The organism is Mycobacterium sp. RTGN4, assembly GCF_033804635.1.
Lineage (GTDB): Bacteria > Actinomycetota > Actinomycetes > Mycobacteriales > Mycobacteriaceae > Mycobacterium.
On sequence record NZ_JAPZLB010000005.1, the window covers coordinates 282,963 to 450,396 of the forward strand.

Here is a 167,434-nt window from a genome sequence, read left to right on the forward strand (position 1 = left end):
CCTCGGTGACCATCCCGACGCCGAAAGTGGAGCCCTGCCAGGCCGGTCCGAGTCGTAGGTCGTAGATCAACGACGCCGTCTGTTCCGAGGTGATCCCGTCGACGTCGTCGAGCGTGAGCCCGGCGTCGTCAAGGGCGCCGAGGGTGGCCTCGACGATGAGCCGTCGGGTGGTCTCGCCGTCCAGGCTGCGGCCCTGTTTGGTGTTGTAGACGCCGGCGATGGCGGCCTTGCGGGCTGGCACTGTGCCTCCTGGGGTTAGTTCTCGTCTGCGACGACGCCGAGGTACGTGCCGTAGACCCGTACCTCTTCACCGTCTCGGGACACGCTGCCGAGGTATCTGCTTCGCGGAGGCCCTGTTTCATCGTGCGCGGTTTCGTCGTCCGCGGCGAGCACGTCGAATCTGACGTCCACCGGCCGCGACGTGGCGGGGTCGGTGATCTCGACGACCACGGCCACCGCACGCTCGCCCGCATCCCAGTCCACCGCGGTGACGCGGTGGCGCGACGTCAGCTCGAGCACGGTCGAGTCCTGCCTGAGCAGGAACCGGATCGGCGCGCACAATTCGCCTGCCCTTGGCGGCACGCACAAGGTGATCGCCACCGTCAGATCCCCTGTCCTGCTAGGAATTCGGTGACGGCAGTGGCCAATCCGATCGGACTGCTGGACTGGATCGTGTGCCCGGCACCTTCGACGCGGTGCCAGGTGGCACCCGTGATCAACCCGGCGAACTCGGCGGCGGCCGCATCGGAGAGCACCTTGCTGCGCTCCCCGCGCAGAATGGTGGTCGGACACGCGATGCGGCGGGCCAGTTCGCGGATGGCGTCGCCGACCGGCAGGTGGCTCCCGCCGGGGTGGAACTGAGAATCGTCGTACTTGAAGCCCAGTCGCCCGTCGTCACGCCAGCGCAGATTGGCCGCCAGGTTGTCGCTCTCGACCTCGTCCAGATCGGCGAACGACGGTTGGGACGTGATGAACTCGTTGATCGACGCGGTCGCAGGACTGGTCAGTTCGGGGCCGACGTCGACGATTACCAACGCGGCGAGTTCGGGTGGCCGCCGGGCAGCCCACGCGATCGCACCGATACCTCCCATCGAATGTCCCACCAACACCACCCGTTTGAGGCCTAGCGCCACGACGGTGGCGGAGATGTCGTCGGCCGTCTCCTCGGACCCGTACTCCCCGGGCGACCATTCGCTCTCCCCGTGTCCGCGTAAGTCCAACGAGATGCAGCGCGCGCGGCCGCGTAGCAGGTTTCCGACGACGTCGAATGTATGCGCGTGCAGTCCGCCGCCGTGGAGGAAGATCATCGCGGGATCGGCTGCTGCGCCTGGCCATTCGAGGTAGTGGATGCCGCCGCCGTGCGAGCCGGCGAGCATGCCCTCGGCAGGTAGCACGAAGCCCGTCGGATCGACGCCGTGCCGCTGCGCCGCCGCCACCAGTCGGGCATATCGGGTGCCGAAGGACTCGGCCCGCAGGGTGCGGACCGATGGGCGGCCGGTCACAGGCCCGCAGGCCGGCGGCTGGTCGCCCCGACCTCCTCGAGTGCTGCGATGTCCTCGGCCGATGTGCCCAACACGTCGGTCAGTACCTCCCGGGTGTGCTGACCGTACAAAGGTGCCGGTGTGGAGATCCACCGGCGGGGGCGGCTCGCGAACGTGAACGGCAGGCCGGTGGTCTTGAAACTGCCTGCGACGGGATGGTCGACGAGCTCCCAGAAGCCGCGTGCGGCAAGGTGTTCGTCGTCAAGTAACTCGGACGCTGGTACCACCGGGGCAGCCCCAATTCCGTGCTCCCGCAGGCGGGTTACTGCGTCCGAGACGCTGCGCTGCGAGGTCCAGTCGGCGATCAGCTTGTCGAGTTCGTCGGCTTGTCGGCGACGGCCCGCTTCGTCGTGCAGGGTGGCGTCGGCGACCAATTCCGAAGGCCCGATCAGGTCGGCCAGCGCCGGCCAGGCGTCGTCACTCAGAACCGCGATGGCGACCCACTGATCGTCGCCCGCGCAGCGATAGACACCTTGGGGGCTGGCGCCCGGCCCGCGGTTTCCGTCGCGGTGCATCTCGACGCCGTTGCGCGAATACTCGAGCACGCCTTCGGCGGCAACGTTCAACGCCGCCTCCACCATGGTCGACTCGACGTGCACTCCGGTGCCGGTGCGGTCCCGGATGCTCAGTGCGGCAATCGCAGCGAACGCGGCGTGCAGCCCGGCGAGCGGATCGCACGCGCCGCGCGGAATGACGGGCGGGCCGTCGGCGGGCCCCGTCATCCAGGCCATTCCGCTGGCCTGTTCCATCGTCTGCGCGAATCCGACGCGGTCACGCCACGGTCCGTCCAGCCCGAAGGCGGGCATCCGAATCATCGTCGCCGTCGGATTGGTGGCGTGCACCACGTCCCATTCGAGCTCGAAGTTGGCCATTACCCGAGGGGAGAAGTTCTCGATGACGAGGTCGGCGTGCGCGATGAGATGCAGCGCTGACGTACGCCCTTGGGAGGTACCGAGTTCGAGGCTGATGCCGCGCTTGTTGGTGTTGCTGCACTGGAAGACTGGGCCCCACTCCCACCACTGGTCGGTGCCAGGCGGCGGCCCGCCGGCGAAGCGCATGCCGTCCGGACGGCGCACGCCTTCGATCTTGATCACGTCGGCGCCCAACGCGGCAAGTACCTGGGTTGCAAAGGGACCCGCCCAGAAGGCCGTGAAGTCCACGATGCGTATCCCGTTCAGCGGCAACGCGGCGCGCGATGGCTTCGGAGGGCGGGCTGGGTCCCGCAGCCATGACACCCGGCCGTTGTCCGCGCCGAGGGCAGGGGCGGCGGTCGGGGTTCTGGTGGGAATGGCTGCGCTGCGGTAGGGCACCCGAGGCGCGGTGGTGCCGTCCTCCGACGTGACGAACACTCCGCGCTCGACGTAGTGGTCGATGCCCGTGATGCTCTGCGGAGCCGCGATGGGGGCCACTGGAATCCGGAAAGCCGTTGCCAGTTCGATGATTTCGTCGGTCGTCTTGGTGGAGGCCCAGTCGTGCACCATCGCCAGGAACTCGTCGCGCCGCCGTACCCGCCCGGCAAAGGACGCCAGCTCCTCGTCGTCCAACAGGTCCGGCCGCTCGATGAGCACCAGAAAGTCCTGAAACTGCTGCGCGGTGATGGTGCAGAAGCCCACTGCTCCATCGGCGGTCGGCACGATGGAGGGCAGTTCGAGACTGCGCAGTCCCAAGGCCTGGTCGGCTCCGAGCACGCTGGCCGACACGGCGCCCAACGAACCCATCGCGATCACCATGGCCTCGTAGAGCGAGACGTCGATGGTTTCGCCAGCGCCGGTGCGTACCGCTGCCGCGGCGGCCACCGCGGCGTAGGCGCCTGCGAACCATTCGCCGATCCTGCCGCCGGCCTGCATCGGCTCCGAGCCGGGCCAGCCGCGGCCACCGATGGAACCGCAAAGAGCTTGCAGCAGAAACTCGTTCACTTGCAGGCCGCTGTCCACGTAGGGGCCCGTGGTTCCGAACGGCGTGATGGCCACCACTACCGCCGACGGGCGCGCCGCCGTGGTCACGTCGGCCAGCGACCACCCCGCGGCGAGATCGGTGATGACGACGTCTGCTCTTGCGAGCAGGTTGGCAATCTCGGCGGCACCGTGGTCGCCGACGACCGATTGCTTACCCGCGGCGAGGTAGCCGAACAGCGCCCCCGCACCCGTATCCGGTCGTGCGCTCCAGTGCCGCATCGGGTCACCGCGTGGCGGCTCGATCTTGACCACCGCCGCGCCGGCGTCGACCAACATCTTGCCGCAGTAGGCCGTCGCGATTCCAGAACCGACTTCAAGTACCCGTAGCCCGTCGAACGGTAGCTCTGTCACCCTAGTTGCCCAGAGTCGTTGCCCGGCCTGCGATTCCGGCGGCCTCGACCATCCTTGCTTGGCCGAACGCCGTCATGCGGGCCCACGCGTCACGGTCACGTTGGCTGGCTTCGCGGCCCACGTGAGTCACGACGTCGACGTCGACCGCCTGCGCCCTTAAATGTCCGGCCCGCGCGTGCTCCTTCGGGATGTGGCCGAACGGGTCGAACGAGTACGCGGCCATGGCATTTTCGTGGGTGATCTTGTTGATGACGGCGTCATCGAGGTGGCCCATCGTTTCGATGACGTCCTCGGGGGCGAACGGCCAGTTGCTGTCCGAGTGCGGGAAGTCCGACTCCCAGCACAGCATGTCCTCGTTGAACCAGTCCATGTTCTGGACGCCGACCTTGTCGCTGATGAAGCACGTGTAGAGGTGCCGCTTGAACACGTCCGTCGGGCCGTCGTATCCCTTCGGGAATTTGGCTGCGGTCCAACCGGAGTGGCGGTCGAGTACGTGCTCGGCGCGCCAGAGGAAGTATGGGATCCATCCGACGTCGCCCTCGGTCAGCGAGAACTTGAGTTCGGGGAAGTCTTCGTAGAATTCGGCCCAGATCAGTTCGATGAGTGTGTACATGCTCATCATCGACGAACCGGTCATGTTCACACTCGGAGGCGCATCCAACGAGAACATCGGAGCCCGCGACGACGATCCGACGTGCGTGCACAGCACGGTCTTGTGCTCGCACGCCGCTTCGAACAGTGGGTACCAATGCTTGGTGTGGATGCTCGGCATGTTGAGCGCTTCCGGGTTTTCGGAGAAGGTCACCGCGTGACAACCCTTGTCCGCCAAGCGTTTGAGCTCCTTGGCGGCCTCGTCGACGTCGAACAGCGGAAGGATTCCGCAGGGGATGAACCGTCCAGGGTAGGCGCCGCACCATTCGTCGACGTGCCAGTCGTTGTAGGCCTTGATCATGACGAGGTTGACGTCGCGGTCGGGCCCCTGGTTGAGCACCTGACCCGAGAAGCCGGTCCAGTTCGGGAAGTTCAGTCCGGCGAGTTGGCCGCCCGCGTTCATGTCGCGCACGCGTTCGTCGACGTTGAAGCAGCCCGGCCGCATCTCGTCGTAACTGTTGGCGTCGATGTTGTACATCTCGCGAGGTTTGCCTGCGACTGCGTTGAGCCCCATGTTCCGCCCACGAAGCTCGCCGTAGTACCACTGCTGAGTGCCGTCGGCTTCCTGCAGGACTCGCGGCGCGTATTTCTTGTAGGCCGCGGGTACGTGCGCGTCGAACATGTCGGCGGGTTCCGCGATGTGGTCGTCGACGCTGATCAGGATCAGTTCATCCTTGTGCACGATGGCTCCCTGTGGCCCTGAGGTACGCAGATATTACTGACTATTAGATGATGACGTGGATCACGCTGTCAACGGCTCAGATGCTGTTCAGCCGCCCCATGGCTCAGTATGCGGATGCAATGGTGATGACTATTAGTCATCGGCTTGAGGGAGCTGGACTGTTCCACGGCCTTGATGTGGGCGACGGCGCCGTCAGGCCGATTGGCACGCCGCGCAGAGCCCCCAGAAGGTGACCTCGGCTTCCCGGACGCGAAACCCCTCGCCGCCGCTCGGGCTGAGGCACGGCGCCGCGCCGACCGCGCAGTCCACGTCCTGCACCGTGCCGCACGATTCGCAGATCAGGTGATGGTGGTTGTCGCCGATCCGCCGCTCGTAGAGCGCAGCGGAGCCGGCGGGCTCGAACTTGCGGATCAGCCCGGCGCGGGTCAGGTCGTTCAGCACCAGGTAGACCGCCTGCGGCGACGAGCCGGGGAGACCCGTCGTGATCTGCTCGAACACCTTCTCGGCGGTGGAGTGCGGCGTCGCCTCCAGCACCTGCAGAACGGCGATGCGCCCGGAGGTGGTGCGCAGGTTGGCCGCGCGGAGCTCCTGCTTGTACTGCGTGATCGCGTCGTCCATTCCGTCAGGTTAGCATGACCTAACCATATATACGACTAAATCATAATCTTGAATTACTCAAAACAACGTGTACAGTGGGGGTATGACCAATCACGCAATATCCACCACTGAATTCGTCGCTTCGGAGGCGCTCGCCGCCGACCTGCAGTCCGTGCTCGTCGAACTGCTGGAACTGCAGGCCCAGGCCAAGCAGGCGCACTGGACGGTCGTCGGGCCCCACTTCCGCTCCATCCACCTCGAACTCGACGAGATCGTCGACGCGGTGCGCGAGCATGCCGACACGGTCGCCGAGCGCATGCGTGCGCTCGACGCGGTGCCCGATGGGCGCACCCGCACCATCGCAAACACCACCCGCCTCGCCGCCTTCCCGGAAGGCGAAGTGAGTGTCGAGCGGGCCGTCGCGGTGATCGCGGAGCGAATCATCGCCGTGGTCAACACCATTCGTGCGGTGCACGATGACGTCGACGACCAGGATCCCACTAGCGCGGACATCCTCCATTCCGTGCTGGAAACGCTGGAGAAGCAGCGGTGGATGCTGGCGTCGCAATTGCGGCACATCGCCAACTGACCGCACGCGCCCACGGGGTTTCGTGGGTCGTGCGCTGGGGTATCTAAGACAGCAACGGCTACGAAGGGCTGCAACGATGAAGGCAATTGAGCACGGAACCGCTCGCTGCCCCCGATGCATGGCGCTCGCCGAATACCAGTTCTTCGATCGCGGCGACGACACGCTGTCCTACGAAGTGCGGTGCAACGTGTGCAAGAACGTCTACATCGAAATCACCGAGGTTCCTGTCGCCTCCGCCGCGTGAGCTACGTCACCAACAACTAGGCCGCCATCCGGCAAACCCGCATGACGGTTACCGGAATGTTTCCAGTGTCTCAGCGCTGTCACCGTCTCCTCACAGGTTGGCCCACGGTGTGACTGTCTAAATGGCAGTGTGACAACGACATTGGAGCCGCCCGCCACGCCAACCGAAGCCGCTGAACCGCCTCGCACGGGCCGTTTCGCCCGTCCGACCTGGGATCGCTTCGGTTTCGGCGTGTTGTTGGTGGCTACGGCGGTGTTCTACCTGTGGAACATCACCGTCAACGGCATGGGCAACCAGTTCTACGCCGGGGCCGCTCAGGCCGGGTCGAAGAACTGGGAAGCGTTGCTGTTCGGCTCGCTGGACACGCAGAACTTCATGATGGTCGACAAGCCACCGGTATCGCAGTGGGCGATGGGGCTGTCCGGGCAGATCTTCGGGTTCAGCAGTGCCTCGATGTTGATCCCCGAGGCGTTGATGGGGGTCGCGACGGTGGCGTTGCTGTATGCCGCCGTGCGTCGCATCAGTGGACCCAACGCTGCGCTGCTCGCCGGGGCCGCGTTGGCCGTGACGCCGGTGGCGGCACTGATGTTCCGGTTCAACAACCCCGATGCGGTGATGGTGCTGCTGATGATGGCCGCGGCCTATTGCGCGGTCCGGGCGTTGGAGCACGCCAGCGCGAAATGGATGATCCTCGTCGGCGTCGCGCTCGGATTCGCCTTTCTGGCCAAGATGCTCGAGGGCATCATGGTGGCGCCTGCGATCGGTCTCGTCTATCTGGTCGCGGCGCCGACGTCGGTGCGAAAGCGACTGCTGCATCTCGTCGGGTCCCTCGGCGCGTTGCTCGTTTCGGCGGGTTGGTTCGTGTTGTTGACGTTGTGGTGGCCGGCGGCCTCGCGGCCCTACATTGCGGGCTCGACGGACAACAACTTCATGAATTTGGTGCTGGGTTACAACGGGTTCGCCCGCGTGCTCGGCAAGAACCACGGCATGTTCCAAGCGAACCCCGTCGTCGGCGCCGCGGCCGGCACCTCCTTCGAGGCCAGCGAAAGCCATCACGGCGGATTTCACGGCTTCGGCGATTCGGCGCAGGGCCTGACGCGGCTGTTCACCGGCGAGTTCGGCTTCGAGATCGGCTGGCTGCTGCCCGCCGCGCTGCTCGCGTTGGTGTTCGTGCTGATCTCGCGGGGCCGGGCGCCACGCACCGACCTGGTCCGCGCCGGCGCCATCCTGTTCGGCGGCTGGATGCTGGTCGACGGCCTCGTGCTCAGCTACATGAAGTCCATGGTCCACCCGTACTACAGCTTCTCGTTCGCGCCCGCGGTGGCCGGGATCTTCGCGCTCGGCGTCCATGAGATGTGGGGCAAGCGCGACACGTGGTTCGGCCGTGGCGGCCTCGCCACGCTCATCCTCGCCACCGGCGGGTGGGCCTGGTGGGTCCTCGGCCGCAACGCTGACTGGCTCCCCGCCCTGCGCTGGACGATCCTGGCCGTGACGATCGTCGCGGCCGTCGCCCTCCTGGTATCGCTGAGCTCAGAAAGCCGTCGACGGTTCGCCGTTGGCGCGCTCGTCGTCGGCCTCTTCGCGGCCCTGCTGGGCGCCGGTGCCTACAGCATCGCCACAGTCGGCCAACCCCACGACGGCGGCGGGCCGAGAGTCGGACCCGCGCAGAAGGACGACGGACACGGCGGACCTTGGTGGGCGCAGGACACCGACACTCCGGAGTTGGAGGCCATGCTCCGAAACACCCACACCGACTGGTCGGCGGCGATCAACCGCTCGTCGGCGGCGGCCGGCCTCGAGTTGTCCACCAACACCGCGGTGATGGCGATCGGCGGATTCGGAGGCAGCGACCCGGTGCCGACGTTGGCCCAGTTCCAGCAGTACGTGGCCGAGCACCGCGTCACCTATTACGTGGCGCCAAGCGCTGAGAAGCGGCCCGGCGGATTCGGCGGTAACTCACACACCGACATCACGGACTGGGTGGCCGCCAACTTCACCCCGATCAAGGCTGGCACCGCCACCGTCTACGACCTGACCGCACCGAAGACGTAGGCCCGTAGTGGCACCGCCCCATTAGGACTACGGACTTCCCAGGGTTCGACCAGTGCCCTTCTCCCGAGAGGCTGAAGGCACCAGTCAATCGCACCCTGAAAGGCAAGTCATGTCGCTCAAAGTCGTAGTCATCGGTGGTTCCGGGCTCATCGGTTCGAAGGTCGTCGCCAACCTCACCGAACAGGGGCACGAGGCGATCGCCGCGTCCCCGCAATCTGGGGTGAACACCCTGACCGGTGAGGGCCTGGCCGAGGTGCTGGCAGGTGCCCAGGTAGTTCTCGACGTGTCCAACTCGCCGTCGTTCGCCGACGACGATGTGCTGCACTTCTTCACCACGTCGACGGGCAATCTGCTGGCCGCAGAACGGGCAGCCGGTGTCGAGCACCATGTCGCGCTATCCGTCGTGGGTTCAGACCGCAATCCCAACAGCGGCTACCTCCGGGCCAAGGATGCGCAGGAGAAGCTGATCAAGGAGTCCGGCGCCGCGTACTCGATCGTGCGTGCGACCCAGTTCTACGAGTTCGTGGCGCAGATCGCCGGCTCGGCGACGGAGGGAAACGTGGTGCGGCTGCCGCACGCACTCATGCAGCCCATGGCGGCCGACGACGTCGCCACCGCCGTCACCCGCGCGGTGACCGGGGCTCCAGTCAACGGGGTCACCGAGGTCGCGGGGCCCGAGAAAATCGCCATGGATGACTTCGTCCGCACGGGTCTCGCCGCGCAAGGCGACCCTCGCCAGGTGGTGGCCGATTCGCAAGCCCCCTATTTCGGCGAGGTGATCGACGACCACAGCATCGTCCCGGCTGACGGCGCCACCCTCGCTGGCACCCGCTTCGCCGACTGGCTCGCATCGCACGTCACCAGCGGAGCACGGTGACTCGGGACTTCGGCATGGAACTAACCGATCACACCGCATTGATCACGGGCGGGACGGCCGGCATCGGGTTCGAGTCCGCACGACTCATGGCCCAGGAGGGCGCTTCGGTGATCATCGCGGGCCGCGACCGTGATCGGGGTGAGCGGGCCGCCGCTGCCATCGGTTCCAATGCCCGTTTCGTGCACGCGGACATGGCCGACCTCGGATCGGTGGAATGGCTTGTGCGCCAATGCGGAAAGGTCGACATCCTGGTGAACAACGCGGCCAGCTTCCCGGCCGCGCTCACCGTTGACCAAGACCCGCAGGCGTTCGAGTCGATGTTCGACACCAACGTCCGCGGGGCCTACTTCCTGGTGGCCGGCCTGGCGCGCGGAATGGTGGAGCGCCGCCGCGGCGTCATCGTCAACGTCACGACCCTGGCCGCGTTCAAGGGCATCGCCGGAGCCTCGGCATACAGCGCATCGAAGGCCGCGCTGGAATCCTTGACCCGTACCTGGGCAGCCGAATTCGGGCCTGCGGGAGTGCGCGTCAACAGTGTCGCGCCCGGACCGACCCGTACCGAAGGCGTCGCCGCGGAGTGGGGCGAGACCAACGAAGAACTCGGCAGGGGCTTGCCGCTCGGCCGCACCGCATACGCCTCGGAGATCGCAGAGGCCGTGCTGTTCCTCAGTTCGCCGCGATCGAGTTTCATCACCGGCTCGACGCTGCACGCCGACGGCGGCGGCGCAGCTGTCTAATTCACACCCCGAGAAAGGAATTCAACATGTCGAAGTCAGCTAGTTCGGTCTGGGAGACGGCGCTCACCGTCGTCCAAGAGGTCAAGCCGCCCTTCATCCCGGAGGGTGCCGAGGCCATGACCGTCGTCATCAACTACCCGGCGGGTGACCCCGGCGCGCCTCCGCACCGGCACCCAAGCGGCCCCGCCTTCGGATACATGCTCGAGGGAGAGATGCTCTTCGAGCTCGAAGGCGAAGCGCCGCGGGTCATTCGCGCCGGAGAGGCCTTCTGGGAACCCGGCGGCGACGTCATCCACTACCAGGACGGCAACAACCGCGACGACATGCCGAGCCGCTTCGTCGTCACGATGCTCTGTGTCCCGGGGCAGCCGATGCTCGAGTTGGTCTCCGAATCCGAACTCGAGGAAAGGAAGCATCTGCGCGTCGCTGGGTAGCTCGCTCAGTACGGCTGGATGTCAACCACGGGTACCGGGCTCTTGACCTCGACGTTGCCGGGTGATGGGCACGTGGTACCCGTGGAAGCCACCACGCAGAACTTCTTCAGTGAGCTCGGTGCGGCCGTGACCGCGGGTGCGGCGACGAGCGCGACCGCGGCAGCGGCAGCCGCCAAAAGTGCTGTGGCGTGGCGCTTTTCAGTTCGCATGGTAATTCCTAGGACTTGTGGTTACCACCCCGACGCTACCCGGCTAATGGCATAGGAATATGGTCCACTTTTATGACAGATTCATGGGCCACTTCGAAGTCCGATGCTGCTGCCTCGTTCGGCGCCGACCTGCATCTGGACCTCGCTGGACCGGGGTTGCGTGCCGGGCTCATGGACGCGCTGCGTGAGGCCGTGCGCACCGGCCGGCTGACCCCGGGCACCCGGCTGCCGTCGTCACGCTCGCTTGCGGCCGACCTTGGCGTGGCACGCAATACCGTCGCCGACTCGTACGCTGAACTGATCGCGGAGGGCTGGCTCACCGCGCAGCAGGGTTCGGGCACCAGGGTGGCCCGGCGGGCCGAGCCGCGCCGTACGGCCGGGGCGGCCGGGGCCAGACCTACGCGGCAGCGGCCCGCGTACGGTCTGATGCCGGGTTCCCCGAAGCTCTCCGAGTTTCCGCGCGCGCAGTGGCTGGCCGCGGCGCGTCGGGCGCTGACCGCCGCGCCGCACGACGCCTTCGGGTACGGCGACCCCGCGGGCCGGGTCGAGCTGCGCACCGTGCTCTCGGATTATCTGGCGCGGGCCCGCGGCGTCTATGCCGAGCCGGAGCGGGTCGTCATCTGCTCCGGTTTCCAACATGGCTTGATGCTGACTGCGCAGGCGCTGATGGCCCGCCGGGTCCGTGCAGTGGCCGTCGAGTCGTATGGCTTTGACGTCTACCGCGACCTGCTGGAGCAGGCCGGGCTGCGCATCCCGTCGCTGCGTGTCGACGAATGTGGCGCGTGCACAGAGGATTTGGCGAGCATGCGCGGCGTAGGGGCGGTGCTGTTGACTCCTGCGCATCAGTACCCGACGGGCGTCGAACTACACCCGGACCGACGGGCCGCGGCTATCGACTGGGCGCGGGCCACCGGCGGGTTGATCCTGGAGGACGACTACGACGGCGAGTTCAGATACGACCGTCAGCCGGTGGGCGCGCTGCAGGGGCTCGACCCCGACCGGGTGGTGTACTTCGGTTCGGCCAGCAAGTCGTTGGCACCGGGGCTGCGGCTCGCGTGGATGGTGGTACCCGACGGGCTGGTCGCCGAAATCGTGGCGGCCAAGGGCCCCGTGGACTGGTCGAGCGCGCTGGAGCAGCTGACCCTCGCGGACTTCATCGCATCTGGCGGCTACGACCGCCACGTGCGTGCAATGCGGCTGCAGTACCGGCGCCGCAGGGACCAGTTGGTCGCTGCACTCGCGCAGCGGGCCCCCGACATCCGTGTCACCGGGATGGACGCCGGACTGCAAGTGGTCCTCGAACTGCCGCGCGGGACAGAGCGTTCGGTGGTGAAGGCGGCGGCCCGAGCGGGCCTGGAAGTGAGCGGACTCGCGGATTATCGCTACGAAGCGGGCCTTTCGTTGCCTCAGCGGGACGCGCTCGTGATCGGCTACTCCGGACCCTCGGACAGCGCGTGGCCCGGAGCGCTGGACGCGCTGTGCCGGGCAATGCCCTGACAGGGGCGTGCTCAGAGCGTGGCCAACGCCTCGGCAAGTCCATCCTCGGAAATCGTGCCGGTGACCTCGTTGGCCACGGCGAGTAGGTCGGCGGGCGAGTGGCCCATGGCGACGCCACGCCCACGTTCGGCGGCCCACGTGAGTAGTTCGATGTCGTTGCGTCCGTCGGCCACGGCCAGCACCCGCTCCCGCGGGATGCCGAGTTTGTGGCGTACGCGTTCCATCGCCGTGCCCTTGTTGACGCCCTCGGCGGCGATGTCGAGCCAGGCCGTCCAACCGATGAAGTAGCTCACCCGGTGCAGGCCCATCCGCTCGACCACAGCGAGGAAGTCGACCATGTCGTGGTCGGGGGAGACCACGACGACGCGGGTGGCTTGGCGATGCAGCAACTCCTCGAACGTCACCTGCTTGGCACCTGTCCCGATGGTGGTGTCGGAGAACGGTTCGGTGTAGCGGTAACGCCCCCGTTCGTCCTCGACGGCGAAGCGGGCCTTCGGCAGATGGGCGCTGATCGTTTGGAGCGCATCGGTCGGGTCGAAGCACTCCGCCCACTCCCGCTGGTAGCCACCGCCGGGGTCGCGGCGCATGACGATGGCGCCGTTGGAGCACACCAGGAACTCCGGTGTGATGCCGAGGTATTCGACCACCGGGACGGTGGTGGCCGGGGAGCGCCCGGTGGCGAGCATGACCCGATGGCCCACGGCGCTAAGGCGACGGACCTGCTCGATCACGTCGGGACTCGCGGTCTCGTCACTTCGCAGCACGGTGCCGTCGACGTCAAGGGTGACAAGCCAAGGGGCGGTGGTGGTTTCGCTGGTCATCCCGTCCTCGCTCCGGCGTGGTTGCATTCCTGCGGCTTCGGCAACCCTACGGGTCGAGCAGGGAGGCTATGCGCTCGGTGTGTAGTGACCGGGCACCATCCGGGTGGACACTCCGAGGCGGTTCCACGCGTTGATCGCCGTGATCGCGACGATGAGCCGAGCCAGCTCGGTGTCGTCGAACACGTTGGCGGCCTTCGCGAACACCTCGTCGGACACGAAGCCGTCGGTGAGTACGGTGATCGCCTCGGTGAGCTCGATTGCGGCCAACTCCTTGGCGGTGTAGAAGTGCTTCGACTCGCTCCAGGCGTCGAGTTGGATGATCCGCTCGGCCGATTCGCCAGCCGCCAGCGCGTCCTTGGTGTGCATGTCGAGGCAGAACGCGCAGTGATTGAGCTGCGACGCGCGGATCTTGACCAGATTGAGCAGGGTCGGTTCGACGCCCAGTTTCGCGGCCGTGTCGAGCCGGATCATCGCCTTGTAGGCCTCGGGGGCCAACGTCGCCCAGTCCAGCCGAGCCGGCTGTTCCGGAGTTCGGACTTCGGATGCGGTGTTCATCGTCATGCCATCAACGCTACGTCCTAAGCGGCCCATACACCTGGGCCATTTCAATGCTGTTTCCATGGGCCATTCGGGCTCTCGGGCAGAGCTAACGGCCGTCGGTGCGCAGGTCTGCGGCGTAGCGAGCCAGATCGAAGAAGGCATCGTCGATCTGGTCGTGAATCTTCCCGGTGTCCAGCGGAATGTCTGAGGAGCTCAACACGCTCCACGCGTGCACGACGGTGACGCTGACGACGGCCATCACCAGTGCCAGTCTGGGGTCGTCCACGTCGACGTCCATACGATGTGCCAAGGCCTCGACGACCTGTGGACCTCGATACTCGATCGCTGCCCTGCGCAGCGAATCGGACGAGGTGACCACTTGGACGATGCGGGTGAAGCGGTCCGGTGAGAACGCGCCGAACGGGGTGTCCCTGGCGCGCGCGACAACGGCGCCGAGTGCGACTCGCATTGCTTCGAACGGGCCGAGAGATGTAGGTAGCGTGTCCAATTCGGTCGCCACCGCGTCGGCGACGTCGTCGAGGACGGCCACGAAGACCGCGTCCTTGCTTGGAAAGTATCGGCTGAAGGTACGAGGGGACACATCTGCGGCAGCGGCGATCTGTTCGACAGTGGTGTGCTCGTAACCCCTGCGCAGGCACAGGTCCACCGCGGCGTCGATGAGCGCCAGTCGGGTACGTGCCAACTTGGCGGCACGCAGGCTGGTGGCCTGCCCCGAAGGTTGAGTCACGAGGCTGATGCTAGTTGCGCAGCTACCGTTAATGGCCCAGCTACGCAGACAGGTGCCGATCGTCGCGGTCACGCCGACTACAACCCGATCCGCTCGAGTGCTTCGTCGAACTCCTCCGAGGCGATTTTTTCGCTCTTGCCGTCGGCGAGCGCCCGCTCGTAGACCGCGACGACCTCGTCCGCAACGTCGGCGAATCGTCGGTCCCAGGCCTCCGAGTCGTGACGCCAGTACCCGACGATGTCGAATTGTTCGGTTGCCCAGCCCAGTCCGCGGATGTGCTTGCGTACTGCGCGTGATTCCGCTGCTTCGCCTGCGAACCAGCAGTATCCGCGTCCAGCCGGAAGCTGCTGTCGTGCAACCAGTTCGGCGAGCCTGCTTCCGGATCGGCCGTTGCCACTACCCACGGCAGGCACCAGCGTCACGTTCGGCGCGGTCGGCAGGTAGTCGAGGTCGGTGTCGTCGAGCACTTCGACGAGCACCAGCACCTCGCGCTGGGTCGAGCATTCGGAAAGGATTCGCGCCAGCGCGGGTAGCCCGGCGAGGTCGGCCACCAAGAGTTGCCATTGCGCCGCCTCATCGGGCCGGTACCAGGAACGCGCGTGGCTGAGCCCGACGGTGTCGCCGAGCGCGGCGCGGCGGGCCCAGTCGCTGCCTGGTCCTCCTGCGTGGAGCACGACGTCGACCGTCAGCCGGTTCGCCACCGCGTCGTGGAATCGCACCGAGTAGTTGCGCCCCTCCGGCGCCGACTCCTCGTCGAGGTACTCCCACACCCCGTCGACGCACTGCATGTCCGGTGCCGTGTGTTGACCGTGGGCCGGAAAGTAGATGCCGACGGCTGCGTCGGCAACGGTGGGAACACCGAGTCGAGCCAGGTCCGGAACGTCGAACACGATCCGCCGGAGCCGGGGGCTCAAGGCCGACGCGCCGATCACAGTGGCTCGCGCGAAAGTCATCGAGGGAGGGCCTTACTCAGATCAGACCCCGACGGCGCGTTCCAGCTCCGCCAGCGCATCCTCCAGATGAAGGAGCAGCCGCTGCATGTGGGGTATCTCCCGCCGGCCTCCGACGAGTCCGAAGTCGAGGTTGTCGGCATTGTTGGTCAAGGTGATGTTGAGTGCCTGGCCGTCGAGCGGGATCGAGAACGGGTAGTTCCCGTCCAAGCGGGCCCCGCCCCAGTACAACGGTTCGCGCGCGCCAGGCACGTTGGAGATGACGATGTTGAACGGCGGCGGTGCCTTCGACGCGAAACCCGGTACCAACCCGAGCGCGATGCCCGAGACGAGGAACGCCGACAACGCCAATGCCTGCGTCTTCCCCAGGTCGGCGAACACGTTCTTGTTGTCGCGCATGGAGGTGCTGATGGCTTCGAGCCGTTTCGCGGGGTCGTCGACGTCCGTTGCGAGGTTGCACAGGATCGTGCCGACCATGTTGCCGCCTGCGTCCTGGTCGTCGTCGGAGCGCAGGCTCACCGGGACCATCGCCACCAGCGGACTGTCGGGCAACGCATTTTCCTCGCTGAGGTAGGCCCGCAGCGCGCCCGCGCACATCGCCAATACGACGTCGTTCACTGTGACGCCGCCCGAACTCGCCGTCTTGACACCGCGGATGCGCGCGAGCGGCCAAGACTGGGCGGCCACGCGACGGGCTCCGCCGATGTTCACGTTGAACATCGTCTTGGGCGCCCGGAACGGCAGCGTCAGCTGCTGTTCGATGAGCGCTGCCTTGGCGATCGACAGAGTCGAAGGGGCCAGGCCCGCAATCGAACCCGCCGTATCGGTCAGCGACCGCAGCGGCGAACGTCGGGCTACCTCGGCCTTGCGCTGGGGCCGCTTCAACGTCCACGGCACCCGCACCTCGCGGTCGTCGGGATCCGAGGTCATGCTGCGCATCATCAGGCGTTGGGCGGATATACCGTCGATCAGCGCGTGCTGGAACTTCACGTACACCGCAAAACGGCCGTCACCGAGCCCCTCGATGAGGTGCGCCTCCCACAGCGGGCGGTGGCGATCGAGCAGCGTGCCGTGCAGCCGCGACGTGAGCTCCAGCAGATCGCGCACCCGGCCCGGTCGCGGTAGCGCCGACCGCCGCAGGTGGTAGTCGATGTCGACGTCGTTATCGAAAGCCCACGTCAGATTCGAGATACCGCCCAGCAGTCGCGCGGGATGCTTGCGGAACGTGGGCTGGAAGTCGTCTTGCTTGACCATCTGCTCGTAGAGGTCGCGCACGAAGTCGGGCTCGGCGTCCTCCGGCGGGGCAAACAGCGACAGCCCGCCGACGTGCATGGGGTGCTCACGGGACTCGCCTACCAAGAACATCGAGTCAGTCGGCGAGATCAGTTCCATATTGGTGACGGTACCCACGCTGCGAGGAAGTATGTGACGGCAACGATGAATGCGTGTTGAGAAAGTTACCGGTGGGTAGGCTCAGCGACGGAGAGCACAGGCAGAGGGGCACTCATGACGGAACTGAAGTTCATCGACATCCACGGAGAGCGAATTGCCGTCCGCGACTCCGGGCCGCCGACGCGAGCAGAAGACGCAGGTCCGGCTGAGGCGATATTGCTCATCCACGGCATGGCGGGCAGCTCGCAGACCTGGCGCGCCATCATGCCGCAACTGTCCAAGAAGTACCGGGTCGTCGCACCCGACCTGCTCGGCCACGGGCAATCGTCCAAACCGCGCAGCGACTACTCGCTTGGCGCCTTCGCCGTCGGGTTGCGTGACCTGCTGGACGAGCTCGAGATCGAGTCGGCCACGGTCATCGGCCATTCGCTGGGCGGGGGCGTCGCGATGCAATTCCTCTACCAGCATCCCGAATATTGCCGACGGCTCGTGCTCATCAGCAGCGGGGGACTGGGCCAGGACGTGGGTTTGATCCTGCGCCTGTTGTCGGCGCCCGGAGCCGAACTGGTGATGCCGATCATCGCGCCCTCCCCGGTGTTGCGCGCCGGCAACGCGGTGCGCTCGTTCCTGAGTTCACGCGGCCTTCGTTCGCCCCGCGGCGCCGAGATATGGAACGCCTACTCGTCGTTCTCCGATGGGGCGACCCGCGAGGCGTTCCTCCGCACGCTGCGCTCGGTCGTCGACTATCGCGGTCAGGCCGTCAGCGCGCTGAACCGATTGCAGCTGAGGGCGGACATGCCAACCCTGGCCATTTGGGGCGAGGAGGACACCATCATTCCCGTCGACCACGCCTATGCCGCGCTCGAGGCCCGGCCGGACTGTCGACTCGAGATCCTGCCGGGTGTCGGACACTTCGCCCACGTCGAGGCTCCCGCGGAGGTAGCCGAGCTCGTCGATGAATTCATTTCGACCACGGCGGAGTCTGACTCCACCGCGGCCCACCCCTGACGGACGTCGGAAGTTTACGCCCGCGCTCAATCGGGCACTCCGCCACGAACGCCAGTCAGGAGGACGACATGCCCAACGCGATCAAAGACGAAGAAATGTACGACGAGCTTCGGAAGCAAGGCGATTCCAAGGAGAAGGCAGCACGCATCTCCAACGCCGCAGCGGCCAACGGCAGGTCGGCCGTCGGCAGGAAGGGTGGCCGGTCGGGGTCGTATGACTCTTGGACGGTGCTCGAACTCAGGACCCGGGCGAAAGAGCTTGGCATCACGGGGTATTCCGGGCTGAACAAGAGCGATCTGATCTCAGAACTGCGCGAGCACTGAGCCGATGGGGCTGTCGCCGAGGTGACGTCGTCCCTAGGGCCGCAAACCGGATGTGTCTGACCGAGACACGCGTTAGAACGTCACCAGGAGGGCTATCACCGCGACGGCGATGACTGCCCAGACGACGATGGGCACCACGATTCCCAAGCGATGCCTTGCGGTGAGAAACGACAGGACCACACCGACGACGGCGACGATCGGTGTTCCGTAGAGGATCAGGCTGAACCCCAACTCGCCAGGACCGAGGCCCCCGCATACCGTGTCGGTACACGCCGCGGTGCCAAGCACTTTGAGGTAAGCGAACCCGACGGTGGCGAACGCACCTACGACGGCAAGGATGGCGAGCACCCAGTTGACGAGTGTGCTCGCGCGGGAACCGTCATGAGCCACCAGACGTGGCTCGTCGTGTTGAACGTTCGGCGTAGACATCGGAATCCTCCCCGGTGGGTTAGCTCATTCGACGCTTGGCTACCCGCCGGGCGCCGCGTTGAAACCGGTCGAATGTCGTTTCTCCGCATCATTTGCCGGGTAATAGACCAGCGTGAGCGACGAATCGACACCCCGGATGAGCTACGAGCAGGCCGTCGTCGTCATCCCCGCGCACAACGAGTCGAAGAACCTGCCCGAGTGTCTGAAGGCGATGGTGGCGGCAGCGGCGTGTGTGCACTTTCCGGTGCTGGTGGTCGTCGTGCTGGACGCGTGCGAAGACCAGAGTCGTTACCTCGCTGGAGAATTCGGTGCCGATGTGCAGTTCATCGAAGTCGAGGTCCGCAATGTGGGGGCGGCGCGACGCGCGGGTTTCGAGTATGCCAAGGGCGTCTGCAATGAGCGGCTCACCGCGCAATCGCGCACCTGGTACGCCACCACCGATGCCGACAGTCGGGTCGACGCCGACTGGCTGCTGCGGCAGACCGAATCCGGCGCCGACGTGGTGCTTGGCGTCGTCCGAATCGCGAACTGGCGGCAGTTGCCCGCCACCGTCGTCCAGTTGTACCTGAAGGCCTATCGCGCAAAGCGGCGCGGTCGTGAACACGGCCATGTCCACGGAGCCAACATGGGATTTCGCGCCGACGCGTATTGGCGGGCGGGTGGATTCGCCGCCTTGGCCACCGGTGAGGACGTCGACCTCGTCCGGAGATTCGAACGTCAGGGTTGTCGCATCCACCGCGACGATCGACTCTCGGTGGTGACGTCCGCACGGCAGGTGGGGCGGGCACCGCGCGGCTTCGCGAACCACCTGAGGACCGTGGGACGCCGCGCACGGCGGGAATCGGCATGAGTATTGAATTGGTCTGGCGCTGGCTGGAAGCCGGTGACCTCGAACTCCCGGCTCCCGGTTCTGGGCAGACCGCCAGGCGATGGTCGAAGCTGGCGGCGCTGACCGAGTACGACGTGGTCGCGGGACGCCTGGCCGAGGCCCACACCGACGCCGCGGCGATCCTGGCCGAGCTCGATGGCCCGCCGCCACCGCGGGAACAGTTGTGGGGAGTATGGGCCGCCGAAGCGCCCGATGCGGTGCTGCGCGTGGAAGATCGAGCGTCCGATTCCGTGCTGAACGGCACCAAGGCCTGGTGTTCCGGAGCCGGGCTCTGTACGCACGCCCTGGTCACCGCTCGGCAGCGCGACAACACGCGCGGACTGTATGCCGTCGAACTCAGCCAGGCCGAAGTGACGCCGCTGCCGAGCACCTGGCGAAACGCCGGAATGCGCGACAGCGATACCCGGTCGGTTCAATTCACCAACGCAGTCGCCACGCCAGTCGGACGGCCGGGACAGTATCTCGACCGCCAAGGCTTCTGGTATGGCGCCGTGGGAGTGGCAGCATGCTGGCTGGGTGGCGCACGTGCCGTGGCCGTGCCGCTCTACCGCGCCGTCGGCGACGATTGCCGCAATGGCGCCCACGACGTGCACGCCCACGCCCACCTCGGAGCGGTCGACGCGGCGCTGGCGGCCGCCGAGGCGATGCTCTTGGCTGCGGCCGCTCACATCGACGCCCAGCCCGGCAGCGACCGTGGCGAACTGATCGCCCGTCGGGTCCGCGCCGTCGTCGAGCACGCGGTCGACGAGGCGATCACCCGTACCGGAAGAGCTTTGGGTCCTGTGCCGCTGGCCTTGGATGCCGAGCACGCGCAGCGGGTGGCCGATCTGACCATGTACGTGCGGCAGAGCCACGCCGAACGGGACCTCGCCGCGTTGGGCCGGGTGGTGGCCAGGTGAAGGCCGGGTGGTGCGAAAACGGCGCACGCTTCGCTGCGGCACCGATCGCGTCGGGAGGAACGCCGTTGCACACGTGGCTCGGCTGGCAGCGCGAGTTCCCTGATTTGGACCTCGATGACTGTCCCGGGCTGGTGCTGGTTGGTCCGCACCCCGACGACGAGACGCTCGGATTCGGAGCGACGGCGGCCGCGTTACGCGCAAGGGGCGTACCGGTGCAGGTGATGTCCGCGACCGACGGCGGGGGAGCATATCCCGACCTCTCGCGCATGGAACGCATTTGGTTGGAACGCGACCGACGCGCCGAATTATGCCGTGCGACAGCGGCTCTGGGGTTAGGCGAGCCGATCTGTTTGGGTCTGCCCGACGGGGAACTTGGCATGCACGAGGCGTACCTCGTCGAAGCGATCGGCGAGCTTCTTGACGGCGGTGCGTGGTGTGCGACGACATGGCGCGGGGACGGACATCCGGACCACGAGGCCGTCGGCCGCGCGGCGCGCGTGGCGGCCCACCAAGCCGGCGCAACCCCGCTGGAGTATCCGGTCTGGATGTGGCACTGGGCGCATCCCGACGACGAGGACGTGCCGTGGCAGCGCATGTTCAGGATTCCCCTCGATCCGGCCGCGGTCGCGCGAAAGCGCGAGGCAGTCAAGGCCTTTCAGTCGCAGTTCCGGCCGCCCGGACCCGACCTGGAGCCGGTGCTGCCCGCGTTCGTCGTTCAACGGCTGCTTCGGCTGGGTGAGGTGGTGTTCCGGTGAGCGCGCGCCTGCCCGACCAGTACTTCATCGACATGTACGCCGAAGCTCCTGATCCGTGGCGGCTCTCCGAGCGGTGGTACGAGCAGCGAAAGTACGCGCTCACCGTCGCGATGCTGCCGCTGCCCGAGTACCGCCACGCATTCGAACCTGGGTGCTCGGTCGGCGTGCTCACCGAACACCTTGCGCACCGGTGCGAACACGTGACGGCGACCGACGTCGCGGAGGCGGCGCTCGATGCGACCCGCGCCCGGTTGGAACGCGGCAATCGACGAGACCGCGTCACCTTGCGCCTGCTGTCGCTCGACTCGGACTGGCCAGCCGAGCACTTCGATCTGATCGTGTTGTCGGAAGTGGCCTACTACCTCAGCGGGCCTGCGCTGCGCGAAGTGCTGGACCGGGAATGTCGGCGGCTGCGGGCGGGCACGACGATCATCGCGTCGCACTGGCGTCATCGGGTCGATGACTATCCGCTCACCGGCGACGAGGCCAACTCACTGATAGCAGAGACTGACGACCTGTTTCAGACCGCGGCCTACCTCGACGACGATGTCGCCATTGGCGTCTTCAGCAAGGGCCGGGTGCGGTCCGTGGCCGCCAACTCCGGGGTGCCCGGCGCTAATTCTGAGGCAGGGGCCTGAGGTGGTTCCGCAGCGGTCGACTGACCACGCCGATCGCGCTGTCCAACGTCTCGGCGACCGGTAGGGCGCGTTCGGGGTCGCATATCCGCAGCAATCTGGACGCCTCGCGTCCCGGTACGAGCACCCAGTTCACCTCGGTGCGCGAACACGCCACGTTGATTTGGTGTAACGACGAGAAACCCTGTGTGCCAAAGAAGCTCAACCCACGAAGATCTACGATCAGGCGACGCTTCGCATCGAGCACGCGATCGACGTAGGCTGCGAGATCCCTGGCGTTGCCTGCATCGAGTTCGCCGTCTGCCGTCACCAGCAGCATGGCCAAGCCGATGAGGCTGCTCGCGAAACTGGCAGGCGTGTGCGGCGCGCCCGGTGCGGATGTGGCAGCGGTGATTACGGCGGACAAACTCGAACTCCATCAGCAGTGCTGAGACCTGCGCATGTTGGGGCCATGTCTAGGAATGCGCCGCGGCTTAGAGCGTTGCCGCAGCCTAGAAAGCCGCCGTGCGGGTTTCAGGCGCCGACCAGGTCAGGTACGGCTTGGTTTCGACGCTAGTACGGATTCCCAACCAACACAATGACGGCGTCTGGGCGCTCAGCGCGTCCACTCTGCGGACCCCGGTGTAACCCAATTCCTTACCTTGAGTAAAGAAAGTTCTTGAAAGCAGGAATATCAGCGGCCTGGAATCACGCTGTACGAAAAGTAGTAAAAAGCTGAGTAAATGAGGAGACCGAACGTGAACGCAAGAACCATCAAGCCTTTCGCAGCAATCGCAGGCAGTGGCGCCGTCGTCGCGGCCGCCTTGTTCGCCATGGTCCTTCAGGGATCGCCAGATTCCGGAACCATGGCGGGCGACATGTCGACCGGGGTCACGGTTACCGCCACCAACCCGCCGAGTGTGGCGGCCATCCCGCAGGCCGCCCCAAGCATCAAGGGCCCGGCCCCGCTGCCGCCGGAGGAGCAGGGTCTACCAGGCTAATTCGCTGGATGTGCTTGGCCGTTGACGGCAGGCACGTAGCCTCGGGTCGTGGCGCAACCCGAGGCTGCCAGCATCGATGCACTGGCCGGTTTGGAGTTTTTCGCCAGCTGCCCGAAGGCGTCGTTGGGGCCGTTGGCCACGCAGTTGCGGCCCTTGCTTGCCGCGCCGGGCCAAGTGCTCATGCGCCAGGGTGAGCACGCGGTGTCGTTCCTGCTCATCGGCTCTGGACATGCCGAGGTCGAACACGTTGGCGCCGAAGGGGAAACCATCGAGGTCGAGGTGGGACCGGGGCTCATCGTCGGCGAGATGGCGCTGCTGCGCGACGCTCCACGCAATGCCACGGTGAGGGCCCGCGACCAGGTCACGGGCTGGGTCGGCGACCGCGAGGCCTTTGCCACGATGCTGGACATGCCGTGCACGATGGACAAGTTGTTGCGCACGGCACGCCAGCGGCTGGCGGCGTACCTTACCCCCATTCCGGTCACCTTGCGCGACGGCACCGAGCTGTACCTGCGGCCCGTCCTTCCCGGAGACAACGCGCGCACCTCCCGTGGACCCGTTCAGTTCTCCAGTGACACGTTCTATCGACGGTTCCAGACCACGCGCACACCCACCAGTGCGTTGATGAGGTACCTGTTCGAGGTCGACTACGTCGACCACTTCGTGTGGGTGATGACCGACGGACCGGACGGACCGGTGGTGGCCGACGCCCGTTTCGTGCGTGACGAGGCCGACCCGACCGCCGCCGAGATCGCGTTCATCGTCGGCGACGACTATCAGGGCCGGGGCATCGGGACGTTCTTGATGGATGCGCTTGCGGTAGCGGCCCGCAGTGACGGAGTGCAGCGGTTCACCGCTCGCGTACTGTCCGAGAACTACCCCATGCGCGTCATTCTCGACCGATACGGGGCTCGGTGGCATCGCGACGAACAAGGGGTAGTGACCACGGTGATCGACGTACCGGTGTTGCGCGAGCTGTCCATGTCGACCGACATGTATCGGCGGATCCGGTCGACGGCCAGACAAGTCATGAGGGCGGTCGGCTGATGCGCCCACCATTGTCGAAGGACACCCGACTCTGCATCTCGCTGGCTGCCCGACCGAGCAACATCGGCACCAGGTTCCACAACTACCTGTACGACGTGCTCGGCCTCGACTTCATCTACAAGGCGTTCACGACCACCGACATCGCCGCGGCCATCGGCGGGGTGCGGGCGCTCGGCATCCGTGGCTGCTCGGTGTCGATGCCGTTCAAGGAGGACGTCATCGCCCTCGTCGACGAGCTGGAGCAGTCAGCGCGCGCCATCGGTTCGGTGAACACCATCGTCAACGAAGGCGGCAAGCTCACCGCGGCGAACACGGATTACCTTGCCGTGCAACGACTCATCGACGAACACCGGCTGGACCCGAGTGGTTCGGTGCTGATTCGCGGCAGTGGGGGAATGGCCAGCGCGGTGGGCGCGGCGTTCCGTGACCACGGATTCCACACGGGCGTCATCGTCGCGCGCAATGAGGACGCCGGACGTGTGCTCGCCGAACGGCTCGGCTATGAGTACGCCGCCGACATCGGCACCCGCTCTGCTTCCGTGATCGTGAACGTCACCCCCATCGGGATGGCAGGCGGGCCGGAGGCGACCGAAAAGGCCTTCGCGGCCAGTGCTATCGCCGACGCGCAGACGGTGTTCGACGTCGTCGCGCTGCCGTCGGAGACGCCTTTGATCACTGCCGCGCGCGCGGCCGGGGTGGACGTCATCACCGGCGCCGAGGTCATCGCCCTGCAGGCGGCTGAACAGTTCGAGCGCTACACCGGAGTGCGGCCGACGGCTGAGCAGGTCGCCACGGCATCGGAGATGTCCAGAGCCTGAGGCTTCCGCGAATTCGCGTGCCTGAGCACCGTTACGGCGCGTTGACCACGACGATCGGCCGTCGTACCCGCTCGAGCTGGTGGCCGGTGAAACCCGCGTACATCAGCCGGGCTTGCACGAACCAGTTGATTGACGAGTGGACGGCCGCCGCCGTCGGGGGTGCGTCGTCAGGGAGTGGTATCTCGAAGGGCAGCACCACGGGTACGCCCGCCCGCAGCGGAATTCGCTTGCCCAGTGACACGATTCGACCGTCGAGCTGGCCCCCGGGGCCTGGCGCACGGGTCAATGGGTGAGACTCCCGCTCGCGCTGCCAGGACACCGCGAGATCGCCGTCGGGCAGATCCATCGTGGGTGTCAGGGTGGCCTGGCCGGTGATGGTCTCGCCGGCCCGCCACACCGGCTTCGACAGCGTGACGTCGATGACGGTCTCCGCCGCGCCGGCCACGACCTCGAGTGGCTCGGTGTATGCCTCGACGTCCGCCGTGCCGACGAGCACGGTGAACTCGCCACGGGTGTCGATATCGCGGCCGCCGCGTGCGACGGTGAGCCGGCACTCCCAGCGCGCGATCGCCGACGACGACGCGGGCGCCCACGACGGAATGCAGAACGTCGACGAGGCGCCGGTGAACTCGCCGGTGGCGATGGGAACGTCCTCGACGATGACGCTCACCCAGTCGTCGGTGTCGCGGTCACCGCCGTAGTTGGTGCCGACCTGATCGGCCGTCCAGATGGAGTCGTTGCCCGCGGCCGCCGCCGAGTCGACACGGCCCGCCCAGTGGTAGCGGTAGAAGTTCGTGTAACCCCAGTCCAAGCGTGCCGAACTGACCTTGTCGATCGGCTTGTCGGTGGTGACCGTCGCCTGGACCGTCTGTCGCGGCGCAACGACCTCAGGCGTCACCGTCACCACCGCGCCGCCGGAGCGGCTGAAGAGCCCCACTGCTATTTCTTCGCGAACTTCGCCCGAGTCGCCGCGTACTCCTCGGGGTGGTGCTTCTTCTGGTAGGCGCGCATAGGCCAGAAGAGTAGCCACAGCACCGGGTAGACGGTGACATAGAACAGCGCGTGCACCGCGGCGCCCGCAAGGATCGCGAACACCCAGGCCGGGTAGATGATGATCAGGCAGAACTGCAGGAACTGCTTGATCACCACCGGGTATCCGTCGGCCATCGACAGCACGAACCGAGGGCTCATCGACTTCAGGTACTTCTTCACCGTCGACGTCTCGGCCTCGACTTCGGCCTGCGCCTCGCTGACGTCGCGACCGCGTTCTTCGCGAGTCAGCCCGCGCTGCGGCGGCGGCGGTTCGCCCGCGTTGGGCGGCAGGGGAGCTGACATCGCGCCTCTCCTTGCTGGCGTGGGTGCGGTAGCGACTACGGCGTGATCGTCGTCTTCTCGTCGATGACCGATGTGGCGTCCATCAGCGGACCCATCTGGTCCTCAGTGCCGTCGGCGTTGAGTTGCAGCACGAACACGCCGCTGTTGTCAGCAGCAGGGATGATGACGGTCTTCTGCGCGATCATGCGCTGGACGCCGTCCTTCACGTAACTGCCGCCCAGCTGGACCGCGTCGAAACCGCCAAGTGTGGTGGGCTCGCCGGTCTTGGCGCCGTCGAAGCCAGGCAGGTTGTTGAGCTCGCCAGGGGCGTACTCCACCAGCTTGGCCTTATCGACGTTGCCCGTCAGCTTGGACACGATCGCGATGATCGATGGAGGATCGCTGGCGAAGGCTGGGTCGCTGGCGACGATCGCGCCGTAAGCGAAGTCGGGCGTCTTGTCGCCTGCGGTCGCCCACCCGTCCGGGACCGGCAGATCGATGGTCGGCGCGCCTGCATCGCCACGCTTGACGGGAGTCTCCGTGAGGCCGGCTTCCTTGATGTAGTCGGCGATGGTCTCGTTCTTGCCCGCGGCAGGCGTCGAGCTGGGCTTGGAGGTACTGCTCTCGGAACTCGTCTTGGTGCTCGTCGACGACGAGGACGATGTCGTGGTCTCGGTCTTGGACCCGCAACTCGTGAGCGCGACGCCCAACGCGATGACGGCGATCGCGGTACCGCAAACCTTCAAGGGCTCAATCATCAGGTTCTCCTGTGGTCGGAAGCAGGCGCAAGCCTACGGTCGGCAAACGAAATCTGCATGCGTTTGGAGCAGTGTCGTCAGAAGTCGAGTGTGCGTAGCTGTGGTAGCAAGGGTTCATGCGCGTCTTCGCGTCCTGCATTGCAGTGGCGCTGTGCGCGGCGTGCGGCCAAGCGGCCGTGCCCGAATCGTCTTCGTCGGCTCCGGTGCCGTCGACATCCGTCGTGTTCACGGTGACCCCGTCCAACGTGCTTCGCGCCAGAACGACGTTGCCGCCCGACTACGAATTGTCCGCGCTGCCCGCCGATGCCACGCCGACGGCGCTGTGGGGCATCGGCCAGAACTGGACCAGTGAGCCGCCGGACTGCGCAGGCACGGTCACCCCGATCGCCGCCGACATCCCGGTCAACGGCTGGTCGGCCTCCGGGCCCGGAGGCATCGTCTACGTTGTGGCGGCCGAGGCTGACGTCGGAGCGGGACCGGCGATCCCCGCCGGTTGTGCGCCGTGGACGATGTTCACCGACCACACCGAGGCCGTCATGGCCTTCGTAGACGCTCCCGTGATCGCGGGGGCGACGACGCTGGGGTTGACGACGGACCTCACGAGCAAAGTCGAAGCCGGTACCGAAACGCATTCGCGGGCCGAGACATTCGTCGCATACCTCGGCGCCTACGTGGCCTACGTCGTGGTCGTGACCGATCCAGGTGCACCGGGGCCGCCGCTCGATCCGGGTTTCGCAGCGAACCTTCTTGTCGAAACCGTGTCGGCGATACGGAGTTGATCGGTCTGCGACGGGTAGATTGACGCCGATGCTCAGAACGCTGCTCGTCGTCGCGTGCGCCGGTCTGCTGACCGCTTGCGCGAGCGGTGAATCGACTCCGACCGCCGACATTGCCAAGGTGCTCGACGTGAAGTCGAGTTTCGGGCCTGCCTTCAAGGTCAGCACCTTTGGGCCTGCGGGCGTCGACCCGCACCTGCTTTCGGGGCAAGCGCTTCCGCCTGGAGTGGTCTTCGATCCGGCCGAGTGCGCGAAAGTCGCGGCGGGGCTGACGGTGCCGGAAGGGCTCAAGGGGAACATGGCCGCGACGACGGCAGAGGGCGAAGGCAACCGGTTCATCACGATCGCCGTCGAGACGTCAGAAGCGCTGCCGTTCCCGGACCCCGGCGATGGGTGCAAGAAATTCGCCTTCGCGTCCAACGGCGTCCGCGGCCTCGACGAGGTGGTCGAATCGCCGGCGATCGACGGGGTGCGGACGCTGGGCACTCACCGCGTGGTGCAGACGACGGCCAACGGCAAGCCTGCGAGCGGTGAGTTGTTCAACTACGTCGCGACGTTCGGGAACTACCGGGTGATCGTCACCGCGAATCCGCTGATCGATCCCGGCAAGCCCGTGGTACCCGTCAATACGCAGCGGGCCAGGGACCTGTTGTCCGCTGCGGTGACCGCGATCCGCGGCCACTAGCGCACGTCCCTTGGCCGGAATTGGATGCTGATCCGCGGGCCCATAGGCTTGGCAGTTTTCGGCACCGCGTGCTCCCACGTGCGTTGACACGATCCGCCCATCACCAGCAGGTCGCCGTGTGCCTGCGGCAACCGCAGCGAGCGGCCGCCGGAGCGGGGTCGCATTGCGAACACCCGCCGTGCGCCGAGGCTGAGGATCGCCACCATGGTGTCTTCAGTGCTGCTGCGGCCGACGGTGTCGCCGTGCCACGCGACGCTGTCGTCGCCGTCGCGGTACAGGCACAAGCCCGCCGTGGTGAACGGTTCGCCGAGTTCGCGGGCGTAGATGTCGTTGAGCCGCACCCGCAGTCGGGCGATCGCAGGGTGGGGAGCGGGTTCGGTGTTGAGGTCGTGAAAGCTGACCAGCCGCGGCACGTCGAGTACCCGGTCATACATCTGACGGCGTTCGGCGCGCCACGGGATCGAGTGCTCGAGGTCGTCGAACAGGTCTTCCCCGCCGCTCAACCAGCCTGCCCGCACGTCGATCCACGCACCGCCACCGAGTTCACGACGTTCGGCATGGTCGAACAGCGACCCCTGAACCGCCAAGGACACGTTCGCATGTTATCGCACATACATTCGAATTTATAGGTTGGCCGCGCCGGGGCCCTTGGCGGACAGCACGTCGTCGGGATTAAAGAGCGCGCAGACTTTCAGGCTCATGCAACCGCAGCCGATGCAGCCCGCGAGGTTGTCGCGCAGCCGCTGGAGGTGGAGGATCCGCTCGTCGAGGTCGGACCGCCACCCGGCCGAGAGGCGAGCCCAGTCCTTGCTCGTCGGCACCCGGTTGGTCGGCAGTGTGGCCAGTGCGTCGCGGATGCGGGCCAACGGAATTCCGAGCCGCTGCGACATTCGGATGAACGCCACGCGGCGGATGGTCTCGCGTGCGTACCGGCGCTGGTTGCCCGAGGTGCGAGTGCTGGCGATGAGGTTTTCGCGTTCGTAGAAGTGCAGTGCGGACACCGCCACCCCGCTGCGAAGCGACAGCTCGCCTGGTGTCAGGTCGGGTAGATCCATGACCTCAACCATAGTTGAGGTGACGAATGGCGTTACGGTGCTAGGTGTGACGGGCATTGTGCTGGGCTCCAATTCAGAGGTGGGCACGCTGCGGGTGGTCATCCTGCATCGGCCCGGCGCGGAGCTGCAGCGGCTGACCCCACGCAACAACGACGCGCTGCTGTTCGACGGGCTGCCCTGGGTGGCCAAGGCGCAGCAGGAACACGATGCGTTCGCCGACGTGCTGCGCTCCCGCGGCGTCGAGGTGCTGTTGCTCGGTGACCTACTGACCGAAGCGCTGGCCAGTGGCGCGGCCCGCATGCAGGGCATCGCCGCGGCGGTCGATTCACGCCGCCTTGGATTGCCACTGGCCCAAGAACTTTCGAAGTACCTGCGCACGTTGGAAGCGGAGACCCTGGCGCGGGTGCTGATGGCGGGCATGACATTCAACGAATTGCCCTTCCACGAGGGCGAACTGTCATTGGTGCGCCGCATGCATCACGGCGGTGACTTCGTCATCGATCCGCTGCCGAATTTATTGTTCACCCGCGACTCGTCGTTCTGGATCGGCCCGCGCGTGGCGATTACGTCGCTGGCGTTGCCCGCGCGGATGCGCGAGACGTCGTTGACCGACCTGATCTACGCCCACCACCCGCGGTTTCTCGGGGTGCGACGGGCATACGAGTCGCGGTCGGCCCCCGTCGAGGGCGGTGACGTGCTGCTGCTCGGGCCGGGTGTCGTCGCCGTCGGGGTGGGCGAGCGGACCACGCCCGCAGGTGCGGAGGCGCTGGCGCGCAGCCTTTTCGACGACGACCTTGCGCACACCGTGTTGGCCGTGCCGATCGCTCAGGAACGGGCGCAGATGCATCTGGATACCGTGTGCACGATGGTCGACACCGATGCCGTCGTCATGTACCCGAACATCGTCGATTCGTTGTCGGCGTTCACCATTCGCAAGAAGTCGGATGGCGTGACGATCGAGCGTGCAGCGCCGTTCGTCGAGGCCGCCGCCGACGCCATGGGCATCGAGAAGCTGCGTGTCATCGACACGGGGCTGGACCCCGTCACCGCGGAGCGTGAGCAGTGGGACGACGGCAACAACACGCTGGCGCTGGCGCCCGGTGTGGTCGTCGCATACGAGCGTAACGCTGAAACCAATGCGCGACTGGCAGATTCGGGCATCGAAGTGTTGCCGATCGCGGCATCGGAACTGGGCACCGGCCGCGGCGGGCCACGCTGTATGTCGTGTCCGGCTGCCCGCGACCCGCTGTAGCTCATACTTCGCAAACCTCGCGACTTCTACACCACAGTCGTTGAATGCCCCACATCACAGCTCTGGTGTAGAACTCGCGAGTGGATACCATCCCCGACGTTCGCTGCTCTCTCGGATTCTGTGCAGGATGAACGCCCAGGTGTGCTCTTTCACGACGTGGATGTCCAGCCAGCCTCGCCGCTCGATCATTTCGTTGCGCCCGATGTCGTGGACGAAACGCTTTCGTTCGGTCTGATGTTGCTCGAGTGCGATGCGGGCGCGTTTCATCCCGCGCGAGCCGCGATATCTGTCAACGAGCGGCGCCACATCGGCGGCCGTGATACCGGTCGCGGCCGCGAGCGCATCAAGGTGTCGAACCGCGTTGTCGCGGTTGCGATGTCGTGCCAGATCCAAAGCCGTTCGTGAAGGTATGGTGACCGGCAATTCGCCGACCATGCAGACCTCGTCCCAGTCGATTCGCTGTTCTCGGATGATCGCTCCCGGTCGCGGTCGTCCCTGGTCGGCGATCATCTCGATCGGAGTGCCGGGATGCACCCACTGTGCCCCGTGGAGTGCAGCTGCCGCGCGTCCGGCCACGACGCCGCGGCGCTCGGTCCACAGCCACGCCGCGTGGGCGTCGAGCTCAACCGAGGACGCGGCGCCGCGGGGCACGTAGATGCGCGGGTGGACAGCCTTGTAACGCCATCGCAGTTGTCCTATGGTGAGGCCGCCGTCGAGTAGTTCGGTTCCGACAAATGCTCGTTCCATGCTCGGATCGTCACCGCGAACGCCGACATCCTCCGTCGGGTTTCGCGAGTCCTACCCCAGAGCTGTGGATAACTGCGCAACTACGACACTGGTGTAGGACTCGCGAAACCTGGAGGCGCGGAGGAAACCCTAGCGCCAGGACGGCAGCCAGATCTCCATGTTCCACGTCGCTTGTGAGATCGGGAGTCCCGTCAGCACCGGGTACAACCACGCGAAGTTCGTAATGACAAGCGCGACATAGAAACAGGCCACAAGTAACCCAAGTGCGCGGCGTTCGGCGTTTTGCCTTGGCGCATAAAGCACGTCGCCCAGTATCAGCGCGATGATCATCACTAAGAACGGGGCCATCGGGGCGGCGTAGAAGAAGTACATCTGCCGGTCGATGTCGGCGAACCACGGCAGGAAGCCCGCCGAATAGCCCGTCAGCGCCACCGCGTAACGCCAGTCGCGCTTGACGAACGCCCGCCACAGCGCCCACCCCAACACCGGGACCGCGATGAACCACATCGCGGGGGTGCCGACCAGCATCACGGCCTTGACACACGACTGGGTGCCGCAACCCGCGATGTTGTCCTGGTCGATCGCATACAGCACCGGTCGCAGCGACATCGGCCACGTCCACGGTTTCGACTCCCACGGATGGTGGTTGCCTGCCGCGTTGGTGAGCCCGGAGTGGAACTTGTACACCCCGTAGGTGAAGTGCCACAGCGACCGGATGGCGTCTGGCAGCACACCGCCCGCGCCGATGGTCCGGTACTCGTCGTGCCGGTCGATGGCGGTCTCCGATGCGAACCACGGAGCATAGGAGCCGAGGTACACGACAAACGGGATCACGCCGAACACGTAGACCGCAGGCCCGAAGTCGCGACGCAGCGTTCCCATCCACGGTCGCGGCACTCGGTACTGCCGCCGGGCGACGACGTCGAAGGCCAACGTCATCAGGCCGAAGAACAGGATGAAGTACAGGCCCGACCACTTCGTGGCGAAGGCCAGGCCGAGCAGCACCCCAGCACCGAAGCGCCACCACCGCACGCCAAGTCGGGGACCCCATGGGGTATCTGCGATACGGCCTTCGAGCAGTGCGACGTGCATGCGCTCGCGCATTTGGTCGCGGTCGACGATCAACGCCCCGAACGCCGCGACCACGAAGACAACCAGAAAGACGTCGAGTAGCGCGGTGCGCGCCGTGACGAAGCTGACGCCGTCGGCGACGATCAACAAGCCCGCGATGCCGCCGATCAACGTCGAACGGGTAATTCGGCGGACGATGCGGGCCACCAGCAACACGATGATCACGCCGCACACCGCGCCGGAGAACCGCCAGCCAACCCCGGTGTATCCGAACAGCGCCTCACCGATCGACAGCAGTTGCTTGCCGACCGGCGGGTGCACCACCAGCCCGTAGCCGGGATTGTCCTCGACGAAGCCGTTGCCGAGCATCTGCCAGGCCTGTGGCGCGTAGTGCTTCTCGTCGAAGATCGGGGTGCCGCCATCCGTCGGCGAACCCAGATTGAGGAACCGGGTGAGCGCCGCGAAGGCCGTGATGACGGCCGTCATCACCCAACCCTGCAAGCGGTCCTGCGGCCCGAAGTCGGGCATCGGCACCAGCGGGCCCGGGCTGATCACCGGGGCCGAGCGCTCGGGCGCGATGTCGTCGAGCGTCGGAGCGGTCACAAGGGCGATCGTAGGCTGTCGCCTGTGACTGGCTCAGGAACACCAGGACGCCTGCTGCTCGCCGCCACGCCGCTCGGGCAGCATGCAGACGCGTCCGCGCGGCTGATCGAGGCGCTGGGCAGCGCTGACGTCATCGCCGCGGAGGACACCCGCCGCGTGCGGGTGCTGGCCGGCGCACTCGGCGTCCGCCCAGGTGGGCGCATCGTCAGCTTCTTCGACCAGAACGAGGCGACCCGGGTGGCCGGGCTCGTCGAGGAGGTCGCGGGCGGTGCGACGGTGCTGGTCGTCAGCGATGCAGGCATGCCGCTGATCAGCGATCCCGGCTACCGGCTGGTGACCGCGTGCGCAGCGGCCGGGCTGACGGTCAGCTGTCTGCCGGGCCCATCGGCAGTGACGACTGCGCTTGCCGTGTCGGGTCTTCCGTCGGACCGGTTCTGCTTCGAGGGCTTTGCGCCGCGCAAGCACTCGGCGCGGGTGACCTGGCTGGCGCAACTGGAGGGCGAGCAACGGACCTGTGTGTTCTTCGAATCGCCGCGCCGGCTGGCCGAATGCCTGCGCGACGCGGTCGACACGCTCGGGCCTGATCGCCGCGCCGTGGTCTGCCGCGAGTTGACCAAGACCCACGAGGAGGTCAAGCGCGGCTCGTTGGCCGAGCTCGCGGACTGGGCGGCCGACGGCGTGCTCGGCGAACTGACCGTCGTGCTGGCCGGAGCGCTCCCGCGGACCGACGTGGCCGAACTGGTCGCCGAGGTCAACACGCTCGTCGGTGCAGGCGCTCGCGTGAAGGATGCGTGCGCCGAGGTGATCGCCGCGAATCCCGGTGCCCCATCCCGGCGTGAGCTCTACGATGCGGTGCTGCGCTCGCGAAGCTAGACCTCCAGCTGCAGAAGCGAATTCAGCAGGACACCGCCAGGCTCGCCCGCGGCGCCGAATATTTCGCGCTGCACCTCGATCATCACGGGCAACGCGCGCCGGAGTACCGCCAACCCGGCACTCGTCACCTCGACGTGCTTGGCGCGGACGTCGGAAGTGCTGCGGGGGCGGCTGATCCAGCCCTTGGCCTCCAACGTCTTCATCATGTGCGACACCTGCATCGGCGCGATGTCGCCTGCCCGTGCGAGTTCGACCTGCGTGACGGGGGCTTCGGAACGGCCGAGCCAGGCCGCCAGCGCCAACGTCTGGAACTGCAGATGGGTCAATCCGAGCCCGGTCAGCGCGCGGTCGGCCGCCCGCACGTAGCGGTGCATCACGCGCCAGATCACGAAGCCGACGGCGCGCTCGGGACCGCCGAGCGAAGCGGTCTCGAAGAGCTCGGTGATGGCGCGTGCGTCGTTGCCCATGTTCGTCAGAATAACGACACTTGCCGAAATAGTAAATGCGTTTACTATCGGAGGTACGGGGCATACGACTGACGGCGACGACACGAAGGAGCACGACATGAGCGACCTGACCCTCGACATTGGTTTTCACGACTACCAGCACGTCCGCCCGCTGATCGACGGCACCGTGAAGATCGACGGCGTCGATCCCACGTTCCACACCGCATTCGTCGTCTCGGACATATTCGAGCGGATGATCCGCAACCACGAATTCGGCGTCGCCGAACTGGGGTGGACGTTCTACCTGCGCACACTGGACCTCGACGATGCGCCGTACATCGGCCTGCCGATCTTTCTGGCCCGCCAGTTCCGGCACTCGGCGATCTTCGTCAACACCTCGAAGGGCATCGAGACGCCGCGCGACCTGATCGGCAAGACCATCGGAGAGTTCGCCACCTACGGACACGACGCGGGTATCGCCGCCAAGGGCATGCTGGCCGACGACTACGGCGTGACCCCCGACCAGAGTCGCTGGGTGATCGGCGGATTCGACTATCCCATCGCCCCATTCGACTTCGTGCCGGAACCGCACCCCACCGACGTCGACGTCAGCCGGATCCCCGACGGCGCCGCGTTGGGGCCGATGCTGGACACCGGCGAGATCGACGCGATGATCTCCGCAGACGTCCCCGACTGCGTGCTGAGCGGATCACCCAATGTGGCAAGGCTTTTCCCCGAGTATCGGTCAACCGAGCGCGAGTACTACCGGCGCACAGGCATCTTCCCGTCCATGCACATCGTGGTGATCCGCCGCGACCTCGCTGCAAACAACCCGGGCTTGGCCGGCAACGTCTACCGGGCCTTCTGCGACGCGAAGGAGCTTGTGCTGCAGCGATACCGCAACGAGCGAGTGCTCAATCACATCGACACTCCGCTGCCGTGGGTCAGTGAACTGTACGACGACGACCGTGCGCTCTTCGGCGACGACTTGTGGCCGTACGGGGTTGCCGCGAACCGGACGACCATCCACGCCGTGCTGCGCTGGAACCATGAGCAGGGTCTGTCGAAACGGCGTATGACGGAAGCAGACGTCTTCGCACCAGAACTGCTCGACACCTGAGGAGAAACTGTGAAAATCGTTGGACTGGAAGAACATTACGTGACCGCTGACGTGCTCAAGGCCTGGCAGCGCGTCGATCCGCAATGGCAAGACCCGGGCATGCGCTCCGCAGGCGTCGCCGAACGGGCGCTGCTTTCGCTCGGCGACGAGCGTCTGGCCGTGATGGATGCGGCCGGGGTCGATACCCAGGTGCTCTCGTTGACCACGCCTGGCGTGTGGAACCTAGACCCTGCAGATGGCGTGGCCCTGCAGGTCGCGGCCAACGACCAGGCCGCCGCGGCGGTGCAGGCACATCCGGACCGGCTGCAGGGCTTCGCGACGCTGGCCGCCCAGCGTCCGGAATCAGCCGCCGCTGAATTGGCGCGCGCAGTAACCACACTCGGCTTCAACGGGGCCCTGATCTTCAGCCGCGTGCGTGACACCCCGATTGATCACAAGGAGTTCTGGCCGATCTTCGAGGCGGCCGAGGCGCTGGGTGCGCCGCTGTACCTGCATCCGCAAGCGCCGCCGGCGGCCGTGCGCGCGGCGTACTACAGCGGATTCGGTGACGACATCGACGCCGCGTTCGCGACGCATGGGGTGGGCTGGCACTACGACGCGGGTGTCGAGTTGCTCCGGCTCATCCTGGCCGGCGTCTTCGACCGGTTCCCTCGCCTGCAGGTGGTCCTGGGCCACTGGGGCGAAATGGTGCCGTTCTACCTCGACCGCATCGACCGGATGGCGGCCTTCGCGAAACTGCCGCGCACGATCTCCGACTACGTTCGCAACAACGTCTACCTCACTCCTGGCGGGGTTTTCAGCCAGCGGTATCTGCGCTGGGCCATCGAGGTCGTCGGTGTCGAACGGATCATGTTCGCCGCCGATTACCCGTTCGTCCCAACCGACGGCGGGCTCGCGCGCGGGTTCCTGGAGCAGGCCGAGTTGAGCGAGGCCGATCGGGTCCAAATCGCCTCGGGCAACTGGACTCAACTCTGCGCGGGTATCCGCCGCTGAGCAGCGGGGGTCCCCACGATGGCGGCGGCCTTGTGCAGGCACTCCTGCCACTCGGCGGCGGGATCGGAATCGGCCGTGATACCGCCGCCGACGCCAAGCACCGCGTGCCCATCGGCGTTGAACTCGACGGTGCGGATCGCGACGTTGAGCTCGGTGCCAGCCAGGGGGGAGGCGAAACCGACTGTGCCGCAATAGACACCGCGGCGATGCGGCTCCCATTTCGCAAGCAGCTCCCTGGCCCGGGCCTTCGGGGTGCCGGTGACCGAGGCCGGTGGGAAGGTCGCATCGAGCACCGTCGTCATCGACACGTCGACGTCGACGCGGGCCGACACCGTCGACACCAGGTGCCACACTCCCGGCGCCGGACGCACCGCGAGAAGTTCGGGCACTGTGACGGTTCCGGTCAGCGCGATGCGGCTCAGATCGTTGCGGACCAGATCGACGATCATGATGTTCTCGGCCACGTCCTTCACCGATGCGCGCAAGGCCGACGGCGGACGATGAAGGGGGAGCGTGCCCTTGATCGGGCTCGACGTGATGGTGTCGCCGCTGCGGCTCAGGAAGAGTTCGGGGGACAGCGACGCAACCGCCCCCCAGTCGCCCGCGATGAACGCCGCCCTGGCAGGCGCGGTGCGGGCCACGACGTCGGCGAAGAAGTCGACCGGGCTGCCATTCAGCGCGCCGACGAACTGGGTGCACACGCAGGCCTGGTACACCTCGCCTGCCGCGATCGCCTCCAGGCAGGCCAACACTCCCGCCTGATGGACGTCGCGGTCGGGTTCGATCCAGTCGATGGTCCACCGCCCGGGCTGATCGTGGGCGCTCACCGCAGCACGTAGCCACTCCGGAGGCGCGGAACCGGAAAGGCTTTCGTACCACCAGTTTCCACCGGAGTCCTGGCGCAATACGTCGTCGGTCCATCCGCCCGCCGCTTCGGGGATCCGCGGGCCGCGGCCTGCCGCCCCCGCATCGGGGTAGGACAGGTACCCGACCCAGCCGCCGCCGACGTGTTGGCTCTGCGTGCCTGCGCCGACGGGGAAGACGTCGGTGGCACCGACGGGTTCGATCGCGACACTCGGTGCGATGACCGCCCGCGCACCGAACCAGTCACCGCTCAACGCCGCGGGAGGCGGCAGGCCGAGGTGGGCGGTCGCGGTGGCTACGCTACGCAGCACCGAAGCGGCGCTGCGCGTCGAGGCGATCCGCTCGGCACGCATCGCACTAGCGTGTCACGCCAGTCGAGAGAGCTCCCGTGCAACCTTGATCCCGCCGAGCTTGTCGGGGTTGCGCACCGCGTAGAGGTGGCTGATCTTTCCGTCCGTGAGTTCGACGGAGATGATGCCCTCCAGGTTGTCGCCGAGGTAGAGCACCAGGGCCGGCGCGCCGTTGTAGAAGGCGGGCTCGACGCGGCCCAGCTCGCCTGCCCCGCGGATGAGCCCAAGGACGAGGCGGGCGACTCGGTCCGCGCCGAGTACCGGCCTGCGCGCGGCGCTGGCCTTGCCGTCGCTGTCCGCCGTCCAGACCACGTCCGGCGCCAGCATCGTGATCAGGGCATCGACGTCGCCCGTCGCCGCCGTGGCGAAGAACTGCGCGGTGAGCTCCATCGACCGCTGCGGGTCGACGGGATCGAACCGCCTGCGGCGAGCCTGGACGTGCTCCCTGGCGCGGTGGGCGAGCTGCCGAACGGACGCGCTGGACTTGCCGATGGCCGAGGCGATCTCGTCGTGGCTGAATCCGAATACCTCGCGCAACACGAAGACTGCCCGTTCGTCGGGACTCAGCGTCTCCAGCACCACCAACATCGCCATCGACACCGATTCGGCCAGCACCACGTCGGACGAGGCGTCACCGCTGGCGACGAGCAACGGCTCAGGCAGCCACGGCCCCACGTACTCCTCGCGCCGACGCGCTTGGGCGCGAAGCGCATTGAGCGCCTGCCGGGTGACGAGCTTGGCGAGGTAGGCCTTGGTGTCCGTCACCGTGGTCAGGTCCACGTCGGCCCACCGCAGGTAGCTCTCCTGCAGCACGTCGTCGGATTCCGTTGCCGTGCCGAGGATCTCGTAGGCGATGGTGAAGAGCAACGGCCGTAGTAGCGTGAACCGCTCCGCGTGTTCGTCGGCGGCGCCCGGACTCATCGGAGCGCTGCCGCCTGCTCGGCCGCCAGGTGCTGCGCACGCTTGCCGCCCTTGAGCCAGAAGTACGAGCCCGGCTTGCGGGCCTCCTTGGCCAAGAACGAGACCGTGCCCTTGCACACGGCCTCCTTGATGCACGCCGCCGCGCGACCGCCGACGTAGATCGGCATCACCCGGTCATCGAGGTGCGCCAGCTGGATGGTGCCTGCGTGACGGCCGAGGCTGACGCATTGACCCGTGAAGGCCTGGTTGACCGCCGCCGGCTCGGTGCCCGCGATGCGGCTGAGCACGGTGTTGGCGGCCTGGGCGCCGAGTGGGAGCGCCGACTGGCAGCTCATCCGCAGCGGCGTATCCGATGGCGCGGACGCATCACCGGCGGCCACGACGTACGGGTTGTCGACGCTGGTCAGCGTCTCGTCGGTGAGTAGTCGGCCGATCGCGTCGGTGGCGAGGCCGCTGCGCGCGGCCAGGTCCGGCACGCCGAACCCCGCGGTCCAGATGGTCACGATGCTGCGTAGCTCGCGGCCGTCGGCAAGGGTCACCGAGTTCTTGCGCACTTCGGTGACCTTGGCGTCCTGCCCGTCGAGGACCGTCACGCCGAGCCTGCGCATGTGCCTGGCCACCGAACGGCGGGCCCGTGCGCTGAGGTACGGGCCGAGCACGCCGCCGCACACCAACGTCACGGTGTGACCCTCCTCGGCCAACTCGGTAGCGGTTTCGATACCGGTCGGGCCAGCGCCCACCACGACCACCGGAGCTCCGGGCTGCACGTCGGCGAGCTTCGCGCGCAAGGACTCGGCGTGCTCCAATTCCGATATGGGGTAGGCGAATTCGGCTGCCCCCGGCACGGTCAACGCGGCGCCGGTGCTTCCGACGGCGTAGACGAGGTAGTCGTAACCGATGGTGCCGCCCGAGCCCAGCGTCACGGTGCGCGCCGCGGCGTCGATGCGTTCGGCCGTGTCGACGAGCAGTCGCACGTCGGCACCGAGCACGTCGGCATAGTCCACGACGGCGTCATCGGACCCGGTGACCAGTTGGTGCAACCGAATCCGCTCGACGAACTTGGGCCGCGGGTTGATCAGCGTGACGGCGATGTCGCCGTTGACTCGCAAGTGGTTGGCGGCAAGCACACCGGCGTATCCGCCACCGATGACGACGACCTGGGTCTTCTGGGTCATGAGAACTCTCCTTGGAGGTTGTCGGCTCTTCGTTGAGCCGGGCTGACCTCAAGACACCTCTGACCGCCGAAGTGTGACACGGCCGCGGCGAATGTGGCGCGTGTCACTCCACCTGGTAGCGCGGAAACACCCCTTCGGGCGTGGGAAGCGCCGTGCCGGGCGCCAGTCGCGTCCCGATGGCGGCGAAGGTCCGCTCATCGGCGGGCTGACCGAGCAGGTCGAGCAACTTGGCCGCGGAGTCCGGCATGGCCCACTGCACCAGCAGCGCGGCGATCCGCACGACCTCCAGCGTGGTGTAGAGCACCGTTGCGAACCGCTCCTGGTCCGACGCCGCCTCCGACTTGCGCAGCACCCACGGCTCCTGCGCAGAAAAGTAGCGGTTGGCCGCTCCGAGCATCAGCCAGATGGCTTCCAGCCCAAGGTGCATCGCGGGCACGTCGACGTGCGCCCGCACCTTGACAAGCAATTCGTCGGCGGTGGCCAGCAGTTCCCGGTCCTCGTCGGTGAATTCGCCTGGCTGAGGTGCGATTCCGCCGAGGTTCTTGTTCACCATCGACAGCGACCGCTGCGCCAGGTTGCCCAGTTCGTTGGCGAGGTCGGCGTTGATCCTGCCGATCATCGCCTCCTCGGTGAAGTTTCCGTCTTGGCCGAACGGCACCTCGCGCAGCAGGAAGTAGCGCACCTGGTCGACGCCGAACTGATTGATGAGGTCGGCCGGATCTATCACGTTGCCCACCGACTTGCTCATCTTCTCGCCCTTGACGTTGATGAAGCCGTGGGCGAAGACCCGTCGGGGAAGCTCGAGGCCCGCCGACATGAGGAACGCAGGCCAGTAGACGGTGTGGAAGCGGATGATGTCCTTGCCGATCACGTGCAGGTCGGCAGGCCAGTACTTGCGGAAGGCCTCGGATTCGGTGTCCGGGTAGCCGGCGCCCGTCAGGTAGTTGGTGAGGGCGTCGACCCAGACGTACATGACGTGGTCCGGGTGATCGGGCACCTGAACGCCCCAGTCGAACGTCGTGCGCGAGATCGACAGGTCGCGTAAGCCGCCCGAGACGAAGCTGACCACCTCGTTGCGCCGGGTGTCGGGTCCGATGAACTCCGGGTGCGCCTCGTAGTGGGCGAGCAGTCGATCGGCGTAGGCGGACAACCGGAAGAAGTAGGTCTCCTCCTCGGTCCACGTCACCGGCGTGCCCGTCTCGATGGAGTACCTGATGCCGTCGTCGCGCAGCTCGAGTTCGTCGTCGGTGAAGAAGCGCTCGTCGCGCACCGAGTACCACCCGGCATACGAGTCGAGGTAGATGTCGCCCGCCGCGTTCATGGCGTTCCAGATGGCGATGGACGCCTCGACGTGGTCGTCGTCGGTGGTGCGGATGAAGCGGTCGAAGGAGATGTTCAGCTTCTCCTGCAGCCCCTGGAACACATCGGAGTTGCGCCGCGCCAGCGTCGCGGTCGGGATGCCCTCGGCCGCGGCCGTCTGCGCCATCTTGAGCCCGTGTTCGTCGGTGCCGGTGAGGAAGCGGACGTCGAAGTCGTCGAGCCGCTTGAATCGCGCGATCGCATCGGTAGCGGTCTTCTCGTACGCGTGTCCGATGTGGGGAGCGCCATTTGGATAGTCGATGGCGGTGGTGATGTAGTACGGCGCCGCGGGGGTGCGCGTCCTCGCGCCGGGAGATTTATCAGCCATTAGGGAGACCACTTTATGGTGTGAGGCGTGAGTTCCACCCGCGAGCGGCCCCCTCTTCCCGCACCCCTCGCTCCCCTGTTCGACGCCCACACCCACTTGGATGCGTGCGGTGCGTCCGACGCCGACGACGTGCACGCGATCCTCGACCGCGCTGCGGCCGTCGGCGTCACGGCGGTCGTCACGATCGCCGACGACATGGCGTCGGCGCGTTGGGTCACCAGCGCGGCCGAGTGGGATCCGCGCGTCTACGCCGCCGTCGCCCTGCATCCGACGCGTGCCAACTCCCTCGACGACGCGGCGCGCGCAGAACTCGAGCGGCTGTCGGCCCACCCGAGGGTGGTGGCCATCGGCGAGACCGGCATGGACATGTACTGGCCGGGCAAGCTCGACGGCTGCGCCGACGTCGCCGCGCAGCGGGACGCGTTCGCCTGGCACATCGAGCTCGCCAAGCGCACCGGCAAGCCCCTGATGATTCACAATCGCGAGGCCGACGCCGAGGTGCTCGACGTCCTGGCCGCCGAGGGCGCCCCGGAGACCGTGATCTTCCACTGCTTCTCGTCGGGGCCGGAGATGGCGCGCACCTGCGTCGACGCCGGATGGCTGTTGAGCCTGTCGGGCACGGTCAGCTTCCGCAACGCTCGCGAGCTCAGGGAGGCAGCCAGGCTCATCCCGCCAGCGCAACTGCTCGTCGAAACCGACGCGCCGTTCTTGACTCCACATCCGTTCCGCGGCGCACCGAACGAGTCGTACTGCCTGCCGTACACGGTGCGGGCGTTGGCCGAGGTCGTCGACCGTCCGGCCGAAGCGCTAGCGCACGAGACTTCGCGGAACGCCGCGCTAGCCTATGGAATCGGCGGTTGAGCGAGTTGCTGCCCTTACGGCTTTTCGTTACCGTCCTGTAATAGAAGCGTCGGCGCCGCGGTTTGCGGCCGCTGACAGGATTTTCCACATAGCTCCGGGATACGACACTCTTGAACGCCTTGCACAAGCTTGATGAAGCACGCTCACCGATGTTCCGCCTGGTCGTTGCCGCCCTGCTCGTGACGCTTGTCTTCGCTGGTGGATACGCCGTCGCCGCGCACAAGACCGTCACGTTGAGCATCGACGGCGCCCCTATGACGGTGTCGACGATGAAGTCGCACGTGATCGACGTGGTGAAGGAGAACGGGTTCGACGTCGGCGACCGCGACGATCTGTACCCGGCGGGGGATCAGTCCGTGCAGCAGTCGGAGACGATCGTGCTGAAGCGCAGCAGGCCGCTGCAGATCTCGCTGGACGGCCACGGCAGCCGCGAGGTCTGGACGACGGCGTCGACCGTGCAGGAGGCGTTGTCGCAGCTGTCGATGACCGACACCGCGCCAGCGGTCGCGTCCCGCGGCAGTCGCGTCCCACTGGAGGGCATGTCACTACCCGTCGTCAGTGCCAGGACCGTGGTGCTCAACGACGGCGGAGTCGTACACACCATTCGATTGGCCGCAGCCAACGTCGCAGGTTTGCTCGAAGCAAATGGCACTCCGCTGCAACAAAGTGACACCGTCGTTCCGCCTGCGAATTCACCGGTCACCGATGGAATGCAGGTCCAGGTGACCCGCATGCGCGTCGAAAAGGTCACCCAACCGATGCCGCTCCCGCCCGAGAACAAAGTGGTGCAGGACGCGACGATGAACATGAGTCGGCAGGTCGTCGAAGATCCCGGTAGCCCTGGTACGCAAAACGTGACGTTTGCCGTCGCCATCGTTAATGGTGTGGAAACGGGCAGGTTGCCAGTAGCCAATGTCGTTCTTGCGCCGGCCCGCGACGCGCTACTCCGAGTGGGTGCAAAGCCTGGTACCGAGGTGCCCACCGTGTCGAATGGGGCCACCTGGGACGCCCTCTCTCGATGTGAGGCCGGTGGTAATTGGGCGATAAACACCGGTAACGGTTTTTATGGTGGCGTGCAATTTGATCAAAATACGTGGGAACGAAACGGTGGTTTGAGGTATGCTCAGCGAGCAGATCTGGCGACGAGAGAAGAACAGATCGCAATTGCTGAGGTAACTCGGGCGCGTCAAGGTTGGGGCGCCTGGCCGGTATGTAGTGGAAGAGTAGGGGCGGCGTCCTGACGATTCGGCTTCTCGGGCGGACCGAGATACGACACCTGGCTAAGGAACTCGACTTCCGGCCGCGCAAGGCGTATGGCCAGAACTTCGTGCACGATGCGAACACCGTTCGGCGCATCGTGTCGGCTTCCGGCGTCAACCGGCACGATCACGTGCTCGAGGTAGGTCCCGGGCTCGGCTCGTTGACGCTGGCGTTGCTGGATCGCGGTGCCAAGGTAACCGCCGTCGAGATCGACCCCGTACTGGCGCGACAACTGCCCAAGACCATTGCCGATCACTCCCACAGTGAGATCAGCCGGCTCTCGGTGCTGCACCAAGACATCTTGACCCTGGTGCCGTCCGACCTGCCTGAAGCGCCGACGGCGCTCGTCGCCAACCTGCCGTACAACATCGCGGTGCCTGCCTTGCTGCACCTGCTCGCCGAGTTCCCGTCGATCCGCACCGTGATGGTGATGGTCCAGGCGGAGGTCGCCGAACGTCTTGCTGCTGAGCCCGGTGGCAAGGACTACGGCGTGCCCAGTGCGAAGGTGCGGTTCTACGGCAAGGTGCGCCGTCACGGCATGGTGTCGCCGACGGTGTTCTGGCCCATCCCGCGCGTGTATTCCGGCCTAGTGCGCATCGACCGCTACGAGACGTCGCCGTGGCCCACCGACGAGTCCTTCCGTAAGCAGGTCTTCGACCTCATCGACACCGGATTTGCGCAACGGCGCAAGACGTCACGCAATGCGTTTGCCGAATGGGCAGGCTCGGGCAACGAGTCGGCCGAGCGGCTGCTTTCGGCCAGTATCGACCCGTCGCGCCGGGGTGAGACGCTCAGCATCGCCGACTTCGTCCGGTTGTTGCAGCGCTCGGGTCAGTTGGAGCCGGACTCCACCGACGAGCATCCCGTTCGCGCTTTCTGATTCGCGCTTCCTGATTGATATGGCGCTGAGGGCGACGAACTGCGAGTAGCGGTCGCCGCCAGCGCCATGTCAACGATGGTCTAGTCGTCCTTCTTGGCATCCTTCTTCAAGAACTCGTCCATCAGCGGGGTCTCTGCCACGACCGGGTAGTTACCGGTGATTCCGACCCGCTCCTGGGCCATCTCGAGCACCCGGCCCCGCACCGCGTACCAACCGCCGACCAGCACCGGCACGATGACCACGATCGCGATGGCGTTCCAGTAGTTCTCGATGCACATCAGCAATGTCACGGCGGCCAGGAACAGCAGGGTGGCATAACTGGTGTACGGGGTGCCGAACAACCGGAACGCGGGCCGTTCCAGGATGCCCTTCTTGGACCAGCGGTACAGCTGAATCTGGCAGATCACGATGGTCGCCCACGAGGCGATGATCCCCAGCGCGGACAAGTCGAGCGCGATGTTGAACGCCTCTGCAGGCACGAACAGGTTGAGGAACACGCCAACCACGGTGAAGCACGCCGTCAGCGCGATACCTGCCCACGGCACACCACGTTTGGACATCTTCGAGGTGAACTTGGGCGCGCTGCCGTTCATCGACATCGAGCGCAGAATCCGGCCGGTGGAGTACAGGCCGGCGTTGAGGCTCGACAGGGCAGCCGTCAGCACCACGAAGTTCATGATGTCGCCGGCGGCGGGCACTCCGATGCTGGAGAAGAACGTGACGAACGGGGAGGTGCCCGATTTGTACTTCGTGTACGGCAGCAGTAAGGCCAGCAGGATCAGCGAGCCGACGTAGAACACCGCGATCCGGAATATCACCGAATTGATGGCCTTGGGCATCACCTTCGCCGGATTCTCGGTCTCGCCAGCCGCTGTGCCAACCAATTCGACTGCGGCGTAGGCGAATATGACACCCGAGGTGATGATCACCAGTTGTAACAACCCGGTGGGCAGGATGCCGCCGTTGTCGGCGATCACCGACACTCCTGTGGTCTGACCCTCTATCTTGAACCGGCCGGCCAGGAACACGATGCCGACCACCAGGAACGTCACCAGCGCGACCACCTTGATCAGGGCGGCCCAGAACTCCATCTCGCCAAACCATTTGACCGAGATCATGTTGATGCTCAGCACGATCACCAGCGCGATCAACGCGATGGTCCACTGCGGTATCGCCTCGAACGCGCCCCAATAGTGCATGTACAGCGCGATCGCGGTGACGTCGACGATGGACGTGCAGGCCCAGTTGAAGAAGTACATCCAGCCCGCGACGTAAGCCGCCTTCTCGCCGAGGAATTCGCGCGCGTAGGACACGAATGACCCTGACGACGGTCGGTGCAGCACCAGCTCGCCGAGTGCCCGCAAAATGAAGAACACGAATACGCCGCAGATGGCGTAGACGATGAAAAGCCCTGGGCCTGCTGAGTTCAACCGACCGCCTGCACCCATGAAGAGGCCGGTGCCGATGGCGCCGCCGATGGCGATCATCTGTAGCTGGCGAGGTTTGAGGCCCTTGTCGTAGCCCTCTTCCTCATGAGCCAATGCTGAATGGTCGTACTGGGTTGGCGTGGCCATCAGCCGACGCTAACCCTCAGCGAACTGACCGGAAACTCGTAGAGGTAAACGTTAAGTTAAGTAACTATTTGACGGTCGGGCGCAGTGCTGCCCGCAATTGTGTGACGAACTCGCCGCAGGAGTTGTAGCGGAGCTCCGGGTTCTTGGCCATGGCCTTGGTGAGGATCGAGTCGAACATGCGAGGTAGCCAGCGATAGCGCCTCGAGAGCCGCGGGACGGCGCGGTTGAGCTGGTCGTCCATCAGGCCCCAAGAGGTGCGCGCGGTGAAAGGCGGTGTCCCCGTGAGCAATTCCACGGCGGTACATGCGAGCGCATACTCGTCGACCGCCGGGGTGGGCGCGTGTCCCCGCAGCAACTCGGGTGCGGCGTAGGACAGCGAGGCTTCGACGTGGGTGGGGTGGTGGTCGACATGGTCGGTCAGGCGGCGGGCTACACCGAAGTCGATCAGAATGGCGCCATCGACCGAGAAGTCTTCCGCAACAAGGATGTTCGACGGCTTGACGTCACAGTGCACCACGCCCGCGCGGTGGCAGTGGTCGAGCGCTTCTGCAATCTGTTGCAGGGCCGCCAGCACGTTGGACCGCGCGGTGAGCGCGCTGATACTTCCGCCGGTAATCAACTCCATGGCCAACCAGCCGAGCCCGTGACCAAACATCGTCACCACGTGCGGGTGCTTGACGCGATTGGCAAAGTCGAACTCGCGCTCCATTCGGTGCAGATGGTTGGGGTCGAGATGGTGCGCGTCGAGCACCTTGAGGGCGACCGCCCGTGTGGGTTCTTCGGCACTGTGCGCGCGATAGACAACCGCGGATCCGCCGTGGCCAATGGCGCTGTCGATGACGTAATCCTGAAAGCGATCCCCGGCAGCGAGCGCGGCCTCAACCCTGGGTCGAACGATGTCATTCACCTGTGGAACGGGTCCCATCTGTGATCCTTGACACACCTTCGGAGCAAACACTAGCGTGACACCCATACGGCATCGGGGCGGCTCGGTGTCGGGCGGCGGGATCCGACGAGGGGTATCTCACCACCCTCTTTCATACCGGGTTTGTGTTCCGACCATGTCCAAGCCATCCCGGCGATACTGTCGTGGCGTGCCTGCGTCGGACGGTAGTGCTGCGTCAGAGTGGGTGCCCACTGGCTCCGTCACGGTCAGGGTGCCGGGCAAGGTCAATCTGTATCTCGGTGTCGGCGACCTCCGAGACGACGGCTATCACGAGCTCACGACCGTCTTCCATGCCGTTTCGCTCTTCGACGAGATCACGGTCCGCAACGCCGACGTGCTCTCGCTGGAGCTGACGGGGGAGGCCTCCGATCATGACGGCGCCTTGCCGACCGATCGGCGCAACCTGGCGTGGCAGGCCGCGGAACTCCTTGCCGACCACGTCGGGCGCGCACCCGACGTCGCCATCTCCATCGAGAAGTCGATTCCGGTGGCGGGCGGGATGGCAGGCGGCAGCGCCGACGCCGCAGGCGTCTTGGTTGCGATCAACGCACTGTGGGAGTTGGGCGTCCCGCGGCGCGACCTCCACGCGCTGGCGGCGGAACTGGGCAGCGACGTCCCCTTCGCATTGCACGGCGGCACCGCGTTGGGTACCGGCCGAGGAGAACAGTTAGCAACGGTGTTGGCCCGCAATACCTTTCATTGGGTGCTGGCCTTCGCCGAGGGTGGGCTGTCGACGCCAAAGGTATTCACTGAGCTCGACCGACTGCGCAACCGCGTCGACGAGGTCGACCGCGACTTGCCTGCTCGGCTCGACGACCCCGAGCCTGTGCTCGCCGCGCTCGCGTCCGGGGACGCCGGCGAACTGGCGCCACTGCTCGGCAACGACCTGCAGCCGGCCGCGCTGAGCTTGGACGCGCGCTTGCGGCGCACGCTGCGCGCGGGCATCGACGCCGGGGCGCTGGCGGGCATGGTGTCTGGATCGGGGCCGACGTGCGCCTTCCTGTGCAGCTCCGCTTCTACTGCGGTCGACGTCGGCGTCCAGTTGGCGGGTGACGGCGTGTGCCGGACGGTTCGGGCCGCCAGCGGGCCGGTGCACGGCGCCCGCGTGGTGCCTTCGCCGTCGCGTTCGCGGTGACAACGCCCGAAGTCGAGGTGTGACCCGCGCCTCAATTCGCGCAATGGTTTGGTAGTTACTTAAGAGTCTCTTAAGATGGGCGACGGTGAATGCTAGCGGTCACGCGTGCAACGCGACGACTCTTCCCTCCGGGCATCTCGGCGGGCGGACGCGCGGCGTTGGTGCAGATCGCGGTCACGTCGCCTGGACGACGAAGTCCTGCGTCGCCGGACCGCCACCGATTCGAGACGAAACCGCTTCCCAATTGTGTATGCGCGCCTGGCAACAACTACGTACGAGCAGGTGGAGCATGGAAACCGTGGCACTGACGCCTGACTGCAGCAGGAGACTGTCGTGAGCAGATTTACCGAGAAGATGTTCCACAACGCCCGGACGGTCACCACGGGCATGGTCACCGGTGAGCCCCACGAGCCGATCCGGCACACGTGGGGCGAGGTTCACGAACGCGCCAGATGCATCGCGGGCGGGCTCGCCGCCGCAGGCGTCGGACACGGTGACGCCATCGGCGTGCTGGCCGGCTTCCCCGTCGAGATCGCCCCGACCGCGCAGGCGCTGTGGATGCGCGGGGCCAGTCTGACGATGCTGCACCAGCCGACCCCGCGTACCGACCTCGTGGTGTGGGCCGAGGACACCATGAACGTCATCGGCATGATCGAGGCCAAGGCCGTCATCGTCTCCGAGCCGTTCCTGATCGCCATCCCGGTGCTCGAGGAAAAGGGCATCAAGGTGCTCAAGATCGGAGACCTGCTGGCCGCCGATCCGATCGACCCCGTCGAGACGGGTGAGGACGACCTCGCGCTCATGCAGCTGACGTCCGGTTCGACCGGTTCGCCCAAGGCCGTCCAGATCACGCACCGCAACATCCACTCCAATGCCGAGGCGATGTTCATCGGCGCCCAATACGACGTCGAGAAGGACGTCATGGTCAGCTGGCTGCCGTGCTTCCACGACATGGGCATGGTCGGCTTCCTCACGATCCCGATGTACTTCGGTGCGGAGCTCGTCAAGGTCACCCCGATGGACTTCCTGCGCGACACCTTGCTGTGGGCCAAGTTGATCGACAAGTACAAGGGCACGATGACCGCGGCGCCGAACTTCGCCTACGCGCTGTTCGCCAAGCGGCTGCGCAAGCAGGCCGAGCCCGGTCAGTTCGACCTTTCCACGCTGCGGTTCGCGCTGTCCGGCGCCGAGCCTGTCGAGCCCGCTGACGTCGAGGACCTACTGGACGCTGGCAAGCCCTTCGGCCTGAAGCCGGATGCGATTCTGCCTGCCTACGGCATGGCCGAAACCACGCTCGCGGTGTCGTTCTCCGAATGCGGCGCCGGCCTGGTGGTCGACGAGGTCGACGCCGATCTGCTGGCCGCGCTTCGCCGCGCGGTGCCGTCCTCCAAGGGCAACACCCGGCGGCTGGCTTCCCTTGGCCCGCTGCTGAAGGACCTCGAGGCCCGCGTCATCGACGAGAACGGCGAGGTGATGCCCGCCCGTGGCGTCGGCGTCATCGAACTGCGTGGCGAGTCGTTGACCCCCGGCTACCTCACCATGGGTGGCTTCCTGGCCGCGCAGGACAAGCACGGCTGGTATGACACCGGCGACCTGGGCTACCAGATGGAGAACGGCCACATCGTGGTCTGTGGCCGCGTGAAGGACGTCATCATCATGGCGGGCCGCAACATCTACCCGACCGACATCGAGCGGGCTGCGGGCCGCGTGGCGGGCGTGCGCCCGGGCTGTGCGGTCGCGGTGCGGCTCGACGCCGGGCACTCGCGTGAAACCTTCGCCGTCGCAGTGGAATCCAACGCCTGGCAGGACCCGGTCGAGGTGCGTCGCATCGAGCACGAGGTCGCGCACGAGGTGGTCACCGAGGTCGACGTGCGGCCACGCAACGTGGTGGTGCTCGGGCCGGGAACCATTCCGAAGACCCCATCGGGCAAGCTGCGTCGCGCCAATTCGGTGTCGCTGGTCAGCTAGCTCGTCAGACCCTGATGTGGCGGATTCCCACTGCCGCACGACGGAGTTGGTAGCGCGCAGTGCCCAACCTCGGGTGCTCGAGCATCAGCCCGGCGCGCCCGGCGATGTCCTCGACCACTTCATCGACGCTGCGGTCATCGGTAGGGACGTGCTCGGCAAACCGGTCGTCGGCCAGCGCCGTCACGCAGCGCTCGATCTGCTGCATTGCCCAACACTCGTCGCGGCCCGTCGCCCGGGCCAGCCAGAACCCCGACCGAGTGCGCAGCCTGCGCTGCAAACTCTCGGGTGACGCGATCAGTGAGAAGTGGCGCACGGCGACGTCGGCCGCGTGCAGTCCGGACATGATCTCGTCGAAGTACGCCGGTTCCACCAGGGTCATCGGCACCAGCACCGGTCCGTCGTGCGCCTGCACCGCGTCCGCGAGGGTGGCCACCACGGCCGATCGCCACTGTGGCCGGTCCTGGAAGTCGCTGCGGGCGCTCGGCGGCAGCATCCGGTGGATACCGAAGCCGATGAGTTCGGGATCTGCCACGTGCGCATCGGGTGCGCGACGCAGGAGCTCGAAGGTGGTCTGCGTCTTGCCCGATCCGAAGGCTCCGTTGATCCACACCAGCACCGCACCGAGTGTAGGTAAGCCGCACGATGAGTTCGGCGGCCACGGCCGGTCTCAAATTCCGTGCGCAAGAAAATCGATGGCCGCCCGTCGGAGTTCATCGCTACGGTTGACCGATGACTGCCCCTGCCATTGAGGCCGTCGACCTCGTCAAGTGCTTCGGCGACCCCGCCAGTCAGCCTCCGGCCGTCGGCGGGATCAGTTTCTCGGTGCCGCAGGGCACCGTGCTTGGGCTACTCGGGCCCAACGGCGCGGGCAAGACCACCACCGTGCGGATGATGACGACGCTGTCGAAGCCCACCAGCGGAACCGCCCGAGTCGCCGGCTACGACGTGCGCACCGAACCCGACATGGTCCGCCGCAACATGGGGCTTACCGGCCAGGTCGCAACGGTCGACGAACTACTCACCGGCCGCGAGAACATCCGGATGATCGGCGCGCTGTACGGGTTGGGCCGCAAGGACATCAAACGGCTGGGCGACCAACTGCTCGAGCAATTCGACCTCGCCGATGCCGCCGACCGTCCGGTCAGGTCGTACTCCGGCGGCATGCGCAGGCGCATCGACCTCGCCGTCAGCCTGATCGCCTCGCCGCCGGTGCTCTTCCTCGACGAGCCCACCACCGGACTGGACCCGCGTAGCCGCATGGACTTGTGGGACATGTTGCGTGGCCTGGTCACCGGCGGCACCACGCTCTTGCTGACCACGCAGTACTTGGAAGAGGCCGATCAGCTGGCCGACGAGATCGTCGTCATCGACCGAGGTCGCATCATCGCCCAGGGCACTCCGCTGCAGCTGAAGCAGCAGGCGGGCAATGCCAGCCTGGTGGTGACGGTGTCGCACGCGGCCGAATTGCCCGCGGCGCGTGACCTTTTGGCCAGGACCGGTGCGGAGGTACACGTCAACGTGGGCGCGCGGCAACTCACGGCGACCGCCGAGGGCATCGCGGACCTGACGCGTGTGGCGGGCTGGCTTCAGGACAGCGGTATCGAGGTCGACGACATCGGGTTGTCGCGGCCCAGCCTCGACGATGTCTTCCTCACCCTCACCGGGCACCGTGCCGACGACGACGAGCTTCGCGCATGACCGCCGTCACGCCCAGGTCCGCTGTCGACGTGACGCGGCCAGTCACCCGTCAGACCGGCATCGTGGCGCAGTCCTGGATCATGGTGAAGCGCAACATGATCCACACCAAGCGCATGCCGGAGATGCTCAGCGACGTCACGGCGCAGCCCATCATGTTCGTGCTGCTGTTCGCATTCGTGTTCGGGGCGTCGATCTCCAACACCGGGGGTGCGTCGTATCGCGAGTTCCTGCTGCCCGGCATTCAGGCGCAGACCATCGTGTTCACCGCGTTCGTGGTGGCCTCCGGCATCACCGCCGATGTCGAGAAGGGCATCATCGACCGGTTCCGAGCACTACCCATCCGACGCTCGTCGGTGCTCATCGGGCGCAGCGTCGCCAGCCTCATCCATTCGTCCATCGGCGTGGTCGTCATGGCGATCACCGGGCTGTGCATCGGGTGGCGCATTCGCGGCAGCTTCGCGGACGCGGTGCTGGCGTTCGCGCTCATCCTGGTATTCGGGTTCGGCATCATCTGGTTCGGCATCCTGATCGGCTCACTGATGCGGTCAGTGGAGGCCGTCAACGGGGTGATGTTCACGGTATTGTTCCCAATCACGTTTCTGGCCAATACGTTTGCGCCCACCGAGCCGATGCCGAAGTGGCTGCGCGTGATCGCGGAGTGGAATCCCGTTTCGTCGCTCGCGCAGGCCATGCGCGAGTTGTGGGGCAACGGTCCCGTCGCCCCGCCGGACGCCCAGCTCCCGCTGCATCATCCGGTGCTGGCGACCATCCTGTGGTCGCTCGCGATGACCGCCGTCATCGCACCGTTCGCGCTGCGGGCCTACGCGCGCCGCACCTCCGACTAGGCGGCAGGCATCTGGTCGTAGACGCGCCACACTTCGGCTTCGTGGTCGACGGTGGTCAGTTCACCCGCGGCGAGCCGCGCGTCGGCGTTGGTCAGCCGTTCGGTCAACGTGCGCAGTTCGTCGAGCCGCGGTCCGGCCATGGGGTCGTTGACGCCCACCATCCGAACCACGGTCAACTTGCGGACCAGGTGACGGGTGTGTCCGGCCAACGCCATCGTGACCGCGCCCATGGCCGCGCACCCGCCCGTCGCGAAGGCGAGGGCCGGACCAGGGCTGACGACTGTTATCAAGGTGACCTCGGCCAGTAACCAGCTGGCCAGACCCCACACCGGGAAGGTGCGCCACAGCCGTAGCGCGATGCGTTCGTCACCGGATATGCCGGGCGGGAAGACCACGAGGCGGTAGCGCGTGACGCCGTAGCGGCTGGCTGAGATTTCGAGGGCGCCCCACGTACGCCCGCCATCGAGCAGACGCCGCAGAAGCGGCGCATGCGAAACGTGAGTCGTTTGTGTCATGTATTCAGGTTTACCCCCGTCCGCTGGGCATATTCACGATTCAGACGGGATCTTTACGCGTGCGGGCGGAACGTTGACATGATCTGGGTATAGCTGACTATACTCAGCGGTCATGACCGACAAGTTGCCCGCGCGCATCGCCGACCATCCCACCGTGCGCAAGGTCTGCGGCAGGCACACCGAACCTCCCGGCGTGATCGACGCGGATTGGCTGCGGACGGTCTGTCTCGAGGCAGGCGCGGACGACGTCGCCTTCGCCAGCGTCGACAATCCGGACCTGGCCTCGGAGCGGGAGCACGTCGACAACGCGCTTCCCGGGACCAAGAGCTACATATCGCTGGTCGTGAAGATGAACCGCGACAACGTCCGCTCACCTGCCCGCAGCGTCGCCAACCAGGAGTTCCATCGCACCGGCGAAATCATCAACGAGGCCGCGCACCGGATCACACGCGCGCTCCAGGATGCAGGCCATCGCGCACTCAACCCGTCGGCGACCTTCCCCATGGAGATGGACAAGTTTCCCGGCCGCATCTGGGTCGTCGCGCACAAGCCGGTTGCCGTAGCCGCTGGGCTCGGGGTAATGGGCATACACCGCAACGTTATTCATCCGAAGTTCGGTAACTTCATCCTGTTGGCCACCATCATGGTGGACGCCCCGGTTACGAGTTATGGTGAGCCACTGGACTATTCGCCCTGCCTGGAATGCAAGCTCTGCGTGGCGGCGTGCCCGGTCGGCGCGATCGGCAAGGACGGCGAGTTCGACTTCGTCGCATGCTCGGTGCACAACTACCGCGAGTTCATGGGTGGTTTCACCGACTGGGCGCAGACGATCGCCGACAGCGAGGATGCCGCCGACTTCCGAAATCGCGTCAGTGACTCCGAGAATGCGTCGATGTGGCAGAGCCTTTCGTTCAAGGCGAACTACAAGGCCGCCTACTGTCTGGCGGTGTGCCCGGCCGGTGAGGACGTCATCGAGCCCTACCTGGAGGACCGGAAGGGCTTCGTCAAGCTGGTGCTCAAACCGTTGCAGGACAAGGAGGAGACGCTCTACGTGCTCCCCGACTCGAAGGCCAAGGCGCACGCCGAGAAGCGCTACCCGCACAAGCCCGTGAAGGTCGTCGACAGCGGTATCCGCGGCCGCAGCTAGGCTCGCCTCGCGGGGAACTACCAGGCGTGCACGGTGTTCTGGGCCGGCTCGATGCCCAGCTGAATCAACAACTCCGTGGCATCGGCGGCCTGCTCGAGAACCGTGCCGACCTCCGGTCGCTCCACGGCGGCGAAGTTCTCCAACACGAACGTCGCCCCTGATTTGCGTCCGGGCGGACGCCCGATCCCGATGCGCACCCGGGCAAAGTCTTGGGTAGTCAACGCCGCACCGACCGAACGCAGCCCGTTGTGGCCCGCCACGCCGCCACCGAACTTCAGCCTGATGCGGCCGAAGTCGATGTCGAGCTCGTCGTGCAGGACGATCACGTCGGCCGGTGCGATCGAGTAGAAGTTGGCCAGCGGTCCGACCTGGCGGCCCGACTCGTTCATGTAGGTCCGCGGTTTGGCCAGCACGACCGACTTGCCGCCGAGCCTGCCGGTCGCCACGTCGGCCCCCGACTTCTTGTGCAGCTTGAAGCCCGACCCGATCCGGTCGGACAACACGTCAGCGACCAAGAAGCCGAGGTTGTGCCGGGTGGTGGCGTACTGCGGTCCCGGATTGCCGAGTCCGACCACCAGCACCGGTTCGGCCATGACCGCAGCCCGCCCGGCCCGACGCTATTCGGACGCGGTTTCGGCAGCGGCTTCCGCTTCGGCGGCCTCTTCGGCCTGCTCCTCCAGCGACTCGCCGCCACCTTCGGACTCCAGCTCCTCGGCGGTCGGCGCCGGGACGACGTTGACCACGAGCAACTCCGGATCGGAGATCAGCGTGACGCCGTCGGGCAGCGGCACCTGCGATGCGAGGAACTGGGTGCCGGACACGGCGCCCTCGATCGACAGCGTGAGGTGCTCGGGGATCGACATGGCGTCGGACTCGATCTCGATGGTGTTGGACTCCTGGTTGACCAGGGTGTCTGGGCCCGCGTCGCCTTCGACGACGACGTTGACCTCGACGGTCACCTTCTCGCCGCGACGGACGATGATGAGGTCGACGTGCGTGATGGTGCGCCGAATCGGGTGGATCTCGATGGCCTTGGGCAGCGCAAGGGCTTCCTTGCCTGCGATGTCGAGCGTCAGCACGGCGTTGGTACCGAAGTTGCGCAGCACGGCCGAGAACTCCCGTGCGGGCAGCGTCAGGTGCTGTGGATCGGCGCCGTGGCCGTACAGCACCGCGGGGACCTTGCCGTCACGACGGGCTTGGCGCGACGCGCCCTTGCCGGTCTTGTCACGGACCTCAGCGGTCAGATTGTTCGAGGCGCGGGCCGCAGTCTTGGCCATGTGATGTTGCTCCTGTGCTGTCGTGTCGTGGCACGGCCAGGATGTCGCGCTTCGCGCGGAACTCCCGTCGATAACGGTGGTCCCAAGACTGCGAAGCCACCCTCGCCGTGATCGCCAGCAAGATTAGCGCAAACGGGTGCCGGAAATGAAATCTACAGCGGGTAGCGCACGTCCGTCAGCTGCTCGGATAGGTCCCACAGCGCCTGCGCCGTCTTCGCCGAACTGGCCAGCGGACTGCGCGAGCTGGGGCCGGTCGCGCCGCGTGCCCCGAACCGCGGCCCGATGAAGCTGTTGCCTGGCACGTCCTTGGCGACGGCGTACAGCGTCTGACGAGCGCCGAAGTCGGCGCTGGTGCCCAAGATATTGGCGGCCTTCCAGAACTTGGTGCCGATCGGGTTGCCGGTCTGACCCTGCAGGTTGGTCGCCGAGTAGCCGGGGTGCGCCGCGAGCGCCCGCACCGCCGAACCGCTGCCGTCGAGGCGGTGCTGCAGTTCGCTGGTGAACAGTAGGTTCGCCAGCTTGGACTGGCCGTAGGCCGGCCACGCCAGGTACGGCCGCGACTTCCAGTTCAGATCCTTGAGGCTGATCTTGCCGATCAGGTGCATCAGTGACGACACCGTCACCACCCGGTCGGAGATCTTGGGCAGCAGCAGGTTGGTGAGCGCGAAGTGGCCCAGGTGGTTGGTGCCGATCTGACTCTCGAAGCCGTCGGCGGTCTGCGCATACGGCACGGCCATGATCCCGGCGTTGTTCACCAGCACGTCGACGCCGTCGACACCGTCGGCGAACTCCCGCACCGAGGCCAGGTCCTGCAGATCGAGCTTGCGGACCTCCACGTCGCCGGTCATGCCCGCTGCCGCGGTGTCGCCCTTGGCGGTGTTGCGCACCGCGAGGATCACTGTGGCCCCGACGCGTGCGAGTTCGCGCGCGGTGACCTCACCGAGGCCGCTGTTGGCGCCCGTCACGATGACTTTGCGTCCGGTGAAGTCGGGAAGGTCGGCGGCGGTCCAGTCGCTCATGCCCGCCAGGGTAGTTCCCCGGGCCGACCTACTTCGCTGCGGCGACCGTGAAGCCCTTGATGACGGCCTCGACGTCGGGTCCCTCGGCGGCGGCCTGGTCGGCGAAACCGGTCACCGTGAACTGGATGAGGTACTTCTGGCCCGGCGTGTTGGGGTTGGGCGGCTTTCCGGTCGCGATGACGACGCGGTTGTAGCTGTGCATCCGCTTGCCGTTGAGGTCATAGCTGCCCTCAATCATCGACGACGGGAACCCGCGGAAGTTGTCGCTCGACCCATTGAGCTTCTTGAAGTTCTGCGAGAGTTCGGCGTCGACGTCGGCGTGCTTGAGGGCCTCGGCGGCGTCGAAGTCGCCCGACAGTTGGAAGACCAGGAGCATCGCGCTGGGGTAGGTGTTGCCCTTGACGATCGTCCTGGTGCCCGGCGCGAGGTTCGGGTTGGTGTACGGGTGCCAGCCCGGCGGCGTGGGCATCGTCACCGTCAGGTCGGTCAGCCTGTCGGGCGCGACGGTCTGACCGCCGACGCCGACGGTCTCGAGGTACTGGGACAGCGGTAACGGCGCGCCGCTCGTCGTCGTCGTGGTCGGGGTGGGCGTGGTCGACCAGAGCCCCTGGTAGTCCGGGGCGGCTGGCCCGCAGCCAGCCACCGTGGCCGCCACCAGCGCGGCCCCGGCGATGAGCCGCCAGGTCACAGAATCTCGCGGACGGAGTCGATGGGCCTGGCCAATCGGGTGCCCTTGCCGGTGACGACGAAGGGCCGCTCGATCAGGATCGGATGTTCGGCCATGGCGTCGAGCAGTTGGTCGTCGGAGGCCTCGGCGAGCCCGAGCTCGGTGTAGAGCGATTCACGCTTGCGGACCGCAGTTCGCACGTCGATGCCCGCGTCGGCGATCAGCTTCTTGAGTTCCGCACGCGACGGCGGGGTCTTCAGATACTGAACGATCTCGGGCTCGATGCCGTTGTCCCGCAACAAATCCAGTGTCTTGCGCGACGTCGAGCACTTCGGGTTGTGAAAAATCCGAGCCACTAAGCGGATCCATCGAAGAGGCTGGTCACGGAGCCGTTGTCGAACACCGCGCGAATGGTGCTGGCCAGCAAGGGCGCGATCGACAGCACGGTCAGCTGCGGGAACTGCTTGTCATCGGTGATCGGCAGCGTGTTGGTCACGATGACCTCACGGGCTCCGCACTCGGCCAGCCGCTGCGGCGCGGGATCGGACAGCACGCCGTGCGTCGCGGCGATGACGACGTCGTTCGCTCCGTTTTCCTTCAGGAGCTTGACCGCGCCCGCGATGGTGCCGCCGGTGTCGATCATGTCGTCGGTGATGATGCAGGTCTTGCCCTTGACGTCGCCGACGACGCGGTTGGACTTCACCTGGTTGGGCACCAGCGGGTCGCGGGTCTTGTGGATGAAGGCCAGCGGGACGCCACCGAGCGAGTCGGCCCACTTCTCGGCGACGCGCACGCGCCCCGAATCGGGGGAGACGACGACCATGTCGTGGTCGGCGTAGTTGTCGGCGATGTAGCCGCACAGCAGCGACTGACCGCGCATGTGGTCCACCGGACCGTCGAAGAAGCCCTGGATCTGATCGGTGTGCAGGTCGACGGACACGATGCGGTCGGCGCCAGCGGTCTTATACAGATCGGCGACCAGGCGGGCCGAGATGGGTTCACGGCCGCGGTGCTTCTTGTCCTGGCGGGCGTACGGGTAGAACGGCAGGATCGCCGTGATGCGCTTGGCGCTGCCGCGCTTGAGCGCGTCGATCATGATCAGTTGCTCCATGAGCCACTGGTTCAGCGGCGCAGGGTGGCTTTGCAGCACGAACGCGTCGCAGCCGCGCACCGACTCGTCGAAGCGCACGAAGATCTCGCCGTTGGCGAAGTCCCGTGCGGTCTGCGCCGTCACTTGGACGTCGAGTTCCTTGGCGACCTGTTCCGCCAGTTCCGGATGCGCGCGCCCAGAGAACAGCATCAGGTTCTTGCGGTTGTCGGTCCAGTCCGTGCCCACTATGGTGCTGCCTTCGCGGTCGGGGAGCGATACGGGGCAATCGTACGTAGCGGTTGCCACTTCGCGTTGCCGGGTTACCAGAATGCCAACGGAAGACGTCCGGCTGCCACCGTCACTCGGCTTCGTCGGAGCCGTCGGGTTCGGGGTCGGCGGTCGCCTTGCGGGCCGCCTCCGCCGCCGCGCTCTGCGGCCGTTTGCGCTCCACCCAGCCCTCGATGTTGCGTTGCGGTCCGGCCGAAATCGCCAGCGCGCCCGGCGGGACATCTTCGCGGACGACGGTGCCAGCACCCGTGTATGCGCCGTCGCCGATGGTGATCGGCGCGACGAACATCGTGTCGGAGCCAGTGCGCACGTGCGAGCCAATCGTGGTGCGGCGCTTGGTCTCTCCGTCGTAGTTGACGAATACGCTGGACGCGCCGATGTTGCTGTGCTCGCCGATGTCGGCGTCGCCGACGTAGGTCAGGTGCGGCACCTTGGTGCCCGCGCCGATCACGGAGTTCTTAGTCTCGACGAACGCGCCGAGCTTGCCGTCGGAGCCCAGCCGCGTGCCTGGCCGCAGGTAGGCGAAGGGGCCGACGGTCGCGCCGGCGCCGATCTCCGACGAGGAGCCGTGGGTGCGGATCACCGATGCGCCGTCACCGACGGTTACGTCGGTCAAGGTCGTGTCGGGGCCGACACCGCACACCGCTCCGATGGAAGTGGAGCCGAGCAGCTGGGTTCCCGGCTGGACGACGGTGTCGCGGCCGATCGTGACGTCGACGTCGATCCAGGTGGTGGCCGGATCGACGACGGTGACCCCGCTGCGTTGATGGGTGGCGACGATGCGGCGGTTGAGTTCGGCGGCGAGCTCCGCGAGCTGCACCCGGTCGTTGACGCCCGCCACCAGGGCACTGTCGTCGATGTGTTGACCGCGCACGATGCCACCGTCGCCGCGCACGATGGCGATCACGTCGGTCAGGTAGAGCTCGCCCTGGGCGTTGTCGGAGCGCAGTTGACTCAAGGCCGAACGCAGCGCAGTGACGTCGAACGCGTACACCCCGGCGTTGACCTCGCGGATCGCACGCTGGGACGTGGTGGCGTCGGCCTGCTCGACGATGCCGATGACCTCGTCGTCCTGCGTGCGCAGGATCCGGCCGTACCCCGTCGGGTCGGGCACCGTCGTGGTCAGGACCGTCGCGGATGCGCCCGCGGCGCTGTGCCCGGAGATGAGCTCGGCGAGCGTGTCGGCGTCCATCAGCGGCACGTCGGCCGCCGTGACGACGACGGTGCCTGCGAAGTCGTCGGGCAGGGCGGCGAGCCCACATCCGACCGCGTGCCCGGTGCCGTGCGGTTCGTCCTGTACGGCGATGTCGATGGTGCGGCCGAGGTTGTCGGCCAGGTCGGCGATCGCGGCCGTGACGCGCTCGCGGTCGGTGCCGACCACGACGACGAGGTACTGCGGGGCGACCTTGGCGATCGCATGCAGCGCGTGCGCGACCATGCTGCGGCCGCCGAGGGTGTGCAGCACCTTGGGAATGTCGGAGCGCATGCGGGTGCCTGCACCAGCGGCCAGCACCAGCACGGCCGTGTCGGTTGCCGCCGTCATAGAGACCTCCCGGGGATCGGACACCAGCGTCGTCATTGTCGCCGCAGGTGCGCGGTCAATCCAAACTAGGACACGACCGGCGATTGGGAATCTGGCGGCCGCTGACCTGGGTCGAGCGTCGCCAGATTCACGCTCGCGGGTGAGTTGGACAGAGCTCCGTCGCCAGGACTCGAACCTGAACTATCTGAACCAAAATCAGAAGTGCTGCCGATTACACCACGACGGACTGCGGGTGTGACTTTAGTCGAAGGGCGGGGTACGGCGGGCAGGAGCGCAGCGACAGGGGGATTGGTACGGCGGGCAGGAGCGCAGCGACAGGGGGATTGGTACGGCGGGCAGGAGCGCAGCGACAGGGGGATTGGTACGGCGGGCAGGAGCGCAGCGACCAGGGGATTACGCTGGTAACCGTGGCAGCGCCGGAAAAGGAAGTGCGTGCACCCCGCGCACGCATGACTGGCACCGAACGCCGTCAGCAGCTGATCGAGATCGCGAAGTCGCTGTTCGCCGAACGCGGCTACGAAGCGACGTCGATCGAGGAGATCGCTCAACGCGCCAGCGTCTCCAAACCCGTTGTCTACGAACACTTCGGAGGCAAGGAGGGGCTGTACGCCGTCGTCGTCGACCGCGAGATGTCGGCCCTGCTCGACGGAATCACGTCGTCCCTGACCAACAACCGCTCGCGTACCCGCGTCGAACGCGTGGCCCTGGCCCTGCTCACCTACGTCGAGGAACGCACCGACGGCTTCCGGATCCTGATTCGCGACTCCCCGGCCAGCATCGCGTCGGGCACCTACTCGAGCCTGCTCAATGACGCCGTCAGCCAGGTCGCGTCGATCCTGGCGGGCGACTTCTCCCGCCGGGGGCTCGACCCGGAGCTCGCACCGCTGTATGCGCAGGCCCTGGTGGGGTCGGTGTCGATGACGGCGCAGTGGTGGCTCGACACGGGCGAACCGAAGAAGGAAGTGGTCGCCGCCCATTTGGTCAACCTGATGTGGAACGGGTTGACGCATCTGGAGTCCGACCCCGTCCTGCACGAGGAATAGCGAGCCTCAGCCCAGATCGCGGCTCATCAGGTCATCGATCGTCTCGCGGCGCACCAGCAGGCGAGCCCGCCCGTCGCGCACCGCGACCAGCGGTGGACGGCCCACCATGTTGAACGTCGACGCCATGCTGTGGTGGTACGCGCCGGTGCCGGCCACCGCCAGCAAATCTCCCGGATGCAGGTCGGTGGGCAGCGCTACGTCGTGCGCGATGACGTCGCCTGCCTCGCAGTACCTGCCGACCACGGTGACGGGCCGTGTCGGGCCAAGCGGATGGCGGTTCGCGACGGCGACGCTGTATCGCGCCCCATAGAGCGCTACCCGTGGGTTGTCGCCCATGCCGCCGTCAACGGCGACGAAGGTGCGGCCGCCCGGTTGCGTCTTGATCGAGGCCACCCGGTAGCACGTCACCCCGGCGCGGGCGCTGAGCGCGCGGCCCGGCTCGACCACGATGGTCGGGCGTGGAAAGCGCTCGGCCGCGCAGGCCTCGTCGAGCGCGTCCTCGATGGTGTCCGCGAGCTCGCCGAGGTCAAGTTCGTCGTCACCCGGCACGTACGGAACACCGTGTCCGCCGCCGATGTTCAACTCTGGCAGCAGCACGCCGTGCCGGGCCCTGATGTCGGCCATGAGGGCGATGACGCGTCGAATCGATTGGCCGTACACGTCGGGGTCGGTCACTTGGGAGCCGAGGTGGAAGTGAAGCCCGACGAGTTGCAGCATCGGTTGGTCGAGCACGCGCCTCGCGGCCATCAGCGCGTCCCCGCCCGCGATGGCGAACCCGAACTTCTGATCGGTGACGCCCGTGGTGACGGCGGGGTGCCCGTGGATGTCGACTCCGGGCGTGACGCGGACGAGCACGCGTCGTACTGCCCGGGCCTGGCTGGCCAGCAACGCGAGTTCGGTGCCGCTGTCGATCACGATGCGGCCAACCCCCGCCGCGGCGGCGGCCTTGAGCTCGCACGTCGACTTGGCGTTTCCGTGCACGACGATGCTGCGCGGGTCGACGCCCGCGGCGACGGCGATGGCAAGTTCGCCTTCCGAGCAGACGTCCAACCCGAGACCCTCCTCGGACACCCACCTGGCCACCTCGGTGGTCAGCAACGCCTTGCCCGCGTAGACGATCCGCGTGCCTCGCAACGTGGTCCGGTAGCGCCTTGCGCGATAACGGAAGTCGGCTTCGTCGACGACGTATGCCGGAGTGCCGAACTGGTCGGCCAGCTCGCACAGGTCGACGCCGCCGACGCACAGCCGACCGGCGGCGTCGACCTGCGCGGTGACGGGCCAGATGGCTGGGTCGATGCGCAATGCAGCGGCCCGGTGCAGCGACGGCAACGAATCGAGAAGGGTCATGACGACCACGGTCCGCGGGCCGGACGCTGCGCGCGACGATCTTGGCGGCCTCTTGACGCCGGGCGGCGGAATTTTGACGGCGCCGCGCCTCCTAGACTGGGGTCATCATGACCGCAGCGGGGCACCCCCATGTCCAAACCCCGATTGCCGGGCTCGTCGAACTGGCGTTGACCGCGCCCACGTTCGCGGAGATGAAGGCTCGCAGTGCAGGCGACGGGGGTGGGGCCGCACTCGTCGGACCGGCCAGCGCGCGGTTGTTCGTGGCTGCGGCGTTGGCGCAAGCCGGGCCCCTGCTCGTCGTCACCGCTACCGGGCGCGAGGCCGACGATCTGACCGCGGAGTTGCGCGCCGTGCTCGGTGACGCCGTCGCGCTGTTCCCGTCGTGGGAGACGCTGCCTCACGAGCGGCTGTCACCAGGCGTCGAAACGGTGGGCGCGCGGCTGCTGGTGCTGCGCCGCCTGGCCCATCCCGACGACGCGCGATTGGGTGCGCCGTTGAGGGTCGTCGTCACCACGGCGCGTTCGCTTCTGCAGCCGATGGCGCCAGGCCTCGCCGACATCGAGCCGGTCACCCTCACGGTCGGATCGGATGTCGACCTCGACGGAGGCTTCGAGGGTGTGATCGTCCGGCTGGTGGAACTGGCCTACACGCGCGTCGACATGGTCGGCAAGCGCGGCGAGTTCGCGGTGCGCGGCGGGATCCTCGACGTGTTCCCTCCGACCGCCGAACATCCGGTCCGTGCCGAGTTCTGGGGCGACGAGGTGACCGAGCTCCGGATGTTCTCCGTGGCCGATCAGCGCTCCATCCCCGAGGCCGAGCTCAACACGGTGGTGGCCGTGCCATGTCGCGAGCTGCTGCTCACCGATGACGTGCGCGAGCGCGCCGCGGCCCTTGCCGTCGACCTGCCTGCCCGCGACAACCGGATCACCGGCACCGTCGGCGAGATGCTGGCCAAGCTCGCCGACGGCATCCCGGTCGACGGCATGGAGGCCCTGCTGCCCGTGCTGCGGCCGACCCAACCAGCGCTGCTGTACGACCAGCTGCCTGCTGGCACGCCGCTGCTGGTCTGCGACCCGGAGAAGGTGCGCACCAGGGCAGCCGACCTGATCAAGACCGGTAAGGAATTCCTCGAGGCGTCGTGGTCGGTCGCGGCGATCGGCGGCGACGCGCCCATCGACGTCGAGCATCTCGGCGGCTCGGGCTTCCGCGAGCTCGACGAGGTGCGCGCGGGGGCACGCGCGGGCGGTCACCCCTGGTGGACGTTGAGCCAACTCGGTGCGGAGTCAGCCCTCGAGGTCGACGTGCGTCCGGCGCCTTCGGCCCGCGGGCACGTACAGGACCTCGACGAGATGTTCGCGATGCTGCGGGCCCACGTGGCGACGGGTGGGCTGGCCGCGATCGTGGCGCCCGGCACCGGCACGGCGCACCGCGTGGTCGAGCAACTGGGCGAATCCGACATCGCCGCAACGATGTTGGAGCCTGGGGCCGCTCCGAACGCCGGCGTGGTCGGAGTGCTCAGGGGTCCGCTGCACGACGGCGTGATCGTGCCGGGCGCCAATCTGGTGGTCTTCACCGAATCGGACCTGACCGGGAACCGGGCGACGGCTCCCGAAGGCAAGCGGCTCGCGGCAAAGCGGCGCAACGTCGTCGACCCGCTCGCGCTGACGGCGGGCGACATGGTCGTACACGATCAGCACGGCATCGGCCGGTTCGTCGAGATGTCCGAGCGCATCGTCGGCGGCGCCCGCCGCGAGTACCTGGTGCTGGAGTACGGGTCCAGCAGGCGGGGTGGCGGGTCGGACAAGTTGTTCGTGCCGATGGACTCGCTGGATCAGCTGTCTCGATACGTCGGCGGTGCCGAGCCGACGTTGAGCAGGCTCGGCGGAAGCGACTGGGCGAACACCAAGACCAAGGCCCGCCGCGCGGTGCGCGAGATCGCAGGCGAGCTCGTCGCGCTCTACGCCAAACGGCACGCGTCGCCGGGGCACGCGTTCGGGCCGGACACCCCGTGGCAAGCCGAGATGGAGGACGCGTTCGGCTTCACCGAGACCATGGACCAGCTGACCGCCATCACCGAGGTCAAGACGGACATGGAGAAGCCCGTCCCGATGGACCGGGTCATCTGCGGCGACGTCGGGTACGGCAAGACCGAGATCGCGGTGCGTGCGGCGTTCAAGGCCGTGCAGGACGGCAAGCAGGTCGCCGTGCTGGTCCCCACCACGCTGTTGGCCGACCAGCACCTGCAGACGTTCGCGGCGCGCATGGCCGGCTTTCCGGTGACGGTCAAGGGGTTGTCGCGGTTCACCGACCCCGCGGAATCGCGCAAGACGCTCGAGGGCATGGCCGACGGGTCGGTCGACATCGTGATCGGCACCCACCGGCTGATCCAGACCGGCGTCACCTGGAAGGACCTCGGCCTGGTGGTCGTCGACGAGGAGCAGCGCTTCGGCGTCGAGCACAAGGAGCACATCAAGGCGATGCGCACCCACGTCGACGTGCTGACGATGAGCGCCACCCCGATCCCGCGCACCCTGGAGATGAGCCTGGCAGGCATTCGGGAGATGTCGACGATTCTGACCCCGCCGGAGGAGCGCTTTCCGGTGCTCACGTTCGTCGGCCCGCAGGACGACAAGCAGGTGGCGGCTGCATTGCGCCGCGAGCTGCTCCGCGACGGCCAGGTGTTCTACATCCACAACCGCGTGAAGTCGATCGACGCCGCAGCCGCCCGGATCAGGGCCTTGGTGCCGGAAGCCCGCGTCGTCGTCGCGCACGGCCAGATGCCCGAGGACCAATTGGAACGCACGGTCGAGGGATTCTGGAGCCGCGAATACGACATCCTCGTCTGCACGACCATCGTGGAAACCGGCCTGGACATCTCGAACGCGAACACCCTGATCGTGGAGCGGTCCGACACGTTCGGGCTGTCTCAGCTACATCAGCTGCGGGGTCGGGTGGGCCGCAGTCGGGAGCGCGGCTATGCGTACTTCCTCTACCCGCCCGACGTCCCGCTGACCGAGACCGCATACGACCGGCTGGCAACGATCGCCCAGAACAACGAGCTGGGCGCGGGCATGGCGGTGGCCATGAAGGACCTCGAGATCCGCGGGGCCGGCAACGTGCTCGGTGTCGAGCAGTCCGGCCACGTCGCCGGGGTGGGCTTCGACCTCTACATCCGGCTGGTGGGCGAGGCCGTTGAAGCATATCGAGCGGCCGTTGACGGCAAAACCATTGCCGCCGTTGAGGAACCGAAGGACGTCCGCATCGACCTGCCCGTCGACGCGCACCTGCCACCGGACTACATCGGCAGTGACCGGCTCCGGCTGGAGGGTTACCGCAGGCTGGCTGCGGCACCGGACCAAGGAGCCGTCGGCGCCGTGGTGGAGGAACTGGTCGACCGGTACGGGGAGCTGCCCGAACCCGCACGTCGGCTGGTCGCGATGGCCCGGCTGCGACTGCTGTGCCGCGAGTACGGCGTCACCGAGGTCACCGCAGCCTCGGAGGCCACGTTGCGCGTGTCCCCGCTCACTCTGATGGATTCCCAGCAACTTCGGCTCAAGCGGATGTACCCCGGCGCGACCTATCGTGCGACCACGTCGACGATCGCGATGCCCATCCCGCGAACGGGCAACGGCATCGGCGCACCGCGGTTGCGCGACGTGGAACTGCTGCGGGTGGTGGCCGGTTTGCTTCTTGCGCTAGATGGAAAACCCCAGACAGATGTTGATATAACCGACCTCGGAGCTAGCGACACGACTAGCGTTCGCGCGAACGACAAAGGGACCTCATGAACGAGCGGCGGCAAGGCCGATGACGGTCGTCCTGGTCGATCCGCGCCGTCCGGCGCTGGTCCCGGTCGAGGCCATCGAATTGCTGGCGGGCGACGTCCAGTACACCGAGGAGATGCCCGTCCGGGTGCCGTGGTCCTTGCCTGCGGCCCGGCCCTCCCACGACGGCGAGCAGGCCCCGGTGCTGCTGTCGTCGGATCCCGATCATCCCCAGGTCACCGCGCGACTGGCGGCGGGCGAACGGCTGATCTCGCCCCCAGGCCCGCAGCCCGGCGAACGGCTGATCGATGCGGTGGCCCTGATGGACAAGCTGCGCACCGATGGGCCGTGGGAGAGCGAGCAGACCCACGATTCGCTGCGCCGCTATCTGCTGGAGGAGACCTACGAACTCTTCGACGCCGTTCATGCCGACGACGCCCAGCAGTTACGCGAGGAGCTCGGCGACGTACTGCTGCAGGTGCTCTTTCACGCGCGCATCGCCGAGGACTCCACGCTGCTGCCGTTCGGCATCGACGACGTGGCCGACGCGCTGGTGCGCAAACTCGTCCACCGAGTGCCTGGTGTGCTTGCCGGAGAGCCGGTTTCGCTCGAACAGCAGCTCGCGCAGTGGGAGGAACGCAAGGCCCAGGAGAAACCGCGGAGTTCGACGATGGACGACGTGCCGACGGGCCAGCCCGCTCTCGCCCTGACGCAGAAGGTCTACGAACGGGTGATCGCCGCGGGCTTACCGGCAGACCTCGTTCCGGATGACATGGTGTCCATCGGGGTGGGGCTCGGCGGTGACGCCGAGAACGCGCTGCGTTCGGCAACTTTGGAGTTCATGGACACGGTGCGCAAGGTCGAATACGCGATCGCCGCCAGTCGGCGCGGTGAGGACGTGCCTGAGGTGCTCGACATCGCGCAACTCGGCACGATCTCGGAAGAGGAGTGGCGGGCGCACTGGCCGACGCTGGTGGCTGAATCGCCGGCCGAGGACGTCGTCGAGCCGGAGCCGGAGCCGGCTGTGGAGGCTGAGGACGCTCTCGAGCCGGAGGTTCCCGTCGAGGACGCTGTCGAGCCCGAGGTTCCCGTCGAGGAGGCCGAGGAGCCGGAACCCGAGGAGCTCGCCGAGCCGGAAGTCGAGGCCGCACAGGCGGACTCCGAGGACGACTCCGTAGCTCAGGCGAACAGCGTCGAACCCCAGTAGTCCGACGGATCGTCGGCGCGCAGTCCCGGCGGGCACGCGAAGATGCCCGTGCCGGTGTGGGTGATGTACTCGTTGAGCGCGTCGCGCCGGGACAGTTCCATCTGCATCGGGATGAACTGCTTGGCCGGATTTCGCACGAACGCGATGAAGAAGAGACCGGCGTCGAGGTGGCCGAAACCGTCTGTGCCGTCAGTGAAGTTGTAGCCGCGACGCAATATCTCGATACCACCGAGGTGTTGCGGTGAGGCCAGCCGGACGTGGGCGTCGGTGTCGATCAACGGGGTCTTCTTGTCGTCGACGATGTCGAAGTTCAGTTCCTCGAACTCCTGGGTGAGGCCGTTCGGGGCGCCGTTTCCCTTCTGGCGTCCGATCACCCGCTCCTGCTCGAGCAGCGTGGTGCGATCCCAGCTCTCGATCCGCATCCGGATACGCCGGGCGACCATGTAGGTGCCGCCCTTCAGCCAGCCCGGTCCGTCACCGTCGGCGACCCACACCTGGCTGTTCAGTTTGTCGGTCTCGTCGGCCTTGAGATTGTTGGTACCGTCCTTGAACCCGAACAGGTTTCGCGGGGTGGCCTGGTCGCGAGTGGTCGAGGACGTACGTCCGAACCCCAGTTGCGAGTACTTGACGGCTGCCGTGCCGAACGCGACCCTGGCCAGGTTCCGGATGGCGTGGACTGCGACCTGGGGGTCGTTGGCGCACGCCTGTACGACGATGTCGCCGCCGCTGCGGGCCGCATCCATGGTCTCGTTCGGGAACTTGGGTAGATCCGCCAACAACTCTGGTCGCTGCGCGGCGATGCCAAACCTGTCCTTGCCGTCCTTGTGGAAGAACGACGGACCGAATCCGATGGTCAGGGTGAGTTGCGACGCGGGCAGTCCGAGCGCCTCGCCGGTGTCCGACGGCGGTGCGTACGGGTTGAGTCCGACCGCCCCGTCCCTGAACGCCTCTTCGCCGCGGGTCATCCGCTCGGCCATCAGCGTCCACTCCTGCAGCAACGCAATCACATCCGACTTCGACTCGGTGGTGACGTCGAACGTGCAGAAGTGCATGCGGTCCTGGGCTTCGGTGATGATGCCGGCCTGCCGCTCGCCGCGGAACGGCACGGGACCGTGTAAGTGGGCCGAAGCCGGCTGAACCGCCGACGCCCGGCCCGCCAGCGCACCTGCGCTGGCAGCCCCGACGACGGCGGCACCGACTCCTGCCGCGCCGATCAGCCTGCGGCGGGTGAAACCCGTGCGTTGCTGATCGGCCGCGGATTCGGGAGTTCCCGAAACATCACTGGGGGGCGATGACACCCTGCACCTGGCTAACCTCCTTCGACAAGGCATCGATCGCGCGCGAAAGCTCTTGGCGCTGAGGCTCGGTCACCTTGTCGTAGAACACGAATCCGTCGCCCTGACGATACTTGGCCAGCAGCGCGTCGACTGCGGCGAACTGCGTATCCACGCGCTTGCCGAGGTCAGCGTTGCGCTCGTCGAGGATCGGCCGCACTGACGCGACCGCGGTCTGCGAGCCGTCGACGTTGGCCTGGAAGTCCCAGAGGTCGGTGTGGCTGAAGATGTCTTCCTCGCCGCTGATCTTGCTGGCCGAGACCTCGTCGAGCAGACCCTGTGCGCCACCGGCGATCTGGGTGGAGTCGATGGTCCAGTCGGCGGCCTTCACTCCGGCGGCGAGTTCGTTGACGTCGGCCAGCAGCTGGTCGGCGAGCGCATTGGCGTCCGGCTGCAGGCCGGTGACCCACAGCTGCTTCTCCAGTGCGTGGAAGCCGGTCCACTTCTGGCCGGGCTCCAGATCGGCCTCGCGGAGGTCGATGCGCGGGTCGAGGTCGTTGGGGAACGACTCCGCGACGGGCTCGATGCGCTCGTAGTACGTGCGCGCGATCGGGAACTGCGCCTTGGCCGCGTTGACGTCGCCCTTCTTGACGGCGTCGACGAAGAGCTGCGTGGCGGAGACAAGCGCCTCGACCTGGCTGTTCACGTACCGCTTGTAGCTGTCGGCGGCATCCTTGAACTTGCCCTCGGTGTCGATCTGCACCGTCTCGCCGGTGACGTTGAAGTCGCCGCGAAGGCCGTCGCCGATCATGCCCGGCTTGCAGGCGGTTTGGTACTTGCCCGGCTCGCCGAGTTGGACGACGAGCTTGCGCGACAGCCCGGGGGAGATGTTCTCCACCTCGCCCATCACCCGCTCACCCTCGCCGTAGACGTAGAACTCGGTGACCTTGGTGCCGTTGTTGGTGATGTTGAACGTGGTGGTGCCGGTGCCGGCTTCGGTGCCGGACAGCTCGCATGCGGTGTCCGATGCCGTGACGGTGAATTCGGCTGGCGCGCTCTTGCCGTCGCTACTCGGCGCGGCCTCCTGCGTCTTGGCCGTGCAGCTGCTCAGTGAAATTCCTGCCAGCAGTGCGGCCGCCGCGGCCATGCCGGCCTTGGCCGTCAAAGCAGAGTTGTTCACGTAGTTGACCTTTCAGATGTGGATGCAGGCTCCGGTTCGGGGATCGGATCGGAGGTCGATGGAGTGGAGTCGGGGGTCGGGTCGGCGTCGCGCTTCGCAGCCTTCGTGGGGCGCAGGAAGAGCGCCAACACGATCGCCAGGTAGGCCAGCCAGCCCGCGAACTGCAGCACCGTCGGCGTGGGGGTGACGTTGAAAACACCCTGGACGACCTCGCCGTACCAGGACGACCAGTCGAACCAGGAACTGATGTCGAACGCCTTGTTGGCCAGTCCGGGCAGCCAGCCCACCGTCTGCAGGGCGCCGATCCCGTAGGACAGGATGCCCGCGGCGACCACGATCAGGAACGCACCGGTGTACTTGAAGAACTTCGCAAGGTTGATGCGCACCGCACCCGCGTAAAGGCCGTAGGCGATCGCCACCGCGACCAGCACGCCGACGACGAGTCCGAGTAGGGGCCATGCGGTTTTCGCCTCGGCGAAACCGACCATGAAGAGCGCGGTCTCGACGCCTTCGCGGCCGACCGCCAGGAAGGCCAGCGTCATGACGGCGAGCCCGCCGGTCTCCAACGCGCGCGCCATGTCCCCGCGCAGGTCGCCCGAGATGGTCGCGGCGGCCTTCTTCATCCACAGGACCATGGTCGTGACGATCACGACGGCGACGAGCGACGCGACACCGGCGATGGCCTCGGCAGCCAGTCCCGAGATGGTGTTCTCGCCGTATTGGATGACCAGGAACACGCCGACGGTCATCGCGATGGCGGCCGCGACACCGATCCACACCCACTTGAGCGCGTCACGCCGGTCGGACTTGACCAGGAAGGCGACCAGGATGGTCACCACGATGGCGGTTTCGAGACCCTCGCGCAGACCGATAAGGCCGCTACCGAGCAACTGCGAGGAAACGCTGGGTCCGGCGGCGACTAGCGACACCGACATGTCCTCGGCGATGAACATCGACGCATCCTTTCGAACCAAGCGTTGGCTAACCAAGGCAAGGTATGCCTGACCTTAGCAGCGTAAGTACGGGAACCATACAGGTCCACGGCAGGTTGGCGGGGCAACCCCTGACGCATGGGACGATGACAGAGTTCGGAGTGGGCCGAGGGAGTCAGGTGTTGGGTGTGCGTTGGCTGCGGGCCGTTTCGGTGGTCGTTGCAACGGCCCTGCTCATGGCCTCCTCGTGTTCCTTTCAGGTAGGCATCCCCATCCCGGAGGGGGTGCCGCCGCCTGCCGGTGACCCCGTGCCGAAGATCGACACCCACGCCAAGGGCAGGCCCGCCGACCAACTCCACGCCTGGGCTGCCGCTCGGGCGCCCGGGCTCGGCATCCCAGTGACTGCGCTGGAGGCCTATGCCTACGCCGCCCGGGTCGCCGAGGTGGAGAACCCCAACTGTCACATCACGTGGACGACGCTGGCCGGCATCGGGATGGTCGAGAGCCACCACGGCACCTACCGAGGCGCGACCATCGCGCCCAACGGAGACGTGCGGCCGCCGATTCGTGGCGTCCGGCTCGACGGATCGATGGGCAACATGACGATCCCCGATACCGACGGCGGGAAACTCGACGGCGACCCGACCATCGACCGTGCCATGGGGCCGATGCAGTTCATCCCGGAGACGTGGCGGCTATACGGCGTGGATGCCAACAACGACGGCGTGGTGAGCCCCGACAACATCGACGATGCGGCGTTGTCGGCCGCGGGATACCTGTGCTGGCGTGGCAAGCACCTCGATACCCCGCGCGGGTGGATGGACGCCCTGCGCGCTTACAACCTGTCCGATCAATACGCGCGGACCGTGCGGGACTGGGCGACGGCCTATGCCAACGGCCACCCGCTCTGACGCGCCGCGAACTCCGGGGCGCCACCCTTTAGGCTGATCCCCGACCCGTAAAGCAGACCCACCCAAGGAGACGCCAGTGTCCATCATCGAGCAGGTCGCGGCCCGCGAGATCCTCGACTCACGCGGCAATCCGACGGTGGAGGTCGAAGTGGTGCTCGACGACGGGACGGCGGCGCGCGCCGCGGTGCCGTCGGGCGCGTCGACGGGTGAGCACGAGGCCGTGGAACTGCGCGACGGCGGCGACCGGTACGGCGGCAAGGGCGTCGAGAAGGCGGTGAACGCCGTGCTCGACGAGATCGCACCCGCGGTCATCGGATTCCCCGCCGACGACCAGCGCCTCGTCGATCAGGCCCTGCTCGACCTTGACGGAACGCCCGACAAGTCGCGTTTGGGTGCCAACGCGATCCTCGGGGTGTCGCTGGCAGTGGCCAAGGCCGCCGCGGACGCGGCCGACCTGCCGCTGTTCCGCTATCTCGGCGGACCCAACGCGCACATCCTTCCGGTGCCGATGATGAACATCGTCAACGGCGGCGCCCACGCCGACACCGGAGTCGATGTTCAGGAGTTCATGGTCGCGCCCGTCGGTGCTCCCACGTTCAAGGAGGCGCTGCGATGGGGCGCCGAGGTCTACCACTCGCTGAAGTCGGTGCTCAAGAAGCAGGGCCTTGCCACCGGTCTCGGCGACGAGGGTGGCTTCGCGCCCGACATCGCGGGCACAAAGGCTGCGCTCGACCTGATCAGTTCGGCGATCGAAGCGACGGGACTGAAGTTGGGTACGGACATCGCGCTGGCGCTCGACGTCGCGGCCACCGAGTTCTACACGGACGGAACGGGTTACGCCTTCGAGAAGGAAACCCGCACAGCCGAACAGATGGGCCAGTTCTACAAGGAGCTCATCGACGCCTACCCCTTGGTGTCGATCGAGGACCCGCTGTCCGAGGACGACTGGGACGGGTGGGTCGCGCTGACCACGCTGATCGGTGATCGCATTCAGATCGTCGGTGACGACCTGTTCGTGACCAACCCGGACCGGCTCGAGGAAGGCATCGAACGGGGCGCCGCGAATGCGCTGCTGGTCAAGGTGAATCAGATCGGGACGCTCACCGAGACGCTGGATGCCGTGGAGATGGCGCACCGCGCCGGCTACAAGACGATGATGAGCCACCGCTCCGGCGAGACGGAGGACACCACGATCGCCGATCTGGCCGTCGCGGTGGGCAGCGGGCAGATCAAGACCGGCGCGCCGGCCCGCAGCGAGCGGGTGGCGAAGTACAACCAGTTGTTGCGCATCGAGGAACTGCTCGGCGACGCGGCGCGATACGCCGGCGACATCGCGTTCCCGCGCGTGACGGTCTGAGCCAGCCCCCGGCAAGTACCGTAGTTCCATGCCCGACGCGAAGCGGCCCGACCCGAAGCGACGCACTCCTGCGTCGCGACCGGGCAAGGGTGGCGGTCGGCCCCGCGGTGCTAGCCCGGTGCGAAGAGATCGCGCCAACGAGCCGCGCAAGGCCCCTGTCCCCGAGGTCGTCGCGGAGGTCGAAGAGCCGTCGGAGCCGGACGACACCGGTGACACCGGGGTCATCGGGCCGATCAAGAAGGCCATCGCGGAAGCCGCCGAACACCAATCCGAGCAGCGGCTCGGCTCAGCGGCACGGCGTGCGGCGATCCTCGCGGCCGTGGTCTGTGTGCTGACGCTGACCATCGCGGGACCCGTGCGTACGTACTTCGCCCAGCGCACCGAGGTGCAGCAGCTGGCCGCCGCGGAGGCTCAGCTGCGGGTTCAGATCGCCGATCTCGAAGAGCAGAAGGTCAAACTGAGCGATCCGGTGTTCATCGCGGCGCAGGCGCGCGAGCGGCTTGGTTTCGTCATGCCCGGTGAGATTCCCTATCAGGTGCAGCTGCCCGCGACGGCGGTGCCGTCGGCCGCCCCTGGCATCGGTGCCGCGCCCATTCCCAGCGGCCAGCCGTGGTACACATCGCTGTGGCACACGATTGCTGATGCGCCGCACGGACTTTCGCCCACGACGGCTCCGATTCCGGCTGTTCCGCCTGTCGTTCCACCCGGTCCCGTGCCCGGTGGTTGATCAGGCTGACCTGGACGCGGTAGCTCGCCAGTTGGGCCGTGACCCGCGCGGTGTCCTCGAGATCGCGTACCGCTGCCCGAACGGCGAACCCGGCGTGGTCAAGACAGCGCCGAGATTGCCTGACGGAACCCCCTTTCCGACGTTGTACTACCTGACACATCCCATGCTCACCGCCGCGGCGAGCCGATTGGAGTCGTCGGGTCTGATGCGCGACATGACAGAACGGCTGCAACAAGATCCGGAACTCGCGGCGGCCTACCGGCGCGCGCACGAGTCTTATCTCGCCGAGCGCGACGCGGTCGAATCGCTCGGGACGACGTTCTCTGGAGGTGGTATGCCGGAGCGGGTGAAGTGTCTGCACGTCGTGATGGCGCATTCGTTGGCAAAGGGTCAGGGCGTCAATCCCTTTGGTGACGAGGCACTCGCGTTGCTGGCCGTCGAACCCGCGATGGCAGGCATTCTCGACAGAGGACGGTGGGCACCCCGTGAGTAGAGTCGCGGCGATCGACTGCGGAACCAACTCCATCCGACTGCTGATCGCCGACGTGAGCGACGGCGTGTTGCATGACATCCACCGCGAGATGCGCATCGTCCGACTCGGCGAAGGTGTCGACGCCACTGGGAGATTCGCGCCAGAGGCCTTGGCGCGCACCCACGCTGCGCTCGCCGATTACGCCGAGTTGCTCCGCGAGCATTCCGTCTCAACGGTTCGGATGGTCGCCACGTCGGCCACCCGTGACGCCGCCAACCGCGACGAGTTCTTCGCCATGACGGCGGAAGTCCTCGGCGAAGCGGTGCCTGGCGCGGTGGCCGAGGTCATCACGGGGATCGAGGAAGCGGCGTTGTCGTTCCACGGCGCGGTGGGCGAATTAGGCGATAGTGCAGCACCTTTCGTGGTCGTTGATCTCGGGGGAGGATCGACCGAGGTGGTGGTGGGCGGCGGAGCCGGGTCGCCGGCGACATCGGACCGGGGTGATGTGCGGGCTAGTTTTTCCGCCGACATCGGATGTGTGCGCTTGACCGAGCGGTGTCTGCATTCCGATCCGCCGACTGCAGTAGAGGTCGACGCCGCCCGAACGGTGGTGCGGCTGGCCTTGGATGCCGCCTTGGAAGTGGTTCCCGTCGAAGGCGCGCGCACGTGGGTCGGGGTGGCGGGCACGTTCACCACGTTGTCGGCGCTCGCCCAGCGGATGGCCGCGTACGACGCGGACGCCATTCATTTGTCGCGGGTCGGGTTCGGCGAACTTTCGACGGTCTGTGACGACCTGATCGCCATGACGCGCCAGCAGCGGGCTGCGCTTGGGCCGATGCACGAAGGGCGTGTCGACGTGATCGGTGGTGGTGCGATCGTCGTTCAGGAGTTGATGCGCGAATTACGCACCCGGGCCGACATCGACGAACTCGTCGTCAGCGAGCACGACATTCTCGACGGAATCGCGCTGTCGCTGGCGTAGGTGTGAGGCGGGCGGGAGTCAGCGCCTGACGTGGCAGTTCGGGGGATTCCCGCAGTGATGTCCACCGTCACAGGCATTGCAATGGCACGTACAACCCGAACCCGCTTTGACTTTGAGCTCTGAAACTCGCATCGCAGTTCACCTCTGCTGATTCGCACGGATATCAAGATATGACTACTTCACAATAGTTCGGATCACGCCGAGTGGGAACTGCTCCGTCGAATCGGTGAGGCGTTCAGGACTGCAGGATCGGCGTCAACGCATCGAGCACCGACACGTCCTCGATCGTCGACGGCGGGGCTTCCGGGCACCCGTCGGCGATGCCTCGCATGGTCTTGCGCAGAATCTTGCCCGAGCGTGTCTTCGGGAGCGCGGCGACCACGTCGACCCGCTTGAGACTGGCCACCGCGCCGATGTGCTCGCGTACCGCGGCGACGAGTTCGTCGGCGATTCCAGCGCCGGACGCGCCTGCCTTGAGGACCACGAACCCACGTGGTACCTGACCCTTCAGCTCGTCGGCGACGCCGATGACCGCACACTCCGCCACTGCCGGATGGCCGGCGATCACGGCCTCGAGGGAGCCCGTCGACAATCGGTGTCCGGCCACGTTGATGACGTCGTCGGTGCGGCCCATCACGAAGAGGTACCCGTGCTCGTCGAGGTACCCGCCGTCACCCGAGACGTAGTACCCCGGGAAGGCCGAAAGATACGACGCCACAAAGCGATCGTCGTCGCCCCAGAGCGTCGGCAAAGTCCCAGGAGGTAGTGGCAACTTGACGCAGATCGCGCCCTCTTCGCCTGCGTCGCAAGAGCTTCCGTCTGGTCGCAGTACTCGCACGTCGTAGCCAGGCATCGGAACGGTTGCCGAACCGGGCTTTACCGGCAGTGCTTCGACGCCCATCGGGCCCGCGGCGATCGACCACCCTGTCTCGGTCTGCCACCAGTGGTCGATGACGGGGATGCCAAGTTTGTCGGAGGCCCAGTGATAGGTACCCGGGTCGAGCCGCTCGCCGGCCTGGAAGAGGTAGCGCAGCGCGGACAGGTCATAGCGGGCGAGGTGCGCGGCCTCCGGATCCTCCTTCTTGATGGCCCGAATCGCGGTCGGAGCGGTGAAGAGGGCCTTGACACCGTGCTCGGAGGCCACCCGCCAGAACGCCCCCGCATCGGGCGTTCCGACCGGCTTGCCCTCGTAGAGCACGGTCGTCGCGCCGGCCAGCAACGGCCCGTACACGATGTAGGAGTGGCCCACTACCCAACCGACATCCGAAGCGGCCCAGAACACTTCACCCGGCTCGATGTCGTAGATGTGCCGCATCGTCCACATCATCGCGACGGCATGGCCGCCGTTGTCGCGGACGATGCCCTTTGGCTTGCCCGTAGTTCCTGATGTGTAGAGCACGTAGAGCGGATCGGTCGACGCGACCGGAACCGGTGCGACGGGTTGGGCCGACTCGAGCGCGGTGGCCCAGTCGACGTCGCGGCCAGGGATCAGCTCGCACGGCTGCTGCGGGCGCTGAAGGATCACGCACGTGGGCGGGGCATGCTCGGCGATGTCGAGCGCCGCGTCGAGCATCGGCTTGTAAGCGATGGTGCGGGTGGGCTCGATGCCACAAGAGGCCGACACGACGAGCGCCGGTCGAGCGTCGTCGATGCGCGCCGCCAACTCCGTGGCCGCGAACCCTCCGAACACCACCGAGTGCACCGCGCCCAGTCGCGCGCAGGCCAGCATCGCGATCACGGCCTCGGGGACCATCGGCAGGTAGATCACGACGCGGTCGCCCTTGTCGACGCCGAGGTCGCGCAGCACGCCCGCGAACCGAGAGGTTTGGTCGAGCAACTCGCGGTATGTGTAGGTGCGCTGCGTTCCGGTGACCGGCGAGTCGTAGATCAACGCCGCCTGATCGCCGCGGCCCTGGTCCACGTGGCGGTCGATCGCGTTGGCGCACGTGTTCAGCTCGCCGTCGGGAAACCACCGGTAGAACGGTGGATTCGAGTCGTCCAGGATCTGCGTCGGCTCGCGCGTCCAGGTAACGGCGCGTGCGGCGTCCGCCCAGAACGCGGCGGGGTCGGCGAGGCTGGCGTCGAAAACTGTGCGATAGCTGACCATGCCCGCACGGTAGCGCGGTCAGGCCGATTGTCGGCCGCTTCGGGCGGGTTTCTATAGTCGGAAGGCATGGTTACTGACACAACGTCAACAAGCAGTGAGCCGCCGGCCATCACCGGAGTGCGGCGGTCTTTCGTGGAAGCCCGCGGCGTGCGTTTCCACGTCACCGAATCGGGGCCCGAGGACGGCCGCCCGGTGCTCGCCCTTCACGGCTGGCCCCAACACCACTGGGTGTACCGCGACCTGCTTGCCGACCCGCCGCCCGGCCTGAGGATCATCGCGCCCGACCTGCCCGGCTACGGGTGGTCCGGGCCTGCGCCGCACAAGTGGGCCAAAGATGACGTCGCCGCCGACGTACTCGCGTTGATGGACGCGATGGGCTTGGACCGCGTGCTGCTCGTCGGACACGACTGGGGCGGCTTCGTCGGATACCGGATGCTGCTGGCCGCGCCCGAGCGCTTCGACGGCTATCTGGTGATGAACATGGCGCACCCGTGGCAGACGCCGAAGTCGGTGCTGCCTCACCTGTGGCGGCTCGCGGTCTACCAGCCGTTCGTCGCAAGCATCGGCAAGTTCCTGCAACAGCGCACCGGCTATCTGGAGAAGGTCATCTACCGGGTGGCGGCGCCAGGCCTCGATCGCGACGTGGTGCGTGTGTATTCCGAGCGATTCCGCGATCCGGTCTGTGCGCGCGCAGCGACGGACACCTACCGGACGTTCCTGTTGCGTGAATTCCCCTCGGCGGCACGCCATCCCGAGGAGCGCCGGATCACGGCGCCCGTCCGGGTGTTGTTCGGCAAGCACGATGCCGCTGTGCACGCGTCGATGGTATCGCCGGAATCCGCGAAGGCCGACGACTACACGGTGGAGTACGTCGACGCCAGCCACTTCATCATTGACGAGCGCCCGGACCTGGTGCGCGCCAAGCTGATCGCGCTGGCCGAGGAGACCCGGTAACCGCTCACCCCTAAGCGATTTCGGCGCGCAATTCCGGGTTGAGTGCGGAATTGCGCGCCGAAATCGCCAATCAGTTCCAGGTGTCGACGGGCTCGGGTGCCGGGTGGTGTCCGTTGGTCTTGGCCACCTGCACCGGAACGCTCATCTCGATGGCCTTCTCGGTGTATACGCGGAAGCCGACTTCCGGCTTGTAGCCGTGGATCTCGGGGGTGTCCAGGTCGCGGAGGAAGGTCAGGATCTCGCGGCTGAAAACCTGGCCGGGCACCAGTACCGGGAACCCAGGGGGGTACGGCGTGACGAACGTCGCCGACACCACGTCGATCCCGCGGTCGAGCTTCTCGTAAACCTGCTCGGGGCTGAGGTATTCGCAGTTGGTGTCGTCGTACGAGAGGTAGAACGCCCGTCGGACGTCGCCCTCCGGCGTTTCCTCGCCGCCCGAGAAGTCGCGGAACGCGGAGTGAAACCCGCTGAAGTCCGGTAGCACAGTGGAATTGGTGGTCAACGCGCGGACTTTCTGTTCGAAGCGTCCGCGCTCGCCAAGACCCATCTCGCCGACTCGCTCCTCGAGCTCGCCCGCGATCTTCACGAGCACCTCGACAAGGAACGCCACCGAACTACGGGTGGTGCCGATGTTCGTCATGAACAGCACCGTGTTTCTGGACGTCTTGTTGATCTGCACGCCGTGGCGGTCCATCAGCTGTTCACGCTTGAACGTGTCACCGTCGTACCCGGTGCGCCCGATCGACAGCGTGATGCGCGACGGGTCGAGCACGAACTCGTCGGCGTCCCACGCCGCCATCATGTTTCGCAAACCCGAACGCAACGGCTGCTCGATGCCGGACGGCCGGAACTCGTCGGGAATCAGGTCGGATGTGCGTAGGCAGGACATGAAGCGGCTGAGCAGCGGATGGTTGTCGATCGCATCGCGCAGCTGCATGGCGTTCTCGAGCTGGCGCTGAACCAGTTCCACGCCCTCCAGCGCCACCTGGCGACGGCCGAGGTCCAGCGACGCCAAGATCTGATAGTTCGGCGACGTCGACGTGTGCGCCATGTAGGCCTCGTGGAACGCTTCGGCCACCTTCTGCTCGAAGTCCTGGTCGAAGACGTGGATCATCGAACCCTGGCGCAGCGACGTCAGTGTCTTGTGCGTGGACTGCGTGGCATAGACGCGCACCCGCGCCTTTGCCGGATCTGGGCGAAGACGCCGATTCATCAATTCGTCGTCGCTGGGCGGGTTTTCGGCATCATTGGTGAGTTCGGCTTCGTATTCCCGCTTGTACTCGTCGCTCTTCAGCTTCTCCCGCAGCCTGCGCGCCGTCGCCATCGCGGTCCGGTTGCGGTACACGGGGTGGAAGCGCGCGAAGGCGAACCACGCTTCGTCCCAGAGGAACACCAGATCCGGCTTGATGGCCAGGCATTCCTCCATGACTCGTTCGACGTCATACACGATGCCGTCGAAGGTGCAGTTCGTCAGCGACATCATCTTGACGCGGTCCAATTTGCCAGCGCGCTTGAGCGCCAACAGCTTCGACTTGATCTCCCGTAGTGGGACCGCGCCGTACATGGTGTAGTCGGCCAGCGGGTAGGCCTCGAGGTAGACGACGTTGGCGCCGGCGAGCATCATCCCGTAGTGGTGGGATTGGTGGCAGTTGCGGTCCAGCAGCACGATGTCGCCCGGGGCCACCAACGACTGGGTGACGATCTTGTTGGCGGTCGACGTGCCGTTAGTGACGAAATAGGTGTGCCGGGAGCCGTACGCCTCGGCGGCCAACTGCTGAGCCTCGCGCAGCGGACCCGTCGGTTCCAGCAGCGAGTCCAGCCCGCCGCACGTCGCCGACGTCTCGGCCATGAACACGTCGAGCCCGTAGAAGCCGACCATGTCCTTGATCCAGTGCGAGTTCACGATCGACTTGCCCTGCGATATGGGTAGCGCGTGGAAGACGCCCGTCGGGCGGTGGCTGTATTGCTTGAGCGCGCTGAAGAACGGCGTCTGGTAGCGCTCCGCGACGCCGTGCAGGATCGACAGGTGTAGTTCGAGCACGCCTTCGCGGGCGTGGAACACGCGGCGGAAGGACGGTCCGAGTCGGCCCGCGATCTGCTCCACCTCGATCTCGGTCATGAGGTACATGTCGAGTTCCGGGCGCAGATCGTGTAGCGACGCGGCAAGGATCTGCGCGCGCTCGTCGGGTGACTTGTGGTCGTCGAGTTCCTCGGAGACGTGGGTGTCGACGAACTCCGCCAAACTGGTGAGGTCCCGGGCGGATTGGTGGCTGAACCGTCGCCGGATCACGACAGCTTGCAAGTTGACGTTGAGTCGCGCGGCAATGAGCGCCTCGTCGCCGCTGGACACCACGACGAGCTCGTAGACGAACTGGTCGTCGGGGCGGCGCCAACTGCGCACCTCCTTGCGCAGTGCCCGCTCCTGGGCTTCTGTCATCTTCTCGACGACGAGCACCTCGAAGTACAGCTGCTCCTTGTTCGTCGTCGACTGCTGCTCGAGCGTGCGCGGGTCGGTGGGGAACATGTCGGTGTCGTCGAGGCCCGCGTTGTCCACGTCGCCGCTACGGAAGGACTCCGTGGTCAGCGCGCGGTTGATCCGTGTGACCGAGTGCGCGAACTTGTCGTAGTGGCCGGCATTGAACAGCCGCTGCACCTTGGCGAACTGCGGCGAACCGGGGTAGGCCCAGTACGGCTCCAGCGGCGTCAGCGTCGCCAGCAGTTCCCGACAGATCTGGGTGTACTGCTCCTTGAGCTCGCCGGTGGTGGTGGTGCGGGTCAGCCGATCGGCTGCTTCCTCGAGGCGGCACCACGCGTCGCCGCGCAGTTGCCAGACGCTGTTGTACGCATGCGAATTGTCTGCCATTGTCCGGCCTTTCACGCTGATGGGTTTCCACCAAAGCGTGGCACCGAGCCGTCGTCAGGCAGGCGATCAGCAGACGAACGATGGCCGTCGATCACATGACGGTGAACCAACGCTCAGCTGTGAGGGGTCAGCCGAACGGAAGCTTCTCGCGCACCAGGTCGGTGAGGAAGCGGCCCATCGACACCGGCCGGAACGCCCTGGCGGCGGCGGTAAGTGCGTCAACCGCGTCGGTGCTCAGTTCGATGTCGGCGGCTGCGACGTTGAACTCGAGTTGCTCGACAGTGGACGCGCCGGGGATGGCGACGACGCCCGGAAGGCTGATCAGCCAGGCCAGCGCAACCTGTGCAGGTTTCGCGTCGACCTCGGCCGCGACGTCGCGCAACGTCTGCAGCAGCGGCTCGACGCGGCGGAGGTTCTCGGTGCCGAAGAGCGGATTAGTGGCCCGCACGCCGCCGGGCCGGTTGTCGAGGCCGTACTTGCCGCCGAGCAGGCCCTGCGACAGCGGGCTGTAGGCGATGACGATGCGATTCTCCCGCTCGGCGAAGGGGACCAGGTCGTCGAGTGGCTGCGGATGCGCCAGCGAGAAACTCACCTGGTTGCTGATCACCGGTCGCCCGAGCGCAGCATCGGCCTTCCGCCATCGCTCCAGCGAATAGTTCGAAACGCCCGCGGCGCCAATGGCGCCGCTGTCGAGCAGCTCCCGCATGCCCGGCATGATCACCGAATCGGGCACCAGCGGGTTGGCCTGGTGAATCTGGTAGAGCGGGATGCGGTCCAGCTGCAAGCGTTTGGCGCTGGCCCGCTCGCGTTGCTTGACGATCGCGGGGAACGGCGCCACCGGAAAGATCTTGCTGGCCACCGCGACGTTCGCGCGCTCGTCGCCGAGGGCCTCGCCGAGGATGCGCTCGCTCTTGCCGGTCCCGTATATCTCGGCCGTGTCGAAGAGCGTGACCCCGAGCGCGAGTGAGCGCTGGACGATGTCCCGGGCGGGACCCGAGGCGTAGTCGTCGCCGTAACCCCATTCGCGTGATCCGAACTGCCAGGTGCCCAACCCGATCCGGCTGACCCGTCCGACTCCGTTCACTTCGAGATACTTCATGTCTTCACCGTACTGAAGCCTTCACGTGTGGGCACTTGCCCCGAAACGATCTCGGCGCCGTTGAACTGCTGCACCAACGCCGACAGCTCCGACCGCGACGAGACGCCGGCCTTCGTGCTGGCTTGATAGATGTGTCCCTCGACGGTCCGGATCGACAGTGAAGTGGCCTCGGCGATGTCCCTATTCGACAAGCCCCGAGCCAAGAGCAATGCAATCTCGTGCTCCCGCCGCGTAAAGGGGAGCGGCACGCGGGCCGCGGCAAGTGCGGGGCTGACGGCGTCACCGCAATCCTTGGCGAGCTGGAGTGCACGGGCATTCGCGGTAAGTGCACTCCCGCGTTGTCCGGCTAGCCGGTGCGACGTGCTCGCCTGTGCTGCAGCATCGGCGGCGGCCAATTTGTCGCCCATTGCCTCGAAGTCCCGCGACACGGCATCTAGCGCGACGCCATCTCCGGCGGTAAGGGCCTGCGCGTAGCGCGCCGCCAAAGGCGCCCGAGGGCCTTCCACCTTGGTGGCCAGTTCAGTCAGCCGGTCCGCTCCGCCGGTATCGCCGAACTGGACCGCCGTCTGTAGCGCCAGCACCTCGCGCGCGAGTTGTCCATGACTGCTGGCGAATTCGGCGGCCTGACGGCTGAGCGCATGCGCCTCGGTGACGCGACCGGCGGCAGCGGCCACCCAGGCGCTCGCCAAGAGGTAGCCCGATTCCACGTATTCGTATGCGGGATGGCGGCTTTGGCGGGTTACTTCCATCGACGCGGCGGCGGCATCGCGATCGCCGGACCGGGCCAGCACCTCGGTGTGAAGAATCCGGAATCGGTAGAACAGTCCGGAAACTTCGCCGTAGTCACCGAAACTTTCGCGGGCTGAGTCGAGATGCCGTTGAGCGGCAATCAGATCGCCGCTTCCCAGCGCCGTCATCCCCAAACCGGCGACGGCCATTGACTGCGACATGCCGGGCAGGCCCGCATACTGGCGATGCCCTTGCTCGGCGATCGCGACCGCCTCGTCGACCCACCCCGCGGCAAGGAGCGCATAGGCGTGGAACTCGGCGAGGCCCGGCGAAGTGGAGAAGGACTCCTGCGGTGACGCGATGAGTTCGCGGTACCCCGAGGCTGCCCGTTCGCTTGCTCGGGCAGTGCGGCCTAGATCGCCGAGCGCGATCGTCTCTGCGGAGTAGCCGAGCACACGTCCGTAACTGTCGAGCTGTCCGTAGTCGACCCCGGCCATCGTCTCGACGGTCTCGGCGGGGCGGGCCGCCATCGCCTCTCCGATCGCCCGGAACGTGAGCAGCGACTGGTTGCGGGACTCGTCGCCGAGGCGCACTGCGTCGTCGATGACCGTCCTGAAGGAATCGAGATCTCGCAGCGGGAACATCAGATTGGCAGCACGCAGGGTCACGCCGTCGATGAAGTCGTGGGTGGAAAGCTCCTGTGGGGTCAGCGTATTGAGCAGGTCCTCAGTCTCCTGCCCCTTCTCTTGGAGGTAGAGGATGTGGGCCAACTGGAGCTTGGTCGACGGCGCCGGTTGGGCGTCAACGGCGGCGCGAGCCAACCGCTCGGCAAGCCCGAGGTCCAGTCGTGAGGCGGAGATGGCGGCGGCCAGCGACAGTATCTTCGCGTCGGGCGGCAGGTCGGAGTCCAGCCAGAGCAGACCGAGTCGCAACGGGTCCGCGGACGGCGACTGCGCCATGGTGGCGGCGACGCGCCCGCGCAGCCTCTTCAGGCGCATCGGACCGCACTGCCTCAGTCTGATCTCCCCGTACAGCGGGTGCCCGACGCAGACGAGATCAGTTGCGGTTGAGGAGATGAGTCCAAGTCGCTCGGCGGCCTCGATGGCGTCGGGGTCGGCGATCGCCGCCAGCAGCGACTGGTCGACTGGCTCCGAGATCGCCACCAGGTCGACGACGTCGCGCACGTCGTCGGGTACCGCTCCGATCTGCGACTCGACCAGTTCGACCAAGGACGGTGATACCGAAGCTGTTCCAGTCCAATGCCATTGGCCATCAACGGCGGTGAGGCGTCCGGAATCGCGCTCGTGCTCGACGAGGTGGTGCAGGAACAGGACGTTGCCTCGACTCAACGTCCACATCCGGTCCGTGCACGTGGCGCGTACGGGACCGCCCAGGACGGTCTGGAGCAACTCGCTGGATTCGTTGTGGGACAACGGCTGAAGCTCGAGTCGTCGCAGCAGGCCGTCCTTCCAAAGCGCCCGTACGGCATCGGGTGCGGGTGCGCCGGTGCGCATGGTGGCAATGACGTTGGTCGCATTCTGCAACACCAGTTGGTGCACGATCAGCGCCGACAGGTCGTCCAGGAGATGCGCGTCATCGACGAAGAGCAGCAGCGGGGCGTCTCCAGCATCTCCGGCCAATGCTGCGAAAACCTTGCGCGCCAGCGTCAAAGGCGAGCTGTCGGCAGCGTCGACCCAGCGCGCGAACGCGCCCAACGTCACCGGCTGGCCGGTGGCCGTCCCGGCGATGCGGTGCACCGACCATCCGGCGCGCGATGCCGCATCTGCTGCGGCGCGGGCCAGGCGGGTCTTGCCGACGCCGGCTTGCCCGGCAACGACCATGCCGCCGTGCTCGTCTACGGACAAGGCTTCACTGATGACGCGAAGCTCTTCCGTGCGGCCGGTGAGCGGCCACCGGTCCACCATGGCGCAGAGTCTAGCGAATTAAGCAGCTCATGGCGGTGGTTTGCTGAGCCTGGCGTCCAGCTTGCTCCGGGCCAGTTCCAGCAGGGTGGCCAGGCCTTCGGGCTCGATGTGCAGATAGTCAGAAATCACCTCGTCGGCCACCCCAGCGTCTTTCAGGCGCAGTGCCAGCGAGTGGGCCTCCGGCAAGGTGCGTAGCGCGGCCTCGTATTCCTCCGGCGTGGTCATCGATCCTCGGAGCGGGAGACAGCGGTCACGGTCAGGGCGTCACAGCGCGACGGCCGGGGTATCGACCGCTGTGAGCAGCGGTGGGCTTTGCCCGCCGACGGCAAGCGGGGTGTAGGCGACGTTGCAATCGGTACCAACCATGACGTTTCCTCCCACTGCAGGACCACCCCTCAATCCCTCGAGCCTGACGCTGGTGACCGGCTCCGGTACCCGGGCCTGACTACTTGGATTTGGCCGGACGCCGACATCCGACTACTTGGTTTCGGCGGGGAAGGGCGCTCACTCCTGGAAGCGATAGCCCATGCCCGCCTCGGTCAGCAGGTGTTTGGGGTGCGACGGATCGACTTCCAGCTTGCGCCGCAGCTGCGCGAGGTACACCCGGAGGTAGTGGGTCTCCTTGGCGTAGGCCGGCCCCCACACCTCCTTGAGCAGTTCCTCGCGTCCGACGAGTTTGCCGCGGTTGCGCACCAGCATTTCGAGCATGCCCCACTCGGTGGGTGTCAGGTGAACCTCGTGGCCGTTCTTGGTCACCTTCTTGGCGGCCAAGTCGACCGTGAACGACGAAGTTTCGATCACCGGCTGGTCCGTCTCGGACGCCGCCGCGGCCCTACGCACCGCGGCGCGCAGGCGAGCCAGGAACTCGTCCATGCCGAACGGCTTCGTGACGTAGTCGTCGGCGCCTGCGTCGAGCGCCTGCACCTTGTCCGACGAATCCGTGCGTGCCGACAGCACGATGACGGGCGCCGTGAGCCAGCCCCGCAGCCCCTCGAGCACGTCGATTCCGGACATGTCCGGTAGGCCGAGGTCCAGGACGACGACGTCGGGCTTGTGCTCCGCCGCCGCTCGCAATGCTCCAGCCCCGGTGGCCGCCGTTGTCACCTCGTAGCCGCGGACCGACAGGTTGATCCGCAACGCGCGCAGGATCTGCGGCTCGTCGTCGATGACCAGTACGCGGGTCATGGCTTGCCTTCTGGCGCAGGCAGATCCACGACGACGGTCAGTCCGCCGCCGGGGGTGTCGGTGGCGGCCACGTTGCCACCCATCGCCTCGATGAACCCGCTGGCGACGGACAGTCCGAGCCCCACGCCCGTGCTGTTGTCCTGATCGCCGAGGCGCTGGAAGGGCTCGAAGAGCTGTTCCTCGGTGCCGCGGGGGATGCCGGGTCCTTCGTCGACGACGTTGATCAGCACGCGTGCGCCGACCTGGCCCGCGTTGACCCGCACGACGCTGTCGGGGGCGTACCGCAGCGCATTGTCGATCAGGTTGACCAGGACGCGCTCCAACAGTCCGGCATCGGCCAACACGACGGCGTCGTCGACCTCCACCTTGACGCGGTCGAGCCCTGCCCGACGGTATCCCGTTGTTCCCCTGCTGATTCCGAGGAGCGCACGTTGGACGACTTCCTCGAGGTATACGCGCCGCAGGTCGGGCTTGACCACTCCGGCGGCCAACCGCGACGAATCGAGCAGGTTGCCCACCAACGCGGTCAACTGGTCGACGGATTCCTCCACCGTGGCGAGTAGTTCGGCGGTGTCCTCGGGCGAGAAGCCGACGTCGTCGCTGCGCAGGCTGGACACCGCCGCCTTGGCGGAGGCGAGCGGGGTACGTAGGTCGTGGCTAACCGCGCTCAACAACGACCGGCGTAGTTCGTCGGCGCGGGCGATTGCCTCGGCTTTGCCCGCCTCCTGCACCAACTCTCGCTGCCGAACCAGTCCCGCGGCCTGCTTGGCCACGGCTCCGAGCACCCTGCGGTCTCGCGCCGCCAACTTCTTGCCGGCCATGAGCAGCCAGAACTCGTCGTCCCCGACCTCGACGGCGGTGTCTGCACTGTCGATGTCGACGCATGGGTCCGTCCCCACACAGGCCACGATGCCTACGCCTTCTCGCAACACGCTGACCGCCCGCTGTGCGTACGTTTCGCGGACCCGCTCCAGCAGCGTGGCGAGGTCCGCGTCCCGAAGCACGGAGCCCGCGAACAGTGCAAGCAGTTCGGCCTCCTGCGACGCGCGGCGAGCTTCGCGGGAACGGCTCGCGGCACCGTCGACGAGTGCGGCGACCGCGACCGCCACTGCCAGCAGCACGACGACGGTGATGGCGCTGTCGGGTTCGGCGATGGTGAAGCTGTACCGCGGTGCGACGAGGAAGTAGTTGAGCAACAGGCCCGACAACAGCGCGGACAGCACCGCCGGGGCGATACCGCCGAGCAGTGCGACGATGAGCACGCCGACGAAGAACAGGGCGCTCTCGCCGCCGATGCCGAGAAAGCTGTCCAATAGCAGTGCGGTCACCGCGCAGATCGCCGACGGAACGACGACCGCCGCGAGCCACGAGATCAGGTGACGTTGCCGCGGTGCCAACTTTGCGAGTGACCAGCCGGGCTTGGCCTGCTCGTGCGTCACCATGTGCACGTCGATCTTCCCCGACTGCTGCACCGTCCTGGCGCCGATGCCCTCGTCGAAGATGCGTGCCCATCGCGAGCGCCGGGAGATGCCCAAAACCAGCTGGGTGGCGTTCATTTCGCGGGCGAAGTCCAGAAGGGCGGCGGGCACGTCGTCCCCGATGACGGTGTGCAGGGTGGCGCCCAGGCTGATGCTGAGCTCGCGCACCCTGCCCATCGCCGGCGCCGAAACCCCCGCCAGGCCATCTCCACGCACCACGTGGACCACCATCAGTTCGGCGCTAGATTTCGATGCGATCCGAAACGCCCTGCGCACCAACGTCTCCGACTCGGGTCCGCCGGTCACTGCGACCACCACGCGCTCGCGCGCCTCCCACGTCGCGTTGATCTCGTGGTCCTTGCGGTACTTCGCGAGCGCGGCGTCGACCTGATCGGCCAGCCACAGCAGCGCAAGCTCCCGCAGTGCCGTCAGGTTGCCCTGGCGGAAGTAGTTGGACAGCGCCGCGTCGATGCGTTCGGGCGCGTACACGTTGCCGTGGGACAGCCTGCGCCGCAACGCTTCCGGCGTGATGTCGACGAGCTCGATCTGCGCGGCGCTGCGCACGACCGCATCGGGTACGGTCTCCTGCTGCTCGATGCCGGTGATCTGCGCGACAACGTCGTTGAGGCTCTCCAGGTGTTGCACGTTGACCGTGGAGATCACCGTGATGCCCGCATCGAGTAGTTCTTCGACGTCCTGCCAACGCTTGTGGTTCTTACTGCCAGGAGTGTTGGTGTGCGCGAGTTCGTCGACGAGCACCACCTCGGGATGCCTGGCGAGCACCGCGGGCACGTCGAGTTCGGGAAAGCTGCCGCCTCTGTACTCGACGTAGCGTGGCGCGACGACCTCGATGCCCGCGAGTAGTTCAGCGGTCTTCTTGCGGCCGTGGCTTTCCACGACCGCCGCCACCAGATCGGTCCCCCGTTCCGCCCGTCGATGTGCTTCGCCGAGCATCGCGAAGGTCTTGCCGACCCCTGGCGCCGCACCGAGATAGATGCGTAGTTCCCCGCGCTTGGGACCGTGCGGTGCGGCGCTCACATCCTCATCATCCACCTGCCCGCTCAGCTCCTTACGGGATACTTCTGATCGAGCGCGATGTTGAGTTGCAGCACGTTCACCCGAGGCTCGCCCATGAAGCCCAGTGCGCGCCCGTGCGTGTTGTCGGCGAGCAGGTCGCGAACCTGGTCGGCGGTAATGCCGCGCGCCTTGGCCACGCGCGCGACCTGGATGTCGGCGTAGGTGGGGGATATGTCCGGATCGAGTCCACTTCCGCTGGCGGTCACCGCGTCTGCGGGTACTGCGGGCTGGGCGGGCGCGGCCCCGCGGATGGGCACGATCTGACCGATCGAGTAGTCCTCGCCGTACTGTGCGCATTCGACCTTGACGCCTTCGTAGGCGGCGAGGAACGGCACCGTGGTGGTGGCGCAGGGCTGATTTACGCTCACCACCCTGGTGGGGCGCACGACGTTGCCGGTCGCGTCACGCGGACCGATCACGGACAACACGGCGCCGACCCCGTCGCCGGTGCAGTATGGCCGCGCTCCGTCGACGCCCTCCAGTTGCGCGATCGCCGCGCTGCGCGAGCACACCAGCGTCAGCAGGCTGGCCTTGAAACCGGCACCGGCGGGGTCGGCCGGCGTGTCGACGACGCTCTCGGGCCCGAGGTTGCTGGCGCTGGTGGCCAGCGGGTCGTAGCCCGCACCGGCTGCCGACGGCCTGCTCTGGAAGTACTGCTTGAGCGGGTTGCCGTCCGCGTCGGTGAAGGATTGCCCGATCAGGGCGCTGCCCACCGGCCTTCCGGCGAGCGAGGTGATCGAGCCCTGCGCCTTGGCGTCGAGCCCGGGGAGCAGCCCGATGGCCCAGACCAACAACGGGTAGGCGAGGCCGGTTATCACGGTCAGCACCAGCAACGCGCGGAGTGCGGCCCAGTGTTGGCGAATGTGGTTGGAAATATTCATGTTAGGACATCCCAGGAAGGAGTTGGACAACGAGATCGATGAGCTTGATGCCGATGAACGGGGCGACGATGCCTCCGATGCCGTAGATGTAGAGGTTGCGGCTCAACAACTTTGACGCACTGCTCGGCGTGTATCGCACCCCGCGCAGGGACAGCGGGATCAACGCAACGATGATGATGGCGTTGAAGATCACCGCCGACAGGATGGCCGATTCCGGGCTGTGCAACCGCATGACGTTGAGCAGATCGAGCCCAGGAAACAGGGCGACGAACATCGCCGGGATGATCGCGAAGTACTTGGCGATGTCGTTGGCGATCGAGAACGTGGTCAGTGCTCCGCGGGTGATCAGCAGTTGCTTACCGATCTCGACGATCTCGATGAGCTTCGTCGGGTCCGAATCGAGGTCGACCATGTTGCCGGCTTCCTTGGCTGCCGACGTGCCGGTGTTCATCGCGACGCCGACGTCGGCCTGGGCCAGCGCGGGCGCGTCGTTGGTGCCGTCACCGGTCATCGCGACCAGCTTGCCGCCCGCCTGCTCACTCTTGATCAGCGCCAGTTTGTCTTCCGGTGTGGCCTCGGCCAGGAAGTCGTCGACGCCGGCTTCATCGGCAATCGCCTTGGCCGTCAACGGGTTGTCGCCGGTGATCATCACCGTGCGGATGCCCATCTTGCGCATCTCGTCGAAGCGTTCACGCATGCCCTGCTTGACGACGTCCTTGAGGTGGATCACGCCAAGCACCGAGGCCTTGCCATTTACTACCTGGCCCACCGCCAGCGGGGTGCCGCCGGAAGCGGAGATGGCATCGACCTTGGCGGCGAGATCGTCGGGAACCGTGCCACCCTGGCTGCGCACCCATTCGGCGACCGATGCCGTCGCACCCTTGCGCAACTGCTGCCCGTGCTCGAGATCGACGCCGGACATTCTTGTGGTAGCGGTGAATTCGACCCAGTTCGCGCCCGTGAGCTCGCCCGCGGTACGCGCCCGCAGGCCGAACTCCTGCTTGGCGAAGACCACGATGGATCGCCCTTCCGGGGTTTCGTCGGCAAGGCTGGACAGTTGTGCGGCGTCAGCGAGTTGTTCCGGCGTGATGCCGGCCAGCGGGACGAACTCCGACGCTTGGCGGTTGCCGAGCGTAATGGTGCCCGTCTTGTCCAACAGCAGGGTGTTCACGTCGCCTGCGGCCTCGACGGCACGCCCGGACATGGCCAGCACGTTGCGCTGCACCAACCGGTCCATGCCTGCGATGCCGATGGCTGACAGCAGCGCGCCGATCGTCGTCGGGATGAGGCAGACCAGGAGGGCCACCATGACGATTCCGGTGACCCCGTAACCGTTTAGCGCTTGAGAGTCCGGTACGCCTGGGTTGTTGGCCTTCGAGAAGATGGCCAACGGCTGCAGGGTCGCCACCGCGAACACGAAGATGATCGTCAGCGCGGCCAGCAGGATGTTCAGCGCGATCTCGTTCGGCGTCTTCTGCCGGTTGGCGCCCTCGACCAGTGCGATCATCCGGTCGATGAAGCTCTCACCTGGCTTCTGGGTGATCTTCACGACGATGCGGTCCGACAGCACCGTGGTGCCACCGGTGACCGCCGAGCGGTCGCCACCGGATTCGCGGATCACCGGGGCCGACTCTCCGGTGATCGCCGACTCGTCCACCGAGGCAATGCCTTCCACGACGTCACCGTCGCCAGGGATGGCCTGGCCGGCTTCGACGACGACGATGTCGCCCTGCTGCAGGAGTGGGGCGGCGACCTCCTCCTCGGTTCCACTGCCACCGGGAGTCCATCCGATGAGGCGACGGGCCATCGCATCGGACTTCGCCCGGCGCAGCGTTTCGGCCTGAGCCTTGCCGCGGCCCTCCGCGACGGCCTCGGCGAGGTTCGCGAAAACCACCGTCAGCCAGAGCCAGAACACGATCGACCAGGAGAACCAGGTCGATTCCCGGACGGCCAGCACGGTGCTCCATACCGCGCCGACTTCGACGATGAACATCACCGGGTTGCGCCACAGCGTGCGGGGATCCAGCTTGCGCAGCGCGTCGGGCAACGATTTCAGCAGCATCTTCGGGTCGAGCAAGCCGCCCTTGACCGCACCCTTCGGGTGGGCTGTTGCAGGCTGCTGGGAAGGTATCGAATCAATTGTCGCAGCAGTCATTTCAGTGAATTCCTTCAGCGAGGGGTCCAAGTGCGAGGGCGGGTAGGAAGGTGAGTGCAACGAGGATCACGGTGACGCCGACGACCATGCCGACGAACTGTGGCCGGTGTGTCGGCAGCGTGCCGATGGACTCCGGTGTGCTGCCCTGGCGGGCAAGGGAGCCGGCCAACGCCAGCACGAAGATCATCGGTAGGAAGCGGCCGATGACCATGGCCAGTCCGAGTGCGGTGTTGTACCACTCGGTGTTGACGCTGATGCCGGCGAATGCTGAGCCGTTGTTGTTCGCCGCGGAGGTGAACGCGTATAGGACTTCCGACAAGCCGTGCGGGCCGCTGTTCAGCATGCCGGCCCGTTGGCCGGGCAGTGCCATGGCCGTCGCCGTTCCCACCAGCACCAGCAAGGGCGTGACGAGGAAATAGCTTGCCGCCAGCTTGATTTCGCGCGGCGTGATCTTCTTGCCGAGGTACTCCGGCGTCCGGCCGACCATCAATCCGGCGACGAACACCGTGATCACCGCGAGGATCAGCATGCCGTACAACCCGGAACCCGTTCCGCCAGGCGCGACTTCGCCGAGCTGCATGTTGAACATCGTCATCATGCCGCCGAGGCTGGTGTAGGAGTCGTGGAACGAGTCGACGGCTCCCGTCGAGGTGAGCGTCGTCGCGTCGGCGAACACCGCCGAGTTGAACACCCCGAACCGCTGTTCGACGCCCTCGGTGGCCGCCCCGATCGCCGTCGGGTTGGTGCCGTGCGCCTGCAGTTGGAAGATGCTCATGAGCGTGACGCTCATCAGCGCGATCGTGCCCATGACGGCGACGATCGCGTAGCCCTGCTTCTTGCTGTCGACCATGCGGCCGAACGTGCGGGGCAGCGAGAAGCTGATGACCAGCAGCAGGAAGATCTCGATCCAGTTCGTCCACGCGGTGGGGTTCTCGAACGGGTGCGCCGAGTTGGCGTTGTAGAAGCCGCCGCCGTTGGTACCCAGTTCCTTGATGGCCTCCTGGCTGGCGACCGGACCACCGGTGATGGTCTGTTGGGCACCGGCCAGCGTGTTGACGACCTGGTCGTGAAGGTGGAAGTTCTGGATGGCGCCGCCGGCGAGCAGGATGACCGCAGCGACCAACGCCAATGGCAGCAGGATGCGAATGCTGCCGCGTACCAAGTCAACCCAGAAGTTGCCGAGCTCGTTCGTGCGACGACGCGCGAACCCCCGGACGAGGGCCACGGCGACGGACATGCCGACGGCTGCCGAGACGAAGTTCTGGACGGAAAGGCCGGCCATCTGAACGAGGTGCCCCTGGGTGCTCTCACCCGAATAGGCCTGCCAGTTGGTGTTGGTGACGAAGCTGATCGCCGTGTTCCAGGCCAGCGCAGGCGTCATCGGCGTGCCGGGGTCGTGCAGATGCAGCGGCAGTTTGCCTTGAACGAGTTGGAAGATGAACAGGAACAGCACGCTGACCGCCGAGAACGCGAGCACGCTGCGGGCGTAGGCGCCCCACGTCTGTTCCGATTTGGGGTCGGCGCCGATGAGCCGGTAGATCACCCGCTCGACGCGAGAATCCTTGTCGGAGTCATAGACCCGGTACATGTAGTCGCCGAGCGGCACGTGCACGGCGGCGAGCGCCACGATGAGAAGGGCGAGGAAGATGAGCCCCGCGACGGTGCTACTCACTAGAACCTCTCCGGGAAGAGCAGTGCGGCAACGAGAAACAGGGCCAGCCCGATCGCCAGCACCAAGCCGATTGCGTTGTCGAAGTTCACAGTCCCTCGACCAACTTCTGCACCAGGCCGAGCAGGGCGAATATCGCCACCGTCAGCACGATGTACACCACTACGGACATCACGTCTCCATTCCAATCACGCCCGTGCAGGCGGGCCGACTCAGAAGTAAACGCGCGGAATTTACGGAATCCGGCGGCCTTGACGGTTTCTTGACGCCCATGCGCTCTTCATTTACGAGGTCCTTGCACCAGGGGTGGCCCACGACACGAAACCCGAGGTGGGAGCCGCTCCGGCGGTCTTTACGGACCCTGCGATTTGTGGAGTCTCAGCGGCGCTGAGCGGCGCTGAAACACCACAAATCGCACTGCGGCGCTGCCAACGTCAAGAAGTCGTCATGGTTGCGCCCGACGTCGTCAACAGAGCGCAAGGAAACGGTCGTGACGGTCGAATCGGGGGCACCGTTGATGGATGACACTCTCGGAGCTCGTCCGTCCCGCCCGGACAGCGACCACCGACGAATCGGATACCGCGCACCTGTACGCGCGTTATCGAAAGGCGATGCCCGGCATCGGCCTGGTGTGCCCTGCCGATCGGTTGGAGACGCCCGGCACGGCGCGGTGGGTGAGGAAACACGGTCTCGCCGTTGCCGCACACTCCGGTAGTCAACTGGCGCTGGCGATTGCGTCGGGTATCGAGCCGTCGCGGCTGGTCGTGTTTGGCGACCGTGCGCAATGGGGTCCCATCCGCTGCGCACTGAACGACGACGTCCGCCAGTTCGTCGTTGACTCGTGCGAGCAGGTCGCCATCCTGGAGCACTGCGCCCAGCGACGCCAACAGGTCCTCGTCGACGTGAATATGGACCGTGCCGACGAGGCCATCGCAGCGACATGCGAATCGCGCCGGCTTGCCTTGGTCGGGCTCCACTTCCAGCTGGACTCGCGGTCGACCGGGGCGCACCGATACGCCGTGGCCGTCGACATGATGATCGCGCAGATGGCTCACCTCCACTTGCGTCGAGGGATCCTCCCGACTCGGCTGAGTCTCGCTGGCCGGGTATGGGATTCGCCTCGGGTCGTGGCAACGGTGATCGAGACGGCGGTCGAAGACAGTTGCGCCCGACGCCACTTCCCGCGGCCAAGCCTAGCGTTCACCCCGGATCCAAGTTCAACGTAGGCACCGTCGCATGCTGAAACCCTCTGGGGTCCAGCAGGTCTGGCGAGCCGCCGTCAGGAGACGCCTTCAGCAAGCGGTCCGAGCGCGAGGGCAGGGAAGAACTCCAGCCCGACCACGATCAGCACGGCGCCGATCATGAGACCCACGAAAACCGGACTGTGGGTGCGCAGCGTCCCGGCGGTCACCACTCCTGGGCGCTGTCGGGCCAGACTGGCCGCAAGCGTCACCACGAAGATCATCGGCAAGTAGCGGCCCACGATCATGGCAATCGCCAGCACGACGTTGAACCACCCGGTGTTGCCGGTGAACCCGGCGAATGCACTGCCGTTGCCGGCGACGGAGCTGGTGAAGGCATATAGCAGTTCGGAGAGCCCGTGTGGGCCGGGGTTGCCCATCGATTTCACGCCCATCGGCAAGGCGACGGAGATGCCGGTGCCGACTAGCGCCGCGATCGGCGCGGTCAGGATGATGAGGCTGACCAGCTTCATCTCACGCGCGCCCAGTCGCTTCTTCAGGAATTCCGGTGTGCGGCCGATCATCAGGCCGCCCAAGAACACCGCGAGCAGCGCGACGACGAGCAGCCCGTACAGCCCGCTGCCCGACCCGCCGGGACTGACTTCGCCGAGCATCATGTTCGCCATCAGCACCGCCCCGCCGAGGCTGGTGAAGCTGTCGTAGGAGGAGTTGGCGGCACCGTCGGCCGACGCGGTCGCGGCCTGTCCGAAGATGGCGCTGCCGGGAATGCCGAACCGGGTGTCGGTGCCCTCGGCGGCTGATCCGACCGCAGCAGTCACGGTGCCGTGCCCGAGCGATTCGCTGAACCCGATCGCGGCCGTGCCGAGCGCGAAGAGCACCGCCACGACGGCCAGCAGCGCCCAGCCCTGACGCTTGTCGCCGACCATCACCCCGAACATCCGCACGAAGGAAACCGGAATCAGCAGCATCGCAACGATTTCGATGACGTTCGAAACCGGTGTGGGGTTCTCGAAGGGATGCGCGCTGTTGACGTTGAACGCTCCGCCGCCATCGCCGGACAGCAGCTTGATCGACTCCCAGGAGGCGACGGGGCCGCCCAGTAGGGTCTGAGAACCGCCCGCCGCGGTACCGAATTCCCTTGCAGCGTTGAAGTTTTGCACCACGCCGAGCACGACCAGGAGCACCGCTGTGAGAAACGCAATCGGTAGCAGGATGCGCACGCAACTGCGGACCAAGTCCACCCAGAAGTTGCCGAGCTGGTCAGCTTGGCGAGCGACGATGCCGCGGATGAGCGCGACCGCGACACACATGCCGACCGCGGCGCTGGCGAACGCCTGCACACCCAGTCCGGTAGCCAGCCCGAGATGACCGAGGGTGGATTCACCGGCGTAGTTCTGCCAGCTGGTGTTGGTGACGAAGCTGACCGCCGTATTGAATGCCAGCGCCGGGGTCATTCCTGGGTGTCCCCATGGAGGTGGCAGGTGCGCCTGCGCCAGCAGCAGGCCATAGAGCCCAAGAATGCTGACCGCGGAGAACGCCAGGATCGATCCTAGGTAGCGGGCCCACTTCTGCTCGCGGGTCGGATCCACTCCCACCAGGCGGTAGGCGATCTTCTCGATCCGCCAGTCGATTCCGGTGGTGTAGACCCGGGCCATGTAGTTGCCGAGCGGAACGTGCAAGGCGCCGACGAGAACTATCACGGCACCGAGTTGCAGCCACGCCGCGGGACCCCAATGGTGAATGTCGATGGCAGACTCCTCCTACGCCGTGGCGCAGGATCCGGACCGCGACTTCCAGGCCGACGGTAGTTCAATCATGCTATATACCAAGATGATTCGAATCCAGCCAAAGTGGTCCAGTACTGCCGGCGGCGTTAGCAGTACCTCGTCGTCCTCTGGACCTGCGTCGCCGAGTTCGCTCATCTCGCCGGTTGACAAAGCGCAGTGCCAGCAGGACGGCCGCGGGCATCGCCAGCAGCACGAGGACCTGAAACATGTCGGTCAGGCTGGGATCGCAGGCGCCGGTCATCGCGAGCCCTGTTCTGCCGGTGCGTCGGGGTTGAGCCGGTCATAGACCTGCCACCAAGCGGCTTCGTGGCCCGCTGCCGACAGGACACCTTGTTGGAGCCGGGTGTCGGCGTCATCGAGCGCTGCCGTGAGCGAGCACAGTTCCGCGTACAGCGCTGCTCCCCGGGGATCGGCGAAGCCGGCCATGCGGACGACGCAGACTCCGCGGACTTGAGTGCGCACACTGGCCACCCGGCGGAACAGCACCGCGCCGATGCCGAGGTACACCGCGGTCGAGATGATGAACGCCATCGCGGGAGACGCGACGCTGCCCAAGGCGATCTGGGTCAGCAGCCAAAGCACTGCCCCCCACGTGGGCCACGCCCGCCACGCGCGCAGCAGGCGCCGTTCGGCGGAATCGATACCGGGCGGAAAAACGGTCAACTGGTAGCGGGTGACACCGTACCGGGTGGGTGAGATGTCGAGCGAACCCCATGCGCGCCTGCCGTCGAGCATCAGGTACCACCAGCGGTCGGCCGCCCGTGTCGGCCTTGCCAATTCGTCGTGGTCTGTGTGCGGGGCCATCCGCTCATTGCGCCGGCGATCATCGCCGATTTCGTTGAGGCTGTCGTTCACCTGTCTAGATCTACGCCGCGGCTCACCCGGAGCGCACCCGCCCAACACGTTCCTTACGTCGATGAGGCGAACCTTTACGTTTTGCTTTCACCGGCAATGCCTGAGCCCGACGGCTCAGTCGGACTCGCCGTATTCGTCGAACCAGTACGCCAGTTTCCCCCGCCGACTCACGGCGCGAAGCCTGCGTTCGGCGGCCGCACGTGTCGTCGACGTGGTGACGATCAGCAGTTGGTCGTTGGCCTCGATCCGGGTGTCGGGCAGTGGGACGAAGGTGTGGCCGTCCCGGATGATCAACGTGATCACGCTGGGGTCGGGCAGGCGGAGTTCGATCACCGTCACGTTGTGCAACCGGGACGTCGGCTGCACCGTCATCGTCAGCAGTTCCGCGTCGAGCACGTCTAGGGGCGCCGATTCCACCTGGATCTCGCGAAGCGAATCGCGCGGGATCAGATTGAGCGCCTGCGCTACCGGCCGCAGGCTCGGGCCCTGAACCAACGTGAAGACCACCACCAGGACGAACACGATGTTGAGCAGCCGATGGCTGTCAGGAACCCCCGCGACGATCGGAAAGGTCGCCAACACGATGGGCACGGCGCCGCGCAGGCCCGCCCACGACAGGAACACCTGCTCGCCCAGCGGCACGTTGAATCCGGCCAACGAGACCATTACCGAGATCGGGCGAGCGACCAGCAGGAGCACCAGCCCGATGACGATCGCGGGCACCAGGTCCCTCGCCAACTCGCTGGGATCGACGAGCAACCCGAGCAGGACGAACAGCCCAATCTGCGCCAGCCAGCCGAGTCCTTCGGCGAACGACCGGGTGGCCGACCGGTGTGGCAGCCCGGAGTTCGCGAGCACCACTGCAGCCAGGTATGCGGCGATGAACCCGCTGGCGTGGGCGGCACCGGCCGCGGCGAATGCCACGATCCCCAACCCGAACGTCGCAATCGGGTAGAGCCCCGAAGCAGGAAGCGCGATGCGCCGAAGCGTGATGGCGCCGAGAAATCCGCAAGCCAATCCGATGGCCGAACCGGCGATCAACTCGTACACCAGGTCGGCGACCGCGCTTTGGGGCTCGAGCACGAACGGCATCGTGCTGAACATCAGTACGAGGATGACGGCGGGCGCGTCGTTGAACCCGGACTCCGCCTCGAGCAGGCCGGCGACGCGGCGTGGTAGCGGCAGTACCCGCAGCACCGAGAACACCGCTGCGGCGTCGGTGGACGACACGATGGCTCCGAGGAGCAGGGCCAGCTGCCAGTCGATGCCGAGTAGTAGGTGTGCGCCCGCGGCGGTGATCCCCATGCTGACCACCACGCCGATGGTCGCCAGCGCACCCGCGGGTGCCAGCACTTTCCGGACATCGGCGAATCGCGTGGTCAAGCCGCCTTCGACGAGGATCACGGCCAGTGCTGCGGTGCCGATGTTGCGGGCCAGTTCGACGTTGTCGAATTGCAGGCCCAGCCCGTCCTCGCCGAGCACGACCCCGACCAGGAGAAACAGGAGCAGGCTGGGGAACCCGACGCCGGTTGCCACCCGGGTGCCGACGATGCTGGCAAGCAGCACGAAGCCGCCGATCAGCAAGGCCAGATACAGCTGCTCCAGGGTCATTGCCGTCAGTATTTCAGGTCGGGCGATCGCCCCGAACCGTCCGCATGGGCAAGGATGGCTGTGTGACGCAGCGCAAGACACGCATCGGAATCGCCGGCGCAGGCAATGTCGGCCGGTCCGTCGCGCGCGAGTTGCTCGGCTACGGCCACAAAGTCCTGCTGATCGAACGCGAATACCGCAAGTTCGAACCGCACACCGTGCCCGAGGCGGACTGGCTGTTCGCCGACGCCTGCGAGGTGAGCACTCTGGAGGAAGCGGGCGCGGAGACGTGCGACGTGGTGATCGCCGCTACCGGAGACGACAAGGCCAATCTCGTGGTCGGCCTGCTGGCGAAGTCCGAGTTCGGGGTACCGCGGGTGGTGGCGCGGATCAACGAGGTCCGAAACGCGTGGCTGTTCACGCAGGCGTGGGGGATCGACGTGGCGGTCTCGACGCCCGACGCGATGGTCGCCGGAGTGGAGGGCGCGATCGACGTCGGCCACCTGATCCGTCTGATGGGACTGGGACGTGGCAAGGCGGATTTGGCGAAATTGACTCTGCCCGAGGACAATCCACTGGTCGGCCAGCCCGTAGGAGCCTTGGATCTGCCCGCCAACACTGCCTTGGTGACGTTGCTTCGAGCCGGCGAGGTCATCATTCCCACCCTGCAGGACGTGCTCGAGGCGGGCGACGAGATGTTGTTCATCTCCGACAGCGCCGCGGAGGGTTCGGTGCGCTCGGCCGTCTTCGGTGGGGAATCCCTTCGGGTGGCTGAGGAGCGCGACCGATGACCAGAACCAACCTTTCGATGTCGATCTCTGCCGACGGCTTCGTGGCCGGCCCGGACCAGTCCGAGGACCATCCGCTCGGCGTCGGCGGCCTTCGTCTTCACGATTGGCACTTGGGGCCCTCCAAGGAGCATCCCGTGAACCAGCAGGTGGTTGCCGACATGATCGACGGCATGGGCGCGACGATCATGGGCCGCAACATGTTCGGCCCAATCCGTAGCGAGTGGGGCGACTCGGACTGGAAGGGCTGGTGGGGTGAGGACCCGCCGTACCACTGCCCGGTGTTCGTCCTGACTCACTACCCACACGACCCGATCGAGATGGAGGGTGGGACCGCCTTTCACTTCGTCACCGACGGCATCGCGTCGGCGTACGCCAAGGCCAGGGCGGCTGCTGGTGGCCGAGACATCTCGATTGCCGGAGGAGCCTCTTGCGCCCACCAGGCGATCGCGGCAGGATTCGTCGACGAGATCGACCTTCAGGTCAGCCCGGTGATACTCGGTTCGGGGGAGCGGCTTTTCGACGGGTTCGAGGCGGGCAAACCAGCACTCGAGCTAGCCCGCGTGCTCGAAGCCCCGGGGGTGGCCCACCTGCGTTACCGCGTCGTCCGGTGAGCGCTTGCGGCTTGGCTTCAGCAATCCGCTGTGACGTCAACGTGCTGGTAGCGCGCTTCGGCTGCCCGCTGCTGAGAGGGTAAGTTTCGGGCGTGAACGCCGGATGAATTACCGTCCGGGATGCCAAGCCCCCATAGCCCAATTGGCAGAGGCAGCGGACTTAAAATCCGCACAGTGTCGGTTCGAGTCCGACTGGGGGCACCGATAAAGTGCTGGTAGAGAGATTTTAAAGCTGTAACCTCAGCCCTGGGAACCGGTCTCAGTGTCACGAGTTGTCACAACACGTCCGAAACTGCTTGACGCAGCTTTGAGCGCGTCGTCCTGGCTGTGGGCGTAGACGGACAGCGTGAAGGCGGCGCTGGCGTGGCCCAGCCACGCGGCGATAACCGCGATCGGGACATGCCGGAGATGCATCAGCGTCGCGCACGAATGTCGCGCATCGTGGAGCCGTACCCGCTCGATGCCGAGCCCGTCGAGCATCCGTCCCCATCGGAACGTGAGCAGGTTTGGGTGGTAGGGCTGTCCGGCCTCATCGCTCGCGACGTATTCGCCCGACCCGTACCCGCTGCCGAATGCCAACCTCTCCTCGGACTGGCGCTTTCGGGCGGCGCGGAGCACGTCGACCACCTCGGCGGGCATGGGGAGCGTCCGTGTACTGGCTTTGGACTTGGGCGTTCCGGACAGGATCTGCTTGCCGACGGCGACGCGGTTCTCCGCGACCCTGACCGTCTGTGTCTTCAGGTCGACGTTCGTCCAACGCAGTCCGGCGATTTCTCCGCGACGTAGTCCGTACAGTGCCAGTGTCCAAAGATGTCGGTCGCGGCACTCGTGATCGAGGATGCGGAACATGTCGCGCTCGGTGAGCGTGCGCATCTCGCCCGCTTCGCCTGCGATCCTGTCGACCAGCTTGGCGACGTTGCGCACGACGTTTCCCTGCGCCACCTGGTCTTCGAGAACTGCCGTGCAGAGATAGAGCATGTAGTTCACCGACCGGGCTGACCACTTTCTGCGGCCGGTAACGTCCCCGCGGCGCAGTCGCGCAACCAGGCCGTCCAGGTCGGCCTTTGTAAGTTTCTGAAGCTCAATGTGTCCGAGCTCAGAACGTATCGGTCCGAGTGAGACTCTGTGGCCTGCAACGGTCGACGGCTTCAATGCGTGCTTGGACAAGAGCCAGGACTCGCACGCTTGAGTCACCGTCAGTCTGCTTACGTGGACATACGTGCCTGCCGCGACGCCGGCCTGGAGAGCTGCTAGCTCGGCTCGCGCCTTGGCTTCGGTGGTGAATCGGCGCCTAACTTGTCGTCGTCTTCCGGACTCTGGGTCATGGCCGGCATCGACCGTCAACTGGTAACGGACAACGCTTTTCCCCGTGCTACGGTCCGCGACTTCAATCTTCTTGATCTGCGGCGGCAGCTGTTGTCGTTTGGTCATCTCCACCTACCTGTGCACGATGCGATGGCGCGACAGTCGAACCCGCACGCCATCGCCGGCAGTCATCCGGCGGCGGGTGCTTCGACCACCGTTATAGCAGCATGCACCGTCAAGATGCCGCTTCGGTGTGTTTGGCGACGAAGCGATTGATCTCGGCGGAGGTGACGCGGCGAGCGGCTCCGATCTGTACCCAGGCAAGCTCACCGGATTCGAACAGACGGTAGATCGAGGATCGGGAGATCCGCAGTGCACCTGCGGCTTCCGGAATCGTCAGGAGCCGGTGGGTTCCTGAAAGCGCGGCTTCAGATTCGATCGGATCTGTCATCGCAAGCTCTGGAATAGGTGCGCGTCATGTGGTCCGCCTTGTGATATGGAGGTTCCACCACTGTAATTCGCCCCACCGACTGCTCCGTGCACTTTTTTCGCGACAGCGTTGGGCAGGAGATACCTCTGGCGGTTGCCTCCGCCGGTGCAGAGGAGAGCCAGACGAGCGAGTTGCTCGTACCGATGCAGAGGCTGCAGTAGCGGCTGATCGGAGAACTGGCGCGATCGTCGTCGCGACGCTCCTCTTACCTTGCCTGCCCTTCAATCTCATGTCCGCCCCGCCATCGCCACACCGTCCAGCCGTCCCAACGCATCCCTACCTGTATCATCTAAAACCACAGCGCCTCAACATATTTCACCCTGGGTCACCTCTTCGACACACCCTTGAATCCTCTTGGCACATTTGCACAGGGGTGCGAGACTGGTTGTGGCCCAGCAGGTGCCGACGCCCCGCGTGTGGATGGATTCGCTGTTGTTGACGATCTCGAAACTCAAGCGGTGGTCGATCAATTACTACATCGACACCGCCAACACCGCGCAGCGCGCGACGGCGGATCTGCAGCGCGCCAACGGCGGCCTGGGGGAGTACTACACCGAGTACGAAACCCGAACCCCGGCGTGGCTGCTCGCCGGCGATACCCACCGCGTCGCGGTACTCACGGGATTGACTGACGTGCAACGCGCTGGCGGCGCAGCGGATCCGGCGGTGGTGGCGCGGTGGCTCGACGACGGCGTCGCCCCGAATGGTGCGCGGGGCCGCAGATTTGGGGTGCGCGGGGTGCACGGTTTCGATCTGACGTTCGGCGCACCCAAGAGCGTCTCGCTGCTCCGCGCGTTGCGTGCGGATGAGGTGGTGGGCAAGGGCATCGCGGCGGCGCACACCACCGCACTGTCCGAAGCCATGGAGTACCTGGCCCAGCATGCCGGGTACACCCGGGTGCACAACCCGGTCACCGAGGAGAAGGACCTGGTCCGGTTACCCGGTCTGGTGGCGATCGCGTATCAGCACGAAACGTCGCGCTGCGGGGATCCGCATCTGCACACCCACGTGATCGTGCCGAACCGGCAAGCCCGCGCCGACGGCGTCCTGGTGTCCCTCGACGGAACCTCTCTGTATCACGAAGCTAAGGCGGCCGGCGTCATCTATCAAGCGACTCTGCGCCGCGAACTGCATCAGTCGCTGGGGTTCGAGTGGGCGCCGGTCGACCCCGCCACGGGGATGGCCGAAGTCGCTGGGGTGGACCGCGCCACCATCACCGCCTGGTCGCGCCGCTCCAGCCAGTTGCGGGACTGGGCCGCCCAGCATCTGGCTGCTGATGGGCAGTCGCCGACATCGGCGGAACTGGCGACCGCGCAAAAGGCCACTCGCCCGGGCAAGCCCGAAGAGCTGGCCTGGTCCGCGCTCCAAGCGCAGTGGCGCGTGGACGCGCGCGGGCTGCGCCTGGACCGCGCACCGGTAGTGGAGGCGCGCGCGGCGCGCCGCGCGGCCGCGCGCGTCCCGTTCGATTCCGCGCGCCTGGCGCACGCGGCCGCGCACATCGAGAAGGCCGCGTTCACCCGCGCCGACCTGATCGAGATCATCGGCGCGCAACTCCCCATCGACGGCGCGCAGACGCCGCGCGCGGTGGTCGAAGCCGCGGTCGACGACCTGGGGGTGCGGCTGACCGGGCCGCGGGCCGCGCATCAGCGCGAAGGCCACGAACGGTTCACCCTGGAAGTCATCCTCGCCGAAGAGGCCGCGGTGCTCGACCTGGTCGACGCGCGCGATGACCGCGCCCGACTGTGGGCGCTGGATGAGCGCGACCCCGACACCGCCGCGCTGTCCGCGGAACAAGCGCGCGCGGTGCGCAGGATCGCCGAATCCCCGTGGCTGGTGCAACCGCTGTCCGCGCCGGCCGGCGCGGGCAAGACCACCTCGATGCGCGCGCTACGCGCCGCCGCGGAACGCTGCTACCACCGCGTGCTCGTGCTGGCCCCCACCGGTCAAGCCGTCGACGTCGCACTGCGCGAAGGCGCCGGCGACCAGGGCTACACCATCGCCAAAGCCCTGCAAATGCTGGGCACCAAGGAACTGCAGCTGCGCCCCAATACATTGGTGGTGGTGGACGAGGCGGGCATGGTCGGTACCGACGACCTACGGCGGCTACTGACCGCCACCACCCAGGCGCGGATCAAGACCGTACTCGTCGGAGACGCCCACCAACTCGCCCCCGTGAAGGCCCGCGGCGGGATGTTCGACCAACTCCAATCCGACCTGCCCTGGACCCAACAGCTCTCCGAAGTGTGGCGGATGCACGACCCGCAAGAACGGACCGCCTCGCTGGCGCTGCGCGACGGCGACCCGGCCGCCGTCGCCCGGGCGGCGCGGTGGTACCAACGCGAGAACCGGCTGCACGCCGGGGACCAGATCGCGATGGCCACCGACGCACTGTCGGCCTATCGCGCCGACGTGGCCGCCGGGAAGGACGCAATGTTGGTGTGTGACACCAACGAGATGGCCGACGCGCTCAACCAGCGCCTGCACAACGACATCATCGCCGCCGATGCGGACACAGTGTCGGCCGCTCGCGGGCATGCCATCGCCGTCGGGGATCTCATCCTGACCCGCCGCAACGACCCCACCATCGAGCTCTACCAATCCGCCGGCCGACCGACCCCCGAGCACGTAGTGCGCAACGGAAACCGCTGGCGCGTCATCGCCGTCGACCCGCCCAACCATGGGCTCGCCGCCCAACGCCTCAGCGACGGCGCCCACGCCACCCTGGAAGGCGACTACCTCCGTGAGCACGTCACCCTCGGCTACGCCGCCACCGTGCACACCGCCCAAGGCGCCACCGCCGACACCACCCACGCCGTACTCGGCGACACCACCACCCGCAACCTGCTCTACGTCGCCATGACCCGCGGCCGCGACACCAACACCGCCTACCTCTACGAGCGCCCCACCGAACACGAATACGCACCTGCGCCTGACGCGTCCGCTCGACAATTGTGGCGCGCAGCCCCCGACGATGCCGCCCACACCCTGCAAAACCTCATCGCCCACACCGACGAAACACCGGTCACCGCACACGACTACGCCACCCGCACCCCCAACAACGCGCTACCCGAACAGGTCCAAGACCTGATGCAGCAACGACAGACGAACATCCAGCAGCGACAAATCGAATACGGAGCATGGCGTCAGTCGATGCGCACGATGGCAGAGGACCTCACCAAAAACCGTGCGCGGCACGCCAGTCGCAGCCTTCACGTCGACGAAGGACTCGAGCTCTAGAACGACGATCGACGCCGTGCCGACTCGTCGCCATCTCCTGGCAGTCGCAGGGTTCACGCGATGACGCGTCGGCATCGTGCCGAGACGGCTGACGATCCCGCTCGAGCAAGGTCCGGCCGCTGCGCGCTACCGCGTGAGAACTTTCTCTACTGAGATCAAGAGTGAGACTGGCCTGACGGCGAGCTCATTCCCGAGGTCGCGTGTGTACACCAACCAGCAACTCATGTGGGGCTCATTTCTGAGGAAGTCGATTACGGCGACTGTCGCCCGTCATGAATTCGACGCCATCGCTGGCCGAGTCATTGTCCGAAGATGACCCCCGGTTTGCATTCAACCCTCCACCAGTGTTGAAGCAGTTGTTAATGCTGAGCGTGGGTATCTTTCGGCCACCGCACGGATTAGATCGGCCCGGTTACCGATGCGCTTGTAGAGGGTTCGCGTCGAGATCTTCAAATCGGCGGCCAGGCCCCGTGCGGTGAGCGCTTCCGGGCCTGCTGTGTCAATGATTTCGTGCGCGCGGTCATAGATCGCCTCGACAGGGGCTCCCGGTTTTCGAGCAGGTGCGCCGCAGACAGCTTTCCGATGACTGTCATGGTCACCTCCCTCGAGCGAGCAGTGGGGCCTGGCACAACCTGAAAGCATCGCGCCGAAAAACCTTTCAACCTCTTCCTCAATGCGTCGCCGCCACGCCAGAGGTGTGCTGACCGAACGGTTGGCCGTGCTGCGCACATCGACAGGTTGAATGGGATACGTTGGGTTGTCGGTCATGTCGTCGCTAATCGGCATTGGCTGCTTGCGAGATGACCGCCACCGACGCGTCGTCGACGTCGCGGTGACTTGCGGTGGCGTCGTCGGCGTTGCCGTTTCCGTTTGCCATGCTGGTCGACCGCTGCAGGTTGCCGCCCTCCAGGTCGTCGCGGATGGCTTCCTGAGCGGCCGGGGGCAGCGTGTGCATGATCTCGCGCACCCGGGCCTGACGCCGAGCCACCGCCTGGCGCACCGGCATCCCCGGAGTGGCGTTGACCTGAGCCGGCACCCCCTCGACCTCCTCGGTCCCACCATCGTGGTGCCCGGCATCGATGAGCGCCTGCTCCTCGGCCATCGTCGACTCGTCCTTCTCCTCCGACATCCCGATCGGACCGATACGACGACCGTTGAGGAACTGCTTGACCACCGGCTCATCAGAGGTCAACAACACCTCACGCGGACCGAACATCACCAGATGCTTGCGGAAGAGCATGCCCATGTTGTCGGGCACCGTCCGAGCGATGTTGATGTTGTGCGTCACGATCAAAATGGTGCAATCGATCTGGGCGTTGATGTCAATCAACAACTGACTCAGATACGCGGTACGCACCGGGTCCAGCCCCGAGTCCGGCTCGTCGCACAAGATGATCTGCGGATCCAACACCAAGCTGCGGGCCAACCCGGCGCGCTTGCGCATACCACCGGAGATCTCCCCGGGGAACTTGTTCTCATCACCGGTCAAACCGACCAGGTCCAACTTCTCCATCACGATCTGACGGATCTCGGATTCCTTCTTCTTCGTGTGCTCACGAAGCGGGAACGCGGTGTTGTCATACAGGCTCATCGACCCGAACAACGCGCCGTCCTGGAACATCACCCCGAACAGCGTGCGGATCTCGTAGAGCTCCTTGGCCGAGCACTCGATGATGTTGGTGCCATCGACGATGATCTTGCCGCGCTCGGGACGCAACAACCCGATCAACGACTTCAAGAAGACCGACTTACCGGTACCCGAGGGGCCCAGCAGCACACTGACCTCACCCGCGGGCAGATCGAAGGTCACGTCCTGCCAAATTCGCTGGGACCCGAAGGACTTCGTCAGTCCCTCAACCTGAATACCGATACCCACGCGAAATCCTTCCGGCCATTCGGTGTTGTTCCAGTTCGCGCCGGCGATGCACCGACGCTGAGTCGTGGAATATCTGCTGCCCGGTGGCAGCGGATCAGGCGCAGCACAGCGGAATCACGCCGGGGCAGTGGCTTGGTCAGGTCGACGGCGCCGGCGACGCAAAATTCGGTTGGCGAGTGCCACCGAACAGGGGCCATCGATGCCGCGCTCGCCGCTGTGGCCGACAAGGCACCGCGACCAATCATCGTCGCCGACTCGGTGAGTGCTTTCGCCGTTGATCGTGCAGAGTCCATTTTTCGCAGCCGCTCGTCTATTTGATGGTGTTGGCGAGGTCGTTGCACATTGCGGCGAGCTCGGGACCCCAGGTTGACCAGTCGTGGTTGCCGTTGACGGGAAAGTCGAAGTGCCCGTTCTCGCCGCCGACAGCCCGGTAGTGGGCGTAGAAGCTGCGATTGCTGCCCTGGGCCTGGTCGCAGTAGTCGATCATCGCAGCCGGATCGCTGCACACCAGTGTCTGGGGACTGGACACCCACAGCCGGGTTTTGTTGTCTACCAACAACTGCACGTGTACGTCGGGGTCGTGCCACTTCCAGCGGCCCAGCTGCGCCGCACCCCACATGGCTTGAGTGTTCACCCCGCCGTACTTGGCCAGACCCGCGGTGATGGCCCCGTTGAGCTCCGTGCGCGAGGGCGTCAGGAAGCCCGACATCGATCCGGCGTACCGGAATCGGTCGGGATGGAACTCCGCCATCATCAGCGCACCGGTGCCACCCTGGGCGGCGCCGACGATGGCGTGCCCGCCCCGAGCGAGCCCCTTGTTGACGGCCAACCAATCAGGTAGTTCCTGCGACAGGAACGTTTCCCACTGACGGCTGCCGTCTTGTTCCCAATCGGCGTAGAGGCTGTATGCGCCGTCGGCGGGCGCAGCCACCGAAATACCCTTGTCCACAAGGGTTTCCAGGGCATGACCCGCGGTTACCCAGTTGCTAACATCCGTGGCGGCGTCGAACGCGTCCAGGAGAAACACCGCGTGCGGGCCACCGGGCTGGAACGCAACGGGGATGTCACGACCCATCGCTGCCGACGGTACGATCAGGTACTCGACGCCTGTAGCCTTCGCAACCGCGCTCTGCCACAGGCAGATTCCGATTGCGCCGACCATCGCGGCTCGCAATGGTGTGATGCCTAGTTTCATAGCAGCCCTCCAGTATTTCGGCGGCCGACGGGTGTGCGCGATCGAGGTCGGTGTTCGAAGCAAGTGCATTTCGCCGGAGGATTGCCGGGCGACCGTGGACACCGTGCAGCGCCATCTCCAGGTTTTCACTTGGCGGCTCGGTGAATCGAAAAGTGCACATTGCGTGCGACTCCGGCGGATCGCCTGCGACTAGGCCGGGCACGCCTGCTCGAGTAGTTGCTATTCATGCTTCATGCCAACGTTCCATCTCATGACAAGTGCTGACGTCATTGGGGTCCTGGGTTTTGTCGATCCAAGCGGCGTCCACCTTGCCGGGCTTTATTCCGCGCCTCCCATCTGCGCCCGAAACCGTTCTCTGTTAGTTGGCGTCCGCCGGAATCGGTGATTCGGAGGTGACGTGCGGCGGTTTCGACGACTCGTTCTGTCTTCGGAGTTGTTTCTTCGTCAGCGCACGGATCAGGAAGCCGTAGGCGAACACTGCTGCACCTAGGGCCGACAGCAGCGGCGCGAAGATGATCAGTTGTGGCCAGTTCGTGTCGACTCTTACGAAGTTCGGCTGCTGTCGTTCAAGGCCTGGAATGACGTCGTTGCGAAAGTAGTCTCTGATCAGCGGGACGGAGCGTGACGGCGAGCCGTCGAAGTGGGTCAGCTTGTCTGTGCCCGGTACTTGCGCCCATCCGTCGCTGACGGTCTTGAGACTCGTGAACAGTTGATACGTCTGGGGAAGTTCAGCCTTCAGGGCTTGCCACGTCTGCGCGGGTTCCTCATGCGATGCGCTAGCCAGGTAATCGATTAGCTTCGTCGCGTCGGCAGTCGATGCCGAGAACGGCACACCATCCAAAAGCCTTGCGGCGTGCGGAAAGTCCAAGTGCACCAGGTTGCGAACGTCCTGGACGGGAATGCCGACGTGCGTGGCGACGTGATCGAGCAACGCCGGATACTCCTCGGTCACCCCGCCGTCGGGCAGCACCGCCGGGCCCAAGGCATCGACGAAGATCGAGATGAATTCGATACCCGCGCGGTCTCCATGGATTCGGTCCAATGCGAAGACTGGCCGCGTGTCGTCGAGCAACGCCTGCCCCCCGATCAGCCGCGGGAAGAGGTTGAGCGCAAGCACCAATCCGGGCACGATGAGACCGATCACCGAGACGAGCACCCATGCGTACCGCAACTTGTTTCGCTTCACGCCATTTCGGGTCTTGATCATCATCGTCATCCCGAAGGCCGTCACGGCGGCCCCCAGGACCAGCAGCAGGGGCGGAAGAAACCACACACCGCCACGAACGCCCAACGGGCGGAAGTTGCCTTGCTGGCGTTCGACGGGTGCCACCACTTCCTTGCTGAGATAGGTGCGCAGTTGTGGCATCGTGCGCACGGGCGAACCGTCGAACCGCGTGAGGGTTTCGCTGCCCGGGATGGCGTCCCACCCCGCGGTGAGCTTCGGCAGGTTGACGTACACCTGCCAGATCTTGGGGTAGTCCTTTTGCAGCATGTCGTCGACCTGGTCCGGGGTGATCTGCAGCACGGTGCTCAGATAGTGGACGAGTTTGGGCAGTTCGGCACTCACCTCGGGCAACGGCAATGACGTCAGAAACCCGTTGATGGCGGGAAAACCGTTGCGCAGCAGCTGCTGCGCGTCGTCGCGCGACTTGCCGGTGCGCTGGGCGATGAAGTCGACCAGTTTGGGCACCTCGGCTGCGGCGCCATCGGGGTGCATCATCGCGTCACCGGTATCGGTAGCGGCCGAGACCATTTCGATCCCGCCGCGGGCACCGATGACCCGGTCGACGGTGAACGCTGGGCTCAAGTCATCCACCATGGATTGTGCGGCGCCCAGTCGCGCGAACAACTGCCACGACATGACCAGGATGATGACGATCACCCCGACCACCGCTACTCCTGCCCAGGCGAGTGGAACCGCTTTGCGAGCCATGCATGCCTCCGTCTTCGAGCGGTTAGAGCTGCGGGGTCAGGTCGGTGAAGCTGACGGTGGACATCTTCGTGACCAGCCAGCGCGAACCCTCGTGCTTCATCGCCAGCCGGTACCCGACGTACTTCAGGGAGGGGATGTTCTTCGTCAGCGGACTCGTCGCCGTGGTGTTGGTCAGCACGATCGCCACGGCGTCCGGCCCGCTCAGCGATTCCACCCCGACCCCAACGACTTCGGTGGTGTCGGACACCTGAGCCTGCTTGTTTGGAGCGGCCGCGGCGTCGAGGAACTTGCGGTACTGCACGCTGAAGTCACCACTGAGGTACTGGCTCGCGCGATCAGCCAAGGTGTCGACCGTTTCAGGCGTGTAGGTCCACAAGGTCGTCACTGCGTTCACTGCGGTGCGGGCGACATCGGTACGGGCCGCAGCCGTCGCACGGTCGCCCAGGGAGGTGTGCACCGCGGCGCCAGCAAAGGCCACGGCGCCGACGAAGACGACCGCCGCCGCGCCGGCCAATGCAGTGTGCCACCGACTGAATCGCCGCCGCCCGTCGGCACTGGCTGAGCAGTCGTCAATCGCCCGAACGTCTTTCGAGCTCTCAGAGACCGGCTCGTCGTGGTCACCGTAGGTGGCTTCGGCGGTGTCGGCGTCGTCAACGAAGTCTCGCTCCGCGCAGAGTGCGCGACGTCGACGTCCGCGCTTGCCACTGGGGACCGGTCCACTCTGCGGCCTGCGGGTGCGACGACCGACGGCCGTGGCCCTGGCAGCCACCGTCGTCACAGGTGCACTGGGGTCGTGTGCTCGTACTATCACGCCATCGGGATCAAGTTGCTGATCTTCCACTGGCTCCCCTCCTGCTTCGTTGTGACCACCCATCGGTTCGCCCTTTCCGCCTGCAACGTTCCGTCAGGAGACTTCGACGTGAACTTCGTGATCACCAACACATCGATGCTGCCGTCGTCATTGCGCCGGGAGACACCAGCATCGAGTACGGCGCCGGTCGTGGGTTCGGACCGCGCGATCCCGACGAGAATTTCGTTCTCGTTCTGGCGGTACTGGTCGGCGAAGTCACCCGTGGCTTGGGCCAGGATCCGGTCGGCGTAGTCGTTGGCGTGGAACGGATCGGGCGAAGTGAAATCCGTCATGAAGGACCGCACGTAACCGAGCGCGGCGGCATCGTATATCTCTGTTCCTCTTCGTGCTTCGTGGCCGGAGAGCACCAGGGCGCACACCGCCATCGCCGTGACCGCTACGGTGGCGGCGAAGGTCACGACGACGGGCCAGGCCCACCGCCGCCGAGGCCGCGTCGGCCCTACGAAGAGCGAGGATGAGCCCGGTTCGATCCTGCGCCGCGGACTCATGGCTTGCCCTGGGCGGCAGGCGGGTTGGTTACGACCGTCAGATCGTCGACGAGCCACGTCGAGCCGGACTCGACGAAGGTCACGCGCACCGACGCGGTGAGATACCTCTGGCTGGGAGCGGGTCCCCGTTGCCCCTGTAAGAACAGCAGCATCGTGGCGCGATCGTCCATCGCGCTTAGCACCGAGCTGTCGGTCACCCAGTACTCGTTGCGCTCCGGCCCAACCTTTTGCACTGCCTGTTGCTGGGCGATCAATTGCCCACGGTAGGCGTCGGTGGTGAGAGCCCGGGCCCGATCGAAGTCGGCTTCGATGGTCTCAGGGTGATAACTGAGGATCTGTTCGACCATGTGCGGCCCCTGCGCGGAGATCTCAGCGCTGACATCGGATACCGATCGATCATGTTGACGTACCACGATGTAACTCACAGTCGCGTTGGCCGCGCATAGCATCGCCGCCGTCATCAGCAGGAGCGCGGCAGGGCGGCGGTCCCGACGACTGTTGGCACCCTTGGTAATCCGCAGGTGCGACTCGGTGCGCAACAGGATGTCGGCAAACGTTCGGCGGCGAGTGGCCTTCATGGCCCAACACCAGCCCGCCAACATAGGCACGGTGTCCAGGCTGTGCGCAAGATCTCGCAATAGGAGCGTCCACGGCCCTACGGGCGATCCGCCGGATCGAACGACCGCGATGCCAAAAGTCTTCCGGCCCAGCGTTTGTCCTCCGACACCTGGCAACAGCCACCGGTTGAATTCCGTCCACAGCACGGCGCTGACGCCGATGCCGACGCTCATCCACCACCACCCTCCGCGCAGCGGCACCGACCACGCGGTCAAGACCGCAGTCGCGAACACCGCGGCACCGGGCACGACATCCAAGATCAATGCCGCCGCGCGTGCGCGCCACGATGCGTGCGCACTCGCTTCGCTCGCGCTGGTGGTGACCTCGAGCGCGTCGTCGTTCGTACTCGTGGCGGCCCGTGGAGTGTCGATCAGCGTCACTTCGCCACCTGCTCGAGCTTGGCGACCTTGAACTGGCCGTTGACGGGCACCATCTTCACGCGTACCCGGTAGCTGTTCTCCCGGTCTGCCATCCCGGTCTGAGACACGGTGGCACGAAAGACCAGCAGCGCGTCGATCGATCCGTCGTCGTTGTCGCGTTCCACGGCCGCATGCATCTCCGGCACTCGCACTCGGACATCGACCGCTTGATACGCCTGGGCCAGAACTTCCCCGTACCAGGCGGATTGGTCCCCGAAGTCGCCGGTCGAGCATTCGGTGAGCTTCTGCTGGCTTCCCGGAATCGCGGCCGCGTTGGGCGGCTGGGTGGCGGCTACACAATCCTTGGCGGCCGCGAGCGCCGCCACGTTGGCGGAGTCGAGGGCGTCGCTGTCATGGTGCGCCTGCAGCGCCAGATGACCACCGAATCCGGCGCCGGCAGCGAGCACGAGAAGCATCACCGTGAGCGCCAACGGCCAGCGCCGGCTCACCCGAGCAGTGGCAGCATTCGCTTCGTGCCCACTCGGTTTCCCGGTCGCTTTGGAAACTTTCGGAGGGACTGGGGTTTCGCTGACCATCAGGGAGCCTGACCGGCCGGCGCGAGCATCCGCTTCCATCCGTCGTCTCCTGACTCAATCGCATTGTCGACGGAGTACTTCACTCCATCGGGCCCGGTGACCTCACCGGATTGGTTCTGCAGAGGCGCGCCCGGAGCTTCCGCGGGGGTGTAGGTGCACGGGTTCGGCTGCTGACCACTGCATTGGACGCTGCCCGATGCGGGCGGTGACGCTGAGTCGCTCACTGGCGGTGGCGTTCCCGGTAGGCCGGCGGCGGGCATCGGGTTGAGTCCGGTGTCGATGGTGGGCGCCGGGATCACGTAGCCCGGTTTCACCGGTTGGTCACACCTTGCCGCGGGTGCCGGGCAGGTCAGCACCTGGTTGGGGTCTCCGTACCACGGGTTGGTGCCCTGTGGTTCGTACGGTTGGCCGCTGCGGCACTCCTGCGGGGTGGCGGCGCGTCTGCCGGGCACGTCGACGCATGGGATATTGCGGGCGCCGCGCACGGAGTTCGCCTTCTGGTCCTGCGGGATCTTGCAGTAGGTGTTGGAGGGCAGCGGCGCGATGCTGGTGTCGGCGGGAGACCGCCATTGAGAGGCGGGCACGAAGCCCGTCAGGCAGGGTGGAGGTTGGTTGATGGCTAGTCCGAGGTCGATGTGAGCCTCTCCCGGAAACGCCATCGTGGTCGTTTGCGCAACGGAACTCACCTGCGGGAGCAGCACCAGGACCTGTTCGATGCCCTGGCGGTACCGCAGCAGCAGTCCGGTGACGATCTCCAGGTTGGCCAACGTCTGAGGAAGTGATTCGCGCACGCCACCCAGCACGTTGTTGGCGCCATCGAGTGTGGGAGCCGCGGTGCTGAGCACGCTCTTCAACTCGGGATCCTTGGCGGCGGTTTGCGTCGCGACGACGTTGAGGTTGTGAATCCATTGCTTGATCTCGTCGGCGGACGCGGATTGACTGCTGAGCAGTGGCACGGACTTCGCGATGAGGTCGTTGATGTCGGTGGTGTGGTCCTGCAATTCGCCGGTCAGAGACTGGGTGGAGTCGACCAGGTTGTGCAGTGTCGGGCCAAGTCCGCCGACCGCCTGCGACGTCTCGTCGAGCAGCGCCGAGATCTTGTCCTTCGGCAGCGCATTCAGCCCACGATTGATGGTGTCCAGCGCGGTGCCGATGTCCTGGGGCGCCGTGCCTTTGGTGATGTTCTGCCCGGGGTTGAGGTACTTGCCCTGATCGCCGTCGGAGACCAGATCCAGGTACTGCTCACCAACGGCCGACACGGAATGGACGTTCGCAGTGGCGTTCACGGGGATGCGGTAACTGTCGTCGATGCTCATCGTCACCCGGACGCCGGACTTCGTCGGTTCCACCTCGGTGACCTTGCCGATGGTGGCCCCGCGGTAGGTCACGTTGGCGGTGCGGTACAGCCCGCCAGAGACGGGGAGGTCTGCCGTCAGGGTGTACTGCCCGACGCCAACCTCGGCGGGCAGCCTCAGGTAGTAGCCGCCAAGGACCACCAGCGTGATCAGCGTCAAGATGGTGAACACGATCAGCTGGATCCGGACGAATCTGGTGACCATTACGGCCCCCTTTCGACCAGCGGACCGCCGGGCACGTCGTTCGCATTTGGGGTGAAGCGCACGTCGGGAATCATGGTTGCCGGGTCGCGACCCCAGGACTGTTCCAGCGCGCGCAACGCTCCAGTGAATCGAGTTCCGGTCAGCAACCCGTTGTCGAGTGCACTCAGCGTGAGATCCACGTTCAGCGAGGTGTTGATGAAGTCACCCCGGAAGGTCTTGGGGACGGCGTCGATGTCGAACGGCGCGGTGAGCGCCACCTTCAGCGCAGGCACGACGAACGGTGCGGCCCGGACGAGCTGAGCCAAGGGCCGTTGCAGAGACACCAGGTTGCGGTTGAGGTTGGTGTTGGTGGAGTCCGCCGTCTTTTCCGCCGCAGCCCCGAATTGACCCAACGACTCGACGGCGTCGATAACACGGCCCTGAGAGTCGTTGAGGTACTTGACCAGTGGTGGCAACTCGGTCAACGCTCCGTCCAGCGTGCTCTTGTGTTCGGCCGCCATCTGCAGTAGCCGATCGGCGGAGTCGATGGCGTGGGTGACGTCGCCGATCTGTTCTTCGAGCTTGGCGGTGAACGTGTCGATGTTGTCGAGTAGTCGACGGATCTGGTCGGCCCGGCCGTTCACGATGTCGTAGACCTCGTTCGAGATCACCTCGAGGTTGGACACGCCGCCACCGTGCAACAGAGTCGCGATGCTGGCCAGCGTCTGTTCGGTGGTCGGGAACGCCGAGGAGTTCTGGAGCGTGATGGTGTCGCCGTCGCCCAGCAATTGGGCTGATGGAGCCTGTTCCGGCGCAGCAAGTTCCAGGTGCTGGGTACCCAACAGGCTGGTTTGCCCGATCTTCGCGCGCGCATTCTTGGGCAGCCGCACGCCGTTCTGCAATTCGACCGTCAGGGTCGCGACCCAGTTCTTCAGCTTGATCTCTTGCACCTGGCCGACGTAGACGTCGGAGACCAGGACCTTGCTGTTGGGCGTCAGGCCCAACGTATCCGGCATCTGTACGTAGACGACGTAGGAGCCCCGGCCGCTGCCCGGTCCACCGGGGATGGGCACGTTGGCGATGCCGCGCCACTGTCCGCAAGCAGTGAGCGCAAGCATGACCGCCAGCAGCACGATGCCTTGCCAGACGGTGCGGCGCACGCGCCTCGTGGCGGCGCTGGCGCCCTTGAGTGACACACGCACAAGCGAATTCATGATCCCGTTCACTGGCCCGCACCCGTCGGCGCTTCAGCGGGCAACGCTGGTCCATCGGCTGGCATCGTGGCCGCGGCAGGGACCGGGGTCGCAGCCACTGGTCCCGGGACGACCTCCGGTCCGGGTGGTGGTGGCGGACCGGGCTGCGGGTACCACGGCGGGGGAAGCGGATTGGTTTCGTCGAAGCTGTTCGGCTTGCCTGGCTGATTCGGACCCGCCGGTGGTGGTGCATCGTCCGGGCCGCCCATCAACTCTGCCAGTGAACCCGGTGAGAGCAGGTCGCCGGTTTCCGGTTGCACCTCGACGCCCTGCATCCCTGGGGCGGCCACCCACCCGGGCTGATGGTTGCCGTGCCCGTTGATGTAGGTGTCAGGTGCGAATATGCCTGGCACGGTGGTGTTCTTGAACCCGGCAGGCGGCTGCAACCGTGGCTCGGAGTAGGCGGTGGTCTTGGGCAACGTCTCCGCGGTGCTGAACGGCATGAGACCGAACGGCAAGTAGTTGAACTTGATGGCGTCGAGCACCGGCGTCAGGTACTGCGCACACAGTTCGGCGGAGTCCTGGTATCCGAGCCGGCTGCCAGCCTGAATCGAACTGCAGATGAGCTCCAACGGATTGGCGAAGTTGGTGACCGCAGGGATGATGGTCAGCCCGCCGTGGCTGGGGTGGTAGGTGTTGTTGGCGTTGGCCGCGAACGTCGGGAACACGTGCAGAAAGTTCTCGAGTGCCCGCTGCTGATCGGGTTGGACCAGCGGAGTGGTCGCGGTGGCGAGGTTGTTGACGTCGGTGGTCAGCATGTGCCCGTTTTCGTCGAGGAATTTGCGCACTACGGGCAGCAGTCGGTTGACTTGATCGACCGTGTCGGCGACCTCGTGGTCGGTGGGGGTAAGACTGTTCGTCAGCTGAGACAGGTTGCTGTTCAACGAGATCAGCTGCTGCTCGTTGATCTGGAGGGTGTTGAGGAAGGTGGCCAGACCGCCGACGATCGCGAATGTCTCACCGCGGCTGTCGTTGAGCGCGGTGAGCGACGTCGACAGCGTGTTCAGCGTCTTGTTGATGGCGTCGCCCTTGCCTGCGAGCCCGGTGGCGAGCGACTCGAGGGTGTCTCCGATTGGCCCCTTGGGTTGCTCGGGTGTCGGGCCGAGCGCCGTCACCGTCTTGCTGACACTGTCGCGCAGGTCGTCCCACTCGACGGGCACCTGAGTGCGCTCGATGGGGATGACCGAATTGCTGGTGAGTACGGGCCCGCCGTTGTAGGGCGGCTCCAACTGGATGTTTCGTGAAGCGACCAGACTGGGATTCATGATGACCGCCGAGGCGTTCGCGGGCACCTTGTACTTAGTCGGGAAGTGGAAGGTGACCTTCATCTTGTCGCCGGCAGGCTCGACCGAGTCGACGGACCCGACCGGGATTCCCATGATGGAGACGTCGTCTCCCGGGTAGAGCGAGTTGGCTTGCGAGAAATAGGCAACGATCACGTTGTTGGTCAGCTTGTGGAACACCAACCACCCGCCGTAGGTCAGCGCAAGCGCAGCGACCACCGCCGTCGCCGTCAGGACGATCGACTTGCGGGAGAAGCGGCGTAGGGCGCCGACCTCGAAGACCGTGCTCATCAGCTAGTTACCTCCGGTTTCATCCGACGCGGCCGGCGGGGGCGGCGACGGTGGCATCGCCGGTGCCACTGGCACGGTGCGGGCACCCGGCGGCCCTGGCGCCAACGCCGGTGCGGGAAGGCCTTCGACCGGTGGGGACGGTTCACCCGGCAACGCAGCACTCGGAACGCCGGGGGCCGCGGGTGGTGCGGCCGGGTTCACCGGCGCACCAACGACATCCGGGGCACCGAAATTGCTTCCATACGGATTGTTGCCGAATGGACCGGTGTCGGTGTTTGCACACGGAAGCGGGTTGTCCGGCGCCGGATAGTCGCCAGGTGCCGGCGCATAGGAGCACGGAGAGCCCGCGACCACTGCGGGACCGGGATGGTCCGGAGTGCCTTCGAGTGGCGTCGGTGCCGGCGGCGGCGCGCCATTGGGAAGCCGCTGACCGTTGGGGTCGGGATACCGGAACGACGGCAGACCGGCGTCACCCCAGAACTTCTGCGGATCGATGCCCCGTTTCTTGAAGGCCGCGTCCACCCAGGGCTGCAGGATTTGGTAGGGCAACAGGTTGAATATCGCTGCCTTGACGTACGGGCCCGATGCCACGATCTCCGACAGCGACGCGATGAACTTACCGAGTTCGCCGACTGTGGTGACCAGGTCATCCTTGCGTTTCACCAGGACGTCGCTGATTGTGTTGACCTGCTTGAGCACCGCGTTGAGATTGGGGTTGTCATTGATCACCCCTTGGACCTGACTCGCGATGGCCTTGACGTTGGTCAGCAGGGTCTGGACGGCTTGCCCGCGGGCATTGATCGCCGACAGCAGTGCTTGCGCGTTCACCAGGAGTCGATTGATCTGCTCGCCATGGATGCCAAGCACGCCAGCCACCTTGCTGGTCTCGCCCAGCAGATGCTGGACTTGGTCATCGCGTCGACTCACGGTGTCGGCGAACCGGCGCACTCCGGCGAGCGCGGCGCTTAGGTGCGGCGAGGTCTGGTCGACGGTATCGGTGAGTACCTGCAAGGACTGCTTGATGGTCCCGATGTCCCATCCGGCTGCGTCCTTGGTGGCGTCGCGAAACGCGTCGTAGATCTGATAGGGCGTCGTCGTTTGGCTCAGCGGGATCGTGCCACCGGGTTTCAGCTGGTCGGTGCCGCGGGGTTCGACCTCGAGCACCTTCTTGCCCAAGATGGTGTCGGTCCGGATGGACAATCGGCTTTGATTTCCAATGGCGTTGCCGTCCAAGGTGAACCGGACGACGACGTGACCGGTCGCAAGCGACAGTTCCTGCACGCTGCCGACGTCCATGCCGGCGATGCGTACCTTGTCTCCTTGGCGCAGCGCACCTGAGTCGCCGAACTCGCCGTAGTACCGGGGTTGGGCGAACAGCATCGGCACGCTGGTGAAGCTCTGACCCACGCCGGTGACGAGCAGCACCAGGAGCAGCGCCATGATTCCGACCCGGACTCGGTTCTCGGGCTCCAATGCCCTCATTGCGGTGTGCACCTTCCCGTTGGCTGCTGCGTCAGCCGGACCGTCCGGACCGGTCCGCCAGGCTGAAGGCCGTTCAACGTGAGCGTGACGTCGCAGAGATACAGGTTGATGAAGTCGCCGTAAGTGCCGGCGCTGCGGCCCAACAGCGTGAGCGCGGTCGGCAGCTTGTGCACCAGGTCGTCCAACTGCGGGCTTTGATCCACCAACGGTTGGAGGACACCCTGAGCCGAGCTGACCGTCGACTTCAGCAGTGGCCGATTCTCGCTGAGCAGCTCGCTCAGCGATCCAGCTGCGTTGCTGAGGTTCGCCACGCTGTCGGCTAGCGGGTTGGCTTGCTTCGTCAGCCCGCTGATCAGCGACTCCAGGTTGACGATCGTCGCGTCGGCTTGTCCGGCCTTCGCGACGATGCTGTCCAGGACGGTGCTGAGATTCTTGACCACCGAACCGATGGCCTCGTCGCGATCGGCGAGTTCGGAGGTCAGCCGGCCCGTCTGGTCGAGGATGTCGTTGATGGTGCCGCCCTGCCCCTGAAACACCGTGACGATCGCCGACGCAATGGTGTTGACCTTCTTGGGATCAAGCGCCTGAAACACTGGACGAAAGCCGCCGATGAGTGCGTCGAGGTCCAGCGCGGGCTGGGTGCGGTCCAGCGGGATCAGCCCGCCCGGCGGGAGCACCCGGTCACTTCCAGCTCCCGAGCCGCGTTGAATCTCGAGGTAACGCTCGCCGATGAGATTGGCGTAGCGAATCTGGGCGGTGGCCGACTGATACATCGGCAGCGATTCGTCGACGGCGAAGTCGACGTGAACGCGCTTGCCACCGTCCAATAGCCGCATGTTGGTGACCTTGCCGACCTCGACACCCGATGCGCGGACGAACTGGCCCTTGCGCAGACCATTGACGGAGGAGAACTCCGCAGAGTAGGCGACGGTGTGGTCGAAGCGGATCTGGCCGAACACCACGACCGTGATGGCGGCGAAGAACACCAGCACCAGCGATACGGCCGTGAGCTTGATGGCACTTGACGTCAGTCTCATGGGTTGACCGTGTATTCACCGATTTGGCGTCCCCAGACGTAATCGTTCGCCCACGGGGAGCCGATTCGAAAGTGGTCGTAGGGGGCGATGGTGGCCCCGGTGTCGGTCACCAGCGCCGGTGCCGGCCATAGGTCCCGGGTGACCTTCTGCCAGCAACCTGGTGCTCCGCCGGGGCCGCCTCGGGCGTTGACCCGCGGCAGGTTGTCGGGATAGACGTAGGGATTGGTGCCGCCGACCAGCTGGGTGTGGGCCTTCAACGAGTACCCGTTGCCGGTGCCCTCGGAGGCGGCAACGGCGGGCTCCACTTCTGCAGCATTTCGGATGGCGCACAACAGTTCTGGGCTATACGTGTCGAGCAGCTGGCTCGTGGGGGCCAACTGCAGCAGCGTTTGAGCTAGATGCGGCTGACTCTTGTTGAGCACGTCGGTACCGGTGTTGGAGAACCCGATGGCTGCCAAAAGTGTCGCATCCAGGTCTTTTTGCTGTCCGTTGAGTGTCTTTGCGGTGGTCGTCACGTGCTCGAGGACGCTCCAAAGGTCAGGTGATGCGTCGCCAAGGGCGTCAGTGATGGTCGCGAGCTTCTGTACGTCGGAGCGCACCTGGTCCATCTGGGGGTTGAGGTTGTCGAGCACCTTGTTGCCATTGACCAGTGCCGTGCCGAACTTGTCGCCCAACCCCGATACTGCGTCCGCGGCGCCACTCAGCGTGAGGTTCAGTTTGACGGGGTCAATCGTCTGCGCGATCGAAGTGATCGTCTCAAAGACCGTGTTGACCTCGGTGGAGACGGACGACACGTTGATCGTGTCGTTGCTGGTGATCGGTGGTCCCGGCTGCTTCGGCGACGACAACGCAATGTACTTCCCGCCGAACACCGTGGTCGCCTTGATCGCGCCGTCCACGTTCACCGGAATCAGGGAGAAGTACTTGGGTGAGATGTTCAACGAGAACTTTGCCGCCGGCTGGCCAGCACGCTCAATCTCGCTGAGATTGCCGACCTTTCCGATCTCCACCCCGTTGAGGGTGATCTTCGATCCTGGGCCGATGAGCAGCCCGGCGCGGTCGGAAATGAGCGTCAGCGGCTCCTTCTGCGTGAATCCTCCGCGGAACTGCACGAAGACCAGAACGGCGATGACCGTGAGCACTAGCGCTCCCGCCGTGGCCAACATCTTGAAAGGCGGTGTGCGTTGGGTGTTTTCCGGGAAGTTCGTCGTCATCGCCGCTACACCGACAGGTTGAAGTTGGGGTCGACGCCGTAGAGCGCCAACGACGAGAGCATGGCCACCATGACCACCGCAGCCAGAGAGAATCGCATGGATCGGCCGACGGCGTCGCCGACACCGACCGGGCCGCCCGCAGCGTTGTATCCGTAGTAGCAGTGGGTGACCATCACGATGGTCGCGATGATGACCGCGACGAGGAACGACCAGAACACGTCCTCGGGCCGCAGAAACGTGCGGAAGTAGTGGTTGTAGGTGCCGCTGGACTGCCCGTAGAGCAGCGTGGTGACCAGTTGTGGCGAGAGGAACGCCATGATCATCGCCAGCCCGTAGAGCGGAAGGATGACCACGACTGCGGCGATGATCCTGGTCGACGAAAGGAACGCGAGCGACTTCACTCCCATCACCTCTAAGGCGTCGATCTCCTCGCTGATGCGCATGGCGCCCAATTCGGCGGTGGCGCCCGCACCGACGGTGGCTGCCAGAGCGATGCCGGTGACGACCGGGGCGGCGATGCGCACGTTGACCAGTGCGGCGAAGAATCCGGTGAATACGTCGACGCCGATGTTGCCCAACGAGGAGAAGCCCTGAATGGCGACGAGCGATGCCCCCGACAACGTCACGAACGCCACGATGGCGACCGTTCCGCCGACAACCGCCAAAGCGCCAGTGCCCATACCGATTTGGGCAATGAGGCGTATTGTCTCGGCGCGGTAACGGCGCAGCGTAAATGGAATCTGACCGACGCTCATCAGCATGAACCAGACCATCCGGCCGAAGGACTCCATCGCGCGAGTTGGTGCGCCGAGGTAGTGGTCCACGTTGGCGGCCGTCCGCGGATAACGGGCGCGGACTACTGCAGCGTTGGTCATCTCAGTGCCCCGTTCCGAACCGCACGCCGATGGTGGTCAGCACAACGTTGACGGCGAATAGGGCGATCACGCAGAGCACCACGGTCTCGTTGACGGCGGTGCCAACACCCTTGGGACCCCCGGACACGGTCAAGCCTCGGTAGCAGCCGACGAGCCCGGCGATCAGCCCGAATGACACCGCCTTGATGGTGGCGATGAGTACCTCGGGAAGCCCGGTGACGAGGGTGAGCGTAGATAGGTACGCCCCGCCCGAAACGCCTTGAAGATAGACGCTGAACATGAATCCGCCGACCAGTCCGACGATGATGACCAGGCTGTTGAGCAGCGTTGCCACCACCGTCGCTGCAACCACTCTCGGCACCACCAGCCGTCGGATGGGGTCGATGCCCATGACTTCCATGGCTGCGATTTCTTCTCTGATCGTGCGAGCGCCGAGGTCGGCACAAATGGCGGTCGAGCCTGCGCCAGCGACAACGAGCACTGTGGTGAGCGGGCCCAGCTGGGTGACTGCGCCAAGTGCGGCGCCGGCGCCAGAAATGTCTGCAGCACCGAACTCCGCCAGCAACACGTTCAGCGTGAAGGTCAACAGCACCGTCAGCGGGATCGCGGCCATCATCGTCGGGATGATCGTGACGCTCAGCAGGAACCAGGCTTGAAGGATCAGTTCGCGCCATTCGAAGGGCCACCGAACGGCGGCCTTCGCAGTGAGCGATGCCATGCGGGCAAAGCCACCGACATGTCCTAGGGGACGGCTCATGTGGATGCCGAGGTGGCTGCGCAGCCCCGTCAAGGACGTCATGGCAGTTTGCCCCCGGGGTGGAAGTGACGGAGCGGTGACAACTTCGATGTCTCCTCTACAAGAATCCACGTAACTAAGAAGGAAGCCAAATAAATATTTGACTCCTAAGAGATCAGAGTGATGGTAACGAGTGGATTACGTCACCACAAGGCCCTCTTTGTGGTGCGGGCCATAGTTCGTGGGCGCGTATTTCGTCCCCGAGGTCGTCGAGAGTGAGTAGATCGCGATGGCTCCCGAGGTGACCGGCCGTACAGACGATGCCGGGTCGCCGCTGCCGGTGACATCGGCCCACGCGTCGAGACGTCCGGCCCGTCATGTGGTCACGACCGGAAACCACGGCCCGTCCACGGGTTCGCCCGCGGGCATCCTCGGGACCTCGAAGGGTCCGATGCTTCCGATGTGATCGAACGCGGTCCCCGGACGAGGGTCCCAGACGACGTCGTCACCGACGAACATCGTCGTCACCGCGCGTCGGAAGCGTTCGGTGTCGTTCGGCGGTGACCCGTGAACGGTCTTGGGATGGTGCAGCAGGGCGTCTCCCGGTTCAGCCTCACCGACAAGCCATGCGTCATCGCCGTAGTGTGCGAAGTCGGGCGCTTCGAAGTAGGGCGACTTTGCGTACAGGGCAACGATGTTCGGGTTGCCGCTGAAGCTGCGGGGTCGATAGATCGCGCCGCGGTGCGATCCCTTGAGGTAGCGTACGGCTCCGCTCTCAGCGGTTACCGTGTCCAGCGGTACCCAGATGCGCAGGTACTGGTCGCCTGTGATGGGAAGATACGGATGGTCCTGGTGATACGGCGCGCCGAGTGCGGCTCCGGGTTCCTGGGCGAACACCTGATCGTAAAAGAAGCGGAGCGTGCGGACTTCGGGGTGGATCTGAGCGGCGAGGTGTTTGGTGGGACCCTCGAGCGCCCACGCATCGAATGCAGGATCAACGAATCGGGGGAAGGATTGGGAGAAGAACCGGCGTTCCCCGGGCAGGGTGTAGTTCTGTGACGTGGTGTGGACACGAGTCATCAGCCGGGCGACGGCGTCGCTGAGGTAGTCGATCCAGGAACCCGGGATGATCTGTCTAAGCCGGACCACCCCTTCTCTGAGGTAGGTGTCCCGCTCGTCGTCAGCCACGTTGCGTAGCAGACCGTCGGGGGGATGGTCAGCGACCATCGTGCTGTCCTCCTAGAGTTTGCGTGGCTGAGTTCAGTCGGATCACGTGGGGCCCATGCGCACTGCGCCATCGAGGCGGATCGTCTCGCCGTTGAGCATGGGGTTGTCGATGATGTGGGTGACTAGCGCCGCATACTCGACGGGTTTGCCGAGCCGCGACGGATGCGGGACCTGTTGGGCTAGTGATGCTTGAGCGGCCTCGGGAAGACCCGCCATCATGGGAGTTTCGAAGATCCCCGGTGCGATGGTCGTGACACGGATGCAGTGTCGGGCCAACTCGCGGGCGATGGGCAGCGTCAATGCGGCGACGCCGCCCTTGGACGCGGCGTAGGCGGGTTGGCCGACCTGGCCGTCGAATGCAGCCACCGATGCGGTGTTGACGATGACGCCGCGTTCACCGTCGATGGGCTCGGTGCGTGCGATCTTCTCTGCGGCCAGGCGGATCACGTTGAAGGTGCCGAGAAGGTTGATGCGCACGACGCGTTCGAACTCCGTGAGCGGTAGTGGACCGGAACGGCCGAGAACCTTTCCCGGAGTGGCGACGCCGGCGCAGTTGACCAGAATCCGGACGTCGCCGATCGACGCTGCGATGTCGATCGCCGCTGAGACCTCGTCTGCCGACGTGACATCGGCCGGCACGAACCTGGCGCGTGTTCCGAGCGACTGTGCCGCCTGCTCCCCGGTGGAGCCCGGGAGGTCGATCAGGATGACGTGGGCGCCTCGGTCATGCAGTGCGTGCGCGGTGGCGTTGCCGAGGCCGGAGGCCGCGCCGGTGACGATGGCGACGACGTCGTCGATGTTCACGTAATTCTCCTTGAAGGGATGGGGCGCCACTGCGCCGTGGGCGACTGAGTCATGGAATCCGTAGGATGAGGGCGTTGCCTTGGCCTCCGCCTCCGCAGAGCGCGACCGCGCCGATGCCGCCGCCGCGGCGTCGCAGTTCCCGGGCCAGCTGCAGGGTGATGCGGGCGCCGGACATGCCGATTGGGTGACCAAGGGCGATGGCGCCGCCGTTGACGTTGACGATGTCGGGATTGATTTCCAGGGCGCGAGTGGAGGCGATGGCGACCGCGGCGAACGCTTCGTTGATTTCGACGAGGTCGAGTGCCGCGGGGGTTATGCCGGCGGCCGTGCAGGCATTCGCGATGGCTGCGGCCGGTTGGGCGTGCAGACCGGAATCTGGGCCTGCGACCATTGCGTGCTCACCGATCTCGGCAAGCCATCCGAGTCCGGCGGAGATCGCGCGCTGTTTGCTCATCACCACGACGGCGCAGGCGCCGTCGCTGATGGGTGAGGCGTTGCCGGCGGTGATGGCGCCGCATTGACGAAACGCGCCGGGCAGCCGGGACAGTGTCTCGACGGTCGTGTCGGGGCGGATGCCTTCGTCGCGGCGCAGCCAGCCGCCGTCGCGTTGGTGGCCGGGGATGCGCAGCGGTACCACTTCGTCGTCGAAGACACCGTTCTCCCACGCGGCGGCGGCCCGCTGGTGTGAGCGTGCGGCCAGTGCGTCCTGGTCGCCGCGGGTCACCCCGTGCACGTCGTTGTCGGTTTCGGTGAGCAGTCCCATGGGCTGGTCGGTGAACGCGTCGTGGAGCCCGTCGAGGGCGAGGTGGTCGACGACGAGGAAGTCGCCGTATTTGTGGCCGCTGCGGGAGTGCGGCAGGAGATGCGGTGCGCGGCTCATGGATTCCATGCCGCCGGCGACGATCACCTCGAATGCCCCGGAGCGGATGAATTGGTCGGCCAGAATGATGGACTCGACTCCGGACAGGCAAACCTTGTTCACGTTGAGCGCCGGTGTGCTCATCGGTACGCCGGCCGCGGCGGCCGCTTGACGGGCGGGCATCTGTCCCGCGCCGGCGGTGAGGACCTGACCCATCACTACGTATTGCACCTCGGCCGGGGCGATCGAGGCGTTGGTCAATGCCGTTTCGATCGCGATGCCGCCCAATTCGGCCGCGGTGAAGCCCTGCAGGGCACCTTGGAAACGGCCGATGGGGGTGCGCGCGCCGGCGATGATGACAGAAGTGGTCATGCGGGGAGAAGGCCTTTCTCGGCGAAATGCACTAGGGGGGATTGCGGCTGCCCTGGCCAGGACTGCCCCGCGGCCGGGGTGGTGTGGGGCATCGAGGGGACGGGGATGCCAGGGTGATACCGCGGCTGGGCTGGCAGCCGCGTTGTCATAGGGCCGGTTCAAAGAGCGCCGGTGTACTCGACCCCACGGCTCGGCGCAGGTGGTCGTCGGCGGGAGCGAGCCCACGACGGGTATAGCGGTCGGTGAAGGCGCCGACCATCTCGGCCGCGGCGCAATGCCCAGGTGTCTGCCGCAGAAATGCTTGAGTGGTGTCGAGCAGGGTGAGCGCGGCGGTCCGCAATGTCGAATGCGCCAGCCCCGACCGGGCGCCGATCGTCCAGAGGTGACGGGTGTCGGGCAGCGTGGCCAGCAACTCGGAGGCCACTTCCGCCGTCATCGCGGCGCAGACGATGTGGACCGCTGCCGCCCTCAGGTCGGGAGGCAGTGCGTCGAGCATGCGCAGCTCCAGCCAGCCTCGGGGCCGGATCGGGGGGAACAGCGTAGTGAGGTGGTAACGGAGGTCTGCTCGGCTGGGCCAGCCGAGCGGGTGCCCGTGGGTGAGCCAGTGCCCGAAACTGAGCCCTGGTGGCAGCGCGATGCCCTCACGGCCGGTGTCGACGAAGAAGACGTCAGCGCCGAGGGCGTAGCGAGCCCAGTCACGTTCAGGCGAACGGCTTAGGGGCAGTGGGGCGGTGCGGCCGGGGTCGATGCGGCTCCAGATCTCTTGGCGCCGCGACTGCCAGTGCATGCCGTCGTGGCCGATGCCGGGGGAGTTGGCGAACATGGCGATCAGCAGTGGCCCGATCCGGTTGGCAAGGTCCCAGCGTTGGTGGCCGCCCTGCGGATCGTGGCTGATGTTGATCTGCACCGAGGCGGTGTTGGTCATCATCTGGGTGCCGGCGTCGCCGCGGTGGGCGAAGAAGGCCTCCATCGCGGCATAGCGCGGCCGGTCCAGAATCCGAGCGGGTGGGCGACGGTCGTCGAAGGCGAGGTCGGCCGGGCACCAGCCGCGCCGCCGCAGTTGCGCATGCAGGATCTGGGCGTCGGTCTGCAGGGCGGTGATCGCGTCGGTGGCCGTCGGCTGGGGCGACGTGGACAGTTCGACCTGCCCGCCCGGCTCGATGGTGATGCGCCCGCGATGGGGCAGGGGGGTGCTGAGCAGCGGCGTCAGCTCCGACATCGTTGGCCGGGCGGAGGCTTGCTCCCGTGCGTGGTGCAGCGGCCATTCGACTTCGATGCCGACCATGTCGTCGTCGGTGCCGGCGAAGTTGGTCGCTACGAGGTCGAAGGCCTGATCGATCGTCAGGGTTGGGTGGGGGTGCGGCATTGAGATCGGCTCCTCGAACGTAATTCCCGGGGTAAGAAGGTTGAGAACTAAGTAGTTGACTCCTAAGAGATCTCGCCATAGTATCGAGTGAACCACCTCACAACAACCACGGCTTTGCGCGATGGACCACAGATCGCCGCACGCCACGGAGTCGATCGAAAGGCGCCTGCAGATGAGCGGCCCAATGACCGGAATCAAGATCATTGACCTGTGCTCGATGATGTCGGGCCCGTGGGCCACCGACATCCTGGGCGACCAAGGAGCCGACGTCATCAAAGTGGAAGTGCCCGGCACGGGAGACCACGTCCGAGACCTGCCCAATCGGTCCGGCGACATGTCGGCGATGTTCGTGAACGTGAACCGCTCGAAGCGCTCGCTGACGCTGGATCTGAAGAAGCCTGCGGGCGTCGCGGTGCTCAAGAAGCTCGTCGAGAGCGCCGACGTGCTGGTGCAGAACTTCCGGCCGGGCGTGGTGGAGCGCCTGGGCATCGCCTATGACGATCTGGCGCCGCACAACCCGCGGCTGGTGTACCTGTCGATGAGCGGATTCGGGGAACGCGGCCCAGCCTCCGGACAGAAGGTGTACGACTCGCTGATCCAGGCTCTGTCGGGCCTGACCACCGTGCAGGCGGGCTCCGATTCCGAGCGGCCGCGGTTGATCCGCACCATCCTGCCCGACAAGTTGACCGCGGTGGTCGCCGCGCAGACCCTGTCGGCGGCGCTGTTCGCCCGCGAACGCACCGGCGAGGGACAGCACATCCGGCTCTCGATGCTCGAGGCGGTGCTGTCGTTCCTGTGGGCCTCCGACATGGGTGCCTACACCTTCCCGGATCAGCCGGTGCCGGTCGAGAAGGGTGGCAGCTTCATCGATCTGATCTATCAGACCGCTGACGGGTACATCACCGTGGCCACCAACAGCAATGTTGAGTGGCAGAACATGTGCAAGGCACTGGGGCATCCGGAATGGATCGAGGACCAGCGATTCGCCACCCCGACCGGACGTTCGGAGTTCATCAACGAGCGACTCGCCATGATTCAAGACGTGCTGATCGAGAAGTCCTCGGTGGTCTGGCTGGGCCTGCTGGACGAGTTCGACGTGCCGGCCGCGCCGATTCTGAAACGCTCGGAGGTCATCGAGCACCCCCAGGTCAAAGCCACCGAGATCATCGTCGAATCCACCCACCCGGTCGCCGGTCGGCTGCGCCAGGCCAGGGTCCCCGCACGCTTCCTGGGCACGGTGCCCAAACCTCCGCGCGGAGCGCCGCTGCTCGGGGAGCACAACGGCGAGATCCTTGCCGAGGTCGGCTATAGCGACCAGGACATCGCGGCATTGGCCGCCGCCGCGGTCATCGGCACCGAGCAGAGCGCCGCTGCCGGCGCCTCAGCCTGAAAGGCAGCAATGACAACGACATTGGTGGTCGGCGCAGACAAGGGCATCGCCCATTCGATCGTGCGGCAACTCCATGTTCGCGGCGACACCGTGATCGCCGCGTGCCTGTTCGACGGCGCGGATCTGGTTGCCGATGGGATCACCGTCGAACCCCACGTCGATGTGACCTCTGGTGAATCGGTCACCGCGCTGGCGCAGCGCCTCACGGCGGCCGGCACCAAACTCGACGTGCTCTACCACATCGCCGGCGTGATGTGGCTCGACGAACTCGGCTCCATCGATTACGACCGGTTCCGCGCGCAGTTCGAGATCAACGCGCTGGGACCGCTGCGCACCGTGGAGGCACTGCGTCACCTGCTGCAGCCCGGCGCCAAGGTGGGCATCGTGTCCAGCCGGGTGGGATCGTTGGGCGACAACACTTCTGGCGGCATGTACGCCTATCGCATCTCCAAGGCGGCCGCCAACATGGTCGGACTCAATCTGCACCACGATCTGTCCAAGGCCGGCGTCAGCGTGTTGATGCTGCACCCGGGAATGGTGGCCACCGACCTGACCAAGGACTTCCCTGGCGAGCACGCCTACATCACCGCCGACCAAGCCGCCGCCGGGTTGATCGCCAACATCGACGGTCTGACTCCCGAGAGTTCGGGCCGGTTCCAACACTCCGACGGCACCTATCTCCAATGGTGACAACGCAATAGCCCTTCCACCCGATCGCACGTCCACTCCTCGACCAGTAAGGATAGGAATCACCGATGATCACCGTCTACGGATACGTCCCCGCGTGGGGGATCCCCGACATCAGCCCGTACGTGACGAAGTTGGTGAACTACATGTCGTTCACCGGAATGGAATTCGAACACAAGACCCAGGATCTGGCCACGCTGGATCAGGACTCCCCACACGGCAAGCTGCCCTACATCGTCGACTCCGACGGGACCAAGGTCGGCGACTCCAACACCATCATCGCCTACTTGAAGACCAAGTACGGCGACCCGCTCGATACGGATCTGAGCAAGCAGGACCGCGCCGTCGGGTTGGCGTTCAACCGGCTCATCGAGGAACACCTGTACTGGAGCGGCATCATTCAGCCGCGCTGGCGTGAAGACGCCGGGTGGGAGATGTACATCCCCTACATCGTGGAGGGCGCCGAGGTCACCCCGGAGATCCGTGAAGGGCTCGACGCGTTCCGGGCCCGGATTCTCACCGAATTCGACGGCCAGGGGATGGGTCGGCGCAGCGCCGAGGTCGTGGCCGAGTTCTTCCGGGCCGACATCGACGCCATCTCCGACTTCCTCGGAGACAAGCCGTACTTCTTGGGCGACGCGCTGCATTCGATCGACGCGTCGGTCTACTCGACGCTGCGCCAAATCGCCGACCAACCGCAGCAGTGGCTGGGCACCGGCTACGTGCAGTCCAAACCCAATCTCGTCGGCTATATGGACCGTATCCGCAAACAGTACGACATCTGAGCGTGCGTAACCCCTTGTTCCGGAGCGTATTTCGATGATCGATCTCTACTACTACACCAGCCCCAACGTTCGCAAAGTACTCATCGCACTCGAGGAACTGGGCCTCGAGTACCGCATCGTGTGGACCGACATCAGCGAGGGCGACCAGTTCGACGCGCAGTACGTCGAGATAAACCCCAACAGCAAGGTCCCCTCCATCGTCGACCACGACGGACCCGGAGGCCAGTCGGTTCCGCTGTTCGAGTCCGGAGCGATCCTGCTCTACCTCGCCGAGAAGACCGGACGCCTGCTCTCGACGGATCCCCTGATCCGGCAAGAGACGCTGTGCTGGCTGTTCTGGCAAGTGGCCAACCAAGGGCCGATGGCCGGCCAGGCCGCGCACTTCGTCTCCCATGCCCCCAAACAGGGCATTGACAATCCATATGCACGCGGTCGCTATCACGCCGAAGTTGCCCGCCTCTACCAGGTCCTCGACGATCGGCTGCGCGACCGCCACTACCTGGCCGGCGACGACTATTCGATCGCCGACATCGCTACCTTTCCCTGGACTCGGGTCGCGGCCGGCCATGGCATCACCATCGCCGACTACCCACACGTAGCTGCCTGGCAAGCCCGGATCTCCACCCGCCCAGCAGCCAAGGCGAAGGTGTCCGATCCACGCGAGGAGAAGGCCCTCCGCCACGACTACAGCCCTGAACAATTCCAGAAACTCTTCCGCCCGGAAGGAAGCACACCGTGAGCATCGCCGTCATCAATCCCGCCACCGGCGAGGTCTTCACCGAGGTCCCCGACACCTCGGCCGCCCAACTCGACGGCGCAGTCGACGCCGCCCGCGACGCCGCCACCGGCTGGGCTGCCACCTCGCTGGCCGACCGGCAGAAGACGGTGCTCGCCCTCGTCGAGCACGTCCGCGCCAACATCGACGAACTGGCCCGTCTAGTCACCCTCGAACAGGGTAAGCCGCTGGCCAAAGCAGCTGGTGAGATCGATTCCGGGCTGCGCGGTCTGGAACGCTACGCCAGCTGGGACATCCCGGTAGAGGTGATCCGCGACGACGACACCGAACTGATCGAGGTACACCGCCCGCCGGTCGGCGTGGTCGGCGCCATCACCGCTTGGAACTATCCGCTGCTGTTGGCGCTATGGAAGATCGGGCCGGCCCTGGTCACCGGAAACACCACCGTCCTCAAGCCCTCACCCCTGACCCCGGTGGCCACCGCGCGCCTGGGCGAGCTGGCTCAAGACGTACTGCCCCCGGGAGTGCTGCAGGTGCTCACCGGCGGCGACGACTTGGGCAAGGCGATCACCACCCACCCGGGCATCAACAAGATCACCTTCACCGGTTCCGAGCGGGCCGGCAAGGCGATAATGTCCGCCGCCGGCGCCACCCTCAAACGCCTCACCCTGGAACTGGGCGGCAACGACCCTGGCATCGTGCTCGACGACGTCGACGTCGCCGCCATCGCCAAGGACCTGTACTGGGCCGGGTTGTCCAACTGCGGGCAGGTCTGCGCCGGCCTCAAACGCCTCTACGTCCCGCTGGCACTCGCACCGCAGATCGAGGAGGCGTTGGCCGAGGTCGCCAAGACCGTCACGGTCGGCAACGGCTTGGACGACGGTGTCGACATGGGTCCGATCCAGAACGCCGCCCAGTTGGCGAAAGTGCAAGGCTACGTGGCCGATGCGGTCTCCCGCGGCGGCGAGGTCTACTTCCGCGGGCACGCCCCGGAGGGGCCCGGCTACTTCCACCCGGTCACCCTGGTGCGCGGGGTCGACGATTCGGTCCCGCTGGTGGCGCAGGAGCAGTTCGGCCCCGTGCTGCCGATCCTGACCTACACCGACCTCGACGACGCGATCGCGCGTGCCAACGACTCCGAGCTCGGCCTGGGTGCCTCGGTGTGGTCGGCGGACGAGGACCGCGCCGTCGAGGTCGCGGGCCAGGTGCAGGCCGGCACGGTCTGGGTCAATCAGCATCCGATGCTGTCCTCGGACGTGCCGTTCGGTGGCATCAAACAATCCGGCCTCGGCGTCGAGCAGTCCCTGCACGGCGTCCTGGAATACACCAACTACCGCGTATTACGCGTCAAGCGATGAAACCCTTTACAGCCCAATTAGATTGGAACGAAGCCGCATGTTACTGAATCGCGACGACTGGTATGACACCTCCCGTGACCTCGATTGGGACTTGAGCTACGTCGACCCTGCCGTGGCCTTCCCGGCCAGCTGGAGCGGCGTGGGCGACATCCCCGAGCAGGCCTGGGATACCTGGGATGAGCCATTTCGAGTGTCCTACCGCGACTACGTCCGCATTCAGCGGGAGAAGGAATCCGGCGTCAAGGCGGTCAGCAGCGCCCTGGTGCGTGCCGGCATCTACGAGAAGCTCGACCCCGCACACGTCGCCGCCTCACACCTGCACATGGGCACCACGTGCATGGTCGAGCACATGGCGGTCACCATGCAAAGCCGGTTCTGCCGGTTCGCGCCCACACCCCGCTGGCGCAACCTCGGAGTGTTCGGGATGCTCGACGAAACCCGCCACACCCAACTGGACCTGCGCTTCTCCCACGACCTGCTCAAGCACGACCCCCGCTTCGACTGGTCGCAGAAGGCCTTTCACACCAATGAGTGGGGCGTGCTGGCGGTGAAGAACTTCTTCGACGATGTGATGCTGAATGCCGATTGCATCGAAGCGTCGTTGGCGACCAGCCTGACCGTGGAGCACGGCTTCACCAACCTGCAGTTCGTCGCCTTGGCCGCCGATGCGATGGCCGCAGGCGACATCAACTGGTCAAACCTGTTGTCCTCCATCCAGACCGACGAGGCCCGCCACGCCCAACTGGGGTTCCCCACCTTGGCGGTGTTGATGGAAAACGACCCGCAACGAGCCCAGCAGGCGCTCGACGTGGCGTTCTGGCGTTCCACCCGGCTGTTCCAGACGCTCACCGGCCCCGCGATGGATTACTACACCCCGCTGGACCAGCGCAAGATGAGCTTCAAGGAGTTCATGCTGGAGTGGATCGTGAATCACCACGAGCGGATCCTGCAGGACTACGGGCTCAAGAAGCCGTGGTATTGGGATCAGTTCTTGCTGTCGCTGGAGAACGGTCATCACGCGATGCACATCGGGACGTGGTTCTGGCGGCCGACTCTGTTTTGGAACCCCAATGCTGGTGTGTCCAAGGATGAACGGGACTGGCTGCGGGAAAAGTATCCCACCTGGGAAGACAATTGGGGGGTGCTGTGGGACGAGATCATCGACAACGTCAACGCCGGCCGTGTGGGGATGACGCTCCCCGAAACCCTGCCGTCGCTGTGCAATTTGACGCAGCTTCCGTTGGGGTCGGCGTTCTCCCGCCACGAACTGGCCGAGCACAGTCTGACCTACAAGGGCCGGCTCTATCAGTTCGACTCGGAGATCTCCAAGTGGTGCTTCGAGCTGGACCCGGAGCGCTACGCCGGACACCACAACTTCGTCGACCGGTTCATTGCCGGGGAGGTCCAACCGCCGGATCTGGTGGGGGCACTTGCCTACATGGGCATGACCCCAGAGGTGTTCGGCGACGACGTCTACGAGTACGCATGGGCCAAGGACTACCTCCCCCCGCCCAACGGCCAGCACGCCGCGGAAAGCCCGGAAAGCCCGGTCCGCGAGCCGGTTTCGCTCTGAGTCCCCTTCAGTCGAGTCAGTAGAGGAGAGTCCGCATGGCCCCTTTTCCGATCACCGGCCGCTTCGTCGGTGATTTCGTTCCCCACCTGGTTGCCATCGATACCGACGACACCTGGGATCAGGTCGCCGTCAAAGTCGCCGTCCACTCGGTGGGACGCCGCGTCGCCGAGCCGGACCCGCATCCTGGCTACGACGTGCTTCTCGACGATCAGGTGCTGCCTGCTGACGCCACGCTCGGTGAGCTGTGCGGCAGTCGGGAAATCCTGCCGCTGCAATGGTTCGACGTCCGATTCCGACAGGGGGCGCCCAGCAATGTCTGACCAGGACGGCGACGGCTTCGTCGACCTGGTGGACGAAGACCAGCTTTGGGACGGCGAAATGGAATCGTTCGACGTCGGCGACGAGGAAGTCCTGCTGGTCAAGGTCGGCGGTCAGGTGTGCGCCTATGACGGGATTTGCCCGCATCAGAGCATCTCGCTGGTCGAAGGCGAACTCGAGGACGGCGTGCTGACCTGCCGCGCTCACGAGTGGCAGTTCGATGCGTTGACCGGCGCGGGTGTCAATCCGCGCGACACCAGCCTAGCCCGACATGACGTTCGCGTCGTGGACGGCGTCATCCAAGTACGCCTGAAGACGCCGGCTACCGCGCGGCCCTGAGATCGAGGAGAACATCAGCTCATGAGCATCATCGACATGGACGTCGCGATGGAGTCCGCCCCGGACCTGGTCGGGCCGGTCATTCGGGCCGGCAACCTAGCCGAAGCGGTGATCGACGCCGTGGAGGAGGACAACCCCGGTTTGGACGTGCTGGTGCTGGACCGCGAGGACTACGTGCGGATCCATACCCTGCGCCAGTGTCGGCTCACCCAGTCCAGTCTCGCCAAGCACCTCGGGCAGCACTACGAGCTGTCCGCGCTGGAGATCGACATGCCCTCGTTCAAGGGCCGCTTGAAGACCCGCACCACCGAATATCTGTGGTTCTACGAAAACCAGGGACAGGAGCAGTCATGACCGAGCAGACAGCGCAACCCCGCAGTCGGACGCGGGGACTCAAGACCTGGAGTGCGTTCGGCAATTTGGGGCGCCGGCCCACCGAGTACGAAGTGCTCACCCACAACATGAACCACACCACCGGCCCCGTTCCGCTGGAGATGGGCCCCGACGTGCACGGCAACGTGTGGCTGCGCACTCACCGCGACTCGATGTCGCTGGTGGTGCCGGACTGGGATGGTTTCCGAGATCCCGACATCATGACCTACGGCAGTTACGTTGCCAGACAGGATGATCAGGAAACCTACGTCGAGGGGCTCTTGGCGCAGTTCGACGGCGGCCGCTGCGATGAGGAGCTCACCGGCGAAGCTTTGGGATTGCTGAGTCACGCGTTCACCCCGACGCGTTACGTAGCGCACTGCCAGCAGATGCTGTCGGCCTACGTGCAGCAGCTGGCGATCAGCAGCTACGTCGGCAACTGCGCGGCCTTCCAGACCGCCGACCAGTTGCGCCGGGTGCAACTGACCGCCTACCGCACCACCCAGCTGGCGCTGACCCATCCCGATCATGGTTTCGGCACCGCGGAGAAGGCGGCGTGGACCCAACACCCCGACTGGCAACCGGTCCGGGCCGCGTTCGAGTGGGCGCTGGTCGAATTCGATTGGGACGCATCGTTCGTCGCCACGAACCTGGTCACCAAGGCCATCGCCGATCAGCTGTTCCTGGTTCAGCTGGGCAGTCAACTGGGTGCGGTCGGCGCGCAGTTGGACGCCCTGATCGTCGAGAACCTCTGGCACGACGCCGAGCGCAGCCGCCGATGGAGCACCGCGCTGGTCGAATTCCTGGGTTCCGCAGATGACGCCAACCTGCCGGTGCTGCAGGGTCACCTCGACACCTGGAGTGATCGCGGACACGCCATGATCGGTGCCGGGGCGCGGCTGGTGGCCTCGCCGTCGGGCGCGGACGCCGCGACGATCGCGACCGCCGTACATCAGGACTGGTCGGGCTGGTTGGCCTCGCTCGGATTGCACGCCGGGTCGTCGTGAACACCGCTACCACGGTGAGCACCGCCATCACGTTCACCGGCCACGACGGTTCCGTGGAGGCGCAACCCGGGGAGACGCTGCTGCGGGCCGGGTTACGCGCCGGGCTACCGCTGCCCTACGAATGCGCAAGCGGGGGATGCGGCAGCTGCCGAGCCCAGCTCGTCGAGGGGACCGTCACCACGCTTTGGGAGGACGCCACCGGACTCAGCGAACGCGATCGACGCCGCGGAAACCGGGTACTGATGTGCCAATCCGTGCCCGATGGGCCGTGCACCCTCAAAGCGCCGCGGGTGTCGATTCCGGAGGGTGTCGACGAGCCGACGCCGCAGCGGTACGCCGCGCGCCTGGCCGGGCGGCAGTTGCTGACGACGGACACGGCTTTGTTCACCATCGCCTTCGACGGACCGCTGCGGTTCCTGCCCGGCCAGTTCGTGCTGCTGGAATCACCGGAGGGGGTGCGGCGGGCATATTCGATGGCCCATCCGGTCCGCGACGCCGGCGCAGCCACCGTCGAGTTCGTGATCCGCGCCAAACCCGGCGGCGCTGCGTCGCAATGGCTGTTTGGCGACATCAGCCTGGGCGAGTCCCTGGTGGCCGAGGGGCCGTATGGGCGAGCCTACGCTCAACCCCACTCGGGCCGCCCGGTGCTGTGCATCGCCGGCGGCACCGGGCTGGCACCGATCCTGGCCATCACCGAACACCTCCTGACCGCATCACGACCGCCTAGCCTGCACCTCTACGTCGGCGCCCGCACCGACACCGACATCGTCCTACTCGAGCGGCTTGCGCGGCTGCACGACATGGGCGCCGAGCTCGCGGTCTCCGTGGAGAATCCCACCTTCAGCGCCGCCGCGCTGAGCCCCGGGAACTTTCCCTTCTCTCCGGTGCGGGTCGGGCGGGTGGTCGATCACGTGGCCGACGACTGGCCTGCCCTCGAGGGGCATGACATCTACCTGGCCGGTCCCGCCGGCATGGTCGACGCCGCGATGCGCGCCCTGGTGCGCGGCGCCGCCGCGCCAGCCGACCGGGTGTTCTTCGACCGATTCATCGCCTGAGCCGGCGCGACCACGAAAGGAACATCGCCATGTTGCTCGACACCCAAGCGTCGCTGCCCACCGACGAGATCTACAACCGCAACTTCATTGACGGGCAATGGGTGTTCCCGGCCGCGCCGTATGAGTACGAGATCCGCAACCCCGCCGACAGCACCATCAGCGCAGTCGTGCCGCTGTCCTCACGCAACGACGTCCGCCGCGCCCTGGCCGCTGCCCGTCAGTCCCAGAACGGACCATGGGCCGACCCGGCACAACGCCACCAGATGCTGGCCAAACTGCTCAATCACCTCGCTGAACTCGCTCCCCAGCTGGCCCGCCTACAAACCACCGAAACCGGGCTCGAGCCCGCCGACTCGGTGGCGACCATCGAGGCCGCACTGCGCCTGGCCCGCACGATCCTGACCCGCACCGTGATCGACCCGCCAGCGCCACAACCCGGGGTAACCGGGCACATCCTGTCCTGGGGCCTGCCGTTCACCGGAATGCTCACCAACGTGTTCAACGCCTGGACCCACGGCGCGTCCGCGGTGGTCAAACCCTCCCTACGCGGTCCACTGACACCAGTGGCGATCGCCCTGGCCGCCAGCCACGTCGGTTTCCCGCCAGGCGCAATCAACGTCGTGCAAGGCACCGGAGTCGACGTCGGTGCAGCCCTGATCGGCTGTCCGGATTTGACTCGGCTCAACGTGCACGGCAACGACGACACCCTCAGCCGCGCCCGCCGCGCCACCCCCCGCACCCAGGTCCCGCTATCCACCCTGTCCGCAGGCGGCAATGCCGCCATCGTGTATCCCTACATCGCCTCCGACCGGATCGCGAGCCTGGCCGTCGACGTCGCCGCAGCAGTCCGCATTCACAACGCAGGTGGCCCCTTTGGCCTGCCGATCGTCGCCCTGCACACCACGGTAGCGACCCAGGTGCTGGAGGCCATCATGGCCGAAGTCACGACCGTCCGGCCAGCGCCCTTGCCCACCGAGCCGCTGCGCCGGCGCGCGATGACCCGGCTGGACATGCTGCGCACTGCCGGGGCACGCGTGCTGGCCGGCGCGACGATTCCCGATGACATCGAACACCGGATGGGGTGGCGCATCCCAGCGACCGTGGTCAACCTCGGAGATGCCCAGCGGGCGGCGCCGCTGCTGCGGTCAGTCGGCGAGCCGCTCGGACCGATCCTCACCGTGGCACATTGGACCACCCATCAGGACCTGGATGCGTTGTTCGCCGCTCCCCGCCACCTCGATGGCTACGCCGGTACCTGGGGTGACAGCTTCGGTGACGAGCGGATCCGGTTCGGTGTGATCACCCGCGAGCAAAACGCGCTGGATGCGGCCCATGGTGGACTGCTGCCTTCGACGTGGATTGGCGAAACCGCGGCCCGCGCGACCGGGGCGCCCTGATGACCACTGCCCCGCTCATCGAGCGGAACCACTTGCCGCGCATTGGCATGGGCATGGATTTCGTGTTCATCAGCGACCCGGCGAGGCCCGCCAACGACTCGTCGGTGGCGCTGATGGAAGCCGCCCAGATCGACGGTCACCGGGCTCGCCAAGCGTTGCGCAGCGCCACGGGCGCCGGCCTAGGGATGGGCGAGCAGGGCGGATACCTCCCCGACGAAGAACCTCGTCGGCGGACACCGCACATTCGCCCAGCGGCGACATTTCCGCAGATGTCCACAGCCGGGGAACTTCATCCCCGGCACGTAACCAAGGAGGAAAACAACAATGGCGATGAAATTCCTATCGGACAAGTGGTGCGCAGCGGCCATGGAGGCCATCAACAACAACGATGCCGTCTACAGAGGGTTCAGGGACCCCAAGACCTTCAACCACAAGATGTACTTCGGGCTTCTCGATAAGCCCGAAGTCATTTCCTACTTCACGTTCGAAGGGGGGAAGCTCACCGAGTGGACCGAGGAAAAGATCCACGGCGACGGCCCGTTTGACTTCGGGCTGCGCGGCAACGTCGACGCCTTCCGCCAGGCCGCCGAGGGCCGCGTCGAGGGCGGCAAGCTGCTCATGGGCGGTCTGCTGAAGGTCACCGACGGTCAAATTGCACTCGCGATCCAGAACGCCGGCGCTTTCAACAACTTCCTGCTTTCATTCGGCCAGGTCGACACCGATTGGGACGTCTGAGCCCTGCGCCGCCCCGGGCGCGCCCTGCGCGCCCGGGCGCGCACCGGTACCCCCCGCCAACCCTTCAAATTACACGGCGGACTTTCTTATGAAGATCGGATCAAGAGATGTCTAGAGACACGGCCGACACGGCCACGTACAAGGTCACGTGCAAGGACGGCGAAGTCGCCAACGGCGCGGCCGGCATCCTGCACATGCTGCTGATGCAGAACTTCGTCAACAAGCCCGACCTGGTGAAGATCGCCCGGAAGATGAAGCGTCCGGTCGCGATCATCAGCACCGATACCGACGAATCGGCCACGCTCGAGTTCACCCGGGACGGGGCCACCATATACAACGGGATCGTCGGCAAGCCCAACGTCGCGGTGCACGCGACGGTCGACCAGATCCTCGACGTGTCGCAGTTGAAGATGAAGGGCGGTGGGCTGCTGCCAGTCGGATTCTTCACCAGGCGTGGCGGCAAGGTGCTGGGTCAGATCGCCGCACACAAGCTCGTGGTCAAGGGCCTGCTGTCGCACACCGTTGCGTCGCTTCGGATGATCGCGCTGCTGTCCGTCGCGGACTAGCTCGATCCGGACGGCCACGGGCCCGCCCCTGCACGGTCCTCGCCATCCTGAACTGGTGAGCTCGACTCCTCGAAGGCATCAATCCCCCCATCGTCAATAAAGTTTGACACTAAGTAGTTGACTCCTAAGTTATTTCTTCCTAATGTTGAGTGGAGCAACTCAACGCCGGGGGTTTGCGTGGCCCATCACTTGTGGCCGCAGAAGGCCATTCAAGCGAAAGGCGCCTGTAGATGAGCGGTTCGATGACCGGAATCAAGATCGTCGATCTGTGCTCGATGAGGTGGGGCCGGGGCGCCGACGTCGTCGCGGTGGAAGTCTCCGCACCACGCCACCGCGATGGCCACGCTGCCAGCTGGCGTGACGGCCTCAGTCAGCAGCGGATTCGTTTCAGGGCGATCACCCGCGAGCAACGCGCGCTCGATGACCCCCACAGCGAACTGGTGCCCGGGGCGTGGACCGGTGACAGTGGCGAACACACGAATGGAGCGCGCACATGAAGACCGTCTCATTGATCGACCCGACCCGGTCCGCGACCGCCGGTAGTGGCCTGGACTTCGTGTTCATCGTGGACCCGCTGAACAGCCTGCAGCCCGCGCACGATTCGTCGGTCGCCTTGATGGAAGCGGCCCAGGCTGCCGGTCACGGCGTGCTCGTCACCGAGACCTCGCAACTGGCCCTCATCGACGGGAAAGCTGTCGCCCGGTGCCGCGACGCGCGGCTGCGCCCAGCGGTGCTCAACGACGGTCGCTGGCTGGCCGACACCGACTGGTACACGGTCTCGGCCGCGCGGATGATCGTCCTCGACGACGTGGCTGCGGTGTTCATGCGTACCGACCCGCCGGTGGACGCCAACTACCTGCGTGCCACTTTCGTCCTCGATCTCGTCGACCCCGCCAGGACCCTGCTCGTCAACTCCCCGGCCGGATTGCGCGACGCCAACGAGAAGATCTTCGCGTTGCGAGTGCCCGAGATGTGCCCGGCCACGCTGCTGTCGGCGTGCCGCGAAGACATCATCGACACCGTGAACCGGTGGGGGACCGCGGTGCTCAAACCCACCGACGGAATGGGTGGACGGGGGATATTGCTGCTGCGCGCCCAGGATCCCAACCTGCGTTCGATTCTGGATACTGCCACCCAGCGTGGCCGCGAGCACGTCATCGTTCAGCAGTACATGTCCGCCGTATCCGAGGAAGGGGACCGGCGGGTGATCCTGCTCAACGGTGAACCTCTCGGTGTGATCCGCCGGATTGCCAGCGGTGACGAGTTCCGCTGCAACATGGCGACCGGGGCACAGGTGCACGCCGATCGCGTCACCGAGCGTGACCACGAGATCTGCCGTGCCCTCGCGCCTGAACTACTGTCCCGCGGCCTGCATTTCGCCGGGATCGACATCATCGCAGGCATGTTGACCGAAGTGAACGTCACCAGCCCCACCGGGATCCGGGAAATCGACGCACTTTGCGGAACTCACTTGGGTGGCGACATCATCGACTGGACGGTGGCCCGCTGCACTAACGGAGCGCCCATCCGATGAGCATTGCTGAACGCGTCGTCGTCGTCGGTGCCGACGCCGCCGGCATGAGTGCCGCACACCAAGCGCTGCGGAGCGCACGAACCAACGGACGCGACATCGACGTCGTCGTCTTGGAGAAGACGCAGGACACCTCCTACTCGGCGTGCGGAATCCCTTATGTACTGGCCGGACTGGTGGAATCCGCTGACGAACTGAGCGCCCGCACCCCGGACAAGCACCGCGCGATGGGCGTCGATCTGCGCCTGGGAGTGACCGCCACCGGGCTGGACATGACCACCCGCACCGTGGCGACCGTCACTGCCGACCGACAAGAGGGCCTCTTACCGTTCGACAAACTGGTCCTGGCCACCGGGGCCGATGCCATCGTGCCGCCTTGGGCGCGCGACACCGATGACCATCTCATCACCGGAGTGCACACCGTCAAGAACCTCGATGACGCGCGCGTCTGGCTGGATCTGCTCGTGCGCCCCGAAACCGCAGCGCGTCCGCGCTGCGCGGTCGTGGTCGGCGGAGGCTACATCGGTGTGGAGATGGCAGAAGCCTTCCTAGCCCGCGGATTTGCCACCACACTGATCACCCGGAGTGCGGTGATGAGCACCCTGGACCCAAAGATGAGTGAGCGGGTCGCCGCCGCGCTCGAGGCGGCCGGCGTCCAGGTGGTTACCGACACCACCGTCGTCGAATTGGTCACCCACCACGGCGAAGTCCGTGCGGTCACCACCGCCGCAGGAAACACCTACCCCGCCGATCTCGTCGCCCTAGGCATAGGGTTGCGGCCCTCCAGCACGTTGGGCGCCGACGCCGGTCTGGCGATCGGCGAACACGGCGGCTACCTCCCCGATGACGAACAGCGCGTCAGCGACGGAGTCTGGGCAGCCGGAGACTGCTGTGAGGTGCTCGACCGGATGCGCGGGAAGAGCGTGTTCTCCCCGCTGGGAACCCACGCCAACAAGCAGGGACGGATCTGCGGATACAACATCGCCGGCGAACGCCGCACCTTCGCCGGTACCTTGGGCACCGCGATCACGCGCTTCAGTCATGGTCACACGCACCTAGAGATCGCCCGGACCGGACTGAGCACCACTGATGCCCTTGCCGTGGGCTTCGAGGCGGAGTCCCTGACCACCGAGGGTGGCACGGCCAGCGGATATATGGCCGAACGCGCCCCCATCGCTACCAATGTCATCGCCGACCGCCGGACCCGACGTCTCCTCGGCGTCCAGGTTGTCGGAGGCGCCCAGGCCGGAAAACGTATCGACACCGCCGCTGCCGCGCTTTGGGGCGAAATGGCCATCGACGATCTTGCCGCGATGGACCTTGCCTACGCTCCGCCGTTCGCGACGGTTTGGGAGGCGCTGCAACTGGCCGCTCGGCGGCTCGCCGATCGCCTCTAGCTGTGGCTGCCGCGCGAGATCCGCAAACAAAGAAAGGCGCACCCGTGTTGATCATGGAGGAACGGCGTGGGCTGACGTACGTCGACGCCACGCTCGCGTATCACTCCGACGAGGGCTTCGCCGAGTCGTTCATCTATACGGACAATCAGGCGCCCTCGGCGCTGCCGCTGTTCTCCGGCCGACCTGATCATCGGGAGGTCCGGGTCTGGAACGGCTGGCCGATCGCCGATCGGTTCTCCCTCGACGTGGAGGGCTTCGCCGTTGCGAGCCTCCCCACGTCGTTTACTGACTGGTTCGATCACGACACGGTCGTCCACGCCTACTATCCCGAGTGCCTTGTCGCGGCCTGCGCGGCAACAGGCGCTTCCCGCGGCGTGATCTTCGATCACAACGTCCGCAGCGGATCGAAGTCGCGAGACGGCTTCTGGAGCCAAACCATTGCCCGGCCCACGCGCGGCGTTCACAACGACTACACCGACCGCTCGGCCCCGACACGGGCTGCCGAAATCCTCGGCACTGCCCCGGCCAACCGCTACGCCTATGTCAACCTCTGGCGTCCCATTCTCGAGCCGCTGCGCGACTCACCGCTGGCGGTCTGCGACGGGCGGACCTTGCGGCGGAACGACGCCTCGCTGACCGAACTGCGGTACGCGGAGCGGTCCGGCTGGACCCACCGATTCCGATACGACCCGCGGCACCATTGGACGTACTTCCCTGAGATGCTCCGTGATGAAGTGCTCTTCCTGAAGTGCTGGGACTCCGCCCGCGACGGCCGGACTCGGTTTTCCGCGCACAGTGCATTCGATGACCCCACGACGCCGGCCGATGCGCCGCCACGGGAAAGCATCGAGGCTCGCGCACTACTCATCTGGGACGAGCCCGCAGAACCGCAGTTGCAGAATTCGGACGCAGACGCCAAATGATCAGACAGCACCTCGGCCCCGCATCGCGTGACCCGGTAACCGTCGCTACGGTGCCTACTTCTTCTTCTTCGGGGCCTGTAGGGCGTCACTGTCATGGTCGGGATGCTCGAAATGTGCGAGCAACGTCTTGAGCAACCGCCGCAGATCTGCATGATCCCCATCGCTCAGGTCGGCCAGCAGCGCGGACTCATGATCCATCAGTTCCGACACCACGGAATCCACCAGCTCCACGCCAGCATCAGTGAGCTCCACGTCTACCCGGCGGCGATCCTTCGTGTGAAAACTTCGTGTGACCAGACCGGCACGCTCCAGCTTGTCCAAGCGCCCCGAGATGCCGCCCGACGTGATCAATGCCGCCTTCGTCAGTTCACCGGCGGTCATCCGGTACGGGCGACCACGGCGGCGCAGCATGGCCAGTACGTCCAGCGTGACGCGGTCGGTGCCCAGCTCGGCCAGTCGCTGAACCCGTTCCTGCTCCAAATACCGCGAGATGCGCCACAGCCGGGTCACGATGCCGATCGAGCTGACGTCCATGTCCGGACGTTCACGCACCCAGTCCTGTTCGATGCGATCCACCCCATCGTCGCGGGCGACGGCGGCCTCCGGAGTCCGCGATGCCGTCGCCGTCACAGGTATCTCCGATAGATCATCTCAGCAGTCTACCGAGGAATAAACAATTAGGTACTAAGAGAACCGCCACGAATGACGAATTCGAACACGCAATTGGGAATGGTCGAGGAATCCACTAGCGGAAAGGATCGGGCGTGTACATCGAAATACGCTACGTCGATGGGTGCCCCCACGTGCAGACGGCGCGAGAGCGTCTCGCAGCTGCGCTCGCAGCAACCGGACTCGTCGGCGCCCGAGTACGGCAGCGGCTGGTCCCCGACGATCATGAAGCCGACGTCCTTCAATTCACCGGCTCACCGACGATCCTGATCGAAGGCGTCGATCCGTTCGCCGATCCAGACGCGCAGGTGGGGCTCTGCTGTCGTCTCTACGGCACGGCGCGTGGCCTTGAGCCGGCGCCGACCATCGAGCAGTTGATCGGGGCCCTCACAATCGCCCCCGAGTCGGCGCCGGCTGCCCGGTCACAGGGCTGAAACACGCGGTCCCGGATGCGGATCGGACGATTCGAACGCCCGTGAGGTAGGTCGACGATTGAGGCGTCGGGGGCAGTGAGTCTTCCCGTTCGACGGATTCGAGAAGCCCGGTTACTCGCAGAGAGAAAGGTTACGAAGCGCTGATGCTTTTGCTGACACCAAGACAGTCAACGTCAAACTGTGACTCCGTCGTGCCGATCCGCGGCCCGGCGCAAAATCGAGTCCCTCGGCCGGGATCGATCACGCGAAATGATCCTTATTGCTCACGGGCATGTCCGTCGTTGCTGGTGATGGACATTGCGCGGCCGCTCGCTACCACGCCGACAACCCTTCCGGCGCTATGGGGCGGCCATCGGCCGATGACAGCGCAAGCCGCCGCGATCAATGTTCAAGGGGCAGCTACGGAGCTGCGCAGCGATAGGTTCCGATATGGCCAATCTTGAACTGGTTCCCAAAGAGCGCGTAGCAGCGCTCGACATCCTCGCCGAGATGGCGGACAAAGCGCCTCGACCTGGTCCCAACGTCTCCAACTGGCCGGGCCTCACGCTCTACCGCTTCACGGCTCCGCAGGCCCGCCAATGGGACGAAGTGCGCTCACTGGCGTTCTGCGTTGTCGCCCAGGGGCGAAAGTCTGTGCGCACCAATGGATTCGAGTACGAGTACGATCCATTCAATTACTTCGTATTCAACTGCGGCATGCAAACCGAAATTGAAATACTCGAAGGCAGCGTCGAGAAGCCGTTCCTGTCGTTAGTGCTGCAGATCGACCCCACCATCGTTCGGCGGGTAAGCGCCGCCATGCGTGAGCGCGAAGCCGCGGTGTTCGCACTGCCAGCGGCGAGACAGGAGCGCGCCGATGCTTACGTTTCTCCGCTGGATCAGAACATGATGGGCGCCATCCTGCGGTTCTTGCGGTCGGTGAACACCGGCGCCGACCGTCGGGTATTGGCACCGATGTACCTGCAGGAGATTGTTTACCGGCTCCTGCAGGCCGAACAGTGTCATCACCTGATCGACAGCGCATCCAGTGAGATCGACGTCAACCCCGTCAGCGCCGCCGTCGACTATGTGCGCGCGCACATGAACCAGCGGGTGACAGTTAACGAGATGGCCGAACGTGTCCGCATGAGTCCCTCAGCATTCGCGCATCATTTCCGCGAGTCGATCGGTGTCAGTCCATACCAGTTCGTCAAGCGTGTGCGCCTCGAACGCGCGCGCGTCCTACTGGTCGAAGAGGGCTTGAGCGTAAGGGAGACAGCGCGCCAGGTGGGCTACTCGAGTCTGTCGCATTTCATCAGTGAGTTCAAACGCCGCTACGGCGTTACTCCGCGCGGCTACGCGGCCATGCAGCGCGGCACCGTGCCGGTCCGAATGTGGCAGCACACCGCATCTCGGTGATCGGTTGTTGGACGGCCGGCCCGGCCGTACGTCGGGCCGATCGGCTTCTGGGGTCAGCGCGCCGCCTAGGCTTCAGCTACCAGCCGATGTGCCAGTGGCTTTGATGACGCCGGGTTCTGGCCTGTGTAGAGGTTGCGGTCAACCACGACGAATTCACTCCAGGGTTCAGCGGCCGCACCGTAGAGCCCACCCTCCGCCTTGAGCCGATCCGCCAGAAGCCACTTCGCGGCGTCGGCATAGCCGACTTGGGCCTCCTCGACGTTGCTGAACGCGGTTAGCCTATAGCCAGAGAACAGCCAACCGCCCTCGTCGTTGCGCGCCGGCAGCAGTGCGGCCGGGCCGTGGCACACCGCGGCGACCGGCTTACCGGATTCCGTGAAGGACCGCACTGTCGCCCCGAAGCTCTCTGACATCGCTAGATCCTCCATCGGCCCGTGCCCGCCAGGAACGAACAGAAAGTCGAAGTTGCCCGAGTCAAGAGATTCGAGAACCTCTGTGTTGCTGAGGTTCTCGGAGATCGAGGCGATATAGTCGGCGATCGCCTGTCCGGCCTCGGCGCTACCGCCATTCATCTCTAGACTGTAGCCGGCCTGGTCGGCAGTAGGGGTGACTCCGCCGGGGGTCGCAATGGTGATGTCGAAGCCGGCGTCGGCGAATACGCGATGCGGTGAGGCCAACTCCTCGGGCCAGTAGCCGCACGGATGCTTGCTACCGTCGGCCAGCGTCCAATAGTCGACGCCGGTAAGCGCGATGAGAACAGATCGCATTGGTACAACCTCACTATTCGGTTGGGTAAAAGAGGAAGCGGCGCACGTGCACGATGCACGTGTCGACGCGAACAGCCGCGCCTCATTACACGTCGATGGATCGCCGCCGTGACAGAGCCAGGCGACGGTCGCGGCGGAATGGGCAACTGTTCGGCAGGAACCCGATATTGCGAACGGTGCGTTAATCCCGTCGCCGTGTGAAACACCCGTTGCCGTGGCAGGACAGTGTGCACTTTCATGGGCCGACGCGCTCGGCTATCGAACCGTAGCCGCCGTACACGACCGTGTCGGTCGTTGGCGTAGACATGTTGCGCGACAGTGCCGATGGCGTCGGTCAACATTTGACATCACGCGTTCCCGCCAGCCCCGTAAGTAGCCAGTGGGCAGGGTAGCCATTGGCACGTACGAAGCGCCATGTCCTTCAGCGGTACGCCGCGACTCGCTGGCAGTCCAAGGACGGTGGCAGCGCACCCCTAATGGCGCCGTCAGCGGTCTGACGGAATCGGGTGTTATCAGCGAGGGCGCCGGTTGGCAAGGCGAAGGGGAGTCCTGGCCCATGGGTAGCAGCGGTTGTCCACGTCGGCGAGCGTGTAACGGATGTCAGATGTCTAGCCCAGGCTGACACCGTCATTGGCGATCAATACCCAGAGTTAAGCGCGGGTTCTTTGGAGAGATCGCGCCCGTCGCCGTCGGTGTTCTGCGAGAAGTTGAGGGTGCCGGTCTGTCAGCGAGGAGCGGCGGTAGGTGCAATTGGTCAATTGCGGCACTCTTCGCAAACCCCATCGACCAGTAGGTACCGCTGAAAACGCAGGAAGCAGTTTGAACAGGCTTGCTCGCGGGCGGCGCGGCGGTCGCAATTGCAGCGCTTGCACCGTGGACAGAAGGGCTGACCGCACTCGTCGCAGGGATACCCCCAAACGACCGTGGTCGCGCCGCAGCACGTGATCTCCGAGGACGGGCGTTGATCGAACTCGCGTTGCTCGTCAATGTGGAGTTGCTCTGCTCCCCAGATATCGAGGACTGCGAGGACGGCGACTATCCAGCGGCCGTCGCGCACCGCATCGGCGTAGTAATCCTGGCGAGTTCCCCACGGTGTCTCCCAGAAAGTGCGGCGAGTCAACGTCGTTCCTGGCACGACGGCCAGGAACGGGTGACCTGCGGGCACCCTGTGCCCTGGCCAGGGAAACGCGGTGGGCCACCCGTCCTCAAAGTCGGGCCTCACGCTGGCGTAAACGACGTCTGCGCGCTGGTGGTCGATGATCAGTACGGCCCCGCAACACGGTAGGCGCCTGGCGAGGGCGATGGCGCACACCGGTCGACTGGCGTTACTGCGGGAATGGAGTTGGAGCACCTGTTCCGCGCGGACAGGATTGGCGGCGGTGACTGTGTCGATCAGTGCATCCGGCAGAAGCAATCGCTGTGCGATTCTGTCGCACAGGGTTTCGAGCATGCGGGCCGGTTCATCTTGATCGGCGAGCCAGTCGTACAGTTGGTCGCATCGCTCTACGAGCCAGTGCGCCAATTCGTGTGCGAGAGTGAAGTTTTCGCGCTTGCTCGAATGCGTGGGAGCGTAGAGGATGACTCCGTCCTGCAGAAAGGAAACGCCGTCACATGCTCCACCGTCGTTTCGACGTTCGGTGAGGTGATTCACCGGCGTCACGGTCAGTCCCAGATCGTGAATGATCGCATCGGTCGGAGCAGCAGCGAATCGGTTGCGTGTCGTTTGATCCAGCCCGCCGAGGGCCAGGGCGGTTGCGCTGTCAAGATCCATTCTTGGGATGCTGCCCTTCCTCGAGAGCAGTAATGAGCGCATCGAGTGAACGCAGCATCTGTTCTTCGTTTGGACGGTCTCCGCGGTGAACCGTTGCAAGCATTCGTGATTGAAGTGCAGAGGAGGCGAGCGCGTGCGACATTCCTTGCAGTCGCGACCAACGACTAACGAGGCTTTCAAAGCGTGGAGATTGCGATATCGATAGTGTCGCGTGCAATTCTTCCGGCGTTCTTTGATCGGCAATTAATTGCTCTGATTTTGCGCCGATGACGTCGGCGATGGCCCTGATCAGCGCAGGGGAAACATCCATTGCCGACTGGACTTCCCATCTGAAAACATCGCGAACGCCGACGTTCCACCCGTGGGCCATCAATCGTTCTGCAATATCGCTGGGCTTCAGGCGTGCTCTTTTGCGAGCGCGGGAGAGCGCACGCGAATCGAGGCTTACCTGTGGATCGGGAATCAGCCCGAGCATCGCTGCAATGGGATCGGCATCCAAAGCTGGCGCTTCGTGGCCCGCTTCCCAAATCAAGTCTGCAATGTCGATCAGGGAAAGGAATTCGGCGCGATCATTCTCCGACCAATTTGCAATGATAGCCTCGCGGTCCTGGCGCATCTTGTGATCGAGAAAGTTTTCAAGGGCCCGGTCGTAGTCGTCGTCGCTCATTCGCTCCCTCCTCTCCGTCCGATTGCATCTCTCAGTATGAGGATCGTGGCCTTGGCTATCTGACTAACACGGGCTGGCGAGACGCCGAGCTCGATCGCAACTTGCGCTCGAGGCCGATCGAGCGCCAAGTACTCCCAGGCAACGAACCGCTGCTGCGAATTCAGCTTCTTGAGGTGTTGGCGGAGCTGCGCTGCGGTGCGTTGGCGATCGACGGCGTCGACGATGTCGTCAGCGTCGTGGCCGGGATCGACGGAATCGTGTTCTTCGGCTAGTTCAGGTCCCGCATACCGCACGGCGGCCGACTCGACCATGTCGAGTGCTCGGCGCCGCGCCGTTCCCACCAGCAAGGCTTCCCAGTTGCCGACGTCATTCGGTGGGGTCTTCATGAGCGACACCATCGCGGCCTGCACAGCGTCGTCGGCGAGATCGGCGAGTCCGCGGCCGCGCAGGGTGGTAGCGGCGACCCTATGCATCGCGTTGCGATGCCGGTGATAAAGGGCCGCCCAGTCGGGTCGTGCAGCACTCACCCCGGTACCCCGGACGGAGCCTCGTCGCTTCGTTCCGTCACTTGCCGTCCCCCTTCGCGCGTCCCGGCCGGTGCGCGCCTGCTCGTCAACTAGTAGTCGATGCATCCGACGATCCGGTTAGCAGCACGGGACGTGTCGGCTCAGGGTGCGCGATCGAACGACCGCGCGTGTACAACGTGAAGTCCGCACACCCATCTTCACCAGCGCTTTTGCGCCCGGCCTAACCGAATAGCCGGTGCGATCGACTACCCATTGAGTGCGAGATCCACAAGCTCGTCGGACCGCACCAGAAAGGAGGTGAGGACCATGGCCAAGAACACGGGCCACGGGTACCGAGCGGGTGCGGTCACGGGCCGAAGCGAGTTCAAAGTTAAACAGACCTGGTACAAGCGCGATACCGCGACCGGCCGCATCCTGAACGGCAGCTCGAATGAGCACAAGGGCGTACGCAACGAGAAATAGACCTGTGGCCTGCCGGCCGACGTTCCGAGTCGGCTGGCAGCCATGAACCGGTCAACATAGCTCCCAACGAAGGGCTGAGAAACATGGCGCTTGGCGACGTCGGCCGCCGCATGTTGTGGGTGCGCGCCGGCGGGCGGTGCACACTCTGCAAGAAATACCTCTTGGAGGGTGACCTCACGCCCGTCGAAGTGCCACTCGGAGAAGGCGCTCACATCGTCGGAGCAGTCGACTCGCCGAAGTCGCCGCGGGGCGAAGATCCGCTGCCCGTCGATGAACGCGACAGCGTCGACAACATCATGCTGGCCTGCTCGAACTGCCACAACGAGATAGACCAGCAGCTTTCTACGCGACTGATCGATGCGGACTTCCTGCGAGAACGCAAGCGCAAGCACGAAGCCGACATCATGATGCAGACCGGATTGGTAAAGGACCGGCGCACCGCCGTACTGCGTATGGCCGGCGACATCCGCGGTGACGTCATGGAACTGCCGCGCCACGCCGCGGCGGAAGCGGTTATCCGGTCTGCGCACCGATTCCCGCTGTTCCTCGAGTCCTACGACCGGCAGGGCATCGAGATTGACCTTCAACGACTTCCCGGTGAGAATCCATTGAGCTCCGACTACTACCGGCTGGCCACCGGCTTGATCGACGCCGCCATCGAGACCCGGGTCCAGCCAGGCATCCGCAATGGCGACATTACCCACATCAGCCTCTTCGCGATTGCACGACTTCCTCTGCTGATCTACCTCGGCTGCAAGCTCGACGACGGCTCACCAGTTGACGTCTACCAACGCCATCGGGCCACCGATTCCTGGACCTGGCCCCAAACCACCGACCCAGGAACGGGATTCGTTCTGACACACGTTGCTAATGCCTCGGACTCCGCCGAGGGGCTGCTGATCACAAACCTATCCGGAACCACACCGGTTACCGACTTACCCACCGAGCTGGCGAACCTCCCGACATGGACCATCACGCCCAGCAGCGGACCGGCTGAAGACGTCTTCGGTCACCCCGCCGAGTTGGACCGCTTCGCCGACACGGTACGTCGGTACTTCACCGATCTCGAGGCTACCCATAAGCCGCTGCGGACGCTGCATCTCATTGGCGCGCTGCCACTCTCGGGAGCCCTGACCTTGGGACGCATTCTCAAATCCACGCACCTACGACCGGCCGTCGTCACCTACGACCGCACCGCGGACGGTTATCACCGAGCATTGGAGGTCTAACCCATGCCCACCGACTTTGACGCACACTTCCACGCCTTTCTCGACAGCACCGTCAACCTCAAGCAGTACCGACTCGAGCAACTGGACGCGCGCGTGACCGCCATCACCAACGCATTCATTAAGGACGCCGAGATGGGCGAACGCTACAAGGAACACTTGCCACAGGGATCGTGGGCACACCGGACCATCATCAATCCAGTCAGCGACTATGACCAATTCGACGCCGACATCCTCCTGCACCTGGAGCAGAATCCGGACTGGAACGACGACCCCAAGCGCTACCTGCAGCAAGTCCGGTCTGTGTTCAAGCGCAGCAGTACTTATAAGGACAAGCTCGTCCGCAAGAACCGCTGCGTGCGCATCTCCTACGCCAACGACTGCCACGTCGACGTCGTCCCGGCGATCACGCTCGACGACGGCCGGCAAGTCATCGTCTGCTACGGCGACAACGTCTTTGAAGACACCAACCCCGTCGGATTCGCAGACTGGATGAGAGAGCGTGACGACATCACCGGCGGCCAACTACGCCGTGTGATCCGGCTGCTCAAGTGGTTGCGCGACTTCAAGAACACGTTCAGCTGCCCGTCGGTCATCTTGACCGTCATGTTGGGCGGACGCGTGCACTTCTGGAACACCGAATCCACGTACAGCGACGTTCCCAGTGCTCTGGTACATCTGCTCGAAGCCCTCGACGTGTGGCTCGCCACCTACCCCGGCAGTCCGCCGCTCGACGATCCCAGCTGTCCCGGCGTCAGCTTCAGCCACCGGTGGGACGACCCTGTCATCATCGCCAACTTCAAGCTGAAGATCGCCGACTACGCGCGCTGGGCCCGCGAAGCATATGACCTCCAGGGCGTCGACGACGCGGGCGCACTGCAGGCGTGGCAGAGACTCTTCGGATCGGAGTTCGCCGCCGACGAGGTCAAGGAAGCGCGAAGCCAGATCGTCGCAGCCAAGGTCATTCAAGATCTGTCTCGGCGCACCACCACATTGCGGGGTACCGAGATCGCCATGGGCGAGCAGTTCATCGAGAACCGTTACACCATCGGCCCCTTGCGGTACAGCGCCACCATCGAAGCCAAAGTTCGGGGTTCTCTGCGCCAGTCCTTGCTGCGACTGCGACGAGTCGTTGGCCGCGGCCAACGATTGCGGTTTCACCTTCGCACCGACACACCCGAGCCGTACGAAGTGATGTGGAAGGTCCGCAACCGCGGCCCCGATGCTGCTCGAATTCCCGGCGGCCTCCGCGGGCAGATTACACAGGGCGGCAACGTAAGTCGAAACGTCCAAGACGAATCGACCAGCTACCGAGGGACACACTACGTCGAGGCTTACGTTGTGCAAGACGGCATCGTCGTCGCCAGCGATCACCACGAAGTCGTCATCGGTTAGCACCGACCGTGTCAGTCAACGCCCCGACTGACCTCGGCTAGGGCGACGTGGCCAAGAGGCAACGGAGTTCCTCTTAGTGCAGGATGACCAGGGAAGCCATCGCTATGTAAACGGTCCACTTTCGAGCTCGGCCGCTGACAGAATCGGCACTGGATAATTGAATTGTCACCGCATGCGTTGACAACGGCGGCTCCAAGGACTTTTCAGCAAGCTGATGGAAGAGTCGAACTGGCAGCGTGAGCTCCGTCGCGGCCACGGCCAAACACGTCGGCAGTGGGGCCAGATTGCTCGACGCATGGCGCTGTTGGATCCAGAGTTGTTCTGATCTACTCATGTCCATGACCGGCGAACAACCGCGATGGAGTGTGTCAATTGGGTACCGCTCGCCCAACTGGTGGACCGAGAACGAAGGGCGCGGAGAGAGGTACCTTCAAGTCTCCTCCGGAGACTCAAGCAGGCCGCACCTCACCAGCGAGCCGGTCAATTGGGACGAAATAGGTTTGTCCCCACGGTGGTTTGGCGACGACACAAGCGAATGCGTCGCTGCCGTTCAACCGAAAAACGTCATGAATCGTGGATCAACCGAATGGGGCCGATTTCTTTTGGGCGTGAAGCAGCGGGACGAGACCGCGTTGGTGATCTCGATGATTGGCGGCCCGGAGGAACAGCAGGGCATGTTTGGTGAGTCGACTGCTAGCGTCGACCTCCCGGGCACCGCATACACATCGATCGGCGGACCACGCATCACATTGGCGTCGACCCCGACGCTGACGGACGGGTTAGAGAAAGCAGATCGCGACCTCGCGCTGCGGGTGGCGAACATCCGTCAGCGCGACGCATCAGAGCCCTGGTGGTCACTGCACATGAGCGGCTCCTACGTCGCGTTCGGCGGCCCCGGCCCCAGCAGGCAGATGGCGCCAGTAGGCAGCTTCACCCCGTTGCTGACCAGCGCAGCGGGGGAGGTCGTCGCTGGCGTATGGGTCTCTGACGATAATGCGGTTCGGCATTACGTGATTCCATGGATGCCGTCGTGGACGTCCGTGCTCAATTGGCTGAGCCATGATGCGATACCCGCGTACGTCCCAGCTGCGAAACGTCGTATTCACGCTCGGATCAACGAGGAACCGGATCTCCAAACCACAAGGGAGCAAGCCGCGCTCGCCGAGCTTTCTCAACTCGAGAATGATTATGCGGCCCGGCGAAGCCACCTCGAACAAGCAGTTGGAGACGCGCGGGCTGAAGCGGACACGCTCAGGCATGACTTGTTATACGGCTCAGGCGACATCCTTAAGGGCGCAGTGCAGAAGGTGCTTGAAGATGCGGGACTAGTTGTGGACGACATCGACGCCCTCCTGGGCAGCACGGGCAGCACTGACTTGCTGATCACTTCTCACGGCCGCCGTCGGCTCGTCGAGGTCAAATCGGTATCGGGCGGTGCATCGGAGAGCCTCGTCGCCGACGCCCTTCGCCACCTCAACACGTGGCCACAATTCCGACCCGACCTCATTGTCGACGGCATCACCTTGGTCGTGACTTCACAGACAAAACTGCATCCCCTCAACAGAAGTCAAGCTGTGTACACGCGTCGGGAGTTCGTTGAGTCGCTCAAAATACCTGTGGTGGGCATATTAGATCTTTTCAACGCGTGGCGCACAGAGGACTTCGACACGACTCGGAATCTGGTGTCAGGATTGCCGAACGTTGTTCCCCACCCGGCACCACCCAGTGTTGCCGCCACCGGTAGCACTGCTCCGCCGAGGTCGAATCGAGGGGGATGGCGGCGGTTCTTCGCTCGGACATAGCCTCATTCGGAGAGCAGCGCACGGATTGTTCAGGCCACCTAGGTCTTAGGTCATCTTTTATTCATCGGTTATACGCCGGAATCAACGGGAATCCGTGATAACAGACCGGCATTGCTCGGACATGAAATCGGTTGCAGCGCAAGATGAGTCGCGAGTGGTTGGCTATTTATGGAGAGCGACCAAATTCGAATCCGTTGGTCGAAGCGTGTGGGTACCGGCTTCTGCGCAAGTCATCAGCTGGCATTCACATTGTCGCGGTAGCTCGGCCATCGAGCCGACATCTCGTTCTCTTACTGTTCGTTGATGGCCACCGATCTTGATGCATATCAGCGGCTGGGTGATCTAGAAAAGCCATTCGAACTGAGCGCGAAAGACGAACGCCGCCAGCAGGATCGACTTCGCTTGCGTGACTCGATGCGGTGTGATGTCAGATCGTTGACGTACGACCAGTACAGCGCTGGCGCACCGTGCCCCGGATGCGGTCTCCCGTATGTGGATGCCGAGCCCTTCGATTTCAAGGGCACCATGAACCTCTCTGACGTTGGACGGTTGCGCTACGACGCCGAGCAGTCGCGCTACAAAGCGGATCACGGATCGTGCGGGTCGCACCGCCATGGCGTTTCAGGCTCGCTGACCATGCATTGCGGCAAGTGCTGCCCGCCACCGCCCATGTCGCCGGCACAGCGCGAGCGCATCCGCGCTCTCATGTCGCACCCAACTGCTCCCCACGATCTCATGATCTGGCGACTGCGCCTCTATTGCGGCCACACACTCGACCGCACCGCTCACCGAAGCCACACCACCGTGCAGTCAGCGTTTACAGGCGCCACCAGATGTCTCGAATGCGGCTGCGACCCAGCAACGGTGGTCGACGCGCGAGCAATCGGCCTGGCCGCCCAGCCGTCACAGCCCGCACCGTCTCCGGTCGCGCGCAAGCCGACGCGTGCGCAGCTCTTGAGGCGGATCGGCGAACTCGAAGCGGAGGTTGCCCGGCTGCGCTCGGACTAGATCCGGCCCACAATTTCGACGTGGCATTCGACACCCCGCTCAACGACCGTCAGGTCGACGTTCTGCGCTGGATCCATGACGGCTGCCCCGACGGGCGATGGCCAGACTTCACCTTCAAGACCACCGCAGCCGCGCTGGCCTCCCGTCGGCTGGTGACGATATCCAGGCGCGGCGGCGTCTGGAGCGCCGCCATCTTGGCCGCCGGCCAGCATTACTTGACCAGCGGTCAATACCCGCCGGGTCATTGGGCTACCAAGTCGCGCCAGCGCCCGCAAAATTCGACGGCTCCGGGGAGTCCAAGCAGCGTTGCTCGCCGGCCGGTCGCGCCGCCACACAACGGCACCGCACCACCGAAGCCCAAGGCGCAATCTGCCAGTCCGGCGCGCGAACTCGTCGCCGAGGTGATCGCCGCTGGCGGCCAGATTCACCGCCAGTCAAAAGACGGGTTGAGCAGATACGGACTATTGGTGGCCGCAGTCAACCGGCACCGCCTGGCACCAGAAGGCAAGCAGCTGACCGCAGAGATGGGTAGCCCTTGGGGCAACGTGGTGATCGCGCTGGAGGACGCACCGTATTGGTTGACCACGCCCCCAACGGAGGTCGTGGAGGCGACACGCATCGGCGGGTGGCACCCAGCGCTCGCAAGTCTGCGGGAACGGGATTTCATGAGCATGTCGGCGCCATCGGAACGCCGGATGCTACGGATCTTGCAAGCACTGGCGACCGAAGCGACCGCCCGCGGGCATCGCATCGAACCCACCAGTCCAGGTCGCCGCTACCACCATCGACAATCCGAGGCCGGACACATTGCAATCGGAATTCGCGACCACCGATACACCCTGGCCGTCTGGCAAAAATATCGCGAGACCCCGCCTCCTCGGTGGGGCAGAGAACCGAAGCGCCCGGGTCCCGAAGTCGGGAATTCCCTCGCCCTCGGGCTGATGTGGGAATCAGGGGGTCGTTCCGGCATCAGCGAGTCGTGGTCGGATGTCCCAGCCAAGCGGACGGCGGTCGAGAGTCTGCTCCCAATTGTGCTGTGGCAGCTTGAGCGTCGTTCGCAGCAGGCCGACCGCCGACGCGAACGAGAGCGACTGGCAGCTATCGAGCATGAGCGGCTGCGAGCCGAAGCGGAGCGTCAGGCCCACATGCTCCACACCGAGAATGCTCGGGCGGACGTATTGCGGGACCAGCACGCACGTTGGCGTGAGGGGCTGCACCTACGCGAGTACATCGCGGCAATGGATCGCACCATCGCTAGCCTGCCGAATGGTGCCGATCGGTCGGCCGCTGCGCAATGGCGCGCGTGGTGTAGCGAATACGTTGAGGGAGTGCTCGATCCGCTGGCTCAGCCACTGGCGATGCCCACGATTCGAGAGTGGACTCGCGAAGAAAGACAGTCGTTGGAAACACGGATACTTCGCCAACTTGAACGGGCGAAGCCGCGCGCTGATCGGTGAAGCTGGCCTTCGGAGGCGCCGACGGCCTCCGACGGCGTCGCCCGCGGTAGAAGTTGCCGCTCCAAATTATCCGGGGCCGAGAACAAAGACAGGATCAAGGTATGACGCAATCAGGGCGACCTGGTCGTCGAGGTTCTCCTCGCAGACGGCTTCGAGATGCTCCTTGCGACGCCATACGGCCCATTTCGCTTGTGCGACTGCGCCGTATCCGACGAGGTGCGGTGCAACGGATTCGAGCGTGACGCCGCGGTAGCGCGCGACAGCCCGAGCAGATCGGAGCAGTTCAGCGGAGTCGATGCCGTGGCGGCCAAGCTGGACGATGTCGACGTAGTCACGCCAGCGGGTGCTGGTAATGCCGCGTTCGAGAATGGTGACGCCCTTCTCGGCGATGGTGGTCTCGGGTGCGTAACCGAGGAGCGTGATCGGGTCGCCGAGTATCCGGTCGATGGTCACCTGGCGTGGCGGCGGGACGATGGGGTCTCCGGTGGATACATCCCAGACCGCGGAGCCTGTCCACGGTCCGATCGACGCGTTGACCCGCATGCGTAAGGCCGGATAGTCGGCGTGCTCGCGGATCTCCTGCACGCTGATCGTGTCGAGGTCGAAGGTCACCCCGTCATTGGTGTCGACGGCGGCGATGTCTCGGACTACGAGGGTGAGGTGCTCGGCTGTGACGTTGGCGCGCAGGGCGTTGGCATCGACGTCCTTTGTCGGGCGCCGTACTCCGTAGGCGGCGAGCAAGACTCCGCCTTTGAGCACGAAATCGCCGGCATGGGTGGTGCGGGTGAGCCGGTGCAGGAACGATTCGAGGACGTGCCGAATCAGATACTCCTGCGTCGGTGCGCCCGACCCACTCTTCGCGGCAGCGGAGCGCGCGACGGATTGAAGCCGGCGGAACACGGCATCGCCGGAATTCATCCCAACATGTCCAGTGCCTGCAGGACTGGGGATTTCGCCCGCGGCAGCTGCGACGCGATCGCGATCAGCTTGGCTGGTTTGCCGCCTCGGCGCAGCCACCCGCGCAGCGCGTCGCGCGCGAGTTCGTATCCGATGTCGCCGCGGAGCCGGAACGCGTCAGCGATCGACCGCTCGGGGGAGTAGATCCCGATCGTTTGGGTCGACCCTGGGATCGCGATCTGGTCGCGGCCCAACTCGAATGTGGACCGGTCGAAGTGATGCCACGCGATCGCCCCCGTGCCGGCGGGTGTCCTCGACCCGCGGGGGATGGCGACATCCAAGGCAGCCGGGATCGTGTCGGTCAGATCATGATGGGCGAGTGCTGAGGTCAGGCAGATCGTGGCATCAGGGCGTCGCGTCGCGGCCTCCATCTGATCCCAGTCGACGGCCGATGCCTCCGCGGGCAAGTAGATGCCGCGGCTGATGCGGTCCAATCTGCCCGCGCGCGTGGCACGGTAGAGCGCACTGCGGGACAGGCCGGCCTGCCCCGCAGTGCTCGGCGTTAGGGCTTCCACAACCGCCACCTCCTCTCATCGCATGATACGAAACGTATACAGATAAAGCTACCTGTAGACGTTTTGTGTCGCGTGGCCTTTTCGGCAGAGCATGCCGCGAGCGGCCAAAAGTGGGAGCACGCGAGCACGAAGCTAGCCCCGGCCCTCGTTGTTGTGATCCACGCTCGAGCCCTTGGATTGTGAACGGATTTGTGAACGAAACGCTATGAAATAGGGGAGAAGCGACTATCCAGCGCGAAACGCGCAAGACCCTCTACCGCTTATGAACTGCACAAATGCGACGAGCGCGTTTGGGTGCAACGCCGGGCCACTAGCCCATAGCTTGGAGGTCGCGGTGCCGAACTCTTGTGCAACGATCGTGATCGGTAGACGAGCGAGGTCGAACGGTAGGAACGCCCATGACCGACGCGATTGTATTGCGGAGTAATCAGTTGAAGGTTGTTCTTTCGACAAGGCGAATTAACGTTCGTCTGGCGGAGTCGTCAGGATCTCATCCTCCAGCCATTCGTTGGGAATGAGACGCACACCTCCGCGCCAACGATGTCTCACTGCGTCCTGAAACCACGCCTCGTCAACGAGGTCGGCGTGATCGCTGACGATGATCTGCATCCGCGGCGCTAGCGACTCGACGACGTCGCGCATGACGATGAACATGGCCAAAACGGCGGCGTGGTCTGCGTCACCGATGATTCCGTCGTTCTTCGCAGTGTCCGACGGATAGAAGGCCTGCGTCGGCTGATCGATCATCAGAAATCGCGGCACAGGTCGATCGTTCTCGACGAAAAACCGATGGAGCGCAAGGTGGGTTGCGAGGTGGTACCCGATCCAGTTCGCGGCGCTGCCGATGCGCTGGAGTGGCAGAGGCCCGTCGCTCGTGTCCGTCACGACGGTTAGGTTTGCGAGGTCAAGACGCACACCGTTCTCGACATGCTCGAGCTCGAGGCGCCGAGCCAACGCGGTCATGGTGTGGCCGACGATGTTCAGCCGAGACAGCAGCTGCTCGCGGTCCTCATCTGGGTTGAGCTCTGAGAGCAGTTGTGTAACTCGCTCATTCGCCATTTCCAGGTTGCGGCGAAGGCGTTCCAGTGAGCCCCCACTGCTGTCGGTGATCACTCCGAGAAGGGCCGCAATCCGGCCGCGGGTGTAGTTCCTGGCCGCATCCGCTTCGCGCTGAGCGCGTGCGGTCTGGTCGGCGGAATCAAGGGCAGCGACGGCGGCCTCCACCGCCACTAGGTCTTGCCGGACGCGGTCGGCGGCAGATTCGAGGGCGATGAGTACCCGTCGGCGGGACTCTGGGGCGGCACCGAGCAATGTCAGATCATCCCGCAGCGTCTGCAGCCGCTCAGCGAGTGCTGCCACCGTGGGATCGGGTTGCTCCAAACCCGAGCCGCACATCGGACATTCGCTGTTGGCAGACTCGGCGCCGTCACCTATTGCCGGCAGAAGATCAAGGCTGGTCAGACGACCCGCGTGCAGTTCAACTGCGCCTTCGAAATCGCGTTCAGATTCTGCCCTGTCCAGGAGTAATGCGCGATCGTCCATGACGGACCCCAGCTGACTTCGCAGCTCGCTTCGTTGGCGTAGCAGTCGTCGTCGGCGGTCCTGCAGTTCGACCGAGCCTTCTCCTGCGTCAGCGGCAGCTGTGGCGCCCTCGCCTCGACCACCATCAAGCTGATCGCGAGCTGCGGCGTGGAGTGCGCCAATGATTTGTGTGCTCTCGGTCAGATCATGCTCGGCGGTCAGCCCGGCGGTGTATGCCTCGGCGAGGAGGCCGCGGAGGTTGGCCTGTACTGCTTCAGCTTCTTCCTCGGCGGTCTTCAGCGCAGCTTCCGCGCGGCGCTGTGCCCGGTTGGCGTCCCTGAGCGCGGCCTTCTTCGCTGCGGCGTCCACGGGCACGGCTCCGAGGAAATAAGGGATCGTATCTTTGAGGTGTTGTGCGACAGCCCATTCAGCTTGCCGGTGAAACAACAGGTTCTGGTTTGCGATCTCGCCTTGATCCTGCAAGCAAAGCCACGCGGCGTGGCCTAGGTGTGCCTCGAAGGGGGTCTGGCCGACGCCTCCGCCGCGGGGTTCGATGATGTTCTCATCAATGCCGATTCTCCTGCCGATCTGGCGGCGGACACTGGCACTGTCCGCATTCACGGTCAGGTCGCCGAAGTCGAACAGATCCATTGTGCCGCCGCCGAACTCAAGCATCGCTAACTCGGTCGATTGCTGCCCCTTCGGCGGTGCGGGCCGACCCACGAATGCCCGCGGCCCGTCCGAGGCTTCCGTGAGCTGCCAAAGTGATCCGTACCACGCGACGTGGTCAGCGATCGGACCCGCGGGGGCGAGGTAATCGTCGCGCCCCAAGCAGAACTCGGTGATGGTGAGAAGAGCGCTCTTTCCGGTCTTCGACTCGCCGGTAACGATGTTCAGCTCTCCGGGGTTGAATCGCACGTCGCGGCGACCGAGGCCACCATGCCTATAGAGGGCCAACGCGAGTAGCTGCACCGGATTAGACTCCCACACCGAGGAGCGCAAATGCGGTGGCTGACGACTCGATCTGAGTGAACCACCGCCCGACGAAGCCGGCCTTCCTGACGATCTCACCGATGTCGCCGATCGCGGCTGGCGTGCGGGACCGCAAGTGGCCCGCGATGTTCGTTCCATCCAGCTCGATCGTGCCGGAACGCAAACCGAACCGTAGGCCCTCGCGAACTGGTTCGACCAGTGTCTTCGCCCGCGCGCCGAATCCCGCGGCGAGGACTTCATGGGCCGCAACCCACTTGGCGAGATGGGAGTTGATGCGCACTGGAAGCGCAGTCCGCGTGTCACGGTGGAGGACGAGCGGGACTACGAGGAATGACATCTCGAAGGGCATGAGGCTGTCACCTCGGCTCTCGTATTGCGACGCGGCCGCAGCTATGACAGCGGCGATCAACGCCGGATTCAACAGGTCGGCCACGGCGGGTGTCCGCTCGCTCCACTGCTGCATAACCGTGGAGCTTGTCATGCGTTGCAGCAGTTGGTGTCACTTCACGTTGCCAGAGACAGCCGCGTTGCGCGATTGATACGGATTGCGCTGTGCGCGCACACGGATTGCCGCTTAGGCGCGCTCGAGAAGGAGCTTTGCCAGATGTTCCTCGAAATCCGGGTGCCAGCCGATTTTCTGGAGATCGGCCAGCTCATGTCGTTTGCCACGAGCGTGGAACGGGTCGCGAAATCTCGTTCGAATTGAGAGGGTCGAATCGCTCAGAACATGGAGAAGGTTCCGTCCGGCCTTGCGTTTGTCGTCGTCACTGGCGTCTGCAGGCAACTCCGTGCACATGTGGTCGAACGCCCGCTCCCACTCGTCTACCAGCCGTTTAGAGAACTTCTCCAGTTCGTCGTAGTCGACGAGGTGCACACTGAGCCACCGCGTGTCCTGAAGGTACGCCTGTTGGTAATCAAGGATTGCTTTGTGCAGCTGACGGGGCAGCACTCCGAGAATATTCAGCTGGTGAATATAAGGGCGGTCGCCATGCTGGAGTAGGACTGCACTGGCATCGATCTCATCCACATCGACCAGAACCGGAAGGTTATCGCGGGTGAATTGGTCGCGGATGCGTTCGATGGCGGTGAGCATCTCCTCCACCGGCACAGGGTCCCGCTTACCCATGAGCATTGCGAGAGAGGTTGCTGTCCACCAACCCCAGACCTGATCGAGATACACGGCGAACTGTTCAATCGGCGCACCCGGACGGAGACGTTCGGACACCTCATTGGTCACACCGTCGATATCCGCTGAATGATCAGCGACATATATGCGCCCGACGAACGCCAAGCGTTCTGCAGGCGTCAAATTGAGGAACTGCTCACGGGCCTTCCTGGTTTCTTCGGACGTGGAGTTGCGGGCGGTGTTCTCAAGCTTGGCAAGCGCGGTGGTGACATCGCGATCCGTGTCCCTGAGAAACGAAGCGGCCGAACCGGAGCCGGCGCTGCTGTTCGTGATGAGCGTGAGGATCGGGCCGTACGGGTCTCCTGGTCGTCCGTTGTCCATCCATACCCGGAGCGTGCGCCACATGTCGTCTGACGCATCGGTCAAGCTGCGCAACGACGAGACGTGCAGCTTCAGTTGTTTCAGCTCGGCTGGCGTGCCAGCTTCTTCCCACGCGATGTCGTCATGCATCTCGAGGGTTAGACTCCGGCCCGGGTCGGTCGTGCGCGCTCGTAGCAGTTCCATTAGCCCCCAGCGTGTTTGGTGAAGGTACCCGAGGACGCTGGCTGCTGCTGAGTGATCCGCCGCCGACGAGGGTTGGTCGCCCATGGCATCCGTCCTCCGCCCCTCTTCCCGATGTGTGCCGTCCCGAGAATACGTCTCTAGTGTGTCAGCGTTCGACTCCAGCCAGCCAGTTTCGGCGAAGGTACCCCCGATCGTTGGGCCTGTGCGAGTCAACCGCGTCAATAGCCGCAGCAGCTGAAGAGTGGCAGACATCCGGCCCCCGCTGACCACGCGCCATCAAGGCGTACTTGGGGGAATTGACGTCAGTCAATAGTGGGGTTAGACGCGTCGGACCGATTTGCTTGTCCCCCACGGGAGGTAGCTTCCATCTCCATGTCCGCCTTTTCCGGCCTCCTCGCCACTCTCGCCGTGGATCCTCGCATGAGAGGCAAGCAGTTCGAGCACATCTGCCGCTGGTACCTGATGAACGACCCGCAGTACCGGAGCACCCTCCGACGAGTATGGCTGTGGGATGGCTGGCCCGGCCGGTGGGGTGCTGACGCCGGGATCGACTTGGTCGCCGAAGACCAGTTAGGACGGCTTTGGGCGATCCAAGCGAAGGCGTACGACGCTCAGTACGCCGTCACGAAGGCCGACGTGGACACGTTCCTGGCGGAATCTTCACGCGCCGTGTTCTCTTACCGACTCCTGATCGCCACCACCGACCGGCTCAGTCCGAATGCCCGGCGCACGATCGACGCTCAGGAGAAGGCCATCGGCCTTATCGGGCTCAGTGACCTGCTCACGGCCGCATTGGACTGGCCGTCCGAGCCAGGGCAACTTCGGCCCTCATCACCGCCGGCCCCGGCGTGGCCGCATGAGTACCAACAGGAAGCGATCAATGACGTGATCGCCGGGTTGGACACCGCCGACCGGGGCCAGTTGATCATGGCATGCGGTACCGGCAAGACTCTCACCGCGCAGTTCATCGCCACCGCGCTGGACACGCAGCGCACGCTCGTTCTGGTTCCGTCGCTGTCGTTGCTGAAGCAGACGATGCGCGTGTGGCAGGTGCAGGCCCGGCAAGGCCTAGAGGTCCTGCCCGTCTGCTCGGACGAGACCGTGTCCCGCAGCGACGATGCCCCGGTGGAACACGTCAGCGAACTGGGCCTGCCGGTAACCACCGACCCCGCCGAGATCGCCGCGTTTCTCCGAGAACAATCTGGCCCGCGCGTCGTGTTCTGCACGTACCAGTCATCGCAGCGGATCGCCGAGGCGTTCTCTCTCGGCCCGACACCTGCCTTTGACCTCGTCATCGCCGACGAGGCGCACCGCTGCGCCGGTCAACAAAACTCGCCCTTCGCGACGGTGCTCGACGGTGACCGGATCAAAGCCCGCCGGCGACTATTTATGACCGCCACGCCGCGCTTCTTCACCGGCAGGGTTATCGACGCCGCCAACGCGGAGGATTTCGAAGTCGCCTCGATGGACGACGAAACCAAGTTCGGCCGAGTGTTTCATCGGCTCGGATTCGGCGAGGCAATCCGCCGCGACCTGCTCACCGACTATCAGGTGGCAGTCGTCGGTGTCGACGACGCCACCTTCCGCTCCTACGCGCACGAGGGAACTTTGGTTATCCGCGACGGTGAGGGAGTCACCGACGCCCGGTCCCTTGCAGGGCAAATCGGTCTGGCTAAGGCGACGAAGAAGTACGACCTTCGGCGGGTCATCAGCTTCCACTCTCTGGTGGCGCGCGCTAGGGACTTCGCCTCGGACATGCCCGCGGTGATCGCATGGATGCCCGCCCCGCAACGCCCCGACGGCGGGTTTTGGTCCCGGTACGCCTCTGGCGCGATGTCGGCCGGCGAACGCCACGTTCTCCTGCAACAGTTGCGTGGCCTCGGCGACAACGAACGCGGTCTGCTCGCCAACGCGCGTTGTCTTGCGGAAGGCGTGGACGTGCCCACGCTCGACGGAATCGCGTTCATCGACCCGCGGCGATCCGAGGTGGACATCGTGCAAGCCGTTGGAAGAGCGATCCGCAAATCCGACGACAAGGTGATCGGCACCATTGTCATCCCAGTGTTCGTCGACAGCAAAGCTGATCCCGAAGCCGCACTGGATGATTCGGTGTTCAAGTCCGTCTGGGACGTGATCAAAGCTCTACGGGCCCACGACGACGATCTAGCTGAGCAGATCGACACGCTGCGCCGCGAAATGGGCCGTCGCGGCGGTGTACCGCGTCTGCCGAACAAGATCCACCTCGATGTTCCCGTGCACGTCGGGCAGGATTTCGTCCGCGCCTTCGATGCCCGTCTGGTGGAGCGGACCAGCCCGCCGTGGGAGTTCTGGTTCGGATTACTACAACGGCATGTTGACGACCACGGAACCGCGCAGGTGCTGCAGACCTATGTCACCGAAGCTGGTGAGCGGCTCGGTTCATGGGTCACGATCCAACGAAGCCTGCGGTCGAAGAACCGACTGAGTGCGGTCCGCCAAGAGCTTCTGGACATCCTGCCCGGCTGGAGCTGGGACCCGAAGGCCGACCAGTGGGAGGACGGATTTCGGCACCTCCGCGAATACGTCAACGAACACGGCACCGCCGGTATTCGCGACGACCACGTCGACAATGACGGATACCGCCTGGGCAAGTGGGTCGGCAAACAGCGCACAAAGTGGGCGACCCTGCCCGGCGACCGCAAGAATCGACTGCAAGAACTCCCTGGATGGACCCTCGATGCCCGATCGGCGTTGTGGGAGAGTTCATTCACCGCGCTTGCGCACTACGCGCAGGAGCACGGCGACGCAACCCCGCCACGTGGGCTACTGGTCGACGGCATCGATCTGGAGTCGTGGGTCCGGCGGCAGCGGCGCACCTGGGACAAGCTGACGGAAGAGCGGCGGGAACGCCTGCAGGCTTTGCCCAGTTGGACACTGAACATGCTCGACGACAAGTGGGATACGGCCTATCAGTATCTCGTTGACTACATGCAAGCAACCGGGAGTGCGCAGGTTCTGCAGTCGTATGTCACCGACGACGGTTTCCGATTGGGTAAGTGGGTCAGCGTCCAGCGGCGCACTTGGGACAAGCTCAGCGAGGACCGGAAGCAGCGACTCACGCAGCTTGCGGGATGGACGTTGGATGCGCGAGGTGATTGGTGGGAGGACTGGTTCCGCCGACTCGAGGAATACGTGACTGAACACGGCGACGCGCGCGTTCCCCAGCAGTTCGTCTGTCTGGATGGTGCCAAGCTCGGGACCTGGGTCGCGAACCAGAAATCGACTTGGGCGTCGATGTCCGACGATCGTCGGCGGCGGCTGGAACAACTACCGGGATGGACGCTGGACAGTCGAACCGCGTTCTGGGAGGACGGGTTTAGCCACCTCGAGAAGTATGCGATGGACCACGGCTCAGCGCAGCCGCCGAGCAGTTACGTAGTTGACGGCTTCAAGCTGGGTATCTGGGTGAACACGCAGCGGCAGAACTGGTCGACGCTCGACGACGAGCGGCGTCGTCGCCTGGAGCAGCTTCACGGCTGGACGCTGAACACCAATTTAGCGCTGTGGAAGAACGGGTTCGAACACCTCACAGAGTACGTCGAGGAACACGGCAACGCCCTGGTGCCGGCCGAGCACATCTTCCGAGGGTTTCGCCTGGGCCAGTGGGTGGCTGTGCAGCGATCCGGTTGGAGCAAGCTGAGCGACGACCGGAGGCGACTGCTCGAGGCGTTGCCCGGATGGGCGGTGTCCGTTCGTGAGACCTGGTGGGAGCAGGGCTACGCGCAACTCCACCGGTACGCCGACGAGAACGGGCACGCACGCCCGCCCCAGAGCTATACCACCGGTGAAGGAGTCAAGCTCGGCTCATGGGTGGCCTCGCAGCGGCATAGCTACGCCAAGGGGGCACTGAGCGGAGAGCGTATGGAACGGCTGGACGCGTTGCCGGGATGGGAATGGAGGCAGCGATCCGGCCTAGAAGGTCAGCGAGAAGCGTGGTAAGCGCTGCGTCATGCCGCGCCGCCCAGGCCGTCTGGACTTCGGCAACCATGCTGCGCGGGCCCGGCAGATGACTTGGCTACAAGTACTGAGATCAAGACATCAACGTTGTGTCGCCAGCGGTCGGCGTCGATCGGGGGGTCGAAGCGCTCGGACTCGAAGTAAATCGAGTAGCCGTTGACCTCGAGTTCTTCACTCATCATGTGGCAATTCTAGGCTCACGCGGTGCCGCGGTAACCGACAAATATTGAAACGTAGAGCCGTGTTTGTGCGCGCAGGGTTCCCTATCCGCGCAGCCATCTTTGTTCTGTCAATGGAACGATCGTGCCGGTGGCGGCTTCGGGCTGCGGGGAGCGCGCACCGACCCTAGCGGAACCGGTGCCCGCCTCGGAATCGGCAACACTTTGGTGTCGACCGTCGCGTAATTCCCCCGGGGTGTCCGTCACGTAATTCCGCCACCCGGTGGGCCTCGGTGTAGGTCTACCGGGTGGGTTTGGTGTTGTCTACTGGCGCGCTAGC

At 65.6% G+C, this 167,434-nt stretch carries 158 protein-coding genes and 2 tRNA genes (1 of these 160 running past the window's edge); 71 read left to right on the plus strand and 89 right to left on the minus strand.

What is annotated here, in order from left to right:
• The 6 genes from SLQ30_RS13380 to SLQ30_RS13405 all read right to left on the minus strand — a co-directional run.
• On the minus strand, positions 1-241 hold the 5' portion of the coding sequence (locus tag SLQ30_RS13380) for a thiolase family protein (RefSeq protein ID WP_319446766.1). 911 nt of this gene lie to the left of the window's left edge; 241 of the gene's 1,152 nt are visible here — the first part of the coding sequence; it begins with the start codon at positions 239-241; its stop codon lies off the left edge, out of view.
• 14 nt (positions 242-255) lie between these two features.
• Complete coding sequence (locus SLQ30_RS13385; protein ID WP_319446767.1) at positions 256-600, minus strand: hypothetical protein; 345 nt, start codon at positions 598-600, stop codon at positions 256-258.
• A gap of 2 nt (positions 601-602) precedes the next feature.
• Entirely contained in the window at positions 603-1,502 is a 900-nt protein-coding gene (locus SLQ30_RS13390; protein WP_319446768.1) for an alpha/beta hydrolase, read from the minus strand.
• Positions 1,499-3,847 (minus strand): CoA transferase, encoded by a 2,349-nt coding sequence (locus SLQ30_RS13395; RefSeq protein WP_319446769.1) that lies wholly within the window; start codon positions 3,845-3,847, stop codon positions 1,499-1,501. Before SLQ30_RS13395 ends, SLQ30_RS13390 begins: the two co-directional genes overlap by 4 nt.
• 1 nt (position 3,848) lies before the next feature.
• Complete coding sequence (locus tag SLQ30_RS13400) at positions 3,849-5,180, minus strand: amidohydrolase family protein (RefSeq protein ID WP_319446770.1); 1,332 nt, start codon at positions 5,178-5,180, stop codon at positions 3,849-3,851.
• 192 nt (positions 5,181-5,372) lie between these two features.
• Positions 5,373-5,798 (minus strand): Fur family transcriptional regulator, encoded by a 426-nt coding sequence (locus SLQ30_RS13405; RefSeq protein ID WP_319446771.1) that lies wholly within the window; start codon positions 5,796-5,798, stop codon positions 5,373-5,375.
• 82 nt (positions 5,799-5,880) lie between these two features.
• Between SLQ30_RS13405 and SLQ30_RS13410 the strand changes: the two genes are divergently transcribed.
• The 6 genes from SLQ30_RS13410 (at position 5,881) to SLQ30_RS13435 (ending at position 10,710) form a co-directional block, all read left to right on the plus strand.
• The gene (locus SLQ30_RS13410) at positions 5,881-6,366 is read left to right on the plus strand and encodes a DNA starvation/stationary phase protection protein (protein WP_319446772.1); all 486 of its coding nucleotides are present in this window, start codon (positions 5,881-5,883) and stop codon (positions 6,364-6,366) included.
• 76 nt (positions 6,367-6,442) lie between these two features.
• A complete protein-coding gene (locus SLQ30_RS13415) occupies positions 6,443-6,610 on the plus strand; it encodes a hypothetical protein (protein WP_319446773.1) in 168 nt (55 codons plus the stop codon).
• Between the two features lie 129 nt (positions 6,611-6,739).
• On the plus strand, positions 6,740-8,662 hold the full coding sequence (locus SLQ30_RS13420) for an ArnT family glycosyltransferase (RefSeq protein ID WP_319446774.1): 1,923 nt from the start codon (positions 6,740-6,742) through the stop codon (positions 8,660-8,662).
• A gap of 109 nt (positions 8,663-8,771) precedes the next feature.
• Positions 8,772-9,539 carry an SDR family oxidoreductase gene (locus tag SLQ30_RS13425; protein ID WP_319446775.1) on the plus strand — a complete coding sequence of 256 codons (768 nt, stop codon included), beginning with the start codon at positions 8,772-8,774 and terminating at the stop codon, positions 9,537-9,539.
• Positions 9,540-9,553: 14 nt separating this feature from the next.
• Positions 9,554-10,276: an SDR family oxidoreductase gene (locus SLQ30_RS13430; protein WP_319446776.1), complete on the plus strand. Its 723-nt coding sequence runs from the start codon at positions 9,554-9,556 to the stop codon at positions 10,274-10,276.
• Positions 10,277-10,302: 26 nt separating this feature from the next.
• A complete protein-coding gene (locus tag SLQ30_RS13435) occupies positions 10,303-10,710 on the plus strand; it encodes a cupin domain-containing protein (protein ID WP_319446777.1) in 408 nt (135 codons plus the stop codon).
• Between the two features lie 5 nt (positions 10,711-10,715).
• On the opposite strand, the gene SLQ30_RS13440 is transcribed toward SLQ30_RS13435, so the two are convergent.
• Positions 10,716-10,919: a hypothetical protein gene (locus SLQ30_RS13440; RefSeq protein WP_319446778.1), complete on the minus strand. Its 204-nt coding sequence runs from the start codon at positions 10,917-10,919 to the stop codon at positions 10,716-10,718.
• A gap of 72 nt (positions 10,920-10,991) precedes the next feature.
• Between SLQ30_RS13440 and SLQ30_RS13445 the strand changes: the two genes are divergently transcribed.
• Entirely contained in the window at positions 10,992-12,416 is a 1,425-nt protein-coding gene (locus tag SLQ30_RS13445; RefSeq protein ID WP_319446779.1) for a PLP-dependent aminotransferase family protein, read from the plus strand.
• An 11-nt stretch (positions 12,417-12,427) separates the two neighbouring features.
• On the opposite strand, the gene SLQ30_RS13450 is transcribed toward SLQ30_RS13445, so the two are convergent.
• From SLQ30_RS13450 to SLQ30_RS13470, 5 genes are all read right to left on the minus strand, one after another.
• A complete protein-coding gene (locus SLQ30_RS13450; protein ID WP_319446780.1) occupies positions 12,428-13,237 on the minus strand; it encodes an HAD family hydrolase in 810 nt (269 codons plus the stop codon).
• A gap of 66 nt (positions 13,238-13,303) precedes the next feature.
• Positions 13,304-13,798 (minus strand): carboxymuconolactone decarboxylase family protein, encoded by a 495-nt coding sequence (locus SLQ30_RS13455; RefSeq protein ID WP_319446781.1) that lies wholly within the window; start codon positions 13,796-13,798, stop codon positions 13,304-13,306.
• Between the two features lie 85 nt (positions 13,799-13,883).
• Positions 13,884-14,525 carry a TetR/AcrR family transcriptional regulator gene (locus SLQ30_RS13460; RefSeq protein ID WP_319446782.1) on the minus strand — a complete coding sequence of 214 codons (642 nt, stop codon included), beginning with the start codon at positions 14,523-14,525 and terminating at the stop codon, positions 13,884-13,886.
• Between the two features lie 77 nt (positions 14,526-14,602).
• Positions 14,603-15,478, minus strand: a complete 876-nt coding sequence (locus tag SLQ30_RS13465) for a siderophore-interacting protein (protein WP_319446783.1) — start codon at positions 15,476-15,478, stop codon at positions 14,603-14,605.
• 21 nt (positions 15,479-15,499) lie between these two features.
• Complete coding sequence (locus SLQ30_RS13470) at positions 15,500-16,867, minus strand: wax ester/triacylglycerol synthase family O-acyltransferase (RefSeq protein WP_319446784.1); 1,368 nt, start codon at positions 16,865-16,867, stop codon at positions 15,500-15,502.
• 114 nt (positions 16,868-16,981) lie between these two features.
• On the opposite strand from SLQ30_RS13470, the gene SLQ30_RS13475 reads away from it, so the two are divergent.
• On the plus strand, positions 16,982-17,875 hold the full coding sequence (locus tag SLQ30_RS13475; RefSeq protein WP_319446785.1) for an alpha/beta fold hydrolase: 894 nt from the start codon (positions 16,982-16,984) through the stop codon (positions 17,873-17,875).
• 68 nt (positions 17,876-17,943) lie between these two features.
• Positions 17,944-18,198, plus strand: coding sequence for a Rho termination factor N-terminal domain-containing protein (locus tag SLQ30_RS13480; RefSeq protein ID WP_319446786.1), 255 nt, complete (start codon positions 17,944-17,946; stop codon positions 18,196-18,198).
• A gap of 72 nt (positions 18,199-18,270) precedes the next feature.
• Here SLQ30_RS13480 and SLQ30_RS13485 read toward each other — a convergent pair whose 3' ends face one another.
• Positions 18,271-18,627 carry a hypothetical protein gene (locus tag SLQ30_RS13485; RefSeq protein ID WP_319446787.1) on the minus strand — a complete coding sequence of 119 codons (357 nt, stop codon included), beginning with the start codon at positions 18,625-18,627 and terminating at the stop codon, positions 18,271-18,273.
• Positions 18,628-18,763: 136 nt separating this feature from the next.
• Between SLQ30_RS13485 and SLQ30_RS13490 the strand changes: the two genes are divergently transcribed.
• Genes SLQ30_RS13490 through SLQ30_RS13505 form a run of 4 tightly spaced genes read left to right on the plus strand, consistent with a single transcriptional unit; the run spans position 18,764 to position 21,808 of the window.
• A complete protein-coding gene (locus SLQ30_RS13490; protein WP_319446935.1) occupies positions 18,764-19,477 on the plus strand; it encodes a glycosyltransferase in 714 nt (237 codons plus the stop codon).
• Positions 19,474-20,415, plus strand: a complete 942-nt coding sequence (locus SLQ30_RS13495; protein ID WP_319446788.1) for an acyl-CoA dehydrogenase family protein — start codon at positions 19,474-19,476, stop codon at positions 20,413-20,415. Before SLQ30_RS13490 ends, SLQ30_RS13495 begins: the two co-directional genes overlap by 4 nt.
• Entirely contained in the window at positions 20,412-21,170 is a 759-nt protein-coding gene (locus tag SLQ30_RS13500) for a PIG-L deacetylase family protein (RefSeq protein WP_319446789.1), read from the plus strand. The genes SLQ30_RS13495 and SLQ30_RS13500 overlap by 4 nt, the downstream gene beginning before the upstream one ends.
• The gene (locus SLQ30_RS13505) at positions 21,167-21,808 is read left to right on the plus strand and encodes an SAM-dependent methyltransferase (RefSeq protein ID WP_319446790.1); all 642 of its coding nucleotides are present in this window, start codon (positions 21,167-21,169) and stop codon (positions 21,806-21,808) included. Before SLQ30_RS13500 ends, SLQ30_RS13505 begins: the two co-directional genes overlap by 4 nt.
• Here SLQ30_RS13505 and SLQ30_RS13510 read toward each other — a convergent pair.
• Positions 21,786-22,211, minus strand: a complete 426-nt coding sequence (locus SLQ30_RS13510; RefSeq protein WP_319446791.1) for an STAS domain-containing protein — start codon at positions 22,209-22,211, stop codon at positions 21,786-21,788. The genes SLQ30_RS13505 and SLQ30_RS13510 overlap by 23 nt on opposite strands.
• A 331-nt stretch (positions 22,212-22,542) precedes the next feature.
• Between SLQ30_RS13510 and SLQ30_RS13515 the strand changes: the two genes are divergently transcribed.
• From SLQ30_RS13515 to SLQ30_RS13525, 3 genes are read left to right on the plus strand one after another with little or no spacing between them, the layout of a single operon-like run.
• A complete protein-coding gene (locus SLQ30_RS13515; RefSeq protein ID WP_319446792.1) occupies positions 22,543-22,785 on the plus strand; it encodes a hypothetical protein in 243 nt (80 codons plus the stop codon).
• A 48-nt stretch (positions 22,786-22,833) separates the two neighbouring features.
• Complete coding sequence (locus SLQ30_RS13520; protein WP_319446793.1) at positions 22,834-23,832, plus strand: GNAT family N-acetyltransferase; 999 nt, start codon at positions 22,834-22,836, stop codon at positions 23,830-23,832.
• The gene (locus SLQ30_RS13525) at positions 23,832-24,650 is read left to right on the plus strand and encodes a shikimate 5-dehydrogenase (protein WP_319446794.1); all 819 of its coding nucleotides are present in this window, start codon (positions 23,832-23,834) and stop codon (positions 24,648-24,650) included. The genes SLQ30_RS13520 and SLQ30_RS13525 overlap by 1 nt, the downstream gene beginning before the upstream one ends.
• 31 nt (positions 24,651-24,681) lie before the next feature.
• On the opposite strand, the gene SLQ30_RS13530 is transcribed toward SLQ30_RS13525, so the two are convergent.
• From SLQ30_RS13530 to SLQ30_RS13540, 3 genes are read right to left on the minus strand one after another with little or no spacing between them, the layout of a single operon-like run.
• The gene (locus tag SLQ30_RS13530) at positions 24,682-25,587 is read right to left on the minus strand and encodes a hypothetical protein (protein WP_319446795.1); all 906 of its coding nucleotides are present in this window, start codon (positions 25,585-25,587) and stop codon (positions 24,682-24,684) included.
• Positions 25,588-25,589: 2 nt separating this feature from the next.
• Positions 25,590-25,985, minus strand: coding sequence for a hypothetical protein (locus SLQ30_RS13535; RefSeq protein ID WP_319446796.1), 396 nt, complete (start codon positions 25,983-25,985; stop codon positions 25,590-25,592).
• Between the two features lie 35 nt (positions 25,986-26,020).
• Entirely contained in the window at positions 26,021-26,722 is a 702-nt protein-coding gene (locus SLQ30_RS13540; RefSeq protein WP_319446797.1) for an LpqN/LpqT family lipoprotein, read from the minus strand.
• A 116-nt stretch (positions 26,723-26,838) separates the two neighbouring features.
• Here SLQ30_RS13540 and SLQ30_RS13545 point away from each other — a divergent pair, with 116 nt between their 5' ends.
• Both SLQ30_RS13545 and SLQ30_RS13550 read left to right on the plus strand, forming a co-directional pair.
• Complete coding sequence (locus tag SLQ30_RS13545) at positions 26,839-27,501, plus strand: DUF5642 family protein (protein WP_319446798.1); 663 nt, start codon at positions 26,839-26,841, stop codon at positions 27,499-27,501.
• Positions 27,502-27,529: 28 nt separating this feature from the next.
• A complete protein-coding gene (locus SLQ30_RS13550; RefSeq protein ID WP_319446799.1) occupies positions 27,530-28,183 on the plus strand; it encodes a DUF5642 family protein in 654 nt (217 codons plus the stop codon).
• Here the strand turns inward: SLQ30_RS13550 and SLQ30_RS13555 are convergent.
• Both SLQ30_RS13555 and soxR read right to left on the minus strand, forming a co-directional pair.
• A complete protein-coding gene (locus SLQ30_RS13555) occupies positions 28,180-28,776 on the minus strand; it encodes an alpha-ketoglutarate-dependent dioxygenase AlkB (protein WP_319446800.1) in 597 nt (198 codons plus the stop codon). The two genes, SLQ30_RS13550 and SLQ30_RS13555, sit on opposite strands and share 4 nt — an antisense overlap.
• 30 nt (positions 28,777-28,806) lie before the next feature.
• Positions 28,807-29,238 (minus strand): redox-sensitive transcriptional activator SoxR, encoded by a 432-nt coding sequence (gene soxR, locus SLQ30_RS13560; protein ID WP_319446801.1) that lies wholly within the window; start codon positions 29,236-29,238, stop codon positions 28,807-28,809.
• Between soxR and arcA the strand changes: the two genes are divergently transcribed.
• The gene (gene arcA / locus SLQ30_RS13565) at positions 29,237-30,490 is read left to right on the plus strand and encodes an arginine deiminase (protein WP_319446802.1); all 1,254 of its coding nucleotides are present in this window, start codon (positions 29,237-29,239) and stop codon (positions 30,488-30,490) included. The genes soxR and arcA overlap by 2 nt on opposite strands.
• A 54-nt stretch (positions 30,491-30,544) precedes the next feature.
• Here the strand turns inward: arcA and SLQ30_RS13570 are convergent, their stop codons facing one another.
• Entirely contained in the window at positions 30,545-31,237 is a 693-nt protein-coding gene (locus SLQ30_RS13570; RefSeq protein WP_319446803.1) for a type IV toxin-antitoxin system AbiEi family antitoxin, read from the minus strand.
• Positions 31,238-31,366: 129 nt separating this feature from the next.
• Complete coding sequence (locus SLQ30_RS13575; protein WP_319446936.1) at positions 31,367-32,836, minus strand: dolichyl-phosphate-mannose--protein mannosyltransferase; 1,470 nt, start codon at positions 32,834-32,836, stop codon at positions 31,367-31,369.
• 99 nt (positions 32,837-32,935) lie between these two features.
• On the opposite strand from SLQ30_RS13575, the gene rsmI reads away from it, so the two are divergent.
• Complete coding sequence (rsmI, locus tag SLQ30_RS13580) at positions 32,936-33,784, plus strand: 16S rRNA (cytidine(1402)-2'-O)-methyltransferase (RefSeq protein ID WP_319446804.1); 849 nt, start codon at positions 32,936-32,938, stop codon at positions 33,782-33,784.
• On the opposite strand, the gene SLQ30_RS13585 is transcribed toward rsmI, so the two are convergent.
• On the minus strand, positions 33,781-34,251 hold the full coding sequence (locus tag SLQ30_RS13585; protein ID WP_319446805.1) for a MarR family winged helix-turn-helix transcriptional regulator: 471 nt from the start codon (positions 34,249-34,251) through the stop codon (positions 33,781-33,783). The genes rsmI and SLQ30_RS13585 overlap by 4 nt on opposite strands.
• Before the next feature lie 97 nt (positions 34,252-34,348).
• Here SLQ30_RS13585 and SLQ30_RS13590 point away from each other — a divergent pair, with 97 nt between their 5' ends.
• Entirely contained in the window at positions 34,349-35,350 is a 1,002-nt protein-coding gene (locus SLQ30_RS13590; protein ID WP_319446806.1) for a 4,5-dihydroxyphthalate decarboxylase, read from the plus strand.
• Between the two features lie 9 nt (positions 35,351-35,359).
• Positions 35,360-36,343, plus strand: coding sequence for an amidohydrolase family protein (locus tag SLQ30_RS13595; protein ID WP_319446807.1), 984 nt, complete (start codon positions 35,360-35,362; stop codon positions 36,341-36,343).
• Here the strand turns inward: SLQ30_RS13595 and SLQ30_RS13600 are convergent.
• From SLQ30_RS13600 to metG, 4 genes are all read right to left on the minus strand, one after another.
• Complete coding sequence (locus SLQ30_RS13600; protein WP_319446808.1) at positions 36,316-37,560, minus strand: aminodeoxychorismate synthase component I; 1,245 nt, start codon at positions 37,558-37,560, stop codon at positions 36,316-36,318. The genes SLQ30_RS13595 and SLQ30_RS13600 overlap by 28 nt on opposite strands.
• Before the next feature lie 12 nt (positions 37,561-37,572).
• Positions 37,573-38,478 (minus strand): RNA polymerase sigma-70 factor, encoded by a 906-nt coding sequence (locus SLQ30_RS13605; RefSeq protein WP_319446809.1) that lies wholly within the window; start codon positions 38,476-38,478, stop codon positions 37,573-37,575.
• Complete coding sequence (locus SLQ30_RS13610) at positions 38,475-39,653, minus strand: NAD(P)/FAD-dependent oxidoreductase (RefSeq protein ID WP_319446810.1); 1,179 nt, start codon at positions 39,651-39,653, stop codon at positions 38,475-38,477. The genes SLQ30_RS13605 and SLQ30_RS13610 overlap by 4 nt, the downstream gene beginning before the upstream one ends.
• Positions 39,654-39,756: 103 nt before the next feature.
• Complete coding sequence (gene metG / locus SLQ30_RS13615; RefSeq protein ID WP_319446811.1) at positions 39,757-41,340, minus strand: methionine--tRNA ligase; 1,584 nt, start codon at positions 41,338-41,340, stop codon at positions 39,757-39,759.
• 27 nt (positions 41,341-41,367) lie between these two features.
• Here metG and SLQ30_RS13620 point away from each other — a divergent pair, with 27 nt between their 5' ends.
• The 3 genes from SLQ30_RS13620 to rsmA all read left to right on the plus strand — a co-directional run bounded on the left by SLQ30_RS13620 (position 41,368) and on the right by rsmA (position 44,341).
• Entirely contained in the window at positions 41,368-42,201 is an 834-nt protein-coding gene (locus SLQ30_RS13620; RefSeq protein ID WP_319446812.1) for a TatD family hydrolase, read from the plus strand.
• A 110-nt stretch (positions 42,202-42,311) separates the two neighbouring features.
• Positions 42,312-43,442: a transglycosylase family protein gene (locus SLQ30_RS13625; RefSeq protein WP_319446813.1), complete on the plus strand. Its 1,131-nt coding sequence runs from the start codon at positions 42,312-42,314 to the stop codon at positions 43,440-43,442.
• Positions 43,439-44,341 carry a 16S rRNA (adenine(1518)-N(6)/adenine(1519)-N(6))-dimethyltransferase RsmA gene (gene rsmA / locus SLQ30_RS13630; RefSeq protein ID WP_319446937.1) on the plus strand — a complete coding sequence of 301 codons (903 nt, stop codon included), beginning with the start codon at positions 43,439-43,441 and terminating at the stop codon, positions 44,339-44,341. Before SLQ30_RS13625 ends, rsmA begins: the two co-directional genes overlap by 4 nt.
• An 80-nt stretch (positions 44,342-44,421) precedes the next feature.
• On the opposite strand, the gene SLQ30_RS13635 is transcribed toward rsmA, so the two are convergent.
• Together SLQ30_RS13635 and SLQ30_RS13640 are read right to left on the minus strand one after the other, a co-directional pair.
• Positions 44,422-45,915 carry an amino acid permease gene (locus SLQ30_RS13635; RefSeq protein WP_319446814.1) on the minus strand — a complete coding sequence of 498 codons (1,494 nt, stop codon included), beginning with the start codon at positions 45,913-45,915 and terminating at the stop codon, positions 44,422-44,424.
• A gap of 64 nt (positions 45,916-45,979) precedes the next feature.
• The gene (locus SLQ30_RS13640; protein ID WP_319446815.1) at positions 45,980-46,840 is read right to left on the minus strand and encodes a serine/threonine-protein kinase; all 861 of its coding nucleotides are present in this window, start codon (positions 46,838-46,840) and stop codon (positions 45,980-45,982) included.
• Between the two features lie 169 nt (positions 46,841-47,009).
• Here SLQ30_RS13640 and SLQ30_RS13645 point away from each other — a divergent pair, with 169 nt between their 5' ends.
• Both SLQ30_RS13645 and SLQ30_RS13650 read left to right on the plus strand, forming a co-directional pair.
• The gene (locus SLQ30_RS13645) at positions 47,010-47,996 is read left to right on the plus strand and encodes a 4-(cytidine 5'-diphospho)-2-C-methyl-D-erythritol kinase (protein WP_319446816.1); all 987 of its coding nucleotides are present in this window, start codon (positions 47,010-47,012) and stop codon (positions 47,994-47,996) included.
• Between the two features lie 333 nt (positions 47,997-48,329).
• A complete protein-coding gene (locus SLQ30_RS13650; protein WP_319446817.1) occupies positions 48,330-49,964 on the plus strand; it encodes a fatty acyl-AMP ligase in 1,635 nt (544 codons plus the stop codon).
• 4 nt (positions 49,965-49,968) lie between these two features.
• Here SLQ30_RS13650 and SLQ30_RS13655 read toward each other — a convergent pair whose 3' ends face one another.
• Positions 49,969-50,580: an AAA family ATPase gene (locus SLQ30_RS13655; RefSeq protein ID WP_319446818.1), complete on the minus strand. Its 612-nt coding sequence runs from the start codon at positions 50,578-50,580 to the stop codon at positions 49,969-49,971.
• A 113-nt stretch (positions 50,581-50,693) separates the two neighbouring features.
• Between SLQ30_RS13655 and SLQ30_RS13660 the strand changes: the two genes are divergently transcribed.
• Positions 50,694-51,662 carry an ATP-binding cassette domain-containing protein gene (locus SLQ30_RS13660; protein ID WP_319446819.1) on the plus strand — a complete coding sequence of 323 codons (969 nt, stop codon included), beginning with the start codon at positions 50,694-50,696 and terminating at the stop codon, positions 51,660-51,662.
• Positions 51,659-52,507 carry an ABC transporter permease gene (locus SLQ30_RS13665; RefSeq protein WP_319446820.1) on the plus strand — a complete coding sequence of 283 codons (849 nt, stop codon included), beginning with the start codon at positions 51,659-51,661 and terminating at the stop codon, positions 52,505-52,507. The genes SLQ30_RS13660 and SLQ30_RS13665 overlap by 4 nt, the downstream gene beginning before the upstream one ends.
• On the opposite strand, the gene SLQ30_RS13670 is transcribed toward SLQ30_RS13665, so the two are convergent.
• Positions 52,504-53,022, minus strand: coding sequence for a DUF6611 family protein (locus SLQ30_RS13670; protein ID WP_319446821.1), 519 nt, complete (start codon positions 53,020-53,022; stop codon positions 52,504-52,506). The two genes, SLQ30_RS13665 and SLQ30_RS13670, sit on opposite strands and share 4 nt — an antisense overlap.
• Positions 53,023-53,134: 112 nt before the next feature.
• Between SLQ30_RS13670 and SLQ30_RS13675 the strand changes: the two genes are divergently transcribed.
• Positions 53,135-54,169: an epoxyqueuosine reductase gene (locus SLQ30_RS13675; protein WP_319446822.1), complete on the plus strand. Its 1,035-nt coding sequence runs from the start codon at positions 53,135-53,137 to the stop codon at positions 54,167-54,169.
• A gap of 17 nt (positions 54,170-54,186) precedes the next feature.
• On the opposite strand, the gene pth is transcribed toward SLQ30_RS13675, so the two are convergent.
• The 8 genes from pth to SLQ30_RS13715 all read right to left on the minus strand — a co-directional run bounded on the left by pth (position 54,187) and on the right by SLQ30_RS13715 (position 60,279).
• On the minus strand, positions 54,187-54,762 hold the full coding sequence (gene pth, locus SLQ30_RS13680) for an aminoacyl-tRNA hydrolase (protein ID WP_319446823.1): 576 nt from the start codon (positions 54,760-54,762) through the stop codon (positions 54,187-54,189).
• A 24-nt stretch (positions 54,763-54,786) separates the two neighbouring features.
• Entirely contained in the window at positions 54,787-55,446 is a 660-nt protein-coding gene (locus tag SLQ30_RS13685) for a 50S ribosomal protein L25/general stress protein Ctc (RefSeq protein ID WP_319446824.1), read from the minus strand.
• A 152-nt stretch (positions 55,447-55,598) separates the two neighbouring features.
• Complete coding sequence (locus SLQ30_RS13690) at positions 55,599-56,465, minus strand: oxidoreductase (protein ID WP_319446825.1); 867 nt, start codon at positions 56,463-56,465, stop codon at positions 55,599-55,601.
• A 28-nt stretch (positions 56,466-56,493) separates the two neighbouring features.
• On the minus strand, positions 56,494-57,153 hold the full coding sequence (locus tag SLQ30_RS13695; protein WP_413468028.1) for an LpqN/LpqT family lipoprotein: 660 nt from the start codon (positions 57,151-57,153) through the stop codon (positions 56,494-56,496).
• Complete coding sequence (gene arsC / locus SLQ30_RS13700; protein WP_319446826.1) at positions 57,150-57,488, minus strand: arsenate reductase (glutaredoxin); 339 nt, start codon at positions 57,486-57,488, stop codon at positions 57,150-57,152. Before arsC ends, SLQ30_RS13695 begins: the two co-directional genes overlap by 4 nt.
• The gene (locus tag SLQ30_RS13705; RefSeq protein ID WP_319446827.1) at positions 57,488-58,468 is read right to left on the minus strand and encodes a ribose-phosphate diphosphokinase; all 981 of its coding nucleotides are present in this window, start codon (positions 58,466-58,468) and stop codon (positions 57,488-57,490) included. Before SLQ30_RS13705 ends, arsC begins: the two co-directional genes overlap by 1 nt.
• 112 nt (positions 58,469-58,580) lie before the next feature.
• On the minus strand, positions 58,581-60,053 hold the full coding sequence (gene glmU / locus SLQ30_RS13710) for a bifunctional UDP-N-acetylglucosamine diphosphorylase/glucosamine-1-phosphate N-acetyltransferase GlmU (protein WP_319446828.1): 1,473 nt from the start codon (positions 60,051-60,053) through the stop codon (positions 58,581-58,583).
• A 154-nt stretch (positions 60,054-60,207) separates the two neighbouring features.
• Positions 60,208-60,279, minus strand: a tRNA-Gln gene (locus tag SLQ30_RS13715).
• 223 nt (positions 60,280-60,502) lie between these two features.
• On the opposite strand from SLQ30_RS13715, the gene SLQ30_RS13720 reads away from it, so the two are divergent.
• Complete coding sequence (locus SLQ30_RS13720) at positions 60,503-61,096, plus strand: TetR/AcrR family transcriptional regulator (protein WP_319446939.1); 594 nt, start codon at positions 60,503-60,505, stop codon at positions 61,094-61,096.
• A gap of 6 nt (positions 61,097-61,102) precedes the next feature.
• Here the strand turns inward: SLQ30_RS13720 and lysA are convergent, their stop codons facing one another.
• Positions 61,103-62,443 (minus strand): diaminopimelate decarboxylase, encoded by a 1,341-nt coding sequence (gene lysA, locus SLQ30_RS13725; RefSeq protein ID WP_319446829.1) that lies wholly within the window; start codon positions 62,441-62,443, stop codon positions 61,103-61,105.
• A gap of 107 nt (positions 62,444-62,550) precedes the next feature.
• Here lysA and mfd point away from each other — a divergent pair, with 107 nt between their 5' ends.
• Positions 62,551-66,231, plus strand: a complete 3,681-nt coding sequence (mfd, locus tag SLQ30_RS13730; protein ID WP_319446830.1) for a transcription-repair coupling factor — start codon at positions 62,551-62,553, stop codon at positions 66,229-66,231.
• A 19-nt stretch (positions 66,232-66,250) separates the two neighbouring features.
• On the plus strand, positions 66,251-67,414 hold the full coding sequence (locus tag SLQ30_RS13735; protein ID WP_319446831.1) for a nucleoside triphosphate pyrophosphohydrolase: 1,164 nt from the start codon (positions 66,251-66,253) through the stop codon (positions 67,412-67,414).
• Here SLQ30_RS13735 and efeB read toward each other — a convergent pair.
• The 3 genes from efeB to efeU are packed head-to-tail and all read right to left on the minus strand — an operon-like array spanning position 67,387 to position 70,821.
• Entirely contained in the window at positions 67,387-68,712 is a 1,326-nt protein-coding gene (gene efeB, locus SLQ30_RS13740) for an iron uptake transporter deferrochelatase/peroxidase subunit (protein WP_319446832.1), read from the minus strand. The genes SLQ30_RS13735 and efeB overlap by 28 nt on opposite strands.
• Positions 68,693-69,835: an iron uptake system protein EfeO gene (gene efeO, locus SLQ30_RS13745; RefSeq protein ID WP_319446940.1), complete on the minus strand. Its 1,143-nt coding sequence runs from the start codon at positions 69,833-69,835 to the stop codon at positions 68,693-68,695. Before efeO ends, efeB begins: the two co-directional genes overlap by 20 nt.
• A gap of 29 nt (positions 69,836-69,864) precedes the next feature.
• Positions 69,865-70,821 carry an iron uptake transporter permease EfeU gene (efeU, locus tag SLQ30_RS13750; RefSeq protein ID WP_319446833.1) on the minus strand — a complete coding sequence of 319 codons (957 nt, stop codon included), beginning with the start codon at positions 70,819-70,821 and terminating at the stop codon, positions 69,865-69,867.
• Positions 70,822-70,946: 125 nt separating this feature from the next.
• On the opposite strand from efeU, the gene SLQ30_RS13755 reads away from it, so the two are divergent.
• The 5 genes from SLQ30_RS13755 to SLQ30_RS13775 all read left to right on the plus strand — a co-directional run bounded on the left by SLQ30_RS13755 (position 70,947) and on the right by SLQ30_RS13775 (position 75,249).
• A complete protein-coding gene (locus SLQ30_RS13755; RefSeq protein WP_413468029.1) occupies positions 70,947-71,711 on the plus strand; it encodes a lytic transglycosylase domain-containing protein in 765 nt (254 codons plus the stop codon).
• A gap of 76 nt (positions 71,712-71,787) precedes the next feature.
• A complete protein-coding gene (gene eno, locus SLQ30_RS13760; RefSeq protein WP_319446834.1) occupies positions 71,788-73,068 on the plus strand; it encodes a phosphopyruvate hydratase in 1,281 nt (426 codons plus the stop codon).
• Between the two features lie 28 nt (positions 73,069-73,096).
• Positions 73,097-73,795 (plus strand): septum formation initiator family protein, encoded by a 699-nt coding sequence (locus SLQ30_RS13765; protein WP_319446835.1) that lies wholly within the window; start codon positions 73,097-73,099, stop codon positions 73,793-73,795.
• Complete coding sequence (locus SLQ30_RS13770; RefSeq protein ID WP_319446836.1) at positions 73,788-74,288, plus strand: DUF501 domain-containing protein; 501 nt, start codon at positions 73,788-73,790, stop codon at positions 74,286-74,288. The genes SLQ30_RS13765 and SLQ30_RS13770 overlap by 8 nt, the downstream gene beginning before the upstream one ends.
• Positions 74,281-75,249, plus strand: a complete 969-nt coding sequence (locus SLQ30_RS13775) for a Ppx/GppA phosphatase family protein (protein ID WP_319446837.1) — start codon at positions 74,281-74,283, stop codon at positions 75,247-75,249. The genes SLQ30_RS13770 and SLQ30_RS13775 overlap by 8 nt, the downstream gene beginning before the upstream one ends.
• A gap of 235 nt (positions 75,250-75,484) precedes the next feature.
• Here the strand turns inward: SLQ30_RS13775 and SLQ30_RS13780 are convergent, their stop codons facing one another.
• Complete coding sequence (locus tag SLQ30_RS13780) at positions 75,485-77,356, minus strand: propionyl-CoA synthetase (RefSeq protein WP_319446838.1); 1,872 nt, start codon at positions 77,354-77,356, stop codon at positions 75,485-75,487.
• A 66-nt stretch (positions 77,357-77,422) separates the two neighbouring features.
• Between SLQ30_RS13780 and SLQ30_RS13785 the strand changes: the two genes are divergently transcribed.
• Positions 77,423-78,310, plus strand: a complete 888-nt coding sequence (locus SLQ30_RS13785) for an alpha/beta hydrolase (RefSeq protein ID WP_319446839.1) — start codon at positions 77,423-77,425, stop codon at positions 78,308-78,310.
• 70 nt (positions 78,311-78,380) lie between these two features.
• Here SLQ30_RS13785 and SLQ30_RS13790 read toward each other — a convergent pair whose 3' ends face one another.
• The 10 genes from SLQ30_RS13790 to kdpF all read right to left on the minus strand — a co-directional run bounded on the left by SLQ30_RS13790 (position 78,381) and on the right by kdpF (position 93,463).
• Positions 78,381-81,173, minus strand: coding sequence for an ornithine decarboxylase (locus SLQ30_RS13790; RefSeq protein WP_319446840.1), 2,793 nt, complete (start codon positions 81,171-81,173; stop codon positions 78,381-78,383).
• A 127-nt stretch (positions 81,174-81,300) separates the two neighbouring features.
• Positions 81,301-82,272, minus strand: a complete 972-nt coding sequence (locus SLQ30_RS13795; protein WP_319446841.1) for an aldo/keto reductase — start codon at positions 82,270-82,272, stop codon at positions 81,301-81,303.
• Positions 82,269-84,926, minus strand: a complete 2,658-nt coding sequence (locus SLQ30_RS13800; protein ID WP_319446842.1) for a helix-turn-helix transcriptional regulator — start codon at positions 84,924-84,926, stop codon at positions 82,269-82,271. The genes SLQ30_RS13795 and SLQ30_RS13800 overlap by 4 nt, the downstream gene beginning before the upstream one ends.
• A 27-nt stretch (positions 84,927-84,953) precedes the next feature.
• Positions 84,954-85,151: a hypothetical protein gene (locus SLQ30_RS13805; RefSeq protein ID WP_319446843.1), complete on the minus strand. Its 198-nt coding sequence runs from the start codon at positions 85,149-85,151 to the stop codon at positions 84,954-84,956.
• A 279-nt stretch (positions 85,152-85,430) separates the two neighbouring features.
• Complete coding sequence (locus tag SLQ30_RS13810) at positions 85,431-86,111, minus strand: response regulator (protein ID WP_319446844.1); 681 nt, start codon at positions 86,109-86,111, stop codon at positions 85,431-85,433.
• On the minus strand, positions 86,108-88,654 hold the full coding sequence (locus SLQ30_RS13815; RefSeq protein ID WP_413468034.1) for a DUF4118 domain-containing protein: 2,547 nt from the start codon (positions 88,652-88,654) through the stop codon (positions 86,108-86,110). The genes SLQ30_RS13810 and SLQ30_RS13815 overlap by 4 nt, the downstream gene beginning before the upstream one ends.
• A complete protein-coding gene (locus SLQ30_RS13820) occupies positions 88,651-89,547 on the minus strand; it encodes a potassium-transporting ATPase subunit C (protein ID WP_319446846.1) in 897 nt (298 codons plus the stop codon). The genes SLQ30_RS13815 and SLQ30_RS13820 overlap by 4 nt, the downstream gene beginning before the upstream one ends.
• A gap of 1 nt (position 89,548) precedes the next feature.
• A complete protein-coding gene (gene kdpB / locus SLQ30_RS13825) occupies positions 89,549-91,702 on the minus strand; it encodes a potassium-transporting ATPase subunit KdpB (protein WP_319446847.1) in 2,154 nt (717 codons plus the stop codon).
• A 1-nt stretch (position 91,703) separates the two neighbouring features.
• On the minus strand, positions 91,704-93,374 hold the full coding sequence (kdpA, locus tag SLQ30_RS13830) for a potassium-transporting ATPase subunit KdpA (RefSeq protein WP_319446848.1): 1,671 nt from the start codon (positions 93,372-93,374) through the stop codon (positions 91,704-91,706).
• Positions 93,374-93,463 carry a K(+)-transporting ATPase subunit F gene (gene kdpF, locus SLQ30_RS13835; protein ID WP_319446849.1) on the minus strand — a complete coding sequence of 30 codons (90 nt, stop codon included), beginning with the start codon at positions 93,461-93,463 and terminating at the stop codon, positions 93,374-93,376. Before kdpF ends, kdpA (SLQ30_RS13830) begins: the two co-directional genes overlap by 1 nt.
• Before the next feature lie 429 nt (positions 93,464-93,892).
• Here kdpF and SLQ30_RS13840 point away from each other — a divergent pair, with 429 nt between their 5' ends.
• A complete protein-coding gene (locus SLQ30_RS13840) occupies positions 93,893-94,597 on the plus strand; it encodes a hypothetical protein (RefSeq protein ID WP_319446850.1) in 705 nt (234 codons plus the stop codon).
• Between the two features lie 53 nt (positions 94,598-94,650).
• Here the strand turns inward: SLQ30_RS13840 and kdpA (SLQ30_RS13845) are convergent, their stop codons facing one another.
• The 3 genes from kdpA (SLQ30_RS13845) to SLQ30_RS13855 all read right to left on the minus strand — a co-directional run bounded on the left by kdpA (SLQ30_RS13845) (position 94,651) and on the right by SLQ30_RS13855 (position 98,826).
• Positions 94,651-96,315: a potassium-transporting ATPase subunit KdpA gene (kdpA, locus tag SLQ30_RS13845; RefSeq protein WP_413468035.1), complete on the minus strand. Its 1,665-nt coding sequence runs from the start codon at positions 96,313-96,315 to the stop codon at positions 94,651-94,653.
• A 282-nt stretch (positions 96,316-96,597) separates the two neighbouring features.
• Positions 96,598-97,215, minus strand: coding sequence for a DUF6611 family protein (locus SLQ30_RS13850; RefSeq protein WP_319446851.1), 618 nt, complete (start codon positions 97,213-97,215; stop codon positions 96,598-96,600).
• 114 nt (positions 97,216-97,329) lie between these two features.
• Positions 97,330-98,826 carry a potassium/proton antiporter gene (locus tag SLQ30_RS13855; RefSeq protein WP_319446852.1) on the minus strand — a complete coding sequence of 499 codons (1,497 nt, stop codon included), beginning with the start codon at positions 98,824-98,826 and terminating at the stop codon, positions 97,330-97,332.
• A gap of 62 nt (positions 98,827-98,888) precedes the next feature.
• Between SLQ30_RS13855 and SLQ30_RS13860 the strand changes: the two genes are divergently transcribed.
• From SLQ30_RS13860 to SLQ30_RS13870, 3 genes are all read left to right on the plus strand, one after another.
• Positions 98,889-99,596, plus strand: a complete 708-nt coding sequence (locus tag SLQ30_RS13860) for a TrkA family potassium uptake protein (RefSeq protein WP_319446853.1) — start codon at positions 98,889-98,891, stop codon at positions 99,594-99,596.
• Positions 99,593-100,207, plus strand: a complete 615-nt coding sequence (locus SLQ30_RS13865; RefSeq protein WP_319446854.1) for a dihydrofolate reductase family protein — start codon at positions 99,593-99,595, stop codon at positions 100,205-100,207. The genes SLQ30_RS13860 and SLQ30_RS13865 overlap by 4 nt, the downstream gene beginning before the upstream one ends.
• Before the next feature lie 127 nt (positions 100,208-100,334).
• Positions 100,335-100,408, plus strand: a tRNA-Leu gene (locus SLQ30_RS13870).
• Between the two features lie 39 nt (positions 100,409-100,447).
• Here the strand turns inward: SLQ30_RS13870 and SLQ30_RS13875 are convergent.
• On the minus strand, positions 100,448-101,185 hold the full coding sequence (locus tag SLQ30_RS13875) for a site-specific integrase (RefSeq protein ID WP_319446855.1): 738 nt from the start codon (positions 101,183-101,185) through the stop codon (positions 100,448-100,450).
• A 562-nt stretch (positions 101,186-101,747) separates the two neighbouring features.
• Entirely contained in the window at positions 101,748-101,963 is a 216-nt protein-coding gene (locus SLQ30_RS13880; RefSeq protein ID WP_319446856.1) for a helix-turn-helix domain-containing protein, read from the minus strand.
• Positions 101,964-102,422: 459 nt separating this feature from the next.
• Between SLQ30_RS13880 and mobF the strand changes: the two genes are divergently transcribed.
• Positions 102,423-105,239, plus strand: coding sequence for a MobF family relaxase (gene mobF / locus SLQ30_RS13885; protein ID WP_319446943.1), 2,817 nt, complete (start codon positions 102,423-102,425; stop codon positions 105,237-105,239).
• A 330-nt stretch (positions 105,240-105,569) separates the two neighbouring features.
• Here the strand turns inward: mobF and SLQ30_RS13890 are convergent, their stop codons facing one another.
• The 20 genes from SLQ30_RS13890 to SLQ30_RS13985 all read right to left on the minus strand — a co-directional run bounded on the left by SLQ30_RS13890 (position 105,570) and on the right by SLQ30_RS13985 (position 127,512).
• Positions 105,570-106,007 (minus strand): hypothetical protein, encoded by a 438-nt coding sequence (locus tag SLQ30_RS13890; protein WP_319458317.1) that lies wholly within the window; start codon positions 106,005-106,007, stop codon positions 105,570-105,572.
• A 7-nt stretch (positions 106,008-106,014) separates the two neighbouring features.
• A complete protein-coding gene (locus tag SLQ30_RS13895; RefSeq protein ID WP_319446858.1) occupies positions 106,015-107,115 on the minus strand; it encodes an ABC transporter ATP-binding protein in 1,101 nt (366 codons plus the stop codon).
• A 310-nt stretch (positions 107,116-107,425) separates the two neighbouring features.
• Positions 107,426-108,310: an alpha/beta hydrolase family protein gene (locus SLQ30_RS13900; RefSeq protein ID WP_319446859.1), complete on the minus strand. Its 885-nt coding sequence runs from the start codon at positions 108,308-108,310 to the stop codon at positions 107,426-107,428.
• Positions 108,311-108,668: 358 nt separating this feature from the next.
• Positions 108,669-110,243, minus strand: a complete 1,575-nt coding sequence (locus SLQ30_RS13905) for a hypothetical protein (RefSeq protein ID WP_319446860.1) — start codon at positions 110,241-110,243, stop codon at positions 108,669-108,671.
• A 22-nt stretch (positions 110,244-110,265) separates the two neighbouring features.
• Complete coding sequence (locus SLQ30_RS13910) at positions 110,266-111,021, minus strand: mammalian cell entry protein (protein ID WP_319446861.1); 756 nt, start codon at positions 111,019-111,021, stop codon at positions 110,266-110,268.
• Between the two features lie 29 nt (positions 111,022-111,050).
• Positions 111,051-111,602 (minus strand): mammalian cell entry protein, encoded by a 552-nt coding sequence (locus SLQ30_RS13915; RefSeq protein ID WP_319446862.1) that lies wholly within the window; start codon positions 111,600-111,602, stop codon positions 111,051-111,053.
• Positions 111,599-112,600 carry an RDD family protein gene (locus SLQ30_RS13920; protein ID WP_319446863.1) on the minus strand — a complete coding sequence of 334 codons (1,002 nt, stop codon included), beginning with the start codon at positions 112,598-112,600 and terminating at the stop codon, positions 111,599-111,601. Before SLQ30_RS13920 ends, SLQ30_RS13915 begins: the two co-directional genes overlap by 4 nt.
• Complete coding sequence (locus SLQ30_RS13925) at positions 112,597-113,088, minus strand: Mce protein (protein WP_319446864.1); 492 nt, start codon at positions 113,086-113,088, stop codon at positions 112,597-112,599. Before SLQ30_RS13925 ends, SLQ30_RS13920 begins: the two co-directional genes overlap by 4 nt.
• Positions 113,089-113,174: 86 nt before the next feature.
• Positions 113,175-114,734, minus strand: coding sequence for an MCE family protein (locus SLQ30_RS13930; RefSeq protein ID WP_319446865.1), 1,560 nt, complete (start codon positions 114,732-114,734; stop codon positions 113,175-113,177).
• Positions 114,734-115,927: an MCE family protein gene (locus SLQ30_RS13935; RefSeq protein ID WP_413468030.1), complete on the minus strand. Its 1,194-nt coding sequence runs from the start codon at positions 115,925-115,927 to the stop codon at positions 114,734-114,736. Before SLQ30_RS13935 ends, SLQ30_RS13930 begins: the two co-directional genes overlap by 1 nt.
• Before the next feature lie 8 nt (positions 115,928-115,935).
• On the minus strand, positions 115,936-117,540 hold the full coding sequence (locus tag SLQ30_RS13940; protein ID WP_319446866.1) for a virulence factor Mce family protein: 1,605 nt from the start codon (positions 117,538-117,540) through the stop codon (positions 115,936-115,938).
• Positions 117,541-117,543: 3 nt separating this feature from the next.
• Positions 117,544-119,022, minus strand: coding sequence for an MCE family protein (locus tag SLQ30_RS13945; protein ID WP_319446867.1), 1,479 nt, complete (start codon positions 119,020-119,022; stop codon positions 117,544-117,546).
• Positions 119,019-120,059: an MlaD family protein gene (locus SLQ30_RS13950; protein ID WP_319446868.1), complete on the minus strand. Its 1,041-nt coding sequence runs from the start codon at positions 120,057-120,059 to the stop codon at positions 119,019-119,021. Before SLQ30_RS13950 ends, SLQ30_RS13945 begins: the two co-directional genes overlap by 4 nt.
• Positions 120,056-121,273 (minus strand): MCE family protein, encoded by a 1,218-nt coding sequence (locus SLQ30_RS13955; RefSeq protein ID WP_319446869.1) that lies wholly within the window; start codon positions 121,271-121,273, stop codon positions 120,056-120,058. The genes SLQ30_RS13950 and SLQ30_RS13955 overlap by 4 nt, the downstream gene beginning before the upstream one ends.
• Before the next feature lie 5 nt (positions 121,274-121,278).
• The gene (locus tag SLQ30_RS13960) at positions 121,279-122,148 is read right to left on the minus strand and encodes an ABC transporter permease (protein ID WP_319446870.1); all 870 of its coding nucleotides are present in this window, start codon (positions 122,146-122,148) and stop codon (positions 121,279-121,281) included.
• Between the two features lies 1 nt (position 122,149).
• On the minus strand, positions 122,150-122,905 hold the full coding sequence (locus tag SLQ30_RS13965) for an MlaE family ABC transporter permease (RefSeq protein ID WP_413468036.1): 756 nt from the start codon (positions 122,903-122,905) through the stop codon (positions 122,150-122,152).
• A gap of 354 nt (positions 122,906-123,259) precedes the next feature.
• Positions 123,260-124,111: a phytanoyl-CoA dioxygenase family protein gene (locus SLQ30_RS13970; protein ID WP_319446872.1), complete on the minus strand. Its 852-nt coding sequence runs from the start codon at positions 124,109-124,111 to the stop codon at positions 123,260-123,262.
• Between the two features lie 42 nt (positions 124,112-124,153).
• Positions 124,154-124,915 carry an SDR family NAD(P)-dependent oxidoreductase gene (locus SLQ30_RS13975; RefSeq protein ID WP_319446873.1) on the minus strand — a complete coding sequence of 254 codons (762 nt, stop codon included), beginning with the start codon at positions 124,913-124,915 and terminating at the stop codon, positions 124,154-124,156.
• A 49-nt stretch (positions 124,916-124,964) separates the two neighbouring features.
• Entirely contained in the window at positions 124,965-126,146 is a 1,182-nt protein-coding gene (locus tag SLQ30_RS13980; RefSeq protein ID WP_319446874.1) for an acetyl-CoA C-acetyltransferase, read from the minus strand.
• Between the two features lie 145 nt (positions 126,147-126,291).
• Positions 126,292-127,512 (minus strand): glutamate-cysteine ligase family protein, encoded by a 1,221-nt coding sequence (locus tag SLQ30_RS13985; RefSeq protein WP_319446875.1) that lies wholly within the window; start codon positions 127,510-127,512, stop codon positions 126,292-126,294.
• A gap of 172 nt (positions 127,513-127,684) precedes the next feature.
• Here SLQ30_RS13985 and SLQ30_RS13990 point away from each other — a divergent pair, with 172 nt between their 5' ends.
• The 18 genes from SLQ30_RS13990 to SLQ30_RS14075 all read left to right on the plus strand — a co-directional run bounded on the left by SLQ30_RS13990 (position 127,685) and on the right by SLQ30_RS14075 (position 143,681).
• The gene (locus SLQ30_RS13990) at positions 127,685-128,902 is read left to right on the plus strand and encodes a CoA transferase (protein WP_319446876.1); all 1,218 of its coding nucleotides are present in this window, start codon (positions 127,685-127,687) and stop codon (positions 128,900-128,902) included.
• A 9-nt stretch (positions 128,903-128,911) separates the two neighbouring features.
• Positions 128,912-129,592 carry an SDR family oxidoreductase gene (locus SLQ30_RS13995; protein ID WP_319446877.1) on the plus strand — a complete coding sequence of 227 codons (681 nt, stop codon included), beginning with the start codon at positions 128,912-128,914 and terminating at the stop codon, positions 129,590-129,592.
• Positions 129,593-129,657: 65 nt separating this feature from the next.
• Entirely contained in the window at positions 129,658-130,374 is a 717-nt protein-coding gene (locus tag SLQ30_RS14000) for a glutathione S-transferase C-terminal domain-containing protein (protein WP_319446878.1), read from the plus strand.
• Between the two features lie 34 nt (positions 130,375-130,408).
• Complete coding sequence (locus SLQ30_RS14005) at positions 130,409-131,113, plus strand: glutathione S-transferase family protein (RefSeq protein ID WP_319446879.1); 705 nt, start codon at positions 130,409-130,411, stop codon at positions 131,111-131,113.
• Between the two features lie 2 nt (positions 131,114-131,115).
• On the plus strand, positions 131,116-132,468 hold the full coding sequence (tadD, locus tag SLQ30_RS14010) for a non-phosphorylative glyceraldehyde 3-phosphate dehydrogenase TadD (RefSeq protein WP_319446945.1): 1,353 nt from the start codon (positions 131,116-131,118) through the stop codon (positions 132,466-132,468).
• A 37-nt stretch (positions 132,469-132,505) separates the two neighbouring features.
• On the plus strand, positions 132,506-134,041 hold the full coding sequence (gene isoA / locus SLQ30_RS14015; RefSeq protein WP_319446880.1) for an isoprene monooxygenase oxygenase subunit alpha: 1,536 nt from the start codon (positions 132,506-132,508) through the stop codon (positions 134,039-134,041).
• A gap of 35 nt (positions 134,042-134,076) precedes the next feature.
• Positions 134,077-134,361 carry a toluene-4-monooxygenase system B family protein gene (locus SLQ30_RS14020; RefSeq protein WP_319446881.1) on the plus strand — a complete coding sequence of 95 codons (285 nt, stop codon included), beginning with the start codon at positions 134,077-134,079 and terminating at the stop codon, positions 134,359-134,361.
• Positions 134,354-134,698 (plus strand): Rieske 2Fe-2S domain-containing protein, encoded by a 345-nt coding sequence (locus SLQ30_RS14025; RefSeq protein WP_319446882.1) that lies wholly within the window; start codon positions 134,354-134,356, stop codon positions 134,696-134,698. Before SLQ30_RS14020 ends, SLQ30_RS14025 begins: the two co-directional genes overlap by 8 nt.
• A 21-nt stretch (positions 134,699-134,719) precedes the next feature.
• Positions 134,720-135,052, plus strand: coding sequence for an isoprene monooxygenase effector protein (isoD, locus tag SLQ30_RS14030; protein WP_319446883.1), 333 nt, complete (start codon positions 134,720-134,722; stop codon positions 135,050-135,052).
• Complete coding sequence (locus SLQ30_RS14035; RefSeq protein WP_319446884.1) at positions 135,049-136,077, plus strand: toluene hydroxylase; 1,029 nt, start codon at positions 135,049-135,051, stop codon at positions 136,075-136,077. Before isoD ends, SLQ30_RS14035 begins: the two co-directional genes overlap by 4 nt.
• On the plus strand, positions 136,074-137,132 hold the full coding sequence (locus SLQ30_RS14040) for a 2Fe-2S iron-sulfur cluster binding domain-containing protein (protein WP_319458318.1): 1,059 nt from the start codon (positions 136,074-136,076) through the stop codon (positions 137,130-137,132). The genes SLQ30_RS14035 and SLQ30_RS14040 overlap by 4 nt, the downstream gene beginning before the upstream one ends.
• 29 nt (positions 137,133-137,161) lie before the next feature.
• Positions 137,162-138,529, plus strand: coding sequence for an aldehyde dehydrogenase family protein (locus tag SLQ30_RS14045; protein ID WP_319446886.1), 1,368 nt, complete (start codon positions 137,162-137,164; stop codon positions 138,527-138,529).
• Positions 138,530-138,895: 366 nt separating this feature from the next.
• On the plus strand, positions 138,896-139,264 hold the full coding sequence (locus SLQ30_RS14050) for a hypothetical protein (RefSeq protein ID WP_319446887.1): 369 nt from the start codon (positions 138,896-138,898) through the stop codon (positions 139,262-139,264).
• Between the two features lie 107 nt (positions 139,265-139,371).
• Complete coding sequence (locus SLQ30_RS14055) at positions 139,372-139,830, plus strand: hypothetical protein (RefSeq protein WP_319446888.1); 459 nt, start codon at positions 139,372-139,374, stop codon at positions 139,828-139,830.
• A gap of 230 nt (positions 139,831-140,060) precedes the next feature.
• Entirely contained in the window at positions 140,061-140,327 is a 267-nt protein-coding gene (locus SLQ30_RS14060; RefSeq protein WP_319446889.1) for a hypothetical protein, read from the plus strand.
• Positions 140,324-141,364 carry a glutathione synthase gene (gene gshB / locus SLQ30_RS14065; protein ID WP_319446890.1) on the plus strand — a complete coding sequence of 347 codons (1,041 nt, stop codon included), beginning with the start codon at positions 140,324-140,326 and terminating at the stop codon, positions 141,362-141,364. Before SLQ30_RS14060 ends, gshB begins: the two co-directional genes overlap by 4 nt.
• Positions 141,361-142,758 (plus strand): FAD-dependent oxidoreductase, encoded by a 1,398-nt coding sequence (locus tag SLQ30_RS14070; protein ID WP_319446891.1) that lies wholly within the window; start codon positions 141,361-141,363, stop codon positions 142,756-142,758. Before gshB ends, SLQ30_RS14070 begins: the two co-directional genes overlap by 4 nt.
• Positions 142,759-142,811: 53 nt before the next feature.
• The gene (locus SLQ30_RS14075) at positions 142,812-143,681 is read left to right on the plus strand and encodes a CmcJ/NvfI family oxidoreductase (RefSeq protein WP_319446946.1); all 870 of its coding nucleotides are present in this window, start codon (positions 142,812-142,814) and stop codon (positions 143,679-143,681) included.
• Positions 143,682-143,735: 54 nt separating this feature from the next.
• Here SLQ30_RS14075 and SLQ30_RS14080 read toward each other — a convergent pair whose 3' ends face one another.
• The gene (locus SLQ30_RS14080; protein WP_319446892.1) at positions 143,736-144,311 is read right to left on the minus strand and encodes a MarR family winged helix-turn-helix transcriptional regulator; all 576 of its coding nucleotides are present in this window, start codon (positions 144,309-144,311) and stop codon (positions 143,736-143,738) included.
• A gap of 134 nt (positions 144,312-144,445) precedes the next feature.
• Between SLQ30_RS14080 and SLQ30_RS14085 the strand changes: the two genes are divergently transcribed.
• Positions 144,446-144,784, plus strand: coding sequence for a thioredoxin family protein (locus SLQ30_RS14085; protein WP_319446893.1), 339 nt, complete (start codon positions 144,446-144,448; stop codon positions 144,782-144,784).
• Positions 144,785-145,213: 429 nt separating this feature from the next.
• Positions 145,214-146,182, plus strand: a complete 969-nt coding sequence (locus SLQ30_RS14090; protein ID WP_319446894.1) for an AraC family transcriptional regulator — start codon at positions 145,214-145,216, stop codon at positions 146,180-146,182.
• Between the two features lie 65 nt (positions 146,183-146,247).
• Here SLQ30_RS14090 and SLQ30_RS14095 read toward each other — a convergent pair whose 3' ends face one another.
• The 4 genes from SLQ30_RS14095 to SLQ30_RS14110 form a co-directional block, all read right to left on the minus strand.
• Complete coding sequence (locus SLQ30_RS14095; RefSeq protein ID WP_319446895.1) at positions 146,248-146,949, minus strand: type 1 glutamine amidotransferase domain-containing protein; 702 nt, start codon at positions 146,947-146,949, stop codon at positions 146,248-146,250.
• Between the two features lie 754 nt (positions 146,950-147,703).
• Positions 147,704-148,720, minus strand: a complete 1,017-nt coding sequence (locus SLQ30_RS14100) for an ImmA/IrrE family metallo-endopeptidase (protein ID WP_319446896.1) — start codon at positions 148,718-148,720, stop codon at positions 147,704-147,706.
• The gene (locus tag SLQ30_RS14105) at positions 148,710-149,387 is read right to left on the minus strand and encodes a hypothetical protein (RefSeq protein ID WP_319446897.1); all 678 of its coding nucleotides are present in this window, start codon (positions 149,385-149,387) and stop codon (positions 148,710-148,712) included. Before SLQ30_RS14105 ends, SLQ30_RS14100 begins: the two co-directional genes overlap by 11 nt.
• Positions 149,384-149,914 carry a sigma-70 family RNA polymerase sigma factor gene (locus SLQ30_RS14110; protein ID WP_319446898.1) on the minus strand — a complete coding sequence of 177 codons (531 nt, stop codon included), beginning with the start codon at positions 149,912-149,914 and terminating at the stop codon, positions 149,384-149,386. The genes SLQ30_RS14105 and SLQ30_RS14110 overlap by 4 nt, the downstream gene beginning before the upstream one ends.
• Positions 149,915-150,220: 306 nt before the next feature.
• Here SLQ30_RS14110 and SLQ30_RS14115 point away from each other — a divergent pair, with 306 nt between their 5' ends.
• The 6 genes from SLQ30_RS14115 to SLQ30_RS14140 all read left to right on the plus strand — a co-directional run bounded on the left by SLQ30_RS14115 (position 150,221) and on the right by SLQ30_RS14140 (position 157,264).
• Positions 150,221-150,376, plus strand: coding sequence for a hypothetical protein (locus SLQ30_RS14115; RefSeq protein WP_319446899.1), 156 nt, complete (start codon positions 150,221-150,223; stop codon positions 150,374-150,376).
• An 83-nt stretch (positions 150,377-150,459) separates the two neighbouring features.
• Positions 150,460-151,605, plus strand: a complete 1,146-nt coding sequence (locus SLQ30_RS14120; RefSeq protein WP_319446900.1) for an SAVED domain-containing protein — start codon at positions 150,460-150,462, stop codon at positions 151,603-151,605.
• A gap of 3 nt (positions 151,606-151,608) precedes the next feature.
• Positions 151,609-152,997: an SMODS domain-containing nucleotidyltransferase gene (locus SLQ30_RS14125; RefSeq protein ID WP_319446901.1), complete on the plus strand. Its 1,389-nt coding sequence runs from the start codon at positions 151,609-151,611 to the stop codon at positions 152,995-152,997.
• Positions 152,998-153,605: 608 nt separating this feature from the next.
• Positions 153,606-154,799 (plus strand): hypothetical protein, encoded by a 1,194-nt coding sequence (locus SLQ30_RS14130; protein WP_319446902.1) that lies wholly within the window; start codon positions 153,606-153,608, stop codon positions 154,797-154,799.
• Positions 154,800-155,102: 303 nt separating this feature from the next.
• Positions 155,103-155,807 (plus strand): hypothetical protein, encoded by a 705-nt coding sequence (locus tag SLQ30_RS14135; RefSeq protein ID WP_319446903.1) that lies wholly within the window; start codon positions 155,103-155,105, stop codon positions 155,805-155,807.
• A gap of 20 nt (positions 155,808-155,827) precedes the next feature.
• Positions 155,828-157,264 (plus strand): hypothetical protein, encoded by a 1,437-nt coding sequence (locus SLQ30_RS14140; RefSeq protein WP_319446904.1) that lies wholly within the window; start codon positions 155,828-155,830, stop codon positions 157,262-157,264.
• Positions 157,265-157,330: 66 nt separating this feature from the next.
• On the opposite strand, the gene SLQ30_RS14145 is transcribed toward SLQ30_RS14140, so the two are convergent.
• From SLQ30_RS14145 to SLQ30_RS14165, 5 genes are all read right to left on the minus strand, one after another.
• On the minus strand, positions 157,331-158,182 hold the full coding sequence (locus SLQ30_RS14145) for a nucleotidyl transferase AbiEii/AbiGii toxin family protein (RefSeq protein ID WP_319446905.1): 852 nt from the start codon (positions 158,180-158,182) through the stop codon (positions 157,331-157,333).
• A complete protein-coding gene (locus tag SLQ30_RS14150) occupies positions 158,179-158,736 on the minus strand; it encodes a type IV toxin-antitoxin system AbiEi family antitoxin domain-containing protein (protein ID WP_319446906.1) in 558 nt (185 codons plus the stop codon). The genes SLQ30_RS14145 and SLQ30_RS14150 overlap by 4 nt, the downstream gene beginning before the upstream one ends.
• A 459-nt stretch (positions 158,737-159,195) precedes the next feature.
• On the minus strand, positions 159,196-161,175 hold the full coding sequence (locus SLQ30_RS14155) for a DUF3732 domain-containing protein (protein WP_319458319.1): 1,980 nt from the start codon (positions 161,173-161,175) through the stop codon (positions 159,196-159,198).
• A 58-nt stretch (positions 161,176-161,233) separates the two neighbouring features.
• A complete protein-coding gene (locus tag SLQ30_RS14160; protein ID WP_319446908.1) occupies positions 161,234-161,731 on the minus strand; it encodes a three component ABC system middle component in 498 nt (165 codons plus the stop codon).
• A 93-nt stretch (positions 161,732-161,824) separates the two neighbouring features.
• Positions 161,825-162,940, minus strand: a complete 1,116-nt coding sequence (locus tag SLQ30_RS14165; protein WP_319446909.1) for an ABC-three component system protein — start codon at positions 162,938-162,940, stop codon at positions 161,825-161,827.
• A gap of 420 nt (positions 162,941-163,360) precedes the next feature.
• Between SLQ30_RS14165 and SLQ30_RS14170 the strand changes: the two genes are divergently transcribed.
• Positions 163,361-166,918 (plus strand): DEAD/DEAH box helicase, encoded by a 3,558-nt coding sequence (locus SLQ30_RS14170; RefSeq protein WP_319446910.1) that lies wholly within the window; start codon positions 163,361-163,363, stop codon positions 166,916-166,918.
• An 8-nt stretch (positions 166,919-166,926) separates the two neighbouring features.
• Here SLQ30_RS14170 and SLQ30_RS14175 read toward each other — a convergent pair whose 3' ends face one another.
• Positions 166,927-167,115, minus strand: coding sequence for a hypothetical protein (locus SLQ30_RS14175; protein ID WP_319446911.1), 189 nt, complete (start codon positions 167,113-167,115; stop codon positions 166,927-166,929).
• Positions 167,116-167,434 lie beyond the last annotated feature (319 nt).

What these genes read in the sequence shown, in the direction of transcription:
- SLQ30_RS13990 (WP_319446876.1), top strand. Translation starts at nt 127,685, where the DNA reads ATGAGCGGCCCAATGACCGGAATCAAGATCATTGACCTGTGCTCGATG.
- SLQ30_RS14045 (WP_319446886.1), top strand. Translation starts at nt 137,162, where the DNA reads ATGTTGCTCGACACCCAAGCGTCGCTGCCCACCGACGAGATCTACAAC.
- SLQ30_RS13945 (WP_319446867.1), bottom strand. Translation starts at nt 119,022, where the DNA reads ATGAGGGCATTGGAGCCCGAGAACCGAGTCCGGGTCGGAATCATGGCG.
- pth (WP_319446823.1), bottom strand. Translation starts at nt 54,762, where the DNA reads ATGGCCGAACCGGTGCTGGTGGTCGGACTCGGCAATCCGGGACCGCAG.
- SLQ30_RS13605 (WP_319446809.1), bottom strand. Translation starts at nt 38,478, where the DNA reads ATGAGTCCGGGCGCCGCCGACGAACACGCGGAGCGGTTCACGCTACTA.
- SLQ30_RS14135 (WP_319446903.1), top strand. Translation starts at nt 155,103, where the DNA reads ATGGCCACCGATCTTGATGCATATCAGCGGCTGGGTGATCTAGAAAAG.
- SLQ30_RS13495 (WP_319446788.1), top strand. Translation starts at nt 19,474, where the DNA reads ATGAGTATTGAATTGGTCTGGCGCTGGCTGGAAGCCGGTGACCTCGAA.
- SLQ30_RS13995 (WP_319446877.1), top strand. Translation starts at nt 128,912, where the DNA reads ATGACAACGACATTGGTGGTCGGCGCAGACAAGGGCATCGCCCATTCG.
- SLQ30_RS13960 (WP_319446870.1), bottom strand. Translation starts at nt 122,148, where the DNA reads ATGACCAACGCTGCAGTAGTCCGCGCCCGTTATCCGCGGACGGCCGCC.
- SLQ30_RS14170 (WP_319446910.1), top strand. Translation starts at nt 163,361, where the DNA reads ATGAGAGGCAAGCAGTTCGAGCACATCTGCCGCTGGTACCTGATGAAC.
- glmU (WP_319446828.1), bottom strand. Translation starts at nt 60,053, where the DNA reads ATGACGGCGGCAACCGACACGGCCGTGCTGGTGCTGGCCGCTGGTGCA.
- SLQ30_RS13855 (WP_319446852.1), bottom strand. Translation starts at nt 98,826, where the DNA reads ATGACCCTGGAGCAGCTGTATCTGGCCTTGCTGATCGGCGGCTTCGTG.
- SLQ30_RS14115 (WP_319446899.1), top strand. Translation starts at nt 150,221, where the DNA reads ATGGCCAAGAACACGGGCCACGGGTACCGAGCGGGTGCGGTCACGGGC.
- SLQ30_RS13485 (WP_319446787.1), bottom strand. Translation starts at nt 18,627, where the DNA reads ATGTCTACGCCGAACGTTCAACACGACGAGCCACGTCTGGTGGCTCAT.
- arcA (WP_319446802.1), top strand. Translation starts at nt 29,237, where the DNA reads ATGACCTCAACCATAGTTGAGGTGACGAATGGCGTTACGGTGCTAGGT.
- SLQ30_RS13610 (WP_319446810.1), bottom strand. Translation starts at nt 39,653, where the DNA reads ATGACCCAGAAGACCCAGGTCGTCGTCATCGGTGGCGGATACGCCGGT.
- soxR (WP_319446801.1), bottom strand. Translation starts at nt 29,238, where the DNA reads ATGGATCTACCCGACCTGACACCAGGCGAGCTGTCGCTTCGCAGCGGG.
- SLQ30_RS13410 (WP_319446772.1), top strand. Translation starts at nt 5,881, where the DNA reads ATGACCAATCACGCAATATCCACCACTGAATTCGTCGCTTCGGAGGCG.
- SLQ30_RS14035 (WP_319446884.1), top strand. Translation starts at nt 135,049, where the DNA reads ATGACCGAGCAGACAGCGCAACCCCGCAGTCGGACGCGGGGACTCAAG.
- SLQ30_RS13635 (WP_319446814.1), bottom strand. Translation starts at nt 45,915, where the DNA reads ATGGCCACGCCAACCCAGTACGACCATTCAGCATTGGCTCATGAGGAA.
- SLQ30_RS14025 (WP_319446882.1), top strand. Translation starts at nt 134,354, where the DNA reads ATGTCTGACCAGGACGGCGACGGCTTCGTCGACCTGGTGGACGAAGAC.
- SLQ30_RS14175 (WP_319446911.1), bottom strand. Translation starts at nt 167,115, where the DNA reads ATGAGTGAAGAACTCGAGGTCAACGGCTACTCGATTTACTTCGAGTCC.
- SLQ30_RS14090 (WP_319446894.1), top strand. Translation starts at nt 145,214, where the DNA reads ATGGCCAATCTTGAACTGGTTCCCAAAGAGCGCGTAGCAGCGCTCGAC.
- SLQ30_RS13890 (WP_319458317.1), bottom strand. Translation starts at nt 106,007, where the DNA reads ATGACCGACAACCCAACGTATCCCATTCAACCTGTCGATGTGCGCAGC.
- SLQ30_RS14070 (WP_319446891.1), top strand. Translation starts at nt 141,361, where the DNA reads ATGAGCATTGCTGAACGCGTCGTCGTCGTCGGTGCCGACGCCGCCGGC.
- SLQ30_RS13805 (WP_319446843.1), bottom strand. Translation starts at nt 85,151, where the DNA reads ATGACCACGCCGGAGGAATACGAGGCCGCGCTACGCACCTTGCCGGAG.
- SLQ30_RS13900 (WP_319446859.1), bottom strand. Translation starts at nt 108,310, where the DNA reads ATGAAACTAGGCATCACACCATTGCGAGCCGCGATGGTCGGCGCAATC.
- SLQ30_RS13585 (WP_319446805.1), bottom strand. Translation starts at nt 34,251, where the DNA reads ATGGGCAACGACGCACGCGCCATCACCGAGCTCTTCGAGACCGCTTCG.
- SLQ30_RS13810 (WP_319446844.1), bottom strand. Translation starts at nt 86,111, where the DNA reads ATGACCCGCGTACTGGTCATCGACGACGAGCCGCAGATCCTGCGCGCG.
- SLQ30_RS13685 (WP_319446824.1), bottom strand. Translation starts at nt 55,446, where the DNA reads ATGGCCAAGACTGCGGCCCGCGCCTCGAACAATCTGACCGCTGAGGTC.
- metG (WP_319446811.1), bottom strand. Translation starts at nt 41,340, where the DNA reads ATGGCTGATAAATCTCCCGGCGCGAGGACGCGCACCCCCGCGGCGCCG.
- SLQ30_RS13490 (WP_319446935.1), top strand. Translation starts at nt 18,764, where the DNA reads ATGAGCTACGAGCAGGCCGTCGTCGTCATCCCCGCGCACAACGAGTCG.
- SLQ30_RS13470 (WP_319446784.1), bottom strand. Translation starts at nt 16,867, where the DNA reads ATGGAACTGATCTCGCCGACTGACTCGATGTTCTTGGTAGGCGAGTCC.
- SLQ30_RS14165 (WP_319446909.1), bottom strand. Translation starts at nt 162,940, where the DNA reads ATGGAACTGCTACGAGCGCGCACGACCGACCCGGGCCGGAGTCTAACC.
- SLQ30_RS14060 (WP_319446889.1), top strand. Translation starts at nt 140,061, where the DNA reads ATGAGCGGTTCGATGACCGGAATCAAGATCGTCGATCTGTGCTCGATG.
- SLQ30_RS13665 (WP_319446820.1), top strand. Translation starts at nt 51,659, where the DNA reads ATGACCGCCGTCACGCCCAGGTCCGCTGTCGACGTGACGCGGCCAGTC.
- SLQ30_RS14005 (WP_319446879.1), top strand. Translation starts at nt 130,409, where the DNA reads ATGATCGATCTCTACTACTACACCAGCCCCAACGTTCGCAAAGTACTC.
- SLQ30_RS13675 (WP_319446822.1), top strand. Translation starts at nt 53,135, where the DNA reads ATGACCGACAAGTTGCCCGCGCGCATCGCCGACCATCCCACCGTGCGC.
- efeO (WP_319446940.1), bottom strand. Translation starts at nt 69,835, where the DNA reads ATGGCCGCGGCGGCCGCACTGCTGGCAGGAATTTCACTGAGCAGCTGC.
- SLQ30_RS13820 (WP_319446846.1), bottom strand. Translation starts at nt 89,547, where the DNA reads ATGAATATTTCCAACCACATTCGCCAACACTGGGCCGCACTCCGCGCG.
- SLQ30_RS13765 (WP_319446835.1), top strand. Translation starts at nt 73,097, where the DNA reads ATGCCCGACGCGAAGCGGCCCGACCCGAAGCGACGCACTCCTGCGTCG.
- SLQ30_RS13670 (WP_319446821.1), bottom strand. Translation starts at nt 53,022, where the DNA reads ATGACACAAACGACTCACGTTTCGCATGCGCCGCTTCTGCGGCGTCTG.
- SLQ30_RS13445 (WP_319446779.1), top strand. Translation starts at nt 10,992, where the DNA reads ATGACAGATTCATGGGCCACTTCGAAGTCCGATGCTGCTGCCTCGTTC.
- SLQ30_RS14160 (WP_319446908.1), bottom strand. Translation starts at nt 161,731, where the DNA reads ATGACAAGCTCCACGGTTATGCAGCAGTGGAGCGAGCGGACACCCGCC.
- SLQ30_RS13415 (WP_319446773.1), top strand. Translation starts at nt 6,443, where the DNA reads ATGAAGGCAATTGAGCACGGAACCGCTCGCTGCCCCCGATGCATGGCG.
- SLQ30_RS13475 (WP_319446785.1), top strand. Translation starts at nt 16,982, where the DNA reads ATGACGGAACTGAAGTTCATCGACATCCACGGAGAGCGAATTGCCGTC.
- SLQ30_RS13550 (WP_319446799.1), top strand. Translation starts at nt 27,530, where the DNA reads ATGCTCAGAACGCTGCTCGTCGTCGCGTGCGCCGGTCTGCTGACCGCT.
- SLQ30_RS13955 (WP_319446869.1), bottom strand. Translation starts at nt 121,273, where the DNA reads ATGACGACGAACTTCCCGGAAAACACCCAACGCACACCGCCTTTCAAG.
- SLQ30_RS13535 (WP_319446796.1), bottom strand. Translation starts at nt 25,985, where the DNA reads ATGTCAGCTCCCCTGCCGCCCAACGCGGGCGAACCGCCGCCGCCGCAG.
- SLQ30_RS13865 (WP_319446854.1), top strand. Translation starts at nt 99,593, where the DNA reads ATGACCAGAACCAACCTTTCGATGTCGATCTCTGCCGACGGCTTCGTG.
- kdpB (WP_319446847.1), bottom strand. Translation starts at nt 91,702, where the DNA reads ATGACTGCTGCGACAATTGATTCGATACCTTCCCAGCAGCCTGCAACA.
- gshB (WP_319446890.1), top strand. Translation starts at nt 140,324, where the DNA reads ATGAAGACCGTCTCATTGATCGACCCGACCCGGTCCGCGACCGCCGGT.
- SLQ30_RS13430 (WP_319446776.1), top strand. Translation starts at nt 9,554, where the DNA reads ATGGAACTAACCGATCACACCGCATTGATCACGGGCGGGACGGCCGGC.
- SLQ30_RS13950 (WP_319446868.1), bottom strand. Translation starts at nt 120,059, where the DNA reads ATGAGACTGACGTCAAGTGCCATCAAGCTCACGGCCGTATCGCTGGTG.
- SLQ30_RS13795 (WP_319446841.1), bottom strand. Translation starts at nt 82,272, where the DNA reads ATGAAGTATCTCGAAGTGAACGGAGTCGGACGGGTCAGCCGGATCGGG.
- SLQ30_RS14000 (WP_319446878.1), top strand. Translation starts at nt 129,658, where the DNA reads ATGATCACCGTCTACGGATACGTCCCCGCGTGGGGGATCCCCGACATC.
- SLQ30_RS14145 (WP_319446905.1), bottom strand. Translation starts at nt 158,182, where the DNA reads ATGAATTCCGGCGATGCCGTGTTCCGCCGGCTTCAATCCGTCGCGCGC.
- SLQ30_RS13915 (WP_319446862.1), bottom strand. Translation starts at nt 111,602, where the DNA reads ATGAGTCCGCGGCGCAGGATCGAACCGGGCTCATCCTCGCTCTTCGTA.
- isoD (WP_319446883.1), top strand. Translation starts at nt 134,720, where the DNA reads ATGAGCATCATCGACATGGACGTCGCGATGGAGTCCGCCCCGGACCTG.
- SLQ30_RS13965 (WP_413468036.1), bottom strand. Translation starts at nt 122,905, where the DNA reads ATGAGCCGTCCCCTAGGACATGTCGGTGGCTTTGCCCGCATGGCATCG.
- SLQ30_RS13465 (WP_319446783.1), bottom strand. Translation starts at nt 15,478, where the DNA reads ATGACTTTCGCGCGAGCCACTGTGATCGGCGCGTCGGCCTTGAGCCCC.
- SLQ30_RS14075 (WP_319446946.1), top strand. Translation starts at nt 142,812, where the DNA reads ATGGAGGAACGGCGTGGGCTGACGTACGTCGACGCCACGCTCGCGTAT.
- SLQ30_RS14020 (WP_319446881.1), top strand. Translation starts at nt 134,077, where the DNA reads ATGGCCCCTTTTCCGATCACCGGCCGCTTCGTCGGTGATTTCGTTCCC.
- SLQ30_RS13735 (WP_319446831.1), top strand. Translation starts at nt 66,251, where the DNA reads ATGACGGTCGTCCTGGTCGATCCGCGCCGTCCGGCGCTGGTCCCGGTC.
- SLQ30_RS13570 (WP_319446803.1), bottom strand. Translation starts at nt 31,237, where the DNA reads ATGGAACGAGCATTTGTCGGAACCGAACTACTCGACGGCGGCCTCACC.
- SLQ30_RS13840 (WP_319446850.1), top strand. Translation starts at nt 93,893, where the DNA reads ATGACACTCTCGGAGCTCGTCCGTCCCGCCCGGACAGCGACCACCGAC.
- SLQ30_RS13590 (WP_319446806.1), top strand. Translation starts at nt 34,349, where the DNA reads ATGAGCGACCTGACCCTCGACATTGGTTTTCACGACTACCAGCACGTC.
- SLQ30_RS13720 (WP_319446939.1), top strand. Translation starts at nt 60,503, where the DNA reads ATGACTGGCACCGAACGCCGTCAGCAGCTGATCGAGATCGCGAAGTCG.
- isoA (WP_319446880.1), top strand. Translation starts at nt 132,506, where the DNA reads ATGTTACTGAATCGCGACGACTGGTATGACACCTCCCGTGACCTCGAT.
- SLQ30_RS13755 (WP_413468029.1), top strand. Translation starts at nt 70,947, where the DNA reads ATGACAGAGTTCGGAGTGGGCCGAGGGAGTCAGGTGTTGGGTGTGCGT.
- SLQ30_RS13785 (WP_319446839.1), top strand. Translation starts at nt 77,423, where the DNA reads ATGGTTACTGACACAACGTCAACAAGCAGTGAGCCGCCGGCCATCACC.
- SLQ30_RS13970 (WP_319446872.1), bottom strand. Translation starts at nt 124,111, where the DNA reads ATGGTCGCTGACCATCCCCCCGACGGTCTGCTACGCAACGTGGCTGAC.
- SLQ30_RS14125 (WP_319446901.1), top strand. Translation starts at nt 151,609, where the DNA reads ATGCCCACCGACTTTGACGCACACTTCCACGCCTTTCTCGACAGCACC.
- SLQ30_RS13575 (WP_319446936.1), bottom strand. Translation starts at nt 32,836, where the DNA reads ATGCCCGACTTCGGGCCGCAGGACCGCTTGCAGGGTTGGGTGATGACG.
- SLQ30_RS13800 (WP_319446842.1), bottom strand. Translation starts at nt 84,926, where the DNA reads ATGGTGGACCGGTGGCCGCTCACCGGCCGCACGGAAGAGCTTCGCGTC.
- SLQ30_RS13905 (WP_319446860.1), bottom strand. Translation starts at nt 110,243, where the DNA reads ATGGCTCGCAAAGCGGTTCCACTCGCCTGGGCAGGAGTAGCGGTGGTC.
- SLQ30_RS14055 (WP_319446888.1), top strand. Translation starts at nt 139,372, where the DNA reads ATGTCTAGAGACACGGCCGACACGGCCACGTACAAGGTCACGTGCAAG.
- SLQ30_RS13880 (WP_319446856.1), bottom strand. Translation starts at nt 101,963, where the DNA reads ATGACAGATCCGATCGAATCTGAAGCCGCGCTTTCAGGAACCCACCGG.
- SLQ30_RS13640 (WP_319446815.1), bottom strand. Translation starts at nt 46,840, where the DNA reads ATGGGACCCGTTCCACAGGTGAATGACATCGTTCGACCCAGGGTTGAG.
- SLQ30_RS14105 (WP_319446897.1), bottom strand. Translation starts at nt 149,387, where the DNA reads ATGAGCGACGACGACTACGACCGGGCCCTTGAAAACTTTCTCGATCAC.
- SLQ30_RS13935 (WP_413468030.1), bottom strand. Translation starts at nt 115,927, where the DNA reads ATGAATTCGCTTGTGCGTGTGTCACTCAAGGGCGCCAGCGCCGCCACG.
- SLQ30_RS14050 (WP_319446887.1), top strand. Translation starts at nt 138,896, where the DNA reads ATGGAGGCCATCAACAACAACGATGCCGTCTACAGAGGGTTCAGGGAC.
- SLQ30_RS13405 (WP_319446771.1), bottom strand. Translation starts at nt 5,798, where the DNA reads ATGGACGACGCGATCACGCAGTACAAGCAGGAGCTCCGCGCGGCCAAC.
- SLQ30_RS13660 (WP_319446819.1), top strand. Translation starts at nt 50,694, where the DNA reads ATGACTGCCCCTGCCATTGAGGCCGTCGACCTCGTCAAGTGCTTCGGC.
- mobF (WP_319446943.1), top strand. Translation starts at nt 102,423, where the DNA reads ATGGATTCGCTGTTGTTGACGATCTCGAAACTCAAGCGGTGGTCGATC.
- SLQ30_RS13455 (WP_319446781.1), bottom strand. Translation starts at nt 13,798, where the DNA reads ATGACGATGAACACCGCATCCGAAGTCCGAACTCCGGAACAGCCGGCT.
- efeU (WP_319446833.1), bottom strand. Translation starts at nt 70,821, where the DNA reads ATGTTCATCGCCGAGGACATGTCGGTGTCGCTAGTCGCCGCCGGACCC.
- SLQ30_RS13600 (WP_319446808.1), bottom strand. Translation starts at nt 37,560, where the DNA reads ATGCGTGCCGAGCGGATCGCCTCGACGCGCAGCGCCGCTTCGGTGCTG.
- SLQ30_RS13875 (WP_319446855.1), bottom strand. Translation starts at nt 101,185, where the DNA reads ATGCTCTATCTCTGCACGGCAGTTCTCGAAGACCAGGTGGCGCAGGGA.
- SLQ30_RS14120 (WP_319446900.1), top strand. Translation starts at nt 150,460, where the DNA reads ATGGCGCTTGGCGACGTCGGCCGCCGCATGTTGTGGGTGCGCGCCGGC.
- SLQ30_RS13525 (WP_319446794.1), top strand. Translation starts at nt 23,832, where the DNA reads ATGCGCCCACCATTGTCGAAGGACACCCGACTCTGCATCTCGCTGGCT.
- SLQ30_RS13690 (WP_319446825.1), bottom strand. Translation starts at nt 56,465, where the DNA reads ATGAGCGACTGGACCGCCGCCGACCTTCCCGACTTCACCGGACGCAAA.
- SLQ30_RS13425 (WP_319446775.1), top strand. Translation starts at nt 8,772, where the DNA reads ATGTCGCTCAAAGTCGTAGTCATCGGTGGTTCCGGGCTCATCGGTTCG.
- lysA (WP_319446829.1), bottom strand. Translation starts at nt 62,443, where the DNA reads ATGACCCTTCTCGATTCGTTGCCGTCGCTGCACCGGGCCGCTGCATTG.
- SLQ30_RS13450 (WP_319446780.1), bottom strand. Translation starts at nt 13,237, where the DNA reads ATGACCAGCGAAACCACCACCGCCCCTTGGCTTGTCACCCTTGACGTC.
- SLQ30_RS14095 (WP_319446895.1), bottom strand. Translation starts at nt 146,949, where the DNA reads ATGCGATCTGTTCTCATCGCGCTTACCGGCGTCGACTATTGGACGCTG.
- SLQ30_RS14100 (WP_319446896.1), bottom strand. Translation starts at nt 148,720, where the DNA reads ATGGATCTTGACAGCGCAACCGCCCTGGCCCTCGGCGGGCTGGATCAA.
- SLQ30_RS13985 (WP_319446875.1), bottom strand. Translation starts at nt 127,512, where the DNA reads ATGCCGCACCCCCACCCAACCCTGACGATCGATCAGGCCTTCGACCTC.
- SLQ30_RS13480 (WP_319446786.1), top strand. Translation starts at nt 17,944, where the DNA reads ATGCCCAACGCGATCAAAGACGAAGAAATGTACGACGAGCTTCGGAAG.
- SLQ30_RS13980 (WP_319446874.1), bottom strand. Translation starts at nt 126,146, where the DNA reads ATGACCACTTCTGTCATCATCGCCGGCGCGCGCACCCCCATCGGCCGT.
- SLQ30_RS13435 (WP_319446777.1), top strand. Translation starts at nt 10,303, where the DNA reads ATGTCGAAGTCAGCTAGTTCGGTCTGGGAGACGGCGCTCACCGTCGTC.
- mfd (WP_319446830.1), top strand. Translation starts at nt 62,551, where the DNA reads ATGACCGCAGCGGGGCACCCCCATGTCCAAACCCCGATTGCCGGGCTC.
- SLQ30_RS13545 (WP_319446798.1), top strand. Translation starts at nt 26,839, where the DNA reads ATGCGCGTCTTCGCGTCCTGCATTGCAGTGGCGCTGTGCGCGGCGTGC.
- SLQ30_RS13790 (WP_319446840.1), bottom strand. Translation starts at nt 81,173, where the DNA reads ATGGCAGACAATTCGCATGCGTACAACAGCGTCTGGCAACTGCGCGGC.
- SLQ30_RS13440 (WP_319446778.1), bottom strand. Translation starts at nt 10,919, where the DNA reads ATGCGAACTGAAAAGCGCCACGCCACAGCACTTTTGGCGGCTGCCGCT.
- SLQ30_RS13940 (WP_319446866.1), bottom strand. Translation starts at nt 117,540, where the DNA reads ATGAGCACGGTCTTCGAGGTCGGCGCCCTACGCCGCTTCTCCCGCAAG.
- SLQ30_RS13930 (WP_319446865.1), bottom strand. Translation starts at nt 114,734, where the DNA reads ATGGTCACCAGATTCGTCCGGATCCAGCTGATCGTGTTCACCATCTTG.
- SLQ30_RS13780 (WP_319446838.1), bottom strand. Translation starts at nt 77,356, where the DNA reads ATGGTCAGCTATCGCACAGTTTTCGACGCCAGCCTCGCCGACCCCGCC.
- SLQ30_RS13540 (WP_319446797.1), bottom strand. Translation starts at nt 26,722, where the DNA reads ATGATTGAGCCCTTGAAGGTTTGCGGTACCGCGATCGCCGTCATCGCG.